This window comes from Nocardia sp. N2S4-5, from assembly GCF_044628355.1.
Taxonomy (GTDB): Bacteria; Actinomycetota; Actinomycetes; order Mycobacteriales; family Mycobacteriaceae; genus Nocardia; species Nocardia wallacei_B.
Genome location: NZ_JBIUPM010000001.1, coordinates 5,175,412 through 5,406,097, shown reverse-complemented (window position 1 = coordinate 5,406,097; position 230,686 = coordinate 5,175,412). Strand labels below are relative to the sequence as shown.

The window sequence follows — 230,686 nt, the reverse complement described above, 5'->3', positions numbered from 1 at the left end:
CCGGCCTGCACGAAGGTCGGCGCGATGTCCCAGCCGTTGGCGATGCCGTGGTCGGTGAGCCAGTCGCCGAGCTCGTCCTCGCGGTCGGCGGCCTCCAGCGTGGTCAGCGTCGGGGCCTTGGCGACCTGGGTGGCCGCCTCCTCCTGCAGCTGCACCAGCGCCTCCAGCGCGGACGAGTCGAACTTGCCGTGCGCCATCATCTTCAGCTTGTGCCGCATCCCGGCGACCCGGTCGCGCAGCGACGAGGTGGCCCGCACCGCCGCGGCCGCGGGGTTGTTCAGCTCGTGCGTCAGACCCGCCGACAGCGACCCGAGGGCCAGCAGCCGCTCGCGCTGGCCGATGATCTCGTTGGCGTTGCGGTTGCCGAAGAACACCCCCTCGAGCAGGTGCAGCGCCATCGGGAACCACTCCTGCATCATGCGGGCGAAGGTCCCGGCGTCGAGCACGAAGAATTTCGACGGCCTGGTCACCGTAAGCGTGCCGTTGTAGTTCTGCTCGGCCTTGTCGCCCATGTACGCGGTCCAGGCGCCGGCGTAGGAGCCGCGGTGGTCGGTGCGCACCAACTCGATCTCCTCGCCGGCGGACAGTTTGGTCAGCACGACCTCGCCGTCCATCAGCACGTAGAAGCAGGTCGCCGCGTCACCCTCGCGGTACACCAGCCCGGGTTCGAACAGTTCCACGCGGCCGTCGCGGCACAGCCACGCCAGTTGGTCGTCGTCGAGCTTCTCGAACAGGAACAGCGTCCGGAGTTCCTCCGGATCGCAGATCGCCTGGGTGCCCATCCGGCACACCTCCTACTGTTTCGCGATGTATCGGTGGACGAGCATGACGGCCATCGCGCCCTCGCCCACGGCGGACGCGACCCGTTTCGCCGACTCCGAGTGCACATCGCCGGCCACGAAGACGCCGGGGACGCTGGTCTCGAGGTGGTGCGGGGGCCGCGGCAGTTCCCATCCGGCGGGGCGATTGCCGTCGACCAGCAGGTCCGGACCGGCGAGCACATAGCCCGCCGCATCGCGCGCGACCAAGCCGTCGAGCCAGTCGGTCTCGGGCGCGGCGCCGATGAACAGGAACAACCGCTCGGCCTCCACTTTTTCTTCCGTGCCGGTGGCGTTGTTGCGCAGCACGATCCGCTCCAGGTGATCGTCGCCGTCGGCGGAAACCACCTCCGTGCAGGTGTGCACCTTGATGTTCGGGATCTGCTCGATCTGCCGAATCAGGTAGTGCGACATGGACTTGTCGAGAGAATCGCCGCGCACCAGGATGTGCACGGTCCGCGCGTTGCGGGACAGGAACACCGCCGCCTGGCCCGCCGAGTTCGCGCCGCCCACGATGTAGATTTCGCGGTCGGCGCAATCGGCGGCCTCGGTCATCGCGGCGCCGTAGTACACGCCGCGCCCGGTGAAGTCGTCCACGCCCGGCGCCGGATGATGGCGATAGTTGACGCCGGTGGCGATGAGCACCGAATGCGCCGCGACCGAACTGCCGTCGTCGAATCGCACCACCCGGGCCGAACCGCACACCTCGAGTTCGACCACGCGGCGCGCGGTGATCAGCTCGGCGCCGAACTTGACCGCCTGCCGACGAGCCCGATCGGCCAGCTGCGCGCCCGACAACCCGTCGGGGAAGCCCAGGTAGTTCTCGATGCGGGAACTCTGACCGGCTTGGCCGCCGGTCGCGGTGCGCTCTACCAGCACGGTCCGCAGCCCCTCGGACGCGCCGTACACCGCGGCGCCGAGCCCGGCCGGGCCGCCGCCGACCACGATGAGGTCGTAGAAGTCGCCGGTCGGATCGGTGTTGAGACCCACGCTGCCGGCCAATTCGCTGTCGCTCGGGGTGATCAGCGCCTGCCCGGTGGCGTCGATCACGACGGGGCACTGGTCCTGAGTGGCGCCCGCGGCCACGAGCAGCCGCGCGCCCTCCGGCTCGTCGGCCAGGTACCAGCGGTAGGGCAGCTGGTTGCGGGCGAGGAATTCGCGCACTTCCGAACAGCGGGCGGACCAGCGGTGACCGATCACCTTGGTCTCGTGCACGGGGCGATGATCGTCGCCGCGCCACGCTTCGAGCAGCGCGTCGATCACCGGATACAGCTTCTCCTCCGGCGGATCCCAGGGCTTGAGCAGATAGTGATCGAGATCGACGACATTGATCGCCTCGATCGCGGCATTGGTATCGGCATACGCGGTGAGCAGCACCCGGCGCGCGTACGGATGCAGATCCATCGCCTGTTCCAGGAATTCGATGCCGTCCATCCCCGGCATCCGGTAATCGGCGATCAACACCGCAACCGGTTGACCCCGGAGTTTCATCTCGCGCAGCGCGTCGAGCGCCGACGCACCCGATTCGGCGCGCAGAATTCGATAATCCGCCCCGTAGCGGCGCCGCAAGTCGCGGACCACGGCCCGGGAGACGCCCGGATCGTCGTCGACGCTCAGGATTGCCGGTTTGGCGACAGCTGGTGAAGTCACATCGAAAGTATGGGCGTCGACGCAAGCCCGCGTGTCCCGCGGCCGGAGATCGGACCCCCGAGTTCGCTCACAGCCGATGGTGCTGGACCAGATCCAGCTCCGTCGGAGTCAGCAATCGCTCCAGTCGCTCCTCGCGCTCGGCGGCGCGACGTCTGGAACTCCTACCACTCGACCCCACCCCCGCAGTGATGTCTTCCGAATCGGAAACCGGCAGCAGCGGAACGGAATCCGCCTGACTGCGGTGGAGGGGAAAGCGCAGTTTCACGGCCGATCACCTCACGTTGGACGAAAACTCGGGCTCAGTCGGTTGCTTCATTGCCTTCCGCTTCATCTATCCGCCATTGTGCGTCGTTTATTACAGAAGGGGGTACCCATCACATCAGAATGTGATCTAGTTGATTTTCAATCGAGTGTGGTCCGGATCACTGAACGTGCCGCGCGATGGGTACACGGACCTGCTGTCCCAGTACGATTCCCGGTACCGATCGTCACACTCCCGGAGGCAGCGTTGCCGAACACTCTCGAAGCCACCGTCGACATCTCCGCCCCGCCGGAGCGGGTCTGGGCGGTTGTCTCGGACCTGAAGCGGATGCCCGAGTTCAGCCCGAACACGGTCCGGATGGTCTCGCTGGGCGCGCTGCGCACCGGCGCCTGGACGGTCAATCTCAACCGCGACGGCCGCAAGTACTACCCGACCACCTCGCGCATCGTCCGGCTCGAGCCCAACCGCGCGTTCGCGTTCCGGATGAACGAGAACGGCACGGTGTGGAGTTACACGCTGGAGCCGACCGAGTCGGGCACCAGGCTGATCGAACGTCGCGATGTGCCCAACGGGGTCCGCAAGCCGGTGCGCGTGCTGATCGACGCGTTCCTGGGCGGCGAGCAGCAGTTCGAGGAGAACCTGGTGCGCGGCATGAACGAAACGCTCGGGAAGATCAAGGCCGCCGCCGAGCGGTAGCTCCGCTCAGGCGTGCCCCTCGGTGTGCCAGTTGGGCAGCTTGACGACCTGCGCGGCGTAGGACAGGCCCGCGCCGAAGGCCACCAGCAGGGCATCGGCGCCGGGTTTGGTCTCGCCGCTGCGTAGTAGGGCTTCCATGGCCAGCGGGATGGAGGCGGCGGAGGTATTGCCCGTCTCCTCGATGTCGTTGGCCAGGGCGCAGTCCTCGGGCAGCTTCAGTTCGCGGGCCATGATCTCGATGATGCGGCCGTTGGCCTGGTGCGGGACCATCGCGTCCAGGTCCGCGGGGGTGAGCCCGGCCCGGTCGATGGCGTCGAGGCAGACCTTCTTCAACGAATGCGCGGCCCAGCGGAAGACCGCGGTGCCCTCCATCGCGAGGTACGGGCGGACGGCGTCGAGGCCCTTCTCCTCGATCTCGCCGAAGAACTCCATCCAGTCCTTGTCCTGACGGATGGCGTGGTGCTGGGTGCCGTCCGAACCCCAGACGGTCGGGCCGATGCCCGGCTCGTCGGACGGGCCGATGACGACCGCGCCCGCGCCGTCGGCGAACAGGAACGCGGTGCCGCGGTCGGCCGGGTTGATCGCGTCGGTGAGGCGTTCGACGCCGATGACCAGCGCGTGCCCCGCGCTGCCGCCCTTGACCAGGTCGGATGCCAGGCCCACGGCGTGACAGAACCCGGCACAGCCGGCCGAGATGTCGAATGCCGCGGGGTTGCTCAGACCCAGTTCGGTGGCGATCTGCGGCGCCGCGGCCGGGGTGAGCAGCAGCCACGTGGACGTGGCGACGATGACACAGCCGATCTGGTCGGGACTCACGCCGGCCGCCGCCATCGCGTCGCGCGCCGCCGCGGCGCTCATGCCGATGATGGTTTCCGAATCGGAAGCGAACCGCCGGGTCTTGATGCCCGAGCGGGTGCGGATCCATTCGTCGCTGGACTCGATAGGCCCTGCGACCTCGTCGTTGGTGACCACCCGGACCGGGCGGTACACGCCGAGCCCGAGCATCGCGGTGTGCTCCGCCCCCGTGACCTGGGCGAGTCGAGCAGCCATCGTGCTTCTCCTAGGTACCTGCCTGGCAGGGGTGTCACGGGCCTGGGGCCCCACCCGCGCATCGAACATTCCTTCATCGGGCCCTCACCGGGCGGGCTCGCTGGCGAGACCGCAGACATGAGGCCCCCTCATATTAGCCGGAAGATTATCGGGCGTCGTGGGTATTGTCACAATCGATCGGGTATTGCCACTCCACGAGCCGGTTATACGACCGGCAGTGACCTGTTCCGACGAGTGATTCGAGGACACATCATGCTCGGTCTGGGAATTATCGGCTGGATCATCATCGGCGGCTTGGCCGGTTGGATCGCCAGCAAGTTCATGGGGACGGACGCCCAGCAGGGCATCTTCCTCAACATCGTGGTGGGCGTCATCGGCGGCCTGCTCGGTGGGTTCCTGCTCAAGTTGCTGGGGGTCGACGTCAAGGGCGGCGGCATCATCTTCAGCTTCCTCACCTGCCTCGGTGGCGCGGCCATCCTGTTGTTCCTGGTGGGTCTGGTCACCGGGCGCCGAAAAGTGGGCTGAGCCCGGCGGACCCGCACTGCCGCAGCGACCCGGTCGCTGCGGCAGTGTGCTGTCGCAGCACACCCCCGAGCGCGGCATGTCCCGTAAGGTGTGTGCGACTTGTCCGCGCACGAAAGAGGAGCCCGTGGCCCGCCGCCCCACCCCGCCCGGCACGCCCGACCGCACCGGTCTCGGTCATGTCGCCGACCTGGTCCGCGATGCGATCCCCCCGCTGCATCCCGCCGGCCTGCCGTTCGTGGCGACGCCGCTGGCCGTCGCATTGCTGGCCCGGCGCCGGAAGTGGTTGCGGCGCGGCGGTTTCGCGGCCGCGGCGGCGACGGCGGCGTTCTTCCGGCACCCGCACCGCGTGCCGCCGAACCGGGCGAACGTCGTGATCGCCCCCGCCGACGGGCAGATCGCGCTGGTCGACACCGCGGTGCCGCCCGCCGAACTGAACCTCGGCGACGCCGAACTGCCCCGGGTGAGCATCTTCCTGTCGGTACTGGACGTGCACGTGCAGCGCACGCCGGTATCGGGCACCGTGCGCGAAATCGCGTACCAGCGCGGCCAATTCCGCTCCGCCGATCTGCCCGAGGCCAGCTCGGTCAACGAGCGCAACAGCATGGTGCTGGAGACCGACGCCGGGCAACTGGTGACGGTGGTGCAGATCGCGGGGCTGCTGGCCCGGCGGATCGTGTGTGATGCCAAGGTCGGCGACAAGCTGGCCATCGGCGACACCTACGGGCTGATCCGGTTCGGTTCCCGGGTCGACACCTACTTCCCGGCCGGGACCCAGCTGCTCGTGAACCCCGGGCAGCGCACCATCGGCGGGGAGACGGTGCTCGCCGAACTGCTGTCATGATCGAAGAGACCGTGACCGAGCACGGACGACGACGACGGACGGTCCGGCTGCTGCCCAGCATCGTGACGATCCTGGCGCTGTGCGCGGGGTTGTCGGCGGTGAAATTCGCCCTCGAGGGTTCGCTGAGCACCGCGGTGGCCATGATCGGCGCGGCGGCCGTGCTCGACACCCTCGACGGCCGGCTGGCCCGAATGCTCTCGGCCACCACCAAGATCGGCGCCGAACTCGATTCGCTCGCGGACGCGATCTCCTTCGGCGTCTCGCCCGCACTGGTGCTGTACGTGACGTTCCTGAACCAGGACAGCCGAGGCTGGATCATCGCGCTGATCTATGCGGTCAGCATCGTGTTGCGGCTGGCCCGGTTCAACACGCTGATGGACGACGACACCCGGCCGGACTGGCAGCGCGAGTACTTCGTGGGTGTGCCCGCGCCGGCCGCCGCGCTCATCGGAATGCTGCCGCTCGTGGCCCATCAGCAGTTCGGCAACGGCTGGTGGAACGAATTTCCTCTGGTGGCGGCATGGACGATCTTCGCGGCACTGCTCGCGGTCAGCGCCATCCCCACCCTGGCGATGAAGTCGGTCTCGGTGGCGCCTCAGGCCGCGGCCCTGCTCCTGGTCCTGGTCGCCCTGGCCGCTGCCGCGCTGGTCACCTATCCGCGCGTCCTGCTGATCGTGCTGGTGGTGCTGTATCTGGCCCACATCCCGTTCGCCTGGCGCTCCCAACGCTGGGTCGCGGCCCGGCCCGAGACCTGGCACCACAAACCGGCCGAACGCCGCGCCCAGCGCCGCGCCGCCCGCCGCCGCCCGGCCCTGCGGGTGGGGGTGTCGACATCGCGGTTACGGCTGCGGCGTCCCGGCTCCCGCCAGCGCTGACCGGACACCCCCATAATGGGTCGGGTGCCGGAACTGTCGCTCACCGCTCGCCTGAACCGCTCGGCCGCCGATACTCGCCGGGGGGTGGTGCGGTTGCATCCGGAGGCCCTGGCGGCGTTGGGGTTGCGGGAGTGGGACGGGATCGCGCTGATCGGATCGCGGCGGACGGCCGCGGTGGCGGGTGTCGCGCCCGCGGGGACACCGGCCGGGGTGATCCTGCTGGACGACGTGACGCTGTCCAACGCCGGGGTGCGCGAGGACGCGACGGTGGTGGTGACGCCGGCCACGGTGTTCGGGGCGCGGCAGATCTCGGTGACCGGATCCACCCAGGCCACCCACAGCATTCCGGAGGCGACACTGCGCCAGGCGCTGCTCGGCAAGGTCGTCACGGTCGGTGACGCGGTGTCGCTGCTCCCGCGCGATCTCGGCCCGGGTACCAGCACCGCCGCTGCGACACAGGCGCTTTCGCGCACCTTCGGGATCGCGTGGACCTCGGAGCTGCTCACCGTCACCGCGACCGATCCGGTGCGCGGACCTGTGAGTGTGCAGCCCAACAGCGCGGTGGTGTGGGGCGCCGGCGTGCCCGCGGCCGACGCCTCGCACGATCCCGGCGCCGGATCCGACAGCCAGTCCGGTGCGCCCGGGACCCGGATGCTGGTGCGCGAGCGGCCGTCCGCGGTGGACGTCGCGGACCTGGCCGGGGTGCGCCCGCAGGCGGCGAAGCTCTCGGAATGGCTCAGCCTCGCGCTCGACGAGCCGGAATTACTCAAAACCCTCGGCGCCCCACCACATCTCGGCGTGCTGGTCACCGGCCCGGCCGGGGCGGGGAAGGCGACGCTGGCGCGGGCGGTGGCCACGCCGCGCCGGATCGTGGAGCTGGACGGCCCGACGGTCGGAGCCACCGAGAGCGGCACCCGGCTGCGCGAGGTCGGGCTCGCGGTCTCCGAAATCTGTTCCGGCGCAGGCGGGGTCCTGCTGATCACCGATATCGACGCGCTGCTGCCCGCCGACCGGGAACCCGTCGCCACGCTGATCCTCGACCAGTTGCGTGCCGCGGTAGCCACCGCGGGCGTGGCCTTCCTGGCCACCACCTCGCATCCCGCCGGTGTCGACAGTCGTTTGCGCGCACCGGATCTGTGCGATCGCGAGATCACCCTGACCCTGCCGACCGCGGCCGTGCGCAAGGATCTGCTGGAGCAACTGCTGCGCAAGGTGCCCACCGGCACCCTGCAACTGGACGAGATCGCCGCGCGCACACCGGGATTCGTGGTCTCCGACCTGGCGGCGCTGTGCCGGGAGGCGGCGGTGCGGGCCGCGTCGCGGGCCAGCCGTGACCACACCGAGCCGGAACTGACCCAGCCCGACCTGGTCGGCGCGCTACAGGTGATCCGCCCGCTGTCCCGTTCGGGCACCGAGGAATTGGCGATCGGCAGCCTCAGCCTCGACGACGTCGGCGACATGATCGAGACGAAGCAGGCGCTGACCGAGGCCGTGCTGTGGCCGCTGCGCCATCCGGATTCGTTCGCCCGGCTCGGTATCGATCCGCCGCGCGGCGTGCTGCTGTACGGGCCGCCGGGGTGCGGCAAGACCTTTCTGGTGCGGGCCCTGGCGGGCACGGGCCAGCTCAGCGTGCACGCCGTCAAGGGCGCGGAGCTGATGGACAAGTGGGTCGGCTCGTCCGAGCGCGCGGTGCGCGAATTGTTCCAGCGCGCCCGCGATTCCGCGCCGTCGCTGATTTTCCTGGACGAGGTGGACGCGCTCGCGCCGCGCCGCGGCCAGAGCAGTGACTCCGGCGTCGGGGACCGGGTGGTGGCGGCCCTGCTCACCGAATTGGACGGCGTGGAGCCGCTGCGCGACGTGGTCGTCGTGGCCGCGACCAACCGCCCCGAACTGATCGATCCGGCGCTGACGCGCCCGGCCCGCCTGGAACGCCTGGTCTTCGTGCCGCCCCCGGACGCTGCCGCCCGCGCCGAGATCCTGCGCACCGCCAGCCGCTCGGTCCCCTTGGCCGCCGACGTGGATCTGGCCGCCCTGGCCGCCGACCTGGAGGGCTACTCGGCCGCCGACTGCGCCGCCCTGCTGCGCGAATCCGCCCTCGCCGCAATGCGCCGCGACGTGGATACCGCCGACATCACCGCCACCGACGTCGCCGCCGCCCGTGCCGCGGTGCGGCCGTCGCTGGACCCGGCACAGGTCGAATCGCTCCGCCGCTACGCCGACCAGCGCAACCGAACGCCCTGACGCCCGGCAGGTCTGCGGCTATGTGACCTTGATCGTGGGTATTTTCAGCAGGTGCGAACCAGTGCCGCGGTGTTCGAGACGGTCACGGCCGGTCTCGCAACCCTGGTTGCCGGGATGTCGCTCATGCTCCCGATCGACTTCACGTGGACGTCGGGGGCCTCGGCACTACAGCTGGATCTGCTCGCGCACAGCCTGCCGCACGCCATCGCCGCCGGCGCCGTCATCGGGCTGATCGTCGCGGTATTCGCCACGACCGTGAATCACGGCCTGGCGGCATGGGGTTCGGCATTGTGCGGCGCCGTGCTGTTGCTGGTGACACATCTGATCGGCGCGCACAGCGGCCCGGATGCCTCACTGGCCACGGTGAATTTCGTCGACGCGATCGCGGGCGGGATCCTGCTCGGCGGTATCGCGACGGCCGTGCTGCACGGGCGGCTGCAGGTCTTCGGCTGGACGCTCGGCGCACTGGGCAGCATCGTCGTGGGCGCGGCGCTGCCCGTGCAGCACGGCAACGCGTTCGGCGATCCGGACCGCTACGGACGCTGGCCCGCGGTCGATTCGCCGCCGCCGTGGCTGATCGCGGTGACCGTGGTGCTGGTCGGATTCGGCACGCTGGCCAACCGGCACACGACCGAGGTGGAGCGGCGGTCCATCGAGCTGCCGATGGCCCCGATCGTGGCCGGCCTGATCTACGTGGTGGCGACGCTGGCCGGCACCGAATGGCTGAACCGCCATCCGGGCAGCACCGTCCACATCGCGCTGACCGTCGGCGGCACCGTGGTCGCCGGGTTCGTCGCCGCGATGCTGCTGCCCCGCCGCGACGGAACCCTGGTGCTGCTGGCGATCGCGCTGGCGGCGGTCGGCAGCGCGATCATGCCGTCCTGGCTGCCGGGCTGGTCGGCCGCGCCGCTGCTGGTGCTGCTGGCGCTGGGGATCGTGCTGGGGTTCCGGCGGCCGGGGCCGCTGCTCGCGCTGCTGCTGTCGACCGTGCTGGCACTGAGCTGCGTGATCACGCTCGACCACGACGAGAACCGGGTCCGCAACGCGATCGTCGCGGTGGTGCTGACCCTCGTCACCGGCTACAGCTTCGGCAGCGCCGCGCCCCGCTACAACCCGACCCGGGTGCTGGGTGTGTCGATCGTCTTCGTGCCGTCGGTGGTGCTGGCGCTGCGCGACCACGCCGACCGAGGCGATCTCGACACCGCGACGGCCGATGCCGGTCGCTGGTACGTCTGCCGGGTGCCCGCCACCGATTCGCCGGTTCCGCACTGGACCGCGCTCGCGATCACGGTGGGCTGCCTGGTCGGGCTCATCGCACTGCGGCGGCTGCGCGCGCCCGCCGTCGGCCCGGCGAGCGGCACGGCCGAACGCCCCGACGATCGCGAACCGCTCTGATTGCAGATATATAGCCGGTGGCCTCGAACATGTTCGACGCCATAACCACGGCAGCCGCGAATCCCGTAAGGGCCGAAGTAGTATCGACTGCGCACACCCCGCCGCCGACCGACGGAGTGAAGTTTGCTCGTAGTCCTGCTCGCCCACGCCGCCGCGGCCCTGTTCGCGCCGCCATGCGTGCGAGTGCTGGGTCGGCGGGCGTTCTATCTGCTGGCGCTGGTGCCGCTGGCGAGCCTGGGCTGGGTCGTCGCGAACTGGAACAGCGGGCGGGAACTGCACGTCGGCTGGGCGCCGGGCATCCACATGGATCTGGATCTGCGGTTCGATTCGCTCGCCTCCATCATGTCGGCGCTGGTGCTGGGTATCGGCGCGCTGATCCTCGCCTACTGCGCGAGCTATTTCGACGATGACGACCGGCAGCGGCTGGGCATCTTCGCGGGCTATCTGGTTGCCTTCGCGGGCACCATGTTCGGGCTGGTGACCAGCGACAACATGTTGTTGCTGTTCACCTTCTGGGAAGCGACGACCGTGCTGTCATTCCTGCTCGTCGGCCATCATGCCGAGCAGATCACGGGCCGCCGCGCGGCGCTGCAGGCCCTGCTGGTGACGGCCGCGGGCGGCCTGACGATGCTGGTCGGCATCATCCTGATCGGGCAGCGCTGCGGCACGTATCTGCTCTCGGAGATCCTGGTGCGGGCGGATCCGCAGGACTGGTCGACCTGTGTCGCCGTGGTGCTGATCCTGGTCGGCGCGCTGAGCAAGTCGGCGATCGTCCCGCTGCACTTCTGGCTGCCCGGCGCGATGACCGCGCCCACCCCCGTCAGCGCGTACCTGCACGCGGCGGCGATGGTGAAGGCCGGCATCTACCTGGTGGCCCGGCTGGCGCCGGTGTTCGCGGCCAGTGCGCCCTGGCATCCGATAATCCTCACCCTGGGCCTGGTGTCCATGCTGCTCGCCGGTCTGCGCTCGCTACAGGTGACCGACCTGAAGCTGGTGCTGGCCTTCGGCACGGTCAGTCAGTTGGGCTTCCTGGTCACGCTGGTCGGAATAGGCACGTCCGACGCGGCCCTGGCCGGGGTGACGATGCTCGTCGCGCACGCGCTGTTCAAGGCGTGCCTGTTCATGGTGGTCGGCATCATCGACCACAGCGCCGGAACCCGGGACCTGCGACGACTGTCGGGGCTGGGCCGGCGCGCGCCCGTGCTGTGCGGCACCGCGATCCTGGCCGGGGCGAGCATGGCCGGAATCCCGCCGCTGCTGGGATTCGTGGGCAAGGAGAGCGCGCTGGGCGCGATTCTCACCGCCGAGAATCTGACCGCGCCGGTGAAGGTGGCAGTGGGCACGGGCGTGGTCGTCGGTTCCATGCTGACCGTCGGGTACAGCCTGCGATTCCTCTGGGGCGCCTTCGGTTCCAAGTCCGTGGCGGTGGGAGCGCCGGAGCCGCAACTGAATTGGCATCCGCCCGGTGCGATGTTCGTGACCCCCGCGGCCTTGCTGGCGGTGGTGAGTCTGGCCGCGGGCCCGGCCGCGCCGTGGTTGGACCGGCTGCTGCGGCCCTACGCGGAGACGCTGCCCGGCGGCGAGCCCACCGATCTGGCGCTGTGGCACGGTTTCGGACATCCGCTGACCCTGACCATGATCGTGATCGCCTGCGGCCTGGTGCTGTTCGAGATCCGCGATCGCATCGGCGAGACGGCCAATCCCCGGCTGGGCAACGCCGACCGCGTCTACGACAAGACGCTGCGCGCGATGGACCAGCTGTCGCTGCGCATGACCGGTGCGACGCAACGCGGTTCGCTCCCGCTCAACCAGGCGCTGATCCTGATCACGCTGATCGTGCTGCCCACCGCCATGCTGGCGTTCGGCGCCCGGACCCGGGTGGGTCTGCGGCTGTGGGACTCACCGCTGCAGCTGATCATCGGGCTCATCATGGTCGCGATGGCGATCGGCGCCACCGTGATGCGCAATCGCCTGGCGAGCGTGCTGCTGGTCGGCGTCACCGGCTACGGCTGCGGCGTCATCTTCGCGCTGCACGGCGCGCCCGATCTGGCGCTGACCCAGTTCCTGGTGGAAACCCTGACGCTGGTGATCTTCGTGCTGGTGCTGCGCAAGTTCCCGGCCGAGATCGAACCCGACCGGGCCACCGCGTTCAAGGTGCGCCGCGCGCTGCTGGCCGCGCTGGTGGGCGCCGCGGTCGCGGTGCTCGCGGCCTTCGCCACCGCGGCGCGCGGCACCGATCCGATCTGGCACCGGATCCCGCAGGCCGCCTACAGTTTCGGCGGCGGGAAGAACGCGGTGAACGTGCTGCTGGTCGATATCCGCGCGTGGGACACCCTCGGCGAGATCTCGGTGCTGGTGGTCGCCGCGACCGGGGTCGCGTCGCTGATGTTCCGCAGCCGCCGCTTCGGCACGCTGCCCCGGGTCGCCGACGCGCCCGGCTACACGCCCGACCCGGACCGCAGCTACTGGCTGCCCGCGTCCCCGCTGCTCGCCCCGCGCCACCGCTCGATGGTGCTGGCGATGACGACGCGCTTGGTGTTCCCGACCCTCATGATGCTGTCCGCGTACTTCTTCTTCGCCGGGCACAATGCCCCCGGCGGCGGGTTCGCCGGCGGGCTCACCGCCGGATTGGCCCTGGTCCTGCGCTATCTGGCGGGCGGCCGCTACGAGCTGGCCGAGGCCCTGCCGGTCGACGCGGGTCACGTACTGGGCGCCGGGCTGGCGCTGTCCGCCGGCACCGCGACCGGTTCGCTGCTGCTCGGCGCGCCGCCGCTGTCGTCGGCGATCGTGGAGGTGACGCTGCCCCTGCTCGGGCACGTCAAGTTCGTCACCGCCCTGCTGTTCGACCTGGGCGTGTATCTGATCGTGGTGGGCCTGGTGCTCGACGCGCTGCGCAGCCTGGGCGCACGGCTGGACACCGAGGGGCCCGCGATCACGACGATCTCCACGCGGGCCGGGGAATCGACGAGGGAGACCCGATGACCGCGAACATCACGCTGCTCGTCCTGGTCGGCGTCCTCACCGCGTGCGGCGTCTATCTGCTGCTGGAACGCGCGGTGTCGAAGATGCTGCTGGGGATGATCCTGTTCAGCAATGCCGTGAACCTGCTCATCCTCACCGTCGGCGGACCGGACGGCCGCCCGCCGATCCTCGGCCAGACCGATCGGACACAACGGGATTCGGCCGACCCGCTGGCACAGGCGATGGTGCTGACCTCCATCGTGATCACGATGGGCCTGGCGGCGTTCGTGCTCGCGCTGGCCTACCGCGCCTACGCCCTGACCACCAGCGAGCGCGTCGAGAACGACCCCGAGGACGTGAAGGTGGCCGCGCGCCGCGAGGGCGAGGACCCCGAGCAATGACCCTCGCGCCCGGCCTGATGCCCACCCTCACCGCGCTGCCGGTGCTGATTCCGCTGCTGACCGCGGCGGCCACACTGATCGTCGGGCGCAAACCGCGAGTGCAGCAGATCGTTTCGATCGCCGCGCTGGCGGCGGTGGTGGTGATCGCCGGGCTGCTGCTCTACCTGGCCGACCGGGACGGGATGGCGGCACTGCAGGTCGGCCACTGGGGCACACCGATCGGGATCACGCTGGTGGTGGACCGGTTGTCGGCGGCCATGCTGCTGGTGTCGTCGATCGTGCTGCTGGCGGTGCTCGTATTCGCCGTCGGACAGGGCATCAGCGACGGCACCGAGCGGCAGCCCACCTCGATCTTCCAGCCGACGTATCTCATTCTGAGCGCGGGTGTTTCGATCGCCTTCCTGGCCGGCGACCTGTTCAACATGTTCGTCGGCTTCGAGGTGCTGCTGGCTGCGTCGTTCGTGCTGCTGACCCTCGGCGCGAGCGCGGACCGGGTGCGGGCCGGGGTGTCGTACGTGATGGTGTCGATGGTGTCGTCGCTGATCTTCCTCACCGGCATCGCACTGGCGTACGCGGCGACCGGCACCCTGAACCTGGCGCATATGGCGGTGCGAATGGGCGAGGTGCCCACGGGAATTCGCAGTGCCGTCTACGCCGTGCTGCTGGTGGCCTTCGGCATCAAGGCGGCGGTGTTCCCGCTGTCGAACTGGCTACCCGACTCCTACCCCACCGCGCCCGCCCCGGTGACCGCCGTCTTCGCGGGCCTGCTGACGAAAGTCGGTGTGTACGCCATCATCCGGATGCACACGCTGCTGTTCCCGTCCGACAGCTTCGACAACGTGCTGATGGTGTGCGGGCTGTTCACCATGCTGATCGGCATCCTGGGCGCCATCGCGCAGAGCGATATCAAGCGACTGCTGTCGTTCACGCTGGTCAGCCATATCGGCTACCTGATGTTCGGGGTGGGGCTGAATACCGCGGCCGGGCTCACCGGCACCGTCTTCTACGTGGCCCACCACATTCTGGTGCAGACGACGCTGTTCCTGGTGGTGGGCCTGATCGAGCGGCAGGCCGGGTCGGCGTCGCTGAGCCGGCTCGGCGGGCTGCTCGCCGCGAGCCCCGCGCTGGCCCTGCTGTTCGGGATCCCGGCCCTCAATCTCGGTGGCATTCCGCCGCTTTCGGGCTTCATCGGCAAGGCCGCGCTGCTACAGGCGGGCGTGGCCGACGGCAGCGTGCTGGCCTGGGTGCTGGTGAGCGGATCGATCCTGACCAGCCTGCTGACGCTGTACGCGATGGCTCGGGTGTGGAGCAAGGCGTTCTGGCGGCCGCGGGTGCAGGCGCCCGAGGGTGATCTGGCCGACGCGGCGCCCTCGGGGCTGATCGACGAGTCGACCGACGTGCAGTTCGACGACCGCGTCGACCCCGGCCGCATGCCGCGCCTGATGCTGGCGCCCACCGTCGCGCTGCTCGCGGTCGGGCTCTCGCTCACCGCCTTCGCGGGCCCGGTGCTCGGCATCGCCGCGCGCGCCGCCGACGAGTTGAACGATCGCGGACGATACCTGGAAACCGTGCTGGGAACGCCGGATTCGTGGCGGTCGGGAGGCGACCGATGAGCCGCGAAACCGTCGTCCGCATCGGTGTGCTGCTGTGGCTGGCGCTGGTCTACACGGCGCTGTGGGGCGATCTGAGCGTCGCCAACACGCTGGCCGGGCTGGCGATCGGCGCGGTGATCATGGTGGCGATGCCGCTGCCGCGGGTGCCGGTCTCGGGACGGCTGCATCCGCTGTCGCTGCTCGAATTGATCGTCGTCGCTTCGTATTACGCGCTCGAATCCAGTCTGCAGATCGCCTGGTTCGCGGTCCGCCCGGCCGGTGCGCCCGTGTCGGGAGTGCTGCGGGTGCGGATGTCCATCCGCTCGGACCTGGTCTTCGTGCTGTGCACCGACGTGCTCAACATGATTCCCGGCACCATGGTGCTGGAGCTGGACCGGTCCACGCACACCGTCTGGGTGCACGTGCTGGACGTGGGCAGCGAGGCGGCGGTGGACAAGTTCTACCGCGTCACCCGCCGGGTGGAGCGGCTGCTGATCCAGTCCTTCGAACGGCCGGGCGAGTGGCACGAGTCGCCCCGGGCCGCAACCGCTTCCGAGGAGGATTGATGACGGCCGTCGCACTGATCACCGGGGTACTACTGGTCGCCGCGGCCCTGCTGACCAGCTACCGGATCCTCGCCGGGCCGAGCACCCTGGACCGCGTGGTCGCCATCGACTCCATCATCGGCATCGCCGCCGCGGGACTGGCGGTGTGGGCGACCTACAGCGACGACACCGCGGTGCTGCCCGGCATCGTCGCGCTGGCGCTGGTCGGATTCCTCGGCTCGGCCGCGGTCTCCCGGTTCCGGGTGCGGGACGACCGATGACGGGCTGGCTCGATACCGCGCTGCGCGGGCTGTCGTTCGGGCTGATGGTGCTCGGCGCCGCCTTCGCCCTCACCGCCGCGATCGCGCTGGTGCGTTTCCCCGACACCCTCTCCCGCATGCACGCCGCCACCAAACCGCAAGTGGTCGGACTGGTCCTGATCCTGATCGGTGCCACCATCCAGCTGCGCGGCCACGGCAACGTGTGGATGCTGCTGCTGGTCGGGCTGTTCACCCTGCTGACCATTCCGGCCGTGGCCCACCTGCTGGGCCGCACCGCCTATCGCGAACAGCGCGACCGCGACGGTCTGCTGCTGATCAACGAACTCGGCGACGACGTGGACTAGGCCTGTCGCGCCGCGGGTTCGGCCGCCTCGGCCGGTTGCGCCGCCGGGGTGCGGGCGAACCAGGTCGCGTAGAACAACCAGAAGTAGGCGGCGACGACACCGAGCACGAGGACGCCCGCCGGAACGGGATATTCGGCCATCCACAGGGCCAGGTAGCGATAGCACAGCAACAGCGCCGCCAGCAGCGCGAGACCACCGGCAACCACGCGGAGGCGGGCGCGATCCCAGCCGCGTTCGGGCGCGCGCAGCACGGATTCGACGGTCAGGCACAGCACCGCGCCCGCGAGCAGGTCGGCGCCGTAGTGGTAGCCGAAGCCGAGGGTCGCGGTCAGGGTCGCCGCCAGCCAGAACGCGCCGCCCCAGCGCAGCCAGCGCGGCGCGGGCGAACCGTCGGCGGCGCGGCGCGAGTGCAGGAAGACCGTCGTGGCCCAGGCGGTGTGCATGGAGGGCATGCAGTTGCGGGGCGTCACGGTGTCGAAGCCCAAGAGCCCGGGATGGTAATCGACGGGCGGCACGATACGCGGCCAGTAGTCGCCCACCTGCAGGCCGTGACCGTCGGGGCCGAACGCGAACATCGGCCCGACCACCGGGAACAGCACGTACACCACCGGCCCGACCAACCCCAGCGCCAGGAACGTGCGCACCAGATAGTGACTCGGCCAGATGCCGGTCGAGGCCACCCGCCGCAACTGCCACGCCGCCACCACCATCGCCGCCACCGGCAGCTCGATGTAGACCCAGTGCAGCACCGCGAACACCACCGGGCCGAGCGCGTCGACGACCTGCCCCAGCACCCAGGAGGGCTGCCCGAAGGCGTGATCGGCCAGCAGCACGTACCGGTCCAGCACGTTCGGCCCGGCCATCACGGTCACGTGCAGCCACACGTCGCCCACCTTGGTGGCGAGGATCAGCAGCGCGCCCAGCGCCGCCGCGTGCAGCGCGTTGCGCCGGGCCGTACCCTCCCAGCGGAACCGGGCGACCAGCGCCAGACCGGTCAGCGTGATCACCGCGCCGTTGCCGATGGTCAGCGATCCACCCAGCAGCAACCGCGCGATCGCGAACACCACATCGATCCCCAGCGCGATGCCGACGGCCCAGCAGCGCCGCCGCCACGACAGCCCGACCAGCGCCAGCGCCAAGCCCGCCCAGGGCACCGACACCGACTTCGGCGTCCCCGCGTAATCGGACCACAGGCTGTGCAGCGGGCCCTCGAAACCGTTGCGGGAGGCCACGATCTGCAACGCGATCAGGAGCACGGGCACGGCCGCCACGGCGACGACGATCCGGGCCCGGGTCGACGGCCTCCGGATCCGGCCGCGGCGAGCGTCACCACCGAAGTCGGAACGCGGGTCGTCGAGTAGCACCCGACCATAGTAAACGGGCGATGAACGCCACCCCGCCGCGCAGCTGAACGACCGACCACCGGCCGGTGCTAGGCGTCCAGTTCCTTGACCAGGGCGTCGACCACGGCCACCAGATCACCCTGGGCGGCGGCGGCCACGCGGCGCTGCCGCTGGTAGGAGGCGCCGCGCTGGGGAATCTCCGCGACCAGCGCCAGCTCCTTCTCGCAGCCGAGCTGTTTCGCGACCGGCTCGAGGCGATTCAGCAGCTCCGACAGGTCGTCGGTGACGAGGCGTTCGTTGCTCTGCGCGTCGGTGATGATGATCGCGTCCAGGCCGTAACGTGCTGCGCGCCACTTGTTTTCCTGCACATGCCAGGGCGGGATGGTGGGCAGCGTCTCCCCCGCCTCGACCCGGCGATCCAGGTCCACCACCAGGCAGTGGATGAGCGCGACGATCGCGGAAAGCTCGAGGCGCGTGGGTATTCCGTCGCACACCCGGACCTCGATGGTCCCCCATTTCGGCGCCGGGCGGATATCCCAGTGCATGCCGCCCAGCTGCTCGATCACGCCGGTCTTCATCTGGTCGTGCACGAAACCCTCGAACTGCGACCAGTTCTCGAACTGGAACGGCAGGCCGGCGGTCGGCAGTTGCTGGAACATCAGCGCCCGGTTGCTGGCGTACCCGGTATCGATCCCGGCCCACATGGGTGAGGACGCGGACAGCGCCAGCAGGTGCGGGTACGACAGCAGCAGCGAGTTCAGGATCGGAAAGACCTTCTCCGGGTGCGAGACTCCGACGTGAACGTGCACGCCCCAGATCAGCATCTGCCGCCCCCACCACTGGGTGCGTTCGATGAGTTCGTCGTAATGCGCTGTGCGCGTGAGCTGTTGGGTCGACCACTGAGCGAACGGGTGGGTGCCCGCGCAGAACAGGTCCACCCCGACCGCGTCGGCGGCGCTGCGCACGGCGTCCATCGTGCCGCTGAGGTCGTCGACCACCTCGCCGACGGTGTCGTGCACGCCGCTCACGAGCTCGACGGTGTTCCTCAGCAGTTCCTTGGTGACCTGCGGGGTGCCGTCGTGGGCCCGCAGGTCACCGACGGTGTCGAAGACCGCGGCCGCGGTGTTGGAGAGATTGCGGGTGTTCTTGTCGACCAGCGCGATCTCCCACTCGACCCCCAGCGTGGGGCGGGGCGAGCTGTTCCAGTGAACTTTTCCGACGCCGGCCCCACCCATGGCAACCGCGCTACCCGATGACGCCGCAGGCCACCCGGCTGCCCGCGTCACCGGTCGCCAGCGTTTCGGCGTCCGGGCCGGCGGTGCCGTTGGCCTGGGTGTATCGGCTGGGGACGTTGCCGAAGTTGTCCGCTCCGGCGTGGATCATCAGGGCTTTGCCCTTCAGTTCGTCCAACGTCACGGCGTCGGTGGTGGTGACCAGCTTGGCGGTGCCGTCCTGGCGCACCTCCAGCGAGGTCAGGTCGCCGCTGGCCGGGTGCGAGTTCTGATCGCCCACCTGCAGATGGCCACCCGCGGACAGGAAGTCGCCGGCCGGGCCGCCGGCCGGCGCGGTGGAGTTCACCTCACACTTGCCGACCTGGTGCACGTGCAGGCCGTGGAAGCCGGGCTTGAGCCCGTGCGCCTCGACCGTGATCTCGAGGTGGCCGCCCGACTTGACCACCGACGCGGTACCGACCTGGACCCCGGCGGGATCCTTGAGCTGCACCGAGACCGCATCGCCCGGGGTGGCGCTGTGCTCGGTGCTCCCGTGCCCGCTGCCGCCGTGCTCGCCGGTGCCGGTGGCCTCGCCGCCGGGCGCCGCCGAACCCGTCCACACCGGCGGAGTGGTCCCCTTGACGTCACTCGATTCCTGGCTGTTGGTGCAGGCCGCAAGGCCGAACACCGCGACCGCCAGCACCGGGGTCACAGTCCACCAGGACGGGCGACGAGTTGTGGACGGGGCCATCGGGGAACTCCTTTACGAGTACCGAGTTTACGAGTAATGCCGTGTGGACGAATTCGTTACCGGTCAAGATGATGCCAGAGCCGTTACGCCGTGGAGCCGTGGGGCCGGGTTGGTAGAGACGACCGTTCAGTTCCCTGTGACGATGACGATCACGCCGGGCGGATTGCTCGCGATCCCGGCGAATCGCGGCTCCGCCGAGACGCCGAGTTCTTCGGCGACCTCCTGGGCCGCGGCCCGCTCGCCCGGTGAATTCCCGTAGTAGACAGTGGTTTTCGGGATGACCCCGCCCGGGTAGTTGCCGGTCTCCGCGATGGTCCAGCCGTCGGCGGAGAGCTGACCCGCGGTCCGCGCGGCCAGACCCGCGACCGTGCTGTTGTTCAGCACGTGCACGGGCACCGACTTGGCCGCGGTCGGTGTCGTGCTGGGAGCGGTGGTCGTCGTCGTGGACGATGTGGTCGTGGTGGTGGTCGTGTCGGCGGCCGAGGTGGTGGTAGCGGCCGGCTTGGACGACGTGGTGCTGGTGGGCCGGCCCTGCGTCGCCTGTCCCTGTGTCTCGGTGTCCGAGGCCGTGGACTCGGAACTCGACAGCGACATCGCGCCGAGGCCGGCGAACACGATGGCCAGTGCGATCAAAACCATCGCGAGCGCTCGCAGCGGCGGTCCACCGGAGGGCGGATTGGGGTTGCTCACCTGGTCGACCCTAGTCCTAGGCGGGCGTGCACGCCCGCATCACACCTGGAAGCCCAGCCGCCGGGCGGCGCGGGCCTTCTGCCGGCTGGCCCGCAGCCGTCGCAGCCGCTTCACCAGCATCGGGTCGGCGGCCAGCGCCTCCGGCTTGTCGACGACGGCGTTGAGGACCTGGTAATAGCGGGTGGCCGACATGCTGAACAGCTCGCGGATGGCTTCTTCCTTGGCGCCCGCGTACTTCCACCACTTGCGCTCGAAATCGAGAATCTCGAGTTCGCGACGGGTGAGTTCGCCGGCGACCTCCGCACCCGTGGAAGAGCTGTCCTCGCTTGCGGAAAGATCACGTGCCGCTGCGCTGTCCATATCGCTCCCTCGCCGAGTTACAACTGACGACTCGACGCTCATTCAACCATGAACGCGAGCGATGCCCGCTGCGTCGCACGGCGTGTCGGCGTCGCCGACGTGTCCGTCGCCGTGCCCGGTTCGGGCCTCCGCGTAAAGTGACCGACCATGGCGATTCTCCCGATCCGCATCGTCGGCGATCCGGTTCTGCACCATCCGACCCAGCAGGTCACCAGGTCACCGGAGGAACTCGCCGAACTCGTCGCGAACATGTACGAGACCTTGGACGCGGCGCACGGCGTGGGGCTGGCGGCCAACCAGGTGGGTGAGCCGCTGCGGCTGTTCGTCTACGACTGTCCCGACGTCGGCGCGGACGGCAGCATGAACCGGCGGCGCGGCGCGGTGATCAACCCGGTGCTGGAGACCTCGGAGATCCCCGAGACGATGCCGGATCCCGACGACGACGAGGAGGGCTGCCTGTCCGTGCCGGGCGAGCAGTTCCCCACCGGACGCGCCGAGTGGGCGCGCGTCACCGGGACCGACGAGCACGGCAACCCGGTCGACATCGAGGGCAAGGGCTTCTTCGCCCGCATGCTGCAGCACGAGGTGGGCCACCTCGACGGCTTCCTGTACGTGGACGTGCTGGTCGGGCGCAACGCGCGGGCGGCGAAGAAGGCGATCAAGCGAAACGGCTGGGGCGTACCGGGTTTGAGCTGGCTCCCGGGCACCGTGCCGGATCCGTTCGGGCATGACGACTGAACCGCCCGGCATACCGCCCGGCCGGCGGGTGGTGGTGCGGTACCGGCTGCCGGAGGGTTATCCCCAGCAGTTCACCGATGTGATCGGCGAGCTGGTCGCGCTGGACCCGCCGACCGTCCGCACCGCCGACGGTCAGACGGTGGCCATCGCGGCCGATCGCGTCGTGGCGCTGAAACCGCTGGGGCCCAGGCCGATTCGGACCCGCGAGATTCGCGCGCTGGAGGCGGCGGCCTGCGACGGCTGGCCCGGCACCGACCGCGCCGTGCTGGACGGCTGGGTGCTCGCCGCCGGGCACGGATACACCAATCGCGCCAATTCCGCCGTGCCGGTGGGTAGTTCGGAATCTCCGGCGCAGGTCCATCCGGAGACGCTGCGCCGCATCGGCGAGTGGTACACCGGCCAGGGCCTGCCGCTGCAGTTGCGGCTGCCCGACCGGCTGGCCCCCGTGCCGTCCGGCTGGCGGACCTGGGGCCATACGCGCGTGCTGGCCATCGATATCGACAACTTGGTACTGCCGCAGGGTCCCTCCATGGTGCGGATCGACGCAACACCGCACGCGGGCTGGCTGGAGCTGTACCGATTCCAGGGCGAGGACACCGTGCCGGTGCCGCCGCCACAGCCGGACGAGGCGGTGCTGACCGCGGTGCGCGACGGCGAGATCGGTTTCGCCGCACTGGGTTTGCCCACCGCGCTGGCCGTGGGGCGCGGCGCGGTCACCACCGCGCCGGACGGCCGCCGCTGGGTCGGACTCACCTGCGTCGCCGTGGCCGCCCCGCATCGCCGCCACGGCCTGGGCACCCTGATCTGCGCCGAACTCGTTCGCTGGGGCCACCGGCACGGCGCCACCCACGCCTACGTCCAAGTGGCGGTGGACAATACGAGTGCGCAGGCGATGTACCGCGAGATGGGCTTCGTCGAGCACCACGACTATCGCTACGCGGCCCCGGCCTGACCGGGCCGCACCCAGGCAAGGAGAATGTGGCGGTGCGATTGGCTACCTGGAACGTGAATTCGATTCGTTCCCGCCTGGATCGGGTGGTGGGCTGGCTCGACGATGCCGATATCGACGTGCTGGCCATCCAGGAGACCAAGTGCCGCGACGACCAGTTCCCGGCGGAACGGTTCGAGGAGGCCGGGTACGAGGTCGCGCACGTCGGGTTCAGCCAGTGGAACGGGGTGGCCATCGCCTCCCGAATCGGCCTCGAGGAGGTGGAGATCGCCTTCCCCGGCCAGCCCGGATTCGACAAGGACGCCGAGACGTCGCTGCTCGCCGCGCCGGTGGTGGAGGCCCGCGCCCTCGGCGCCACCTGCGGCGGCGTGCGGGTGTGGAGCCTCTATGTGCCGAACGGGCGCGCCCTGGCCGACCCGCACTACACCTACAAGCTGGAATGGCTTGCCGCCCTGCGCGATACCGGAGCCCGCTGGCTGGCCGAGGACCCCGAGGCGCAGATCGCGCTGGTCGGCGACTGGAACATCGCGCCGACCGACGCCGACGTGTGGTCCCCCGAGTTCTTCGCGGGCAGAACCCATGTGTCGCAACCGGAACGGGACGCCTTCAACGCCATCGCCGAGGCCGGTTTCACCGATGTGATGCGGCCGTTCGCGCCCGGCCCCGGCGTCTACACGTACTGGGATTACACGCAGTTGCGCTTCCCCCGCAAGGAGGGCATGCGCATCGATTTCATCCTCGCCTCCCCCGCGCTGGCGGCGCGCACCACGGACGCGACGGTCGACCGCGAGCAGCGGAAGGGCAAGGCGCCCAGCGATCATGCACCGGTGGTCGCCGAGTTCGCCGACTGATTGCCGGGCGCGGTCAGGCCGGGCGGGTCTTGATGGCGTCCTGCGAGATGAACACGTCGTAGCTGCCCGCGGCGGCCACCACCGCGTTGCCGTACACCGAGCGCACGAACGGCTTGGTGTACCAGGTGTTCTGCTGCATCTGCTCGTAGAAGTCGCGGTCGTTGCCGTTGAGGAAGATGTGATTCTGCCTGGGGGCATCGCCGTCGAAGCGCTCACCGAACAGGCGAGCCACCTGATACCCCGAGTGGAAACCGAGCGTGTTCACCCAGTGTTCGAGTTCGACGATATTGGCCTGCAGGACCCACAGATCGCCCTCGACCCGATGCTTCTCGTGCCGGTCGGAGTGATTGCCGTCGCCGTACAGAGTGAGTTCGATATCGAGGGTGTGCGGCTGTCCGTCGACCGGTGTCGCGACCACGTGCGCGGCCTTCACCTCGCCGGTCAGCCCGAGATAGGTCTGCAGCAGGGTGGTCACCCAGAGGATGACCACCGCCACCAGCACCAGCACCAGCGCCCCGGCGCCGCGACCGGCCAGCGCCCGCCATCCGACCCTGCGTGCCCTGACCACCGCGCTGATCACGAGCACCACGGCGACGACGAAGAGCACCACCAGCAGGGCCTGGATCCAGCCGAAGCTCACCGGAAAGACCATGCGGTAGTTGTACCCGCAACCCCGGGCGCGCCGTAACCGCCGAATGTGTCACGAATCGGGAACGGAGGTTCAGAACGCGGCCTCGTCCAACTGCATGATGTCGTTGTCGAGGTTCTCCACCACCGCGCGCACGCCGCTCAGCAGGGGCAGCTTGTTCTTCGCGAACCACGAAGCGACGCCGATCTTTCCGGCGTAGAAGCTGCGATCGCGCTCCGACGGCCCGGCGTCCAGCGCGGCCTGCGCCACGGCGGCCTGCGCGAGCAGCCGCCAGCCGATCACCAGATCGCCGGTGGCGTAGAGGAATCGCACCGAGCCGAGGCCGACCTTGTAGATCTCCTCCGGATCCTGTTGCGACGCCATCAGATACCCGGTGAGCGCGGCCGCCATCGCCTGCACGTCCGCCAGCGCCGCGCCGAGCAGCTTGCGCTCGCGCTCGAGCCGGGCGTCGCCGGAGTCGGCGAACTGCTGGATCAGCCCGGCCACGTGGGCGAGCGCCGTCCCTTTGTCGCGAATGATCTTGCGGAAGAAGAAGTCCTGCGCCTGGATCGCGGTGGTGCCCTCGTACAGCGAGTCGATCTTGACATCGCGGATGTACTGCTCGATCGGGTAGTCCTGCAGGTACCCGGATCCGCCGAGGGTCTGCAGCGATTCGGTGAGCGTCTCGTAGGCCCGCTCCGATCCACAGCCCTTGACGATCGGCAGCAGCAGGTCGTTGACCCGTGCCGCGAGTTCCGGGTCCGCGCCGAAGTTCACCTGTGCCACATCGTCGTTCTGGTAGGCGGCGGTGTACAGGTAGAGCGCGCGCAGGCCCTCGGCGTACGCCTTCTGCGTCGCGAGGCTGCGGCGCACGTCGGGGTGGTGGGTGATGGTGACGCGCGGCGCGGTCTTGTCCGTCATCTTGGTGAGATCGGCGCCCTGCACGCGAGTCTTGGCGTACTCCAGCGCGTTCAGGTATCCGGTGGACAGCGTCCCCGCCGACAGCACGCCCACCATCATGCGCGCGTTCTCGATCACCTTGAACATCTGGGCGATACCGTTGTGCACCTCGCCGACCAGGTAGCCGACGGCCGGTGTCGCGCCGCCGTAGGTCAGTTCGCAGGTGGGCGAGGACTTGATGCCCATCTTGTGCTCGAGGTTGGTGACGTACACGCCGTTACGCTCGCCGAGCGCCATCGTCTCCCGGTCGAAGAGGAATTTCGGCACCGCGAACAGCGACAGGCCCTTGGTGCCGGGACCCGCGCCCACCGGCCGCGCCAGGGTGAGATGAATGATGTTGTCGGCGGTGTCGCCCAGGTCGCCGCCGGAGATGAAGCGCTTCACGCCCTCGATGTGCCAGGTGCCGTCGGGCTGCTCGGTCGCCTTGGTGCGGCCCATGCCGACGTCGGACCCGGCGTCCGGCTCGGTGAGCACCATCGTTCCGCCCCAACGGTTTTCCCACGCGTGCTGGGCCCAGCGCTGCTGCTCCGCGGTGCCCTCGTGAAAGAGCACGGTGTGCATGAGCGGGCCCATATTGAAGAAGCTCGCCGAATTGTTGGCGGCGACAAGCATTTCCTGCGTCGCCCAGACCAGGGCCGACGGCGCGGTGACGCCGCCCATCTCCGCCGGCATGCCCAGCGCCGACCAGCCGGCCTCGTTGACCGCGGCGACGGTCTTGCGCAGGGCGTCCGGCACGATCACCGCGTGCTCGGCGGCGTCGAACTGCAGCGGGTTGCGGTCGGCATCGACGAACGACTCGGCGACCGGCCCCTCCGCCAGCCGCAGTACCTCGGTGAGCATCCCCCGCGCGGTCTCCGCGTCCAGATCGCCGTAGGCGCCGTCGTCCAGCAGCGCCCCGATTCCCAGCACTTCGAACAAGTTGAACTCGATATCCCGAAGGTTCGCCTTGTAGTGCGACACGGACCGGCCTCCTCGACTGGGTCGAATAGCAGCGTGTGCCGGCTCTCCGCACACGCCGGTTGATGTTGTCCCTGGAGGTTGCCGTACGGCTGTCCGGTTACGCAACCGTAGGCTGCGGACGACGTAACCACATCTAAGTGTCGATTTGCCAGAGATATGCCGGAGATCTGCCGAATTCCGGCGGAAGCGATCCGGCAGGCTGCGACATTCCCGCTGATATCTTGGTCCGCATGGGTTCCGATTCGGCAGTGCGGCCGCGGCAGCGTGCGCAACATCTCGGGCCCGAACGGCGCCGGCCGCAAGTGCTCGACGCCGCCTTGCGGATCGCCGTCGAGGACGGCATCGCGGCCATCACCATCGCCGCCGTCGCCGAACGCATGAGCGTCACCCGCCCGGTGGTCTACGCCTGCTACGCCGACCGGGTCGAACTCATCGACGCGCTGCTCCAGCGCGAGGAGTCGTATCTGATCAGCGGCATCATCGCGGCGCTGCCGCGGCGGCGGGTGGCGGCCGACGAAGAGGTGTTCGTGGAGGGCTTCCGTGCCCTGCTCGAAACGGTGGCCGCCCGGCCGGACACCTGGAAGTTGTTGTACGGCAACCCGGATCCCGCCGTCGCGAGTTCGTTCGGACGCGGCCGCCTGCTGGCCGTGCAGCGCTGCACCCGTCGCCTGCGCCCGACCCTGCACGCCTGGGGCACCGCCGACGCCGAACGCAAGCTCCCGGTCCTGGTGGAGCTGTGGGTCTCGGCCGGCGAGGGCGCGGTCCGCACCCTGCTGACCGGCGACGGCCCGTGGACCCCGCAGGATCTGGGCGCGTTCGTCGGCGCCGCGGTGTACCGGGCCCTGCGCGACGCCTGACCGCGAGCGATCCGCACGGTCCGGCCGCGCGAAGCGGCGGTGGCATGTACCCTCGGCCGAGACAACTGCACATGCCTACGGGGGCTCGCACCAGCGGGCTGAGAGGACGGCTAGCCCTTTTCGGGCGACTCAGGGCCGTCGACCGTTCGAACCTGACCGGGTAATGCCGGCGTAGGGAGGATTGTTCAATGCCATCGAAGCATGCCGTGACGACCGTCGACACCGTCACCACCGGCCCGATTCAGGGCAGCGTCAAGCACTACCAGGAGGTCGACGCGGACGGCGCCGCGCTGCGCATCCCGGTCCGCCGGATCAACCTGACCAACGGCGAGCACTTCGACGTCTACGACACCTCGGGCCCATACACCGACGACGCCGCCACCATCGACGTCGAGGCCGGGCTGCCGAAGGTGCGCGACGGCTGGTCCAAGCCGGACGTGGCCGGGCCGCCCACCCAGCTGGCCTGGGCGCGGCAGGGCATCGTCACCACCGAGATGCGGTATATCGCCGCGCGCGAAGGGGTTTCGCCGGAACTCGTGCGCGACGAGGTGGCCGCGGGCCGCGCGGTGATCCCGGCCAACCACAACCATCCCGAGTCGGAGCCGATGATCATCGGCAAGAAGTTCGCGGTGAAGATCAACGCGAACATCGGCAACTCGGCGGTCTCCTCGTCCATCGCGGAGGAGGTGGAGAAGATGGTGTGGGCCACCCGCTGGGGCGCCGACACCATCATGGACCTGTCCACCGGCAAGAACATCCACGAGACCCGCGAGTGGATCCTGCGCAACTCGCCGGTGCCGGTCGGCACCGTGCCGATCTACCAGGCGCTGGAGAAGGTGAACGGCGATCCGACCCAGCTGACCTGGGAGATCTACCGCGACACCGTGATCGAGCAGGCCGAGCAGGGCGTGGACTACATGACCGTGCACGCCGGGGTGCTGCTGCGCTACGTGCCGCTGACCGCCAAGCGCGTCACCGGCATCGTCTCCCGCGGCGGGTCCATCATGGCCGCGTGGTGCCTGGCGCATCACCAGGAATCGTTCCTGTACACGAATTTCGCGGAGCTGTGCGAGATCCTGGCCCGCTACGACATCACCTTCTCCCTCGGTGACGGCCTGCGTCCGGGCTCGATCGCCGACGCCAACGACGCGGCGCAGTTCGCGGAGCTGCGCACCCTCGGCGAGCTGACCAAGATCGCGAAATCCCATGGCGTGCAGGTGATGATCGAGGGCCCGGGCCACGTGCCGATGCACAAGATCGCGGAAAACGTGCGGCTGGAGGAGGAGCTGTGCGAGGAGGCGCCGTTCTACACCCTCGGCCCGCTCGCCACCGATATCGCCCCGGCCTACGACCACATCACCTCGGCGATCGGCGCCGCCATCATCGCGCAGGCCGGGACGGCCATGCTGTGTTACGTCACGCCGAAGGAACACCTGGGCCTGCCCGACCGTGACGACGTCAAGACCGGCGTGATCACCTACAAGATCGCCGCGCATTCCGCCGATCTCGCCAAGGGCCACCCGCGGGCCCAGGAGCGCGACGACGCACTGTCCAAGGCGCGCTTCGAGTTCCGCTGGCACGACCAGTTCAATCTGTCGCTGGACCCGGACACCGCCCGCGAGTACCACGACGAGACGCTGCCCGCCGAACCGGCCAAGACCGCGCACTTCTGCTCGATGTGCGGGCCGAAGTTCTGCTCGATGCGCATCTCGGCGGATGTGCGCGAATACGCGGAGCGGCACGGGCTGACCGACGTCGAGGCGATCGAGGCGGGCATGTCGGAGAAGTCCGAGGAGTTCGCGCAGGCGGGCAAGTCGGTCTATCTGCCGATCGTGTCGTAACGCCGCTCTCTGTAGGTACTGCTCCGTCGGCCCTGTGGAGGCCGGGGTCCCGCCTGGCCCCGGCTTCCGCTGGGCCGATGGAAAGCCGTGCGCCGGAAGCGAATTCAGGCGCGTGCGGAAATCTGCTGGATGCCCCAGCTGTTGCCGTCGGGATCGTCGAAGAACAGGAATCCGACGTTGTCGAGGGACCCGTCCGGGCTGGGCGCGACCTCTTGGATGTCGCCGGGATCGAAGCCGCGCTCGACGAGTTCGGCACGCGCCCTGGGCAAATCGGCGACGACGAGCTGCAGGCCCTTCAACGCGCCGGGCTCCATCTTGGCGAAGCCGCGTTCCCCGAGGACGATCGAGCAGCCCGAGCCCGGCGGCGTGAGCTGCACGATGCGCGAGCCGTCGCCGATCGGGGTGTCGTGATCGACGACGAAGCCGAGCCGGTCGCGGTAGAACTCCTTGGCGCGGTCGATGTCCGAGACCGGCACGATGACCACCTCGAGTGTCCAGTTCACTGGCGTTCCCTTCGTTCGCGCGCCACCCGTACCCCTGTCGACGGTGTACCGGGGCGAAACTCGTCGCCGGGACGTAGGTTATCCGCGCGGCCGCCAGCGATCGGCGAATTCGCCGGGTTCCGGTGGCGGACCGGGCAATTCGCCCGTGGCGGCCAGTCCGTCGATCAGCATCGCCAGCACGCGGCGGCGCAGCTGCGCGGTGCGCTGCGGATCGGGCAGCGAGATCGCCGCGCACGCCTCCAGGACGAGCCCGAAATCCGAGGTGGTCACGCCCGCGCGCAGACGGCCGGAGGACCGGGCGCGGCGCAGGATCTCGTCGTTCAGGGTCCCGGCGCGCCGCACCTCGGGCAGGATCGACTCGTCCGGGGTGAAGGTGCCGGCCAGCCGGACGGTCAGCGAGTGCACGTCCGCGTCCACCACGCGGCGCAGGAAATCGACCAGCACCGCCCAGTCGTCGCTCAGCTCCAGGGCCGCGGCCGCCTCCTCGTTGTACCGGCGCAGACCGTCGTAGCAGAGCGTGCGCAGCAGCGCCTCCTTGCTCGGATAGCGGCGGTAGAGCGCGCTGATCCCGACACCCGCGCGCTCGGCGACGGCCGCGATCGGGGCCCCGGCATCGGCGAGGAACACGGTGCGAGCGGCGTCGAGGATGATGCCGTCGTTGCGGGCCGCCTGCGCCTTGCGGCCGGGCAGCGGTTTACGGGAGTCGGCTGTCTTCGGCATGGGTTCAGGATAACACTGAAACGGAATGATCCGTTCTGCATGCTAAGGCCGATCGCGAAATCGCGGAACCGTAGGGTTATGTCGTGAGATTGCTGCCACTGACTCCTGAGGGCCGGACCCCTGTCCGGGCACTCACCATCGCCGGGACCGATTCCGGCGGCGGCGCCGGTATCCAGGCCGATGCCCGCACCATGGCCCTGCTGGGCGTGCACGCCTGCGTCGCGGTGGCGGCGGTGACGGTGCAGAACTCGCTGGGCGTCAGCGGTTTTCACGAGATCCCGCCGCAGACCGTCGCCGACCAGGTGCGCGTCGTGGTCGGCGATATCGGCATCGGCGCGGCCAAGACCGGGATGCTGGCCTCCACGGCGATCATCGAGGCGGTGGCGGCGGTGTGCCGCGAGCTGGGCATCGGACGCGACGGCTCGATTCCGCTGGTGGTGGATCCCGTGGCGGCGTCCATGCACGGCGACCCGCTGCTGCACGCCTCGGCCCTGGACGCGCTGCGGCACATGCTGATTCCGCTCGCCACGGTGGTCACCCCGAATCTGGACGAGGTGCGGCTGCTCACCGGCATCGAGGTCACCGACGACCGCACCGCGCGCAAGGCCGCCGAGGCGCTGCACGCGCTGGGCCCGCGCTGGGCGCTCGTGAAGGGCGGGCACCTGCGTTCCTCCGACTTCAGCACCGACCTTTTGTTCGACGGCGAGCGTTTCCACGAACTGTCCGCCCCCCGCATCGACACCGGCGACGACCACGGCGGCGGCGACACCCTCGCGGCGGCCACCGCGTGCGCGCTGGCCCACGGCTACGAGGTGCCGGAGGCGATCGCCTTCGCCAAGGAGTGGACCACGCGCTGTCTGAAAGCGGCCTACCCGTTAGGCGCGGGCCACGGCCCGGTGTCGCCGCTGTGGCGGCTGAGTGAGCACTGACCTGTAGGACGCTCCCAGGAACCTCCCAGGCCGGGCGCAGCCGTGCCGCAGGCTGGTGGCCGATCTTCGATGTCATGACCGACACAGCGACGGCCGCGCCGGCGGCGGAACCGGCCGGTGCTCTGGTGACACCGGTACTGGACGTGGTGATTCCCGTCTACAACGAAGAACGCGACCTCGGCGTGTGCGTGCGGCGACTGCACGCCTTCCTGAGCGCCGGATTACCGTTCTCGGCGCGAATCACCATCGCCGACAACGCATCCACCGACAGCACGCTGCAGGTCGCGCACCTGCTGGCGGACGAACTCGAGCATGTGCGCGTGGTCCATCTGGACCGCAAGGGCCGCGGCCGCGCACTGCGCGCGGTGTGGGAGGTCTCCGACGCCCAGGTCGTCGCCTATATGGATGTGGACCTGTCGACGGATCTCAATGCGCTGCTGCCGCTGATCGCCCCGCTGGTGTCCGGGCATTCGGATCTGGCCATCGGCACCCGGCTGGCGAAGTCGTCGCGGGTGGTGCGCGGGCCCAAGCGCGAGTTCATCTCTCGCTCCTACAACTTGATTCTGCGAGCCTCGCTGCAGACCCGATTCTCCGACGCCCAATGCGGTTTCAAGGCGATGCGCACCGATGTCGCGCGCCGGGTGCTGCCGCTGGTGCAGGACGGCGAGTGGTTCTTCGACACCGAACTGCTGGTGATCGCCGAGCGCGCCGGGCTGCGCATCCATGAGGTGCCGGTCGACTGGATCGACGACCCGGACAGCCGCGTCGACATCGTCGACACCGCCCGCAAGGACCTGCTGGGCGTGTGGCGGGTGGGCCGGGGTCTGGCCACCGGCGCCCTGCCGATCAACGAGCTGCGGGCGGCGATCGGCCGCGAACCGCTGGTGGACGGCGTCCCGCTGGGGATGGTGGGGCAGCTGGTGCGGTTCGGCATCATCGGCGTGGCCTCCACGCTGGCCTACATGCTGCTGTATGTGATCCTGCAGCCGTTCGCGGGCCCGCAGGCGGCGAACTTCCTGGCGCTGCTGCTCACCGCGATCGCCAACACCGCCGCCAACCGTGCCTTCACCTTCGGCGTGCGCGGTTCGAATTCGGTTGTGTCACACCATATTCAGGGTCTTCTGATCTTCGCGTTCGCCTGGCTGCTGACCGGCGGCTCCCTGTTCGCGCTGCACAGATGGGCGCCCGGCGCGCCGGTCCATGTCGAACTGTTCGTCCTCGTGGTGGCCAATGCCGTGGCCACGCTGTCGCGATTCGTCGCGCTGCGCTGGGTCTTCCGGAACGCGGTGACCGAATCGAACACGGCGCGGTGACGGCTGTGCCCGCCGCAAGGGCGGGCACGGTCACCGGCGGTTACCTCCGCTTGCCGTTCTCGGTCGCGGCTTCGATTCCGGAACGGTCGGCCGACTTGGTCTTCTTGTCCGCTCGTTTCTCCTTGAGGGACTTCCCGGACTTCTTGGACATGGTCTGACGCGGAGATTTGTCGGACATGCGGGTCCTTTGTTCGGCAAGACCTGAGCGGTCCTGGTACCTCGACGGTACGGCAAGCAGACGAATTCCAAGGACACACCGAATATTTCGAGAAAAAGGGCCGTGCGCTACGACACACGGCCCACGATGTAGCCCCGACGGGATTTGAACCCGCGCTACCGCCTTGAGAGGGCGGCGTCCTAGGCCGCTAGACGACGGGGCCAGGACTCGCCTCCGATCGAGGAGGCCCGGCAAGCTTAACGGGTGCGGGCCCGCGGACCAAATCGCCGGACGGATCGGTCACTCAGCGCGGCGTGGTGAGCGCCGTGTGCAGAGTGGCCGACCACTGCTGGACGATCTCCTTCCGACGGGCCGAGTCGTCGGTGAGCACGTCGGCCAGGCCGAGGCCGCGCGCCAGGTCCAGCGTGGCCTGCACCAGATGGTGGGCGACGGGGTCGGAGTCGTCGACGCCCAGCGCCTCGACCGCCATGCGATGCGAGACCCGGCCGAACCGCGCCTCCAGCGGCACGATCCGCTCGCGCAGGGCGGGATCGGCGGCGGCATGCGTCCAGACCTGCAGGGCGGCCTTGAACAGCGGGCTGGTGTAGGACTCCACCAATCCGCTCACCACCGCCTCGGTCCGCCCGGCGCCCTCGGCGATCTCGGCCACGGCCAGGGCCTCGGCCTTCGCCTGTGCCATGCGGGTGTCGAACATGTACTCGAGCGCGGCGGTGATCAGCTCCTCCCGGGTCGGGAAGTGGTGCTGCGCCGCGCCGCGCGACACCCCCGCCCGCTCGGCCACCACGGCCACGGTGGCCGCCGCCCAGCCTGTCTCGGCCAGGCAGTCGATGGTCGCCTCGAGCAGCCGCTGCCGGGTGGCCCGGCTGCGGTCCTGCTTGGGTTCGTGGGGCTTCGATTCGTGGTGCGCAGTCATGATCCGCTCATTCTGCCCAGGCGGGCGGGCGGCGCTGGAAGAAGGCCGTCATGCCCTCCACCACCTCGGGTGTGCCGAAGTAGCTCGCGGACCGCTTCGCCAGTTCCTCGGCGCCACGGTCGAATTCGGCCAGCAGCGCGGCATTGACCAGCCGCTTGCTCTCGGCCAGGCCCTGCGGCGAGCCCAGACGGAGTTCGCCGCGCAGCCGCTCCACCGCGGCGGCGGGATCGTCGGCGGCGAGGGTGATCAGGCCGATCCGCTCCGCCTCGGCCGCGTCGAACTTCTCACCGGTCTGGAAGTAGCGCGCGGCCGCGCGGGGGCTCATGCGCGGCAGCAGGGTGAGTGAGATCATGAACGGCGCCAGCCCGATTCGCGCCTCGGTGAGCGCGAAGCTGCTGTCCCGCCCCGCCACCGCGATATCGCAGGCCGCCAGCAGGCCCATACCGCCCGCGCGCACATTGCCGTTCACCTGTGCCAGTACGGGTTTCGGCAAGACGAGGATCGTGCGCAGCACGTCGATCATCCACCGGGTGCGGATGTCCGCGGCCGCCGCGGGATCGGCGTCGAGGGCCTCCTTCAGATCCGCACCGGCGCAGAAGGTGTTGCCGGTATGAGTGAGGACGACCCCGCGCACCCGCTCGTCGTCCCCGGCCCGTGCCAGCGCGACCAGCAACTCCCGCACCAGCCGCGCGGACAGCGCGTTGCGATTGTGCGGGGAATCGAGGGTGACGACGGCGAATCGGTCCGCCACCTCGTATCGCACGACGGCGTCCGCCGTATCGCTCATCGTCGTCCCCTTCCTCGATCGTCCGTCTCCGTGCCGCCGTACATCAGTAGGACTTCGGCAGGCCCAGGGAATGCTGGGCGACGAAGTTCAGCACCATCTCCCGGCTCACCGGCGCCACCCGGCCGATCCGGGCAGCGGCCAGCATGCCCGCCAGGCCCACGTCGCGGGTCAGGCCCGAACCGCCATGCGTCTGGATCGACTGGTCGAGGGCCTTGATGCTGGCCTCGGCCGCGGCGTACTTCGCCATGTTCGCCGCCTCCGCGGCGCCGAAGTCGTCGCCCGAGTCGTAGAGCACGGCCGCCTTCTGCATCATCAGCCTCGCCAGCTCCAGTTCGATCTTCACCTGGGCCAGCGGATGCGAAATGCCTTGGTGCGCACCGATCGGCGTCTTCCATACCTGGCGCTCGCGGGCGTACTCCACGGCCCGGTCGATGGCGTAGCGGCCCATGCCGACGGCCATCGCGGCGCCCATGATCCGCTCCGGATTGAGGCCCGCGAACAGTTGCGCCAGCGCCGCGTCCTCCTGACCGACCAGCGCCTCCGCGGGCAGCCGCACGTCGTCGAGGAACAGCGTGAACTGGCTGTCGGGCTCGATGATGTCCATCTCCTGCCGGGTCTTCTCGAAACCCGGGGCGTCGGTGGGCACGATGAACAGCGCCGGCTTCAGCTTGCCGGTCTTGGCATCCTCGGTGCGCGACACGATCAGCACCGCCTCGGCCTGATCCACGCCCGAGATGAAGATCTTGCGGCCGTTGAGGATCCAGTCGCCGCCGTCGCGGCGGGCGGTGGTGGTGATGTGGTGGGAGTTCGAGCCCGCGTCGGGTTCGGTGATGCCGAACACCATCTTCGCCGAACCGTCGGCCAGCCGCGGCAGCCAGTGCCGCTTCTGCTCGTCGGTGCCGTACTTGGTGACGATGGTGCCGCAGATGGCCGGGGATACCACCATCAGCAGCAGCCCGGCGCCCTGCGCGGCGAGTTCCTCCATCACCAGCGCCAGCTCGTAGATGCCCGCGCCGCCACCGCCGTACTCCTCCGGGAGGTTCACCCCGAGGAAGCCGAGTTGCCCTGCCTCGTCCCACAATTCACTCAGCGGCTGGTTGGCGCGGGCCTTGTCCGAGACGTAGTCGCGGAAGTTGTACTTGGCGGCGAGCTGCGATACCGCGGCCCGCAGCTGCTTCTGCTCGTCGGTTTCGATGAAACTCATGCCCTACTCCTGGGATTCGGCGTCGGTGGTCTCTTCGGGTCGCACGACCGCCAGCACGGTGCCGACGTCGACCTGTTGTCCCGCGGTCACATTCAGTTCGGCCAGCACGCCGGTGGCGGGGGCGGTGATGGTGTGCTCCATCTTCATCGCCTCCAGCCACAGGATCGGCTGTCCCAGTTCGACCCGGGCGCCGACCTCGGCGGCGACCCGGATCACCGCGCCGGGCATCGGCGCCAGCAGTGAGCCCTCGGCGACCTGCTCGGCGGGATCCTCGAAGCGCGGGAGCCGCCGCACGGTCACCGGCCCCAGCGGCGAATCCACCGCCACCAGTACGGGTCCCGAGCCGGTCGACGGGTACCGGGCGACGTCGAAGCGGCGGCGCACCGGGCCACGCGGGCCGGGTACCGCCAGCGTCACGACATCCGGTGTGGCCGCGAGCAATTCGATGCCGTCGTGGCCCTCGACCGTCAGCCCGGTACGGGTGAACCGATAGCGCACTTCGTGTGTGCCGGTGGTGCGGCTGTCGTAGGACTTGGTCTGCGGCTGCGCGGGCAGGTTGCGCCAGCCGCTGGGCAGGCCGCCGCCCACGCGGGCGCGCGACCGGTTGGCCGCCGCGTCGGCGAGCGCGGCCGCGACGATGGACAACTCCTCGTCGGCCACCGAAACCAAAGGCGCGGAAAGGTTTTCCAGGCCGTGGGTGGCGAAGAACGCGGTATCGGTGTCGCCGGCGCGGAACGCCGGATGCTCGAGCACCCGCACCAGCAGGTCGCGGTTGGTGACCAGGCCGTGAATCCGTGCGCGCCGCAGCGCGGCGGCCAGCAGGTGTGCCGCCTCGTCGCGCGTCTCGGCGTAGGAGATCACCTTGGCCAGCATCGGGTCGTAGTGCACGCCGACCACGGACCCGTCTCGCACGCCGGAATCCAGTCGCACCCCGGGCTCGCGCAGGACGGTGAATTCGGCGGCGCGACCGAAATCGAGGCGGTGCACGGCGCCGCTCTGCGGCTGCCACTCCTGCGCCGGATCCTCGGCGTACAGGCGCACCTCGATGGAGTGGCCCCGCATCGGCGGCGGCGCGGCGGGCAGCCGACGGCCCTGCGCGACCTGCACCTGCAGCCGGACCAGATCCAGCCCGGTGGTGTTCTCGGTGACCGGATGCTCCACCTGTAGCCGGGTGTTCATCTCCAGGAAGAAGAACTCGCCCGCCTCGTCCGCGAGGAACTCCACGGTGCCCGCGCCCTCGTAGCCGATGGCCTCGGCGGCCAGCCGGGCCGCGCGAAACAGCCTGTCGCGCATGTCATCTACCCGTTCCACCAGCGGTGATGGCGCTTCTTCCACCACCTTCTGATGCCGGCGCTGAATGGAGCACTCACGCTCGCCGACGGCCCAGACGGTGCCGTGGGTATCGGCCATCACCTGCACCTCGATGTGCCGGCCGGTCTCGAGGTAGCGCTCGCAGAACACCGTCGGGTCGCCGAAGGCCGATTCCGCCTCGCGCCGTGCGGCTTCCAGCTGACCCGGCAGCTCCGCCAACGACCGCACCACTCGCATGCCACGACCGCCGCCGCCGGCGGAGGCCTTGATCAGCACCGGCAGCAGCGCGTCAGTGACCTCGGCGGGGTCCAGTTCGGCCAGGACCGGCACCCCGGCGGCGTCCATCATCTTCTTGGACTCCACCTTCGAGCCCATCTGCTCGATGGCGGCGACCGGCGGACCGATCCAGGTCAGTCCGGCCGCGAGCACGGCGCGCGCGAAATCGGCGTTCTCGGAAAGGAATCCGTAGCCGGGGTGGATCGCGTCGGCGCCCGCGGCCAGCGCCGCCTCGACGATCAGGTCGCCCCGCAGATACGTCTCGCCGGGAGTATTGCCGGGCAACCGAATCGCGGCGTCGGCCTCCCCCACGTGGGGCGCGTCCGCGTCGGCGTCCGAATACACCGCGACGGTACCGAGGCCCATCCGGCGGCACGTGGCGAATACCCGCCGCGCGATCTCCCCGCGGTTGGCGACCAGGACTGTGCTGAGCATGCCGGCCCTCACATTCGGAAGACGCCGAAGCCCTCGGCGCCCTTGATCGGGGCATTGTGGATGGCGGACAACGCCATTCCCAACACCGTGCGGGTATCGCGGGGATCGATGACGCCGTCGTCGTAGAGGCGGCCGGACATGAACATCGGCAGCGACTCCGCCTCGATCTGCGCCTCGATCATCGCGCGCATCCCGGCGTCGGCCTGCTCGTCGAACGGCTGCCCCTTGGCCTCGGCGGACGCGCGGCTGACGATCGAGATCACACCGGCCAGCTGCGCGCCGCCCATCACCGCGGATTTCGCACTGGGCCAGGCGAAGACGAAGCGGGGATCGTAGGCGCGCCCGCACATGCCGTAGTGCCCCGCGCCGTAGGAGGCGCCCATCAGCACCGAGATGTGCGGCACCTTGGAATTGGAGACGGCGTTGATCATCATCGCGCCGTGCTTGATGATGCCCTTCTGCTCGTACTCCTTGCCGACCATGTACCCGGTCGTGTTGTGCAGGAACAACAGTGGGGTGTTCGACTGGTTGGCCAGCTGGATGAACTGCGTGGCCTTCTGCGACTCCTCCGAGAACAGCACGCCGCGCGCGTTCGCCAGGATGCCGACCGGATAGCCGTGCAGCTCGGCCCATCCCGTGACCAGGCTGGAGCCGTACAGCGGTTTGAACTCGTCGAAATCCGACCCGTCGACCACCCGGGCGATCACCTCGCGCGGATCGAAGGGGACCTTCAGGTCGGCGGGCACGATGCCGAGCAGTTCCTCCGGGTCGTACAGCGGCTCGATGACCTCCGCCCGCGGCGCCGGACCCCGCTTGCGCCAGTTCAGCCGCCGCACGATGGACCGGCCGAGCCGGATGGCGTCCTGCTCGTCCACGGCCAGATAGTCGGCCAGGCCGGAGACGCGCGCGTGCATCTCGGCGCCGCCGAGCGACTCGTCGTCGGACTCCTCGCCGGTGGCCATCTTTACCAGCGGCGGCCCGCCGAGGAAGACCTTGGAGCGCTCCTTGATCATCACCGTGTAGTCGGACATGCCGGGGATGTAGGCGCCGCCGGCGGTCGAATTGCCGAAAACCAGTGCGATGGTGGGGATTCCGGCCGCGGAGGCCTGGGTGAGATCGCGGAACATGCGCCCGCCCGGGACGAAGACCTCCTTCTGAGTGGGCAGGTCGGCGCCGCCGGACTCGACCAGCCCGATCACCGGCAGCCGGTTCTGCATGACGATGTCGTTCATGCGCAGGTTCTTGCGCAGCGTCCACGGGTTCGAGGTGCCGCCGCGCACCGTGGGATCCGGGGCCACGATCATGCATTCGACGCCCTCGACGATGCCGATGCCCGCGATCACGCTCGCGCCGACGTGGAAGTCGCTGCCCCACGCCGCGAGCGGGCACAGCTCGAGAAACGGCGAGTCCTCGTCCACGAGCAGTTCGATGCGCTCGCGCGCGGTCAGCTTGCCGCGCTTGCGATGTCGCGCCAGCTTGTCCGGCCCACCGCCCGCGATGGCCTTCGCGAACTCGCCCTCGATCTCGGTGAGCTTGGCCCGCATCGCCTCGGCCGCGGCCTGATAGTCCGCCGACCCGGCATCGACGGCGGTACGCAGAATGCTCATGACTGGAACCCCAATCGCTTTGCCGCCAGCGCGGTCAGAATTTCGGTGGTGCCGCCACCGATGCCCAGGATGCGGATGTCACGGTACTGCCGCTCCACCTCGGATTCGCGCATGTAGCCGAGACCGCCGAACAGCTGCACCGACTGGTTGGCCACCCATTCCGCGGCCTCCACCGCGGTGTTCTTGGCGAAGCACACCTCGGCGATCAGATCGGTCTCGCCCTCGGCGGCGCGCTCGGCCACCCGGCGGGTGTACACCCGCGCGACGTCGATCCGCCGCGCCATCTCGGCCAGCGTGTTCTGCACGGCCTGGCGGGCGATCAACGGGCGGCCGAAGGTCTCGCGGTCGCGGCACCACCGCAGGGTCAGGTCCAGGCAGCGTTGCGCCTGCGCGTACGCCTGCACGGCCAGCCCCACCCGCTCGCTCACGAAAGCCGCTGCGATCTGGGCGAATCCGCTGTTCTCCGGGCCGACCAGATTCTCCACCGGCACCCGCGCGTCGACATACGACAGCTCCGCGGTGTCCGAGGCCAGCCAGCCCATCTTCTCCAGCTTGCGGCTCACCGTGAAACCCGGCGTGCCCTTCTCGACCACCAGCAGCGACACACCCGCGGCGCCGGAACCGCCGGTCCGCACCGCGGTCACCACGAAGTCGGCGCGGGTCCCCGAGGTGATGTAGGTCTTGGCGCCGTTGACGACGAAATGGTCGCCGTCGCGCACCGCGCTGGTCGTCAGATGTCCCACATCCGATCCCCCGCCCGGCTCCGTGATGGCCAGCGAGCCGATCTTCTCGCCCGCCAGCGTCGGCCGCGCCCAGCGCTCGATGTGCTCGGCGTTGCCCGAGGCGATGATGTGCGGCACCGCGATACCGCAGGTGAACAGCGAGGCGAACAATCCGCCGGACGCGCCCGCCTGATGCATCTCCTCGCAGACGACGGCCGCGTCGATGCCGTCACCGCCCGCGCCGCCGACCGCCTCGGGGAACTGGATGCCCAGCAGGCCCAGCGCACCGGCCCGCTTGTGCAGCTCGCGCGGGATCTCGCCGGCCCGCTCCCATTCGTCCAGGTGCGGCAGGATCTCGCGTTCCACGAAACCTCTGACGGTGGAACGCAATTCGCGGCGCTCCGGGTTCTCCCACACATTCATGTCAGCAGCTCCACGGGGATATCGATGTGCCGGGACCGCAGCCATTCGCCGAGTCCCTTGGCCTGTGGGTCGAAGCGGGCCTGGTAGGCCACGCCCGCGCCGAGGATGCCCTCGACGACGAAGTTCAGCGCCCGCAATTCGGGCAGTACGTGCCGGGTGACCGGCAGGTGCGCGGTCTCCGGCAGCAGTGTCCGCAGCGCGTCCACGGTCAGCGTGTGCGCCAGCCAGCGCCACTGCGCGTCGGTGCGCACCCACACGCCGATATTGGCGTTGCCGCCCTTGTCGCCGCTGCGCGCCAGCGCCAGGGTGCCCAGCGGAACGCGCCGGGTCGCACCGTCCGGCCACGGCTCCGGCAACGCGGGTTCCGGCACCTCGGTGAGTGCGAGAGTGGTTGCGGGCGCGGCGATCTCGACCCGCTCGCCGTCCGGGAGCACCGCGATGTGCGGCACCTCGGCCGCGTCGACGTATCCCGGCGTGAAAACCCCGTAGGGGCCGCCGTTTCCGGGCGGCGAGGTCATGGTGCAGCCCGGATAGCTGGCCAGCGCCAATTCCACGGCCACACCGGAGAACTTGCGGCCCACCGTGTCCGGGTTCGGGTCGCGGACCACGCAGCGCAGCAGCGCGCTGGCCTGCTCCTCGGTGTCGGCATCGGGCCGGTCTGTCCGCGACAGCGTCCACTCCAGCTCGGCCGGGCGCACCGGCAGCCACTTCTCCAGCTGCCGTTGTGCCAGTTCGGCTTTCGCCTCGATGTCCAGGCCGGTGAGCACGAAGGTCATCTCGTTGCGGAAGCCGCCGAGGGTGTTCAGCGACACCTTCAGGCTCGGCGGCGGCGCCTCGCCCCGGACACCGCTCACGAGCACCCGGTCCGGCCCCTCCTGCGCGAGCTCGATACTGTCCAGCCGCGTCGTCACGTCCGGGCCCGCGTACCGCGCGCCCTGGATCTCGTACATCAACTGCGCCTCGACGGTGTCGACAGTGACCGCGCCGCCGGTGTTCTCGTGCTTGGTGATGACGCTGCTGCCGTCGCGGCGCACCTCCGCGATCGGGAAACCGGGCCGGTCCAGGTCGGCGATCTCGGTGAAGAACGCGAAGTTCCCGCCCGTCGCCTGCGTGCCGCACTCGATCACGTGCCCCGCCACCGTCGCCCCGGCCAGCGCGTCGAAATCGTCACGGGCCCAGCCGAAGTGGGCCGCCGCCGGGCCGACCACCAAGGCCGCGTCGGTGACCCGGCCGGTCACCACCACATCCGCACCGGCCCGCAGGCACTCCGCGATGCCCCATGCCCCCAGATAGGCGTTGGCGGCCAGCGGCGCACCCAGACCCAGCTCCGCCGCCCGCGGCAGCAGATCGTCGCCCTCCACATGCGCCACCCGCGCCGCCACGCCCAGTTTGTCGGCCACCTCGCGCAACCGCTGCGCCAGGCCCGCCGGGTTCAGGCCACCGGCATTGGCGACGATGCGCACGCCGCGCTCCAAGGCCAGGCCGAGGCAGTCCTCCACTTGTCGCACAAAGGTTTTGGCGTAGCCGAGGTTGGCGTCCTTCATCCGGTCGCGGCCCAGGATCAGCATGGTCAGCTCGGCGAGATAGTCCCCGGTGAGTACGTCGAGCTGCCCGCCCTCGAGCATCTCCCGCATCGCGCTCAGCCGGTCGCCGTAGAACCCGGAACAGTTCCCGATCCGGATGACGTCCGGACTGCTCATCGCGCCTCCGTAATTTTGGCGCCGCCTTCGGCGTCGCGGGGTTTGTGGCCCCTGGGGGGCTCGCGTTTCGAGGTCCGCCGCTCGCGACTTCGTCGCATGCGCGGCGGACCTCGAAACGCGAGCCGGGCCACAAACCGGGGGGTGGTTGCGTTACTGAGAGGGTTGCATCATGGTGGGAAAAAATCAAGCTTGCGTGCTTGTTAATTTGGGGCTCGTTGCTGTCTTTGCAGGTCGAGGGGTTTCTTAGGGTGCGGGGGGCTGGTGGTTCGGCGCACGGCAAGATGGTTTGCGTGTCCAACTCCGTGATCGTGGTGCTGCTGTTCGCTCTTGCGGGCTTCCTGCTGGGTGGGGCCTACAGCAGTTGGAAGAACACTCGGTGGCTGGCGATCGCGCTCGGCGTGTGCGGGGTGCTGGCGGTCGCGGGGGCGATCACGTGGATGGTGGGCTGACCGCCGGCCGAAGGCATGCCGGGATGTGGAACTAGTCCTCGTAGAGGCGGTAGATGCGTAGGTCCTCGGGGACGCCGCTGAGGGGGGCGGCGAAGAAGCTGCGGCGGTAGGGCTTGGGGGCGTAGCCGAGGGCGGGGAGGGTTTCCGGCTCCAGGGCTTGCAGGGTGGCGGCCGACAGCATGGTGTTGCCGTTGCCGCCCGCCTCCATCACGCGGGCCGCTATGGTCACGTCGACGCCGAGCCAGTCGCCGCCGATCTCGCGCGGGCTTCCCGTGTGCAGGCCGATGCGCATCTGGGGGCGGTAGCCCGATACCTCGACGCGGGCCAGATTCTCCTTCGCGGCGACCGCCGCCTGCACGGCCCGGTCCGGCGAACCGAACACCGCCATCACACCGTCGCCCATCCGCTTGACCACCCGGCCGCCGCGATCCACGATCGGCGGCTCGATGGCCTTGGCAACGCGGCGCAGCAGCTCCAGCGTGGCCTCGTCGCCCGCCGACAGCGACCAGCGGGAGAAGGCCACCAGGTCGGTGAACATCACCGTCATCTGCTCGCCGCCCTTGCCGCGACCGACCCGCTCCAGCATCGCCTGCCAGACCTGCAGGGCGCCCAGGCCGATCTCCTTGGCGGCGCTGGGGGTGTCGCCGACCAGTTTGTCGGCGGCGCGGGCCACCGCCCGCGGACCGCCCGGACCCGAAACCGACAGGGGGTCACCGAAAGCCGGGTCTCCGGGCAGGTTCTCGCGGGCGCGCCGGATCGCTCCGATGACATCGCGACGCTGATTGGCCGCGGCCATCAACGACGAGAACTGACCGGTGCGCAACCGGCCGCTCGGGCGCGGGCGGGGATTGCGGGAATCGGCATCGGGGGGATCCTCGGCGTCCGTCGGCGTGAGCGGGATCACGATATCCGGCACCGGTTCGGCCCGCCTGCTGCCCTCGCCCCGGCGCGACCCGCCCTTCTCCGGTCGACGTCGCGAACCGTCGGCGCGAGAACCGTTCTCGCCACTGCCGGAGGGTGTTTCGGTCACGGTCCGAGCCTAGCTCAGACACGAAGACACCGGCCCGATGCGAGGTGTTCGCATCGGGCCGGTGTGGTTGTCACGCGGGCCGGGCAGTGGCCCGGCGTGACTCGGGCGTAGCGGTCCCCCGACAGGACCGCCCTCCCGTCCCCGGGTGGCGAGGGATTGCTCCCGGGGGCTGGGCAGGTCTCAGGCGTCGCGGCGGTCCACCACGTACAGCGCGGCGGCGAGCACGACGGCGACGAAGACGGTGAAGTAGACCAGTCCACCCCACGCGCCCCAGTGCCAGTTGCCGGTCCCCTCCGAGCCGAGGAAGCGCTGCATGTTGGCGAAGGGCAGGAACGGCTGCACATTGCGGCCGAAGCTCCCGAACGCCCCCGCCAGCGGCTCCACCAGCATCGGCCACAGCACGATCAGCGCGATCGCGGCGGCGGACTGGCGCACCAGGACCCCGATCGCCACGGCCAGGATCGCGCCCAGAAAGGCGTAGACCGGGACGCCGATCAGGCCGCGCCAATCCTCCGCGGACGACAGCGTCAGGTGCGCACCGGCGTCCGAACCACTGATGACCTTGGCGATACCGAACGCCAGCAGCGCCAGCACCGCGGTGAGCACCGCACCGAAGACGGCGACCAGACCGGCCTTGGCGGCGATCACCCGCATGCGGTTGGGGGTGGCCTGGAAGGTGGTCCGGATGATCCCGAACCGGTATTCGCTGGTCACGGTCAGCGCCGACATGATCATCAGGATCATCACGCCCAGCCCGGTGAGACCCGAAACCGCCTGCGAGACAGTGAGTTCGAGGCTGCCCTCTTTGTTGTAGGAGGCCTTGGCCACCAGGCCGAACACGGCGGCCAGACCCAGCCCGATCACGACGACCGAGGCCGAGCACCACCACGGCGACCGGGTGGAGGTCAGTTTGATGCGTTCCGCTGTCAACACGCCCATCAGAGCGCACCTCCCATCACCTGTTCGATGCCTTCACCGTGATACTGCACCGCGCCGCCGGTCAGGCGCATGAACGCGTCCTCGAGCGAGGCCCGCTGCGGTGCCAGCTCGTAGAGCGTGATGCCGTTCGCGCCGGCCAGTTTGCCGACCGCGTCGCTGGTCTCCCCGACCACCAGCAGCGCCGCGGACTCGTCGTCCTCGCGCACCGTGAGGCCGTTGGAGGTGAGCAGGCTCCGCAACTGATCCAGCTGCGGACTCCGCACGCGCACAGTCGCTTCCGAGGCGTGCTCGATGAAATCCTTGGTGCTGGTGTCGGCGATCAGCTTGCCGCGGCCGATGACGACGAGATGGTCGGCCGTCTGCGCCATCTCCGACAGCAGGTGACTGGAGACCAGCACGGTGCGGCCCTCGGCGGCCAGCCGCTGCATGAACCGGCGGATCCACAGGATGCCCTCCGGGTCCAGTCCGTTGACCGGCTCGTCGAACAGCAGCACCGGCGGATCGCCGAGCAGCGCGCCCGCCAGGCCCAGCCGCTGCGACATGCCCAAGGAGAAGCCGCCGGCGTTCTTGTTGGCGACCTCGGTGAGGCCGACCAACCGCAGCACCTCCTCCACCCGGGACTCCGGGATGCCGCTGGAGGCCGCCATCCAGCGCAGATGCGACCGCGCCGAGCGATTGGGGTGCACCCACTTGGCATCCAGCAGCGCGCCGACGGTGCGCAGCGGGTCGTCCAGCTCGCGGTACGGCTTGCCCTGCACCAGCGCGGTGCCCGCGGTGGGCCGGTCCAGGCCCAGGATCATTCGCATCGTCGTCGACTTGCCGGCGCCGTTGGGCCCGAGAAACCCGGTGACCTGCCCGGGTTTCACCGAGAACGACAGATCGTCGACAGCGACGGTGGTGCCGAACCGTTTGGTCAGGCCAGTCACTTCGATCATGCCCACAGTCTTGCCGAGAATCCGCCCACTAACCATCGCTCACAGGTCGCGAGTCACATAGTCCTTCAGGATGACCGCGTCCCCTACCTTCGCCCGAGGCACCCCTGAGGCGCGTCGACGGTCCCCGGCTCCCAGTTAGCGGATCCGGTCCACTCCCCCGGCCTCCGGCCCGCCACCAAGCCCGGTCTCCGCCCGGCCTTCCGGGCGCGGACTCCGGGCGTGCCTGTCACAGCTCCGGTGACGACGCCTGGGCCCAGAAGCGCTTCGGGATGCGGCCCGCTTGCCGGGCCAGGTATCCGGCGCGCACCGCGTCGGCCATCGCGGTCGCCATCAGCGCCGGGCGGCGGGCCCGGGTGACCGCGGTCGCCAGCAGTACCGCAGCGCAGCCCAGTTCCATGGCGAGGGCGGCGTCGCTGGCGGTGCCGATCCCGGCGTCGAGGATGACCGGTACGTCCGCCTCGGCGACGATCATCTCGATATTGTGCGGATTGCCGATGCCCAAACCGGTGCCGATCGGGGCGCCCAGCGGCATGACGGCGGCGCACCCGGCGTCGGCGAGCCGGCGGGCCAGGATCGGATCGTCGTTGGTGTAGGGCAGGACGACGAAGCCGTCGTCGACCAGTTGTTCTGCGGCGCTTACCAATTCGATGGCATCGGGCAGCAGGGTGCGTTCGTCGGCGACGACCTCGAGCTTCACCCAGTCGGTGTCCAGGGCTTCGCGGGCCAGGCGCGCGGTCAGCACCGCCTCGGCGGCGGTGCGGCAGCCCGCGGTATTCGGCAGGGGGGCGATGTCCAGGCGTTTCAACAGGTCCAGCACGCCCGTGCCACCGGCCGCGTCGACGCGGCGCATGGCGACCGTGGTCAGCTCGGTCCCGGAGGCCAGCAGCGCCTCCTCCAGCACCGCCAGGTTCTCCGCGCCGCCGGTGCCCATGATCAGGCGGGAGCCGAAGACCCGGTCCGCGATGCGCAGCGGAGGCAGTTCGTGCGCGGCGTCAGCCACCCTGCACCGCCGTGAGCACCTCGATCGCCCAGCCGCGCCCGACCGGTTCGTCCCAGCGGGACTTCGGGAACACCGCGCCGTCGACCGCGAGCGCGATGCCCCGGCACGGCAGGTCCAGGCGCTCCAGCAGCTCGCGGACGGTGAGTTGCTCGGCGAACTCGTGATCCTCTCCGTTCACGGTCACGCCGATCGGGATGGTCGTGGTCATCTATTACCTCCTCGAACTGAAAACCGGTGCGGGTCGGCGACTTTCGCCTCCGGCAGCACCTCGCCGCCGAGCAGCGCCACGACCGCGTCCGCGGTCAGCGGCACGCCCAGGATGCCGTTGCGGCCGTGTCCGGCGGCGACTATCACGCGGTCGGACAGGCGGCCGAGCAGTGGCAGGTTGTCGGGAGTGCCCGGACGCGAACCCGCGGCGGCCTCCTGCAATTCGTATTCGCCGAGTGCGGGCAGGACCGCCTCGGCGTCGGCGATCAGGTCGCGCACGCCCGCGACGGTCACCGCGGTGTCGAAACCGGCCTCGTATTGTGTTGCGCCGACGACGATTCCGTCCGCGCGCGGCACCAGATACAGCGGGCGGCCGTGCACCCGGGCGCGGATCACCCGGCGCGGGGGCGGTGGCGCGCCCGGACGGTGTCGCAGGCGCAGAATCTCGCCCTTCACGGGATGCACCGGCAGGCCCGGCCACAGCCGCGCGGTGGCGGCTCCGGCGGCCAGCACGACATGGTCGTGCTCGCAGTCCTCCAGCGCCGCAACGGACTCGGCGACAATGTGCACACCGGCCTGTTCACAACAGCGGCGCAGGGCATTCAGCAGCAGCCGGTTGTCCACAGCCGGTTCGGTGGGCGCGAGCAGGCCCGCGCGGACGGTCCGGGCCAGATCGGGTTCCGCGGCCCGCACGCCCTGCCGGTCGAGCAGCCGCATCTCGTGGCCGCGCGCGGTCACGAAATCGGCGATGGTGCGCAGGTCGGCGGCGTCGGCGGCATCCAGGGCCACGGTCAGCGTCTCGTCGGCGACGAAGACCCGGATACCGGCCGCCGCCTCGAGCCGGGCGGCGAAATCGGGCCAGCGGGCCAGCGTGGCCGCGCCGAATTCCAGCGGCTCGTCTTCCCCCGGCCAGCCCTCCGACAGCGGGGCCAGCATGCCGCCGGCCACCCACGAGGCGCCCGTTCCGGCGGCCGGATCGAAGACCGTGACCGACCACCCCGCCGCGGCGGCGCGCCATGCCACCGACAGCCCGATCACACCCCCACCCACGACGGCCAGAGTTCGCATACCTTCCACCTCACTCGGTCCCGGATGACCGGGATCCGCCGACCGCGGGCACGCCCCGCGCCGAACGGCCTCCCCGCGCGGCCGCCTTCGCTGCGGGGATGTCCAGATGTTTCGACTACCCAAGGTACCGCGACTACGGTCGGTGACGTGCAACCGTCCCATCCGAACCGACCCGCGGCCCCGCGCGAACGCCTGGCCTCGGCACGGCTCTACCTGTGCACCGACGCCCGCCGCGACAAGGGCGACCTGGCCGCGTTCGCCGAGGCGGCGCTGGCGGGCGGAGTCGACATCATTCAGCTGCGCGACAAGGGCTCGGCCGGTGCGGCCGCGTTCGGCCCGCTGGAGGCGCGCGCGGAACTGGGCGCGCTGGCCGAACTGCGGGCCGCGACCCGCCGCCACGGCGCGCTGCTCGCGGTGAACGACCGCGCCGACATCGCGCACGCCGCCGGCGCCGATGTGCTGCACCTGGGCCAGGACGACCTGCCGCCCTGGTACGCGCGCAAGATCGTCGGACCGGATGTGGTCATCGGCCGTTCCACACACGCCCGCGACCAGGCGGGACTGGCCGCCATCGAAGAACACATCGACTACTTCTGCACCGGCCCGGTCTGGACCACCCCCACCAAACCCGGCCGCCCCGCCGCCGGACTGGACCTGATCCGCTCGACCGCCGACGCGCATCCCACCCGCCCCTGGTTCGCCATCGGCGGCATCGACAACCGCCGCCTACCCGAAATACTCGACGCGGGCGCGACCCGCATCGTCGTGGTCCGAGCCATCACCGCCGCCGACGACCCCGAATCCGCCGCCCGCACCCTCAAAGAGCGCCTGCTCGAGAACGCCGAGGCCTGACAAGCCACCGTCGCGCCTACCTCCGGTCGCGCGTCAATGCGCCGTCATCGACGCGTCGTCATCCGAGCGCACCACACGGATGCTGGGCAAACTGTGCATTCCGGGACGGGGCGAACAGCCTGTACGGCAAAGAGCGTCGATCCTCCGTGTGGTGCCCGGCAGCTATCGGCCGTATTACCGGAGGGCGCAATGCCTCGGACTACAGGGAACGTGTCGGTCGGGATCGCATGGGCCGCGGCACGGTTGGAGATTCGGGCAGCGCGGGGGCGGGACGCGTGCTGTCATATCTCAGGACAGCACCTGATCCAACGTGAGGAACAACACATTTCCCGCCATATCCGCGGAGGATCCGATCCGGGCCGAGCGTCCGCCCCCGCCGTTCGAGTGCAGCCAGACGAATCCGTGCTCGGCCAGGTCGACGGTGCGCGGCAACACCGCCGCCACCGCCGCGGGATCGGCCACATCGTCCAGGCTGACGCGGGCGGGCAGGGCGCGCAGCGACGGCCACGCCGCCGCGAAGCCGGGATGCAGCGGACGCGCGTCCACCTCTTCCTCGGGGACCCAGGCCAATTCGGCGCTCTCCCGGTTCGCGGTGGTGGCCAACGGCTCGGGCACATCGGCGACGACGGTGGTGTAGGTCCAGCCGCTCGGTGCGGTCGCCGTCACCCGCTCGCCGCGCACCCGCACGGCCGCCGGCGCGATCCCGGCCTCCTCGTGCGCCTCCCGTACCGCGGCGCGCACATTGCTCTCGTGGCTGTCGCGCGCACCGCCGGGCAGCGCCCAGGTGCCGCCCTGATGACTCCACGGCGCCCGATGCTGCAACAGCACCATCGCGCCCCCGCCTACCTGCGGCGCCCGCAGCAACAACCCCGCAGCCCCGAACAATCCCCATTGCCGCGTCCCGTCCGGGGAATGCACAAAGCCGTCTCCGTCACCACGCATATTCGCCTCGTCCCACTCTCGCCGGCACGGCCGTTCGGCTGCCGCGGCGGGGCGACACACCCGCGACGGCGCCGGTACGACCACAATAAGCTCAGTCCGACACAGCATGGGCCGGACCGCGATCGGAGGTGGGTATGACGCGCAGCACGCAACCGCGGCTGGACGAACTGTCCCCCCGCGCCGCGGCCGCCGCCGTACGCCGCCGCCTCGACGCCACCGATCTGCGGTCGTTCCTGCATTCTTCGCCCGCCAAATTGATCGCCGTCGGGTTACTGCTGTTGATCATGTGCCTGCTGGCGGGGGTGGTCACGGCGTCCGCGGTCAGCAGCCGCCAGCACGCCCTGGATCATCTGCTGGACGAATCCGAACCCGACGCGTATTCCGCTCAGCGCCTGTACGCCTCGCTGTCGGTGGCCGACGCGGCCGCCGGCACCGCGTTCATCTCCGGCGGCCTGGAACCCGAACCGGTTCGCGACCGCTACAGCCAGGCCATCGGCCAGGCCTCGGCGGAGCTGGTGGCCCAATCCAACGCCGGCACGGGCGCTTCCGGCGACAGCGACCCGGACGGCCGCCTGCGCACCGGCATCGCCACCGAGCTGCCGGTCTACACCGGACTGATCGAGACCGCCCGCGCCAACAATCGCGAGGGGCATCCGGTGGGCGCGGCCTACCTCAGCGAGGCCTCCAATCTGATGCAGACCACCATGCTGCAGATGGCTCGCGAACTCCAGGAACACCGGTCCGACGCCATCACCGAGACCCAGCGCCGCCACGTGCAACCGCCCTGGGCCGCGATCGTGCTGCCGATCCTGAGCCTGGCGGCCTTGATCGCCGCGCAGGTGTATCTCGCCCGCCGCTGGCAGCGGCTGTTGAATCCGGGACTGCTGCTGGCCTCGGGCACCCTGGTGATCCTGTTGTCCTGGACCGTGATCGCCGGTTCGGTGTCGGCGGTGGCCACCCTGCACGGCCGGGACGACGGCGCGGTGCCGACCTCGGAGCTGACCGAGAGCCGCATCCTCACCCAGCAGGCCCGCGCCGCCGAGACACTGAAGCTGGTGCGCCGCGACGCCAGCGGCGACTACGACCACATCTACGACGACGCCATCACCAAACTGACCACGCTGCTCACCCGATACCCCCAGGACGCACCGGGTTCCGGCGATGTCGGCACCGCGCGCGGAGCGCTGGACCGCTGGCGCGAGGCGCATCAGCGCATGAACGACGCGCTGGGCCGCGGCGACTTCCCCGGTGCGAGCGTCGTCGCGATCGGTCCCGGGGCCGACGGCGCCGCCGCCGCCGTGGAGGCGCTGGACAACGCGGTCGGCGAGGGCATCTCAGATGCCCGGAACCGGTTGCGCGGCGAGGTTTCCGACGCCGCCCGCGCGCTGGATCTGCTGTCGCCGGGTGCGCTGTTGCTGTCGGTGCTCGCCGCGTGCTTCGTGGTGGCGGGTCTGTGGCCGCGGCTGCGGGAGTACCGATGAGGGCGCGCGCATTCGCCCTGCTGCTGGCCACGGTGGCGCTGGCGGCCGGCGGTTGCGATACCGACTCGGCCGCGCCGCCGCCCGACCACACCGTCAGCTATTCCGAGCCGCCGCTGCCCGCGAAAGCCGGTCCGGCACAGACACAGTCGCCGTTGCCGCCGGAAACCGACCAGAACTGCGACGCGACCGCCAGCCTGCGACCCGACGGCGCGGCCGCCGGTCCCACCGTGGACGCCATCCGCGCGCGCGGGCGGCTGCTGGTCGGACTCGATCCCGGCAGCAACCTGTTCAGCTTCCGCGATCCGATCACGGGCACGCTGGCCGGATTCGACGTCGATATCGCCAAGGAGATCGCCCGCGACCTGTTCGGTGACCCGGAGCGGATCGAGTACCGCATCCTGGGCTCCGCGGATCGCGAACGGGCCCTGCAGGAACACACCGTCGACGTGGTGGTCAAGACGATGACGATCACCTGTGCGCGCCGCGAGCGGGTGACCTTCTCCAGTACGTACCTGATGTCGCATCAGCGGGTGCTGGCGGTGAAGAACTCCGGTATCAACGGGCTGGCCGATCTGGCGGGCAAGCGCGTGTGCGTGGTGAGCGGCACGACGTCGCTGGACCTGATCCGCCGCAAGCAGCCCGCCGCCTCGATCATGACCGTGCCCGCCTGGGCCGACTGCCTGGTGGTGCTGCAGCAGCGCCAGGTCGACGCGATCAGCACCGACGACGCGCTGCTGGCCGGTCTGGTGTCGCAGGACCAGTCGTACACGGAGATGGTCGGCGAGAACCTCAGCGACGAGCCGTACGGCGTCGGTATCCCGAAGGGCAACGACGACATGGTGCGCTTCGTCAACCGCACCCTGGACCGCCTGCGCGCCGACGGCACCTGGAACCGCTTCTACCAGAAGTGGTTGACGGTGCTCGGCCCCTCACCGGGCCCACCGCAGCCGAAATACCAGGACTGACCCATGCCCGATCCCGACCGAACCCCCTCCGACACACCCGAACCCCCGCAGACCGAGGCCGTCCCCGCCGAAACTTCCCGTGCCGCTGCGACTTCGGACGACGCGGCAACTGTGCAGCCGGGCACCCAACGCGCCGAACCGCCGGAAACGCGGGCCGTCCCCGCTGAAACCTCGCGTGCCACTGCGACTTCGGGCGACGCGGCGACCGGGCAGCCGGGCACCCAACGCGCCGAACCGCCGGAGACGCGGGCCGTTCCGGCTGAAACTTCGCGTGCCACTGCGACTTCCGGGGATACGGTCGGGCAGCCGGGCACGGCGGCCTTGCGGTCGACCGGATCGGAGGTCGAGTCCGCGCGGGGTACGTCGGGGCGTAGTGGCCGGACGGCTCGCACTCGGCCGTCGGTGCGGCGGCTCGGGGCGGGACTCGTGCAGATATCCCCGGTGCCGCCGGTGGATCCACGGGATGTGGTGTTGACCGATCCGGTGGTGTCGGAGGGACGCCGCTTCTGCTGGCGCTGCGGTAAACCGGTGGGGCGGGCCACCGCGACGCGGCCCTCGACCACCGCCGGGACGTGCGAAACCTGCGGTGCGCCTTACGATTTCCGGCCCTACCTGCGGCCGGGTGAGACGGTCGCCGGTCAGTACGAGATCCAGGGCTGCCTCGCGCACGGCGGGCTGGGCTGGATCTTCCTGGCCGTGGACCGCAATGTGAGCGACCGCTGGGTGGTGCTGAAGGGCCTGCTGCACGGCGGCGACGCGGAGGCGCAGGCGGTAGCCGTCGCCGAACGCCGGTACCTGGCCGAACTGGCCCATCCGAGCATCGTCAAGATCTACAACTTCGTCGAGCACCCCAGTCCCGAGGGCGTTCCCGTCGGCTACATCGTGATGGAGTACGTCGGCGGCCGCTCGCTGCGGGACCTGCTGGACGGGTATCGGCGCCCGCGGCGCATGCCCGTCACCGAGGCCATCGCCTACGTGCTGGAGATCCTGCCCGCGCTGGAGTACCTGCACTCACTGGAACTGGCCTACAACGATCTCAAGCCCGACAACATCATGGTCACCGAGGACCAGGTGAAGCTGATCGACCTCGGCGCGGTCTCGGTCTTCGAGGCGTACGGAAATCTCTACGGCACCAGGGGTTTCCAGGCGCCGGAGATCGCGCGGACGGGCCCGACCGCGGCCTCGGACGTCTACACGGTCGGCCGCACGCTGGCCGCGCTGACCCTGAACCTCCCGACCGAGCAGGGCCGCTACCTCGACGGCCTCCCGGACCCGGCCGACGAACCGCTGCTGGCGCGCCACGAGTTCTACCACCGGCTGCTGCTGCGGGCCACCGACCCCGCGCCGTCGCGCCGCTTCCCCTCCGCTCGGGTGGCGACCACGCAGCTGGCGGGCGTGCTGCGGGAGATCCTGGCCGCCGAGACCGGGATCGAGCATCCGCAATTGTCGACGGCGTTCAGTCCGCCGCGCACGAGTTTCGGCACCGCCGAACTGATCGCCCAGACCGATTCCTACGCCGACGGCATCGAGCGCAGCAAGAAGCTGTCCGCCCGCGACGTCGCCGCCGCGCTGCCGGTCCCGCTGATCGATCCGGCCGATCCCGCGGCCGCCCTGCTGGCCGGGACCGTGCACCCGGAACCGCGGCACGCGCTCGACGCGGTGCGCACCGCCCGCGAGCGCGCCGCCGCCGAACCGGGCGGAGCGCCGGAGAATTTCGAGATCGAGGCCACCTTCACCGAGGCCCGCATCCAGCTCGACCTGGCCCGCCCCGCGGCCGCCCGGAAGCTGCTGCGGCACAACGACGCCGACGATTGGCGCACCGACTGGTATCTCGGCCTGGCCGGTCTGCTCGACCTGGACTACGAGAACGCGTTCGAACGCTTCGACGCGGTGCTGCGCGCCCTGCCGGGCGAGATCGCTCCCAAGCTGGCGTTGGCCGCCACCGCGGAACTCTTTCTGCAGCACTGGGATTCGCCCGATCCCGCCCAGTGGCGCAGCTATGCCGAGAAGTTCTACGCCACCGTCTGGCGCACCGATCGCGGCGTGGTGAGCGCGGCGTTCGGGCTGGCCCGGCAGCTGGCGGCGAGTGGCCGCGTCGCCGAGGCGGTCCGGGCGCTGGACGAGGTGCCCGCGGCCTCGCGGCACTACACGGAGGCCCGGATGACCGCGGTGCTGATGCTGCTCACCGAGGTGCCGGTGGACGAACTCGACGAGGCGACGGTGCACGTCGCCGCGGCCCGGGTGCAGGCGCTGCCGGCGGGCGAACACCGCGCCGGTCAGATGCGGTTGCTGGTGCTCGGCTCGGCGCTGGCATGGCTACACGCCGGGCACACCCCCGCGCCCGGCGCGACGCTGTTCGGCGAGCCGTTCACCGAGCGCGGGCTGCGGCACGGCGCCGAAACGGGACTGCGCGGGCTGGCCCGGTCCGCACCCGGCCGCACCCACCGATACGCCCTGGTGGACCTGGCCAACGCCATTCGAGCCAAGACCTGGTTCTGAGACGACCACCCACCGCGTCCGCTACTTCACCAAACGGGCTGCCGCTCGCGCGATCGCCAACTCCTCGTTCGTGGGCACCACCAGCACCGCGACCGCTGCATTATCCGTCGATATATACCGCGCCCCAGCATCTTTCGCCGCGTTGCGCTCCGGATCGACGGAAATGCCGAAGCGTTCCAGCCCGGCCAGCGCGTCGGCGCGCACCCGGACATTGTTCTCCCCGACCCCGGCGGTGAACGTGATCGCGTCGACCCGGCCCAGCTCCACCAGATAGGCGCCCAGGTAGCGGCGCAGCCGGTGCACGTAGACGTCGTAGGCGAGTTGCGCGGCCCGGTCTCCGGAGTCGATGAGCCGGAACAGCTCCCGGAAGTCGTTCACGCCCGACAGGCCCTTGATGCCCGAGTTCCGGTTGAGCAGGTCGTCGATGGCGTCGATGTCCAGTCCGGCGGTCCGCGCCAGGTGCGGGATGATTCCCGGGTCGATATCGCCGGAGCGGGTGCCCATCACCAACCCCTCCAACGGGGTGAGACCCATGCTGGTGTCCACCGCGCGGCCACCTCGGATCGCCGACGCCGAGGCGCCGTTGCCGAGATGGAACACGATCTGGTTCACCTCTTCCGGGTCCCGGCCCAGCAGGCGCGCCGCCTGCCCCGACACGTACTCGTGGGACGTGCCGTGAAACCCGTAACGGCGGATCCCGTGCGCGGCAGCTACTTTCGCATCTATGGCGTAGGTCTTGGCGGCATCCGGCAGGCCGTGGAAGAAGGCCGTGTCGAACACCGCGACCTGCGGGACGTCGGGCAACAGCGCACGCGCCGACCGGATTCCGGTCACGTTCGCCGGATTGTGCAGCGGCGCTAGCGCGGACAGCTCCTCGATCGAGCGCACCACATCGTCATCGATCAGCGTGGGCCGGTAGAAGACCTCACCGCCGTGCACCACCCGATGCCCGACCGCCGTCAAACCCGCGCCGACCAGATCCTGACCGGACCGCGCGAACAGGTCGAAGACGATCCGCAGCCCGGCCGCGTGATCGGATACCGCGCCGTGGTGCTCGAGCGTGCGCCCGGCACTGTGGTGTTCGACCGTGGACGTGTCCGAACCGACCTGCTCGCCGATCCTCGAAACCAGGCCGGATGCCGCCACCGCACCCGAATCCGGGTCCAGCAGTTGGTATTTGATCGACGAAGAACCCGAGTTGAGCACCAGGACCTGCATCGCACGCCTCCTGTCCGCCGCGGAACTCCGTTCCGGGCAACGCCGGGAATCTGCCGCTCATTCCTACCGGGTCCGGGCCTGCGCCTGGATCGCGGTGATCGCCACGGTGTTGACGATGTCGGCGACCAGGGCGCCGCGCGACAGGTCGTTGACCGGTTTACGCAGGCCCTGCAGCACCGGGCCGATCGCCACCGCGCCCGCGCTGCGCTGCACCGCCTTGTAGGTGTTGTTGCCGGTATTGAGATCAGGGAAGATGAAAACCGTTGCGCGCCCGGCGACTTCCGAGTTCGGCAACTTGGCGTCGGCCACCGTGGGCTCGATCGCGGCGTCGTACTGAATCGGCCCCTCCACCAATAGTTGCGGCGCGCGCTCGTGCACCAGTTTGGTGGCGGTGCGCACCTTGTCGACATCGGCCCCGGTGCCGGACTCGCCCGTCGAATAGGACAGCATCGCGATCCGCGGCTCGATGCCGAACTGGGCCGCGGTGCGCGCGGACGAGATGGCGATGTCGGCCAGCTGCTCGGACGTCGGGTCCGGCACCACGGCGCAGTCGCCGTAGGCCAGCACCCGGTCCGCCAGGCACATCAGGAACACGCTGGACACGGTGGAGACGCCCGGCTCGGTCTTGATGATCTCGAACGACGGCCGGATGGTGTGCGCGGTGGTGTGCGCGGCGCCGGACACCATGCCGTCGGCGATGCCCTTGTAGACCATCATGGTGCCGAAATAGGAGATGTCGGTGATCAATTCGCGGGCGCGCTCCACCGTCATGCCCTTGTGCGCGCGCAGCCCGGCGTACTCCTCGGCGAATTCACCGCACAGGTCGCTGGTCCGCGGATCGAGGACCTGCGCGGCGTCGATGTCGACATTGAGTTCGGCCGCGCGCCCGCGCACCGCGGCCTCGTCGCCGAGAATCGTCAGGTCGGCGATCTTGCGCTGTAGCACCCGGCCGGCGGCGCGCAGGATGCGGTCGTCGTCGCCCTCGGGGAGCACGATCCGGCGCCGGTCCGTGCGGGCCCGCTCCACCAGCTGATATTCGAACATCTGCGGAGTCACCACGACCGACGCCCGCGGCACGGCGACCAGTTCCAGCAGCCGGGGGCCGTCCACCCGCTGCTCCATCAGCGCCAGTGCCGTGTCGACCTTGCGGATGCTCGACAGCGACACCCGGCCGCGGGTGCGGGCGGCGGCGTTGGCGGTATCGAAGGTGCCCAGTGCGGTGGTGAGGATCGGCAGCTTCGGTTTCAGGCCCTGGATCAGCCGCGCGATCGCCGGGTCGGGCAGCATGTCGCCGTTCATGATGATGCCCGACAGTGACGGAAAGCCTTCCGCCTCATGGGCATTCACCAAGGCCAGCAGCGCGTCCGAGCGATCGCCGGGCACGATCACGGCGACGCCGTCGGTCAGCCGCTCCAGGATGTGCTCGGCCGTCATGCCGCCGACCATGACCGTCAGCGCCTCGCGCTGCAACAGCTCCGGGTCGCCGGAGTACAGCGTGCCGTCGATGGCCGCGCGCAGCTCGGTCATGGTGGGCGCAGTGAGCAGCGGCACCTCCGGCAGCGTCCACACCGGCGGGCCGACCGCCCCCACCGCGTCGGCGATCTCGTCGAGCCGGTCCGGGTCGCAGCGGTTGACCACGATCGCCGTCAGCTGCGCGTGTTCCTGCGCCAGCTCGTCCTCGCACAGCTCGGCGACCTGGACGATCTGCTCGGGAGTGCGGCCGGAGCCGCGCAGCACCAGCAGCACCGGCGCACCCAGATTGACCGCGATCCGCCCGTTGTAGCGCAGCTCGCTGGGGCTGGCCACGTCGGTGTAGTCGCTGCCGACCACCACCACGGCGTCGCAGACCTTGGCGACCTCGTGGAACCGCATCACGATCTCGCTGATCGCCGCGTCCGGATCGGCGTGCACCTGCTCGTAGGTGACGCCGCAGGCCTGCTCGTAGTCGATATCGGCGGTGCAGTGCTCGAGCAGCAACTCCAGGATGTAATCGGGTTCCGTCGCCGAGCGCATGATCGGCCGGAACACCCCGACCCGCGGCGTGGTCGCGGACAGCAGCTGGAGCGCGCCCAGCGCCACCGTCGACTTGCCGGTGTCGCCCTCGAGCGAGGCGATGTACACGGTGGACGGAGCGGTATCGGCCATGATCGAGAGCCTAGTAACCGAGTCGCCGCCGAGGTGACCGGGAAGTAGCAAATTTCCGGAAATCACAGTCCGGCGGCCGTCGCATCGTGGCGTCGCGGGCGTCGGAATCGAATGTGGCGCCGAATGGTTGCACGCCGCATGGCACTAGAGATCGGCACCATCCTGCCCACGTCGACCCCGGATCCCGACCGTCCCATCCTCGGCGACGTCCGGGCCGCGGCCAGGCTCGCCGAAGACGTGGGACTGGACTCGGTGTGGTCGACCGATCATCTGATCGCCAGCGCGCCGATACTGGAGAGCACCGCGGTGGTGGCCACGGCGGCCGCGGTCACCGAGCGAATCCAGGTCGGGTTCGGGGTGCTGCTGCTGGCGCTGCGCCCGCCGGCCTGGGTGGCGAAGCAGGTGGCCACGCTGCAGTACCTGTCCGGCGACCGGATCGTGCTCGGCGTCGGCACGGGCAACCCGGCGCACGGCGACATCGGCTGGCGGGCGGCCGGGCAGCCCTTCGCCGGTCGCGGCCGGCGCACCGACGAGGCCCTCGCGATACTCCCGGACCTCATCGCCGGACGCCCCGCCACCCTGCCCGACGGCACCGAGGCAACGCTGTCCCCCGGCGCCACCGTCCCGCCGATTCTGGTGGCGGGCAACGGCACCGCCGCCCTGCGCCGCGCCGCGACCTACGCCGAGGGTTGGATCGGACTCAACCCGAGTATCGACGAATTGTCCACCCTCACAACGGAATTGGCCGAGCTGTCCGCCGAGCAGGGCCGACCGGTCCCGGCGGTCACCATTGTCGCCGCCCCGCCGGACGATCTGGCACAGGCCGTCGACCAGCTGTCCGCCTACGCCGCGGCGGGTGTACGGCGCGTCATCGTTCCGCCTCGCTCAGGCGACTGGAAGGCCGGGTACGAGTTCGCGGCAGAACTGAAGTCCGCCTTGTGAATCGGGCGCAGGTTCACCTACGCCGTCCCGGGTCGGCACTTCCGCCGTAGGATGCCCCGCATGGCGGCACAGTTTCCGGACAGACAGTGGGGATCGCGAACGAGTCCGCTGGGCCGCATGGCCGGTCCTTTCGCGGCATCGAAACTCGGTTCCCTGATAGTCCGCAAACTCACGCCCCTGGACCGCAAGGTCCTCGAACGCACCGCGGGCCGCTACACCGTCCTGGGCCCCATCGGCGCCCCGATCATCCTGCTGACCACCACCGGCCGAAAATCCGGACAACCCCGCACCTCCCCCCTGCTCTACGTACACGACGGCGACACCCTGTACGTAATCGGCAGCAACTTCGGCCAACCCCACCACCCAGCCTGGACCGCCAACCTACTCGCCGACCCCACCGCCACGGTCACCATCGCGGGCGAACGAATCCCGGTCCACGCCGACCCGATCGAAGACCCAGCCCGAAAAGAAGAAATCTTCACCCGCTTCGTCCAAACCACCCGCGCCTACGCCACCTACCGCACCCGCACCACCCGCAACCTACGAATCTTCGCCCTCACCCGCGCCTAACGCGATTGCCCGCCCGTCGGATGCTCGACCCACCATCGGTCCGCAGATGCAAGAACCGATATGCTGCTTTGATAGCCTCTATCAGTAGGACTCTGTTGAAGGGGGAACGGTGGCGGAACCCAGCATCGACTTCGGGCAAGCCGAGATTGAGGCGTTCAATAACGCTGCAGCTGCCGGCGCAATCCACTACGACGAGACATCAGTTCGACAAGCCGTCCAGATTTACGACAAGATGATTCACGGTCTGCAAGCCGTTCGAAAGAAGCTGCTGCAATTGACCGAGGCGCATGGATTCGGGGGATTTCCAACAGGTCAGGAACTCCAGCAAGGCTTCTCGGGCAAGGCCATCAGCGGCGTCGAGGTTATCGACCAGCTGATCGATGGAGCGATGCGTTTACAGGAGGCATATCTGCGGGCCGGTGGGCTCATCAGCGAGGCCGACCATGTCAATGGCGAGCGAATCAAGACTGTTGCCACCGCCGGAGGAATCTGATGAAATGCGGAACAAGTTCGGCGCGCAACGTAATATTTCTTCTCTCGATCACTGTGTTGATGGTTGCAGGCTGTTCGAACAGCAACGATGAAACTGAACCCGGCAATGAATCGACAAGCCAAAGGCCAAGTATGGCCGCCACCGTCAGCTCTGCTCCCGCGCAAGACAGTGGAGGGCGCACGGACGTCTCCTTCGACCCCTGCGTCGAAATAGCAGATGCGACCGTCGAACGAGCGGGGTTCGATCCCGCGACCAGAAGACGAGCGGATCAAGTCCACACAGGATACGCCTTCATAGGATGTGACTTCGAACGCAAAGAGTTCGTACGAGGCCAATCTCTCGGCGTGGGTTCGCTGACAATCTCGTCCGTCAACCTCGGTCTCGATGATTTTCGAAAACGCGAAGGTTCGAACGCGCAGGAGATCAAGATCAACGGGCGCGCTGCAGTGACATACCAAAAACCCCAGGGCGAGGCCTGTTTCGTGGTTATGACAGGACCCGACGGGGTCATCGATCTGATGGTAGACAGCACCAGCGCGCTTACGCAGTGGCGGGCGTGCGATCATGCGCAAGAAATTGCGGAAATCATCGAGTCCACGATCCCCAAATATTGACTCGATATTTATTCCGGCCATCCCGGTGTGAAAGGCTCGATCGTGGGCGGCTCGTGCACCGTCCGCGCAGTAGGCGGCGGCTGATCGCGTCCCCACCGAGCATGTGCCCAGGGCAAGCATAGATCGCGGTAGTTATCGAGGTCACCCTGATAGTGCACGAGGGCATGTCGAGAGAAGACATTCTTCGACGGCCGTGGACTACGACCGCCGGGCCCAGGGATATTTGGACCTTCCGGCACCTTTACCTGCTGGACACGGTCCGGATCACGACGCGATTCGCCTACCACATCGACGGCGATGACTTCGAGACCTTCCTTACGATTATTGAAGTCGGGAAGTGGATAATCATCGCCGATCTTTCGGGAAGTCTCGGTCATGTCCTTACAGACAATCATTACCCGAGATACGGGGGATTGATAGGAGACGATATGTAGGTATGCGGTGCCGACACCTTCATACTCCGGGTGATTCTGTTTCGCATCCGCACCTACCGCCTCACGACTGTCTCGCCAACCTGGATACCCGTAGTCCGGATTCAAGAACTCGGCAATAGTATTGCTCTCGATGGCGGCGCGGATAATTTGAGCATCCACCGAGTCCAGGTCGATATCTTGTTCGGCGGTCCATCTGAATGATACGGCCCATTGAGACGGGCTCGGTGCTTCGGAATTTTCGGAGCAAGAAATAACCACACTAGAGCAGCACAGCAACAGGGCAAGGCTCTTCAACAGCTTTGCATGTCGCATTATCAATGCCCTTTCAAAACTGTGCTTTTATACTCGTCGGTCGAATACGCATAGTTTTCGATATTCTCACGTTGAGTCACGATAGCGTTGCCGAACGCTGGAGTGTCTATATTGTACCCTTGCAGCCATATGTCGGCAGCGGAATGGAAGTCGGTCAGCTCTCGCGCCCGCCGTTCGGTACCATCGGGCCCAAATATGTCATTGTAGTCCTTCAAACTACCATTTTCCAGCCATTCCGAAGGGAACGGAGCGGCTCGACTCGGTGGATTTTGAAAGAAGTTGGGATCCTGAGAAGACAAAGCTCGCAGCATTGCATAGTGGCGTTGCGTGTCCAGTTCATCCTGGACTATGTTCTGCTGCTTGTCAGGTATTGACTGATACGCTGGCTTGACTTCATCCGCGATGATCTTGCCAGCTACGTCGATCGCGGTTCCGGCTACCGGGACCCGTTCTCCCACAGTATCCGATAGTATGGCACCGGCGACGTCAACACCCAATTTCATTTTTCCGGCTCGGTCTTCCTCAGCGTGACGCCCGTCCAGTCCTCGGTCGAATGCTTCGGCGCGGAGGCCCTGCTCTTGGTAGGCAACGAGACGCCCCGCCGCATTTGCATACTGGTCCCGGTCGTTCGAGGGAAGATCACCGAGGCCGGCATATTGGGAAGCATACTCATTCGTCTTCGCGGTTAGAGCGCCGTTCCATGCGCCGGATGCAACTTGGTCCGTGTTAAACAATGTTGACAACCGAATTGCCTGGAGATTACGGTCCTCGGTTCCGCGGAGCTCGAAATCTGGTGTCGGATTTTCCGGCGCCAATGAAATAGCATCGAGATAGGGGATCATCGCTCCGGTCAACTGCCGGGTAAGTCCGGGATTTACCTGACCAAGCGACTGATCGTCGTGACCCGGCATATTCATGAGCGCCTCGAAGGAACCGATCTGACCTTTTTTCCCGTCAATATCCGAGGTGAGGACAGCCGCGAGTCCCGAGGCCGCGTGCCCCGCGAGGCGCGATTCCTCCAGCGTGACTGCCGGGTGTCCTTCGGTAGCCGGATGGGGGACGGCATTTTCGCCGATCCAATTGAACAGTTGCGGGGGCTGCTTGCCGTTCGAGTCATCCCAGTCGAACTGGAGCAAAGGCTGGACGACCTTTTCGGGATTGTATCCAGCATCGACAGGTGGACAGCCTGGGATATTCTCGCCGGTGAGCAGTTGGGTCATGGCTTCGTGATTTCGGCCGGAGATGTCGAGGTAGTCCCGCATGATGCTCTCGGTAGCGGACTTGTCCGGCATACCCGGTTCGCCCGGTACGCCCAGTCCGCTCGCCCAGCCGAGGTGCGCGGCCTGCCGGGTGAGCTCGCGAGAGAATTCGGTACCGGGTTCATAGCCGGGATTCGCTTCGCCGACCAGGGCACTCAAACGCCGACTGTCATCGTAGAACCGATGCTGTGCTGTGAGTTCATTTTCCGGCGGCGACGTCGGGTAGAACTGTGAATTGCCGTCGGGGCCACCGACACGTGTCGATACGACCTTGCGCAGGTCTTCGGGAAGCTGCTGGTAGCTGCCTGGGGACTGCAGGGTGCCATCAGGGTTACGCCCGGTGCCGATACGCTCGTTGGAGACAAGCATGAGCCCGTTGGCGAGGGCATCTCTGCGCCCGGCCGCCATCGAGTTCCCGGCCTGCTCCTGGTTCGCGAGATGCTCGCTGAGCGCGAGAATTCCTTCTTTCCCAGCACCCTGATAGAACTCGCGATAGTACTGCTGGGTGGCGGCCGGGACAGTCGAGACGTCTTTGCCGTCCGCGAGATCCCGTAGGTCCTGCTCGCTCAGCACTCCTTGGGGCAGATGGCCGGCGATCTCGTCCAGCACGGCCTTGTCGACCGGCCCGTCCGGATACACCGCATCACGAACGGCTTTGCCGTCTTCTCGACCGAGCTTGCCGGTGTCGGCAGGGACTACAGGAGCGGCAATACTGTTCCCGATCAGATCACCGCGAGTTCGAACCTGTTCCGCAGCGGTGGTGATAGCGGTCGACACCTCGCTGATCGCACCGGCAAAACTGTAGTAGGCAGCGTTGATCAGCCCTTGGTGATGGTCGACCCGGTTCTTGACCTTCTGCAGATCCTCACGAGTGATGTTGCCGCTGAGAAACGCCTGCTTGGTCTGGACTTCCCACCGGTCCGAGACCTGTAGCGCGAGTGGCGATTCTTTGTCGCTCTCGGCATCGGTGACCTTGCCGAGCACGATCCGTCGCTCATCGGCCAGACGGGAAGCCGCTGCCCGCAATGCCGCAGTGACACCTCGGATTTCCTCCGACAGCTTGCGGCCCTCGGTGTTCTCCTCGCTGAATCGGTTGTACGCGGCGTCACGAGCTGTGCCCGCCCACGTCGCACCGTTGAACTGAGCGACCATGCGACCGAGCTGGGTTTCGTAGGCACCGATCGCAACGTCGATCTCGGCCGCCCAGGCCGAAAGCTTGCCGATGTCCCACTTCTCGGCCTCACCACGGGTCGGCATCAGTGTTCGCCTCGTCCGTGGAAGTCCATCGAATCGAGGATCTGTCCGAACTGTTCATCGGTGGTCGAAAAAACGTGCGTCGACATGTTCACCAGTCCGGAAAGCTTGCGGACCCGTTCGGCGACCCGGAGCCATGCGCCTTCGGTGAATTCGCCGGCTTGGGCGCACACCGCTCCCAGTGCACAGCCGGGCAGCGCGGCGCCTACCTGGTCGCCGGTTGTCCGGACATTGATGTTGTCGATCTGCTGGGCAATATCCTCGAGCGTGGTGACGAGCTTGTTCAGCTCGTCGACATCTGCCTTGAGCATGCTGAGTTGTCCCCCTTCAGTCCCACCGGCCGTCCGATCGAGCGAGAGCCGCCTGCAAGGATTCTGCCAGTTCGACGGTCGATTGACATCGAGAGTGTCTGTCCCGCTGTGTTAATCTCGGCCCTGGACGCTGTGATCAGCGAGACGGGCACAGGATCACTCAGGGGGGTGGCGAATGGGCTCACAGAACGGTCCGCAACCTTCGCCGGAGGCTGTCCCGGCACCCGCCGCATCGAAAGATATCCTCTCCCAGATCCAGGATGCGGCGATCCAAGCGAGTATCCAGCCGTTCGCCCAGAAGCTGGGCGCCTCCGAGCAACGCGTCAGCCAGATCGATAGCAAGCTGGGCGATCTCGGTGCGGGCACGGATCCTGCCTACACCAGTAGCGACGACCACTTCCAGGGTATGTCGCACCAAGCTTTGTACGAGGCGGTGAACGGACTCGGCGGACTGGATCCGAAAGGTCTGCAGACAATGCGGCAGACCTGGTTCGACTGCTCCAACGAGCTGGAGAACCTGTCCACGTTCACGCTCATACTCGGTATGAACAACATCTTCGGACACGGTCTGTGGAAAGGCACCGCAGCCGACGCCGCGCAGATCGCCTCCGACCGGTATGCGCGCGTAGCCAACCAGATCGGGCAGGTCTTCGACTCGGTCGCCATGCGCTTGGACGGCCTGGCATGGGCGGCGGAAGCGGTACGCAAAGCGGTGCAGCCGCCGCCCAACTCGGTAGCGCTCACCCCGACCTCCGACAACCCCGGCCAGGCGGTTCTGCCGTTGTTGCCCAATCCGCAGGCCATCGATCAAGCGGAAACGCAGCGGGAGAAGGCTCGCCAGGACGCTATCCGCGCACTCGAGAGCATCTACACCCCGACATTCCCGCCTGCAGGCGCGAATGTCCCTGCCTACCTTGACGTTCCGAACGCAACCGGTGGGGACGACGGCACCTCGCCGAATGCGGGCTGGAACAATGGTGGCACCGGGCCCGGTGGCCTCGGCAACGATCCGTCGGACGCGACCTCTACGACTCCTCGACCACCCGGTGGGCAAGACTCTCAGCCTACTTCGCCGGCTGCAACGAACCCCACTGGTCTGGGCCTGCCGGAGGGACTACTGCCCAACGGAGCCGGACCCGAGCCGGCGTCGACAACCGCAGCGGGCGTGAACGCCACCGGAGGCGCCCCGGACAACACTGGTTCGGCCGGTGGCTCCGGCAGTCGATCGGGTGGATCCGGCCCGCCAGTGTCCCAACTTGGCGGCCCCGTAACCCAGCGGCCGGGTATATCCGGCCTCGGGGTCCCCGGTGTACTCGGCAGCGAGACCGGCTCAGGCTTGGCACGCAGCACGGCTGGAGCAAGACCCGGTGCCGCTCCTGGGCATGTGCCGCACGGTGCGCAGGGCCGAAAAAACGATAGGGATGAGGAGGATCAGGAGCACTACACTCCCGACTACCTCAAGCGTGTTCAACCCGACTGGGCAGAAGGACTACAGGCGCCGGTCGGCGTTATCGGCGCAGACACGGTACCTGAAGTCGCCCCCACACCATTTACTCCCGAAAGCGTTTCGCGCAGCAGCGATCCCACAACCGGCCAAGAGAACACCGACACCTCTACCAGCGATGAGACGCCGCGATATATCACCATCTCGGGTACTGGACCAATGATGGACGACGACGACCCCAGCGCGGGGTCCGCTCGGTGAAAACCCAGACCTCCTGGTCCTTCACTCCGGACGAATTCGCATATGTGTGGTCGACGGAAACCGGCCTGGAGGGCGACTATCCACATCCGATCAGCATCGTCGAGACACCGACCACTGCAACAGAATACGAGCAGCTGCGCGCCCAGATCAGCGCGCGCTACCCACGCTACGGCGATCCGGACCTGACTGGGCCGCTACGGTTGTTAGCCAACCCCGACCTTCGCATCATCTGCAACGGATGGTTTCACGAGGAAGACCGCCGCGTGCGCTCGCATGCCGCTGCCGCTGGTGATCTCGGGGTGATCCTGTACCAAAAACCGGGCCGCACAATGGATTTCGGTGGTGATATCAAACTTGTTGTCACCAGCCGACACCTACTCGGCAAGCATGTCGCCGCCACTATGCCCTCCGTTCCCGCCGGCGCGCTGGGAAGGCTAGCCGGTTACACCCCACGCGTGCGTGGTGAGGAACCACCGAGTTCGTGGCTGCGCAACGATGTCGGCCAGCGCCCCGTCGAAGAACGCATACGTCTCCTGCTTCGAGTACCACGTACAGCCCAGGGCTACCTACGCGTCGACCGTGGTCTACACGCCCGACGCCCGCATCCGTCCGCCTACATCAGCTGGATAGATGTCAGCGGGAACACCCGAGCAGGCGGCAGATACGTCATCGAAGTCACCGACAGCGACACCATCGTGACCGGTGCATCTGCCGAGGACATTGCCCGCGAGATACAACGCCGAGTAGGGCCTGAATGATGTGAATATGCCGGTGCTCACGGACCGCGCTTTCCGGCGATGCTGTGTACATAACAGATGCGCGTACCGTTACGAACCTTACTTGCAGTCGCGGACCAGCCGTGGAGAGATCGGAGTTCCGGTCGCCGACAAGGGTTTCGGCGACCGGCGCTCGGGCTACAGCGCGCGCAGGCGGGGGGCGAGGTCGCGCTGGAAGAGGTCGAGGAAGCGGCGTTGGTCGTGGCCGGGGGCGTGGAAGACGAGGTGGTTCAGGCCTGCGTCTATGTAGGGCTTGATGAGGGATACGGCCTCGTCGGGGTCGCTGGCTACGATCCAGCGCTTGGCGATCTGCTCGATGGGGAGGGCGTCGGCGGCGGCTTCCATTTCGATCGGGTCGGTGATGGAGTGCTTCTGCTCGGCGGTCAGGGACAGCGGGGCCCAGAAGCGCGTGTTCTCCAGTGCGAGTTCGGGATCGGTGTCGTAGGAGATCTTGATTTCGATCATGCGGTCGATGTCGTCCACCGTGCGACCGGCCTTGGCCGCGCCTTCGGTGACCGCCGGCATCAGCTTCTCGGTGTAGAGGTCCATGCCCTTGCCGGAGGTGCAGATGAAACCGTCACCGGCACGGCCCGCGTACTTGGCCACCAGCGGACCGCCCGCGGCGACGTAGATCGGGATGCCGCCCTTGGGCACGTCGTAGATGGAGGCGCCGACCGTGTTGTAGTACTGGCCCTCGAAGCTCACCCGGTCACCGGTCCACAGGGCACGCATCAGGTCGACGGACTCCCGTAGCCGCCCGAACCGCTCCTTGAACTCCGGCCATTCGCCCTTGTATCCGGTGGCGATCTCGTTGAGCGCCTCGCCGGTCCCGACGCCGAGCATGATGCGGTCGGGGTACAGACATCCCATGGTCGCGAAGGCCTGCGCGATCACGGCCGGGTTGTAGCGGAAGGTGGGGGTCAGGACCGAGGTGCCGAGCTGGATCCGCTTGGTGCGCTCGCCGACCGCGGTCATCCACGCCAGCGAGAACGGCGCGTGCCCGCCCTCGTGCCGCCACGGCTGGAAATGGTCGCTGACCGTGGCGCTGTCGAGTCCGTGCTCCTCGACCAGAACCCCGAGCTCCACCAGCTCCCGGGGGCCGAACTGTTCCGCCGACGCCTTGTACCCGAGCTTGAGTCCACTCACTGCGCCACTCCTGTTCGTCGCTTGCGTGCTGTGGGGCGGGGCCCCGTCGACCGAGTGCAGCGCCGGGCTGCCATCGGCCATTCCCCAGCGCTTCTCGCGCGGCCTTCTCCGACACTAGTCAGCGCTCACGGCACATGCGCGAACGACCGTGACGACGCGGGTTGCGGATAAGTTGCCTCCACCGAGAGCCCGCGCGGAGCGGGGTTGGCGAGGCGCTGTCAGAATTGAGTGGTGACTGCCGACGACGAGCCCATTCTGTCCTACCTGACCGATATGGACGGCGTGCTGGTGCACGAGGACCATCTGGTGCCGGGCGCCGACAAGTTCCTGACGGAGTTGCAGGCGGCCGAGGTCCCGTTTCTGGTGCTCACCAACAACTCCATCCGCACCCCGCGCGATCTGCAGGCGCGGCTGCGGCACACCGGCCTGGACATTCCGGCCGAGGCGATCTGGACCTCGGCCCTGGCCACCGCGACCTTCCTGGACGAGCAGCGGCCCGGCGGCACCGCCTATGTGGTCGGCGAGTCGGGACTCACCACGGCGCTGCACGAGATCGGCTACGTCCTGACCGACAGCGACCCCGACTACGTGGTCCTCGGCGAGACCCGCACCTACTCCTTCGAGGCGATCACCACCGCCATCCGGCTGGTCGAGCGCGGCGCCCGCTTCATCGCGACGAACCCGGACGCGACCGGCCCGTCTCGCGAGGGCCTGCTGCCCGCCACCGGTTCGGTCGCCGCCCTGATCACCCGCGCGACCGGCCGCGACCCGTACTACATCGGCAAACCCAATCCGCTGATGATGCGTTCGGCCCTCCGCCGCATCGGCGCCCACTCCCAGTCCTCGGTCATGATCGGCGACCGCATGGACACCGACGTGATCGCGGGATTGGAGGCCGGTATGCGCACCATCCTCGTCACCTCGGGCATCTCCACCCGGGCCTCGGTCGAGCACTACCCCTACCGCCCCACCGCGGTCGTGGACTCCGTCGCCGACCTGGTAGGCCGCACCTCCAACCCGTTCTCCGCCTGACAAGGCGACCGATACAGCGTCACGCTGGTGAAGTCACATACGCTGCGACCAGGTAGAACGCCGCTCATCCTGGCGGGACGAGCGGAGGTTTGTCAGTTAGTGTTCGAAACGCGGAGCCCGCAAAGTCGTGGCAGGCGACACACGGCCAAGTGGTCCGCTGTAGCGAGCCTTATGGATCGTGACGACTTTACCCTGTTCGGGTCTGGGCTCGATCGACCTACATGTAAGGCCACCGTGTCGACTGACGGATTCTAGGAGCGACGATCAGACCGTTCGTGGATCGATGCCCATACGTGTCGGTGCAGACGGTTAGGATTGCCGTCTGCCATGATATCCGATGAGGCCCGCTTCGGGCCGAGGTCTTGATTTATCTCAAGCATTATGCTTGCTTGTCGAGAAGATGGGAGTGTGCTATGGGGGTGCAGCTGCCCGTTGTGAGCCTGTTCTCCGGTGCTGGTGGTCTTGACCTGGCCGTGGAAGGTTGCGATGCTTCACGGCCACTCCGAGTTGCGGTAGCAACAGACTATGACGCGGCTGCGCTTGCGACGCTAAGCAAAAACTTTCCCGAGACGGAGACGCTATGTGGAGATATTCGGACTACTGAAACCGATGAACTTCTTGATAAAGGGAACCTTAGCGTCGGCGAGCCTGTTCTGGTCGTCGGAGGGCCTCCGTGTACTCCATTCAGCAAGTCAGGATTCTGGCTTGAAGAGAAGAGGGAGAGCCGAGATCCCAACGCATCACTTCTAGACGACTATGTCAGGATAGTCCGCGAATCTCGACCAGAGGCATTCATACTTGAAAATGTCCAGGGACTGACCTACAAAACCCACAAAGAGCAATTTGGTCGACTTCTTAAATCTCTGACACAACTTGGCTACAATCCGCAATGGAAAGTGCTACTTGCCGCCGATTACGGCGTCCCGCAACTCCGGCGGCGCGTCTTCGTCGTTGGGCGCCGCGACGGGAAGCCCTTTAGATTTCCTGCTGCAACGCATTCCGGCTGGAGCGAACGAGATCGCATTGTTGATCCAACAAAGCTTCCCTACATCTCCGCCAGAGAAGTTATTGGAAATCTTTTACCAGGAACCCCGGAATCCGGCGAGCTTGTAGAGGGGGAATTTGGCGAGTTGGCCGCAGAGGTGCCTCCTGGACAAAATTATTTGTGGCATTCAGATCGCTATGGTGGGCGCAACGTTTTCAAGTGGCGCAGTAGATACTGGACCTTTCTCTTGCGCCTTGACCCCAGTAGGCCATCGACAACGCTGCAGGCCCAACCTGGGCCATGGGTGGGGCCGTTTCATTGGGAAAACCTGCCAGGTGAAGATGGCAAACCCAGGGCACGCCGACTGAGAGTTCCCGAAATGCTGCGATTGATGACATTTCCAGATGAATTTCAGCTTGTCGGAACACGATCGGACGCACAACGCCAACTCGGCAACGCCGTGCCGGTTGAGCTTGGCAAAGTTGTTGTCAGATCGTTGATGCAGCAGTTAGGCTACATCAATACCGATGACGCAGAGTGCCGTCAGAATATAGCCGAACAACTCCACTTCTCCTTATCATAAGCATGACTTTATATATTGCGAGCTAAGTATGCCAATTCAGGTATCAAAGACTGCTGCCGAAGCTGTTCTCCGCCGCGCCTTTGAAAGGGCCATCTCAAATCAGTTGGTGCCTTCCGAGTGGGAAGAATTTTCCAGGCGAACCTTCGCCATGCCAGCTAAAACGTACACCCCTGCTCTCGGAACCGCGTTGCTGGCCAAGGCGACAGACGCGAGGGTAGATCCGCTTTCCATCAAGATAAGCTACGGCGAAAGAACGTATAGCCAGCGCGGCATTGGCCATGGCGTGCTGGTTCGATTATCACAGGAACTAGGATTCTCTATTCGAACAACGACTAGAGAACCACTTAACAATCAACCATTCTTCAGGTACGACCATATGTCGGTAATTAGCCGAGTCAGAGATCCGACAGAGTTTGAGGTGTTTGTCGAGCAATTAGCAAAGCTCGAACACATGAATCAGGCGGAGGCCGAAAATGCCTTGGCTGCATTTATCAGAGTCGGCATCGAAGAAGAGGCGCGGGTCGAAATTTACGCCGCACCCAAAGGAGTGGTTACGGCGTGGGATGTTTTGAAAATTAGTGAGCAATTCATTGCTGATGCAATTGATAAGCCTCGCCGATCACAAGCCTTGGTCGCAGCCGCATTCGACGTAGGACATAAGCATATTCGATCTCGCGCATTAAATGACCCTTCTCGGGATTTACCTGGTGACGTTCAGGCATACATTGCCGATTCACCGGTACTATCAGTTGAAGTCCGAGCTAAGCCTGTGCCGAAGCATGAGGTCATAAACTTCATTAAAGCATGCGCTGAAGCAAACATTAGTAGAGCCTTTATTGTAGTTTTCTCGGCGGAACACGTACCGTTGAGCATCCATGAATTAGGCGAGTACGCACATCTGATACTTGGCGTTCATCTAACCATCATTGAATCTCCAACGGAGCTGATGAGCCACGTTCTGGCATGGTCTGACAACGATATCCGCGCCACTACAACAGAGTTCCTGGAAGCAGTGTTACAACGGCTCAAGGAAATCGAATCCCCTCCACAGTCCCTTGCACGATGGGTCGAGTTAATACGCGAGACAATAGACTCTAGATAGTTCGTTGTCGGAACGGTTAGGTAGGCCGACCAGTCGGTCAGGAGCCTAGGGACCCTAGTCAATTCCGGTACGGTGAATGGTTACTTCGGAAAGACAAGGAATACGTCACTCCTGCTCTGCTCGAGGCGGTCCAGGGCGGCGGACAGGTCGGTGAGGGCGTCGGCTATCTGTGCCAGCCGCTCGGTACCCAGTTCCGCCGCAAGGCGTTTCGCCATGTCGGCATGCTGGGGGTTGATGCGGCGGACGGCATTGTGACCGGCCTCGGTGACGGCGACCAGTTTGGCGCGACGGTGGGCGGGATTGGGGTGGTACTCGGCGAAACCCTTGGCTACCAACAGATCTGCGATGCGTTGCACGCTCTGGCGGGCGAGGCCCATCTCCCGGGCGATTCCGGCGACCGGTAGCGGCTCGCGCAGGATGGCGCCCAAGACCTGCCACCATGCCACGGTAATGCCCGCGGGACGGGCCAATTCCTCTGCGACGGCGAGGAATTGGCCGTTCAGTTTGAAGGTGGTGACCGCCGCGGTGGCGAACAGGTCCTGGTCGGTGCGGGTCATCCGCGCGCGGCGGTCTCGGGCACCGCACGCTGCTGCTCGTACTCGGCCAGCGTGTAGAAGCCCTGCGGATCGTTGTTCCCGTAGAGCGCGTACCAGGCGTCGAGCACGTGCGGCTCGTAGACATCCAACCGCGCCAGCACCGCCCGCGCGAAGTCGACCGGCCGAGTACCGGTGGCCGTGATGAGATCTCCGGCCGTCACCGCAGGCTCGGCGACATAGCGCGCGCCGCCCGAATACTCGCTCATGGCAAGGAAACTCGCGTCGTTACTGGTGTGCGCACGGTCGTCGAGCAGCCCTTCCGTCGCCAAACCGAAGGTGGCCCCGCAGATCCCCGCCACGGGCACGCCCGCCGCCAGGAATTCGCGCGCCTTGCGGCCGAAGGCGGTCAGATCGCCCGTGACCCACGTGTCGGCGCCCGGCAGGAGCAGCATCGCACTGTCGGCCGACGACAGCTCCTCCAGCGTGATATCCGGAACGACCCGCATCCCGCCCGCCGACACGACCGAATCCAGCGTCGCGCCGACCGTCCGCACCTGCCAGGCCCCCGGCTCGCGCTGCCACAGCGACCGGTTGATGTGCGCGGTGGCGTGCCCGACCTCCCAATCGGCGAACGTGTCGTAAACGGCCATGTGCACTGTCTTCATCATGACAGTATGCTGTCATATTTGACAGCATACTGTCAATGCACTTCGAGCAGCAGACCGAGGACGCCGACTGGGACTTCCGATCAGCTCAGCGCCTGTTCCAGATCCCCGAGCAGATCCTCCACGTCCTCCAGGCCGATCGAGATCCGCACCACGCCGTCGGTAATCCCCACGGCCGCACGGCCTTCCGGCCCCATCGCCCGATGGGTGGTGGTGGCCGGATGCGTGATCAGGGTCTTGGCGTCGCCGAGATTGTTGGAGATGTCGACGACCCGCAGCCGGTTCAGCACCTCGAACGCGCGCTTCTTCGCCGCGTCGTCACCGCTGCCGGACGCGAGTTCGAAGGTGACGACGGTACCGCCCGCCGACATCTGCTCCCGCGCCAGCGTGTACTGCGGATGTGATTGCAGGAAGGGATATTTCGTCCAGGACACGGCGGGATGCCGCTCCAGGAACTCGGCCACCCGCAGCGCCGACTCCGCGGACTGGCGCACCCGCAGCGGCATGGTCTCCAGCCCCTTCAGCAGGGTCCAGGCGTTGAACGCGCTCAGCGCCGGGCCGGTGTGCCGCATGAGATGCTTCACCGGGCCGTCGATGTAGTCGTGCGGGCCCAGAATGGCGCCGCCCAGCACCCGGCCCTGGCCGTCGATGTGCTTGGTGCCCGAATACACCACGATGTCGGCGCCCAGATCCAGGCTGCGCTGTAGCAGCGGGGTGGCAAAGACGTTGTCCAGCACCACTTTCGCGCCCGCGGCGTGCGCCAGCTCGGACACCCGCCGGACGTCGACCAAGGTCTGCATCGGGTTGGAGGGCGTCTCGAAGAACACGGCCTGGGTGGGCTGCGACAGCGCCTCCTCCCATTGGTCGAGATCCTCGCCGTCGACGAACACGGTCTCCACGCCCCAGCGCGGCAGGATCTCGTTGCAGACCACGAAACAGGACCCGAACAGGCTGCGCGCCGCCACCAGCCGATCGCCCTCGCCCAGCAGCGCCGCGAGCGCGGTGAAGACGGCCGACATGCCGCTGGCGGTCGCGAAACACGCCTCGGCCCCCTCGATCAGGCGCATCCGCTCCTCGAACATGGCGACCGTCGGGTTGCCGTAGCGCGAGTAGACGAAATGCTCGACGTCGCCGGTGAACGCGGCCTCGGCCGCCTCGGCGCTCTCGTACACGAAACCGGAGGACAGGTACAGCGCCTCGGCGGTCTCCTCGAACCCGGACCGCCGCAGCCCGCCGCGCACGCTCAGGGTCGCGGGACCCACGCCCTCGGGCAGCGGCTTGTCGAACGCGCCGCCCGTGATCACGACTGCCGCCACGGGAGTCCGAGGGCGCGCCAGCCCGCGCCGCCGCGATGCCCCTGCGGATCCAGCGGACCCTCGAAGCCCTCGAGCACGTTGAACGACGGTGCGAAACCGGCCGCGGTCGACGCGGTCGCGGCGCCGATGGAGCGCTGCCCCGACCGGCAGAGGAAGATCACGGGGGCGTCGCCGTCCGGATCCCGCTCGGCCAGCACCTGCTTCAGCTGATCGACGAACGCCGCGTTGGGCGCGCCCGTCCCGTCGACCCATTCGATCAGCGCCGTCGGCCGATCGATCGAGCTGGTGTCCGGCACCCCGACGAACCGCCACTCGGCCTCGGTCCGCACGTCGATCAGAACCGCATCGGGATTGTCGCGCAATAGATCCCACGCCTGCTTCGGGGTGATGTCGCCCGCATAACTCACTTCTCGCACCTCCTGAGAATCCGCACTTGCCGCACCGTGAGGACACCGATGCGTGGCCAGGTCGTCACCCGGAGCACCCCACCGCGGAGGAGGGTTGCCGACCAGCGAGCCGGGGCTTGGCGCTGGCGCTCATGACCTGAAATTGAGAGTGCCCGGTCACGAGGTCGCATGTCAAACCTCCGTTCACGGCCGGTCGCAGACCAGCCAGGTGCCGTCGGCACGGGTCAAACTCCAGGTCGACGTGGTTTCGCGGCCGTCGATCCGGCTGGTCACCGCGGCCCGGGCGTGGTCGCCCTCGACGGCCGTGTCGGCGACCTTCACGATCTCGACCTCCTTGCCGACGGCGTCCGGCCCCAGGGGCGAACGGGCGGCATCGAAGCCGCGGCAGGCGGTCGTGGCGCGGCGGTCGGCATTCGAATCCGCCTGCGCGGTGGCGAAATCGCGCGCCGCGATCGCGACTCGGTCGGCGTCTGTGAGATTCTTCTCAGCCGGCCGGGTCAGCGCGAGCGCGACGATGCCCGCGAGCACCAGCACCGCCACCACCGCGGCCGCCAGGAACGGGACCGGGGACTTGATGCTGTCGCGCTGGTCGATCGGGGTCGGCTCGTCGGCGTCGGTCATGCGTCGATCATCCCTGGTGGGCCGGAGTGCCGCAGATCACATCGGCATTTCCCGGCGGATCCCGGGAATAACGATCACGACGACCACCGATAGACTCAACAGAATGCCCGGCCCAGGCCGGGTCCGGACCACATCCCGGACAGCAACGAAGCAGCATCGAGCGGATGTCGGATCGGCGGGGTGCGGCCCGGCCCATGCGTCAACTTAGCCTAAGCTAAGAAGGACGGCTGAACAACGCGGCTGAGTACATGACGACAGAGTTCTCTACCAGAGGGTGCGCGTAAGAATGACGGAATACAGTGCGACCAACCCACTGCGCATTGCGATCGTGGGCGCCGGACCGGCCGGAATCTACGCCGCCGACGCCCTGATGAAGTCCGATGCCGAGGTGAGCATCGACCTGTACGAGCGGATGCCCGCACCGTTCGGGCTCATTCGCTACGGGGTCGCTCCCGACCATCCGCGCATCAAGGGCATCGTCACCGCACTGCACAAGGTCCTCGACAAGCCGCAGGTACGACTGCTCGGCAACATCGACTACGGCACCGACATCACCCTGTCGGACATGCGGCAGTTCTACGACGCGGTGATCTTCTCCACCGGCGCCAACGCCGACCGTGCCCTGCCCGTGCCCGGCATCGATCTGGACGGCTCCTACGGCGCCGCCGACTTCGTCTCCTGGTACGACGGCCACCCCGACGTGCCGCGTTCCTGGCCTCTCGACGCCGAGAAGGTGGCCGTGCTGGGCGTCGGCAACGTCGCGCTCGACGTGGCGCGCGTGCTCGCCAAGACCGGCGACGAACTGCTGCCGACCGAGATCCCGCCGAACGTCTACGAGGGCCTCCAGCACAACAAGGCGCTCGAGGTGCACGTGTTCGGCCGCCGCGGTCCCGCGCAGGCCAAGTTCACGCCGCTGGAGCTGCGCGAGCTGGACCACTCGCCGACCATCGAGGTCATCGTCGACCCCGAGGACATCGACTACGACGAGGGCTCCGAGGCCGCCCGCCGCCACTCCAAGCAGGTCGACATGGTCTGCAACACGCTGGAGCAGTGGGCGATCCGCGACGTCGGCAATCGGCCGCACAAGCTGTTCCTGCACTTCTTCGAATCGCCGCACGAGATCCTCGGCGAGGACGGCAAGGTCGTCGGGCTGCGCACCGAGCGCACCCAGCTCGACGGCACCGGCAACGTGAAGGGCACCGGCGACTACAACGAGTGGGACGTCCAGGCCGTGTACCGGGCCGTCGGCTACCTGTCGCAGAACATCCCGCAGCTGCCCTTCGACGAGCAGGCCGGCACCGTCCCGAACGAGGCGGGCCGGGTCCTCGCCGACGACAACGCCGACGATCCGGCGCAGCGATTCGTGCCCGCCACCTACGTCACCGGCTGGATCAAGCGCGGCCCCGTCGGCCTGATCGGCCACACCAAGGGCGACGCCAACGAGACCATCGCCTGTCTGCTCGACGACGCCGCGAACTTCACCCCCGCCGCCGAGCGCGAGCCGGAGGCCGTGACCACGTGGCTGGAGGAGAAGGGCATCCCGTTCACCACCTGGGCGGGCTGGTACCGGCTGGACGCGCACGAGCGGTCGCTCGGCGAGCCGCAGGGCCGCGAGCGCGTCAAGGTGGTCGAGCGGCACGAGATGCTCGCCGCCAGCGAACCGCACAAAGCCTGAGACAAACGCACGGCCGTTACCACGGCTTACGCATTCGTCACCGTTGTGAGGCATGCTGATCACGTGTTCGATGCCCATGTCCACCTCATCGATCCGCGGTTCCCGCTGAGCGAGAACGAGGGCTACCTGCCGCGGCCCTACACCATCGCCGACTATCGAAAGCGCATGTCGCGCTTCGACATCGACGGTGGCGCCGTGGTCAGCGCGTCGTTCCAGGGCACCGATACCGGCTTCATGCGGGCCGCGCTGGCCGAACTCGGGCCGAACTGGGTGGGTGTGCTGAACCCGGATCCCGATGCCTCCGACGAACAGATCGCCGAGCTGGACCGGGCGGGCGTGCGCGCGCTGCGGTTCAACCTCAAGCGAGCTGCCGGCGACATCGTGACGCTGACCATGGCGGCGCTGCGGGCGCACGACATCGCCGGCTGGCACGTCGAGCTGTACATCGACGGGTCGATGCTGGGTTCGCTGGAGCCGGTGATCTCCAAACTGCCGGCGCTGTCGATCGACCACATGGGTATGTCCGACGACTGCCTGCCGTACCTGCTGAACCTGGTCGACCGGGGCGCCCGGGTGAAGGCGTCGGGATTCGGCCGGGTGTCGATGAACGTGGTGTCGGCGATGCGGCGGATCCACACGGTGAACCCCGGCGCGCTGATGTTCGGCTCCGACCTGCCCGGCACCCGCGCCGGTCGGCCGTTCCGGGATTCGGATATCGAACTGATCGCCGATGCCGTCGGCACGGACATGTACAAGGTGCTCGAGGACAACGCCCGCGCCTTCTACCGGCTGCCGGTGAAGGTGCGCGCGGCCCACGAGGAACCCGCGCCCACGCTGCCGATCCGGACCGGGGAGCCGCCGACGCTGCGGCTCGACCGCCGCGATCTACCGAAACCCGCGCCCGCCGATACCGTTCCGCTGCCGGTGATCGAGTAGGCCGCGGGCGGCGGCACCCTGTCGTCGTCACCTCCGACGTTATTGTCATACTGACAATACCGGGCTGTGCTCCGGTAGAACGGGATCGACGACGAACCGAGGTAGGGCGTGAGCACTCCATCCGCAGCCACGAAGCAGGGCCCGCTGGCGGGCATCCGAGTTGTTGAACTGGCCGGTATCGGCCCCGGCCCGCACGCGGCGCTGCTGCTCGCGGATCTGGGCGCGGACGTGGTGCGGGTGCAGCGGCCCGGCATGCTGCCGGGGTTCATGGAGCGCCCGCAGTGGCGTGGCCGCACGATCGTCGAGGCCAACCTCAAGGACGCCGCCGACATCGAGCGGGTGCTGGGCCTGATCGAGAAGGCCGATGTGCTGATCGAGGGCTTCCGGCCGGGCGTCACCGAGCGCATGGGCCTGGGCCCCGACGCGGCCCTGGAACGCAACCCGCGCCTGGTGTACGGCCGCATGACCGGGTGGGGCCAGCACGGCCCGCTCGCCGACCGCGCGGGCCACGACATCAACTACATCTCGCTGACCGGCGTGCTGAACGCCATCGGCCGCAAAGGTGAGCGGCCGGTGCCGCCGCTGAACATGGTCGGCGACTTCGGCGGCGGCTCGATGTTCCTGGTGTTCGGCATCCTGGCGGCGCTGGTGGAGCGGCAGAGTTCCGGTAAGGGGCAGGTCATCGATGCCGCGATGATCGACGGCGCGCTGTCGCTGTCGCACATGATCTGGGGCATGCGCGGGGTGGGCCTGTGGTCCGACGAGCGCGGCACCAACCTGCTCGATACCGGCATGGCGTTCTACGACACCTACGAGACCTCCGACGGCAAGTACATGGCGGTCGGCTGCATCGAGCCCCAGTTCTACGCCGAGTTCCTGAAGGGCCTCGAGATCGAGCCCGAGGGCCTGCCCGCGCAGATCGACCCGAACGGCCAGGATCAACTGCGCAAGCTGTTCACGGAGAAGTTCAAGACGAAGACCCGCGACGAGTGGGCAGCCGTCTTCGACGGCACCGACGCCTGCGTCACTCCGGTCCTCACGCTCACCGAGGCGACCGCGAACGAGCACATCACCGCCCGCGAGTCGCTGGTGGAGATCGACGGCGTCGTGCAGCACGCCCCGGCCCCGCGGTTCTCCCGCACGCCGGGCGGCATTCCCACCCCGCCGCCGTCGGAGGCCACGCCGATCGAACAGGTCTGGGCATAGCGATCTTCCAGTTGCCTTGCGGCTGAGGGACTTCGGGCTGCGCGCCTGCGGGGACATTCCGGGACCCTCTAGGCTGCGAGAGTCGCCGATCCACAGGGGGAGCCGCAAATGGTCGATCCGTATCGGGCCGGGATGTCGGGACCGCCCCCACATCCCGGCCACCCGGTGCCGCAGCAGATGCCCTGGGCACCGCCCCCTCCGGCGTATCCGGCGGCGCCCCGGACGAGTCGGCGATCCGCCGCGACCGTGGTGGCGCTCGTCGCGTTGATCTCGACCGTGGTCGCGGATATCGCCGAGCCTTTCGTGGTGTCGGCTCGGCACTGGCCCTATGATTCCGATCTTTCCCTGGTGGCCCTGGCCGTGGCGGCCCTGACGGCCGTGACGGGTACGGTCATGCTGCTGGTGAAAGACCAGCCGACGGCGCGGACGCTGGCAGGGCTCGGCACCGGCGGATTGTTCCTGCATGCCGCCATAATGTTGATCGGCGGAAGCCGAGGGTGGTCGCCCGACGGGGGGCTCGAGGAGGCTCTCGAGGGCGGCCGATGGCTCATCGCCCTGGCGTTCCTGACGAATCTGGCTGCCGTTGTCGCACTACTGCTACCCGCCCCCTCGGCGTCGCCACGGCCGGCGCCTTACCGGCCGACGAACCCACCGCCCGGTGTGCCGCCGTGGCCGCAGGGCGGGCCCGGACCGGGAGCACAACCCTTCCCCGGAGCCGCGCAATTCCCAATGCCGCCCAACACTCTGCCGCCCGACGCCGCGGGTTCGCCGCCCACCCCGCCGATCCCGCCGAGCTGACAGCGGATGGCATGGTCGGTTGACCAATTGCAGGCGTATGGTCGTCCGGGCCGTTGATAGCAGGTGAACATTCACCCTGGATCTGGCACGGTCCGTTCGGGCTTGGTTCGCGCCGCCCACGATCGCTGAGGCACTAAAGTAATTCGCATGCCTCGGAATTGGCCGATGATCGAACGCGGGAACGAACTCGAGTCGATCCGCGCGGCACTCACCGGTACCGAATTCGTCGGCGCCGTGCTGACCGGCGACGCCGGCGTCGGGAAGACGACGCTGGCGCGCCAGGCGACGGCCGCGGTGGGCGGGAACATCAGATGGGTGGCGGGGACCGAATCCGCCCGCAGCATCCCGCTCGGCGTGTTCGCCCACATGGTCGGCGTCTACACCGCGCACGATCCGGTGACGTTCATGGCCGCGGCGCGCGAGGCGCTGCTGGCCGACGGGCACACCATCATCGGTGTCGACGACGCCCACCTGCTGGACCAGTTGTCGGCGACGCTGCTGTTGCAGCTGGCCATCGACAAGGCGGCGCGCATCGTGTGCACCGTGCGCAGCGGGGTGCAGGTGCCCGACGCGGTGACCTCGCTGTGGAAAGACGGCCACCTGCTGCGAATCGACCTGTCCCCCTTCAGCGAACGGCAGAGCGTCGAACTCGTCGAGTCGATGCTCGGCGGGCAGCTGGAGGGTTTCACCGCCAACCTGATGTGGGAGTCGTCGGGCGGAAATGCCCTGTTCCTAAGGCATTTGGTGGAGGGCGCGCTGGAAGTCGGCACGCTGAAGCAGGTCAACGGCGTGTGGCAGCTGCGCGGGCGGGCCGCCGTCACCTCGGAATTGGCTGCGCTGCTGGAGGATCGGGTCGAGCAGTTGCCCGAGGACGTGCTGCGGGTGCTGGAGCTGCTCACCTTCTGCGAGCCGATCGATCTGGACGTGCTCGCCGAGCTGGCGGGTGAGGAAGCGGTCGAGGCGGCCGAAACTCGCGGCCTGGTAAGGATTGTCGAGAATTCCCACCAGCTGCTGGTGCGCTACAACCATCCGCTGTTCGGCGAGGTGATCCGGCGGCGGCTGGGCATCGCGTCGGCCCGCCGGTTGCGCGGGCGGCTGTACTCGTCGCTGCGGGAGCGGCCGATCAAATCCGCGTCCGATCGCATCCGGCTCGCCGAATTGGCTTTGGACAGCGACAAATCCGCCGATCTGGAACTGTTCGAGGCGGCGGCCGCGGACGCCATCGGGCTGGCCAACATCCCGCTCGGCGAGCGGTTCGCCCGCGCGGCCGTGGAGCGCCGCGGCGGTGTCGAGTCCGCAGACCTGCTCGCCCGCGCGCTGCTCTACCAGGGGCACCGTATCGAGGCCGAGCGCACCCTGGCCAGCTTCGACCCGGACCAGCTCAACGAGCTGCAACTGGTGCGCTGGGGCAGCACCCGGGTGTCCAACCTGCTGTGGTCGATGGGGGACGCCGACCGCGCCGACGAGGTGCTGGCCCTGGTGCGCGACAAGGTCGCGCATCCGAAGCTGGCGCTGACGCTGCGGGGGCTGTCGTCCGCGTGCGCGGTCAACGAAAACCGTTTGGAGGACGCCTTCATCGACGCCGACACGGTGATGTCGGATGGCGAATCGCCGCCGTGGGCGGTGTGGTGGGCGTCGTTCGGCGGCGGCTTGGCGCTGGCGCTGATGGGTCGCGGCGAGGCGGCCCGCACCTACGCGGCCCGCGGGCACGAGGTCGAATCGCACATCGACGGCCTGAACCGGTTCATGTCCACGCACGCCGAGGTGCTGGCGCTGACCTTCACCGGAGATCTGGAGGCCGCCCAGCGGTGCGCCTCGTCGCACTTCGGCTATTCGGCGCCCGGTCAGTACCTGGCCTGGGGGCTGTCGAAGATCTTGCAGGGCACCGTGGATGTCGCCCGGGGGCGGTTCCCCGACGGGGTCGAGAATCTGGAGCAGGCCTTGGCCGCGCTGACCGCCGAGGGCGCCGCGGCGTGGATGTTCCCCGCGAGAGTGCGTCTGGCGGAAGCGTATTCGGCGCTCGGCCGCGCCGCCGAGGCCAAGGAGGTCATCACCGAGGCCGATCGTCGCGGCGGGCGGCACTCCGCAGTGTACGAACCGCAACTCGACATCGCCCGCGCCTGGCAGGCCGCCGCCGAGGGCACCGTCACCCCGGCCGTCCGGCTGGCCATCGCAGCCGCCGACGGCGCCGCCCGCTCCAACCAGCACGCCATCGAGGCGATGGCGCTGCACACCGCGGCCCGCTTCGGCGACCACAGCGTGGCCGGGCGGTTGGCGGACATCGCGGCCCGCATCGACGGTCGGCTGGTCCAGGCGCAGGCCCGGCACGCGGTCGCGGTCGCCTCCAACGACGGCCCCGGATTGGACTCCGCCGCAGCGGAATTCGAGGCGATCGGGTCGTTGCTGTCCGCGGCGGACGCGGCGGCGCAGGCGGCCTCGGCGCACGAGCGGTCCGGCGACCGACGACGCCTGCTGGAGTCGGCGGCGACCGCGAATCGGTTGGCGGCGGCGTGCGGCGGGGCCAGCACCCCGGCATTGCGGCAGTCCGCGCAGCCGTTGCCGCTGACCGCCCGCGAGCGCGAGATCGCCAATCTGGTCGCGGCGGGGCTGACCAACCGGCAGATCGCCGACCGGCTCACCGTCTCGGTCCGGACCGTCGAGGGGCACCTCTACCGTGCCTGCATCAAGCTCGACGTAACCGACCGCGAGGCGCTGGCCGAACTCATGCGCGGTGAGCCGCCCAGCGGCAAGCAGCGCGGCTGACGCGGCGCGGGCTGTGCGTGATTCGAAACTCGAGGTTTGACCCGGCGGATCGGTGGGCATAAGCCGTTGCGCCCGCTACGATCTGGGCGGGCGGCAGTGGTCGCCGCCCCGCAGCAGCGGATAAGGGTGGTGCATCGACGTGATACGTCGTAACCGCAACGTGAAGGCGGTAATTCGGGCCGGACTGGCCGCGTTGCCTTTGGCCGTCGCACTGGCCTGCGCGGGCGCGCCCGCCGCCGTGGCAGGACCGGGGCAGCCGGGCGTGACGACCCCGAAGCAACCCACCGAGCCGGGCACCGACGAGCCCGCCGACTTCCGTTCGGCCGCACCGCAGAACACCGCCCCGGCCCCACAGGCCAAGCCGCGCCCGGAAAAGAAGCCGGACCAACCCCCGGCCCCCGAACCTCCCGCACCCCGCAGCGTCCGAATCGGCGAATTCAGCGCCCCGGTCCCCGACGCCGTCCCCAGTGAACTGGTCGACGGCGTGAACCGCACCACCGAGGGCATCCAGAACGCCCTCACCCCAGGCACTCCCCCACCCGCGAAGTAAGGCTTCCAGCCAGAGGGCTCAGAAGAGGGTGGGTTCGCCGAAGCCTGGGGTGCGTTCGATTTCGAGTAGGCGTTGTTTGGTGGTGAGGCCGCCGGGGGCGGAGAAGCCGTGCAGGGCGTGGTCGGCGGCGAGAACGCGGTGGCAGGGGACGATCAGGGGGATGGGGTTGTGGCCCAAGGCTTGTCCGACTGCCTGGGCGGCGCCGGGGGCGCCGATTCGCGCGGCGACCTGGCCGTAGCTCAGGGTGCGGCCGGGGTCGATGGCGCGGGTGATGTCGTAGACCGCGCGGTGGAATTCGGGGCTTTCGTTCTGGTCCAACGGGATCCAGCGCAGATCGTCCAGGGTGCCGCACAGATGTGCCCGGACACCGGCGACGGCCTCGGCCATCGGCCCGGACGGCTCCTCCTCGCGCACGCCGGAACCGCGGCCGAGCAACCGGGACCGGGTAGCGGCGGCGGTGGCCTCGGGGAGCAGGAACCGCACCACACCGATGTCGGTCCACGCGATCGCGCAGGCGCCGATCACGGTATCGAAGAGCGCCCCGGCGACGGGCCGGTCCGAACGCAGCATGTGCCCAGTGTGCACCGTCGCACCGACAGCTACCGTCGGCGTTCACCGGCCGTCTCCGATTCGCGGTGCGCCCGGATGGCGGTCAGCTCCGCGTACTGCCGCCGATCATCGCCATAGGCCATGGACCAGTCGGCCATCGGTGCGTGCGGGCGATATCGCTCGAACAGTTCGGCGGTGCGATCGGCACGCCGGGGTGCGTACCGATACACCATGACCGCGAAGATCACGACGACTGCCAGGGAAGCGAGGAAGGAGAGCATAGCCCCAGCGTGCGACCAACTGGACCCGTATCAAATATCCACTGATGCGATACTGGCTCGATTTCCGCGACGACCGGAAAGACGGGTGGAGACCGGCCCAGGAGAAGTGCGGTCATGGCCTCCAGCGTGCGCCGCGCTGGACTTGAAATACATAGCCAATATCGCAATACTGGCCTGCATGGCACTACGTGTGATCAGCGCGGCCACCCTGACCCGCGACCTGGGCCGCTGGCGGCACGACGATTCCGAGCCCGGCTCCGCCGCGCGGCGCACCTCCCGTCCGGCGTATCTCGCACTGGCGGAGAGCATCCGGCTGCTGATCCACGACGGCCGCGCGCCCCTGGGCGTCGCCCTCCCCAGCGAGCGCGACCTCGCCACCGCCCTCGGCGTCAGTCGCACCACCGTCACCTCGGCGTACGCGCTGCTGCGGGAGAACGGCTACCTGATCAGCCGCCAGGGTTCGCGGAGCACGGTCGCGCTGCCCGCCGGTGTCACCCACGACGGCACCAAGCCCGCGCGCAGCATCCTCGCGATGATGTCCCCGAACGAGCTGCCCGCCGTCGACCTGACCTACGCCGCGATGTCCGCTCCGCCGGAGATGGGCGACGCGTATTCCGCGGCGCTGCAAGGACTTCCGATCTACCTCGGCACGCACGGCATGGACCCGGTCGGCGTGCTGCCGCTGCGCGAGGCGATCGCGCGCCGCTATACCGAGCGCGGCCTGCCCACCGACCCGGACCAGATTCTGGTCACCCTCGGCGCCCAGCACGGCCTGCGGCTGCTGTTGAACGTGCTCACCGCGCCGGCCGAGCGGGTCCTCATCGACCATCCCACCTACCCCAACGCGATCGAGGCGATCCGCGACGTCGGCGCCCGGCCCGTGCCCGTACCGCTGCGTCCCGAGCGCCCCGGCGCCGCCTGGGATCTCGACGGAATCCGCAGTGCCGCACGGCAAACCGCGGCCAGCACCGCCTACCTCGTACCCGATTTCAACAACCCGACCGGGCTGCTGATGAATGCCGAGAGCCGGGCCGAACTCGCCGCCATCGCCCGCGAGACCCGGATGACGGTGATCGTCGACGAATCCATGGTGGACCAGCAGCTCGAGGGTGAAAACCCGCCGCCCGCAGCCGCTTTCGCGCGCGGGCCGGAGATCGTCACGATCGGGTCGGCGTCGAAGTCGTTCTGGGGCGGCCTGCGCGTGGGCTGGGTGCGGGCCAATCAGACGCTGATCACGAAGCTGCTCGGCACCCGGTCGACGGTCGACCTCGGCACCCCCGTGATGGATCAGCTGGCCACCGTGTATCTGCTCGAGCACGCCGAGACCATCCTGGCCCGCCGCCGCGACCAACTGCGCAGCCGCCGCGAGACGCTGCTGAGCACGCTGGCCGAGGAACTGCCGGACTGGCGTGCGGTGCCCGGCGTCGGCGGCATGTCACTGTGGGTCCAGTTGCCCGCCCCGGTCTCGACGGCGCTCGCCGCCACCGCCCCGAATCACGGCGTATTGCTCGCGGCCGGACCACGTTTCGGCGTGCAGGGCGCCTTCGAGCGTTTCCTGCGCCTGCCGTTCACGCGGGAGGAATCGGACCTGCGCCTGGGAGTGAAGGCCGTCGCCGCCGCCTACGCCGCCCTCACCCCGCACGCCGCCGATCCGTTGGCCCCGCTCACCTGCTACTAGCCGGGCCGGTGTTCCGCCTCCAGGGCTCCACCGGCGGCACGCCAGTCGACGAGCCCGCCGGACATGTTCTTGGCCTCGAAGCCGTACTCGATGAGCAGGTTGGCGGCGCCATAGGACCGCAGGCCGCCGGTGCAGAAGGTGATCAGAAGCCGATCGTCGGGCAGGTCCCCGCATCCGTCCGCCAGCTGTTCCAAAGGTAGGTGGACCGCGCCGGGGATATGGGTGCGGTTCCATTCGAATTGCCGGCGCACATCCACGATCAGCGCCCCGGCGCGGACGGCGTCGATCGCCTCCGCGGCCGAGACGGACGGTGCGCGATACAGGTAGTGCCGAATCCCCACGGGTCTGTCCTCACTTCGTCGGTCGACATTCGGCTCCGGTCGAGGCGCCACCTCCCGCGACTTCGCACGGACGTCGACCATCACCAACCTTCAGCCTAGCTGAAGGTCTGGCTCGAAGATTAGTCCGGCAACGCACAGTGGTCCGGCGGACTGCGCCGGAGGAAAGGTCAGCCCAGTACGTCGTGCCGGACGATGGTTTCGTCGCGGCCGGGGCCCACGCCGATGCAGGAGATGCGGCTCCCGGAGAGTTCCTCCAGGCGGAGCACGTAGGCCTGGGCGTTGGCCGGGAGGTCCGCGAAGGTGCGGGCGCCGGAGATGTCCTCCCACCAACCGGGCATTTCCTCGTAGATGGGCCGGGCGTGGTGGAACTCGGTCTGTGTGGTCGGCATCTGCTCGACGCGCTCGCCGTCGATCTCGTAAGCGACGCAGATCGGCACCCGGTCCAGGCTGGACAGCACGTCCAGCTTGGTGAGGAAGTAGTCGGTGATGCCGTTGACGCGGGTGGCGTAGCGGGCGATGACCGCGTCGAACCAGCCGGTGCGCCGCGCGCGGCCGGTGGTCACGCCCACCTCGCCGCCGGTCTTGGCCAGGTACTCGCCGGACTGGTCGAACAGCTCGGTCGGGAACGGGCCGGAGCCGACGCGCGTGGTGTACGCCTTGAGGATGCCCAGCACCGCCCCGATCTTGTTGGGCCCGATGCCCGATCCCACCGCCGCGCCCCCGGCCGTGGGGTTGGAGGAGGTGACGTACGGATAGGTGCCGTGGTCGACGTCGAGCAGCGTGCCCTGCGAGCCCTCGAGCAGCACGGTCTCGCCGCCCTCCAGGGCCTGGTTCAGCAGCAGCCGGGTGTCGCTGATGCGGTGCTTGAAGCCCTCCGCCTGGGTCAGCACCTCGTCGACCACCTGCTGCGGGTCGAGGGCGCGGCGGTTGTAGATCTTGACCAGCACCTGGTTCTTGAATTCCAGCGCCGCCTCGACCTTCTGGGTGAGGATCTTCTCGTCCAGCAGATCGGCGACCCGCACGCCCACCCGCGCCACCTTGTCCTGGTAGCAGGGTCCGATGCCGCGCCCGGTCGTGCCGATCTTCTTGTTCCCGAGAAAGCGTTCGGTGACCTTATCGATGGCCACGTGATACGGCATGATCAGATGCGCGTCGGCCGAGAGCAGCAGCCGCGAGGTATCCACACCGCGATCCTCCAGCCCCGCCAGTTCCTCCAGCAGCACCCCCGGATCGACAACCACCCCGTTGCCGATCACATTGGTCACCCCCGGGCTGAGAATCCCCGAAGGGATGAGATGCAGCGCGAAGTTGTCCCCATTGGGCAGCACCACGGTATGACCGGCATTGTTGCCGCCCTGATAGCGCACAACCCATTGGACTCGACCGCCGAGCAAGTCGGTAGCTTTGCCCTTACCCTCGTCGCCCCATTGGGCGCCGATCAGGACGATTGCCGGCATGTGGAGTCTCCTACGGTTAGACGCGCAGCGTCCACGACGCTGCAGCTACCTGCCGTTTCCGAGGCGGTGGCCGGGAGCACAGTCTAATGGATGCCACCTCGCCCCCTCCCGAGCCGACGCGCCCACTGTGGCCCGCACCACACACCCCCACCGGATGCGAACCGCCCCAACACCTTTCACCCCCCACCCACCCCACCCATGACACAAATCACACCAAGACCAGCACAAATACAAGATCGAACACCCACACCCGAAGAAGCTCACCATCACGCAACCCCACCCCGGCCCCACGAAACACAAACCCGAAAAGACCCCCAAGCCCCCACCATCACGCAACCCACCCCCCCCTACGAAACACAAACCCAAAAGCACCCCCAAGCCCCCACCATCACGCAACCACCCCAGCCCCACGAAACACAAACCCAAAGGCACCCCGAGCCCCCACCGTCACGCAACCTCACCCGGTTTGCGGCGCGGCTCGGTTTTCGAGCGCCGCTGCGCAAGCGACGAAGGAGCCAGCAGCGGTGCTCGAAAACCGAGCCACAGGGCGCCGCAAACCCGCGACGCCGAAGGCGGCGCCAAAGACACAGCAACCGAGCCACAGGGCGCCGCAAACCCGCCGCGGCGAAGCCGCGGCCAATAAACACAGCTATGGTGGCTCGGGAGGTGAGCCGGAAGGGGGCTCGCCCGAGTGCAGCGAGGACGATGCAGTTGCCAGGTCCGAGGAGGGTGTACCGCGGTTGAGTACCCATGTTCTCCGCTGCAACGGCGCCCCGATGCCGATCGCGCTCGCGTCCCTGCCGACCACGCAGACGGCGGCCATTCCGGAGGGTTCGGAACTGGACGAGCTGCTGCCCGTGCTGGCCGCCGACAGCCTGCCGCGGCTGATCGTGCTGGGCGAGGATGCCGGGCTGGCGGCGGTGCTCACACATCTGCTGCGCACGGAGCGCTTGGGCGTGGAGATCGGCTATGTGCCGGTGGACCGCACCTACGGTTCGCGCGCCTATCAGACCGGTACCGGCTCCGCGGCCGCCAAGCGCGCGCTGGAGGGTAAGCCGGCCGAGACCCCGCTGATCCGCGACGACACCGGCAAGGTGCTGGTAGGCCGGGCGACGATCTGCGGCCCGAACGGCGGCAAGCTGGAGGGCGAGGCCTACGTCGACGATGTCCGGCTGTTCACCGGAAGGGTTGGGGCGCTGCATATCTCGCCGACGTTGGAGCAGCCGGGAGTGCGCGCCACGGCGGTGCGCGGTTTGCGCAAGCGCCGCTGGGTGGCGGGCCGCGCGGTGCAGTTGGGTTCGCCGGGTGCGCTGGTGACGCGCGACGGGATCAGCAGCGACCGGACGGTGCCGCGGTCGAGTTTCTATCGGCACAGCGAGCCCTGGTTGCTGGTCCGATGAGCCGTCCGTTCGGCGCCCGCCGCATGTCGGGTGCGGTGCGCCCGAGCCCGGTGTTCCTGTTGATCATCGTGGTCGCGGTGCTGGGTGGCGCCTTGGCCTGGGATGCCGACGTGTCCTCGACGCGGGCGAAGCTCGGCGTGTTCGTGATGGTGGTGTTCGGCTGGATCGTCAGCCTGTGCCTGCACGAGTTCGGGCACGCGTTCACGGCGTGGCGGGCGGGCGACCGCGAGGTCGAGTTGCGCGGTTATCTGACGTTGAACCCGTTGAAGTACAGCCATCCGGTGTTGTCGATCGTGCTGCCGATCATCTTCATCGCGCTGGGCGGGATCGCGCTGCCCGGCGGAGCGGTCTATCTGCAATCGGGCAGCTTCTCGACGCGCACGCAGCGGATGATCAGCGGCGCGGGCCCGGCGGTGAACGCCGTGTGCGCCGTGGTGCTGTTGCTCGTGGTGCGGCTGTTCGGGTCGTCCACATCGCATCCGGCGTTCTGGTTCGGCCTGAGTTTTCTCGCCTATCTGCAGATCATCGCCACCGTGCTGAATCTGATCCCGGTGCCGGGCACCGACGGGTACGGGATTCTGGAGCCCTCGCTGAGTTATCAGACGCGGCGGTCGCTGGATCAGGTGAAGCCGTGGGGCTTTCTGCTGCTGTTCGCGCTGCTGTGGGGGGTGCCGCCGCTGCGGGACGCCTTCTATCAGCTCGTCGACACGCTGTTCGACCTGTCCGGAGTTCCGTGGCGATGGTGGCGGTACGGCAGCAGCCTGACCTGGTTCTGGATGTAAACCCCCCACCAGGTCGGCCACCGAACCGCGCACCATCGCCCGGATCTCCCCCTACTTTCCCCTCCCGGTCGGGCCGCCCGATCTCGGAGGATCGAGCGGCCCGCTTCGCTCGAGTGCGGGCCGGCCACCACACCATATGACCGCTGTGCCCACCGCTGTCGCGAAGTTCCAACCGCGCCAACCCCTCGCCGACGCGGTCGTGAACGACGTTACGAGCGAGGCGGGGCGGGTACACGAGTAGTCCACTACCCGAAGATCAAAGCCGGTGTCGCACAGCTCGAATCGGACACTCGCAGGTCGGCCCGGATGCACGTGCACGGCTGCGTAGTCGAGATCGCCTGTGGGCGCGGGCGATTCGACGGCTAACCGGCTCAGTCCTCAGGAGTGACGTAAGGGTTGTCGACCGTCGGCGGCAGCAGCGCGATCGCCGACAGCCGCTTCACTCCACAGACCTGCATCAGATCCACCACGATGGATCGCAGTTGCGCGAACACCACGTGTGCCGACAGACCCGCGCCGCCGACCAGATCCTTGGTGGCGGCCTTGGCGACTCGGCGCAGCACCCGGGTGGCCTCCGCGGCATCGGGCTGTTCGCCCGGATCGGCGAGCATGTAGCGACGCACCACATCGATCGCCTTGCCGAGGTCTTCCACCTCGTCGATCAGCCGCGGGTCGAGGATCTCGTCGTCGCGCACCAGGGTCAGCGCGCGGCGCAGCAGCACGCGGGTGTTGCGGACGGCGTTGTCGAGCGGGTCGGCGGCGGTCCGGATGGTTTCCAAGCGCCGGCGCGAATTCCAGTACAGCGGCGAGATGCGGCTGACCTCGCGGCCGCCTTCCAACGCGCTGCGCAGCCCGTCGATCTGCGGTTGCGTGCCGCGGACGGAGTCCAAAGCGAGGCGCACCTTGTCGGCGTTCTGTTCGTGCAGCCCGTCGGCGCATTCGGTGAGCGACTTGCCGACCACCGCAAGGATGTCGGCGGCCTGCTGGCGAGCGCGCCGCACCGGATGCAACGGGATGGCGGCCACGACCACGACGCCGACGAGTCCGCCGACGAGGGCGTCGATCATCCGGTTCGCGCCGCCGCCGGTGTGCGGCGGCATCAGCGTCGCCACCAGCACCGCGGAGCTCGCGGCCTGCATCGGGATGATCGCGCCGCCGTCGAGGAAGATCGCCGTCGCCATCGCGAACGCCACCACGAGAGCGATCTGCCACGGCCCGGTGCCGACCCGCGCGATGAAGAAGTCGCCGATGCCGATGCCGACCGCGACACCGGCCACCAGTTCCACCGAGCGCCGCAGTCGCGCGCCGAAGGACACCCCGATCGAGATGACGGCGGCCATGGGCGCGAAGAACGGCTGCGGGTGGCCGATCACGCGGTGCGCGAGGAACCAGGCCAGCGCGGCGGCGACGGCGCACTGCACGATGGGCAGCGCGGATTTGCGCAACCGCTGGGAGCCGTTGCGCAGGCGCTGCTTACCGCTGTCGCGGACGGCCCCGATCCGGATCGATGACGACGGGTTGGTCAATGCGATGGGCGGGTTTCGCTCAGTCCAGGCCGAGTTCGCTCGCGGCCCGCGGATCGCAGTCCTCGAGCAGATCCAGGCAGCGGGCGTATTCGTCGGTCTCGCCGATGGCACGGGCGGCGCGGGCCAGCGCGCCGACGCTGCGGAGGAAGCCGCGGTTGGGCTCGTGGCTCCACGGCACCGGGCCGAAGCCCTTCCAGCCGTTGCGGCGCAGCAGGTCCAGGCCGCGGTGGTAGCCGGTGCGGGCGAACGCGTAGGCGGCGATGACGTCGGGCCGGACCGGGCTCGCGCCGTCGATGTCGGCGCCCTCGGCCTCGGCGCGGGACAGCGCGTCCTCGGCCAGGCATGCCCAGGCGATCGACGCCGTCGGGTGCGCGGCCGCCACCTGCACCGGGTCCTGACCGTCGAGTATTGCCTCCTCCGCGTCGGAGAGTTCGGGGAGCAATACCGGCTGCGGTCCGAGCAGATCGCCGAAGGAGGTCATGGGGACATTATTCACATGCCGCGCCGCCCGGCGCCGACTGTCGTGCCGCAATGTGCACCGCCGCCCGAAATGCTCGTTAGGCTGACCATCGAGTTCACTGTTGACGTTGAGCGAGGGGTAGCGCGTGTCCGACCCGAACGACCAGAAGCCCGAACGGCAGGCACACCCGGGGTCCCCCGGCGCCGAACGTTCTTCGCCTGCCGTGCCGCCCCCCGGCCCGGCCGGGTCCGACGGACAGACCCAGCGCATCCCCCGCGACCGAGTACCGGGCCGCACCCCCTCCGACACGCCCGACCCCGCCGCGCCGATGCCCTCGCCCACCGCGGAAACCGAAGCCATCCGCAAGGAGCCGAAGCCCGGCGGGCCGTCTCCCGCCCCCGGCCGCCCCGGCGTCGCCCCCTCCCCGGCCCCACCGCGGCCGGGCGGCAAGGGCGTCACCGGGTTGCCGCAGCGGATGGCGACCGGTTCGAGTGCCGGTGCGGGGCAGGGTGCTTCGCGCGGCGCGGGATCGAGTCCTGCGGGCGGACAAGGAGCCTCGGGAGTGCCGGGGTCCGGTGCGCCGTCGTCCGGCACGCCTGACCAGCGCGAGTCGGGAGCGGCCCGGACCGAGCCGGTGCCCGCGCAGGAGCAGGCGGCACCGACTCAGCAACAGCCCGGCCGCCCCGATAACCCTGCCGCACAGAGCAATTCGCCCTCCCCACGCCCCACCTCAGCCCCCGCTGGACGACCGATTCCACCGGTCGGCGCCGCCGACCGCAACAAACCCGGCACGCCGCCCACCGCCGCACCGAACCCAACCACCCCACGCACCTCCGGCTCCAGCGAACCAGCCTCCGGCCCCTCGGAACCCACCACCTCCATTCCCCGCGCATCCGGCCCCGGTACCCCCGGCTCCGCCCCGTCCGGCTCCGGTACCCACGGCTCCGGTCCGTCCGGCCCTGGCACCCCCAGCTTCGGCACGTCGGGCCCCGGTGCCCCCGGCCACGGCCCGACGGGCCCTGGCACGTCCGGACCCACCCCCTCCGCTCGCCCCACATCCGGGTCCGACACCACCGGCTCTGCCCCGTCCGGCCCCAACGCATCCGGTCGCGGCGCGACCGGCTCCGGCAAACCCGGCCCGGGCACGCCCGAACCCAGCGCCTCGGGTCCCCGTGAATCCGGATCCAGCACCACTGGCTCCACCTCGCGCGGCCCCAGCACACCCAATCCCCGTGAACCCGCGCCCAACACCACCGGCTCCACCTCGTCCGGCCCCAGCACACCCATGGGCGTGACTGGCTCCGGCAGATCCGGCCCCGACCCCAGCACCCCCGGTCCGCGCGCGTCCGGGCCCGGGAGGACCGGCTCTGGCACATCAAGTTCCAGTGCGCCCGGTTCTCGCGGATCTGAAGTGGGTGGTTCCGGGCCGAGCGCGTACGGCTCCGGTACATCGAGCCCGAGCGGCTCCGGCTCCAGCGCATCGGGTCCGCGCGCGCCCGGCTCGGATGCCGCCGGCACGTCCGGGCCCAGTGGATCCGACCGCGGCACAACGGGTTCGGGCACGTCCGGCCGCGATGCGACCGGCTCCGGCACGTCCGACCGTGGGTCGACTGGTCCCGGGACGTCCGAATCCAGCAGGACCGGCACCAGCGAATCGGACCGCAACACAGGCGAATCCGGCACCTCCGGCCGCGGGCCTGCGGGGTCCGGCACCGCCGGTCCCAGCGCCGCTGATCCTCGGGCATCCGGGTCGGGGGTATCCGGCTCCAGCGCAAGCGGACCCGGAACGTCCGGAACCTCCTCGCCCACAGCGGATTCGATCAAGCGTACGGCGGCTGCGGCTGGGGTGGGGGGTGCGGAGGCTGAGACCGAGGCGATTCCCAAGGCCCGTGGGGGAAGGGGGCTGGGGGTAAGGGGACCGAGGCTTCGGGTGGGGAGCCGAGTGGGGATGAGGCGGAGACTACTGCTATTCCCGCTATTTCCAATCCGTCGGATGCCAAGACGATGGTGTTGCCGGTGCAGCAGCCGGGTGATCAGGCGACCGAGAAGATTCGGACCGGCGGTGCGGCGCAGTCGGGGGATCGGGTGGTGTCGTCCGGGGCCGGACCGGCTCCTGTTACCCGGCCGCCCGCTACCCCGCGGCCGGGATCGGGGCCGAAGAACCCTGTGCCGCAAGGGCCTTCGGGGCCGGGGCAGTCGCCTCCCGCGGAGCAGGGCCGTCCCGGCGCTCGGGCGGCCAAGCCGAGGCAGGGCAGCGCCCCGTCGCCGGCCGATATCCAGCCGACCATGCCCGCCCAGCCGCTGCCGCCGCGTCCAGCGCAGCCGCAGCAACAGCGCCCCGTCGCACCGCCGCAGCATGTGCCGCCCGCCGCACCGCCCGCCAGTGCCCCGGGCGCCCCGGGCAACAACCGCAAGCGCTGGCTGATCGCGGCCGGGGCGGCCGCGGTCGTGCTCGTGGTCGTGCTGGTCGCCGCCATCGTGGGGCTGTCCGGCGGCGGCACCGACAATTCGCCCGAGGGCCGGGTGAAGGCCGCCGTGTCGGAGTACGCCGACGCCCTCGACAGCGGCGATCTGACCGAATTGCGCGCGGCCACCTGTGGTCCGCTGCACGACTTCTATCAGAACATCGCCCCGGACCAGTTCGCCGGCGTGCACAAGCTGTCCGTGGACCAGAAGAAGGTCCCGCGGGTGGACAGCGTCGATTCCGTGGAGATCACCGGCGACAAGGCGGTGGCGCAGGCCGGCGTGTACACCGACGCCGACCCCAACAGCCGCACCGCCCGCACCTTCGATCTCCAGCAGACCCCCGACGGCTGGAAGGTGTGCGATCCCCCGAACGCCGGGTGACCGTCGAGCCGCTGTGACGTTCACCGCCGCCTGTGACATTTCGGCACGGGCGCGCGATGAACGTCACAGAGAACTGGTCGCCGGTCCGACACCCCGGTAGCATGGCCCGGTTACCTGGCCGCCCCACATCAGCCCATATTCCGGGGTTTCGGCCGGTCCGAGCATTTACGCAGTAAGAGTTGAGCAGGGAGCAAGGGATATGCCGCTGGCACCCGACGCGCCGGCACCCACGGCCTTGGCCGGTCGGCATTTCCGGATCCGGGATCACTACGACGTCGGGCGGGAGAAGATCCGCGAATTCGCCCGCGCGGTGCAGAACAGCCATCCGTCGCACCGGTACGACGCCGACGCCGGAAAGCTCGGCTGGGACGGCATCGTCGCGCCCCCGACCTTCGGCTCGGTGATCGGCATGATCATCACCCAGGCCCTGCTCGACACGGTGCTGTCCGACTACGACCTGTCCCAGGTGCTGCAGACCGATCAGGTCTTCGAGTCGCACCGCCCCATCGTGGCGGGCGACCGGCTGCGCAGCGAGGCGGTGATCGAGTCGATCCGCCGGGTGCGCGGCAACGACTTCATCGTCGTCAAGGCCATTCTCACCGATACGTCCGGCGCCGTCGTGCTGGTGGCCACCACCAGCATCGTGGCGCGGCTGGGCGCGGGCGACCCGGACATCGTGCGGCTGGTCGAGGGAGTGGTGATGCGGCGCCGCGACGAGAACAACGTCGATCCGGAGGTGCTCGCGCCGATCCCGGCCGAGGAGGGCACCCTGGTGCCGACGCTGGCCGAATCATGGCGTGGCACACCGGTTCACACCGAACCGAGCTTCGACGATCTCGACGTCGGATACCAGCTGCCCGTCCTCACCATGCGGGTCAGCCGCGGCGATCTGGTGAACTACGCCGGCGTCTCCGGCGACTTCAACCCGATCCATTTCAGCGACCGTGCCGCGGAGCTGGCGGGCCTGCCGACCGTCGTCGCGCACGGCCTGCTGACGATGGGCCTGGGCGGGCAGTTCCTGAGTTCCTGGCTGGGCGATCCGACCGCGATCGAGAGCTACAGCGTCCGCCTGTCGGGCTTCGTCCCGGTGGAACCGCTGTCCCCCGCCCAAATCGAATTCACCGGCAAGGTCAAGTCTTTGGACCCGGAGCGCCGCACGGCCACGATCCTGCTCAGCGGAACCTCCGCGGGCAAGAAGCTGTTCGGAAGGGCGATCGCCCAGGTTCGCTTGAGCTAGGCCTACCCTTCCAGCTCGGCATGCATCAGGTAGACGTTGTAGTCGCTCCAGGTGCTGATGGTGAAGTACAGGTCCGAGCCGGTGGACCACGGGTGGATGAATCCGCCGTACAGCTCGGGGTATGCGCTCACCGAGACCGTCGGCGTGCTGTCCGACCATGCGCCCTGGGGCGAATTCGCTTCGCGCACAACGATAGCGGCCTTCGCGGTGTCGAGATAGCTCAGCTGCCAGACCTCGCGGCCGGGGTCGTACCGGACCGACAGCTCACCGGCGGGGCCGTCGACGATCGGCGTAGCGGAGGCCGCGCCGCCGACCGAGGTCCAGTTCCCGTCCCGCCAGTACTGGTAGGCCGTCGTGTTGAGCACCTGGTCGACCGGCACCCGGGCGAGCCCCACCGCGCCGAGCCGGGTATTCGGGGTGCCGAACATGTACACGTAGTCGCCGTGCGGAACCATCGCGGACACTTGGAAATTCGACAGCCCGAAGATGTTGTCCCAGCGCGCGTGCGGGTCCTTGGTCCAGGTCTGGCCGTGATCGTCGGAGTAGGCGATGCCGCCGTAATTGGTGTAGAAGGTGCCGGGGACGCCGTTCCAGGTGCGAATCGACATGTAGCTCAGGTACTGCCGATATCCGGTCGGCGAATCCGGTTGCGGCAGTGCGAAACCGGAGGTCGGGATGGTGGTGATCTCGATATTGTCCTGCTTGCGGCTCGACAGCACCTCCGCCGCGTGGCAGCGGCCGTCGGTGACCATGCGGTCCAGCACCACACCCTGACTCAGGTCTCGGTTGCTGCTGAAGCCGAGCAGATTGCTGCGCCAGTCCCCGCCCATCCCGCCGGGCGGATGGAAGCCGACGCCGACGGTGTCGCCGAAGGCCATCGCGACCTCGTCCGGGCCGCTCTCCCACATGATTCCGAGATCGGTGCCGTACACCTGCCACCGCTTGTCGGTGCGGTTCACCGACTGCGCACCGGTCAGCTTGGCGACCTCGCGCACGCCCCGTACACCCGGCGCGGGCGGCGGCGCGGTCCGGGGCGCGGCCTCCACCGGCGGTTCGGCGCGCGGCGGGGGCGGCGGCACCGGATCGGGTGACGGTCCGGGCGGCAGCGCGAAGTAGAACGGCTGCGGACGCAGCAACAACTCGGGTACGCCGAGACGACCGAGCGGGCCGGGCGGCGGCTCCGGCGCGTCGGTGAGGTCGGGACACGGGTTGGCGCACGAATCCGGCGGCAGCTCCTGTTGCGTCCGGGTGGGCGGACCCGCGGGCCCAGGCCCCGGATCCACTGTGACCACCGGATACGGCACCGGCACCTCGAGCGTCTTCGGCACCAGCCCGGCATGGGCGGGCGCCGGATCGCTCGCGCACGGACCGATCCCGGGAACCGGTGCGGCCGAACCGCTCTCGGCGTCGGCACGGGCCGCGGGCGGCGCGCCCAGCAGCGTCCCGGCACCCAGGACGATCGTTCCAACGGCAGCCAGCAGCCGCACGGCCATGGTCCAACCCCTCGACACCCGTGTCTTGCGCGAATTCGGACGCCGCGAACGCGATCCGCGGCCTTCTCACCCGCGCCAGACCCTACCGGCCCGGCCGCGCCGATTCGTGCCATTTCACACCCGCGCCGCGGGTCCGGACCGCGTTATTCGGCGTCGGCCCGGAAGACCAGCACCGTGGCGCCGATCCGCACCACGTCGCCGTCGGTGAGCATCGCGCCGCTGTCCACCGCTTGCTCGTTGATGAAAATGCCGTTGGCCGAATGCAGATCCTTGATCAGCAGTCCGGCCCGGCTCGGCTGGATGTGCGCGTGATACCGGCTCACCTTGGGGTCGTCGAGTACCAGATCGTTGTCGGTCATCCGGCCGATCTTCAACCCGGCCTTGCCGATCGGGACCGTGCGGCCGTCCGGCAGCCGCAGCTTACCGCCGCGGGCGCTGCGCGGCACCTCGGTCACGGTCTCGGTCATCGCCTTGGCCATCCGCTCGGCCTGCGCGATCGCGAGGGTGTTGAGCGGCTCCTGCCGCAGCACCCGCTGTTCCAGCTCCACCAGCGCCGGGCCGGGATCGATGCCGAGTTCGTCGGCGAGCACGGCGCGCACGCGGCGGCAGGCGTCCAGCGCGTCGGCCTGGCGGCCGGACAGGTACAGCGCGGTGATCAGCTGCGCCCACAGCGGTTCCCGCAGCGGATGCGCGTTCGTCATCGACACCAGCTCGCCGACCACCGAAGACGCTCGGCCGCAGGCTATCTCGGCGTCGATGCGGGCCGAGGCGACCAGCAGGCGCTCCTCGTCCATGGCGGTGGCGAAGCTCTCGGCGAACGACAACCCGGACAGGTCGTCGAGCGCCTTGCCGCTCCACTCGGCCAGCGCCGTCGCGAACCGCCGCGCCGCGGCCTCGTGGTTGCCCGCGTCGGCCATCTCGGTGCCCGCCCGCCGGGCCAGCTCGAAACGGCCCAGATCGCAGCCGTTGTCGGGGACCTCGAGCCGGTAGCCCGACGACTCGGTGCGCAGCACCGTCGCGGGCTCCACGCCCGAATTGCGCAGCGCCTTGCGGATATTCGACACGAACACCTGCAGGCTGGCCTGATAGGAATCCGGCGGCTGCTCGTTCCACACCATGTCGGCCAGCGCTTGCGACGACACCGCCCGGCGGCGATTCACCGTGAGCGCCGCCAGCAGCGCACGCGGTTTCGGCCCGCCCACGGGCACCGGCACACCGTCGACCAGCAACTGCACCGGCCCCAGGACGCGCACATCCAAGCTCATGGACCCCTACCTAACACGCAGCGTGCCCACCCGTCGACCCTGGGTATAGCACCGACCCGAAACCCTTGCCGCCCCGGCGCACCGGAACCTTCCATCCTCTCAGCACCGGAGCGACGGGGACGCCCGGGGGCCCGAAGTGCTTACTTCGCGCTGACGGACTTGCCCGCGGACTTCAGATCGTTGCAGGCCTCGATGACGCGCTCGGCCATCGAGGTCTCGGCCTTCTTCAGGTAGCTGCGCGGGTCGTAGGTCTTCTTGTTGCCGACCTCGCCGTCGATCTTCAGCACGCCGTCGTAGTTGGAGAACATGTGCGCGGCGATCGGGCGGGTGAACGCGTACTGGGTGTCGGTGTCGACGTTCATCTTCACCACGCCGTACGCGAGAGCGTCCGCGATCTCGGACTTCAGCGAGCCCGAGCCGCCGTGGAAGACGAAGTCGAACGGCTTGGCGCCCTCGCCCAGGCCCAGCTTGGCCGCGGCGACCTGCTGCCCCTCGGCCAGCACCTCCGGGCGCAGCTTCACGTTGCCCGGCTTGTACACGCCGTGCACGTTGCCGAAGGTCGCGGCCAGCAGGTACTTGCCGTTCTCGCCCGCGCCCAGTGCCGCGATGGTCTTCTCGAAATCCTCCGGCGAGGTGTAGAGCTTGTCGTTGATGGCGTTCTCGACGCCGTCCTCTTCACCGCCGACGACGCCGATCTCCACCTCGAGGATGATGTTCGCGGCCGCGGTCTGCTTCAGCAGTTCCTTGGCGATCTCGAGGTTCTCGTCGATCGGGATCGCCGAGCCGTCCCACATGTGCGACTGGAACAGCGGGTGCTGCCCCAACTCGACCCGCTCCTGCGAGATGGCGATCAGCGGGCGCACGAAGGTATCGAGCTTGTCCTTCGGGCAGTGGTCGGTGTGCAGCGCGATGGTCACGTCGTAGCGCGCGGCCACCACGTGCGCGAACTCGGCGAGTGCGGTCGCACCCACGACCATGTCCTTCACACCCTGGCCGGAGCCGAATTCGGCGCCGCCGGTGGAGAACTGGATGATGCCGTCACTGCCGGCCTCGGCGAAGCCGCGGATCGCCGCATTGATCGTCTCCGACGATGTGCAGTTGATCGCGGGGAAAGCGAAGGAGTTCTCTTTGGCCCGACCGAGCATCTCGGCGTAGACCTCCGGAGTCGCGATGGGCACTGCAGGACCTCCGTGTGTGGTGCGAACGACAACTCTGTTCCCACTACCCTAAGTTCCGCCGTCGTCCGGGCGGAAGGCGGGCTGCGATCCGGCTCCCCCGGCCGAAATCCGCCGATGTCGCGGCGGCCGCGGGGCGACGACCAGCAACCTTCTGTGAGGTTCCCGTGAGGTTCGGTGCGATAGCGATACTGCCGGTACTGTGGGGGCCGTGACCTTGCTGGCCATATCTGACGCTGTCGCGAGCAACTTCTCCATCAAAGAGTTGCTGGACCCGATGTACCTGCTCACGGAGTCGGCGCTGCGGCATGCTGTGCTACCGGCCATCCTGGTCATCGTCTTCATCGAGACCGGTCTGCTGTTCCCGATCCTCCCGGGCGATTCGCTGCTGTTCACCGGCGGCCTGCTCGCCGCGCAGCCGCACCCCCCGGTCAGTATCTGGGTGCTGGTCCCGGCCACCGCGCTGGTCGCCATCGCCGGAGATCAGAGCGCCTATTGGATCGGCCGCGCCATCGGCCCGGCCCTGTTCCAGAAGCAGGACGGGCGCTTCTTCAAGCAGCGCTATGTCACCGAGACCCACGAGTTCTTCGAGAAGCACGGGCCGAAGACGATCATCCTGGGCCGGTTCGTGCCGATCGTGCGCACCTTCATGCCGGTGCTGGCGGGCGTGTCGAAGATGACGTACAGCAAGTTCCTGACCTTCGACATCATCGGCGGACTCGCCTGGGGTGGCGGCGTCACCGTGCTGGGCTACTTCCTCGGCAATGTGGCGTTCATCCGCGACCACGTCGAGGCCATCTTCCTGTTGATCGTCCTGGTATCGATCCTGCCGGCCATCATCTCCATCGGCCGCAAGCTGATGAACCGCGAGCCCGCCCTCGCCGAGGGTGTCGATACCACCGCCGAGATCCCTGTTCCGACCAACGAACCCACGCGCTGACCTTGCCGACCACGCCGCTACCCCTCGCACTGGGCGGATTCGATCCGCTGCAGTCCGCCGGACCGGCACTCGTCTGGACCGTTGTCCTCGTCTTCGTGTTCCTCGAGTGCGCACTCATCATCGGTCTGTTCCTGCCGGGCGACTCGATGCTGCTCACCGCGGGAATCGTGCTGGCCTCCCATGCCGGCGGGCACGCCCAGGTGTGGGGGCTGGCGGTCGGCACCATGATCGCCGCGATTGCCGGTAACCAGGTCGGCTATGTCATCGGCAACCGCACCGGTCATCACCTGGTCGCGCGTAAGGACGGGCGCTATATCAATGCCCGGAATCTGGCCCGGGTGACCGAGTTGCTGCACAAACACGGCTTCACGGCGGTGCTGGTGGCCCGGTGGATTCCCTGGGTGCGCACGCTGTGCCCGGTCGTCGCCGGGGCCGCGGGCATGGACCATCGCCGCTACACGCTGGCCAGTTCGATCGGCGCGGTGATCTGGGCGCCGGTACTGCTGCTGATCGGCTTCTACGCCGGTGGTTTCCTCGAGCACGTGTCGTGGCTGATGCCGACGGTGATCGGGACGCTGGTCGCGGGCCTGATCGTGGGCACGGCGCTCGGTATCCGGCAGTATCGGATCGAGATGGCGCGTCCCGCCGAGGATTTCGATCTCGACGCGGTGCCGGAGTGCGACTCCGCCGTCGCCGTGCACGGCTACGCGACCGGCGAGGACGATCGGGCCTAGAACCCCGCGGCCGTCACCAGGTGGGCGGATTCCATCAGCAGCCAGCCCGACAGTTGCACCGACAGGTCGCGCTCCGGCGTCGCGGACGAGGTGACCGAACCGCCCGCGGTGAAGTAGGAGGCGCCCGAGCTACCGGTGGGCAGGGTGGCGGGCACGGTCCAGTCGTGGCCGAAAAGCGGGTCGCCCTCGACATCGAGCCGGTGCTCCCACGCCGCGCGGGCCGAGGCGGTGACGATCGTGGCGGCCCGGCGCCGCGCGGCCTGCTGGGCGGTGTCCTCGCCCGGCAGCATCAGCGCCACGTGCGCCAGGTACCGGATCAGGATGCCGTTGAACAGGCCGCCGTCACCCCCGCCGCCGCCGGTCACGACGCCGCCGCTGGTCAGGTGTTCCTCGACCGCGTTCAGCAGCCGCTGCACGCGCTCGATGTGCACGGATTCGTCGGAGTGCACGGCGAGTTCGGTCTCCAACCCCAGCACCACGCCCTGGCAGTAGCTGTACACCACGCGTTCGAGATCTCCCGACGGTAGGTGGATGCCGTCGAAGATCAGCCCGGTGTCGGGGTCGCGCAACCGCTCGTCGAGGAAGTCCGCGATGCGGGTGGCCAGGTCGTAGTCGCCGAGGCGGGCCAGCACGATACCGGCCGGGCCGTTGGCGGGCGCGTTGTAGAAGTCGGAGTCCTTGCGCCACGGCAGCGCGCCGATCTCCGGCCGGAATCCGTCGCGCAGTTCCTTGTGCAGAGCGCTCAGACCGCCGCGTACCTCGGTGCGGCCCTGGGTACGCTCGGCCCGCTCCAATGCGATTGCCAGCCAGGCCATGTCGTCGTAGTAGTTGTTGGTCCAGCCGGTGATGTTGCGGATCCGGTGGGTGCGCGCGATGGCGGAGATGCGGTCGGTGCGGGCCGGGGTCTGCTCGCGGTTGGCCGCGTCGACCGCGACATCGATGAGATGCGCCTGCCACCAGTAGTGCCAGGTGACGAAGGCCCGCTCCGCGGCGGTCGCCGGCCAGCCCACCACACCCAGCTCCGTGCCCGGAACCACCCACAGCATGCGCAGATGCCGGGCGAGAATGGCGGACTCGGCCTTGTCGGCCCGCTCGGACCACACCGCGGCGTCGGGTTCGGTTCCGGGCCGAGTGCGGGGCGGCTGGGGCCGCGGCGTGGGCGCGTCGTCACTGCGCGGAGTCATGGCTCAATGGTGCCAGTCCGGCAGCGGATTTCGCGCCCGATTTGTTACGGATTCGACTCTCGGGCGCGATGTGCCTGCCCATTGCTGTGCCGGCGTCACAAGGGATGCCGCGGCAATGCCGGTGTGGCTACGGGCCGGTGCCCGCGCGGGACAAGCGCTCGGCGAGCGTGCGGCAGCGGTCGCGGAATTCGGCGGGACGCTCGATGACGAAGTCGGCGTCCAGGAACGCGAGGTTCAGGATCAGCCATTCGAACGAGTCGATCCACGTGGTGACGCGGCAGCGGCCGCCGGTCAGCGTCTCGATGTCGCAGTCCTGGAAGCGCAGGATGTCGGCCACGCGATCCGCCGGGGCGGCGACGGTGACCACGGCCCGGTACCGTCCCGCCGTGAGTGCGCCGCGCAGGTAGTCGGCGGCCGATTCGGCGGGCAGCGGGCGCGGGGTGAAACGCTTTCCGCCCGAGGTGATCTCGCCGATGCGATCGATCCGGAAGGTACGCCAGTCGGCGCGGTCCAGATCCCACGCCAGCAGATACCAGCGCAGCAGCCGGTGCACCTGGCGGTAGGGCTCGGCTCGGCGGCGGGCGATCGTGCCGGTGCGGGTGGTGTAGGTGAAGGTGACCTGCTCGTGGCGAGCGGCCGCCGTGGCGAGCGTGGCCAGCACGTCGGCGTCGATCGCCGGGGCGGACTGGGCGGTGGCCTCGACTGTGCCGCGCAGCGCGGTGGCCGGTGCCCGCAGCCGCTTCGGGAGGAATTGGTCGATCTTGCCGAAGGCGCGGTCGGCGGCCGCGGCCATGCCCGTGGCGCCGTCGTCGTCGGCCGTCGTCGCGGCGAGCAGGCCCAGGCCGACGACGGTCGCGACGGCCTCCTCGTCGTCGAAGACCATGGGCGGCAAGGCGTTTCCCGCGGACAGGCGGTAGAAACCGCCCGGGCCCGGTTGAGTGACGACGGGGTAGCCGTAGGACCGCAGGCGCTCTATATCGCGGCGGATCGTGCGTGGACTGGCCTGCAGGCGGTCGGCCAGTTCGCTGCCGCTGAAGCGGCGTCCGGTTTGCAGGTAGGCGAGCAGGTCGAGCAGGCGGCGGGTGTTGTCGGCCATGTCGCGCCTTTCCGGTCTCGCCTCGCGGGTCTACGTCCTGCCACGATGATCTCAGTTGCGGTCGATAAGTGGCCACATCTGCTTCTACGGTCGCGTTATGGCTGTCATTCGTATTCGGGGAGCCCGGACCAACAACCTGCGGCGGGTCGATCTCGACGTGCCGCGCGGGCGGCTGGTGGTGTTCGCCGGGGTGTCCGGGTCCGGCAAGTCGTCGCTGGTCTTCGACACCATCGCCGCGGAGGCCGGGTATCAGGTGAACGAGACCTATCCGCCGTTCGTCCGCAATCGGCTGCCGCGCTGGAGCCGGCCGGAGGTGGATCTCATCGAGGGATTGTCGCCGGTGGTGGTGATCGATCAGAAGCGGCTGGGCGGCAACGCGCGATCCACCGTGGGCACCATCACCGACGCGTATACCTATCTGCGGCTGCTGTTCTCGCGGGTGAGCGAGCCGTATGTCGGTGAGTCGAACCACTTCTCGTTCAACGATCCCGCCGGGATGTGCCCGACGTGCGCCGGACTGGGCGAGACCCTGACGACCGCGGTGGACCGGCTGCTGGATACGGACAAGTCAATGGCGGACGGCGCGATTCTCCTGCCGGGTTTCGGCAACGGGCAGTACTGGTATCGGCAGTACGCCGACATCGGATCGTTCGATCCGACCACGCCGCTGCGAGAGTGGTCCGAGCGGGAACGACAGGCACTGCTGTTCGGGGGCGCGGCCGCGGCGGCGCTCGGTACCCGGCCACCGCAGGACTACGAGGGCGTGGTCGAGCGGTTCGAGCGGATCTACCTGCACACCTCCGACACACTGTCGGACCACAAAAAGGCTGTGGTGGAACGGTTTACGCGGTCGGAACGCTGCCCGGACTGTCACGGTGCGCGGTTGAACGCGGCCGCGCGGGAGGCGCGGGTGCTGGGCCGGACCATCGTGGAGATGAGCCGGATGGAGATCGAGGAGCTGGCCGATCTCATCTCGAAGGTGTCGGATCCCGCTGTGGCGCCGGTGGTCTCGGCGCTACACGAGAAACTCGGAGCGCTGACCTCGATCGGCCTCGGCTATCTGGCGCTGGCCCGGCCCACGGCCACGCTGTCCGGCGGGGAGTCTCAGCGCATCAAGACGGTCCGGCATCTCGGCAGCAGCCTGATCGAGATGCTGTACGTATTCGACGAACCGACCGTCGGGCTGCACCCGCACGATGTGCGATCCATGACCGAGCTGCTGAAACGGTTGCGGGACAAGGGCAATTCGGTGCTGGTGGTGGAACACGATCCGGATGTGCTGCGGGAGGCGGACCATATCGTCGAGATCGGTCCGGGTGCGGGCGATGGCGGCGGCCGGGTCGTGTTCGAGGGCGGATACGAGACGCTGCGGGCTGCCGAGACCCCGACCGGTCGCGCGTTGGGGGCGCGGCTCACCGGGCGGACGCCGCGCGTGCCCACGGGCAAGCTCCGCATCGATGACGCCACCCGCAACAATCTGCGCGATGTGTCGGTGGATCTGCCGACCGGCGTGCTGACCGTGCTCACCGGCGTGGCGGGGTCGGGGAAGTCGAGTCTGGTCGCCGAGTTGGCGGAGCGACATCCGGCCACCGTGGTCGACCAGCGGCCCGTCACCACCAACCGGCGCTCGACTCCGCTCACCTACGCCGGCCTCGCGCCCGCCGTCCGCAAACTGTTCGCGCGCCGCAACGGCGTTTCCGCGGCGCTGTTCAGCGCGAATTCGGCCGGTGCGTGCCCGGCGTGCCAGGGCGCCGGTGTGATCTACACCGACCTGGCTTTCATGGACGGGCAGGAGGTGGTCTGCGAGACCTGCGGCGGCCGCCGCTTCACCGACGAAGTCCTCCGCTACACCGTCGACGGCCTCACCATCGCCGACGTCGACAACCTCACCGTCGCGGAGTCCATCGAACGCCTGCCCGTGATCGCCCGCCCCCTCCGCCACCTCGACGAGGTCGGCCTCGGCTACCTACGCCTGGGCCAATCCCTCACCACCCTCTCCGGCGGCGAATGCCAACGCCTGAAGATCGCCAAGGAACTGACCCGCCCCACCGACCACACCCTCTACATCCTCGACGAGCCCACCACAGGCCTCCACCTCTCCGACATCGAGACCCTGCTGTCAGTTCTGAACCGCTTGGTAGACAAGGGAAACACCCTCGTTGTCATCGAACACAACCTCGACATCATCCGCTCCGCAGACTGGGTGATCGACCTCGGTCCGGGGCCGGGGAGACATGGGGGCCGGGTGCTGTGCGAGGGGACGCCGGAGCAGATCATGCACTGCCCGGACTCGAAAACCGCCGCCGCCCTGCGAGAAACATGATTCGTGTCGAAATACCGTTCGGGTGCCTACCAGGCTCGGGTGAGGTCCGCGTGTTGGCTTATCCAGGAGTGCATGGCTATGCCTGCGGCTACGCCGGCGTTGATGCTGCGGGTGGAGCCGAATTGGGCTATGGAGACGGTCATTACGGCGGCTTGTTTGGCTTGGTCGGTGACGCCGGGGCCTTCCTGGCCGAACAGGAGGAGGCAGTTGCGGGGGAGGCGGGCCGTTTCCAGGGGGATCGAGCCGGGGACGTTGTCCACGGCTACGACGGTGAGTTCCTCGCTGGCGGCGAAATCGAGCAGGGTCGCTACGTCGGGGTGGTGGACGATGTGCTGGTAGCGGTCGGTGACCATGGCGCCGCGGCGGTTCCAGCGGCGGCGGCCGACGATGTGCACGGCGGCCGCGGCGAAGGCGTTGGCGGTGCGCACCACCGTGCCGATGTTGGCGTCGTGCCCGAAATTCTCGATGGCGACGTGGAAGGGGTGGCGGCGGCGGTCGATGTCGGCGACGATCGCCTCGCGCGTCCAATAGCGGTAGGCGTCCACGACATTGCGGCGGTCGCCGTGCGCGAGCAGTTCCGGGTCCAGGCGCGGATCATCCGGCGGCTCGGTACCGAATTCCTCCCACCAGGAGCCGACGCCGTGCGGATGCTCGCCCCATTCGGTGGGGCCCGGCTCGCCCTGTGACGCATCGCTCCCCCGCTGGTCCGCCGCGTCCTCCGCCCGCCACTGCACACCGTCATCGTGCCGTATCACCACGATGTCACCGCATACCGGCCGGACCGATCACGACGCCGAGGCGCCGATCGCGATCGCGATGATGACGAAGTAGAGCACCAGCATCAGCAGGCCGAACCCGACCAGCACGGTCGACACGATGCCCAGCACATAGCCGACCTGCGCGTTGGTGCGCCCGCCGTACATGCCGCCGGAAGCGTCGATCTCGTTGACCACGCGCCGCCCCATCACCCACGCGAACGGTCCCACCAGGCCGCAGAGCAGGCTGACGATTCCCAGGATCAGTACCGTGGTGGCCTGCGGATGCTCGGGAGGCTGGTACGGCATGTAGCCGTAACCGCCGTACTGCGGCGGCGGAGGGGGATAACTCACCGCGTCATCGTAGTCGCGGCGGTGCTCCCGGACGACCGGACCGCACGGCTTACGGTGGGGCTACCCACACCGGGCATTCGGTGGGTCGCTCCCTCGATTCCCGCCACGCCCGCGACCAGCATGGAGTCATGACCGAGACCTTCGCCGAACCGACCCTCGCGCTCGAGCGCCCCGATCGGCCGCCGCTGACCGCCGGCCGGGTGTTCCGCGCGCTGCTACGCGCCCCGTTCGAGGCCCGGACCTGGAAGGATTTCGCCTACCTGGTGGTGGCCTGCGTGCTCGGCGGCGTCGCCGTGGTCTGGCTGTTCGCCGGATTCGGTGTGGGGCTGTACACCTCGATCTTCCTGCTCGGCATTCCGCTGCTGGCCCTGGTGCTGCTGGCCGGGCGGCCCTGGGGCCGGATCTACCGCGCCGTCGGCGCGACGCTGCTGGATACGCCGATGCCCGCGCCGCCCGACTTCGCGCCGCGGCCCGGCCCACTCGGGTGGCTGCGCAGCGCCTTCACCGACCGCACGTCGTGGCGGGCGCTGGTGTTCCTGATCGCCGAGGTGGCGCTGGGGTTGTTCGCCGGATACGTCGTGCTGGTGATCATCGCGATGACGGTGTTCACCGCGATCTCTCCCCTCCCCTGGGCCATCTTCCATCCGGTGAACGTGGACGAGCAAGGGCGCGAACATCATTCGCTGGCCCAGTTCGGCGACTTCTACGTCGACTCCTGGCCGCGGGTGCTCGTCATGGCCGCGGTCGGTGTGCTCGGCTGCTTCCTGCTGCCGTGGCTGGTGCGCGGTGTGGCGTGGCTGCACAAGCAGCTGTCGCTGGCCCTGCTCACCCCGACCGCCCGCGACCGCCGGATGGTCGAGTTGCAGGAGAGCCGCCGGGTCGCGGTGGCGGATTCGGCCGCGACACTGCGACGGCTGGAACGCGATCTGCACGACGGCACCCAGGCCCGGCTGGTCACCATCGCCATGGCGCTCGGCCGCGCCGAGGAACGCCTCGCCGCCGGTGGCGACCCGGCCGACCTGATCGCCGACGCCCACGCCGGTTCCAAGGAGGCCCTCGCCGAACTGCGGGAACTGGTGCGCGGCATCCATCCGCCGGCGCTGGAGCTGGGTCTGGAACCGGCCCTGGAGACGTTGACGGCCCGCTGTGCCGTGCCGGTCGAACTGCGGATGCGGTTGCCGCAGCGGCCCAATCCGGCGATCGAGGCGATCGCCTACTTCTCCGTCGCCGAGTTGCTCACCAACGTGGTGAAGCATTCGGGCGCCACCCGCGCCTGGGTGTCGGTGCTGCCGAGCGGGCACAGCATCGCCGTCGAGGTCCGCGACGACGGACACGGCGGCGCCCGGCAACCGGCCGTGCCGACCGGCGAAACCGTTGTGAGCGGCGGACTTTCGGGCCTGGCCGCGCGGGCGCGCGCCGTCGACGGCACCCTCACGGTGGACAGCCCGGCCGGTGGCCCCACCATCGTCACGGTGACGTTGCCGACCGAGGGACCGCGATGACCGAGAACTGCCGCGCGTTGCGCATCGTGATCGCCGAGGACAGCGCGATCCTGCGCGACGGCCTGGCCGGACTGCTCACCGACCGCGGCCACGAGGTGGTCGAGATGGTCGGCGACGCGGTGCGATTGAGCGAACTGGTCGCCGAGCACCGGCCCGACGTGGCGGTGGTGGATGTGCGGATGCCGCCGTCGTTCACCGACGAGGGGCTGCTGGCCGCGATCGAGCTACGGCGCAAATTCCCCGATGTCGGGGTGCTGGTGTTCTCCCAATGGGTCGAAACCCGCTACGCGACCGAACTTCTCGCGGGCGGCGCCAGCGGAGTGGGATATCTGCTCAAGGACCGGGTGGCCGACGTCCGCGAGTTCGTCGACGCCCTGCAGCGGGTCGCCACCGGCGGCACCGCGCTGGACCCGGAGGTGGTGAGCCAGTTGATGGGCGCTGCGCGCCAGCAGGATTCGCTGACCCGGCTGACCCCGCGCGAACGCGAGGTCCTGGAATTCATGGCACAGGGACTCACCAACGCCGGCATCGCGCAGGCCCTGACCGTCACCGAACGCGCGGTGGAGAAGCACATCGGCAATATCTTCCTGAAACTGGAGCTGCCGCCGTCGGACACCCATCATCGGCGGGTCCTGGCGGTGCTGCGGCTGCGCGGGTGAGCCACCTCGGTGGGCCCCCGATGGTCTACGCGGACACAAATCGCCGCGAGATGGCATTCATTGCCGCCCAACATCGTTTCGTGTCCGCGTAGGCCGGTGTGCATGGGCACGCGGGTCGGTGAGGAGATACTGGGCCGCGGCGTAGGTCGTCAGGATGACGCCCTCGGTGAGGCGGCGCGAGCGGGCGGTGCGGGCGAACAGGCGGCGGAGCACGATCAGGCCATCGGACACCGTGAACAGCAGCGCCCCCGCACCCAGCCTGCTGCGCGGGTCGCGGCCCGGAAGATTCGTTCCGGCAATGCTTTTCACCGCCGGAGCCAGCGCCGGATCGGAGGCCAGCACGGCCGCGGTCCCCAGCGTGGCCCCGTATGCCGAGAGCGGCACGGCGAGGTTCGGGGCCTTCGCCCCCAGCAGCGCGCCCGCGCCGAGCCACGCCGCCAGCCGCGGCAGCGCCACGGCAGCCCGCGGCCGGGCGCCCGATCGCCACCAGAGCACGGAGTAACCGGTCTGCATCACCGCGAAAGCCGAAGCGCCCGCGACCAATCGACGGTCGTCGTCGGGATCGATGAGCAGCACGTCACCGACCGTCGCGGCGCCCAGCGCGCCCAGCAGCACCCGGCGTTCGGCGGGCGCCACGTCCCCGCTGTGCAGCACGTCGGCGGCCAGCAGCGGCATCAGCAACGGCTTCGTCGCCCACTGCCACCGGTCCCGACCGGTGAGCGCGCCGAACACCGTGGCGGCGGCAGCGGCGGCATAGGCCGCCCGGAAAGGCCGAACCATCTCGCTCAGAAGCTCGGCTGCAGCGGCTTGGGCGGCAGCGTCACGACTTGACCGGCGTAGCTCAGACCCGCACCGAAGCCGAGCACCAGCGCCAGCTGGCCGCCCTTGGCCTTGCCGGTCACCAGCATCTCCTCGATGGCCAGCGGGATCGAGGCCGCCGAGGTGTTGCCCGTGTTCTCGATATCGCCCGCCATCGGAATGTCCTCGGCCAGGCCGAGATTCTTCTTCATCAGCTCGTTGATGCGCGCGTTGGCCTGATGCGGCACGAACACCTCGATGTCCTCCTTGGCCACCCCGGACCGCTCGAGCGCGGTGGACAGCGCCCGCGGCAGCGTGACCGCGGCCCAGCGGAACACCCGCGGCCCCTCCATCCGCAACGACATCCGGCCCACCGGCTCGAGTGCCGGATCGGTGCCCTGCAGCGCCTGCGCCTTGTTCATGAACTCAAGAAAGTCGACGTCCTGCGCGATCGCCCCGGCGTTCTCGCCGTCGCTGCCCCACACCGTCGGCGAGATGCCGTTCTCCTCGCTGGGCCCGATGACGACCGCGCCCGCGCCGTCGCCGAAGATCATCGCGGTACCGCGGTCGGTCGGGTCCAGGCCGACGGTCATCGTCTCCGCGCCGATCACCAGCACGTATTCGGCCGAACCGGCCCGGATCAGATCCGCCGCCACCCCGACCCCGTAGCCGAAGCCACCGCAGCCGGAGGTCAGGTCGAAGGCCGGGATGCCGTTCATCCCCAGGTCGTACGCCACGGCCGGAGCGCCGTGCGGGGTCAGTTGCAACCAACTGGAGGTGGCGAGCACCAGCGTGTTGATCCTCGAGCGGTCGACGCCGCTGTTGACGATCGCGCGCTCGCCCGCGGCCGCGGCCATCGACCGCAGCGTCTCGTCGCCGGAGATCCAGCGGCGGTTGCGGATGCCGGTACGTTCGAAGATCCATTCGGGGGTGGAGTCGAGAACCTCGCACACCTCGGCGTTGCTGACGATCCGCCGCGGCCGATAGGCGCCGATGCCGAGCATCGCGACATTCTCGCGGCCCTTGTTTACTGCGATATTCACCCGAGCGCCAGATCCTTCAACCCGAGAATCGAGCGGTACTCCAATCCCTCGGCGGCGATCACCTGGTCCGCGCCGGTCTCCCGGTCGACCACGGTGGCCACGCCCACCACCGTGGCACCCGCGTCGCGCAGCGCGCGCACCGCAGTGAGGGGGGAGTTGCCGGTGGTCGTGGTGTCCTCCACGACCAGCACCCGCTTGCCCGTCACCTCCGGGCCCTCGATCTGGCGCTGCATGCCGTGCGTCTTGGCGGCCTTGCGCACCACGAACGCGTCCAGCGGACGGCCGGGCGCGTGCAGCATCGCCAGCGCCACCGGGTCCGCGCCCATGGTGAGACCGCCGACAGCGTCGAAATCCCAGTCGGACACCAGTTCCCGCAGTAGCTTGCCGATCAACGGCGCCGACTGGTGCTGCAGCGTCGCCCGGCGCAGGTCGACGTAGTAGTCGGCCTCCTTGCCCGACGACAGGATGACTTTGCCGTGCACGACGGCGAGCTCGCGCACGAGCTCGGCCAATCTGTCTCGGTCCGTGGTGGACTCGATCATCGTCGTTATGTCCTTCCGCGTGCGTTGAACATGCCTCGGTTGAGGCGGACCTGCACAGACCGCGGGATCAGTCCGGCGACCGCCGTCAGCGCTTTGTACTGCACACCGGGCACGCTGATCGCCCGGTCCTTCGCCAGGTCGCGCAGCGAAGCGGCCACGACCTGATCGACACTGAGCCACATCGGTTTCGGCAGCGAAGACATTTCTATGCCTGCCCGCCGATGGAATTCGGTGCGCACGAATCCGGGACACAGGGCCTGCACCCGGACCCCGGTTCCGGCCAGTCCGCCGGCCAATCCCTCGCTGAAGGATATGACGTAGGCCTTGGAAGCCGAATAGGTCGAGCCGCGGCCGGGTACCAGCCCGGCGACGCTGGCGACGTTCACCACCGACCCCTTCGCGGCCGCGATCATCGGCGGCAGCGCGGCGCGGGTCAACCGCACCACGGAGGTGACGTTGACATCCAGTTGCGCCTGCAACCGCTCCGGATCGACTGTCCAGAACTCGCCGGTCAGGCCGAAACCCGCGTTGTTGACCAGGAATTCGACGCCCTTGCCCACGCGCTCCGCCACGCGGTCGCGGTCGGCGGCCGCGGCCAGATCGGCGCGCAGGACCTCCGATCGGGTGTCGAAGCGACGGTGTAGCTCGTCGGCCAAGGCGGTGAGCCGCTGCTCGTCGCGGGCCACCAGCACCAGGTCGTAGCCCAGCGCGGCCAAGCGCTCGGCGAAGCCCCGGCCGATACCGGAGGTGGGACCGGTGACCACGGCGACGGGACGGATGGCGCCGGGCAGGCGCGCGGCGGCAGAGGTGTCGGTCATGCAGCCATCATCCCGCACCCCGTCATCGGGGTGCGGGCCCCTGATACGGGCGGAATCCGGGATGGAACGGGCCGCCCGGTTGCTCGGGCTGCTCGACGAAATCGTCGTCGAAATCGGCTGCGGGGGAATCGCTCTCGTCGTCGTCCGGCAGTTCCTCGGCGGGCGGCCAGTCGCGGCGGACACGGTTGCGCGGGTCGGGCACGACGGCCAGTTGCGGGCGGCGCGGCGGCTCGGGTTCCGTCTCGCCGGCGATATCGCCGAGCAGCGGGGCGAAGTCGGAGTCGCCTGCCGCGTACTCGTAGCGCCGGCCCTCGTCGAAGCGGGAATCGTCATCGGCGTCGCGGTCGGCGGGAGGGCGGTCGGCGGGGGCGCGGTCGGCGTCCGGCTCGCGGTCCTCGCGGTAGCGCCGGTCCGCCACGAACTCGCGATCGTCGAAGTCCCGCTCCCCGTCGTAGGTGCGGCGGTCGGCGAACTGCGAACCCTCGTCGAAACGCGAATCCTGGTCCTGCGGCGGCTGTTCCGGCCGGGGACGACCCGGATCGTGCGGATCCGGTTCGCGCGGTTCGGCTTCCCGGCGGCCGCTGTCGCCGCCCGCCACCGGCGGCAGCACGTGCAGCAGGCCCGACAGCCGCAGCACGGCGTCGATGGCGGCCTCCCACTCCCGTGATGACGTGCCCACCGAGAGCATGCCGAGGGTCCAGTTACCCTCGCTCCACAGCTGCTGCACGGAATCCGGCAGGGATTCGATGAACGCCACCATGCGCTGATCGACGGCGTGGCGGGCGATGTCCGGGTTGGTCGCGAAGACCACCCGGCCCCCGATCGCGCCGAGCAACTCCAGATCGTGGTCCTTCGGCGGCGCGGCCGTCTTCAACCGCAGATCGATGTCGATATCGGAGCCGATCTGGCGGCGCACCGCGACCAGCGTGGCCGCGTCCTCCAGATCGAACAGCACGAATTTCTCGCCCTTGCGGTTGCCGGAGACCACGTCCACCGCGGACAGATAGCCGAGTTTGGCCATCGCGCCGCGGCGCCAGTTGGCCGCCAGCGACGGCTCGACCGAGACATAGGTGTATCCCTGGGATTTTGCCCAGACCTGCCGCACATGACCGGTCCGCTGGCGCTGGAGGCGGTCGAAATACAGCAGCACGATCGCACCCACCAGTGCGATCGCCGCGAGTCCGAACCAGATTGCTGCCGTCATCGCCACCGAGTCTAGTTCCCGCGCGCCCGGCACGGTGGGTGCCCGCCGCTGTGTCTCCTCGCCGCGCCCGACAGCGGGGTGTCAGCGGGGCGGCGTCAGCGACGTACTGATGATGATCTTGGCCTGAATCGCGCCGTCCGGGGCCTTGTCGCCCTGCACCACCACCATGTCGCCCGGGTGCAGATCGGCGACCTTGCCCGAGCCGGCCGTGATCACCTGGGTCTTGGCGTCGGTGTGCACGGTGACCAGCGAACCGAGCAGCGATTCGATAGTCAGCGCGGTGCCGTCGTTGGTGCTGATCGCGCCCATGGTCGCGCCGATGTTGTCGATGTCGCCGAGGCCGGGCAGCCCCGGCACGCTCTGCTGCGGACCGCCGGAACCGCCGGGCGGCACCACCGGCTGCCGGGTCGGGACCGGGCGGGTGGTCGTGCCCGCGGCACTGCTGGAGGACGACGAATCATTGCCCGCCAGGAACGCGCCCGCAGCGATGCCGCCGAGTACGACCAGGACGAAGATCGCGGCCGTCAGCCCGATCCACAGTCCGGTGCGCCTGCGGCGGGGCGGCTCCACCGGCAGACCGGTCGGACCGAGCTGTTGGCCGGGGGCGTTCGGCGGGCCCCCGGCCCACTGCTGCTGCCCGTACCCTGGCCCGGGTTCGTAAGCGCCCCAGGCACTGTCGTAGGGCGGTATCTCCCGGGTGGCATTGGGGCCGGGCGGTTGGTCGAAGTAGGAATACGGTTCGGCCGTCTCGTACGCCGCGGTCTGCTGATACGGGCCGTTCGAGTACGGCACCGTCGGATCGACGCCCTGGCCGTACGCCTCCGAGTACTCCGACGTGTGCAACGTCTGCTCCTCGGACCGGCCCGACGAGCCCAGTTTCTCGGTCGGCGCGTCGGGCGAATCCGGCCGCTGCGCCCACGGGTCACTCGGATTCGTCATGCCACCCAGCGTAGGTGGAGATCGGGGATACAGCAGGGATGTGCGCCGACGCCTGTTCGACCCTCCACAGCGAATGCCGTGGCCTCCGCCCGGCGGACGGAGGCCACGGACGGCGCTACTTCCCCACGATGAGGCCGTCCCCGTCCGGGGAGACGCCGACCTTCACCAGATCGCCGTCGAGGACCTCACCGGCCAGCAATTCCTTGGCGAGCGAATCGCCGATGGACTGCTGGATCAACCGGCGCAGCGGGCGGGCGCCGTAGGCGGGGTCGTACCCGCGCACGGCCAGCCAGAATCGCGCCGAATCGCTGACGTCCAGCTTCAGCCGCCGCTGCGCCAGCCGCTTCTGCAGCTGCTCCAGCTGGATGTCGACGATGTGCTCCAACTGCTCCTCGTCGAGCGACTGGAACATCACCACATCGTCGAGGCGGTTGAGGAACTCCGGCTTGAACGCCGAGCGCACGGCATTCATCACGAAATCCTTGTCGCCGCCCGCGCCCAGGTTGGAGGTGAGGATGAGGATGGTGTTGCGGAAGTCGACCGTGCGGCCCTGGCCGTCGGTCAACCGGCCCTCGTCGAGCACCTGCAGCAGGATGTCGAACACGTCCGGGTGCGCCTTCTCGATCTCGTCGAACAGCACCACCGTGTACGGCCGCCGCCGCACCGCCTCGGTCAGCTGACCGCCCTGGTCGTAGCCGACGTAGCCGGGCGGCGCGCCGACCAGCCGAGCCACCGAGTGCTTCTCGGAGTACTCGCTCATGTCGATGCGGATCATGGCGCGTTCGTCGTCGAACAGGAAGTCCGCCAACGCCTTCGCCAGCTCCGTCTTGCCGACACCGGTGGGGCCGACGAACATGAACGAGCCGGTCGGGCGGTTCGGGTCGGCGACTCCGGCGCGGGCGCGGCGCACCGCGTCGGACACGGCCTCCACCGCGTCGCGCTGACCGACCACGCGCTTGCGCAGTTCCTCCTCCATCCGCAGCAGCTTCTGGGTCTCGCCCTCGAGCATGCGGCCCACGGGGATACCGGTCCACGACGACACCACCTCGGCGATGTCGTTGGGCCCGACCTCCTCCTGCAGCATGACCTCGCCGTCGGCGGCCGTGCCGGCCTTCTTCTCGGCCTCGTCCAGCTGCTTCTCCAGCTGCGGGATGCGGCCGTAGCGCAACTCGGCGGCCTTGCCCAGATCACCGTCGCGCTCGGCGCGCTCGGATTCGCCCTTGAGCGATTCGAGTTCCTCCTTGATGACCCGCACCGAGTCGATGGCCTGCTTCTCGTTCTGCCAGCGGGCCATCAGCTGGTTGAGCTTCTCCCGGTCGTCGGCCAGCTCTTGGCGCAGCTTCTCCAGCCGCAGCTTGGAGGCCTCGTCGGTCTCCTTGGCCAGCGCCATCTCCTCGATCTCGAGCCGCCGCACGGCCCGCTCGACCTCGTCGATCTCGACGGGGCGCGAGTCGATCTCCATGCGCAGCCGCGAGGCCGACTCGTCGACCAGGTCGATCGCCTTGTCGGGCAGGAACCGGGAGGTGATGTAGCGGTCGGACAGTGTCGCCGCGGCGACCAGCGCGGAGTCGGTGATGCGCACGCCGTGGTGCACCTCGTAGCGCTCCTTGAGCCCGCGCAGGATACCGATGGTGTCCCCGACCGACGGCTCACCGACCAGCACCTGCTGGAAGCGCCGCTCCAAGGCGGCGTCCTTCTCGATGTGCCGGCGGTATTCGTCGAGCGTGGTCGCGCCGACCAGCCGCAGCTCGCCGCGAGCCAGCATCGGCTTGATCATGTTGCCCGCGTCCATCGCGGACTCGCCGGTCGCGCCCGCGCCGACGATGGTGTGCAGCTCATCGATGAAGGTGATGATCTGCCCGGCGCTCTGCTTGATCTCCTCGAGCACGGCCTTCAGCCGCTCCTCGAATTCGCCGCGATACTTCGCCCCGGCGACCATCGCGCCGAGGTCGAGGGAAACCAGTCGCTTGCCGCGCAACGACTCCGGCACGTCGCCGGCGATGATGCGCTGGGCCAGGCCCTCCACGATCGCCGTCTTGCCGACGCCCGGCTCACCGATCAGCACCGGGTTGTTCTTGGTGCGGCGGCTGAGTACCTGCACGACGCGGCGGATCTCGGTGTCGCGGCCGATGACCGGGTCGAGCTTGCCCTCGCGGGCGGCGGCGGTGAGATCGGTGGAGTACTTCTCCAGCGCCTGGTAGCTGCCCTCCGGATCGGGCGAGGTGACGCGGGCGTTGCCGCGCACGGCGGTGAACGCCTCGCGCAGCGCGTCGGCGGTGGCGCCGTACTTCAGCAGCAACTGCGACACGTCGGAGTCGCCGGCGGCCAGGCCGACCATCAGGTGCTCGGTGGAGACGTACTCGTCACCGAGTTCGGTGGCGAGCTTCTGCGCGGCGGTGATCGCGGCCAGCGCCTCGCGGCCGAGCTGCGGGGAGGTGGTGGCGCCGGTCGCCCGGGGCAGCCGGTCGACGATGTCCTGGGCCTCGCGTCGTACCGTCGCCGAATCGACCGCGACAGCCTTGAGCAGTGGGGCGGCGATGCCGTCGGTCTGATCCAGCAACGCCACCAGCAAGTGCGCCGGACGAATCTCCGGGTTGCCCGCGGCCGAGGCCGCCTGCAGGGCGGCGGTCAGCGCCGCCTGGGTCTTGGTGGTGGGATTGAACGAGTCCACAATCACCTTCCTACTTGTCGTTTCGGCTCAGCGCTGGGCGTCGTGCGCGCTGTTTCGATAGGTTCAACGCCGCATGGGTTGAGTCTGTTCCGCTCAAGTTTGCGTAATTTCCCGGCTCTGCGCAAGGACTACCCCGCTCGGACCCCGCGTCCCGCCACGGAGGAAACCGACTGCCCTGAATTGCGGCGACTTCCGCTTCGATCTGCCTACGATGGCCCTGTTCGACGCATCAACCCGCCGCCCGACAACCGTTCCCGGACGAAGGAGCAGCGATGCGCGCGATGGTGGTCCCCGAATTCGGCGGCAGCCCGGAACCGGCCGAGATGCCCACACCTGCCCCGGGCCCCGGCGACATCCAGATTCGCGTCGAGGCGGCGGGGGTCAATCCCTACGACCGCAAACTCGTCGACGGAATCCTGAAAGACCGCCTCCCCTACGACTTTCCGATGATCCCGGGCATCGACGGCGCGGGCACGGTCTCGGCGGTGGGCCCCGGCGCGACCGCGTTCGCCGTGGGCGATCGTGTGGTCGGCAAGTTCCTCGTCCCGCCGGTCGGGCACGGGACCTTCGCCGAATACATCACCGCGCCCGAGCGCCAGGCCACGCCCATTCCCGGCCAGCTCACCGCGATCCAGGCCGCCGCGCTGCCGACGGCCGGCCTCACCGCCCAGGACCTGGTGGACGCCGCCGAACTCGGCCCGGGGCAGCGGGTACTGATCAACGGCGCCGCGGGCGGGGTCGGTTCGTTCCTGGTGCAGCTGGCCAATGCCGCGGGCACGGAGGTGATCGCCACCGCGCGGCCCGCCGACGCCGACCGGATGATCCGGCTGGGCGCGACGGAGGTGGTCGACTACACCCGCGCGGCCGTCGCCGACTCGGTGCTGTTCACCCACCCCGACGGCATCGACGTGCTGTTCGACCTGGCCTCCTCCGGCCCCGAGCTGGCCGAACTCGCTCGCGTCGTGCGCCCCGGCGGCATCGTGTACAGCACCGTCATGTCCGCCGACGAGGCCGGACTGCACGCGCGCGGCCTGCACGGCGGCAACTTCGAATCCACCGGCGGCGCACCCGAATTGGGGCGGCTGCTGCGGCTGGTGGCCGCCGGCGACGTGGTGGTGCCGATCGAGGCGGTCCGCCCGCTGACCGATGCCCCGGTCGTGCTCGGTGCGCGCGGCGCGCGCGGCAAAACCGTGCTAGTACTTTGACCTGGTAACAATCACGCCGCTCGTCCACCCGGCCCGCAAACATCCCGCGCCGGGAGCGTGGAATGCCGGAAAACATGATGTTGCGGGTTTGGTCGTTTGTGATTGTGGGTAAAGCAATCCGCTCATAATCATGCGACCACGGTGTTTTCGGGGATACTTGACGCGAAGGATCGCCGTACCAGGCGGTTCCCCCGATATCTACCCCCAGAAAGGAAGCTCGACGTCGTGGATGCGCGTACGGCTGCGCTGGTCCGCGCCAACTTCCGGTCGGTGGTCGAGGCGCCGACCGGGCCCGATCGGTTGATCAGCGCGTTCTACGGGCACCTGTTCGCCGAGAACCCCCGGTTGCGCGAACTCTTCCCGCCGACGATGGACATGCAGGCCAAACGGCTCATGACAGCGATCGGATTCGTTCTCGACCATCTCGAGGATTGGGACCGCGCACAGCGCTTTCTCGAGCAACTCGCGCGCGACCATCGCAAGTACGGCGTGGAGGCAGCGCACTACGACCTGGCCGGCCGGGCCCTGGTCGCCGCGTTCCGCACCTACAACGGGCCGGTCTGGACCCGTCAGCTGGAAGAGGGCTGGCGCGACATCAGCATCCTCATCTCGGCCTCGATGGCGATCGGCGCCAATTCCGACAAGTCGCAGCCGTACTGGGAGGCGACCGTCGTCGGGCACCGCCGCGTCCTCGACGACCTGGCCATCGTGCGGCTGCAGTCGGAGAGCCCGATCCCGTACCAGGCCGGGCAGTACGTGCCGATCTCGATTCCGCAGCGGCCCAAGATGTGGCGCTACCTGTCGCCGGCCATCCCCACGAATCCGTACGGCGAGATCGAATTCCACGTCCGCAAGGTGCGGACCGGGTGGGTCAGTCCCGGCATCGTCAGCGAGACGCAGGTCGGGGACAAGTGGCTGATCGCGGGGCCGCTGGGCGGGCTGCACGTGGAACGTAACAGCGGACGCGACGTGCTGATGATCGGCTCCGGCACCGGGATCGCGCCGCTGCGCGCCCAGCTGATCGAGATGGGGCGGCGCGGCACGAATCCGCGGGTGCACTTCTTCATCGGCGGCCGGTATCCGTGCGACCTCTACGACGTCGAGAACATGTGGCAGCTGTCGCTGAGCAATCCGTGGCTGACCGTGGTTCCGGTGTGCGAGAACGAATCCAACCCGTGGTGGCATCCGTATCCGCCGGCCGACCCGCCGTTCGGAATGCACCGGCGGCTGATCGGTAATCTGGGCGCGGTGGTCGCCAGCATGGGCGCGTGGGCGGACCGGCAGATCCAGATCGCGGGGTCGGCGCGGATGATCGCCGATACCAAGCGCGCCCTGATGGCGGTCGGCACACCGGAGTGGGCGATCATGTCGGATCCGGTGTAATCACCGTCATCCCGGCCCGGCATGACGCGAAACCGTTCGACCGAAGAGGGGTAGCCCAGTGACCATCGGGCCCGACGAGACCGGTGAGATCCATCTCGACACGCAGGAATGGAACTCCACGGTGGTGGGCCATCACCGGCTGCGCCACGACCTCGCGGTGATCCGGCTGATCGGCGAGTACGTGCCGTTCACCGCCGGCCAGTCGGTGGAAGTGCAAGTGCCGCAACATCCGGGCCTGCGGCGGCGGCTGTCGCCCGCGCTGCCGCCCTCGCTGGACGGCAAGCTGGAGTTCCACGTCCGGACCGTGCCCGGCGGCTGGTGCAGCGGCTCCCTCGTCGCCGACACCCGGCCCGGCGACCAGTGGCGTCTCGGCGCGCCGGCGGGCTGGCTGACCGTGGACGACTGGGCCACCGACGTCGTGATGATCGCCGGCGGAACGGGTTTGGCGCCACTGCGCTCGCTGCTGCTGGAGCTGGCCCGCCGCCCCGAGCCGCCGCGCACCCACCTGTTCATCGGCGGCCGTTTCCCCCGCGACCTGTATGCCTCGGACATGCTGTTCCTGCTGACCCGCGAAACGCCCTGGCTCACGGTGATTCCCGTGGTGGAGAGCGCCTACGACCCGGACTGGGTGGACCAGTGGTACGAGGACTGCCGCGTGGACGTCGGTTTCGACGTCGACGAGATGCTGGAGGGCACGCTCGCCGAGGTCGTCGGCGACATGGGCCCGCTGCTCAACCATCAGGTGCTGGTGTGCGGCTCGCCGGGCATGGTCCGGGCCACCGTCGACCGGTTGATCCAGACGGGCACCCCGGCGGAAGCCATTCGCTACGAAGGGGTCTGAGGATAACGAACAGCGCCCCGGGGTTCTCCCAGAGGCGCTGTTCCACAGATTTTTTCGCGAGCCTACCGCCGCTTGTTGCGCGGCTGCCACACCACCAGAGCCGTACTGCGCTGCGGCGGAGTGAGATCCGTACGGTAGGCGGCGCGCAGCCGCTCCACCTCCGCCGTCAGCTCACGGACCCGCTCCTGCAGGCCCTCGACCTGGTTGGTGAGTTCGATGATCCGCTTGATGCCCGCCAGGTTGACGCCCTCGTCCTGGGACAACCGCTGCACCTCGCGCAGCAGCTCCACATCCCGCGCCGAGTAGCGCCGCCCGCCGCCCGAAGTGCGTTGCGGCGTCACCAGACCCAGCCGATCGTACGTGCGTAGTGTCTGCGCGTGCATACCGGCCAGTTGGGCGGCCACCGAGATCATGAAGAACTCGGTGGTATGGGTGTGAGCCTTCTTCGGATCTCCGTTCATCACGCACCTGCCCATCCAGCACGCGGGTCGAACCCGCTGGTCTTCTCCGCTTCCGCGTAGCGCCGCAGCGCCTCGGTAGCATTGTCGTCCAGCTTCTGCGGTACCGCGACCTTCACCGTGACGAGCAGGTCGCCCGCGCCGCCGCTCCGCTTGGGGACGCCGCGCCCACGTACCCGCAGGGTGCGCCCGTCGGCGGTGCCCGGCGGCACCTTCACACCGACCCGGCCCTCCAGGGTCGGCACGGAAACCGTTGTCCCCAGCACCAGTTCGGTGTAGCTGACCGGCAGCACCAGGGTCAGGTCGTCGCCGTTGCGGCCGAAGACCTTGTCCTGGCTGACGTGCACCGTCACGAACAGGTCGCCCGCGGGTGCGCCCCGCAGGCCCGCCTCGCCCTGACCGGCCAGCCGGATGCGCTGACCGTCCCGGACGCCCGGCGGGATCCGCACGGTGATGGTGCGGGTCCGGTTCTGGATGCCGGTGCCGTGGCAGTCCGAGCACGGGTCGTCGATGATCGACCCGGTACCGCGGCAGTCGTCGCAGGGCTCGCTGAATCCGAACGCGCCCTGGTTGCGGCTGACCACGCCGGTTCCGTTGCAGTGCGGGCACACTCGCGGGCTGGTGCCCGGCTTGGCGCCGCTGCCGTGACACGTGGTGCACGGCGACGGGCTGGTCATCCGCAGCGGGACGGTCACCCCCTGGGCGGCCTCGCGGAAGCCCAGGGTCGTCTCGGTCTCCACGTCGCTGCCGCGGCGCGGACGCGACGAGGTGCGCGCACCGCCGCCGCCACGATTGAACAGACCGCCCAGCAGATCGCCCAGACCGCCGTCGCCACCCGCGGCGGCCGCACCGCCGAAGATGTCGCCGAGGTTGAACTCGCCGGTGGCGAACCCGCCGGGACCGTAGGCTCCGCTACCGCCCGGCGAGAACCCGCCGCGGCCGAAACCGCCACTGGCGAACAGCCGCCGGGCCTCGTCGTACTCCTTGCGCTTCGCCGGATCCGCCAGCACGGCGTGCGCCTCGCTGACGGCCTTGAACCGCTCCTCGGCCTTGGTGTCGCCCGGATTCTTGTCCGGGTGGTTGTCACGAGCCAGCTTGCGGTAGGCCTTCTTGATGTCGTCCTGGCTCGCGCTGGAGGAAATACCCAGCTCTTTGTAGAAGTCCTTTTCCAGCCACTCCCGATTCACCGGGCATCTCCTCCTTTCCGATTCTTACGCGATGCCGTCGGCATTGTCGCCAACGTTCGGCACGTCCGGCGTCTCCACCAGATCCGCTACCCCGTCGGTGACTCCTACCAGCGCGTGCCGGAGAACTCGATCACCGAAGCGGTAACCCTTGCGCATCACTACGCCGATCACCGGGTTGTGCCCCTCGCCCTCGTGCTGCACGGCTTCGTGCAGCGTCGGGTCGAACGGCTCGCCCTCCGCGCCGAACTCCTCGAGGCCCTGCTTGGTCAGCGCGTCGACCAGCTTGTCGGCCACCGACTTCAGCGGGCCGGAGTCGAGGTCGCCGTGGGCGCGGGCGCGGTCGAGATCGTCGAGAACGCCCAGCAGTTCGGTGACCACCGCCGCCTTCGCGGTGTCGATCGTGGCCTTGCGGTCACGTTCGACGCGACGCCGGTAATTGGCGTACTCGGCGGTCAGCCGCTGCAGATCGGACGTGCGTTCGGCCAGTTCGGCACTGATCGTGTCGGCGAGGGCCGCACCGTCGCCGGACTCGGCTCCCGCGGATTCCGGGGCGGGGGCCGCGGCCTCGGCCGCGGTGTCCCCGCCCTCACCCTGCGGAGCAGAGCTTGCGGAACGACCCTCGAACCGCGGAGCGGAGCCTGCGGAGTGACCCTCGAACTCCGACGGATCGATCTTTCGCTTGTCCACGATGGTGATCGGCTCCTGTTCGGGGTTCTCGGTGGTCACTTCTTCTCCGGCTCTTCCACGACCTCGGCGTCCACGACGGTGTCGTCGGCGGCGGAATCGGACGGCGCGTCACCGTTGCTCGACGCGGCCGACTCGGCGGCCGAGGCCTCGTAGATCGCCTGACCCAGGGCCTGCGACTCGGTGGCCAGCTTCTCCACCGCCGCCTTGACGGCCGCGGTGTCGGTGCCCTTCAGCGCCTCCTTGGCCTCGCCGATGGCGGCCTCGACCTTCGACTTCACCTCCGCGGGGACCTTGTCCTCGTTGTCGGCGATGAACTTCTCGGTCTGGTGCACCAGCGACTCCGCCTGGTTGCGGGTCTCCGCCTCCTCGCGACGCGCCTTGTCTTCGGCCGCGTGCGCCTCGGCGTCCTTCACCATCCGCTCGATCTCCTCCTTGGACAGGCCGGAGCCGTCCTGGATCTTGATCGTGTTCTCCTTGCCGGTGCCCTTGTCCTTGGCGGTGACGTGGACGATGCCGTTGGCGTCGATGTCGAAGGTGACCTCGATCTGCGGCACGCCACGCGGGGCCGGCGGGATGCCGGTCAGCTCGAAGGAGCCGAGCAGCTTGTTGTGCGAGGCGATCTCGCGCTCACCCTGGAAGACCTGGATCTGCACCGACGGCTGGTTGTCGTCGGCGGTGGTGAAGGTCTCCGAGCGCTTGGTCGGGATGGTGGTGTTGCGCTCGATGAGCTTGGTCATCACGCCGCCCTTGGTCTCGATGCCCAGCGACAGCGGGGTCACATCGAGCAGCAGGACGTCCTTGACCTCACCCTTGAGCACACCGGCCTGCAGGGCGGCGCCGACGGCGACGACCTCGTCCGGGTTGACGCCCTTGTTGGGCTCCTTGCCGCCGGTCAGCTCGCGCACCAGATCGGTGACGGCCGGCATGCGGGTCGAACCACCCACCAGCACAACGTGATCGATGTCCTTGACCGAGATCCCGGCGTCCTTGATCACCGACTGGAACGGCTGCCGGGTGCGGTCGAGCAGATCCGAGGTGATCTTCTGGAACTCGGCGCGCGAGAGCTGCTCGTCGAGGAACAGCGGGTTCTTCTCCGCGTCGACGGTGATGTAGGGCAGGTTGATCGAGGTGCTCTGCGAGGAGCTGAGTTCGATCTTGGCCTTCTCGGCGGCCTCACGCAGCCGCTGCATGGCCATCTTGTCCTTGGTCAGGTCGATGCCCGAGCTGGACTTGAACTTGTCGACCAGCCAGGTGACGACCCGGTTGTCCCAGTCGTCGCCGCCGAGGTGGTTGTCACCGGAGGTCGCGCGGACCTCGACGACGCCCTCGCCGATCTCCAGCAGCGACACGTCGAAGGTGCCGCCACCGAGGTCGAAGACCAGGATGGTCTGTTCCTTCTCGCCCTTGTCCAGGCCGTACGCCAGCGCGGCGGCGGTGGGCTCGTTGACGATGCGCAGTACGTTCAGGCCCGCGATCTGGCCGGCCTCCTTGGTGGCCTGGCGCTGCGCGTCCTCGAAGTACGCGGGAACGGTGATGACCGCGTCGGTGATCTCCTCACCGAGGTAGGACTCGGCGTCGCGCTTCAGCTTCATCAGCGTGCGCGCCGAGATCTCCTGCGCGGTGTACTTCTTGTCGTCGATCTCCACGGTCCAGTCCTCGCCCATGTGGCGCTTGACGGACCGGATGGTGCGGTCGACGTTCGTGACGGCCTGGTTCTTCGCCGGCTGGCCGACCAGCACCTCGCCGTTCTTGGCGAAGGCGACGATCGACGGGGTGGTGCGCGATCCCTCCGAGTTGGCGACGACGACCGGCTCACCGCCTTCGAGAACGGCGATGACCGAGTTCGTGGTCCCGAGGTCGATACCGACCGCACGAGCCATAGTTGTTCCTCCTAATTGACGTCCTGGTGTGTGATGCGGGCGAGACCCTCGCCCCCACAACGCACGGAGCACGGTCCCAGCAACGCTGAGCGTGGTCGGCTCAATCCTGCCTGTCGATTCGTCATGAGTCAACCGAGGACTTGAGTCAGTATCACTCAACCTTGCATTGCCCTGCTCAACGAGCGGCAGGGGGCATCCATTCCCGGACCGGGAAGAAATTTTCGGCTCAGTGATGCGCGCGCGAGACCCGCAGCACCTCACCGGCCGGGGTGATCTGTAGGAAGCCGCCGCTGCCGGATCCCTTGGTGTAGATGGCGATGATCGGACCGTCGTCGAGCAGCTCGGTGGAGCGCTCGATGGCGAGGTGCGTGATCGTGGACTCCGGCGCGCCCACGCTCTGTGGCGCGCCGGCGAGGTAGCGCGCCAGCATGGGCAGATCGATCGCGCCCAGATCGAACGGCCGCGCGCGCGGATCGCGGTCGGTGGCCGACGACTCGTCGAATTCCCCACGGTAGCTGAAGGTTTGGGTACGGTCCGCGACGCCGCGTTCGACGTAGGCGAAATTCGGATGCAGGGTCAGCTCGTCGACCATCAGGTCGCCGAAGTGCGCGCGGTAGTCGGCGAGGAACGACTCGATACCCTGCGCGGTGGTCAGATCGGGCAGGCTCGAGCCGGATCCCGGCCTCTCGGTCGTCGTCGCCCCGACGAGCGCACCGATCGCCGCCGCGGCGACCACGGCGGCGATCGCCGGAATCCATCGGCGCGACCGTTGCCGCCGACGCGGGTTCACCACCGCGCTCCGGACCAAGTTGCGTGGGATCTGCAGGTCGCCGACCAGCGCGTCGAGGTCGCCGAATGTCTTGGCCCGCAAGGCCGCCGCCGTCCGGCCGGCGTGCTCGTCCGCCGTGAGCTGACCGTCGTCGCGGGCCGTGTCCAGTAGTGCACAGGCGTCCACACGATCCGCGTCGCGGACCCGCAATCCGCCGTGCCGAGTGGGGCTCACCGCGTCACGCTCGATACGCGCCGGTCCGATGATTCACTCGCGAGTGCGCCCACGGTCCATCCCTACCTGTCGAACGGGTGAACCCGTACCTTGTCACCGGCCGGGTCGGCTTCGAGATAGCCGTTCTCGCCGAATTTGTTGCCGACATACACGGTGATCTCCGGAGCGTGGGAGCTGGTGTCCGGTCCGAGATTGATGTGCGACACCGTCCCGCCGTCGACGCGGGTCTGTGCGAGGGCCTCGGAGACCAGTCTGGCGAGCACGGCCTGGTCGACGGCGGCGAGATCGAAGGTCGGGGTGTCCACCGGTCGGGTTGTCAGCTCTCCGCTGGGCAGGAAGCCGCCCCAGTAGTTCCATCGGGCCAGCCGATTCGGTTGTCCCGGCGGCGCCGCCTTCAGTGAGGCGTGCTCGGCGTGCAGGGTCAGTTCGTCGACGACGGTGGTGCCGAACTTCGCCCGATACTGCTCCCGGATCAACGCGAAGCCTTCGGCGGTGGCCGGGGAGGGCGTCGGAATCACCAGCGGCTGCACCGTTTCCGGGACGGCGCCGGAGGTGGTGACCGGCTCGGCCGCCGAACGATGCGTCGCGGCGAATCCTCCGATCGCCGCACCCACGACCGCCACGGCCGCACCCGTGACGAACAAGCCGCGGTACGAACGCGGCCGACGTGGTTCGTCCGGCGCGTCGGCCGGGCGTTGCAGATCCGCGGTCAGCTCGCCGAGGTCGCCCAGAGTCTTTGCCGCCCCGGCCAATTCGGTCAGGGCGCGATGATCGTCCGCGGACAGCTGACCGTCGCCCAGCGCGGCATCCAGGATCAGGCAGGCGTCCGCGCGGTCCTGCTCGCGGGCGCGGGCGGTCGGCGGATATGTCCCGGCCCGCTGCCGGACCCGCAGGGACGCCGGGTCGGGCAGGGAGAGATCCGCGCTCTCCGGCGACGCCTGCAAGTCGGCGACCAAGGGATGCAAGTCGGCCAAATTCTCCGCGGCTGCGGCGCGCTCGGAGCGCTCGTGATATTCGTCGGCGCCGAGTTGCCCCTCCTCATAGGCGATGTCCAGCCGGGCGCGCGTAGTCACCCGATCGACATCACGGGCCCGGAGTCGTCCCGTCTCGGCCGAGTATCCCGACGATCCGGACGATTTCGACACCACATGCGGATAGTAATGCCACCGAGTGAACCGCGATGCCCTGTTGCCCGCGGGACGGCAAGTTGACCGTTCTCGATCAGTGGGCGGCGGCGAGCACTTCGTCGGCCAGCTTGTCGTCGAGGCTGACCCGGACCAAGGCCGCGGCAAGTTCGGCGTCGTGGCCACGTTTCCCCAGGCGGTCGAGGGCCTCGGGGTCGGTGGGCAGGTGGAGTTGTTCGGCTCCCTTGCGGGCGCGCTCGTCGAAGTGCGGGCGCACCCAGGTCCAGACGTCCTGTATCTCGCGCAGGAAGATGTCCGCGCCGACCGGGCCGATGCCCTTGAACTGCTGCAACAGTTCGGCCAAGCGTTTCGGGTCGTGATCGGCCTCGTCCGCCAGCCGGCGCAGGTCGCCGCGGTACTTGTCGAGTATCAGCCTGGCGTTCTCGCCGAGCCGGGTCGCCGTGGATTCGTCGTAGCGCTTGTAGTGCCCGCGGCCCAGCGCATCGACCAGTTCCTGCCACTCGGCATCGGCGACTCGCTGCGGTGTGTCGTACCCGGAGTGGTTCAGCTCGCGGGCGGCGGCGATCGCGATCTCCGCCGAGATCCGGGCACTCAGCAACTTCGCCAATACCAGCAACTGAAACAGCGGCGCGGGCTTGTCCGCCGGCTTGATTCCGGCCTCCGCGGCGTAACTGGTCCCCGCCCGCTCCAGCAACACACGCACGACGCTGTCGTCCTGTCGACTCATATCCACACCTCCTCAGCGTCGGCGTACCCCCGGCGTCGGCGCCTACACGGGGCCCAGGAGGTCCCAGCGATTGCCCGCGATGTCGAGGAAGACAGCGATCCGGCCATACGGTTCGGTGCGGGGCCGCGTCACGAACTCGACGTTCGCTTCGGTCATTCGCGTGTACGCCTCGTCGAAGTCTTCGACTCGAAGGAAGAATCCGACGCGGCCCGCGGCCTGGTCCCCGACGGCGGCGAGCTGTCGGGCGCCGTCCGCGCGGGCGAGCAGGATCCCGGTCCGCGCGTGGGGCGGACGAACGACGACCCAGCGTTTCGGCCGACCGTCGTTGGTCAGCGACGGCACGTCCTCGACCAGGTCGAAACCGAGGGAATTCACGAAGAAGTCGATGGCGGGGTCATACTCCGCGACGACGAGGGCGATCAGATCCAAGTGCATTCGACGAGTCCTGGAGACGGTGTTCGGTGTCCTCGAGCAGTTCGGTGTCCTCGAGCAGTTCGGTGTCCTCGAGCAGTTCGGTGTCCTCGAGCAGTTCGGTGTCCTCGAGCAGTGGGAAGCGGCCGGAACGGAGGAGTCCGGCGATGGCTTCGGCGCGTGCTTGCGGGAGGGCGTAGTCGGGGTGGGCGCGGAGGACGGCGGCCGCGTCGTGGAGACGGATCATCTGGGCTTCGGCCGCGGCGGCGGTGCGGCCGCCGGGGGTCACCGGGTGGGATGCGAATTCCGGGCGGGACGGGTCGACGCGGCCGAGCGTCACCGCGCGGTCCACGCTCCGGGCACAGCGGCAGGCGGCAGCCGAGTTGGCGAGGCCGCAGGACGAGTTCAGGAAGTTGCCGAGGCGTTTCTTGGCTCGCTCCAAGCGCTTTCGGTAGGCGGCCGCAGTGGTGTCGAGAATCCAGGCGGCCTCGGCCGAACTCAGCTCGAACACGTCGCCGAGCACGAACGCGACCCGTTCCTCCCGGGACAGGCACTGCAGCATGCCCTGACTACAACTGAGCCGGACCTCCCTGATGAGCACGGTGGCCTCCGGCCCGCGATATTCCTGCTCCGCCAGCCCGTCGCGCAATCCGGCGCCGAAGTCGTCCAGCGAAAGCTGCGCCGCCTCCTGCGGACTGCGGCGACGCAGATTCAGCAGGTAATTCACGCCGATGCGATAGGCCCAGGTGGTCAACCTCGCCTCCGCCCGGAACGTACCGAGCGCGCCGAGCACCCGCAACAAGATCTCCTGCACCGCGTCCTCGGCATCCGCCGGCCGCCCCACCATCCGCAGCGCCAGCCGATACAACGGATCCCGCAACACCCGAACAACTTCCGTAACCGCCTCCCCCTCCCCCGCAACCGCCCGCGCCACCAGCGCACCTTCCGCGCGAACCGCACTGTCGGAGTCCGCTGCGCTGTCGGAGTCCGCCACCGAATCCGCTGCCATCACCACATGGTTCGCCGTGGATTCTCGGTGCGCAACCGGCTGTTTGTGGGGGAAGCCGGGAGCAACCGGTTGTCCGACCGACCGTATCGTCAGAGGATCCGTAGTCGGCGGGCTCTCTGTCACGTGGACTTTCAGGACGGTCATCAGCGCTCCCCTCGTCTCTGGCATGCTCGCCGATCGCGCACCATGACGTACATGCCGAAGCTGACGCGCCCGCCCGGCAGGTGATCATCCGGCTGGAGGCGGATGGGACCCGGCCTGGGCGGACACAATCTCGCTCGAGACGGCAATATTTGCCGCTCCGAGCGTGATTGTGGATGCTCAGGCCGGGGCATCGGTGCCGAGTAGCGCGTGCTTGACCAGCCAGTTCGCCACGGCGGATCCGATCGCGTGCGGCTGGTCCTCCGGGGCGTGATGTCCGGCCGGTCCGATGGCGGCGACTTCGGCGGAGGCGAAAGTCGCTGCGGCCCAATCGATGGACTCCTGGGAACCGAGGCCCACGCCGTTGTCCACAGCCATCAACAGCTTGGGGATTTCGGGTGAGTCCGCCATCCACCGGCCGTAGTTCTCGATGATCGCGACCACGTCGGCGGGCTCGCCGTCGAGCGGCAGTTCCCGCGGCCACACCAGCATCGGCAGGCGCGACCGCGGTGTCGGGTAGTAGCCGCGGTAGACCTCGTGCGCGGCGGGATCGAGGCTCCGGGTGGAGTGCGGCAGGTTGAATTCGATGAACATGTTCTCCTGCAACACCATTCGCTCGCCCTCCGGCGAACGGAAGCGGCGGAACAGGTCGGCGCCCAGCGGCGGCAACTCGGCCCAGCGCAGCGGCCGCAGGAAGGTCTCCACCACCGCGATCCCCCGCACTCGATCGGGATGACGTGCCGCCCAGTGCATCCCGAGCGCCCCGCCCCAATCGTGGCCCACGATCACCACCCGATCCAGGCCCAGAGCATCGAACCAGGCATCGAGGTAGCGGGCGTGGTCGACGAAACGGTATGCGCTGTCGGGCTTTCCGGAGTCACCCATGCCGATCAGATCCGGTGCCAGGGCCCGGGTCCGATCGCTCACATGCGGAATCACCGCCCGCCATAGGTGCGACGAGGTCGGATTGCCGTGCAGGAACACGACCGGGACCGCCCCGGCGCCGGTGTCGCGGTAGTCGATGAACGAGTCGAGAACGTCGATGGTGGGCATCGCCGGTGTCCTTTCGTGAGGTGCTTACATCCGGTTGGACACCGCCGTCGGGGCGCTGTGACAGCTCGATGCGGTGAGCTACGTCACAGCAGGTCCGGCCGCGGGCTGGTCCGGACGTCAGACCGGCGGCTCGGCCTGACGCTGTTGATATGTGCGGGATTCGTCTTGGTATGTGCGGGATTCGTCGCTGTGCCCGGAAACGCCTCGCACGGCATGAGGTGGATCGGAAACCGATAGGAACCCGATGCGACTGTGGCAGCGCACGGTCCGCCGAGGCATGGAAACCGGACGCACCGACCGCGTCGTGGCTCGGCGGAACCGCCGGACGCGTGCCGGTGGCCGGGGTACCGTGCGGGTATGAAGGCGGTCGTCTGTTCCGAAGGCAAGCTGGAGGTCGCGGATATCGAGGGGCCGCGGCCCGGCCGGGGGCAGGTGCTGATCAATGTCCTGCGGTGCGGGATCTGCGGCTCCGACCTGCACGCGCGGGTGCACTGCGACGATCTCGCCGAGCTGGCCGCGACCACCGGATACGACAATTTCATGCGGTCGGATCAGCGGGTGGTGCTGGGGCACGAATTCTGCGGGGAGGTCGTCGGATACGGCCCCGGCTGCCGGAAGCGGTGGCGGCCCGGCACCCGGGTGGTGGCGCTGCCGATCTTGCGGAACGGCCGCGAACCCCAGCTGACCGGCCTGTCGGCGCAGGCTCCCGGCGGTTACGCGGAACAGGTCGTCGTGCAAGAGGCGATGACCTTCGCGGTGCCGAACGGGCTGTCACCGGATCATGCCGCACTCACCGAGCCCATGTCGGTGGCCTGGCACGCGGTGCGCAAGGGCCGGGTCGGCAAGGGGCAGACGGCGTTCGTGATCGGCTGCGGCCCGATCGGTCTCGCAGTGATCAGCATGCTGCGGGCGGCCGGGGTGAAAACCATTGTCGCGAGCGATTTCTCGCCGCGTCGCCGAGAACTGGCGGTGCGTTGCGGCGCGGATGTGGTGGTCGATCCCGGGGTCGAATCGCCATGGACCGCGGTGCCGAAGAAGGGCCGCATCACCGGCGTCACCGACGTGCTGAATCTCGGCTTCGACGCGATGGAGCGGCTGCGGCGGATCCCGAATCTGCCGTGGTGGTACGCGTTTCGGCTGACGCACACGCTGAATGCCGGACCGACCGGGCCGGTGGTCTTCGAATGCGTCGGCGTGCCGGGCATCATCGACCAGATCCTCACCGCCGCACCGCCGATGACGCGGGTCGTGGTGGTCGGCGTCTGCATGGAATCCGACCGGTTCCAACCCGCGATGGCCGTCAACAAGGAAATCGAGCTGCGCTTCGCCTTCGGCTACGACCCGGGCGAGTTCCGCGACACCCTGCACATGATCGCCGACGGCAAGATAGACCCGGCCCCCTTGATCACCGGCACAGTCGGCCTGGACGGCGTAGACAACGCCTTCACCGCCCTCACCAACCCCGAGCACCACGCCAAGATCCTCATAGACCCCGCAAGCACCACCACCACACCCTGACCCCGCAAGCACCACCACACCCTCCCCCGCGACCACCTCCGTCACTTCCGCGCAAGCACCACTACACCCTCACCGCAAGCACCTCTCTCACTTCCGCAAGCATCACCACACCCTCACCGCGCAAGCACCCTTCCTCACTTCCGCGAGCACCACCACACCCTCACCGCGCAAGCACCCTCCCTCACTTCCGCAAGCACGACCGCACCTCTCCCCGCGACCACTTCCCTCCCTCCACAGGCAACGCCACACAGTCACCCCGCGGCCACCTTCCTCACCCGCAAGCACCACCGCGCCCTCGCCCCGCGAGCACCACACCCGCACCCACAAGCACCACCAAGCCCCCCACTCGCGAGCACCACGCCCTCACCGCAAGCACCTCTCTCACTTCCGCAAGCATCACCACACCCTCACCGCGCAAGCACCCTTCCTCACTTCCGCGAGCACGACCGCGCCGTCATCCCGCGAGCACGACCACGCTCGCACCCGCAAGCACCACCACGCCCACACCACCAAGCACCTCCCTCACTCCAGAAGCACCATCACGCCCTCATTCCGCGAGCACGACCACACGGGCACCCGCAAGCACCACCACGCCCGCACCCACAAGCACCTTCCTCACTCCGGAAGCATCATCACGCCCTCATTCCGGGAGCGCGGCCAACACTCGCACCCACAAGCACCACCTCACTCCGGAGAACCATCGCGCCCTCATTCCGCGAGCAACGACTACACCCTCACCTGCAAGCATCACCAAAACACCCTTCAAACCTGCGAGCATCCACCCCCGCACCTTCAACCTGCGGCCCCATCGTCCAAGGCCAGAAGGCGTCGATCTGTACGGCTGCTTCCTCAACCCAGCGCCACGGCCACCGCGGGAGCACCACCACCGCACTCAGCCTCTGCATCGGCGCGCCCGCAATGGCCGGACAGCACCGTAATTCCTCGTCGACTTCCGGCGACACTCGGACCGTCCGCACTTGTACACGGCAGCAAGAGATTCGGTCGAGCCTGGGGAACTGTGCGGGTCTAGCGCCCGGAATTACCCTGCGGCCGTATGCAGGGCAAGGGAGTCGTTTCGGGCGCGCCTAGTTGCTCCACCAGACCCTCCGCGCTCCGAGCACCGGTCTCGCAGGCGTTCGCGGTGGCGCGGTCGGCGAGCGGATGACGGGACCGGGTGCGCCACTTGTGCACGGCGGCAAGGGCTTCGGTGCGCAGTTCGGCCGCCGAAGCGGAATCCGGCAGGCCGAGGCGGGAGGGTGCGGCGATGCCGGATCCACCGATCAAACGGTGTAGTTCGGCGAGATCGTCTGCGGACAGCAGGAATTCGTCGGTGCGCAGCCGTCCGAGCAGGCGTAGCTCGGCGAATCCGTGGACGTCGGCGAGCAGGGTGCGCACTCGCGGCAGCAGCCGGTCGGCGGCCGTTCCCGGATAGCCGGTCAGGACGCGGGCCAGCGCCGTCAGCGCCGAATGCGCTTGCAATTGGTCGGCGCGATCGGCGAATTGCACTGCCAGCACCGAACGCAACTCGTCGAGCCCACTGTGCCGGGTCAATTCCACTGCGAGCGCGCCGGAGTCACGCACGCCGAGCCGGATCAGCGTGACGGCCATGCGAATTCCGAACAGGCCGAAGCGCGCGGACAGATGCGCCCGCAGGTCCGGCGCGACCGGCAGCGGCAGGTCGGGGCGGGCGAAGCGATCGGCCGACAACAGCGCGGCATTCAATTCCGCCACGGGAGCTGCGGCGAGTGCCTCGAACGCGTCGTATTCGCGCTGCCGCAGCGTGGCCGCGGCGAAGGCGAGCAGGCCCGCCACCGGAATCACGGCCTGGCACAACCCGGTTCGCTCCAGCTCGCGGGCGAAGCGGTCGGCCACCTCCCGGGCGGAATGCAGCGCGTCGATGCCGCCCGCACCGATCTCGTCGGCGCGCGAGACCACCCCGATCACACCCAGCGGTCCGGTGAATTCGGAATCACCCCGGCGCGCAGTGGTTCCCAGTTGCTCGAGCAGGTCGAGATCCGCGGAATCCAGGCGGCGCATCAGGTAGACGACGGCATCGGCGGCGGGCAGCGGATCACCGGCCGGATCGTCCGGCGTCAGCAGCCGTGTCGTCCGCAGCGAGATGTCGCGCGACAACGACGACGTGCCGGGCGTGTCGATGATGGTGGTGCGGGCCAGCGCTGCCGACGGCCAATCCACCTCGAGATGGTCGACCTCCTGCGGGCCGCCCGGACTCCAGCGCAGCGCCGACAGGTCGAAGGTCAGGCCGTGCGCTCCCGGCAGCCCGCCCACGCCGGGGACGCGGCGGACCACGACGTCGGCGCGGGCCCCACCGGCGGCCACCGCCGTCACCCGTGGCGTGGACCCGTGCCGGTACCAGGTCACCGTGCGGGTGCACTCGGTGGCGTCGGTCGGGGCGATGTCCTGCCCCGCCAGCGCGTTGAGCAGCGTCGACTTCCCGGCCTTGAGCTGACCCACCAGCGCCACGCGCAACGGCTGATCCAGCCGCCGCGCACACTCGTCCAGCAGTTCGGCCGGCCGCGACCGTGGGGCGAACGCCTGCGCCGCGGCCCCGATCAGCCGCCGTGCCTCCGGCACGATCCCGCCGGTGACCTCGAAACTCACGCGGCAACCGTACCGGAGCGTCCGGCCGGCGTCGGGCCTAACCGGCACCGGCACCGGCGGGCGGCAGCATCGCGTCGGCATACCGGCGCAGTTCGGCGACGACGCGCAATTGCCGTTCCAGCTCGGCACAGCGCTCGGCGCGCCGAGCGGTCTCCACCCCGGCCGCGTCCTGTGCGGCCTGCAACGAATCGGAGAGCGAACGCAGGCTGCGTTCCGCGATGCCGGTGAAGTGGTCGCGCAGCAACCGGTGGATGCGGTGCAGCCGATCGCGGGACTGCTTGCCCGCCTCGAAGGCGACATCGTCGAGGTAGCGGCGCACCGCGGCCTTCGCCTCGGCCCGCCGCCGGGTCTGCCGCTCTCGCTTGTCGTCTCGGAAAGCCTTGCCGCCCAGAAGCATTCCCGCGCCCAGCGACAGCGGATTGACCAGGGCCAGACCGGCGACGGTACCGGCCAGGCCCACCATCACCAGCCCGCCGTAGGAGCCGCGCAGGCCGACGAGCAGCTTGTGCCCGAGGCCCAGTTCCGGCTCCAGATCCGACAACGCCACCCCCGCGCCGGGCTCGCCGGAGCCGGGATCCGGGCGAACGTGCGGCAAGTCGACGCCGCCGAACTCGGCGAAATGCTCGGCGACCCGCTCGGCCAGCAGGACACCGCACCGGTGCGTCCACACCAGGTTGTCGCCGATCGCGGTGTCGACGGTCGTGCTGAGCCATTCCGCCATGCGATCCCAGTGCCGGCTCGGATCGTTCTCGTCGATCCACTCCTCGGCGGTGCGGGCGATGCCGCGCAACCGGCCACGAAGGTCGTGGTCGATCTCGGCGGCCAGGTCGGTAACGCCGTCACCGAGGGTCTGCTGCCAGGTGGCGGTGCGGCGTTGCAGTTCCTCGGCCTGCGCCTTGGCCGCCCGCAGTTCGCGGATGGCGGCCGCGCCCCGCTCCGGATCGCGCAGGGCGACCAGTTCGCTGCCCAGCGCCAGCGCGAGATGCTCTGCGGCAGAGGAGATGTCGAGCGCCACGGCGCGGCCGGTGGCGGTGCGGCCGCGCGTGACCACCGCACGCAGGAAGTCGTACAGCGGGCCGAAGCCCGACTCGCGGCCCAGTTGTTCATCGCGCAGCCGAAGCGCGTGCGTACGCAGCAACGCCGACACCGGCAGCACGGGCAGGTCCAGCCCGTGTCGGCGGAGGTGCGCCTGATCGGCGTGGAGAACCTGCCGCCAGTGCGGATACAGGTCGAGTTTGGTCAGCACCAGCGCCACCGCCGGGCACAGTCGCTGCGCTTGCCGCAGGAACTCCACTTCCGGTTCGGTCAGTTCGGTCGACGCGTCGGACAGCAGCAGCACGGCGTCGGCCGTCGACACCAGTCCGAGGGCGCCGGCCGCGCGGCCGCCGATGGCCGGGGTGTCGATCACCACGATGCCGTCGGCGAGCAGCGGGCTGGGCGCGCGGATCTCCAGCCGGGCGACCGGGCCGTGCGCGGAATGCGGTGTGGGACCGCGGGTCTCGTCGAGCTGCCATGGAATACGCCGCTCGCCGTCCGCGTCGGCCACGACGAGTTCGGCGCCCGGTTGCGGACCGTGCGACAGCAGGACGGGCACGGTGGTGGTCGTGTCGTCGCCCACCGGGCAGAGTTCGGCGTTCAACAGGGCGTTGACGAACCGGCTCTTGCCCTGATTGCCGAGCCCGGCGACCACGATCCGCTGCCGCGGACCGCGCACCCGCTCGGCCAGCGCCCGTAGCCGGTCGACCAGATCGCCGCGACCGGCCACCCGCGCGGCCGCGACGGTTTCGGCCAGCGCCGTGGACAGCGGCAGTCCCGGCGTGGCGGAGGTCGGCTCGGTTGCCACCGCGGTCCTCATTTCCCTTGTCGCTCCGGTCGATCCGATCAGTGCGTCAGCTCGCCGCCGATATCACCGCCGAGGTGCGAATCGGCCGCCGCGGTGGTCTCGCCCGCACCGAACAGACCCGAACCGTGCCCGTCCTCCAGCCCACCACCGATCCCACTCACCCCGATATCACCGAACGAGACCCCCACCCCGTTACCGAACGCCTGCGACACATCCACCCCCGACCAGGTCCCGGCCGCCGACGACCCGCCATCACCCTCCACCCCCAACCCCGCCCAATCCCCGGCCCCGCCCGCAGTCGCCCAGCCGTCCGCCCCTCCCGCAGTCACCCAGCTATCGGGCTCTCCCGCAGCACTCCAGCCGTCGGTCCCTCCCGCTGCGGCCCAGTCCCCGGCACCACCAACAACCCCATCGACTCCGGCACCACCACCGAGCCCACCATCCAATTCGGCCCCGGACGACAACGCCCCCTCCAGCCCGCTGCTCAGTCCACCACCGGACGCAAACGCACCATCGAGCCCCGAGGCCACGCCGGTGCCGCCCGCCAACCCGGCTCCGACCCCCTCGCCCAACCCGAGCTCCAGACCGGTCGCGCCCGCTGCCGCAGCACCAAGCGCACCCGTGAGCCCGGCGCCTACCTCCGTAGCACCCGAAAGGTCCGCGCCCACAGCCGCATTCACCGCGCCACCGAGCCCTGTGGCCGCCCCTGACAAGCTGGAATCCAGAGCGGCGTCCAACCCACCGACGGTCCCGCCCAAGGCGGCAGACACATCCGTGGCACCTCCCAGCCCCGCGTTCAACGCGCCATCCAAACCACTCGCGGCATCTAGCCCACTCGCGGCATCCCCCAAATCGCCGATCGCTTCGGCAGCACCCGCCACGCCCGCATTCGCTACAGCCCCCAGCCCAGCACCGACATCAGCCGCACCCGACAGCCCCGCATCCGCCACAGCACCCAGCCCGGTAAGAAGCCCTCCTGGGCCCGACAATCCCGCACCCACGTTCAACGCGACATCCAAACCACTTGCGGCATCGCCCAGATCACCGATTGCTTCGGCAGCACCCGCCACGCCCACATTCGCTACGGCACCCAAACCGGTACCGACATCAGCCGCACCTGACAGTCCCACACCGGCCACAGCACCCAGATCCGTCGCGCCCCCGACCGCACCCGACAGTCCCGTGTTCGCTACGGCGTCCAGATCGGTGAAAACCTCGGCCACGCCCGACAATCCCGCACCCGCTTCAGCACCGAGATCCGTCCCGTCCGCTACCGCACCCGACAACCCCGCATTCGCTACGGCACCCAGATCGGTGAAAACGCCCGTCGCGCCTGACAATCCCGCAGCCATTTCAGCACTCAGATCCGTTGCGTCCGCTACCGCACCCGACAGCCCTGCGTTCGCTACGGCGTCCAGGTCGGTGAAAGCCTCGATCGCGCCGGACAATTCCGCGCCCGCTTCAGCACCGAGGTTCGTGACCGCCTCTACCGCACCGGACAAGCCCGCGTTGGCTGCGGCGCTCAGGTTCGCGGCGGCCGCTACCGCGCCCGACAATCCCACGTTTGCAGCGGCGCTCAGGTCGGTGATGGCCCCTACCGCGCTGGACAGCCCAGTGTCTGCCGCTGCACTCAGGTCCGTGGCTGCCTCTGCTGTGGCTGACAGGCCCGTGGCGAGGGTAGTGGTCAGGTTGGTGGTGGCGGAGTCGAGGGAGGTGGTGAGGTTTGTGGCTGTGTCGGTGAGATCCGTTATGGCGGTGGACAAGCCGGTGGTTGCTTCGGCGGAGAGGGTGGCTGCGGTGGTGAGGGCTGTGTCGAGGCCGACCGTCGGACCGGTGTTCGTCTGGGTGGCCGCGTCAACGAGGCCCTGCAGGCCCAGGTTCGCGATGGTTTCGGCACCACCGGTCACTGCTGCGCCGAGGCTCGCGGCCGCACCGGCACCGAGTCCGGCGGACAGTTCCGCGCCGAGGTCTGCTGCGGCCTGCAACCCGGTCTGTACGGCGGACTCCGCGGACAGTCCCAGATCGAGGCCGGAGCCGATCGTCACGCCCGTCTCCGTGCCGAGCGCCGCACCGGCACCCAAGGCCGCCTCGGCAGCGGTCACAGCATTAATCGCCCCGCCCACACCAGCATTCACCGCACCACCCAGCCCCGCACCCACCGCACCACCCAGGCTCGCGCCCACAGCACCGCCGAGGCCGAGGCCCGCGTCCACCGCCCCACCGACAGCGGTACCTACCGCGCCACCCAGAACCCCGTCCAACGCGCCATCCACACCAGCACCCATGCCACCCGCACCCGCGCCCAGAGCACCGCCCAAGCCGAGTCCCGCGTCCAATGCCTCACCGACACCAGCATTTACCGCGCCGCCCAAGCCTCCGTGCAACGCGCCATCCGCACCGCCACCCACGGCACCATCCAGGCCCACACCCACAGCACCACCCACGCCCGCGCCACCACCCACACCCACAGCACCGCCCGTGCTCCCTCCACCGCCGAGGCCCCCTGCCACGGCACCGCCTGCACTGGCACCCGCCGTGCCGCCCAGGCCTGCACCTCCCGCGCCGCACGCTCCGGCGGCGACGATGGCGGACAGTTGTGAACCGCCTGTGACCAGGGCTGATTCGGCAACCATGGGGGCTACGGCGGCGATGTCCTCGGGGGTTACTGCTTCCAGGCCGGCTGCGGAGAGGGCTTGGGTGGGGTTGGTGCAGTAGCCGACTGCGGCCTCGTGGTCGCGTAGGAGGCTGAGGATGAATTCGAGAATCGCGTTCGGGCTCATGGCGGGTCGTCTCCAGGATCAGCGGGCCGGTAGCGGCCCGCGGCAGTCGAATTGCTTTTCACGCTAGGAACACCTGCCGTTTGCGCGTAACGGGGCGAAACCCCCTTGTCCACAGTGCCTTCGCGATGGGGGTCGTCGCGGCATTAGGGGAATTTCCCCGTACCTCCTCCAGGTGAAGTAACAACGAACCCCCAGCAACCGACAGACGGAACAGGTCGCGACGACCACGCAACTTTTCGAACACACGTTTCACCTTGCGTTTCGAACGACAGGGGTTATCGAATGACTCAGGGCCTGACGCTCGGCATCACCGTCGGGTCGTCGAACACGGTCGCCGTGACGACCAGGGGTGGCCACGGCACCACCGGCGACTTCGCCGTCCGGATCCGGCCGAGCGCGCCACCGGGCGTTTCCGACGGCTTCCTGGCCCGGGTGGGCGATCCCGTGGACATCCTGACCGGCGACGGCTCGCCGATCGCCGCGGCCGATCTGGTCGCCGGTGTCATCGGCGCGGCGATCGATGACACCGCCCCGGAACGCACCGTCGTGGGCCTGCCGACCTGGTGGAAACCGCACGTCGTGACGGCACAGCGGACCGCGCTGGACGCAGCCGGCCGACACGAGGTGATCCTCGTCCCGGAGGCGGTGGCCGCGGTCCGGCGGCTGGCCGACGAGGGCGATCACGCCGCCGCGAGCCCGGTCGTCGTCTACGACTTGGGCAGTACCGGCCTCACCGTGTCGGTGGTCGGCACCGCGGGCCTGCTCGGCGAGCCGGTGCGCTCCGACGAGGCAGCAGGCAGCGAATTCGATCTACTGGTGTTGCGTTACGTCCTGGCAAACGCCCTGGGAGATTACGACCTCGACCCGTTCGATCCGGTGGTCGAAACGGAATTGTCGGCCCTGCGCCGCCGCTGCCGGAATGCGAAAGAAGAACTGTCAAAAATTACCGCGACGGCGGTCGCTGTTCAGTTCCCGGGGTTGCCCGGCCGCGATATCCGACTGGTCCGCGCCGACGTCGAAGAGTTGTTCCGCGAACCGCTGCGAGACTCCCTGACCCTGGTGCGCGAGGCGATGACCCGAGCGGGCGGCACCGCGAGCCGAATCCTCCTGACCGGGGGCGGAGCAGCGATTCCGCTGCTCACCGAGTTGCTCTCCACCGAATTCGGCCTCCCCGTCAGCGCGGTCGCCGAGCCCGCGCACACCGCCGCGCAGGGGGCGGCGCTGCTGGCGGCGGACCTGCTCGCGGAGTCCGTGCAAACAGATGTCGCGCCGGTGCTTCCGGCCGAGCGCGCCGAACCCGTTCCGGCGCAGGAGAAGTACTCGCCTCCCGAGCCCCGCGCCGTCTCACCACTACCGGAGCTGCCGGTGGATCCCGCGCGCGACGGACGCTTCAGCACCTGGCAGCGCGTGGCCCTGATCGGTGGCGCGGCGGTAGCCGTCGCCGTGCTGGCCACCGGCACATTGACGCTGGGCACCGCCGCGGTCGACTCGTCGCCCGCCACGACATCCAATCCGGGCTCGAGCGCGAAGTCGCAGACGGCTGCGAACCACTCCGGAGTGGCTCCTGCCGCCGAGACCGGAGCGGACCGATCGGCCGTGCCGGTGGCCGCATCCCCTGGCTCCCCAGCCATACCCGGGTCCCCTGGCACACCGGGCTCCCCAGCCACACCCGGCTCCCCAGCCGCGCCCGGGTCCCCAGCCGGGTCTCCAGTCGCACCCGGCTCACCCGCGCCGGCAGCACCCGCCGACCCGGCCGGAAGTCCCGCGGCACCCGCTCCACCCCCGGCTTCCCCTGCGCCACAACCGGCCCCGGGCTCGCCGACGCCTGTGCCCGCTCCGAACCTGCCCCAGCCCGGCGGGCTCGGCAACACGCTGGGCGACACCCTCGATCAAACCGGCGACACCCTCGGCACGGTGTTGGACGCGCCGGGCCGGATAATCGAACGCACAGGTGGTTGAGCTCCGGTGACAAGCAATACAGCTATCGCGCACGAGTCACTCCCCGGCGTGCGAGAGATGTTCCGCGAGTTGGACTCCGCCGGACCGGAGCCGCTGGTCTTCCTGGTCCGTGGCCGCTCCGGCACCGGCAAGTCGACGCTGCTGGCAGCGATCCGCAACCGCCTGCGCGGGCGCGGCATCGTCGCCTGCGACACCGTCTCCGAGGCCACCGGCGGCACCGGCCCCCGTCCGGCCCTGGTGGTCGACGACGCCCACACCCTCGAACCCAGCGAGTTGGTGAAGTTGTGCGCCGCCGTCGAATCCGGTTGCTGCACAATGGTTATCGCCACCCGTCCGCGTCCGCACGACCCGGCGCTCCGCGCGTTCACCGATGCGGTGTCGCGCCGGGGCCGCGTGGTGGACCTACGTCCGCTCGGTGTTTCCGACATCGCCCCGTTCGCAAGGGAATTGGGCATGATGGTGCCCCGGCCGGTGGCCCAGCACATCCACGGCCGGACCGCCGGTATCCACGGCGGCGTGGTGGCGGCGCTGTCGGCGGCTTGCGCCACGCGGCTGGACAGCGGCATCGGCGCGGTCGACGCGGCCGTGACAGCTTGGGCCAGAGCGCTTCTCGACGACACGGACCCGCACCTGCTCGATGCATTCGTCATCGCGGCCACCGGGACCGGTCTCGATCCGGCCGAACTCACCGAGGTGCTGGACATCAGCGACGCCGTCGCCTTGGACCTCATCGATCGAGCCCGTGCCAGCGCACTGGTGACCGACGCCGACCTGCTGCTCGCCCTCGCCATCGCGCCGCTGCGCACGCTGGTGGGCGATCGGCGGTTCCTCATGGTGCAGCGCCGACTGCTACAGGCCCGACTGGAAGCCGGGTTGCTGCGCGACCACACCGCGCTGCTGCTCGCGGAGTCCGGCGTGCGCGATGCCAGATTGGCCGAATTCCTTTGCACCGCCGCGGAAGCCGCGGGGACGGAGACGGTCCGCTATTACGCGGCGGCAGCGGCCAGCGGCACCGGGACCGGTTGGCGACCCGCACCGGCGGTGAAGTTGCGCTGGGCCGAAGCCGCCGCCCGCCTCGGCAATACCGATGTCGCGCTGCGGCTGGCCGAGCCGATGCTGGACCGCTCCGACGGCCCGGCCGCCGAACTCGCCGCGGCCGTCCGCGTCTGCGCCGGGGTATGGACCCGGCGCGGCCTGGCCGACCGCGCCGCAGACCTGTACTCGTGGCTCGGGCCGGAGCGGATCGGCACCGATTGGGCGGTCGGGGCCACCGTGCTGTACCTGGCGGGCGACATCGACTCGGCCGAGGCCATGTCCGCCTCCGCCGCCCTGTGGCCCCCGACCCGCACCACCGCCCGCGCAAGCCTGATCGCCACCGCCCTCGCCCGCACCCTCGGCCTGGAGGACCCCACCGCCGACAGCACGGCCAATGCGAAAGGCCTTCCGCCACAACAGATATCGGCCCGAGCCACCCGTCTGACAACCACGCCCGCCCCCGACCGACCGCAGGAAGGAACACCGGCACGCACCACCAACGCCGTTTCCCTTCCCGGCACCGGTCGACCGCGGGAAGGACTGCCCGCAGCCGCCACCAACAACCAAACCGCCTTCGGCAACAACCAAGCGCCGGAAGGCATATCGGCCCCGGCGACCAACGGCGCGCCCACCACCTGCCAACCGTCCGATGGAGTGTCGGCAGCCTCGGCGAGCGGCACAACCGCACCCGGTCGACCGCCCGAAGGGACACCAACACCCACCACCAACGGTGCACCCACTCCCGGCGGTCCGCGGGAACGAACACCGGCACCCGCCACCAACAACGCACCGGCCCCCGGCCGACCGTGGGAAGGCGCACCGGCATTCGCGATCAGTGGCGCATATGCCCCCGGGCGCACCGCCTCGCTCGGGGCGGCGTCCTCGTTGATTCAGGCGGCGCGTGCGGAACTTTCGGCCGCTGCGGACACCGAGTTGCTGCCGTGTACGGCGGTGTCGATCGCCACGCTGCTGTGCTTGAGCATGGGGGAGCCGCGGCGGGCCGCCGATGCTCTGCACGGGGCCGCGGCCACGACTACGCCGTTGCCGGTGATCACCTCCGATGCCGGGCCGGGTCCCGAGGTGGCGGCCCGTGATCAGCATCTGCTCGTGCTGTCCGCGTGGACGTCGATGCTGGGCGGCGACGAGCAATCGGCCGCGCAACTCGCCGGAGCCCTGGAACTCGACCGGCTGTGCGAGCGTGATCGGCTGCTCGCACACGGCGTTCTGGTCGGGCTGGCCCGCCGCGGCGGCGACCACACCGCACTGACGCTGGCCTGGCAAGCGGCACACCCGCTGTTCGACGACATCGGCGTCGACCTGCTGGCGCTGCTGCCGATCGGCGAGCTGTGGCTGGCCGGGATCCGATTGCAGGACGAGAGCCGGGTGGCGGCGCTGGTCGACGGCGCGGTAAAGCTGTTGCACCGCTTGGGCAATCCGCCCGCCTGGGCCAACGCCTTCCACTGGTACGCGATCCAGGCCGCCATCGCCCGCGAACGCCCCGACGAATTGCTGCCGCACGCACAGCAATTGAAGGCGACGGCCCTGGCCGGCGATCCGCACGCGGCGGCGCTGGCCGACGCGGGCCGCACCTGGGTGCTGACGCTGCGTGGATCGGTGGCGCCGGACGAGGTGGCGGCCGCGGTGCGCCGGCTGGCGGCCATCGGCATGGTCTGGGATGCCGCCCGGCTGGCCAGCGAGGCCGCGCTGGCGGCCGACGATTCGACGATCGCGACGGCCCTGCTGAAACTCGCCCGCACCGTGCGCACCGAGTCCCGCCCGCCGCAATTGCCGATCCGCCCGCCCGAGCCCGCCGCCGAGCCGCGCCCCGAACCGGCGCCGCGCAGTGACGCCATGCTCAGCGAGCGCGAACGCGAGGTCGCCGAACTGGTGCTACTGGGCTTGACGTACCGGGAAATCGGCGCTCGGCTGTACATCTCGGCGAAGACGGTGGAGCATCATGTCGCGCGGATCCGGCGTCGGATCGGAGCCGGGTCCCGATCGGAGTTATTGTCGATGCTCCGCGCCATGGGCCACGGTTCGCTGCTCGTGTGACATCGGTGCGGCACCGACCGGGACACCGAAGCGAGGTAACGAGAATGGCCACAGGGGTGGGCCTGCGCATCGCCGAGGACGAATGCGTTGCCGCTATCGTCGCCGGTGTCGGCGAGGCGGGCGACGACTCGCTCGAACCCCACTACATCGTCCGCGACTCGGTGCTGCACATGTCCGACGACGGCGACGCCGCCCTGGGCGGCGACCCGCCGTCGGGCCATTCCCATTCCATCACCGGGTTTTTCGCGGCCGTGGGCGACCCGGCGGGCATCTCGGTCGACGACGGCGAGGCGTACCGCGCCGACGATCTGGTCGCGACCGCGCTGTTCTGCCTGATCAATCTGGCCGCCGATCATCTGAACGGCCCCGCCGAGTTCTACGCCACCCATCCCGCGGACTGGCCCGCCGAGCAGGTGACCGCGCTGCGCGACGCCCTCGACTATCTCGGCCTGCGGTCGGTGGTCCTGGTGAGCGAGGGCGACCTTCCCGATCCCGGGAAATCCGAGGACGGAACGGTCGACGGCCGCGGCTACGCCCGCGACGCCGCCCGCGCGGCCCTGGCCGCCGTGCTGGCCACCCCGGCGGGCAGCACGCCGCCGGACCCGACGCACTCCGAGAACTCGCTGATCGTCACCGACGTGCTGCCCGCACTGCCGACCGACGACCCGACCATGCAGGCCTATTCGGCCGCCATGCCCGCGGCGTACTCCGCGGCCGCACCGGCGGTCTACCCCGGGGCCGAGCCGCCCGCCGAGACCGTGGCCGAAGCCGAGACAGCGAAACCCGAGACACCGCAACCCCGCTCGCGACGCAGCCGCCGCACCCTCGTCCTGATCGCGGCCGCCGCGGTATTCGGCCTGGTCCTAGGTGGTGTCGCGGCGGGGCTGCTACTACGCGGCGACACCGACACACCCGTTGCGCCACTACCGAACGCGCGCTCGGAACCCGCGCCGACGACCGTCGCCCCGCCGCCGCCACCGGTCTTCGTGGCCCCGCCGCCGAGCATCGTCGAGGAGCCCGCGCCGGAACCCGAGACGTCCGAGCCGCCACCACCGCCGCCGCCCACCTCCGCGACGCCGCCGCCACCGCCGCCCGCGACGACGACCTCACCGTCGCGCCCGACACGGACGACACCGACCACGCCGCGCCGGACGCCGACCACCATCATTCCGTTCATCCCGTACCCGACTTGGCTCCCGACCCCGCAACCACAGCGGCCGTACGCCGGGATTCCGTGATCGTTTCGTAGCGAACTCGGCGCATTTGTGCCCTAAAGTGAAGCGCTGACCCGAGTGCCCGGTTCCACGGACCGGGCGCTCGGTCTGCTACAGGATGAGGGCTGTTGCCGCACAACGGCTTACCGCCCCGCGGATCCACCTGGCACACCCGGTGCCTGACGAAGGGACTTCATGCGCAAGTTGCCGGCGCGACGCGCCACGGTCAAAGCTGCCGCCGCCGCGTTCGCCTCGACCGTCCTCGTTGGACCGTGGTTCGGCGCCTCACCTGCGCTAGCGGACCCGGCACCGGAGGCCGCGCAGCTGACGGCCGACCAGCTCCCGCCCGAGATGGCACAGGCCATCGGCCGCGACCTGAAGATGACGCCCGCCGAATACCTCGACCGCGCCGCCCGCGCCCAGCAGTTGCGCCAGTACGCCCGCGACTTCCGTTCCGAACGCCCCGACGAATTCGCCGGCGCCTGGCTGTCCGCGGACGGCAAACCCGTCGTGGCGGTCACCTCGCTCGATGCCGCACACACCGCGGAGACGGCGGGCTATCAAACCCGGCTCGCGCCGATTTCCGCGGACAACCTGGAGAGTTCGCTGGACCAGCTCGTCGGCTGGATCGGCGGGCTGCCCCGCGACATCGCCGGGGCCATCAACTCGGTCGCCGTCGACTTCCTCAACAGTCAGCTGGTCCTGAGCGTCGCCAACACCCCGGCCGGCCACCTGCTGAACCTCCCGACGCTGATCGCCAACATCAAGGTGGTGCTGTCCCCGAACGGCGGCGGCCCGATCGAGCGGCGGCCGATGGGCGGCGACACCTACATCAGCGCGCCGACCTCGCTCGACGACGCGGCGCTGAAGTCGGTCGACGTGTGCTCGTTCGGCTTCAACAGCGTCGACGCCGCCGGCAACGCGCTGAATATCAGTGCCGGACACTGCGATCCGAATCTCGACAAGGGCGACGGCCAGGCCGACGTATATCTGCCCGACGTCCGCAATATCAAGGCCAGTCCGAAACTCGGCACTTTCGTGCGGGCGCACGTCGGCGGCAACAGCGGCCTGGACTATTCGGTGATCCAGCTCAGCGAGCGTGCGGTGCGCGCGGGCATGGACCAGCCGTCGGTGCGCGGCGCGAACGGCACCACCATCAGTGTCACCGGCACCGCCGACCCGGTGATCGGCGCGCCGATCTGCAAGTCCGGCCAATCCTCCACATTCACCTGTGGTTTCGTGGTCGCCGACCGGGTCGAGACGCAATTGTTCACCACGGAGGGCCAATCCAAGACCGTGCGCGGTTTCGCCAGCTCGGCCTGCACCCTCGGCGGTGACAGCGGCGGCGCCATCGTCACCGGCACGCTGGCGCTCGGCATCACCAGCGGGTCCAATGCGGCCGACGCCCCCGATTGCAACGAGGCCAATATCGGCCTGGCACAGTACGGTGGCACGGCGTCGCTGGGCATTCCGATCCGCGCGATCCTCGCCGATATCGACGCCGAATCCGGTGGTGGGGTCGGCTCGGGAATCGCGGTGCGTACCCGCCAGAACGCCGGGTGAAAGCCGAACCCGGAATGAATTTTTCACGAATCACCGGAGTGCCGTCCGGCATGCCGGTACGTCAGCCGAATCGAACGCCGAGATAAGTAGGCATAACCGTTTTGAACCCATATAGTCGGCACATGCTCCTGCCACGCATCCGTCTTTCGTCGTCCGCCGTGGGGCGTCACCCGCGCGCCCGTCTCCGTAAAGCCGCCGTCGTCGCGTCGGCGGCAGCCCTGGCCCTCGGGCCGGTCGCGGCGACGGTGTCCGCCGAGCCCACTCCGGCGTCGAATCTGCCCGCCGCCCTGGCCGCGGCCGTCTCCCGCGACCTGAAGATCTCCCCCGAGGAGTACCTGCACCGCGCGGAGGTCGCGCAGCAGGTGGGCGCGTTCTCCACCACCGCGCAGCGGCAGTTCCCCCAGGCCTTCGCCGGATCGTGGCTGGACGACGGCGGCCAGCCGGTGGTCGCGCTGGCGCAGGGGCAGGGCGTGGACGAGGCCCGCAAGGCCGCGCAGGACGCCGGCTTCAAGGTCCGCGACGTCGCCAAGAGCGAGTCCGTGCTCCGCAGTGAGAAGAACGCCTTCCAGCAGTGGCTGTCCACCCAGCCGGAGGCGGTGGCGCAGGCGGTGCGTGGCGTGGTCGTCGACACCGTCAACAACAGCATCGCGGTGCGGGTGGACAAGCCCGGCCTGCCGATGCCCGGCTTCGTCGACCCGGCGCGGGTGATCGTCATGGCCGCACCGCCGGTCGGGCCGGAGCAGTCCGAGGTGGCGCAGGCTACGCCGATCGCGGGCGAGCAGGGCCCGGGCGCGTACGCGGCCGGTGACGGCTACGCGTCCGTGGCGGGCAAGATGAAGCTGGTCTGCTCGGCCGGTTTCAACGGCCTGGACCGCAACGACAATGTCGTGAACATCACCGCCGGTCACTGCGACCCGAACATCCCGGCCGCCGGCACCGCCAACGCCCCGGCCATGTTCGAGCTGCTGCCCGGTAACAAGACCGGCGCACAGCTGGGCACCTTCCAGAAGTCGGTGCTGGGCGAGCAGGACTACTCGATCGTCTCGATCAACGACGACGCGCGGGATCGGTTCTCCAACAACCAGGTTCGCGTCCCGGGCCAGGCCCCGATCGCGGTCACCGGCGTGGCGACTCCGGTGGTGGGCGCCCCGGTCTGCAAGTCGGGCTCGCGCACCGGCTTCTCCTGCGGCGTGGTGAACGCGGTCGACCAGACGGTGGATGTCGGCGAGCGCCAGCTCACCCAGGCCTTCTCGGCCAACATCTGCGCGCTGCCGGGTGACAGCGGCGGCCCGATCGTGACGGGCACCCAGGCGCTGGGCATCTCCAGCGCGTCGTCGGTGGCCGACTACCCGATCTGCGAGATCCCGAATTTGATCGGCGCCCTGACCGGCAACGCCCCGCAGCTGTTCGCGCAGCCGGTGAGCGTGGTGCTCTCGGACAACCCGGGTCTGCGGGTACGCACCAGCTAGTCCGCGGCGAGGCGTCGCGAGGACGCCGTCTGTATACCCCGAAAGGGCCGGTGACGGGCAGTCACCGGCCCTTTCGCCGTCCCGCGCCGTGGGCAGCTCACCGGCAGCGCGGGGCCGTATACCGGGCCGTGCGGCGTCGGGCATGCTGGACGCATGTGTCTGGTTCTGTTGGGCTGGCGGGCGCACCCCGAGTACCGGCTGATCGTGGCGGCCAATCGGGATGAGTTCTATACCCGCCCAACCGAATCAATGCGGTGGTGGCCGGAGGTGCCGGGCCTGCTGGCGGGCCGGGACATGGGCGCGGGCAATCCGATTCCCGGCACCTGGCTCGGATTGCTGCCCATCCGCCATCGCTTCGCCACGGTGACGAACGTGCGCGGCCCGAGCGAGGCCCGCCCCGGCGCCCGCTCCCGCGGCGCGCTGCTGATGGACTTCCTGCGCGACGAGCACGGGCCCGAGAAGTTCGTCCGTGGCGTCGCGGCGGCCTCCGACGAGTACAACGGCTTCAATCTGATCGTCTCGGATCTGGACACGCTGTGGTGGCACAGCAATCGCAGCGGGCACGCGCCCCTGGAACTGGCCGCGGGCGTGCACGGCCTGTCCAACGGCGCGCTGCTCGGCACCGCGGAGAACGGTCCCGCCGAGAACGGCGCCGTCGCGATCCGCACCGACAACGGCGCCGCGGCCTGGCCGAAGGTCCGCGACGGACTGCTCGCCCTGCGCTCGGTCATCGAGACGGCTCCGGCCGACGTGGCCGCCTATTTCGACGTGCTGGCCGACCGCACCATCGCCCCCGACGACGAACTACCCCACACCGGCCTCCCCCAGGTCCGCGAACGCGCCGTCTCCGCCCGCTTCGTCGCCGACACCTTGCACGGCACCCGTTGCAGCACAGTCCTGCTCATCCGCGAAGACGGCACCTTCACAGTCGCCGAGAAATCCTTCGGCCGCCTCGGCAGCCCCGAGGACGAGGTGTCGTTCGCAGGCCGCCTGAAACTCCCGTCCTGACCGCCGCCCGGCATCCGTCCGCGGTCGCGCGGGCCGCACTACACCGCTACGGGTTGCACGTCGCCGCTACGGAACTCGACCGCTGCGTTCCGTAGTCGCGTGCAGGGCGAGTTGCGGAGCGGTGGGCACCCGACCCTGCGGAGCGATGGGCACACAGGAGAGGTGACAGCGGGAGGGTTATGGCTTGGCAGGGGCGGGCTGCGGGGGCGCGGGGGCGGGTTGTACCGGGCTGGCGGGAGGCTGGGCGAGGTCGGCCCAGGGGGTGGTGCCGGGCGGTGCCTGCAGGGTGTTCAGCATTTCCACACCGGCGGTGGAGACCGTGGGGCCGCCGCCGATCGCCGCGCCGATGATTCCGACGGCGAGTGCGCCGACGATTCCACCCGCGACGGCACCGATGAGCAGGCCGGGGACGCAGCCCGTGGCGACGTCGACAGCGCATCCGATGGCACCGCCGATCGGGACGCCGAGCACGGTGCCGACCGCGATGCCGAGCACCGTCCCGATGGCCGTGCCGATGCCTCCGCTGAGTGCCAGCTTGGTGGCGAAATCATTGATCGCACGGTCGTTTTCTAGCGGCGAGGCGATCGGTCGCACCGCGGTGAGAGGGTGCTCGCGGTCCACCTCGGCGGGCTGGTCCGGCGTCAGCTCCAGCACGCGGCCGTCTTCCTTGACCACCGACCGGACGGGAACCGGCACCCCGGCCACCCGGAAGTTCAGCGGCATCTCCAGCGCGACCTGGCCGGTCCGGTTCTTCAGTTCGAGGACCTGCCGCCCGTCGGCCGCGGATCGGTCGGCCAGCTCGAACGTGCCGCCCTTCAGTGTGGTGACGATCGTGCGGTCGACCACCCGCGTGGCGTAGTCGATGTATTCGGCGCCGGTGAGCGCGGGTTCGCCGTGAGCGGCACCCGCGGCGACGGTCATCGCACCGATGACCATGGCTCCGGCCGCAGTGGACGCGCGGAATTTCATCAGGTCTTCCAATCCCTCATCAGGTCGCACCGCACACCCACGTCATGCGGCCCGCCCGGCAGGATCGGACCGACGAAGGTGTGCAGAATGCACACGACGAGGCGAGCTTAGTCGACGCACGATCGGAACGAATACCGAACGCAACGGCCGAACGCGCCCATACACCACCGGCCCGCCCGCCCAACGCAAACCAGCCCGCCCCCAACACAAACCGGCCCGCCCCCGGTAGGGAGCGGGCCGGTTTCGTATGAGCCGCGTGGCTACCGCACCGGCGCTTGCTGCTGCACCTGCTGCTGCTTCTGCATGGCGTCGTCGGTCCACTTGGTGGTACCGGCGGGCGCTTGCAGAGTGTTGACCAGGTCGACTCCGGCCGCGACCAGCGTCGGACCACCAACGACGATGGTGCCGAGAATTCCACCGATCGCCGCACCGGTCGGCAGCCCCACGAGGCAGCCGACAACGACTCCGAGCAGACCGAGCGCGCAGCCGACAACCGCACCGATTGCCGTTCCGACAAATCCACCGATCGCCGTGGCGAGACCGAAGTACGTGGAGAAGTCCGTCAGTGCTCGCTGATTCTCAACGGGCGAGGCAATCGGTTTGACGACCGGCTTCACATTCAATGGCTGGTCACTCGGCAGCCCGGCCGGCCGTTCCGGCGTCACCGCCAGTGCCTTGCCGTCGTCCTGCAGCTCCGCCTTGACCGGAATGTGCTGTCCCGTGATCGCGTATTCCAACGGGAAACTCAGGACGGTGTTGCCCTTGTCGTCTTTGACGTTGACCTGAGTCGGCGCCTGCTCCGTCGGTTGGCCCGAGATTTCGGTCGCTGTCGCGTCGCTCGCCGGCGAGGCCTCAGGCTGAACCAGTTCGAAGACGCCCCCATTGCCTAGGCGGGCGACCACTGTCTTGTCTTCCTGGGCCACCGAGTAGCCGATCGTCGAATCGGCGTGCTCGGACGGCGCTGCGGGTTCGGCATGCGCGGTACCCAACCCCACAGTCAGAGCGCCGATAGCCAAGGCGCCCACCGCAGTAGTGCTGCGGAACTTCATTCGGTTATCCAATCCATCATCAGGTGTTGCGCGCGTACCTGTTCCGCGAGAGCCCACGCATCCCTCAAGTCGCCACTCCGTCCGAGCGACCTGCAAGACCCTCCCCGAGCGGTGTGAAGATACGCACAGCAAGCAGGACGAAGCGAGCCTAATTCAATCACTGGCCAGAAGCGAGAACTGTTTCCCGCCAGTGGAACTAAGCGTGTCCTTGGTTATGGACCGGATTTGCCGGGTTTTACCGTGATAGCCGAACCGCGCACACGCGAAACCGCAGCGTAGGAGATCTGCGGGTGAATCCGGTCACACAGGTTATCGGGCCGAAACCCCAGCCAGCTGCGGTGCGCCCCGCCGGAGATCATAGAGTGGACAGGTAAGTTACCGGCGGGTAACTTACTGGAAGTTAGGATGCGTGCAACCGCCGACGGCAACAGCCCTGCCGCCGGATGCTCGTTGAACCGAAGGAAGGTCGCGACGTGAATGCCCTGACAGTGACGCTGGGCGCGATTGGGGTGGCGTTCAGCCTGGTGGCTTGGGCGTCATTCATCGGCGGCGTCGGCACAATGGTCCGCGCCATCATGATCGGACAGCCCGCCCCCGACCGCTGGCGGCCGTTCTTCCCCCGCTTGAAGACGATGATCGTCGAGTTCCTGGCCCATACGCGGATGAACAAGTTCCGCACCGTGGGATGGGCGCACTGGCTGGTGATGATCGGCTTCCTGGCCGGATTCATCCTGTATTTCGAGGCATACGGGCAGACCTTCGAGCCCGAGTTCCACTGGCCGATCTTCGGCGATTGGCACATCTATCACCTCGCCGACGAGTTGCTCGGCATCGCCACCGTGATCGGCATCGTGACGCTGATCGTCATTCGCCAGCTCAACCATCCCCGGGTCCCGCAGCGGTTGTCGCGCTTCAGCGGTTCGCGGTTCGGTCCCGCGTACACGATCGAGCTGATCGTGCTCATCGAGGGTCTCGGCATGGTTCTGGTGAAGGCCGGCAAGATCGCCACCTACGGCCACGCCACCGCGTGGACCGACTTCTTCACCATGCAGGTCGCCAAGCTGCTGCCGTCGAGCGTCGCCATGGTGGCGGTGTTCGCGTTCATCAAGATGGTGTCGGGTAGCACCTTCCTGCTGCTGGTCGGCCGCAACATCAACTGGGGTGTCGCGTGGCACCGGTTCGCGGCCTTCTTCAACATCTACTTCAAGCGCGAGAACGACGGCGGCGTCGCGCTGGGCGCGGCCAAGCCGATGACCTCCGACGGCAAGGCGCTGCTGGACATGGAGGAGATCGACCCCGACAACGACACCCTCGGTGTCGGCCGGGTCGAGGACTTCTCGTGGAAGGGCTGGCTGGACTTCACCACCTGCACCGAGTGCGGTCGCTGCCAGAGCCAGTGCCCCGCGTGGAACACCGGCAAGCCGCTGTCGCCGAAGCTGCTGATCATGTCGCTGCGCGACCACGGCGTCGCGAAGGCGCCGTACCTGCTGGCCGGTGGCCGCAAGGACATGGGCGGCGACGAGGTCGGCCTGGTCGACGCCGAGGGCAAGCCGAACGAGGCCGCGCTGGCGAAGATCTCGGACGCGGCGAAGGCCGAGGCGGAGCGGCCGCTGGTCGGCGGCGAGGACGTCGGCGGCATCATCGACCCCGAGGTGCTGTGGAGCTGCACCACCTGCGGCGCGTGCGTGGAGCAGTGCCCGGTGGACATCGAGCACGTCGACCACATCATCGACATGCGCCGGTACCAGGTGCTGATCGAGTCGGAGTTCCCCTCCGAGCTGGCGGGCCTGTTCAAGAATCTGGAGAACAAGGGCAACCCCTGGGGCCAGAACGCCAAGGACCGGCTGAACTGGATGTCGGAGTTGGACTTCGACATTCCGGTGTTCGGCCAGGACGCCGAGAGCTTCGACGGCTACGAGTACCTGTTCTGGGTCGGCTGCGCCGGCGCCTACGAGGACCGCGCCAAGCGGACCACCAAGGCCGTCGCCGAACTGCTGGCCACCGCGGGCGTGAAGTTCATGGTGCTGGGCGCGGAGGAGACCTGCACCGGCGACTCGGCGCGCCGCGCGGGCAACGAGTTCCTGTTCCAGCAGCTGGCCATGCAGAACATCGAGACGCTGAACTCGGTGTTCGAGGGTGTCGAGGATTCGAAGAAGAAGATCGTCGTCACCTGCGCGCACTGCTTCAACGCGCTCAACAACGAGTACCCGCAGGTGGGCGGCACCTACGAGGTGGTGCACCACACCCAGCTGCTGAACCGCCTGGTGCGTCAGAAGAAGCTGGTGCAGGTGAAGCCGGTGTCGGAGAAGGTCACCTACCACGACCCCTGCTACCTCGGCCGGCACAACAAGATCTACAACGCGCCGCGTGAGTTGATGAGCGCCTCGGGCGCGAAGGTCACCGAGATGCCGCGGCACGGCGAGCGGTCCATGTGCTGTGGCGCCGGCGGCGCCCGGATGTGGATGGAGGAACAGCTCGGCAAGCGCGTGAACCTCGACCGCACCGACGAGGCGCTGGCCGCCCTCGGCGGCGGCAACGAGCCGTCGATGATCGCCACCGGCTGCCCGTTCTGCCGCGTGATGCTCACCGACGGCGTGACCGCGCGCAAGGATTCCGGCGAGGTCGGCCAGGGCGTCGAGGTGGTCGACGTGGCGCAGCTGATGCTGCAGTCGATCGACCGGGTCGAGCCGGGCACGCTGTCGGAGAACCTGAAGGTGATCCAGGAGCCCAAGCGGGCGGAGCCGGAACCGGTTTCGGAGCCCGAGCCGGTGGCCGAGGCGGCCCCCGCGCCCGCCGAGCCCAAGCCCGCTCCCGCGACGGGCAAGGGCCTGGGCATGAAGGGCGGCGGCAAAGCGCCCGGCGGTGGCCTGGGCATGAAGGGTGGCGGCAAAGCGCCCGGCGGTGGCTTGGGTATGAAGGGCGCGGCCAAGGCGCCCGGCGGCAAGGCACCGGCGGCCGCCGAGGAGTCCGGTGAGGCGCCTGCGGCACCGGCCAAGGGGCTCGGCATGAAGGGTGCGGCGAAAGCGCCCGGCGGCAAGGGTCTTTCGATGAAGGGTGCCGCGAAGGCGCCCGGCGCGAAGGCAACCGATGCCGAGCCCGCGGCGGAGTCCGCCACCGAGGCCCCCGCGGCCCCGACCGCCAAGCCGGGCGGTCTGGGCATGAAGGGCGGCGCCAAGGCGCCCGGTGGCAAGGGCCTGGCGATGAAGGGTGCGGGCAAGGCGCCCGGCGCGAAGTCGGCACCCGCGGAATCGGCCGCGGACTCCGCACCGGCGGAAGCTGCTGCCGGGTCGGCTTCGGAGAGCACGACATCCGGTGCCACGGAGTCGGCCGCGGCGGAATCGGGTCCGGTGGAGTCGAAACCGACGGTGGCACCGAAGGGCCTCGCGATGAAGTCCGGCTTCAAGAAGCCCGGAGCCAAAGCGCCCGGCTCGCCCAAGCCCGCCGCCGCCGAACCGGCAGCGCCCGCCGAGTCGGCCGCACCTGCCGAGTCGACTTCGGAGAGCGCCACATCCAGTGCGACGGATTCGGCCGCGGCGGAATCGGGTCCGGTGGAGTCGAAACCGACCGTGGCGCCGAAGGGCCTCGCGATGAAGTCCGGCTTCAAGAAGCCCGGGGTCAAGGCGCCCGGCTCGCCCAAGCCCGCGGCGGCCGAATCGGCGGCAGCGGAACCGGCTGCTACCGAATCGGGTTCGGCGGAAGCGACACGCGAAGCCGTTGCGGAGCCGGTGCAGGCCGACGAGTCTGCTTCGTCCGGGGCGGCGTCGGATGCGGGCAATGGCGATGCGCCCAAGCCTCCGACGGCCAAGCCGGGCGGACTGGGCTTCAAGTCCGGGGCCAAGGCTCCGGGGCGGAAGAGCTGATCCGCTCGTAAGCACACCCGAGGGTGGCGTCGCCGGTATCGGCGACGCCACCCTCGGTCGTTTCCGAGGTCGCTGTGTCGAGCGGTATCGCGGACAACTGTGCAATTGCACAAAGGTCGGTTGATAACAGAGCCGATGATCAGTCGCATTGCCCATTCCGGAATTTCATTCGATGGCTTATGCGGGCAAGTTTGCCGACCAGCAAACAAACCGACCGGACAGAGTTGTGCGGCGATCAGCGATCTGTAATGCGAATTCACTATTTTACCTGTTCAAACCCAATGACCGAATTGCGTAATCGACTCATCTGTGACGAGTCGGCCGGGGAGGGTTTGACTGCCCGATTGCTGCCACCTAGGTTTCAGAACACCTAGGTTTCAGAGGATAAGTTTCCGATAAAATGAGCTGAAGTCATCACGGAACTATCACGTAGCGATCACAGGACCGCGTGCCGGCGCGCTGTCCGCACAATCTCTCACAAGGAGTATCAGTGAGCAAAAGAATGCTGTCCCTCGTCGGCGCGGCCGTCGGAATCGCGCCGATCCTCGTCGCACTGCTGCCCACCGCCACCGCGAGCGCACACGGGTACGTCTCGTCACCGCTGAGCCGGCAGGCGCAGTGCGCCCAGGGCCTGGTGTCCTGCGGCGACATCAGCTACGAGCCGCAGAGCGTGGAGGGACCCAAGGGCCTGAAGAGTTGCGGGGCGAACAAGTACCCCGAACTCGATGACGACAGCAAGGGCTGGAAAGTCCAGAACGTCGGCAGCAAGGTGGATTTCACCTGGACGAACACGGCTCAGCACCGCACCGCGGACTGGGAGTACTTCATCGGCGACACCCTGGTGGGCAAGGTCGACGGCAAGAACGAGCTGCCGGGCGGGTCGGTCACGCACTCGATCGATCTGAGCAAGTTCAGCGGCAAGCAGAAGCTGCTCGCGGTGTGGAACATCGGGGACACCTCGAATGCCTTCTACTCCTGCGTCGACCTGAACATCGGCGACGGATCATCCGGCGGCACGCCGACCACGGCACCGACCACCACCCCGGCGCCGCCCACGTCGACCCAGCCGACCACGCCGTCCCAGCCCACCACATCCCAGCCGACCACCTCGCCGCAACCCACCACCAGCGCACCGCCGACCTCGACCCCGGGCGGCTCCGCCCAGGCGTGGCGGCAGGGCGCCGACTACAAGGTCGGCGACGTGGTCATTTACGAAGGCGCTCGATACAAGTGCCTGCAGGCCCACACGGCCTACGACCCGGGCTGGACCCCCGCGGCCACGCCCGCCCTCTGGCAGCAGGTGTGAGCGCTCCGGCGCGAGAATGAGACGAATTCGGCTGCGGCACACGCGGTGCCGCAGCCGAATTCGTCACCACCCGGGCCGGCCCGGGAATCACGTTCCCATATGCGGCGAATCGGCCGGAATCATCCGATTCGCCTCCACCAGAACAGCTTTGGCGTGACGCTTCGCCGCACACAGATGCTCGATGTGCACCTGCATCACGAGATGCGCCTGTTCGGGAGTCCACGATTCACCGGGCGACGGCGCCGAACACACCATCAGCACCGGGTGAGCCTGCGGCAGCATCAGCTCGACCTTTCTGCAGAACCTACCTGTCGGATCTCAACGCGGGACGCCGAATGGTGTCTGAATGTTCACCGACACAAAATTCCTATCACCGACCGAAGCCATGTCCTATTACCGGCTCGGGCGGTAGCGACCGCTACGGAATGCTGCGTAATAACGGATTCGACATATGTAAAACAGTCATGAGCAGGTCCTGCCCGAACTGGACACACCACACCGACGCCCCCGCCCTGATAGCCATCGGCAATCATCGGGCACACGCCGATTAAGAAGCAACGTATTCAGCAATAACTGACGACCACGCATTATCTGATCATCGAGACGAGCATGGTTTTCATTTCCACAACTGCCGTACCAGACAGTAAGATCAGCAAACTCACAGCGATATTGTGATATAGATCACAATCACGTCTCAGTAACGAGATTACAGAGATTTGCCGAGTGCTTCGACTTTCCGGCTCGGATAATCCGGGTCCGCCCCGTCGACTGCCAAAGTGGGGCGGACCCGGCCGCGGGACGGCGAGGACCGGTCTGCGGTCAGTCCTCGCCCCCGCCTCCCACCGCCAGAGCCGTCGCGATGACCACCGAGAGGGGTGGAAGTTCGTCGTCGCGGCTCGGTGGCCGGACCCAGTGGCACCCTTCTCTGGTCCAACGGCCGAGGCCGGTCGGCAACATCACGGCGCTTCCGGCGATGGGAATGCCTATGTCCGAACGGTTCAGCGCGTCCAGCACCGCGGCGCCGGGACGGCTGTCGGGCGCCACCAGAAAACTCCAGCGGATCTGCCGGGCCAGCGTCGGCCCGGCGGCGCCCTGTGTGGTGAGGGAATCCCGGACGCCGCCGGCATATGCGGTGGGCAGATGCACGACGCCGACGCGCCCGGTGATCGGAAGCATGACGAACCCACCGCGCTCGTGCACCGGCAGTCCGTACTCGTATCGGTAGAACGCCACCCAATCCTCGACGGTCCTGAGTTTCTCCACGTTCACGGCGAGCTCCCTCGATCCTCATCCAGGATCCCGCCTCGCCGATCGATCCGGAACGCCCGCACACCCTCCTTGCGCTGCCTTTCCGCTGCCTTTGCCGAGAGATCTCCGAAACCGCTGATACCAGCTCGGTTTCGGCTGTGGCTGCGATCACTGCGCGCTCGTACTCTGGAGTACGGAGTTCGTGCGGAAGGGATGACATCGTGGTCCGGCAGTGGTCAGGTAGGGAAGCCCGTGCCCTCCGCGATGCCAAGCGGATGAGTATCCGGGAATTCGCTGCGCACCTGGGTGTGCACGAACGACTGGTCTCGAAGTGGGAGGCGGGGGGCGCTCGGGTACATCCCCGCCCGGTCAACCAGGCCGCTCTGGACACATCCCTTGCCAGGTCCGACGAGGTCGTGCGGGCACGTTTCGCGGCGTTGGTCGATCAGCCCCTGATCGATCGGCCCGCGCCGGACATCGATGCGCGCCCGGCAGATTCGGCGCGCGCCAAGTATTCGAGCGACGCGGAACTTCTGGCTCTGGTTGACACCGGTGCGATGAGAGGTGATGCGTCAGCCGAGATTTCGGAGAGGGATCTGATCATGGCGGCTGCCCATGAAGCCAGCGAACACGCCGGTCGGGCCGAGATCACCAACGTGGGTGCCACCGCTCTGGAGCAACTCGACGCCGACGTCATGCGCATCGCCAACGACTATGTGCACGTGCCGCCGGTTCCGATGATGGTGGAGATGCTGCGGGTGCGCAGGCGCGTCTACCGACTGCTGGAGGGACATCAGAGACCTTCGGACACAACACATCTGTATCTGCTGGCCGGCACGCTGTCCGGGCTGCTCGCCAATGCCAGCACCGACCTGGGATACCACGACGCCGCCGGTGAGCAGGCCCGCGCCGCCTGGGCCTACGCGGAACTGTGCGGGCACAACGGGTTACGCGCCTGGACCCGCGGGATGCAGGCGCTGATCGAGTACGGATCGCACCGCCCGCGGCACGCGGTGACGCTGGCGCAGAGCGGGCAGCAGTACGCCGAGTCGGCGACCGCGCGGGTGCGGCTGCACAACATCGAGGCCCGTATCTGGGCCAAGCTGGGCAGCCCCGCCGACACCGAACGCTGCATCGGCGCCGCCGACGGCGCCCGGGACGGCAACGGCACCGACAACCTGCACGACGAGGTCGGCGGGGTATTCGGCTTCAACGAGCCGAAGAGTCAGTACTACGCCGGCGCCACCTATATCCATCTCGGCCAGGCCGCACCCGCATTGCAAGCCACCCAGCGGGCGATCGAGCTGTACGCCAACGGCCCCGAGGAGCGGCGCTCCTACGGCGCGGAATCCCTGGCGCGCGTGGACAATGCGACCGCGCACCTGATCAACGGCAGTCTCGACGGCGCCGCCGCGGCGCTGACCCCGGTGCTGGAGCTGGCCGAGGACAAACGCATCGCGCAGCTCGAGGAGCGGCTCAGCGGCATCCGGCGGCGCATCGCCGGACCCGAGTTCCGCGACGCGAGCGAGGCCCGCCGGCTCGACGAACGCATCGAGGAGTTCTGCGTGGCCAACGCCGCTCGCGGGGTGATCCCGGCCGGGGGCGGCTCCTGATCCAACTGGCACCATGGGACGGGTGAGCCCTACCAGCCAGTCACCTCTGCCCCCGCGGACCCTGGAGCAGTCCACCAAGCTCCAGAACGTCGTCTACGAGATCCGCGGGCCGGTACACGCGCACGCGGCGCGGCTGGAGGCCGAGGGGCACCGGATCCTGAAGCTGAACATCGGCAATCCGGCGCCGTTCGGCTTCGAGGCGCCGGATGTGATCATGCGGGACATGATCGCGGCGCTGCCGTACGCGCAGGGCTATTCGGAGTCCAAGGGGATTCTGTCGGCGCGCCGGGCCATCGTGACACGCTACGAGCTGGTACCCGGTTTCCCGGAGTTCGACGTCGACGACGTCTACCTGGGCAACGGCGTCTCCGAGCTGATCACCATCACCATGCAGGCCCTGCTGGACAACGGCGACGAGGTGCTGCTCCCGGCCCCCGACTATCCGCTGTGGACGGCGATGACCAGCCTGGCCGGCGGCACCCCGGTGCACTATCTGTGCGACGAGTCCAACGGCTGGCAGCCCGATATCGCCGACATCGAGTCGAAGATCACCGACAAGACCAAGGCGCTGCTGGTGATCAACCCCAACAACCCGACGGGCGCGGTGTACTCGTCGGAGGTGTTGCAGCAACTGGTCGACCTGGCCCGCAAGCATCGGCTGCTGCTGTTGGCCGACGAGATCTACGACAAGATCCTCTACGACGACGCCAAGCACATCTCGCTCGCGTCCCTGGCGCCCGACCTGCTGTGCCTGACCTTCAACGGCCTGTCCAAGGCGTACCGGGTGGCCGGGTACCGGTCCGGCTGGCTGGTGATCACCGGGCCGAAGGAGCATGCCGCCGGATTCCTCGAGGGTATCGATCTGCTGGCCTCCTCCCGCCTGTGCCCGAATGTGCCTGCGCAGCACGCGATTCAGGTGGCGCTCGGCGGGCATCAGAGCATCGAGGACCTGATCCTGCCGGGCGGGCGGCTGCTCGAGCAGCGCGATGTGGCGTGGGAGAAGCTGAACATGATCCCCGGGGTGTCGTGTGTGAAGCCGAAGGGCGCGCTGTACGCGTTCCCGCGGCTGGATCCCGAGGTGTACGAGATCCACGACGATTCCAAGCTGATCCTGGACCTGCTGTTGCAGGAGAAGATCCTGATGGTGCAGGGCACCGGCTTCAACTGGCCGCACCATGATCATCTGCGGATCGTGACGCTGCCGTGGGCACGAGATCTGGCGGTCGCGATCGAGCGGTTCGGCAACTTCCTCGCGGGTTATCGGCAGTGATTCCGGTACAGACCTCAACACTCGCGAAAACAGACCGTGAGTACGAATAAGTGCGCTTTTTAAAGACTTAGCTAGCGCAAAGAATGGCCGTTTGTGTACAGTGGGCCTTGGCACTCAGGTGCCCCCGGCCGAGCCGCCTACCCCCCTGGGCCGCTCGGCCCTGGATTCGACCGCCTACCCCCCTGGGCCGTCGAATCTCTCGGGCGGCGGAGACATCCCCCTGCTCTCCGCCGCCCCTCCCACCTCTTCCCGTCGCGTGAGCAGCGCGTACCCGCCGTCGCGATGTCGACAATCGAAACCAATTAGGCTCGCAGCGGTGAGCGACCACCACCATCACCACGATCACTCCGGACCGATCGCCATCGGCGCCACGGCGGCCAAGGTCGTGGTCGGGCTTCTGGCCGGCATCGGCGTGCTGGTGCTGTTCGGTTTGTTCTGGCTGTGGCCGAGTCACCAGCACGTCGACATTCCGCTGCCGATGCAGAACGGCGGCGGCGGGGCCGTGCACACCGAGGCGGGCACCGTGACCATGCAGGACCTCGGTCCCTGCGGCAGCCTGTCCAACGGCCGCGTGTTCGACGACACCCCGAATGCGCCGCGCGCCAACGGTTACAACTGCCAGCGCAGTCTGGTCTCCATCGATTCCGGGCCGGATCAGGGCAAGCACACGCTGCTGGAGATCGCGCCCGGCCCGGGGCAGCCGGATCTGCGGGTGGGCGACGACATTCGGGTCGTCCGGCAGGCCGATCCGGGCGGCACCACCATCTACTCCTTCGACGACTACGCGCGCGGGCTGCCGCTGACGATCATCGCGCTGGCGTTCGTCGCGGTCATCGTGATCGTGGCGCGCTGGCGCGGGCTGCGAGCCGTGCTCGGCCTGGGTTTCGCGTTCGGCGTGCTGGTGATGTTCCTGCTGCCTGCCCTGCTGGACGGGAAACCGGCCGTGCCGGTGGCGCTGGTGGCGGGGTCGCTGATCTTGTATGCCGTGCTGTATCTCGCGCACGGGGTGAATCTGCGGACGAGTTCCGCGCTGCTGGGGACGCTCAGCGCGATGGTGCTGGCGGCGGTGCTGTCCTGGGTGGCGCTCGAGATCACTCATCTGACCGGACTCTCCGAGGAGCAGAACGCCAACGTCGCGACGTATCTGCAGCATGTGAGCATCACCGGACTGCTGCTGGCCGGGTTCATCATCGGCTCGCTCGGTGTGCTCAACGACGTCACCATCACCCAGGCGTCGGCCGCGTTCGAACTCGCCGCGCTCGACGAGAAGGCCTCGCGCCGAGAGATTTTCACCGCGGCCATGCGAGTGGGCCGTGACCACATCGCCAGTACCGTCTACACGCTGGTGCTCGCCTACGCCGGTGGGGCGCTGCCGCTGCTGCTGCTGTTCTCGGTGGCCGGGCGTTCGTTCCGGGACGTGCTCACCGGCGACGCGGTGGGGATCGAGATCACCCGATCCGCCGTCGGTGGTATCTGCCTGGCCCTGTCGGTGCCGCTCACCACGGCGATCGCTGTGATGCTGGCCCGGCCGCTCGGGTACGTGCCCGCGTCCGCTCCGCCCCGCCGCTCTCGCCATGCCCGCGGCGCGGAGTCGCGCGGTGGAGCGGAATCCGCGCGCGGGCCGGAGTCGAAGACCGGTGCGGCACAGCGCAATTCGACTGCCGCCCGATCCGCACGCGCGGCGGCCGGTGCCACCGCGGCGAATCGCGCACCGCGCCGCGAAGCCGTCGCGCCGGGCGAATCGTTCGACGCGTTCGACGACGAAGCCACACCGCCCGAAGGATTTTCGGCGTACTACCCGCCGGATGACCCTCGGGGCGCTCGAGACGACCGTTCGAGTTATCCCCATCGCTCCACAGGCAGCGCTGCGGGCGGATCCCGCGACTATCCCCACGCCGAAATGGGTTATGCGCCTTCAGATCCCGGCTACACCCTCTCGGAATCCGACTACTCCCCCTCGGAGTCTGGTTACTCCCCCTCCGAACGCGGCTACTCCCTGTCTGACCCGGGTTACTCCCCCGCCGAACCGGGCTACTCTCCGTCTCGACCGGGCTACTCCGCCACCGAGCCTGGCTACTCCCCGTCTGACCCGGGCTACTCCCCCGCCGAACCTGACTACCCCCCGTCTAACCCGGGCTACTCCGCCACCGAACCTGGCTACCCCCTGTCTGAACCGGGCTACTCCCCGCCCGAACCCGACTACTCCCCGCCGGAATCCGGCTACTCCTCCCCCTCCGAATCCGGCTATGCCGCCGACCCCGGTTATGCACCGCGGCATGCTGAATCGGGCCCAGCCGAGCACGACTGGTTCACACCGCGCACCGACGACGATCACTCGGGCGAGCCCCACAGGACCGGAAACGACGAGGACGATTACGGGCGCCGGTGGCCACGCCAGGGCGGACCGGACGGCTACTGAGGCAACGGGTTTCGGCTCAGCGGCGCTGGGGCGGCGCGCCGGGCGGCGGGAACTGTGGGAGCAGGGGCGGGAGCGTGGGGACGACGATCGGCGGTAGGCCCGGGACGACGATGGTGTTCGGGCCGGGCGGGGGCGCTTCCACCTCCGTCGTAGGCGCCGATCGCTGCGGTGGCGGCGGCGCGGCGACCGAGGCGTTGGTGGTATCGGTCGGCGACGGCGTGTTCGAAGGCTCGCGCGCCGCGGAGTTCGGTGCGGTGGTCGGGGCCGAGCTGGGCGCCGAATTGCTGTGCGAATCGCCTTGCAGCACTTGCGGACCCCAGCCGAGGCCCAGGCCCACGGCGGCCACCACCACCAGCGCGCCCACCGCGACCCCGGCGACGCTCAGCTCACGCCGCCGCCCGAACGCCAGGTCCCGCATCGGGCCGTGCGCCGGATCGCGGTCCGCGGTGCGCCGCCGACGGCGTGCGGGCGCGTTCTCGGCCAGCCACACCGGGGTCAACTGCTCGGTCTCGGGGTCGATGATCGCGGATCGGGCGATCGGATGCGACGGCCGCGCCAGCAGCGCCGCGCCGCGCGCCACCACCGTCTCCGGCTGTTGCGGCACCCGCACCGGCATCCCCAGCCAGCGCTCCAGTACCCGTGGCACCAGCGGGATCCGGGCACAGCCGCCGATGACGACGACCGCCTGCACCGCCTGCTCGGAGCGCATGATCACATCGCGGGTCATCCGCGCCGACGACTCGACGGCCAGCATGATCAGCGCCTCGAAGTTCTCCTGCGACAGCAGCACCAGGCCGTGCTCCGACGGCAACGCGACGGCGGTCGTCACCGACAGCTGCTCTTTCGCCCTGCGACACAGCGTGTCCAGTTCGGCCAGGCCGTCGGGGTCCGGCGGGTGGGCGATGCGCCCGGAGGCGATCTGCTGCTCGCGAATCAGCGAGTCCAGGTAGTCGCCGCTGATGTCGCTGGTGCGTTCGCTGTAGTGGACCTGGCCTTCGGCAACGTCGACGACGCTCACCGACAGCCCCGAGCTGCCCAGGTCGTACAGGGCGATGGTGCGCAGGCCGGACAGCTCGCCGGTGGCCCGCAGGAACTCCACGGCCGCCACGACTTCCGGCACCAGTTCGTAGTTGGTGAGCTGGCGGCGGGCCAGTGCGCCCCGGACCGAGCGCGCATGCTGTTCGGAGCGATAGGCCACCGCCGTGGCGGACTCCGGTCCACCGGCGAGCGCGCCGGCGACCGCTTCGGCGGCGACATCCTCCACGCGCCGCTCGCCCACCAGCGCGGTGTGCAGGTCGAAACGGTCCGGGTCGAGATGCTCGGCGGTGTTCCCGGCGTGCGGGCGTGCGACGCGAACGGCGTCGGCCCCCACCGAGACTCCCAGTACCGAACTCATCTGCTGCCCATCTCGTTCCACTCCACGATGTGCGTGAAGCCGCCGCCTCTGCTCTTCGAAACACGGATGGCCGGCGCCGATTCAGACTCAGTATATTGCGGCGTTCACGGGCCCCGACGCGATACGCGAACCGCCTCCTCCGGATCCGTCGTGCACGCCGCGGGGTGTGGTCACTTTACCTGCTCGACACACTACGAGGTGCCGAGCCCCGCGTATACCCATCCGGCGTCTCGCCAGGTGGCGCGTTCGAGACAGTTCCGGCCGTCGATGATGGACCGAGTACGCACCACGGCATCCAGATCCCGCGGCCGCAGCGCCGTGAACTCGGACCATTCGGTGAGCACCAGCACCACGTCGGCACGGTCGCACGCCTCGGTGACGGAGGTGGCGTAGTTCAGCGTCGGAAAAACCTTGCGCGAATTCTCCAGGGCCTTCGGGTCGTACACCGTGACCACGGCGCCGTGCAGCTGGATCATCCCGGCGACGTTGAGCGCCGGCGAATCGCGCACATCGTCGGATTCGGGTTTGAAGGCCGCGCCGAGCACCGCCACGTTGGCGCCGAGCAGCGACCCGCCACACGCCTTGGCGGCCATGTCCACCACCTTGGCGCGGCGGCGCATGTTGATGTTGTCGACCTCGCGCAGGAACGCCAGCGCGTGATCCGCGCCCAGCTCACCGGCGCGGGCCATGAAGGCGCGAATGTCCTTGGGCAGGCAGCCGCCGCCGAAGCCGAGGCCCGCGTTGAGGAACCGGCGGCCGATGCGGGCGTCGTAGCCGAGGGCGTCGGCCAGCACGGTCACGTCCGCGCCGGTGGCCTCGCAGACCTCGGAGACGGCATTGATGAACGAGATCTTCGTGGCCAGGAAGGCGTTGGCGGAGACCTTCACCAGTTCGGCGGTGGCCAGGTCGGTCAGCAGGAACGGGACCCGCGCGGTGATCAGGTCGGCATAGATCTCACGCACGAGTTCTTCGACCCAGCCGGCATTCTCGCGCTCCCGGTCGACGCCCAGCACCAACCGGTCCGGCCGCACGGTGTCCTGTACGGCGAAGCCCTCGCGCAGGAATTCCGGATTCCACGCCACCTCGACGTCCACGCTCGCCGCGGCCCGCGCGCGGCGACCGAGTTCGACCGCGGTGCCGACCGGCACGGTGGACTTCCCGATGATCACCGCCGGGCGCTGCAGCAGCGGCGCCAGCGAATCCACCACGGCGTGCACGTATTTGAGGTCGGCGGCGTATTCGCCCTTCTTCTGCGGCGTGCCCACGCCCAGGAAGTGCGCGTCGGCGTGCGCGGCCGCCTCCTCGTAGGAGGTGGTGAACCGCAGCCGCCCGGCGTCCAGGTTGCGCCGCAGCACATCCTCGAGTCCGGGCTCGTAGAACGGCACCACCCCGTCGGACAGCTTCGCGACCTTGCCGGGATCGATATCGACCCCCACCACTTCGTGTCCGAGCTCTGCCATGCACGCGGCATGGGTGGCTCCCAGATATCCAGTCCCGAAAACCGTGAGACGCATGATCGATTGGTAAGCGCCGGCGGTGGCCGCACCGCGTCATCGAGGCGAGTCTCCGCACAACAACTGATGTACATGCGGAAACCGCCAGGTCGTGAGGGTCGGCCCGAGGGTCGATAGCATCGGCTGGGTGCGCAGGCGGTGGGGTCTCGTGGCCGGGGTCGCGGTGGTCGTCGCCGCGGTGGTGGCGCTGTGGCCGGTCTATGTGCGCCCGCAGGTGGACCGTCCCGCGCGGGCCGACGCGATCATGGTGCTGGGCGGCGCCCACGACGGCCGCGAGGAACTCGGACTGCGGCTGGCGCGGGACGGCTACGCGCCCGTGGTGGTGTTCTCCGACCCCTACGAGCACAGCCCGCGCATGAACCGGATCTGCCACGGCGGATACAGCTTCCGGGTGGAGTGCTTCGATCCGGAGCCGCGAACCACCCGCGGTGAGGGGCGGGAGCTGGCCGCGCGGGCGCGAGCAGGCGGCTGGCAACGCGTGATCGTGGTGACCTTCACGCCGCACGTGTCCCGTGCGCGCTATGTCCTCGGAAAGTGCTGGGACGGAGAGATTCTCATGGTCGACGCGCGGCCGCGGGTATTGATCGGACGATGGGCGTACAACTACCTGTACCAGTCGGCGGGGTACGTCAAGGCCCTGGCCGACGATTGCTAGCGAGTAGCGCCGTTCTCATCCCATGATGTGACGTAACGGGTCCGTAACGGCCCGGCAAAGCCGGCTCTACATTCACCCAGGACCCTCACTTTCCGAGCCTGCTCGTTTTTGGGCCGGATTGAGGAGTATCTGTGGTCGACGTAGACAAGCGCCCGGCGAATTCGGTCGCGGCGACGAAGGAAACGCTGGAGGATTACACGCTGCGGTTCGCGCCGCGCAGCTATCGCAAATGGAGTCCGGCGGTGGTCGGCGTCTCGGCGCTCGGCGGCATCGCCTACCTGGCCGACTTCTCCATCGGCGCCAACGTGGGCATCGCCAACGGCACCGGCAACGCGCTGCTGGGCATCGGCATCTTCGCCGTCGTCATCATGCTCACCGGGTTTCCGCTGGCCTATTACGCCGCGCGCTACAACATCGACCTGGATCTGATCACCCGCGGCAGCGGTTTCGGTTACTACGGGTCGGTCGTCACCAATCTGGTGTTCGCGTCGTTCACCTTCATCTTCTTCGCCACCGAGGGCTCGATCATGGCGCAGGGCCTGGAATTGGGCCTGCACATTCCGCTGTGGCTCGGCTATCTGGTATCGACGCTGATCATCTTCCCGCTGGTCATCTACGGCATGAACACGCTGGCCAAATTGCAGGTGTGGACGACGCCGCTGTGGTTGCTGCTGATGGTGCTGCCGTTCCTGTTCCTGGTGGTGCGACACCCGGATTCGATCGGCACGTTCTTCGCCTACGGCGGCAAGGACGGCAGCGGGGTGAGCCTCACCGGAGCGCTGCTGGCCGCGGGCGTGTGCCTGTCGCTGATCGCCCAGATCGCCGAGCAGATCGACTATCTGCGCTTCATGCCGCCGAAAACGCCGGAGAACTCCCGCAAATGGTGGAGCTGGATGCTGCTGGCCGGACCCGGCTGGGTGATCTTCGGTGCGATCAAGCAGGTGGTGGGTCTGTTCCTGGCGGTGTATCTGATCGCGAGTCTGCCCGGCGCGCAGGACATCGCGAATCAGCCGGTGCACCAGTTCCTGGAGATCTATCGCGATATGGTGCCGTCCTGGCTGGCGATGACGCTGGCGGTGGTGCTGGTGGTCATCAGTCAGATCAAAATCAATGTGACCAACGCGTATTCGGGCTCGCTGGCGTGGACCAATTCGTTCACCCGCGTCACCAAGACCTATCCGGGCCGACTGGTGTTCCTCGGCCTGAATCTGGTGATCGCGCTGGTCCTGATGGAAGCCAACATGTTCGAGTTCCTCAACGACATCCTCGGCTTCTACGCCAATTGCGGTATCGCCTGGATCGTCACCGTGGCAACGGATATCGCGGTCAACAAGTATCTGCTGAAGATCTCACCGAAGCAGCCGGAGTTCCGCCGCGGCATGCTCTACGACTTCAATCCGGTCGGCCTGGTCGGCTTCGGATTGTCGGCGGTGCTGTCGATCGCGACCTTCTTCGGGGTATTCGGCGCGACGCTGAAGCCGTATTCGCCGATCGTGGCGGTGGTGATCGCGTTCGTCGCCACACCGCTCACCGCCCTCGCCACGAAGGGCAAGTACTACCTGCGCCGCACCGACGACGGCATCGAACTGCCGATGTTCGACGAGCACGGCAACCCCTCCGGGGAGACCCTGCCCTGCGCGGTCACCGGCCTGGAGTTCGAGCGTCCCGACATGATCGCGTCGGCGGTCCCGGGGCCCGAGGGCGAGATCCAGTACATCAGCTCGCTGGCTCTGTCCACGGACAAGTCCGGCACGCACGTCCTGCCGGAGCGGTAGTGCGCTCGGCCGCCGTATCCAGGGGGTGCGGCGGCCGGGTCAGGAACCGTTGGGCTGCGGGAAGTTCAGGTAGGCGCGGGAGGGCGTCGGCCCGCGCTGGCCCTGGTATTTGGAGCCCGCGGCCGAACTGCCGTAAGGATGTTCGGCCGGGCTGCTCAGCCGGAACAGGCACAGCTGGCCGATCTTCATACCCGGCCACAGCGTGATCGGCAGGTTCGCCACATTCGACAGTTCCAGGGTGATGTGGCCGCTGAAACCCGGGTCGATGAATCCGGCGGTGGAGTGCGTGAGCAGGCCCAGGCGGCCCAGGCTGGACTTGCCCTCCAAGCGCCCGGCCAGGTCGTCGGGCAACGTGCACACCTCCAGCGTGGAGCCGAGCACGAACTCGCCCGGGTGCAGCACGAATGGTTCCCCGTCGACGGGCTCGACCAGACTGGTCAGCTCGTCCTGCCGCTGCGCCGGGTCGATATGGGTGTATCGAGTGTTGTTGAACACCCGGAACATTCGGTCCAGGCGCACATCGATGCTCGACGGCTGGACCAGCTTCGCCTCGAACGGTTCCAGCGCGAGCCGCCCCGCGGCCAGCTCGGCACGAATGTCGCGATCGGAAAGCAGCACGCCGAAGAGCCTAATGACAGCGCTCGCGGACCCCGACACCGCCTACAACGGCGTCCGCATCAGCATCACGTTGTACTGCCGATGCTGAGTGACCAGGAAGTACAGATCGCTGCCCGTCTGGTACGGGTAGATCATCGGGGCGTAGGCGCTGGGCAACTCGCGGGTGTCGATGAGCACGCGCGGCTCGCTCCAGGGACCCTCCGGGGCGGGCGCGGTACGCATCACCACCGAGTTGCTCGGGTCGGTGGTCATCATGACGTACTGCCCCAGATACTGGTTCCACATCACCGAAAGCTCGCCCACGCCACCGACGATCGGCTTGGCGGCGTTCACGTCGTTGAGCTTCCAGGCCCCGCCGTCCCAGTACTCGTAGGCGTCGATGTCGGCGATGTCGGCTTCCTTGACCCGCGCGACGAATCCGGGATTGTCGCGCCCGGCGGGCGTGCCGTACCGGTAGACGAAGCCGTCGGCCTTCAGGAACGCCGCCTGCTGGAAGTTGTGGAAGCCGCCCTCGTCGGCGCGGCGGGTGGTGGGCAGCTGCGCCCAGGTCTGCCCGCCGTCGCCGGACACGGCCAGGGTGGAGAAGTTGGTGTCCCAGTGCCCGTCCGGGCCCCAATCGCGCACCGACATCATGCTCATGTACTGCACTCCGCCCACCGAGATGCCGGCGGTCGGGATGAAACTGATCTCGATGCCCGGGATCTTCGGGCTGGGCAGTGGGTTGTCGACGAAGCTCGTGTAGCGGATGCCGTCGATGGGGCTGGCCCCGGCGGGACTGCGGAACAGTACGTTGGAGCGCCACGCCCACATGCTGCCCGCCAGCAGGTTCGGCATGCCCAGCCCGGCGGTGTCGCCGTAGGCGGTGATCATCTGTCCGCGACCGTCGTCCCACATGATGCCGAGGTCGGTGCCGAGCACATTGCTGTCCTGGGTGCGGTTCGGCGAGGCCATGCCGGTCATCTGATAGACGGCCTGGGTGGCGCCGCCGAGGTGCGGCAGGCCGTTGACGCCGTTCAGTCCGGGAATCGGGTTGATGTTGTTCGGGTCCGCGCCCGCCGGCGAGGCCGACAGGGCCAGCAGCGCGACCGCCGCGCACGCTCCGGCAAGTGCTGGCAGTCGTTTCATGCTCTGCTCCCCTTCCGATTGTGACGCCGTGGGTATTGTGCCCGTTCCGGCTCGCCGATGTGTGGTATGCGAGCGGACACAATTATCACATCGCAGTCACAGGTAGGGGTCGTTACGGCAACGAAGCCCCGCCACCGGTGGTGAATCCGGTTGCGGGGCTTCGTTTCCGATCAGGAGTGCAAGCGCCTCGGCGCACTCAGAACGCCGCTTCGTCGAGCTCCATGATGTCGTTGTCCAGGTTGGACAGGACCGCGCGGGTCGCGGTCAGTTCCGGGAGCACGTTGCGGGCGAAGAACTGCGCGGTGGCGACCTTGCCCTGGTAGAACGGCTCGGTGGAGCCGTTGTCGAGGGCCTTGATGGCGATCTCGGCCTGCTGCAGCAGTTGCCAGCCGATGAGCAGGTCGCCGACGGAGAGCAGGAACCGCACCGAGCCCAAGCCGACCTTGTACAGCTCGCTGGAGCCTTCCTGGGCGGCCATCAGGTGACCGGTCAGGGTGGCGGCCATGCCCTGGACGTCTTCGAGGGCGGTGGCGAGCAGTTTGCGTTCGGCCTTGAGCCGGCCGTTGCCGCCCTCGCGGTCGATGAACTGCTGGATCTGTCCGGCCACGTGCGCCAGGGCGACGCCGCGGTCGCGGGCGATCTTGCGGAAGAAGAAGTCCTGGGCCTGGATGGCGGTGGTGCCCTCGTAGAGGCTGTCGATCTTGGAGTCGCGGATGTACTGCTCGATCGGGTAGTCCTGCAGGAAGCCCGAGCCGCCCAGGGTCTGTAGCGATTCGGTGAGGTACTGGTAGGCGCGTTCGGAGCCGACGCCCTTGACGATCGGCAGCAGCAGGTCGTTGACGCGGGCGGCGAGATCGGCGTCCGCGCCGGAGACCTGCTCGGCCACCACGGCGTCCTGGTGCGCGGCGGTGTAGAGGTACACCGCGCGCAGGCCCTCCGCGTACGCCTTCTGCGTCGCGAGGCTGCGGCGCACGTCGGGGTGGTGGGTGATGGTGACGCGCGGTGCGGTCTTGTCCGTCATCTTGGTCAGGTCCGCGCCCTGCACGCGCTGCTTGGCGTACTCCAGCGCGTTCAGGTAACCGGTCGACAGCGTCGAGATGGCCTTGGTGCCCACCATCATTCGCGCGTGCTCGATGACCTCGAACATCTGCGCGATGCCGTTGTGGACCTCGCCGACGAGCCAGCCCTTGGCCGGGATGCCGTGACCGCCGAAGGTGACCTCACAGGTGGCCGAGACCTTCAGGCCCATCTTGTGCTCGACGCCGGTGACGAACACGCCGTTGCGCTCGCCCAATTCGCCGGTCTCGTGGTCGAAGTGGAACTTCGGCACGAAGAACAGCGACAGGCCCTTGGTGCCCGGGCCGGCGCCCTCGGGACGGGCCAGCACCAGATGCATGATGTTCGGGAACAGGTCGTCGGAATCGGCGGAGGTGATGAACCGCTTCACGCCCTCGATGTGCCAGGAGCCGTCCTCCTGCTGCACGGCCTTGGTCCGGCCCGCGCCCACATCCGAACCGGCGTCGGGCTCGGTCAGCACCATGGTGGCGCCCCAGCCCTGCTCCACCGCGATCTGCGCCCACTTCTTCTGCTCATCGGTGGCGCTGTTGAAGAAGATGTTGGCGAAGCCCGGGCCCGCGGCGTACATGAACGCGGCGGGGTTGGAGCCCAGCACCAGCTCGGCGATCGCCCAGTACGCGCTGCGCGGGAACTTGATGCCGCCCAGTTCCTCGGCGACGGCGTAGGAATCCCAGCCGCCCTCCTGCAGGGTGCGGTAGCTCTTCTTGAACGACTCCGGCAGCGTCACGCTGTGCGTCTCCGGGTCGAAGACCGGCGGATTGCGATCGGCATCGGCGAACGACTCGGCCAGCGGGCCCTCGGCGAGACGACGAACCTCGTTGATCATCTCCTTGACGGTGTCGGCGTCCAGGTCGCCGAACGCGCCGCTGTCCAGGATGGAACCCAATCCCAGGACCTCGAAGAGGTTGAACTCCAGGTCCCGGACATTGCTCTTGTAGTGACCCATTTTTCTCTCCATTGAGGTTGGTGCGGTCCGGTTGTGCCGTTCCCGCCCGTTGTGTCCACCGGTAGCCGTCAGCCTGCTACTCGCGGGTAACTTACACCGTATATTACCGACGGGTAATCCGGGTTTCAACGGGTTGAGCGGCCGATGTGACGCGATGAACAGTCGACGGCCGGCGCGGCGCGCACGACAGGGCGCCGGCTGACGATCCCGGGACTCGGCCGACCAGCGAGTTACCGTGTGGCGTGCGCATCGACACGAGTGCCGGACCCGCGGACATCGAGTTGGACAGGCCGCCGCGCGCCAAGTTCCTGCTGCTGCTGACCCACGGGTCCGGCGGCGGCGTGGACGCGCGAGATCTGCTGGCGGTACGCGATTGCGCGGTCGGTCTCGGTGGTGCGGTGGCGCGGGTGGTGCAGCCCTACCGCGTGGCCGGAAGGCGGGCGCCCGGCTCGACGACGGTCCAGGACGCCGCCTGGCTGGAAATCGTTGCGGCCCTGCGCAAGAAGGTACGCAAGGTCCCCCTGATCCAGGGCGGCCGCAGCAACGGCGCCCGGGTAGCCTGCCGCACCGCGCACGCGGCGCGCGTGAAAGGCGTTGTGGCGCTGTCTTTCCCACTGCACCCGCCGGGCAAACCGGAGAAGACCCGCCGCGACGAACTCCGCGCCGCCCGCCCGATCGAGGTGGTCGTGATCAACGGCGCCCGCGACCCCTTCGGCGTCCCCGACCCCGCCGACGCGGCCGAGGTGAAAGTTGTCCCCAACCAACCACATTCGTTCCGCAGCGGTTTCGACCTGATCACCGCAGCGGTCGAGCCATGGCTGCTGCGGTGGGGCGAAATTCCGGCCTGAACGGCGATCGTGACCGCTCAGGCCGGGGACTCCACCGCCTGCTGGTCGAGGTCGGGGACCACACGGGTGGCGACGACCAGCGCGTCGATGGCGTCGCCCGCTTCGGTGGGGCGCAGGACCCGGTCGGCGACGCCGACGCGGAGGTGGTCGCCGGCCGCGCCCAGGTCGGCGAGGATGTCGTGGGGAGTGAAGAGGATCGCGGGGTCCTGAGGGCCGCCGTGTCCCTCGGTGATGTTGGTGGTGTCGTGGCCCAGGACGAGCAGTGTGCCGCCCGGCGAGAGCAGGTCGGCGAGTTGTGCGAGCAAGGCGCGGCGCGGGCCGGGCGGCAGGTGCAGGTAGACGAGCAGGATCAGTTCGAACGGGCCGGTGATGCCCGCCGCGGCCGGGTCGGTGACATCGGCGCACTGCCAGTCGATGCGGCCGCGCACCGAGCGTGACAGGCGCGAGGCGATCGTGCGGCCCTTGTCGACGGCGACCTGCGAGAAGTCCACCGCCCGCACCTGCCAGCCGTGCGTGGCCAGCCACACCGCGTTGCGCCCCTCACCGCAGCCGAGATCCAGCGCGCGCGGCAGCGGCGGGGGCGCCTCGCCCGGCGCGTCCGGCTGCAGCGTGATCCGCCGCTCCAGTCCGTGCACGTGCTCGACCACGGTGCCGTTCGGCGGTGCGCCCCATACCAATTCGCTCTGCGCGTAGCGCGCATCCCATTCGGCCGCGTCCATGGGTCCGAGTGTATGGCGCGGCGATTACAGCGTGGTGCGCATCAGGACGACGTTGTACTGGCTGTGCACCGTGGTGAGGAAGTACAGGTCGCGGCCGGTCTGGTAGGGGAAGATCGACGGGGCGTAGGCGGTGGGGAGTTCCCGGGTGTCGATCAGCACCTCGGGATCGGTCCACGGGCCCTCCGGCGACGGCGCCGTCCGCATCACCACCGAATTCCAGGGATCGGTGGTCAGCATGACGTACCGGCCGAGGTACTGGTTCCACATCACCGACAGCTCACCCACGCCGCCGGTGATCGGGGCGGCCGCGTTCACGTCGCCCTTGACCCAGCGCCCGCCGTCCCAGTACTCGTATTCGCCGAGATCCTCGATGGCGCCCTCGCGCACCCGGGCCACGTAGGCCGAATGGTTCCGGCCCGACGGGGTGCCGTACTCGTAGACCCAGCCGTCCGCCTTGGTGAAGGCGTTCATCTGGAAGTTGGCGTTGCCGCCCTCGTCGGGACGCCGGGTGAAGCCGAGGTCGGCCCACGTCTCGCCGTTGTCGGCGGAGGCGGCGAGGCCGGAGAAGTTGGTGGTCCACTGCCCCACCTCGTCCCAGCTCTGCACCGACATCAGGCTCATGTACTGCACGCCGCCCACCGCGATGCCGGCGGTCGGGATGCGGCTGATCTCGATGAACGGGATCTTGGGGCTGGGGATCAGGTCGCGGGCCTGGCCGAACACGTCGCGGACCACGCTGTCGAAAAAGATGCCGTTCGACGGGTCCTGGGTGTGGCTGCGCACCAAGATGTTGCTGCGCCAGGCCCAGGTGCTGCCGGCCAGCAGGTTCGGCAGGCCGACGCCCGCGGTGTCGCCGAACGCGGTGAGCATCTCGCCGTTTCCGTTGTCCCACATGATGCCCAGATCGGTGCCGAGCACGTTGTAATGCTCGGTATTGTTCGGGCTCGCCATTCCGGTCAACTGGAAAACCGCGCGCGAGCGGCCCGGCAGTTGTGGCAGTCCATTGGTGCCGTTCAGCACCGGTATCGGATTGATCGCGTTGGGATTTGCCGCGGCCGGGGCGGTGACGGTGAGGAGCAAGGCCGAGGCGCCCGCCATCGCGGACAGCAGGATCGAGACAGTCCTGGTCAAGTCGGTGAGCCCTCCGGATTCTGGCCGAAGCGCGGGTGCGGCCCACGACGGACTGGCTTGTGCTGCCGCACACGTTTATCGACTGGCTGGCATAAGCGAGCAAATGCTAGCAGCGAATCTCGCCGGAATGCGTTTACCGCACCGGACTTCGGGGCAATGCACAGTTTTCGGGGGAAATTGTCTAATTCTTCGACAATGCCTGCCGCACGATCAGCGGCAGTTGTGTCGCGCGTTCGATACCGAGCGTCCGGCGCAGTCCGGCATGCCAGCTGCGGTCGAACAGCCGCTTGGCGCTCGCCACCGCGTGCGGCGAACGGGTCGCGATCCGGTCGGCCAGTTTCTCCGCGGCGGCGCGTGGATCGGCGGTCACCTCGGTGATCAGCCCGATGCGTTCGGCGTAGGCGGCATCCACCGGATCGGCGGTCATGGTCAGCAGCAGCGCCTTGTCCACGCCGATGAGCCGCGACAGGGTGGCGGCGCCGGTCATGTCCGGAATCAGGCCGTGCTTGGCCTCCATGACCGCGAAGTCCGCGTCGGGGGTGGCGTAGCGGATGTCGGCGGCCAGCGCGAGCTGCAACCCGCCGCCGAAGCAGTGCCCGTGCACGGCCGCGATCACCGGCTGCGGCAGCCGCCGCCACGCCCAGCACGCCTCCTGAAAGGTGTTGGTGCCCAGCCACGGGATCGGTACGAAATTGCGGACGATGGTCAGCGGATCACCGACGGCCTCGGCGATGTCCAGGCCGCTGGAGAAGCTGGGCCCGTTGCCGGACAGGATCACCGCGCGCACGTCGTCGCGCCGGCCGACGACCCGGGCCACCCGCACCAGGTCGCGCAGCATCTCGATGGTCAGGCCGTTGTGCTTGTCGGGACGGTCGAGGGCGACGTAGGCCCGGTCGCCGTCGACGGTGAGGGACACATTGCTCATCGCGGACTCCCTGTGCTCGCGTCCAGCTGATCGAGAAGGACCCGGGCGCAGCGTTCCGGGTCGTCGTAGAACGGGGTGTGGCCGCTGCCGGGCAGCGTGCGGTGGCGCGCGCCGGGCAGCCAGGCGCGGGCCCGGCGGCTCTGCGTGGCGTGGGTGAGCAGGATGTCGCGGCTGCCCCAGGCGACGGTGACCGGGATCCGGTCCAACCGGCCGCCGTTCTGTAGCCGCGCATCGTCGAAAGAGGCCAGGGCACTGTCGAATCCGGGTGCGAACATGGCGCCGTGCGCGGTGTCGAGCGCGACCCGCGGCGCGACCGCCCACGGCTTGCCGAATACCAGGCTCAGAAACGTGGTGCGCCCCGCGGGCGTGCCGAGAATCGCGGGCAGCGCGCGGCGCAGACGCAGGCCCAGCGCCTTCGAAGCGCCCAGCGACCGCTGGCACCACACCCGCCCGGCGACCGACCAGAATCCGATCGGCGAGAAGGCGGTAACCGACCGGGCGAGGCCCCGGGCGCCGAGGTTCAGCACGATCAGCCCGCCCATGGAATTGCCCGCGAGATGCGGCCGCTCCAGTCCCTGTTCGGCGAGGAAGGCGGCGAGCGCATCGGTGAGATCGTCGACGGTGGCGCCTTCGAGCGGCGCGGACTCACCGAAACCGGGCAGGTCGACGGCGAACACCTCGAACGACCGGGCCAGCGTGTCGATCACCGGCTCCCACACCTGCCACCGGCTGCCGACGCCGTGCACGAGGACCAGCGGCTCGCCCGCACCGACTCGGTGGTGGTTCAGCATTCTCTTCAACTCCCCGCGCCGGGTGGTGGACGGCGCCCACACTAGCAACGATTGGCGCTACGCCAACAGGTCGCGGCGAGGTCGATGCCGCGATGGACCCCTGACAGTGCTTCCCCACGATTTTCCGGTCACCGACTGTTCCCGGACCGCGCGATACGGCAGGATCACGACGGCGGTTGTGCCGCCGCACGACACACCACATTGCATGAAACGAGGAACCGTTGAGGATTTCGCTGATTGCCGCCGCGCTCGTCGCCCTGCCACTACTGGCGGGGTGCGGCGGCTCGGATCATTCGGAGCACGAATCGAAGATCAGCCAGGCGGATCTGTCCAAAGCACTGCAGGACAGCGGCCTGAAGGATGCCGCGATGGCCGATTGCGCCGCGAAACACTATGTCGACGAGGGCATTTCGCAGGACGGGCTGAAGATCATGACCAAGCCCGGCACCAATGCGCAGACCTCGGACCCGTCCGCGATGGGCCTGAGCCAGGACGACGCCGCCAAGGCGCAGTCGGCCACCAAGCTGATCGTGAAGGACTGCCTGCAGCAGTGAATTCGGGTCCGGTCCCCCTGCCGGACATGTCCGAATATTTCCACCCGAAAATGGCGCGGAGTTTGCTGGGCACTCGCTAAGCTGTGCGCGTCTCCACAGTGAGATGCCCTGCAGAGCGGGCCGCGATTGCCCCCGCGGCCCGCTATCGCATCCGTCCGATGTCGTCTCCCAGGGGGAGGATGATGCTCAGCCTGATCGCTTCGAGGTCGCCTGCGGAGCAACTGCTTTCGGACATTCGCGCCGCTGGGTACACGGTCGAGGAGTTCATCGCGCTCCTGCGAGTGGACCCGATCGAAGACACCCGGCCGCTTCCCCCGATCTCGGACAACGAGTTCTGGGTGATTCCGCCGCGCCGCGCCAGCTGATTCGCGCGTCCCGTTAGCTGTCCGCTCGCCGCGAACTAGCCGGACTTCGGCGTGCGCCTGCGCGGAGTAGCGGAGCGCGGAGGCTGGGCGCGCATGTGGTCACGGACCCGGGTCATGATGACGCCCAATTCGGCTACGTCGCGCGGAGGCAGCGGGTCGAAGAGCATGCGGCGGGTCACCTCGACGTGGCCGGGCAGCACCTGCCGCACCCGCTCCAGGCCGGACTCGGTAATGGTCACGACGGTGGCGCGCTGGTCGTCCGGACTCGGCGCGCGGATGATGAGGCCCGCCCGTTCCAGCAGACCGGCCTGGTGGGTGAGGCCGCTGCGGCTGTAGACGACGCCGTCCGCCAGCTCGGTCATGGTCAGCTGTCCCTCGGCGCCGGCGAGCCGGGCCAGCAGCTGAAACTGCACGTAGCTGAGGTCGCCCGCGGTGCGCAGCTGCTGTTCCACGGCGTGCTGCAGCAGGCTGACCGCCTCCATGAGCGCGAAGTACGTGTTCAGCTGTTCCGGCTCCAAGGGTTCGGGCACGCCTTCATCCTAAAGTGCTTCGATATCGAAGCTATGTGACGGCCTTCACAGCATCGAGGGGTTTTGCTTCGATATCGAAGCAGTTACTGTTCTCGGCATGCTTCGAAATCGAAGCAACCTGAGCTGGGAGGCAGTTATGAAGGCAGTGCGCTACCACCGGTACGGCGACAGCGACGTGTTGGAGTACGAGGAGGCCCCGCGGCCGGTTCCGGGCGCTGGCGAGGTGTTGGTGCAGGTGACGGCCACGTCGTTCAATCCGGTCGATGCGACGATTCGCGCGGGATATCTGAGTGAGGTGTTCCCGGTCGCGCTGCCGCACGTGCCGGGCATCGACCTCGCCGGGACGATCACCGAACTCGGCGCGGGAGTCGAAGGGCGGCGGCCCGGCGATTCGGTCGTGGCATTCCTGCCGATGACCGCGGACGGCGCGGCCGCCGAGTACGTGCTCGCGCCCGCCGACGCGCTGGCCGCGGCACCGACCACCGTGGCCGCGGCCGACGCCGCCGCCCTGCCCGCCGCCGGGCTGACCGCATGGCAGGCGCTGTTCGACGTCGCCCAGTTGCAGGCCGGACAGCCGATCCTGGTGAACGGCGCCGGTGGGGCGGTCGGCGGCTACGCGGTCCAGCTGGCGAAGCAGGCCGGGGCCGCGGTCACCGCGACCGCGAGCGCGCGCAGCGCGAACCGGTTGCGCGACTACGGAATCGACCACATCATCGATCACCTGGACTACACGGCCACACCCGTCACCGCCGCGGGCCGGCCGTTCGACGTGGTCCTCAACCTGGTGGGCACCACGCCGGAGGAGACCGCCGCACTCGTCGACTCGGTCGGCGACGGCGGGGTGCTGGTGAGCGCCACGACTCCCCCGCCGGAGCAGGCGGGTCGCGGGGTGCGGACGGAACGCCTCTTCGCCCGCAGCGACGCCGGGCAGCTGGCCGAACTGGTCCGCCGCGTGGACGCCGGGCAACTGCGGATCGACGTCGCCGACCGCCGGCCACTGGCCGATCTCGCGGCCGTGCACGCCGATGCCGACGCCGGACGGTTGCCGGGCAAGACCGTCCTGGTGGCCTGAGCGCGGCGGCGGCCTACTCCGGGAAGTAGCCGGGGTCGGGTTCGCAGGTGCGGTCCGCGGCGGGCAGGGTTCCGGTGCCCAGGTAGGTGTTGACGATGTCGTTGACACAGGGACTCAGCCCGACGCGGAAGGCGCCGTGAATCCTGGTGTGCGCCAAGGTCACCAGCCGCGAGGCGGACAGATCGCGGTGCAGCTCGAGGGTTTGCGGATAGGCGGTCCGGGTGTCCTGCACGGTGCCCAGCAGCAGTGCCGGACTCGCGTTGCGCACCTCGGTCGGCGGCTCGACCGGCTCCGGCCAGAACGCGCAGGCGGTGATGTTGTTGGCGAACGCGCCGAACACCGGCTGGCTCGCCCGGACCGCTTCGATATTGCGGTAGTACCACGCCGGATCGCGCGGCGCGGCCCGGTCACCGCACAGCACCGCGGCCATGCCGGACGCCTCGGTCGGGACGGCGCCGGAGATCTTCGTCTTCAATCGCTGCATGTCGACGGGCCGCCCCGAGACGCCGTCGTCGATGATCCGCACCGCGTCGGCCAGGTCGGCGTTCAGCTTCGGATTGACCAGCAGCGCAAGCAACATCATCGGCACCGTGTGCTCGTCGATGAGGTAGGCGTCGCTCACCACCGGGTGTGCGGCCGCGCGGTGGAGGAGGTCCTCGATGAAGGCGCGCACTTGCGCGGGGGTGGAACCGAAGTGGTAGTCGGCATCGTGGCGGGCCGCCCAGATAGCCCAATCATCCAGTGCCGCTTCGTTCGTCCCGCCCATGTCCTGGAACATGCCGATCCAGTAGCGATCCGGATCGACCCCGCTGTCGAGCACGAAGCGGTCGGCGCGGTCACCGAACATCTCCAGGTAGACCGCGCCGAGGTAGCTACCGTAGGAGCCGCCGTAGTAACTGGTCCGGGCATCGCCGAAGACCCCGCGGATGACGTCCATGTCGCGAGCGACGTTGCGGGTGGTGGAGAACCGCGCCCGCTCCGGGTCCGGCGCAACGCACGAGGTGGCCAGGGCGGCGGCCAGCGCGGTGTCGCGGGCGTAACCGAACACGTCGAATCCGGCCGAGAACAGCATGGTGGGCAGCGGCAGTGCGCAATTCACCCGATCGGAGCGGCCGATGCCGCGCGGGTCCATGCCGATCAGGTCGTACTGGGCGCGGACGTCCGGCGTGAGCCGATCGCGCACGGTGACCATCATGCTCAGCCCGGGGCCGCCGGGTCCGCCCGGATTCGACAGCATGATGCCGCGCCGCCGGGCGGGGTCGGTGGCGGCGATGCGGGAGATCGCGACCGTGGTCGTGCGTCCGTCGGGACGGTCGTAGTCGAGCGGGACGACCACGCCCGCGCAGAGCGCACCCGTCGCGTCGAGTGCCCGATCGCCGCACGACTTCCAGTCCAGTTGCTGATGATAGAAGCGGTCCAGGGCGGCCGGGGGACCGTCGTCGGCGCCCGCCGGGACCGCCGATACCGTGGCGGCCCCGGCGGTCAGCACCATGCCCAGCACGATTCGTCGAAACCACCTACCGCGCATCGAATCTCCCTCGCCGTGTCCGTTCGCCTCGGCACGCTACGCCGTCGCCTGCCGTTCGCCCGCAGGCGCGTCCGACCGATCATCGGCGACGCGGGCCGTCGGCGACAGCCCCCACTTCCGCGGCGGTTCACTCCGCCGCCGAGCCGGGCGTAACCGGCACGGAAGCGCGGCGGCACAGACTGGGCGGGTTGCGGCGTGCAGCGATCCAGCCGACCGGCGAAGGAGGGGCCGTGCGTGTATCTCGGCGCAGAAAGCGATGGTAGCGGCGAGCCCGCGCGGGGTGCTGCTGCCGCTGACGCTGGCGCAGTTCATCTGCAGCTTCGCCGGCTCGAACATGAACGTGATGATCAACGACATCAGCACCGACCTGCACACCACCGTGCAAGGGGTGCAGGTCACCATCACGATCTTCCTTCTGGTGATGGCCGCGTTGATGATTCCCGGCGGGAAACTCACCGACCGCTACGGCCGCAAGCGCTGTCTGATCGCGGGCCTGGCGGTGTACGGGGTCGGCGCGGTCCTCAGTGCCGCCGCGCCCGGCCTGGGGGTATTGATTCTCGGCAACTCGATTCTGGAGGGGGTCGGGACAGCGCTGCTCATTCCGCCCGTCTACATCCTCACCACCCTCATGTTCACCGAAACCGATTCGCGGGCAAAGGCTTTCGGCGCCATCATGGCGATGGGCGGAATCGGGGCCGCGGCGGGGCCGCTGCTCGGCGGACTGATCACCTCGGCGCTGAGCTGGCGCGCGGCCTTCGTCTTCCAGGCGCTGGTCGTCCTCTCGATCGTCGTGCTGAGCCGGCGGATTCGTGATCCGTTGCCCGCCGACCCGTCGCGCAAATTCGATATCGGGGGTGCTGTGCTCTCCGCGACCGGGCTGGTTCTGCTGGTCGCCGGAATTCTCGTCGCCGACGACAACATTCTGCTGACCCTCGCCCTGCTCGCACTCGCGGCGGGCCTGCTGACGTGGTTCTTCGTGGCGGCGCGGCGAAAGGAACGCGGCGGCGGCGAGCCCCTGCTGTCGACGAGCCTGTTCCGCTACCGCACCGCGAACCTCGGGATGGTCACCCAGAACATCCAGTGGCTGCTGCTGATGGGCTCGTCCTTCGTGGTCGCGGCGTATCTGCAGGTGGTGCGCGGGTACAGCGCGATCGAGACCGGTGTCGTGTTCACCGCGGCGACCGTCGGCCTGCTGGTGTCGTCGCTGGCGGCGGCACGGCTCGCGCGCCGCCGGCCGCAACGCACCCTCATCATCGACGGTTTCCTGGTCACGATCGTCGGCATCGCCGTGCTGCTCGCCTTGGCGCACCGCGCGGTCGACCCGTGGGCCTTCACCCCCGGACTGCTGTTGATCGGGCTCGGGCTCGGCGTCATGCTCACCCCGTCGGTCAACATCGTGCAGTCGAGCTTCGGCGAGGACCAGCAGGGCGAGATCTCCGGCCTGTCCCGCAGCGTGTCCAACCTCGGATCCGCACTCGGCACCGCGATCGCGGGCACCATCCTCACCGCCGGGCTCACCGGCCACGCCTACGCGGCCGCCATGATCGTCCTGGGCGCTCTCGGCCTCGCGGGTTTCGCCGCCGCCATGTTCCTTCCCGACCGGGGCGGCGGCGTCCCCGCGTGAGGTCAGTCCCCGCAGGCTCCGCAGGAGATGTTGACCTGAGTGCCGGTCAGGGAGCGGCCGCGCTCGGAGGCGACGAATGCCGCGACGTGCCCGACATCGGACAGCGTGGCCGCCCGCTTCAGCAGAGTGGCGTCGACGATGCCCTTGCGCGCCTGCTCGGTTTCCGGGATGTCCGGGAAGGTGTCGATGATGCCGCCGGTGAGCAGCGAGACGACCCGGATGCCGAACGGCCCGAGGTCGGCCGCCCACTGCCGCCGCAGCCCCTCCGCGGCGTCCATGCTCACCTGCACATTGCCGAGGCCCGGGAACTTGTGCGCCGGGTCCGAGCCGCCGAAGAACAGGATGACCCCGGACTGCTGCGCGATCATGTGCCGCGCGGCGGCCTGGGTGGTCGCCAGTTGTGCCCGGACGAGTGTGGCGATCGAGTCGGCGAAGGCGTCCACCGAGATGTCGACGAGCGGCTGGAAGAGGGCCTCGTAGCCGATCACGTTGACCGAGATGTCGGGGCTGCCGGACTTCTCGGCCACCGCGGCGGCGTGGTCGGCGACGGCAGCGGCGTCCAGCGCGTCCACGACGGCGGTCTCGGCGCGGCCACCGGCGCCGCAGATCTTGTCGGCGACCTTGTCGAGCGTGGCGGCGGTGCGGCCCACCAGGTGGCAGCTCGCCCCCTCGGCGGCGAAGCCCTTGGCCATCGCGGATCCGATGGAACCGCCCGCGCCGTAGATCACCGCGGTCTTGTTCTCGAGCAACATGATGTCTTCTCCCTGTCGGTTCTGACCTGCCGGAAGAAAGCTATTTCGCCGGTCGTCCGGGCCGCATCGGTCGCATGACCGGCGTGTGCCGTGGCCGCGGACCGCCGGATAGGTCATCCGCTCCCCGTCACAGCTCGAGCTGGGCGAGTTCGATGCGCCGCGTGACGCCGAGTTTCGGATACGCCTTGTACAGGTGGTGGCCGACGGTGCGCGGGCTCAGGAACAATTGGGCGCCGATCTCCCGGTTGCTGTGCCCGGCCGCCGCCAGCCGCACGACCTGAACCTCCTGCGGCGTCAGCAGTTTCAGCGGGTCGCCGCGCTGCTCGGCGGGCCGCTCACCGAGGGCGGCCAGTTCGACGCGGGTACGGTCCGCCCAGTCGCGGGCGCCGACGCGATCGAAGGCTTCCATCGCCGCCACGAGCTGTACGCGGGCATCGGCCCGGCGACGGCGGCGCCGCAGCCATTCACCGAAGGACAGCTGCGTGCGGGCGCGGTCGTAGTGCCCGCCATGCCCCTCGTGCAGTTCGAGCGCGGTGCGGTAGTGCTTCTCCGCGTCGTCGTCCGCAGTCGCAATCAGCGCGTGGCAGCGGTGTAACAGCGCCGCCCCCAAGGGATTTCGGATCGCCCGGGCCCAGCGTTCGAACGCGGGCAGAACTGCCGCGGCGCGCTCCGGGAAGCCGCCGCGGATCGCCGCCTCCACCTGGTCGGGCACGGCGCGGATCGGGAAGTCGTGTGCGACCGGCCCGGTACAGACGCCGTCCAGGGCGTCGACGACCGATTCGAACCGGCCCGCCGACAGATCCGCGATCGCGAGCCCCCAGGTCATCAGCGCGGCGTGGGCCGGATGTCGTTGGGACAGCAGCGGTTCGATGTCCGCGGCGAGTGCTCGGGCACGCTCCGTATCGCCCGCTATCGCGGCCAGCCACACCTCCACCGCCCGCAGCACGGCCACCTCGGTGTCCATCTCGAGTTCGAGGGCGAGCGAGACGCCTTCCGCCACAGCGGTTCGCGCCTGCAGGAACTGCCCGTTCAATAATCGCGCGAGCGCCAGCACCTCGAGCGAGTACGGAATCCACAGCACCGCTCCCGTCGAGCGGGCCTCGTCCAGTGCCGCGTCCATGATCGCGGCGGTGTCCGCGTCTTCGGCGAGCATCACGCCGCTGAACGCCGCGACGATCTTGTGGAGGCAGTCGACATCGGCGCCCCGCGCGACGCGCAGTTGCTCGGCCATGGCGCCGACGGCGGCTTCGGGCCGTCCCGCGAGGAAATCGGCCCAGGCGATCTGGGCGGCGACATGCCTGCGCAGCGGCGAATCATCGGGCAGGCGAAGGGATCCGAAATGCCCGACGGCGCGCTCCAGCAGGTCGCGCCGACCCGCGTCGCGACCGCAGCAGGCGGCCTCGGACAGGATGTAGACCGCGCGTTCGGGGTCGTGGGCGACCACCAATTCCGCTGCCCGCAGGGCGAGTTCGGCGTCTCGGGCGGGTGAGGTGCGTTCGTATTCGATCTGCGCCTTGATATGTGTTGCGTCCGCGCGGATTCCGTTGTCGGTGGTGAGCGCGGTGGCCTCGGAGGCCAGCCGGTCGGCCCGGTCCGGCCGTCCGGCGTCGTAGGCCGCGCGGGCGGCCATCAGGATGCGCCGGGCGCGGTGTTCGGGGTCGGCGCTGAGCCGTGCGGCGCGGTCGTACGCCGCCGACACCGCCATCGCCCCGCCGCGGTGCTGGGCCCGGCGCGCCGTGTGTTCCAGCTCGGTGGCCACCCGCTCGTCCGGTTCGGTCGTGGCGGCGGCGAGATGCCAGGTGCGGCGGTCGGCGTCCGCCGCGGCGGTCAGCACCCGGGCGAAGGCTTCGTGCACGGCGACGCGCTGATGATGGGCCGCCTGCTGGTAGGCGGCGGCGCGAATCAGGGGATGCCGGAACGTCAAGGCATCGGTGGACATCGCGACGAGGTCGGCGTGCTCCGCGGGCTCGAGATCGGCGGCCGTGAGCCCGAAGGCGGCGCCGACGCTCAGGATGGTGTCGACGCCCGCACCGGTATCGGCCGCGGCGATCAACAGCAAGGTGCTTGTGGCCGTGGGTAATTCGGTGATCTGCGCCCGGAAGCTCTCCTGCACGCGGCGGGTCACGGGCAGCGGGCCGACCTCATGCATCGGGTCGGCGTGCCCGGCCCGTTCGGCGGCCCGGCGCGCCATGCCTAATTCGATGAGCGCCAACGGATTACCGTCCGACTCGTCCAGCACCCGCTCGCATCCCGGCACGGTCAGCCCCGCCACGCGCTCGGCGAGCAACCGCGTGGCCGCCGGGCGAGGGAGACCGCTCAGGCGCAGCGCGTCGATGCCCGGGGTGGCGAACGGCGAGGCGGTCTCCCGCACCGCGAACACGACCGCGACCGGATCGGCGTGGAAGCGGCGCGTCGCGAACAGCAGCGCGTCCGAGGAGCTGCGGTCGAGCCACTGCGCGTCGTCGACGAGGACCAGGGTCGGCGTCTCGGCGGCCAGTTCGGCCAGCAGCGTCAGGGTGGCCGCGCCGACGAGGAAGCGGTTCGCCTCGGGCGCCTCGATCTGCCCGAACGCCGCGCGCAGCGCCGCCTCCTGCGGGCCGGGCAACCCGTCGAGCCGATCCAGATACGGGTACAGCAGCAGATGCAGTGCGCCGAAAGCGAGTTCGGCCTCGGACTCGACGCCGACACCGCGCACCATACGCATCCCGGCCGCCGCGGTCGCGGCGTACTCCACCAGCGCGGACTTCCCGATCCCGGCCTCGCCCCGAATCACCAGAGACCGGCTGCTGCCCGCCCTGGCGTCGTCGAGCAGCCCCTCGATCTCGGCCTGCTCGCTGTCACGACCTGCCAACACGTCCGCCAGCGTAACGACGGGCGCCACCGTCTACCCGGTATTGCCGGTCGGGAGCGGTTCAGAAGACCTCGACGGACATATCGGAGACCTCACGCGCCTCCAGCACATCGTGCAGCACGGTGACGACGACGTGCACCACGTGATCGCGGTCCAGCCCCGCGTCGTCCGCCCGGAGCACGTAGGCCGAATCGAGTTCGGCGAACCCGAGATTGCCGAGCGACGCGAGTTGCCGTTCGGTGAAACCGGCCGGACTCGGGCCGCCGCGCAGCCGCTGCCACAGTGAACGCCGGTGCGGCCGTTCCGGATACGCCACCTCGATGTGGAAGACGTTCCCTGCCGACGAAAGCCATTGGACCAGACCGCAACCCGTATCGATCACGGCGGTCCCGTCACCCGTGGCGACCGAGCGATGCACCGCGTCCCGCACGAAGTCCGGTAGCGAACTCATCCCCATATTCCCCAAACCGTCCGATGCGAGCCCGGCCGCCGGACTGGCCGGTCGGTGTCCTGTCGCCACGATGCTAGCGCGGCCACGGGCGCCGCCCGGCCGATCCGTCCGGGCGGCTGGGAAGTCACACGATCCGCTCAGAAAACCGACGTACGCTGCGCGAACGTTTGTGAGCGAAGCTAAGTAGTCGCATGTCCAGGACTGTGCGTCGGATTGCCGTGCGAGACACGACCTAACGACGGTGTAGGCGCCGGGGCGGAATGCCGGAGAGTTCCCGTTCCGCGCATCGCTCCACCAGGATCGGGGCGAAACTCCTTACCGCCGAATTCGAGAAGCGTTCGTGGAAGCGTTCGACGGTTGCTGCGATGGTGGCCGACGGGACCTCGGGATGGCCGGCGGCGAGTCGCTCGATGACGGTGTTGATCTGCACAGCCTCGTCGTTCTGCATAGGACAGTCCTTGCCTTGCTCACTCGTGTGGGGCCCACGTGTCCTGCTGTCCGGCATCCACCACGCACGCTGACCGATAGAACTACCAGCGCACGAGTATACCGTACCGCTGGATAGCGGGCCGTTGTTCGGTGATACATCGATCGCGACCGGGAATGGATTCGCGCCCGGCGCGGGCGATCATCCGCACCGCCGTCTAGGGCCCGGCCTCGCAGGGCGGTGCGTCGTCGGCACCTACCGGCAGCAGCGCGCGTTCCTCGGCGGAGTAGTCCCGGTTGTGAAGCGCGCACAAGCGTTGGAACATCTGAGCCTTGCCCAGGTTCACGCGAAAGTCTCCACCGCGATAGAGAATATGTACCGTATTGTTTTCCACGAACACATCATGGATTTTCCCGGGGAGCTGCAGTGTGGCTATTCGCCCACGATTGCGATCCCAGATGTCGATATTGTTCGGAGCGACACCGTCTATCGCCACCCACAGACCATCCGATGTGGTTCCGCGCAGGTACGGCAAGGGGGGCATCGGCCACGACGGTTCGGTGATCGCGCCGGTCGCCGGATTCCACATCTCCATACGGCCGGTCTGCACGTACACAACGGGATCGGGCGGATCGTAATACACGCCGTTATAGTCCCAGGCCTCCTCGAAATCAAAAGTGCTGACCCGCCGCCGTTCGGACAGGTTCCACACCGTCGCCGCTCCCGAGGAAGTGATCACTATTTCATCGGGCCGCGCGCCGGGTCGCCCGAGGGCGCCGTCGGCGCCGAGCCGTACGAGTTCGTCCCGGTCGCGCCACAGCGGTAGCGGATCGGACAACGCTCGGCCGTCGCGGATTTCCCAGCGGGTGAGCATGCCGCCGTACATGGCGAGAACCTCTTCCGAGCCGGGGAACACGATGTCACCGTGCCAGCCCTCGGGATCGCCGAGTTCCGCCGGGACCGGCAGCGGGATTCGATGAACCACCTCGAGAGTTCGAGCGTCGAAGACCACCAGCTGCGGCCGCGAGCCCACAGCGACGAGATAGCGCTCGTCGGGTGTGAACTTCAGGACCGGCTTGTCGCCGAGATCGATATCGCTGGTCGCGCCGCCCAGTGCGACGTGCGCCAGCCGTTGCGGCCGTGGCCGCACCCGTTTGATCTCGAGCCTGCTCGTGCGCGCGGCAGCGTCACGACTATAGGTGGCGATGGTTTCCGCGTCCCCCGACCACGCCGTCACCGCGGGCTCCTGCGTGAACAGATCGGCTTCGCCGACGGGCACGGCGGGCGAGTAGTGCAGCAGACCGCCGGGGTAGAACACATTGAGAATCGGTCCCTGCTCGGTATCAGTGACGATCGTACTGTTCTGCCCGGTGCTGCGCCCGACCTCGGTTCGATAGATCCGGCCCGTCGCCAAGCTCATGAATTCGATACTGAAGACGGCATCGCGCGGGTGGTTGTCGGCATTGATGAAAAACCGTTCGGAACTGTCCAGTTTCGAACGGATGCAGAAGTCGTGGTCCACGTCGAATCGGAACCGCTCGACGCCTGTTCGAGTATCGAAGACCGCCAGACTCTGCCGTGGTTCGCCCGGCGGTGCCGGCAGGCAGGAATATATTCCTCCCCGAACCGGATATCCGTCCGGCAGCACGCGGATCACGTTGCCGCCGAGGTCCCGCAGCACATTGAAAATCTCCACGCCATCGGTTTCCTCGAACATGATTTCCGTGCCGCCCGGGCCGACGTACCGCGGAATTTGATCGCGCCGAGCCGACGGGGGCGCCGCGATGCGCGCCGGGTGCGCGGTCGACGTGTCGTATACCTCGAGAACATCCGGCGGGGACGCCTTTCCGGGTCCTCGCTCCGGGTCGATCGACAGCACCAGCACCCCGCCGTCGGCCGAAAGCCTCACTCGTATGGCGTAATCCGGCAACGCTCGACCGGAACCGGCACGGATGTTCACCGGTCCGGTGCGGCTGCGTACATCCCACACCGACACCTCTCCGCTTCGCTCGACGACGGCGATCTTCCCGCCGTCGTCGGACATCGCGACCGACATCACGCGATCATCGGCAGGCACCTTCCAGATCACCGGTCTTACGTCACGAAGGCCGGTCTGGACCCGGGCCGTGCCGTCGGCGCCGACCGCCACCAACGCCGTCCCGTCCGCGGCCGCCCCGGAAGCGATTCGGCCCGCACCGGTCGGCATCTCGCCCGGCGTGAAACCGGCGATCGCACCGAGACCGGCTTGCTGGTAGAGCAGGGCGTCCTCCACCTCGGGATGCCCGGGTGCGTGCCGATGTGCCGCCTGTGCGAACTGCAGGGCCGTCAACGGTTGCAAGTCGGCGAGCCGCATCGACTCCTTGGCGAGGGTGATCCCGGCCGCGAGCCGCAGTTGCGCGGCGCGTTCCTGACTGGTGCGGTACGCCACGACCGCAGTGGTCGCGGCCACCAGCGCCAGCACGGCCGTCGCGGCGGTAACCATCCGCCAGCGGCGCACCTCCCGGCGCCGCACCCGTCGACCGGCCTGGATGTACCGGTGCTGCGCGGGGGAAAGGTCGGCGGCACGAGCGGCCAGCCATTCTTCGGCGGTAGCCAGCGCACCGCCGCGCAGCAAGGCGCCGCTGTCGTATTGCGCCGCTTCCCATTCGAGTCGGCGGTTGTCGAATTCCTGCTGCCAGGAACGGAAGTCGCGATCGTCTTCGAGCCAGCCGCGCAGCGTGGGCCAGTTGTCGATCAGCGCCTGGTGAGCCAGTTCGACGATCACGACGCCGTCGGCCCGGCGCCCAACGGCCACCAGCCGCTCGCGGGCCAAATGACCTGCGAGGCCGTGTAATTCCGGGTGTTCGGCCAAAGCCATCGCGGCCCGGACGAATCCGGTGCCGGTCCTGATCGGTACCGCGATCATCGTCAGCAGTCGCCGCACCGCCGCTGCCTCCGGTTCCGTGAACCGGGCGAGCGCGCGATCGGCACGGCGGGTGATCGCCCCGGCGACACCGCCGGAACGCTCGTAGTCGGCCAGGGTCAGCCGCCCGCTGCCGCGCTGTTCCCACAATTCGGTCAGTGTCGACTCGAGCAACGGCAAACCGCCCGGCTGGTGCACCGTATCGTCGACGAGCCGTTCGACGAGGTCGGCATCGATACCGACGCCGGGGGCATGGGCCAACGGCCCGCGGATCACAGCCCGCAGTTGCTCACGTTCCATGGCCGCCAGCGCCACGGTGGCACCGTCGAGCAGGTTCGCGATCTCGGTGTCGACCAGTTCGCCGACGGCCTCCCATCGGAGCGTCAGCACCACTCGAATCGTCTTGCCGGCCGCGTCGGCGGCGGCGACCAGCTCGATGAGCCGGTGCACCAGGTCCTGGGCGTGTGCCGGCGCCGTGGCCGCCAAGTCCTCGAACTGGTCCGGAAACACCAGCAGCCCTTCGTCGGGGATGCGATCCACCAGTTCGGACGTAGGGTTGCCGTCCGCCGCCGGCTGCCGCACGACAGCCATGAGGAGGGCCGACACATCGTTTCCACCGTCGCGCACCTGCGAATCCGAGGTCGCCGACAGGCCGGTGAGGCGAACGGCCGCGACGGCCATGCCACGTCGACGCACCCGAGGTAGCACGCCGGCGCTCACCAACGACGACTTCCCCGTGCCCGAACCACCGACGACCGCCACGAACGGCCGCTGTGCCAACGCGGCCAGCACCCGTTCGATATCGGCGTCGCGGCCGTGGAACAGGGGTGCGTCATCCTCCTCGAATCGGTCCAGTCCGCGATACGGATTCGGCAGCATCGCCGGATCGATCCCGAGCACCTCGGCGATCGGAATCATGAAGGCGGTCCGCGTATATCGCCGCCGGTCCGCCGCCACTGCCATGCCGACCACAGACCCGGACGCCGCATCCCACACCGCGGCCCCGCTGAAGCCGCCCGTGATCGGCTGCCCACCGGTTGCCGCCTGCAACTGCAGCCAGCCCACCCCCTGCGCGGCCCGGAACTCTCCCGACACCCACACCCCCAGGTCGAGTTCGGCGGGGAACCCGAGCATCCGGAACTCCCGGCCCCAGGGCTCCTCGGCGCGCCAGAACGGAGGCGCCGGTATCGGTTCCGGCAGCGGCTCGATAATCTCCAGCACCGCGATGTCGCCGCCCCCGTCGGCTGTCGTCGGCGCCCAGCGGCGGACCCGCGCACCGACCCGGCCGGCCGCGGGCAAGAACGGAAAGTCGATCCACACCACGGTGTCCGGCGGCCGGGTTTCCTGCGCGTCCGCGCCGGCGGCCTCGGAAACAACGTGCGCGCAGGTCGCGACGAGTCCCGGGCCCACGACGAATCCGGCACCGACGACCGCGCCCGACCCGGCGAGAATCCGCACCGCCACCGCGCCGAAACCCGTACTGTCCCCGGCCGATACGCCTGCCCGCATCCGCAAGGCTCCCTCCCACCGCTCGCGCCGCGGCGCGAGTCCGATTCCGCGATGGCTCGACTTCCGCCCAACCCTTTTGCCGCCCAGCGGGTCTACACCCTCGTGAGCAGCAGCTCCAGACAGAGCGTGACACACCAGGAGGGCACATGGAGAACACCGCCGTAATCGTGGACCTGCCGCTGCATCCCACCGTGGGGAACGCACTGTGGCAGGCGAGAGCCGATGCCGGATCGCGGCCGATCGACACCAGGGACCTGCTGGTCGCGCTGATGCGGGTCGATACGTCCAGCCGTTGGAACCGGATCTCGTTGCACTGCGGAGACTTCGAGATTATCGCGGGGAAGGTCGTGCTGGATCCGGTCACCCACAGCTCGTCGCACTGGGAGGGCATCCGGCTCACCGACTCCTGTGCCGCCGCTCTGCGCACCGCCGTCCGCTTGGCCCGCCGCTACAACCTGCCGGGGGTTCCGGCCGGAATGCTGGCCCTCGGGCTCATCGCCGACGGTTCCACCGCCGCGGCGCAGGCCCTGGGCGATGGACTGCGCCGGGACGAACTTCTGGACCTGGTGCAGGCCGATGTTCTGGGCATCAGCCTGAGCGGTCTGGAGAACGAATTCGCCCCCACCCCGCCACAGCGGACCCCACTGCCACCGGCCGCACCGGTCCACGCCCTGTACTGCCTGCACTGCGGCGCGACACCCGCGGCAGCGGTGACGATCCGAAGCCATCGCGGTTTCATCCTGATGATGCAATTCGTCCGGATGCCCGGCCCGTTCTGCCGCGACTGCGGCCTCGCCACCCTGCGCCGGATGACGATTCAGAGCGTGTGGTTCGGCTGGTGGGGACCGTTGTCGCTGTTCATCAACGCCATCACGATTCTGTCCAACATGTCCGCCCATTCGCGGATCGCCCAACTCCCACCGCCGATTCCGGGTATGCCGGGACGGCCGATGGATCCCGGCCCGCCGCTGTTCCGCAGACTCGGCGCCATCGGATTCCTGATACCACTGGGAATTCTGCTCTGGTTCACCGTCGTGCTCCCGCTGATCTCGAACTGAGCCGAGCCCGTTCGTCGGTATGGTGTTCGGTACCGACAGATCCGTCGGCCCCGGCGGCCGCGAACAGCAGGGCGAGATCGAATGAACAGCCTCCCCGAGTCCGGCCTGGGCGCCGAGACCGCTTTGACGGACCTATTGGGAGCCGTGCTCGCGGATTGCGCCAAGGATCCGCTGTCCTTCCTCGCCGGGGAATCCCGCGGTCCGGCGCTCATCCGGATCGGACGCGGGAGCGCCCGTGCGCAGCAATCGGACCGGTTCGACGACCTGTTGCTCGAGGCATTCGACTCGGCCAGCGACATGTTGCTCGCCTGGGCCACCCGGCAGGTCGGCAGCCGTACCGACGCCGAAGACATCGTGCAGACCGCGCTGATGCGGGTGTACGCCGCCCGGCCCGACGTCGCCACGGCCGACCGGTTGCGCGCCTACCTGTGGACGGTCACCAAGAACCTCGTTCGCGACGCCTGGCGGCGGGCGGCCACCGACCGCGAACGGTTCGACTCCGACGGGGACCAGCGGATCGCATTGCTCGCCGACCGGGCGGGTGTGAACATGGACGACATCGTCGTCTTGCGCCAGGCCCTGCTCGGCGCGCTGGATACCCTGCCGCCGCGAGAGCGGGAAGCGGTCGTGCTCCGAGCCTACGAAGGCAACACCTACGCGGAAACCGCGCGCATCATGGGCGTCGCCACAGGCACCGCGAAAGGTTACGTGCACGACGCCCTGCAACGGGTCCGGGAGCAACTCGACCTGATCGCGTGACATACGGCGTCGGCGCCCCACGGATCGCGGTTCGCCCCAACCATTTCCGCCCCAAGACTGTCCGTAAGGATGTGATCAGACATCTACCAGGCATGGTTCGGACACATCGGTTGTGCTGCGGGACAACTCGGTCGGCGGAGCGGGGGACGAATTGAAGACGCTCGGACAGGTCGTAACCCTCGTGCTGTGGCTCGGCGCGTGGCTCGCGCTCATCGTGGGCGCGGTCATGCTCATCCCGGGGACCGCGATGCTCCTGAGCGATCCCCAGGCCGCGCCCACCTGTGACGAAAGGACGATGGAGCCCGGCACGATCTGCCGCCACTACCGCAACGGCGCCCCGGCCGGCGGCGAGACATACGAGCAAGCGCTGGCGGCGCAGCGCAACAGCCACGAGAACGGCATCCAGATCCTGCTGATAGCGGGCGGGGCGATCATCGCCAGTTCCGCTGTCCTGTTGGGCATCAAGTACGCCCTGGAATCCGGTGATCAGAAGCCCGCAACCGCGGACCCGCGAGAACGGGAACTTCTCCGAGCCGCCACCGCCGGCGACCCGGTCGCGATGAACAACCTGGCGCGACTGTTCCACCGGCGCGTGGAAGAACAGAACAGGCTCCAGCGCTGGCTTCGCCGGCACCAGAACGGCGGCGATCTGGCCGAGGCCCAACTCTGGTTTCGCAGAGCCGCTGTCGCCGGGCACCCCGACGCCATGGCCGGTCTCGCGGCTCTGCTCAACAAGGACGGGAACCACAGCGAGGCCGAATTGTGGTATCGCAGAGCAACTGCCGCCGAGGCCGGGCCGTACACCCGGCAGAGCGGTACGGCAGCCGCCGCGCCGGCACCCCCGCGGCCCCGGCCGAACCTCACCCAGCCGGGCGAGTTCAAGACTCTGCTCACCATGGTGATGGGTAATCACCCCACGGCCGAACGGCTGATCGCCTTCGAGCAACAGAAGACCCCGGGCATCGACCGAGCGGCGGCCATCACCAAGGCGATCGAGAGACTGCGCGGCGACCTCGGCAGGTGAGTTCCGGTGATACATCGATCGCGCGTTCGGGACGCCCGCGGGGTCGGTCGTAGACTTGCGCGATGGCACACGACTCGGACCGATCGGTCGACATCAAGCCGCGCTCCCGTGATGTCACCGATGGACTCCAGAAGACGGCCGCCCGCGGCATGTTGCGGGCCGTCGGTATGGGTGACGACGACTGGGGCAAGCCGCAGATCGGGGTCGCCTCGAGCTGGAACGAGATCACGCCCTGCAACCTGTCACTCGACCGGCTGGCCAAGGCCGTCAAGGTGGGGGTGCACGCGGGGGGTGGCTATCCCTTGGAGTTCGGCACGATCTCGGTGTCCGACGGCATCTCGATGGGCCACGAGGGCATGCATTTCTCGCTGGTCAGCCGGGAGATCATCGCGGATTCCGTCGAGACGGTCATGATGGCCGAACGCCTCGACGGTTCCGTGCTGCTGGCCGGCTGCGACAAGAGCCTGCCGGGCATGCTGATGGCCGCCGCGCGACTGGATCTGTCGAGTGTGTTCCTCTACGCCGGTTCGACTCTGCCGGGCAGTCTCGACGGCAGGGACGTCACGATCATCGACGCGTTCGAGGCGGTCGGCGCCTGCCTGAAGGGTTTGATCACCCCGGCGGAGGTCGATCGGATCGAGCGGGCCATCTGTCCCGGTGAAGGCGCGTGCGGCGGGATGTACACCGCCAACACCATGGCCTCGGCCGCGGAGGCCCTGGGGATGAGCCTGCCCGGATCCGCCGCGCCGCCCGCCCCCGACCGTCGCCGCGACGACTTCGCCCACAAGTCCGGCGAGGCCGTCGTGGAGCTGTTGCGCCGGGGCATCACGGCGCGCGACATCATGACGTTGGAGGCCTTCGAGAACGCCATCACGGTGGTGATGGCGCTCGGTGGTTCCACCAATGCCGTGTTGCACCTGCTGGCCATCGCCCGCGAGGCCGGGGTGGGTCTCACCCTCGCCGATTTCAATCGTGTCGGTGACAAGGTGCCGCACCTGGGCGATCTCAAGCCGTTCGGCCGCTACGTGATGAACGACGTCGACAAGGTCGGCGGAATCCCCGTCGTGATGAAGGCGCTGCTCGACGCGGGTCTCATGCACGGCGATGTCATGACCGTCACCGGCAGGACCATGGCCGAGAATCTGGCCGATATCGAACTCGGCCTCGATGGTGACGTGATCCGTCCGCTCGATCGGCCGATCCACAAGACGGGCGGCCTCACCATCCTGCACGGCACACTCGCGCCCGAAGGCGCCGTCGTGAAGAGCGCCGGCTTCGACTCCGACGTCTTCCGCGGGACAGCCCGGGTGTTCGACGGGGAGCGCGCCGCGATGGAGGCGCTCGAGGACGGCACGATCGCCGCCGGTGATGTGGTCGTCATCCGCTACGAGGGGCCCAAGGGCGGCCCGGGCATGCGCGAGATGCTCGCCATCACCGGCGCGATCAAGGGCGCCGGGCTCGGCAAGGACGTCCTGCTGCTCACCGACGGCCGATTCTCCGGCGGCACAACAGGATTGTGTGTCGGTCATGTCGCTCCCGAAGCCGTGGACGGCGGCCCGATCGCCTTCGTCGCCGACGGTGATCCCATCGTTCTCGACGTCGCCAACCGCACCCTCGACGTGGAGATCGACGAGAGCGAACTCGCCGCCCGCAAGGTCGGCTGGGAGCCGCACCCGCCCAGGTACACCTCGGGCGTGCTCGCCAAGTACCGCAAGCTGGTCAGCTCGGCCGCGCACGGCGCCGTCACCGCCTGACCTACGCGATCGGTACGGCCTTGTCCGCACGCTGGGCGCGCAGCAGGGCCGGCCGGTGCTTGCCGTCGGAGAACCAGTGGTGCGATCCGGGCTTGCGGGCCTCGGTCGCCAGGTGCTTGATACCGGCCGCGCAGGCGAATTCCTTGAGTTTCTTGCCCACGGCCCCGCGGAAGTACAGCCGCATGGCGGTCTCGTCCTTGTGACCGAGCTGGTAGATCCCGGCGTCGCGGCCGAAGCTGAGGCACATGGCGGGGAACGACATGTCGATCGGCGCGGGCTGCTCCCCCGCGATCCGGTGCAGCAGGGTGTCGGCGGCGTGCGCTCCCAGGCAGTACGCGGTGTAGGCACTCATCCGGAACGGCAGGTCCGAGGGAGCCGACGAGTCGCCCGCCGCGACGATGCGCTCGTCGTCGATGCTGGTCAGGGTCTCGTCGGTGAGCAGGCGACCGGCGGCGTCGGTGCTCAGCCCGCTGCGGGCGGCCAGGTCGGGCACGCCGAAGCCGGCGGTCCAGATGGTGACCGCACTCGCCAGCCTCCGGCCGTCGGCGAGTTCCACGGCGTCGGCCGTCACCTCGGTGACCGCGCAACCCTCGATGACGGTCACACCGAGCTCGGCGAGGTACTTGTGCGCCGTGCGCCGCGCCTTCGGGTGCAGGTACGGGACGAGGGCGCCGCCACAGACCAAGGTGACCACGCGCCCCTGTTCGGCCAGCTCGGCGGCGGTCTCGACGCCGGTCGGCCCGCCTCCGATCACGGTTACCGCGGCCGTGGCAGGGGTGTCGAAGAGCATCGATCGCATCCGGTGCGCCGCCTCCAGAGTCGCGATCGGATAGGCGAACTCGGCCGCGCCCAGCACCCGCGGCGCGGCATTACCGCTGCCCACCGCGTAGATCAGGTAGTCGTAGCCGATGCTGCCGCCGTCGGCCAGCAACACCTTGCGCTCGGCCGCGTCGATCCGCGTCACGCTGTCGACCACCAGCCGGACACCTTCGGCCAGCACGTCCTGGTAATCGACGACCGCGTCGTGAGTTCCGCCTACCAGCTGATGCAACCGCAGCCGGGGAACGAACACCTGACGAGGGTTGATCACGGTTACCCGCACATCGTCGCGCTGCGTCAGGCGGTTGGCCGCCATCACGCCCGCGTATCCGCCACCGACCACGACGACTTCGTTCTTGTTGGTCATTGTCTTTCCTTCGTCCGCTGGGGGGTTCGGGCACAAGACACCGGTCACCCTCGCGCTGTGACATCCGAGTGAGGCAGGTCACAACGCGCCAGCACGACAGCCGGCACAGCGGCGAGGGTGAACAGCACACCCGCCATCGCGACGTAGAGGTAGACGCCGGTCGCCGTGCTCACCGGGGCGCCGTCGGCGAAGACGCCGGGGATTCGGGTGGCCTCGAGCACCTCACCCCCGGCGATGTTGAAGACGACCGAGCCGAGAGCGAGTACGACCGACACCAGACCGGCGATCGTGCCCTGGCGCTCGGGTGCGGCGAGATCGATCGCCAGGTTGTAGCCGGAGGCGCCGATCGCACCGGCGGCCATGCCGACCATGGCGCCGCACGCGATCGCCACCGGAAGCACCGATACGCCCGCCAGCATCGCGAACGTGCCCAGTATCCCGACGGCGATGCCACCGAGGAGGGGCAGTGCGGGACCGCACCGCCCCGCGACCCATCCGGCGATCGTGCCACCCACGACGATGCCGATATTGGGCGTGGCGAGTAACACCGCGATCGCCTCGCCGTGGCCCAGCCCGTAACCGAGACCCAGGTCGGGCGGCACCTGAGCGACGATGCTCGTCAGCTGCAGCATGCTCCGGAAGGAGCCCGCCGCGAGGACCAGGGCCAGCAGCGTCAACAGGATCGGGCGCCCCAGACCGCGAATGTCGATGAGGGGATTGTCTATTCGCAGCGCGCGCACGGCCCACCCCGCCAGCGCGGCAACACCGGCCGCGAGCAGCGCGATCATGCCCCGGGACAGCCATCCGACGTCGCTGCCGAGGCTGGCGTAGGCGAGCACCGCGCCGAGCCCGCCGCCGAGCAGTAGCGCCCCGCCCACATCGATCCGGCCGGGACTCCGGATCGGCGATTCCGGCAGGAAGGCACGCACGCAGACCGCGGCGACCGCGGCGAGCAGCGCCGCCGAGACGAAGACGCTCCGATAGCCGAAGGCATGGATGATCGGCTGCATCAGGAACGGCTCGATGATTCCGACCAAAGACGAGGCGGATGTCACGACCCCGACCACGGCCATCGCCACCCCCGGACGGCAGATCTGGCGCGCGAGGGCCACCGTGAGAAAGACCGCCGCGAAGGCCGCGCCCTGGAGGAACCGCCCCACCAGGAAGATCCAAACGTTCGGCGCGACAAGACAGATCAGCGCCCCCGCGCATGCGAGGAGCAGCGTGCCGAGCAGTACCCGCCGCTTGCCGTAGATGTCGGAACTCTTCGCCAGCAGCGGCGACCAGATGGCCCCGGCCAGCATCGCACCGGCATTCAGCCACGCGGCCTGATCGGTATCGAAATGGTCGAGCAATTGGGGCAGGACCATCATGGGCGAGCCGATGACCACATCGGCGAGGACATTGGCGAGGGTGAGCACGGCGACCCAGAGCACGAGCCGGCTACTCCAGTGCTGCTCTCGAACGCCGATGCTGGTCGTCTCCAGCGCGTCGGTCACAGTGAATTCTCTTCGGCGCGTGGGGAATCGGCGCCGGATGCTCGCAGCGCCCGGTTGCGTGCGGCGATGTCGGCCCAGGTAGCGGGCACTATGCGGTCACGACCACGCTCGACTCGCTGCTGAGCGAGCGTGACATGGGGCCGCTGCCGAATCTCGTACCGCGCGAAGGCAACTGCGTGATCGTCGCCGGACCGCTCGAATTCTTCGGCGAGAAAACGAGCGCCGGTCAGTGCGAGCGAGGTGCCCCGGCCGGACAGGTAGGCGGGGCAGTACCCGGCGTCCCCGACGAGGACGACGCGGCCGCGATGCCAGCTGGGCAGGTGAATCTGGCTCGCGGAGGTGAAGAAGAAATCGGGATCGGCGCGCGCCGCCTCGAGCAGTTCCGGAATCCGCCACGACCGGTAGCCCGCGAAGGCGTCGACGAGGATCTGCTTCTGGGCCTCCAAGTCGTGATGGTCGTAATCGACCGGCTCCGAACGGAATTGGAAGTTCGTAACGGCCCGGCCCCCGTACCGGAAGACGCCCGCCATTCGGCCGGGCACGTTGAAGATCGAGTTGGCGTCCTCGGTGTGCGCCTCGCCGGGGAGTTCGGCGAGGGCGAAGTAGACGCCGAGGTGCCGCAGGTGGTCCGGCTCGGGCCCGAATACCAGCCCCCGTACCGCCGAATGCTGGCCGTCGGCGCCGATCACCAGGTCGTACCGCCCGGTGCGGCCGGACGCGAAACGCACGTCCACCCCGCGCTCGCCGTCGGTCAGTGCCGCGACCGACTCGCCGAAGTGGATCTTCGCGGTGTCCGGGACCGCCTGCGCGAGAATGCGCACGAGATCCTCGCGGAGCAGTTCGATGTCGTCGTCGGAGTCGTTGACCTCCGCCATCGGGATGCGGGCCACCGGCTCGCCCCGGCTGTCGACGAACCGGGTCAGTTCGGACATCCTGACCCGTCGCTTCCGGATCTTCGCGAGCAGCCCCATCCCGTCCACGGCCTCGAGCGCCGCGCCGCGGATATCGATGGGTGTGCCGGTGAGCCGGAGCTGCCGGGCGGACTCGACAACGGTGACCTCGTGGCCGCGGATGCCGAACTCGAGCGCGCAGGCGAGCCCGGCGATTCCGGCTCCGGAGACAAGGATGTTCACGTGGGCGCTCCAAGGATTTCGCTGAGGATGTGCGGTCGAGCCCGACCACTAAAGCAACGATTTGTAGCTTTTAACGCAGACTACTTACGATCGGTTTGCACCGCAACGCCGCACCTGGCGACAATCGGCACCCGAGCGGAAACAGGAGGTGAGCGCGGCGATGGCCGACGAGACCGCTGACCGGTCGCCCGCGCGGCGCCCCGGTGGCCGCACCGCGCGGGTGCGAGCGCGCGTCCTCGCCGCGACCGCCGAACTCGTGGCGCGCGACGGCATCGCGGGCTTCCGCTACGAGGAGGTCGCCGAGGCCGCCGGCGTGCACAAGACCAGCGTCTACCGCAACTGGCCCGACCGCGAGCAGTTGGTCGCCGAGGCTCTGCTGCGGTATGCCGAGGACCTCGCCACCATCGCCGACACCGGCGACATCCACCGCGACCTGGTGGACTATCTGGTGGCCCTCGCCGGGGGCCTGAACACGCCGTTCGGCCAGGCGCTCGAACTGTCCACCCAGCCCGCCCGCGAAAACCCCCTCGTCCGGCAGACGGTGGCCAGGATCCTCGAACAGCGCGGCGCCGCCCTGCGGAGACGGGTGCGCCTCGCCGTCGACCGCGGCGAGCTACCACCGGTCGACAGCGCCCTGCTCGGCGAAATGGTGTTCGGCCCAGTGCATCTCATCGTCGTCCGCGGCATGCGCTCGTTCACCCGCGCCGACGCGGAACGCATCGTCGACGTGGTGCTGGCCGGGATCCGGGCCACGGCCCACACCTGAAGTCACAGACAGAGCCGCCCGCCCGGCGTGGCTCACTAGTCTGGACGGGTGAAGTTCACTACCGATGTCGAACGCGGCGGGTGGCTGGTGGCGCGCGCCGGCGCGGACGGGGTCGGCAACGTCGCCGGTACCGGCTTCGACGCTTATGCGCGAATCCTGCACCCGGTCGAGGCGATTCGCCGCGACGTCACGGTCACCGACGAGTGGGGCACTCCCGAGGTCGTGGCGGAGGCGATGTGGCCGTGGACCGAGGTCGCCGCGCGCAACGGCAGAGTGATGCATCCACTTGTGCAGTGGCGCAAGCTCACCGACGACGAGGACGAGTCGGCGATGTCGTTCGATGACGGCTGGGAGGTCGGCCAGTCCGTCGAGGGGTGGTTCGACCCGGGCCTGCTGGCCTCGCTCACTGTCCATCTCCGCGCGGCCACCGAGACACCGGACAAGGTGACGGCCGGGGTGTGGAATGGCTTCGGCGAGCTGAACGCATCCGCGGGGACGGTAGTCATCGCGTCCACCGACGACGATCCGCAGAGCATCGAGCGCGAGCGAGCCCGAATAGACGCCGAGTTGGCCGCCTCCGTCGCGCCGGAAATCAGACGAGCGGTCGAGGCAGGCCCCTTCCTGCGATGGCCTGGACGCGACTTCCTGCTGTTCGACACCAGTCTCTCCGAACTCGCCGACCCCGGCTGGGTGCACGCGGCGGGCCTGGGCTGGACAACCGACTTCCCCGGCGTGACACCCCAACTGCTCTGGCCCGCCGACCACACATGGGTCGTGGCGACCGAGATCGACTTCGACTCCACGATCGTCGCCGGCTCGCGAGCCCTGATCGACGCGGTGCTGGGCGATGAACGCTTCGAGGCCTTCGAGATCAGCGAGCGCTCCGATCTGAGCTGGGAGGGCGACACCATCAACTCCGCGCCGTGACCAGCCGAGTCACGGGGCGTTGACTATCCCGAACAATTGACCGGGCCAGGGGTGGTCGAGATACGCCCCCGGGTCGTCGACCGCCAGCGACGATGTGATGCCGACCTCGCTGTACCCGTAGCCGACTCGGAGATCCATACGCATCGGCTCCGGTCGTTCCGCGTCCACGTGCAAGAGGACCGATCGTCTCTCCTGGAAGAACGGGATCCCCGTCGGCGAATCGACCTCGGAGGTGGCAACACTCACTGTGAGCGGAACATCGCACGCCCGTTCCCAATCCGGGCTCTCGCCGCGAAACTCGCCGGGCTCCAATACCGCGGTGAGAATGGCGGGCTGCGCACCGTCTACCTCGAACCGAATATGCACCGTGCCTTGGCAGTTCGAGTTCACTCCGGGTGTTTTGATCTCGGCACCGGACCAGAAGAACACGGGCACAGACTGGACAGCGGCGGACGCGGTCGCGGTGCTCGCGAACACCGCCGTCGCACCGATCACGCATGCCGTCCACAGCCGGCGTCTGTTCATTGGCTTACCCCCTCCCTCACCCCGAGTCGTCGGGGTATCCCATCTTTCATAGTGTCGATCACGAACGCCGGTGTCGAGTCGGGAATCGGCGGTGTGAGTGCATCGGGCCGACATTGTGTCCGCACCGGCGATTGTGCCGATTCGGGATCCCGACGCGACGGTTAAGGTGCGGAACAATGACCGACTTGATTGACAAGACCGCTCTCGTCACCGGGGCTTCTCGCGGGATCGGCCGGGCGATCGCCCAGCGGCTCGCCGGCGACGGTGCACTGGTCGCCGTGCACTACGGCAGCAACGACGCGGCCGCGCGGGAAACCGTCACCGCGATCGAACAGGCAGGCGGACAAGCCTTCTCGGTGCGTGCGGACCTCACCGCCGCCGACGGCGTGGACCAGCTGTTCACCGCTCTCGATGGTCGTCCCCTGGATATCGTGGTGAACAACGCCGCCGTCGCGATGCCCGAGGCCACCGTCGAAAACGCTACCGCCGAACAATTCGATCGGCAGTTCGCGCTGAATGTGCGAGCACCGTTCTTCGTTGTCCAACGGGCACTGCCCCTGCTGCGCGACGGCGGCCGCATCATCAACATCTCCTCCGGCGTCACCTGGTTCGCCACACCGCAGATCGTGTACTCGATGACCAAGGGGGCGCTCAATGTGTTCGGCCGTTCGCTGGCGAACACGCTGGGGTCACGCGGCATTACGGTGAACAATGTCTCCCCCGGAATCACCGACACCGAAATGAATGCGTGGCTGCACGAATCCGACGAGGCCGCAGCGGGCGTCGCGGACATGACCGCCCTCGGCCGAGTAGGCCAAGCGGCCGACATCGCCGACGCGGTCGCCTTCCTCGCCTCCCACGACGGCCGATGGATCACCGGCCAGACCCTCGAGGTGAACGGAGGCCTGTTCCTAGGCCCCCGAACGCCGTAATTGCCTGCCGGACACCCACTTCCGCGCCGGACCGGTCGCGGATGATCGAGCGGTCGCTCATCCGGCAGGCTGCCGCGTCAGGTAATGATCTGTTCGGCGAGGGCATCCGCTACGGGCTTCGGGGCGAAGTTCTGCAGTCCGTGCCCGACGCCCGGCAGCATTCGGATGTGCCCCTCACGGGCGTGCTCACGCACGAGCATCGCGTCGGTGTCGGTGGTCAGGGCGAACACCGCCGGATCGGCGCGCAGGAGCAGGACGGGGCCGCGCACCGCGCTCAGCCAGGTCGCCGCCTCGTCCAGGCCGCCGTAGACCTCACGGGTGCTGTTCACGATCGCGTCGAGGAATACGGGATCGTGCCGGTGCAACGCGGCGGCCATCCGCCGCAGATATGGATGGCCGGGGCCGAGCATCTCGCCGGTGGTCCGGTCGCCCGCGGGCTCGGCGCCGAGCAACGTCAGCAGTTCGGATTCCGGCCGCCCGCACCAGCTTCGCCACGTACGCATCCGAGCGCCGGTGCGCTCGAACAGCGTCAGCATGCCGGACAGCATCAGTGGCGCGTCTCCGACAACCAACCCCGACACCACATCCGGATGCCTCCCGGCCAACGCCAGCGCGACCTGCCCGCCATAGGAATGGCCGTACCACCACGCCGGACCGCCGAGATTGGCGACGGCCCAGCTCGCAAGCTCGTCGGCAGCGTCCTCCAGGCGGTAACACCCGGTCCAGGCCGACTCTCCGTGCCCCGGCAGGTCGACGCCCCACCAGCGGACCGCCCGTGGCAGCTGCTCGAACAACTCCGTGCCCAACCGCCAACTGCCCGAACCACCGTGCAGGAAGACCAACTCCGGGCCGGTCCCGCCGCCGGACTGCCCCTTGATCGCGAGACGCTCGCGATGACCTGCCACGCCAACCTCCGTCATCTATGCACTCGGTGCAATAGTAGCTCGAGTGCAGAATCCGATAGGATGCGTCCGTGCCCGGACTCCGTGAGCGAAAGAAACAGCAAACCCGACAAGCGATTTCGGGTGCGGCCATCTCGCTGTTCTTGGATGCCGGATACGAACAAACCTCCGTCACCGCGATCGCCGAAGCGGCCGCGGTGTCCCGCCGAACTCTGTTCAGCTACTTCCCCGCCAAAGAGGACCTGGTTCTGCACCGGATCGCCGACCACGAGGGAGAGTCCGCACGCGTCGTCCGAGACCGCCCGACGCGATGGTCACCACTCGCCGCGCTGCGCGCCCACCATCTGACCGGCCTCGACCGCCGCGACCCCGTAACCGGACTCTGCGACGACTCCGAAGTACTCGCGCTGTACCGGCTGATCAACGGAAACCCCGTGCTGTCCAACGGATTACTGGCATTCCGAAGGCGCGACGCCGCCCTACTCGCCGATGCCCTACAGGACACCACCAACACCCAACCCCTCCGCGCACGCCTGGCCGCAGCCCAGTTCACCACCACCCAACACCTACTGGCCGAAGACAACGCAAACCACCTCGACAAGGGCCAGTCGGCCGAAGAACGCCACCCCGCCGCAGTAGCCGACGCCGAGACAGCATTCACACTGCTACACAACGGTTTACACAAACTCTGACCCGCGCTGTTATGTCAGCCGATCCGGCGTTTTCGAGCTTAGCGGAGATGGTCACCACGGCTCGAGCGGCCAACGGCGGGGCATCCCCGTCGGCGGCTGCTGCAAGTCGAATGGCAGCTGGCCGAGGTACATAGCAAGCCGATCAGGATCCCGCCGAAGGACGAGTCCTACAGGAACATCGACCTCCCACTGTTCCTGTGGAACCTGCTCAGCGCCCAAGTAGCGCGGACACAACCACAGCCGTGCCCATGCCATGGTTATCGGTATGTGTTCACGGGAAACCGCCGGCGACGAGCGGTCGGTAACCCGAACGGCGCGACACAGTCCGGTTCCTGTGAAATCCGGTGAGCTACAGGGTGTTCCGGTGCTTGGGTCGAATGTGTGGAATCGGGCAGCAACCGGCGCAGCCACCGCACCGACCTGGAAGCGGCACTCATCCCGCGCGTGCTGATCGACGAGCGGATCGGTCATGACGACGCATCGGTACACGCCAACTACACCCTTGTCACCGATGTCATGCGAGACGAACTCGTCGAGATGCTGACAGCACAGTGGCACGAGGCGCTGGATGCCCGGCTGGCTATGTGTCCGACCTCGGCCGTCCCGGTTCTGAACGAGCTGCTTGTCGCCAGGGCGCGGAAGCGGTCACTGCTGGTGGCTGTCTGAACGGATGGCCTGTCGCCCGGGACGCGCATTGCAGGGACCGTTGCCAACCCCGCGTTCCAGGGGCTAAATCCTCTATTCACGGAGACGTGGCACCAAGACCATCAAGTAGTCGGGGGTCTCCTGTCGTGCCACCCCAGGTTCGACCGGATCCATTCTGAACGAAATGGGGACGAAGATGTCCACGCCCGACCCGAATCCTCAGTACGTGCCGCCCGTCTACAACCCGCAGAGTGCGGCACCGAACAGTACGCCCGACGCTGCCCGCGTGGTGAAGGCCGTCAACCGCGCGGAGGCTCAAATCGTCAACCGTCACAACGTCTCTCTCGCCGGTTGCAAAGTCGATGGTCCCTTGTTCCGAATCGGCTCTCGCGCCTACCCGATCAACACGGTGTCCGCCGAAATGGAACTCGGAGCCTCGTCGTCGACCGGCCGCATGACCGCCACTCGGCTCGTCGCCGGCGCCGCCATCGCGGGAATCCCCGGCATGATGGTTGGTGGAGCCGCCAAGAAACGCACTGACACCACCCGCGTCTACCTGACGATCCGCGCCCCAGATGGCCGGGTCGAGGTCCGTGACGTCTCAGCGAAGAAAGAAGCGGCAGCACGCAATTTCATGGCTCGCCTAGAAATGGCCACACAACGGCAGTGGCCGCTCACATCCAGCGTCGGCACCGTGCTACCGCTCGACGCATCCTCGGTCCGCTACGACCCGCGCGGCATGTTCATGACGTCGACGATTGCCGTCGGTGTGCTCCTGCTCGTATGGGGTCTGGCCGTGCATCCCGTGTTGATCGCGTTCACTGTTTTCGCCATCGCGGCTCTCGTGTTTTTCGTGGTGTCGGGCAAGAGGGATGCGGAGGCACTCGCGCATCACAGGCGGAGCAGAGGTCTGGTCTAGACCGGCGATATGACGTCGCCAGCTGGCGCGTCCTGGATGTCCGGGCGTGTCCGTCGGATGCACGCTGGCTCAACGGTCACCGGTTGGACCGTGCGAACTTGCAACCGCATTAGGTCGAGGCTGCCGAGAGTGAGGAACGGAAAATGGGATGGCTTCTGGACGTCTGGCACTGGTGGACGACCGCACGGGTTGCGGCTGCGTCAGCTGCGACCGCTGGAGGCATGGCGATAGTCACTGGCAGCACCGCAGTCCGATCTCTACAGCAGAATCGCAAAGCCACCCGTCGAACCACCCGTCCGATGATGGTCGCGACGCTAAAACCGACCGGACCCGGGACTGCCGGCCTCGAAGTCACGAATGCTGGGCCATCGATAGCCCGCAAGGTCAAGGTCACCTTCGACCCCGCGCTGCCCGAGCACGAGCACGCAGAAGACGGCCAAGAGAGCCTCATACCGTACGTGCGTCGTCGGTTCGCAGAACCGATCGACGCATGGGCACCGGGTTACACCACGCGAAGTGAATTCATCCGCCGCGGCAGGAACCGCGACGACCAGAGCCTCAGAACAAATGTCGACGGCATCCCTCGACAAACGACTATTGTGTTCGACTACGAGGACGATGACGGGAACTCATATACCGACCGGATGTCCCTCGACCCCACGTTGGTCGAGGGTGAAACCTGGTCGGTGTACAAGCGCACCAAGGGCAGCCAGGAGACAGTCGTGCGCGACGGGGCGCCGTGGGGGGTGGGCTAGGGATTCCAAACTTGTGGCCGCGTGCCGGCATCACCAGCAGGCGGCTGCATCAGCGAAAAGGCGACCGCGTCTGGCTGCAGCGTACTCGCGCCGACTCGGTGAGGACTTCCTGAAGAACGACATTAAGAGCGCGTTCATGGGGGAACTGAACAAGATCCGAAACGACGTCATCCACAACAGATCTCGTGTTAAGCAGAGCACAACAAACAAGATTCTCGACTGGGCAACCAGCGACGGCCTCGTAGGGATGACAACTGAGCGGATGGTCGGGCTGCGAACGATGTTTCCCCGCGACGAGCTCCTGACCTCGCCGGTCCGTAGCGCCGCCCCGAAATCACAAAACCTGCCGTGGACAGCGGACGTCGAGTTGATCGATTCCGTCAAACAGCGCCTTGCTGACCTCGGCTTGTCCAAGCGTCAACAGAAGGAAGTCGGGGATGAGATGATTCGACTCTGGCTGGCGGAGAACCTCGCTACAGACGAAAACTCGGCCGCCTTATTGCTTCGCGAGGAATAGCCACGACTGGGACTTAGTTGACCTCAAGAGCTGCTGCACGGATAAGTGACACTGTCACCCGATCGTGCAGTAGCCACTTGCGTTAAATGAAGCAAGACTAGAACAGTCACTGAGCCCAACCGCTGCGGTTCATACGTTCGAAGTATTCGTCGTCTGCGGCTTGGATCTCCTCTTCGGTCTTCGGTCGGCTGTCAGCTTTTTGCTGATCTTGTGCGCTATGGAGATACTGAAGTTGATCCCGGATGCGCGGATCCGCTTTGGCGGCAAGGCGTTTGACCTTGCTCCGGGCTACGGTCCGTGCCTTGCGGTGACAGTCGATGATGGCAATGGTGAGGTGGCTGCTGGTCCACCGCATGGCTCCGGGCGCGATCTGCAGGTCTGTGATGTCACCATCGGCGTTCACCTCGACGACGACGCCGCGCATCTCACCGCGGCCCCGGACTGCCGATACCGCCTTGGCGAGTCGCTTACTGCTGCTGCGGATCTCGTTCAGTTCTTGCTGGAGCTGCTGTTCCCATTTCTGGATGTCGGTCATCGCGGTGGGTCGACTCCTTCCTCGACGGGTAGGGAGTAGATGACGTCGCCTGGTTCGACCTGCGCCGAAATCTCGGAGGAGAAGACGAAGGCTAACTTGCCTGAGACAGGCTGATGTACAGCGAGAGATTCAAGGGTTCCGCGATAGGCAGCTGACCCGTTCGTCTTGCGTAGCTCGACTGGCTGGCCGATGGCAAAGTCGCCGACCGCTTGTCCGACGGTAAACGGGTTCGGCTGGAAGCTGACCGGGAACAACCCTTCGACGTGGAATTCGCTCACCGGTTCACGGCCGTCGCTGGATGACGGTGCCGGCGTTGACGATCGGCCCGAGGTCGGCGTCGAGGACGATCGTTGTCTTGCCCGGCGGGCTGTGGATTTCGATGGATTTGATCGTCGTGGTAGCTGTCTCGTCGCCGTTCTGCACGGACACGGTGTCGCCGATACTGACGGGCTCGCCGGAGAGGACACCGGTGACATAGATCCGCCCGGCTCGACCCGGCAGGACGTCGACTCGCTCGACGACCAGGTGTGAGATGGAATTCGTCATTGTGCGTTCCTCCGCCAGGTGGCAACGAAGCCGTCTTCGGCGTCGTAGGCTTCTTTCTCCAACGCGGCTGTCCTCGAGCTTATGGTGCCGTCCGCGTACTGCCGAACATGCACGGCCTCGTGGGCCAGGGTCCGGACCAATGTTTCTTCGTCCTGAAATGCGGCCGGTCCGAGCTGGACGCCGAGGTCGTCGGTGCGGGCGATCGCTTCCTGGAAGTCGAGATACCTGATCGTGTCGGCGTCTTCGGTGATCTCGAGCTTGGCCGCGCGCAGGTCGACACCGGCCAGTTGCGCGTAGTGCTCGACGGTTTCCATGGTTCGCGGCAGGCCGATATTGCCTTCCAGAACTTCGCGATTCGACAGCGCACCGGAGCGCGAATACATGATGGCGGGCTTACCGCGGCCGAGGAACTTCGTGCGCGCCGCCCCGACCCACACGCGGACCTTCTCGAGCAGCGGTTTCAGCCGCTCGACCAGTGGGCGCACCGCCTCCGCGACGATCTTGGCCACCCGCGCCGCGAGTTCGGCAATGAGCGTGGTTACCCGCCGTGCCTTCATCGCGATCCGACCGGCCAGCGCCGCGTTACCGATCCACTCCGATGCAGTGGCGGTGAACGGTGCGAGAACCGCGAAGGCAGCCTCCGCGGCGGCGGTCTCGATGGCGAGCGCTTCGAGCTCGTCGAGGATCTGGTGATGCGCCTCGTCGAGGTGGTGGGCGTACTCGCCGCACGCATCGCCCAGCACCTGACATGCATCGGCCAGTGCGGTGAGGTCGGCCTGCCGGGTCTGGCAGGTGTCCACGGCGACCCCGATCTCGGGGGACTGCTGGTTGTTCAGCAGTTCGACCGCTCGCGGCACCTGACCTGCGATTGCCCGGAAATCCGCCGCGGCAGTGTGCCAGGCGGTCTTCGCGGCGTTGAGCTGGTCCTGGTGTCCGTTCGGCCAGGCAAATCCCACCATGTCCTTGATCAATGACCAACCGAACGGCTCCGGAATACCATCTCCCGCGGCCGTCGGCGTGTTCTCCGGCAGGCAGGGATCGACCGACAGTGGCGGCGTCGGCGGCGCAGGCAGCTCGCGATGCGCTGCCGCGGCCTCGGCCACCTGGTGGTTGTGGGCACCGACCACGATCAGGTCCCGGGTCTGCCCGCACGAGGTCGCCAGCTTCGACGATGCCGAGATGGCGAGCTGAGCGGCCTCGTCATAGGCGGCCGCCCACTGTGCGCCGACGCTGTCGCTGCCCGCCATGCCCGCATACGCCATCAGCACCACTGCGAGGGACGAATGCGTAGTCACCGCATCGGTGGACATCTGCCCGAAAACCTCACCGGCAGAGTGATATTCCTCGGCGCGATGCACGATCACCGGGACGGTCGGCGTCGTCATGTCGGCCACATTCCGACGTTCGTATGCCCTGCTTGGGTGTAGACGGTTCGCGCGTGCTCGAGCGCGGCCCGCAGCTCCGCGAGAGCGGTGTTCATCTCGGCTGCCCCGGTCGCCCATTCCGCGCTAGCGGTGCGGTGTGCCTCGGCGGCCTGGCCGGACCAGCCGATGTGCAGTTCGGCGACGCGAGCCTGGATGTCGCGGAGCCGGTCCTCGATCCGTTTCTCGAGACCGCCGGCCTGGTCGACCAGCAACTGCATCCCGGCCAGGTCGACACGGAAGTCGCTGCCGCTCATCTACACCGCCTCGGGTCGGGTCGCGGTGATCGAGGCAGCGCTGCCCTCCTCGGTACTGCGGAAGCTGCTCGCGGCCTGGCGCAGTGCCGCAGCGTCGTGTTCGAGACCGGTGACGACCTGGCGTGCGCCTTGTTCCCACTCGTCCCACGCCTCGCTGTGCGTTCCGGCCGCCGGGCCGTTCCAGTCGCCGCCGACAAACGACCGGACCTCACGCATCAGGTTGCTGAGATCAGTGCCGAACTCCCGCGCCGACGCCTCCAACCAGTCGGCCGCAGCGTGCACGTCCTCCGGTGTGACTTGTACAGGATCCGCCATACCTCCCCCTCAGTAGGTCATGCTTCCTTCGCACTATAAGACGACGTACACGTCGAGGTCGGCCCGCTTCCAGGGCTGCCAGATTGCGTGCCACAGACCCACGCATCGCTTCGTCGGCGGGCTCAGCATCGCACCCGTTGCACGCTGCCGATCACTCCTCCCCACCTGGGAAGTTGGGTGTCTCCCGAGATCGTCTGCTATCTTCTCTGCGGGTCCAGCGTGTCCCAACGCCGGTGTAGTTTAGTGGTAGAACATCAGCTTCCCAAGCTGAGAGTGCGGGTTCGATTCCCGTCACCGGCTCTCTCGAAACCCCTTCTCATCAGCGGTTTTAGCTTAGGTAACGATCCGAGGCAGACGGAATTCCCGTCAAAGTTCCCGTCTATTCTCACGCCGGGCGCACACGTCCGCCGTCGCCTCGAATCGACACGGACAGAACATCTTTCGGTACCCCAGCCAGAGGAGTACCCCCGATGGGCGCGACAACCGACACTCCGTCACCGATCAGCTCGCGAAGGTGCGCGCCGATCTGGCGAGGGCCGCTACCGCCGCCAAGCTCGCGGCCGCGAAGCGGGCTCGTCTCGCCGCGCTCGTGCGTGCGCTGGAGGCCGACGCCGAACTCGAGAACCTCAGACGAGCCGCGGAGCGCGAGCCCTCCGATTCCGAGACCGCCCCTGCGACAAGGACTCTGGCGGTCGTTCCGAACGCCACGCCACCGGGTCTGGATCTGCCGGCACCGATGCTGTGCCCAGGACCTTCGACCCTACTGGTTCCCCCTCGCCAGTGGTGCGCTGGACATGCACCGAAGTTCGGGCTCGTTGTGCCAGAACGCTGTTCAGCACCTACTCATCGAACGGGTTGGTTTTATGGCAATTCAGAAAGCTTGGCGCTTTTGCGGCAAGTGTCACGGTTTGTTCTTCGTCGGCAACGCATTCAAAGGCTCTTGTCCTGGCCCGCGCGGGGGGTTGGATGCCACACATCATCAGTCCGGATCCTCTGAGGTGTCGGGGCACTCGATACCAGCCGCGTCGGCGATAGATCCGAAACTCCTGAATCCGAAGGTGTATCCGACGGTCCTCGACCCGAAAATTCCCAGCCAGAGTGTGCGAGGGACTTTGCATCGAGTCGACTATCCGGAAGTTGTTGTGGGACCTGGTCCGGTTCACCCTAAACGAGGATCAAAGGTACCAGACCTATCGCCCCACGAAGTAGAGTTCGTAGCTTCATCACATGTAGCGGTCGGATACAAATATTTCATACCGTACGACATCCCGGAGTCTGCGGTCGCTCAGAAGGAGTGGCGGTTTTGCAGCAGATGCTGCGCCCTGTTTTTCGACGGTTACCCGGACAAAGGTGTCTGCCCCCAAGGCGGCGGACATCAAGCAACCGGATACAATTTTGCTTTACCTCATGGCGTGGCAGAAACAACAGCCGCCCAAATGGATTGGCGATTCTGCGCCAAGTGCAAAGGCCTATTCTTCGACGGCGATCCGAGCAAGGGTATCTGCCCGCTTGGTGAGGGGCACGAGGCAACCGGGGATAACTTTGTCATCCCACACACAGTAGATTCGACGGTCGCAAAAGCGCAGATCGACCAGTTCTATTTGGGCACCGGTGGCGCGTTGGGACCGCTTGGGGAGCCCAATGGTGACTACGTCGAGGTGAACGGCAACCTTCGACGCAACTACCTCTTCGGCGACATTCACTTCAGCGACATAGACCCCGAGCCGAAAGCGCAAACGAATTACACTGCAAACGTAGCTATATCGGCATTAAAATGCTTCGGCACGGACGATCCTAGTGGTGAAGACGAGATTTTCGCGGTCATCTCTCTGATCAGTCTCAATCCGAATTTCTCGGGTAGTGACCAGCTCGTGAAGACGATGCGGACCGAGATCAGAGAGCATGTTCACGGCAAAGATGTGATATTCAAGTCGAAAACAGTGGGAACCGTTCCATCAGTGACCGGATCAGGTTTTAAGATCCATGTCGCTCTATATGACCACGAGAACGGCGATCCCAATGCCCTCCGGACCCAGATACAGACATTCCTCGACGACGCCGCCCGAAAAGGCGCCGACCTCGTTGCCGGTGCAGCCAGAAGTGGCGATCAACGGCTGGCCGGCCCCGTGGGCGATGTGACGGAATTTGAGGTCGGCGGCGTAAAGCCGGTCAGGCTGTTAACGTTCGGATTGGCGGGATTACTGACAGATTGGCTCGCGGACGACTTCATCGCCGAACATGAATTTGTCGTTCCTGCTGCCGAAATTATCTCCTTGTCCGACCCTGTCAATTTTCAGAAGTCTTTCAGGCAGCATCGCGAATCCCTCGGAACCGACGTCCAATTCAACTGGCCCCCGGCGGATGACCAAGAGATACTGTTCAGTGGAGCGGGAGGATCATATAAGATCTATTTCACCATTACGGTTGCGCCGATGCCCGTACCCATTGCCCCGAAACTTCCTACGCACGGATAGCGCTCTGCTCGGAGATTGTCCGGTCTCGTCGACAGCTGCCGCTCGTCGCAGAGAAGAACGGTATCGCGAAGTACACGACCGGTTTTCGTGCAGGGCTTCCGAATACGTTCGGCCAGTCCAGGAAGCGATTCGGTCACATCGCCGGCAAGGTGACATCTGTACTCGAGGAGCGGGAGTTCGGGCCTGTATGGAACAACTCGGCCCGATAGCGGGTGGCATACCGGGTGCTATCGGGCTTGGAGTTGTTGGGGGGTGAAGGGTTTAGACGCCTGAGCCGACTGCGCTGCCTACTGCGCCGCCTACGATGCCGCCGGCTACGGCGGCGGGGACGCCGAGGGCTGCGGCGCCGACGGCGCCGCCTACTACTGCGCCGATGCCGGCGCCTGCGGCTATGCCGAGGGGGAGGCCGGCTACTTCGCCTACGCCGGGGACCAGGACTACGCCTGCGGCGGTGCCTGCGACGCCGCCGATGACGCCGCCGACTACTGCGCCGATCGCGGCGCCCGGGACGGCGCCGACTACTGCGGCGGGGATGCCTGCGGCGGCTGCGCCTGCTGCGGCGCCTGCCAGGGTGCCGCCGGCGATCTTGTCGGAGCGGCTGGCGTTGATGCCTACGGAGTTCAGGCCGGTGGCGATGTTTGCCTCGGTGACCGCAGCCGTGGTGTTGACCGTGTTCAGGACATCGTCGGGCAGTTCGGCGGGGGCCGGTGAGGTGAAGTCACCGACGCGGAGGGTGCGGGGCGGCGGGGCGATGGGGGCGACCGGCTCGACGGGGGTGGGGGCGTGCAGGCCCTGCCAGTTCACGCCGGGGGCGGGCTTGGACGGTTGGGGAATCGCCCGGAAGTTCGGGGGGACAACGTAATCCGGTGCATTGGGGGCGGCGGGCGGCGGGGCGGGCAGGACCGGCGTGGTGACGCCGGGCTGCGCCTGGCCGGGGCGCGGGGAGACCAGGTTGTCGGCGCCGCGTGGCGCCACACCGGGTTGCGAGGTGCTCGGGGCGGGGCGGTCCGGCTTCACCTGTTCGCCGCGGGTGGGCGGGATCGCGGTGTCGGGGAGCTTGGGGGCGGTGGGCTGGCCGGACGGTGTGCCGGTGGTGGAGGTCGCCGCGCCGGTCGTCGACTTGACGGCCTCGTCGGTGGAGCTGGAGCAGGCGACGGCCAAGGCCAGGGGAATCACGCCGATCGCGGGCAGCACCACGCGCCTCGTCGTCGTACTGTTGAACTTCCGATGCCGACCTTGCACGTCGTCCCACCACCCTCATCAGTTGTCTACTCGACGGCCCCCCGCAGCCGGGATGGCCACGTGCGCGGCTGATCGTATCCATGCCCCATCGCGTTAACGCAAATCCATGTGATCGAGCACACAGCAGCCATAGTCCGCCCCCCAGCGGGCTGTAATACCGCGAATAGTGCCATGCGGCAGCACGATTGGCCGCCGACAGGCGGTACGCGCACCGGATATCCGGTGGTCGTCCACGAAAAGCGTTGTGTCCGCACCGGACACGCGAACCGGTGATGGCATCGCGCGTGAAACACTCAGCCGCAGCTATGCGAGAACCACCGCGGCGAATTACACCGATGACGTGCGGACGCAGCGGTAACGTCCCGAAAAATGCTGGGGCGATACGCAATACGGACACCAGACCCGCCGACGCGAACGTGGACGGCTGCCGACGACACCCCGCGGCCGCAGCGGCCGAAGGAGCACCGCATGCAATACGACGGCACCATGCGACGCACCCCGACACCATCACCGCGTTGACCTACTCGCGGCAACAGAAATCCACCGCACAGGGCACCCCCACTAACCGGCCCCGTCATCAGCAAAACCTAGTCATCCGTCCAGCACAGCGCCCCCATCCGACCACGAGATCACCCAGCCCCCCGGGCGGCCAACCCGCGACAAAAGAAAGGCCCCGCGCGGTTGCCGGGTCGGGGGTCTGGCAACAGCGCGGAGCCGTCCTGAATATCGGTGCCGCGCGGGGAGCGTTACACGGAGGGCGGAGAAATTTCCGAACGGTCCACCTAGGACAATCGAGACGGCCCGCGGTGCGGGCGACCGCCCGCGTCACCACGTAGGGTCGCGGACAGCGGCTGCCAGGCACTGCCAGCAGAGCTCGGACCTGCCGAAGCTCGGACGACTCGAGGAGATGAGTATGCAGCTTGGAATGATCGGGCTCGGCCGGATGGGCGCCAACATCGTGCGGCGCATCGTCCGCGACGGGCACACCGCTGTGGGTTATTCGCGCCACGAGGACCAGATCAAGGAGTTCACCGCCGAACTCGGCGAGAGCTTCACCGGTACCACCGATTACAAGACCTTCGTCGCGCTGCTGGAGAAGCCGCGCATCGTCTGGGTGATGATCCCGGCCGGCGCCACCGGCGCGGTGATCGACCAGGTGGCGGAGCTGCTCGACCCGGGCGACATCATCATCGACGGCGGCAACAGCCGGTACCACGAGGACATCGCGCGGGCGAAGGAACTGGCTCCCAAGGGCATTCACTACCTGGACATCGGCACCTCCGGCGGCGTGTGGGGCCTGGAGCGCGGCTACTGCCTGATGATCGGCGGCGAGGCCGAGACGGTAAAGCACGTCGAGCCGCTGCTGCGGGCGATCGCGCCCGGCGTGGACGCCGCCGAGCGCACCCCGGGCCGCACCGGCGAGCCGTCCCCGGCCGAGCAGGGCTACCTGCACTGCGGCCCGGCCGGCGCGGGTCACTTCGTGAAGATGGTGCACAACGGCATCGAGTACGGCGCCATGCAGGCCTACGCCGAGGGCATGAACATCCTGCACAAGGCCAATATCGGCAAGAAGGTCGCCGACGAGCACTCCGCCGAGGAGACGCCGCTCGAGAATCCGGAGCACTACCAGTACGACATCGACGTGGCCGAGGTCACCGAGGTGTGGCGGCGCGGCTCGGTCGTGGCGTCCTGGCTGCTGGACCTGACGGCCGCGGCACTGCACGCCGATCCCGAGCTGAGCACGTTCGGCGGCCGGGTCTCCGACTCGGGCGAGGGCCGCTGGACCATCCACGCCGCGATCGACGAGGGCGTGCCCGCGCCGGTGCTGTCGGCAGCGCTGTACCAGCGCTTCTCCTCGCGCGGCGAGGCGCTGTACTCCGACAAGGTGCTGTCGGCCATGCGCAAGGCGTTCGGCGGGCACAACGAGCTGCCGGGTAAGTAAAGACACGAGTGGCCCCCGACCAGCACAGGTCGGGGGCCACAACTGTGTCCGGGGTCAGTCGAAGGTGCTTTCCAGCCAGTCGACCGTCTGCATACCGAACAGGTCGGTGCCCCAGCCGTAGAGGTCGGTGAGCATCTTGACCATGCTGCAGTCGGTCGGCTGGTAGGTGACGTCGGTGCCCTGCTCGCGATAGGTGTCGGCGAGCCTGCGGGAGTCGGCGGCCGGGACCAGCGACATGAACGAGTCGTCCTTGGCGCAGGAGGCGATCAGCACCTTCGACGTCGGCGCCCCGGCCCGGCCGAGTTCGTTGTCGTCGAACACGTGCTGGAACGCCGGTTCATCGGCGGGATTCAGCCCGGAGTTGAACATGGTGTTCAGCGGAATGAACGGCATCCCGAAATAGATGTCCTGGCACTGCTTCCGGAAGATGTCCGCCACCCCGCGACCGACCGGGTTCAGCTTCGAATCCAGGGCCATCTCCGGGTATTTCGGCTCCAGCCCGAGCAGCGTGGCAAAGCCGAAACCCGAGCCGATCGACCCGTCGGCGACGCGCATGAAGTTGCGCTGATTCACGACCATGCCTTCCAGCACAGTCGATTTCACGTTCAGCTCCGGTGCGTAGGTCGGTTGCAGTTCGGCGGCGAATCCCGCCCCGACCCCGCCGCCCGCGATACCGAACAGCGCCATCTGGGCACGGGGATCCAAGCCCGCTTCGGTGAAACCCAGTGCGGCACGGGCGCCGTCGAGTTGGGTGTGCGCGGCGTACTTGCCCGCGAACACCCCGTGCGGACGCGGATCGGCGTCGTTGCCGACGTCGGAGATCATCACCGCGAGACCCTTGCCGAACATCAGCGCCAACGGGCCGAGCGCGGACCAGGACGCCCCGTCGCCCGGATCGCCGCCGGTCCACTGCGTGCTGGGATGGCAGCCGGCGCCCACGCTGTCGTTGGCCTCCTGATAGGAGACCAGCTTCCGTTCCGCGGCGGGCTTGCCGTCGCGCGGGATCATCAGGATTCCGGTGCTGATGCTCGGGGTCACGCCGTCGAGTTCGGTGCTGACGTACATCAGCTTCCAGGCGTCCAGGTTGGCCGGTTTCAGGCCCGTGAACAGGACGTCGACCTTCTTGGCCTTCAGGATGTCGCCCGGCTTCTCGGCGCCGGTCAGCGGTGGTTCCTGATAGAACGGGTCGTTGGCCAGCAGCCCCTGGAAGATCTCCTGCGGCGAGCCCGGGGTGGCGCCGGTCAGCGCGCCGACGACGTAGCCGTTGAAGACCTGGTCCAGGCCTGGTGTCCGTGGCGGAACCGGTTCGGCGGCAACGGTTGCCGCACCCGCGCACACCATCGCGAACGCCGCGCTCGCCGCGGCGAGAGTCCGCAGACGCATCTCAGTTCTCCTGTCCGGCCGGGGTGATCTTCAGCTCCTGCACGGCCGAGGTCAGCAGCTGCGGGATGTTCAGCAGCGGCCGATGCGACTCCAGTTGCACCTCGTAGGGCGTGCGCAGGGTGGCTTCCAATGCGGGCCAATTGTTCTCGACCTGCCATTTGTACTTCGGCAGCAGTTCGGTGGTGATGTAGTCCCAGCGGGCGTCCAGCACCGACCAGTTCCAGTCCGGCAGTGGCATGGTCAGTTCCATGGCCCGGCCGTCGGCGCCGGTGAACGGGATACGCACCGGCCGGAATTCGCGCGGCGGCACCACACCGGCGACCGAGGGCGACCCGACGGCGCCGCTGAGGTAGGTGATGGCCTCGCCGACCGGGCCCTTGTAGTTGCGGACCTGGTCCCACTGATCACCGATCGCCCACTGCTGTTCGCGGCGCAGCAGCGTGCCGTTGCCCGCGGCGATCCGGTCGTGGTCGCCCGAGGCGACATCGCGCCACGCGGTCATGATGTCCGCGCCGAACAGGCCGGCGTCCTGGAACTCCGCCAGCGCCGGCAGGCCCCCGGTGACGTATGCGTCGTGCATCGGCATCAGGTCGGAGAAGATGTTCTTCTGCATCACCAGGATCATCCCGAGGATCCAGTGCAGGTCCTCCGGGGCGATCTGCGGCGCGGCGAGGGCGAGCGCCTTCAACCCCTCCGGCAGCAACTCGACCGCCTGCGGGCCCGCGGCCTGCTGCACGGCGCCGAGGACGGCGTGCGCGGCGTCGGCGATGCCGGGCAGGTCGTACACGCTGCCCATCAACTCGAAATCGACCAGCCCGCCGCCGAAATCGGCGCCCACCTGGCCGCCCATTCCGGCCCATTGCAATTCACGGTGATCCAGCTGCAAATTCTCGTAATAGCGATAGGACTTGATCAGGTTGTCGCGGTTGGCCTGTACGCCCGCGCGCGGGTTCCACGACGCCAGATCGATTCCGGCCTTGCCGGTCGCGTCCACCAGCCAGTACTGGTAGAGCAGGGCGGCGTATCGGGTGGGCGCCACCCCTTCCGCGCGGGCCTGGTCGAGCAGCCGGCCCAATTCCGCGTGATCGTAAGGGAGTTCGGGATTCACACCGCCCGGACTCTGCGCCGCGTCCCGGTTGACCAGCGGTAGATCGAGGTATCGATCCACGTCGCTCGCCGTCGCCGGGCCCGCCGCGACCAGGCCGAGTCCTACCAGTGCCGCGAGAGCCAGTCCCGCGCCGCGCACCTTTGCGCCGATACGCATCGTTGTTTCAGCCTTCCGCTTGTGCCGTGAGTCGGAAATGACGTCGAAAGCCCTAGCCGTCGATCAGCTGCCCTGTGTCGATACCAGTTCTCGACGATTTCGCGAACGTGGCGCGCCGAGGCCGCCGTCGACCGGGTAGCCGACCCGCGCTTTTCGGTGAGGCTACCAATAACCGATCGACCGACAGATATCTCGCCGGGACCGGACTGTCCCGGCGCCGCGCGGACGGCTACCGTCAACTCCCATGCGCACCGTTCCCGGGATCGTTCTCGCGGTATTCGCGGTCACCCTGACCGCTTGCTCCGGCGGCAGCAGCACGACCGCCGAAACCTCCAGCGCCACCGGCGCGCCACCGAGCCCGACCACGGCCGCCACCGGCACGCAACCCGATTGCACCGCAGGCTTTCTCGCGCAGTACACCACCCGGCAGAAGCTGGCACAGCTGCTGACCGTGGGCGTGAACGGCCTCACCGACGCGGAAGCCCTGGTACGCACCGAGCAGATCGGCGGCGTATTCCTCGGCAGCTGGACCGATCAGGCGCTGTTGAGCGAGAAGCAGATCGACCGCGTCGAGGCCGCCGCGCGCACTCCGCTGATGGTGACCATCGATGAGGAGGGCGGCCGGGTATCGCGGCTGAGCAACCTCATCGGCCCGGCGCCGTCTGCCCGGGCCAGCGCGCAGACGATGTCCGCCGAGGAGTTCTACACACAGAGCGCCGCCCGGGGCCGGGCCATGAAGGATCTCGGCATCACCGTCGACTTCGCACCCGATGTCGACGTGTCGAGCCAGCCCGACGACAGCGTCATCGGCGACCGCTCCTTCTCCGACGACCCCGAGGTGGTCACCCGCTACGCCGACGCGTACATCCGCGCCATGCACGACGCCGGACTGGGCGCGGTGATGAAGCACTTCCCCGGCCACGGCTCGGGTTCGGGCGACTCCCACACCGGCGCGGTGCGCACGCCGCCGCTGGAGCAGTTGCAGCAGGTGGACCTGGTGCCGTTCCGCAACCTGATCGGTTCGGGCGCCGGGGTGATGGTCGGGCATCTCGATGTGCCGGGCCTGACCACCGACGGCACCCCGGCCAGTATCAGCCCGCAGGTGATGACGCTGCTGCGGCAGGGCGCCGGTTACGGGGCCGCGCCGTTCGACGGCCCGATCTTCACCGACGACCTGAGCGGCATGGCCGCGATCACCAGCCGGATGGGTATCGAGGACGCGGTCGCCGCCGCGCTCGAGGCCGGCGCCGACAACGCGCTGTGGATCAGTTCCGACGCGGTCACCACGGTGCTGGACCGGCTCGAGCAGGAGGTCCGGGCCGGACGGCTGCCGATGAAGCAGGTCGACGACTCGGTGCTGCGGATGGCCCGCTTCAAGGGCATCCCGATGCACTGCTGACGGGAGCCGCGAATCATCGGCAATTGTCTCGCATGGAACTTACCTTGGAGTAAGATAGGGGTTTCATCATGGTCTAGGAGAGCGAATGGCAGGCGGTACGAAACGGCTTCCTCGGGCGGTTCGTGAACAGCAGATGCTGGACGCCGCCGTAGAGGTGTTCTCGCGCAAGGGGTATCACGATACCTCGATGGATGCCATCGCCGCCGAGGCCAAGATCTCCAAGCCGATGCTCTATCTGTACTACGGCTCCAAGGACGAGCTGTTCCGGGCCTGCATCGCCCGCGAGAGCGTCCGGTTCATCGAAGCGGTCGCGGTGGCGGGCAACCCCAAACTGACCCCGCACGAGCAGTTGCGCGCCGGGCTCGAGGCCTTCCTGTCCTATGTGGACAACAATCGGCTGTCCTGGCAGGTGCTGTACCGGCAGGCGCTGGGGCAGCAGCCGTTCGCCTCGGAGATCGCCAACAGCCGCGAGCGGGTCATCGAGCTGACGGGCAAACTGCTCGAGTCCAGCGCCAAATACGCCGAGCCCGGCACCAATTTCGACATCGTGGCGGTCGCGGTGATCGGCGCCGGTGAGGCCATCGCCGATCGGATCGCCGACGGTGAGGTCGCGGTCGCCGAGGCCGTCGACTTGCTCGACGATCTGGCCTGGCGCGGCCTGGCGGGCCGGAAGAAGGCCGAATAGCGAAGAGCCGCACATCTTCTCGGTACTCGCCGCCGATCGAATCCCCCTTGCGACTCGATCGGCGGCGGCCGAGAAGACGTGCGGCCGCCCCGCTCGGTCCCCCGACGAGACCGAAGATTGATTCAGCGCAGCGTAGCCGTCAGGTGCGGGTAGCCCTTCTTCGGGTGTTTCAGCGACAGGTCCCAGCCGCCCTCCACCTGGTCGGCGTAGGCGTTGATCGTGGCGGGCAACAGCACCGGCTTGCCGAACTTCACCGAGTAGGTGGCCTGCGCGGGGACGCGGCCCTCGATGACCCCGAGAATGGCGGCGGCCGACCACATTCCGTGTGCGATCGAGCGCGGGAATCCGAACGCCTTGGCGCTCAACGCGGACATGTGGATCGGGTTGCGATCGCCCGACGCCGCGGCGTACCGATGGATCAGCGCCTGATCCACGCGCAGCGCGCGCAGCGGCGGCGGGGGCGCCTCCTCCGGTTTGGGCTCGGGCTTCGGGCCGCCCGACAGCGATGTCCGCTGCTGGTGCAGGAAGGTGGTCACCTGTCGCCACACCAGCTCCCGGCCCACCCGGATCTCGCTGATCGCGTCGACCAGCAGGCCCTTCGGGTGCTCGCGCAGATTCTCCACGTGGGCGTGGATGTCCAGCGGCTCGCTCACCGAGATCTCGCGGGTGCGTTCGATGACGTTCTCCGCGTGCACCGCGCCCACCGCGACGAAGGGGAAGTCGCGGGCGACCACCAGTTGCATCACCACGGGGAAGGTCAGCACGAACGGGTAGGTCAGCGGCAGCGAGTCGCCGAAGCGCTGCCCGGTCGCGTGGCAGTACGCGGCCAGGTTGTCGACATCGACCGTGACACCGTTCAATTCGATGGCGCGGTCCGGGATCTCGGACTTGCGGCCGGAGACCAGCGGCAGCGGCACGGCCCCGAGCGCGGCCTTCATGTAGAGGTTGCCGGTCTTCGGCGGCTCGGTCAGCGAAATGGTCTGGGTCATGATGCTCCGATCAGGCGCCGATGAGGCTCTGGCCGCAGACCCGGACCACGTTGCCGGTCACCGCGTTCGAGGCCGGGCCGGCGAAGTAGGCGATGGTCTCGGCGACGTCGACGGTCTGGCCGCCCTGCGACAGCGAACTCATCAGCCGGCCCGCCTCGCGGGTGCCCAGCGGGATGGCGGCGGTCATGGCGGTCTCGATGAAACCGGGGGCGACCGCGTTGATGGTGATGCCCTTCTCGGCGAGCTTCGGGGCCTCGGCGTTCACCATGCCGATGACACCGGCCTTGGAGGCGCCGTAGTTGGTCTGGCCGCGGTTGCCCGCGATGCCCGCGATCGAGGAGATGTCGATGACCCGGGCGCCTTCCTTCAGCACTCCCTTGGACACCAGCGCCTCGGTGATCCGGTGCGGCGCCGCCAGATTCACGTTGAGCACCGCGTTCCAGCGGCCCTCGTCCATGTTGGCGAGCAGCTTGTCGCGGGTGATGCCGGCGTTGTGCACCACGATGTCGAGGCGGCCGAAGCGCTCGGCGGCCAGTTCGGCGATCTTGTCGGCGGCGTCGGCCGCGGTGACGTCGACCGCCAGCGCGGTGCCACCGACCTTGTTGGCCGTCTCCGACAGCGCCTCGCCGGCGGCCGGGATGTCGGCGACGATCACCTGGGCGCCGTCGCGGGCGAAGACCTCGGCGATGGTGGCGCCGATACCCCGCGCCGCGCCGGTGACCAGGGCGACCTTACCGTCCAGCGGCTTGTCCCAGTCGATCGAGGAGACGGCGCTGTCTTCCTTGCCGACCCGGAACACCTGGCCGTCGACGAACGCCGAGCGGCCCGACAGGATGAACCGCAGCGTGGACTCCAGGCCGGTGGCGGCAGAGGCGGCCTCCGGGTGCAGGTAGACCAGGTTCGCGGTGGCGCCGCGCAGCAGCTCCTTGCCGACGCTGCGGGTGAAGCCCTCGAGGGCGCGCTGCGCGATCTGCTCCTCCACGCCGGAGGTCAGCTCGGGTGTGGTGCCGACGACGAGGATGCGGCCCGAGGGGGCGATCGACCGCATGGCCGGCTGGAAGAACTGGTACAGCTGCTCGAGCTCCTCGACGGAGGCGAGCGCGGTGGCGTCGAAGACCAGGGCGCCGAACTTCACGCCCGGGGTGAGGGAATCGACGAAGGTGTAATCCGGCAACAGGGTGCGTGTCGCGTCGGCGACGCGGCCCTTGCCGCCCAACAGCACCGGGCCGGGCAGGGCCGGCTCGCCCGGGGTGTAGCGGCGCAGGTTCTCCGGTTTGGGCAGCCCCAGCTTGCTCGCCAGGAACGCGCCGGGGGCCGAGTGAACGAACGATCCGTACAGGTTGGGAGCGCCCTTGCTCTTGCTGGCTGCCACTGTTCCTACCTTTTCCTCGAGTCGAATGTGGACGTCTGCATCGGCGTGCCGCCCCGAGCGTTGTTGCGCACATCTACGGGGTACGGTGTCGACAACGAACTTACTCCAGAGTAAGTTTAAAGTAAACCGAGAGCGATGGGGCATCGGTGCAGAGCCGAGTTTCTCGGCCACGCCCCGAGCGCCGAACAATTCCCCGAACATCCCGACGAGACAGTGGAGACTCGAGTGACTACCAAAGCCCGTTCGGCGAAGGCCGCGTCATCGACCAACAGCCGGTCCAGCAAGCAGGCCCGCCCCGTCGCGGTATTGGGCGGTAACCGCATTCCGTTCGCCCGCTCGGACGGCCGCTACGCCCACGCCTCCAACCAGGATATGTTCACCGCGGCACTGAACGGGTTGGTCAGCCGGTTCGGGTTGCAGGGCGAGCGGCTCGGGATGGTCGTCGGCGGCGCGGTGCTCAAGCGCGTCGGCGAGCACGGGATGGTCCGCGAGAGCGTGCTGGGCAGCGAGCTGTCCCCCTACACTCCGGCTCACGACCTGCAGCTGGCCTGCGGTACCGGCCTGCAGTCGATCGTCACCGTCGGTGACGCGGTCGCGCTGGGCCGCATCGAGGCCGGCGTCGGCGGCGGCACCGACACCACCTCCGACGCGCCGATCGGCGTGAGCGAGTCGATGCGGGAGTGGATGCTCGACGCGAACCGCGCCAAGAAGAACTCCGACTACGTGAAGCTGGTCGGGCGGCTGCGGCCACGCATGGTGGGCATCGAGATCCCGCGCAACGCCGAGCCGCGCACCGGGCTGTCGATGGGCGAGCACGCCGCCATCACGGCCAAGGAGTTCGGCGTCGCCCGCGAGGCTCAGGACGAGCTGGCCTACCTGTCGCACCGCAACATGGCCGCCGCCTACGATCGCGGCTTCTTCGACGATCTGGTCACCCCGTTCCTCGGCCTGACCCGTGACGACAACCTCCGCCCGAACTCCACCATCGAGAAGCTGGCGACGCTGAAGCCGGTGTTCGGCAACAAGCTCGGCGACGCGACCATGACGGCCGGCAACTCCACCCCGCTCACCGACGGCGCCTCCGCGGTGCTGCTGGGCAGCGAGGAGTGGGCCGCCGAGCGCAACCTGAAGCCGCTGGCCTACCTGGTCGACAGCGAGGTCGCCGCGGTCGACTACGTCTGGGGTCCGGACGGTCTGCTGATGGCGCCGACCTACGCCGTGCCGCGCCTGCTCGCCCGCAACGGCCTGACCCTGCAGGATTTCGACTATTACGAGATCCACGAGGCGTTCGCCTCGGTCGTGCTGGCCACGTTGCAGGCCTGGGAGTCCGACCAGTACTGCAAGGAGCGGCTGGGCCTGGACGGCGCGCTGGGCTCGATCGACCGCGCGAAGCTCAACGTCAACGGCTCCTCGCTGGCCGCCGGCCACCCCTTCGCCGCCACCGGCGGCCGCATCATCGCCCAGACCGCCAAGCAGCTCGCCGAGAAGGGCTCCGGCCGAGCCCTGATCTCCATCTGCGCCGCCGGCGGCCAGGGTGTAGTGGCGATTCTGGAGCGCTGAATCCGGTGTAGCTCAGCACAATCGGTGATGCCGCCCGGTCCGCTGGGCCGGGCGGTGCGCCGGCGGGCAGCGGTGGCCGCCGTGCCGGGTCGGCAAGGGACAGCGCGGGCGCGCTCTACAGTCGCGGTGTGAGCCCTATTCGCGTCGGCGAGGAACTGATCACGCCGCGGCTGTCACTCCGGCGGCCCGTCGCGGCGGATGTCGAAGCCATTCTTGCCATTTGCGGGGACCCGCAGCCTTGGGTGTCGACGGTGGCGGACCGGGACGAGGCGCTGCGGCTGTTCGATCAGTGGGACGAGCAGTGGGGACGGCTCGGGTACGGGTACTGGGTGGTGCGGTATCGGGGGGAAGCGGCGCAGCTCGGGTTCTGCGGGTTGCGGACCGCGCGGTTCAAAGGGGAGCCGGGGCTGAATCTGTTCTATCGGTTCGGATCGGAGACGTGGGGACGCGGGCTCGCCACCGAAGCCGCCGGGATCGTGGTGAAGTGGGCTCGGCAGTGGTTGCCCACGCTGCCCGTCGTGGCCAGGATCCGGCCCGGGAACACCGCCTCGGTGCGGGTGGCGGAGCGCCTGGGACTGGTGCGCGCGGCGCATCTGGACGAGATCGACGCCGACGGGCTCGACTGGATCCACTACGCCACTGGGAGCGACTGACCTTCGAGACAGCCGATCAGCAGAGGCGGCCCATGTTCATCGTTCCGGGAGTTGTTCCCGGCGGGCAGGCCTGGTTCTGCAATTGCCGATCACGCAACCGATCCAGCTCGTCCTGCTGCTGTCGGCGCTGCCATTCCTGTTGCTCCTGCTGGGCCTGCCATGCCGGCAAGCCCTGCGCATTCCACAGGATGGGGTGCGCGCCCGGACCGCAGTCCTCGATGAACTGCTGCGTCGTATTCGCCTCTGCCACATAGCCGAGCCAGAAGATACGGAGATTCGTGCACAGCGCCTGCATGCCCACATTGCCGGGCGCGTCGTCGTCGTTGACACACGTCGTCACGATCCGGCTGTCCTCGGGCTGGGCGGCGCAGGTCAGCGGGCCGAACGGCCGGGCGGACGCGGCTCCGGCGCCGGACACCACCGCGGCTCCCACCGAAATCGCCACGGCCGCAGCACACGTCGACATCGCAAGCAGTTTCACCGCAACCCCCGTATGTGGTCTCGAGACCGACCGAGCCTGACACAGCTGTCAAGAGGTGTCAACGAGCCGCACGCCCCCTCACCCGCAGGCGACCTGCTGGCGGGCGAGATCGAAGGTGCGGCGGGCCAGTGCGGAGATGCTGACTCCGTCGTATCCGGAGACCGCGGTGCGCAGCCGATCGTGCAGGGGCGCGATCCAGTGCCGCGGGATCGCACCCGCGCCCAACAGGACTCCGGCCACCGAACCGGCGGTCGCGCCGTTGGAGTCGGTGTCCCAGCCGCCCTGCACGGTGAGCGCGACCGTCGCGGTGAAATCACCTGCGCCCCAGAGCAATCCGGCGCTCACGAGGCAGCAGTTGCCGATGGCGTGCGCCCAGTTGTAGTGCCCGTGCCGGGCGTGGATCGTCCGCACCGCCTGCTCCCAGCCGACGCCGCGGCGATGGTCGTCCAGCACCTGCGCCAGCGCCACCGCGAGCCGCGACCGTTCCGGGATCACCCGCTGCGCCACGGTCAGCGCGGCCGCCGGATCCGCAGCGCCGAAGGCCGCGGCGATCAGCGCGGCCGCCCACATCGCCGCCCAGACGCCGTTGCCGGTGTGTGAGACGGAGGCATCGCGGGCCGCCAGCGTCGCCGCGCGCACCGGATCCTCCGGGCACACATAGCCGTAGATGTCGGCGCGGATCATCGCGCCGGTCCATTCCCGGTACGGGTTGCGGTGCCGGGCGGTCGCCGGCGGAACCCAGCCGTCGATCAGGTTGCGGTAGGCGACCCGCTCGGCGGTGTAGGTCTGCAGGAACGGCAGCCGTTCCAGCCATTCGGCGGCGACGTCGGCGGCGGTGAATCCGGTGCCGTGCTGCTCCAGCAGGTCCAAGCCGAGCACGGTGTAGTCGAGGTCGTCGTCGCGCGGGCAGCCGTCCACCCGGCCGCGGGTCGACTCCGGCCAACTGCGCTGTAGCCGGAAGCCGTCCGGCATCGGGCTGAGCACCGGCACGTAGTCCGTCAGCGGATAGGCGTCGGCCCACTCCAGGTAGGCGCGGATCGACCGCGGACTCCACCGGAACCCGTTCTCCAGCGGTTTACCGAGCGTGCAGCCCACGCAGCGGCCCAGCCAGCCGCCGAGAACGCGGTCGTAGAGCCGGTTGCCCGATTGCGACGGGCTCGAGATCGGCTCGGCCGCGATGTCCTCGGCGATCTCGTCGTAGGGCCAGCGCGGGTCGCGCGGGGCCGCCTCGATGCGGTCGAGCAGCCGCCAGCACGCCGCGCTGTTGGGCAGCGCGGTATGCGTCAGGTCGCGCACCTCTTCCGCGAAATCGGCTACGGCGTAGCCGGATTCGCGCCGTTGCAGCCATTCGAAGTACAGCAGGGCGCGCGGGTCACCCTCGGGGTGGCCGAAGAAGGCCGATTCGATCGGTTCCATGACTTTCACAGGATGGTGATGACCGCCGCGACGACCTCCGACAGCAGCGGCAGCGATTCATCGCGCTGCGGCGCACGCGCCCACCAGCGACCCTCGTGGGTATGCCGCCCGAAACCGGTCGGCAGGATGACGTTGCTGCGATGCGGGCCGATATCCACGCCGTGACGCTCCAGTTGGACGGTATGTTCGAGGGAGGGGTACCCATCGAAGACCGCCAGGAACGTCCGGCGCGGCGGACGTTCGCGCACCAGCACCGGTCCGGGGATGCCGCGCACGGTCAGCTCACCGAGGATCAGCGCGCCCAGCGGTTCGGGGGTATTGACCGCCGCGATCGAGTCGACCAGCGGAAGCACCACGAATCCCGGCACGGTGACGTGCACCCGCGGTAGGCCGAACAGCGACCGATACGCCCGGGCCCAATCCTGGGGAGTAGCAAGTTCTTCCAACCGCAAGGTCGACCTCGTTCGGTTTCGATTTCCGGCACCGCGCCGCTGCCCGGCGTCGGGATAATCCAGTGAAGACCGAAAGTCCCGTCGTACGCAGCCGTTTCGGTGAATCACTCGCAAATTGTCAGATACGACTTCGTAGAGGCGGAATAGCGAACGGGCGGTCTGAAACCCTTGCGGCGCAAACCGTTCGGTCGCGACGGGGGGCTGCGGGTGGTTAGCGGACCGGTCGCATGCCCATCGACGGATACCCGAATTTCGGCAACCCGCCGGTATCGGTGACGGCACGCACAATCATTCGCGGCGCGGACGGCCGTCGGACCGGCCTCCGGCGCATGCCTGGCAAGCGGGCGCGAGATCCGCATTTCTACAGGTCGGCCGGGGTACTCTCGCAAACACAGCCGAGGCACGGGACCCAGGAGGTTCGCTATGCCCTGCGACACGATGCTCATTGCCTACGACGGATCGGAGAATGCCAAGCGGGCCGTCGAGTATGCGGGTCGGTTCCTGTCCGCGACCAGAGCGGTGGTGCTCACCGCGTGGGAACCGATGGTGCGTCAGGCCGCCCGGCTGTCGGGCCTGTCCGGAGTGATGCAGCCGGAGTGGATGCCCGACGAGGACATCGAGGACGTCGCCTACGTCGATGCCCGGCACATCAACTCCGAGGGCGTCCGGCTGGCCAAACTGGCCGGGCTCAACGCCGAGGCCCGCACCGCGGAATGCACCTCGACGATCTGGAATGCCATCGTCGATGTCGCCGACGAATTGAATGTCGACATCATCGTGGCGGGCACCCGCGGCGCCACCGGGATCCGCGCGCTGCTGCACTCCAGCGTCGCCGAGGCCGTGCTCAAGCATTGTCACCGGCCGATCCTGCTGGTGCCCCCGGGCCGGGATCCGGCCGAGGCGCACTGAGGGGTTGCCACACGCCACCGCCGGGTGCGCGCGAACACAGTGAGACCTCCGTCGCTTCCCCCGCGCCGGGCCCGGAGCCGCGGGCTATCGTCGGTGAATCATGGACGGTTTTCTGCTGGCTCGGCCCGGGAGCGTGATGCGCACCAGCGGCACCCGGCGCGCGTTCGACGACGCGCGTCGAGCGGCCGCCGCCCTGCGCGAGGGCGCCGAACTGGTCGTGGGCGCGCTGGCATTCGATCCGCGCCGGGCCGCCGCGCTGTGCGAGCCGCAACACGTCGAACACACCGCCGGACCCTGGCGCCCGGCGGCGCTCCCGGCGCTGCCCCGGGTGCAGGTGATCACCGAGATACCCAGCGCCGCAGAGCATATCGCGCGGGTGACCAAGCTGGTCGAGCAGTTGTCCGACGCCGCGCAACCGCTGCGGAAGGTGGTGGCGGCGCGGTCGCTGCTGGCCGAGGCCGACGCGCGGCTCGACCCGGTGGTGGTGGCGGGGCACCTGCTGGCCCGGCATCCGCGCGCCAATGTCTTCGCGGTGGATCTGTCCCCGGCGGGCCGCTCGGGGGCGACCCTCGTCGGCGCGACTCCGGAGGTCCTGGTGGCCCGCTACGGCGACACCGTGACGCTGCGCCCGCTGGCGGGCACCGCGCCCCGGCACCCGGATCCGGACACCGATGCCGAGGTGTCGCGGGAGTTGCTGTCCGACAGCAAGAACCGGGCCGAGCACGCCTTCGTCATCGACTGGATCCGGGAGCGGCTGGCCCTGGTGTGCGACGAAACGACCATCCCCGAGGGCCCCGAACTGATCAGCACCGGCGAGGTCTGGCACCTGGCCACGCCCATCCGCGGGCGGCTGCGCGACCCCGGCACCACCGCACTGGACCTGGCTATGCTGCTGCATCCGACGCCCGCGGTCTGCGGCACCCCCACGGACCTGGCCATGGAGACCATCCTCGAGACCGAGGAGGACCGCGGCTTCTACGGCGGCGCGGTCGGCTGGTGCGACGCGCGCGGCGACGGCGAGTGGGTGGTGGCGATCCGCTGCGCCGAACTGTCCGCCGACGGCCGCACGGTCCGCGCGTTCGGCGGCGGCGGCATCGTCGCGGCCTCGGATCCGCGCACCGAACTGGACGAGACCACCGCCAAGCTCCGCACCCTGCTCGGCGGGCTGCGCTGCGCGCTGCCGGACCGCTGACGCATCGTTCGGGGCCGCACCCGCCCCGTTCGCGGGTTCATGTTGTAGGTTGACTCGGAATACGCCTGCGTCGATGTATGGGAGTCCCGCGATGAAGTTTGCCGTCCCTGGTGCCGTGAGCGCCGTCGCCGGAGCGCTGCTCGGGCTGGTCGCGGTATTCGTCATCACCATGGCGGCACAGCAGAACTCGCGGCCCGAGGTCGATCGCAGCGGTGATGCGTCGTCGTCGCTGCTGAACAACGTTGAGTACGGCTCTCGCTGAGTCGCCGACCGTTCCCCTAGCCGCCGATCCCGACCGCGCCGCGCCGCTGGGCCGGCGCTGGTTCGCCGGTACGGTCGTCGTCGCGTTCCTGCTGACCTTTCTGCAGGCGCCCGGCCGGACCGTCGCGGACACCAAATACGATCTCGCCCAGAATCCGCTGGGTTTCCTGGCGCGCGCCGCGCATCTGTGGAGCAGCCAGGCCCCGATGGGGCAGGTGCAGAATCAGGCCTACGGGTACTTCTTCCCGCACGGCGCCTTCTTCTCGCTCGGGCACATACTCGGATTACCGGCCTGGGTGACGCAGCGAATCTGGTGGGCGCTGCTGATTCTGGCCGGGTTCTGGGGCATCGTGCGGCTGTGCGAGGTGCTGGGCATCGGTTCCCGGGGCTCGCGGGTGGTGGCGGCGCTGGCGTTCGCGCTGTCGCCGCGGGTGCTGACGACGCTCGGATCGATCTCCTCCGAGACGCTGCCGATGATGCTGGCGCCGTGGGTACTACTCGCGCCCTGTGCGCTCGGAACGGTTCGGGGGATGCGGCGGCGCGGCGCTCTCTCGCCCGCGGGCAGTGCGCTGGCGCTGGCACTGATGGGGGCGGTGAACGCGGTGGCGACGGCGGCCGCGTTCCTGCCGGCGGCGCTGTGGTGGCTGTCGTATCGGCCGGATCGCGGCTGGTGGCGCTTCACCCGGGCGTGGATTCCGCTGTTGGTACTCGCCACGTTCTGGTGGGTGGTGCCGCTGCTGCTGCTCGGCCGGGTGAGCCCGCCGTTCCTGGACTACATCGAATCGTCGGGCGTGACGACGCAGTGGGCCTCGCTCGGTGAAGTGTTGCGCGGCACCGACAGCTGGACGCCGTTCGTCTCCCCGGAACGCATCGCCGGAGCGGTACTGGTCACCCAACCGGCGGCCGTGCTGGCGACCGGACTGCTGGCCGCGGCGGGACTGGCCGGGCTGGCGCTGCGGTCGATGCCGTATCGGGGGCGGTTCGCGCTGATCCTGATCGTCGGACTGGTCGGGATCTGCGCCGGATACGTGGGCGAGATCGGCGGTCCGTTCGCCGAGCAGGTGCGGATCTTCCTCGATTCCGGCGGGGCGCCGCTGCGCAATGTGCACAAGCTCGAGCCGCTGATCCGGATACCGCTGGTAATCGGGATCGCGCACCTGCTGCGGCGGGTGCCGTTGCCCGCGTCGGTGCCGATGCCGGTGTGGCGGCGGGCCTTCGCGCATCCGGAGCGGGACCGGCTGGTCGCGGTGGCGGCGCTGATCCTGACCGCGCTGGCACTGTCGACCTCGCTGGCCTGGACCAGCAAGCTCGCGCCGCGCGGCGCCTACGACGAGGTCCCGCCGTACTGGCGGCAGACGTCGGAATGGCTGGCGCACAACGCCTCCGACACCCGGGCGCTGGTCGTTCCGGGCGCGCCGTTCGGCAGCCAGATCTGGGGACTGACCCGCGACGAACCATTACAGGCGCTCGCGCGGACGCCGTGGGCGGTGCGCGACGCGGTGCCGCTCACGCCGCCGGGCGC

Annotated in this window: 205 protein-coding genes, 2 tRNA genes, 2 pseudogenes and 2 riboswitches (2 of these 211 running past the window's edge); of the genes and pseudogenes, 94 read left to right on the top strand and 115 right to left on the bottom strand. The window is 68.6% G+C overall.

Annotated features, from left to right (window positions below):
- From ACFMRZ_RS24750 to ACFMRZ_RS24740, 3 genes are all read right to left on the bottom strand, one after another.
- A protein-coding gene (locus ACFMRZ_RS24750) for an ATP-binding protein (protein WP_280271073.1) crosses the window boundary here: on the bottom strand, positions 1-782 show its 5' portion. Its footprint begins 700 nt before the window's first position; only the first 782 of its 1,482 coding nucleotides appear in the window; the start codon lies at positions 780-782; its stop codon lies off the left edge, out of view.
- A 12-nt stretch (positions 783-794) separates the two neighbouring features.
- A complete protein-coding gene (locus ACFMRZ_RS24745; RefSeq protein WP_280364748.1) occupies positions 795-2,468 on the bottom strand; it encodes an FAD-dependent oxidoreductase in 1,674 nt (557 codons plus the stop codon).
- A 67-nt stretch (positions 2,469-2,535) separates the two neighbouring features.
- Entirely contained in the window at positions 2,536-2,733 is a 198-nt protein-coding gene (locus ACFMRZ_RS24740) for a hypothetical protein (protein WP_280271075.1), read from the bottom strand.
- A gap of 243 nt (positions 2,734-2,976) precedes the next feature.
- On the opposite strand from ACFMRZ_RS24740, the gene ACFMRZ_RS24735 reads away from it, so the two are divergent.
- Complete coding sequence (locus tag ACFMRZ_RS24735; RefSeq protein WP_280364750.1) at positions 2,977-3,426, top strand: SRPBCC family protein; 450 nt, start codon at positions 2,977-2,979, stop codon at positions 3,424-3,426.
- Between the two features lie 6 nt (positions 3,427-3,432).
- Here ACFMRZ_RS24735 and ACFMRZ_RS24730 read toward each other — a convergent pair whose 3' ends face one another.
- Positions 3,433-4,476, bottom strand: a complete 1,044-nt coding sequence (locus ACFMRZ_RS24730; protein WP_280364753.1) for a beta-ketoacyl-ACP synthase III — start codon at positions 4,474-4,476, stop codon at positions 3,433-3,435.
- 252 nt (positions 4,477-4,728) lie between these two features.
- Between ACFMRZ_RS24730 and ACFMRZ_RS24725 the strand changes: the two genes are divergently transcribed.
- The 11 genes from ACFMRZ_RS24725 (at position 4,729) to mnhG (ending at position 16,477) form a co-directional block, all read left to right on the top strand.
- Complete coding sequence (locus tag ACFMRZ_RS24725; RefSeq protein WP_400180935.1) at positions 4,729-5,001, top strand: GlsB/YeaQ/YmgE family stress response membrane protein; 273 nt, start codon at positions 4,729-4,731, stop codon at positions 4,999-5,001.
- 124 nt (positions 5,002-5,125) lie between these two features.
- A complete protein-coding gene (locus tag ACFMRZ_RS24720) occupies positions 5,126-5,842 on the top strand; it encodes a phosphatidylserine decarboxylase (RefSeq protein ID WP_280271078.1) in 717 nt (238 codons plus the stop codon).
- The gene (locus ACFMRZ_RS24715) at positions 5,839-6,717 is read left to right on the top strand and encodes a CDP-alcohol phosphatidyltransferase family protein (RefSeq protein WP_400180934.1); all 879 of its coding nucleotides are present in this window, start codon (positions 5,839-5,841) and stop codon (positions 6,715-6,717) included. Before ACFMRZ_RS24720 ends, ACFMRZ_RS24715 begins: the two co-directional genes overlap by 4 nt.
- Before the next feature lie 24 nt (positions 6,718-6,741).
- Entirely contained in the window at positions 6,742-8,958 is a 2,217-nt protein-coding gene (locus ACFMRZ_RS24710; protein WP_400180933.1) for an AAA family ATPase, read from the top strand.
- A 51-nt stretch (positions 8,959-9,009) separates the two neighbouring features.
- A complete protein-coding gene (locus ACFMRZ_RS24705) occupies positions 9,010-10,353 on the top strand; it encodes a hypothetical protein (RefSeq protein ID WP_400180932.1) in 1,344 nt (447 codons plus the stop codon).
- Between the two features lie 123 nt (positions 10,354-10,476).
- Positions 10,477-13,335, top strand: coding sequence for a Na+/H+ antiporter subunit A (locus ACFMRZ_RS24700; protein WP_400180931.1), 2,859 nt, complete (start codon positions 10,477-10,479; stop codon positions 13,333-13,335).
- Entirely contained in the window at positions 13,332-13,715 is a 384-nt protein-coding gene (locus tag ACFMRZ_RS24695; protein ID WP_280271083.1) for a Na(+)/H(+) antiporter subunit C, read from the top strand. The genes ACFMRZ_RS24700 and ACFMRZ_RS24695 overlap by 4 nt, the downstream gene beginning before the upstream one ends.
- A complete protein-coding gene (locus ACFMRZ_RS24690) occupies positions 13,712-15,328 on the top strand; it encodes a Na+/H+ antiporter subunit D (RefSeq protein ID WP_280271084.1) in 1,617 nt (538 codons plus the stop codon). The genes ACFMRZ_RS24695 and ACFMRZ_RS24690 overlap by 4 nt, the downstream gene beginning before the upstream one ends.
- Positions 15,325-15,873: a Na+/H+ antiporter subunit E gene (locus tag ACFMRZ_RS24685; RefSeq protein WP_280271085.1), complete on the top strand. Its 549-nt coding sequence runs from the start codon at positions 15,325-15,327 to the stop codon at positions 15,871-15,873. The genes ACFMRZ_RS24690 and ACFMRZ_RS24685 overlap by 4 nt, the downstream gene beginning before the upstream one ends.
- The gene (locus ACFMRZ_RS24680; RefSeq protein WP_280271086.1) at positions 15,873-16,133 is read left to right on the top strand and encodes a monovalent cation/H+ antiporter complex subunit F; all 261 of its coding nucleotides are present in this window, start codon (positions 15,873-15,875) and stop codon (positions 16,131-16,133) included. Before ACFMRZ_RS24685 ends, ACFMRZ_RS24680 begins: the two co-directional genes overlap by 1 nt.
- Positions 16,130-16,477, top strand: coding sequence for a monovalent cation/H(+) antiporter subunit G (gene mnhG, locus ACFMRZ_RS24675; RefSeq protein WP_280271087.1), 348 nt, complete (start codon positions 16,130-16,132; stop codon positions 16,475-16,477). The genes ACFMRZ_RS24680 and mnhG overlap by 4 nt, the downstream gene beginning before the upstream one ends.
- On the opposite strand, the gene ACFMRZ_RS24670 is transcribed toward mnhG, so the two are convergent.
- From ACFMRZ_RS24670 to ACFMRZ_RS24650, 5 genes are all read right to left on the bottom strand, one after another.
- Positions 16,474-17,787 (bottom strand): DUF5933 domain-containing protein, encoded by a 1,314-nt coding sequence (locus tag ACFMRZ_RS24670; protein ID WP_400182964.1) that lies wholly within the window; start codon positions 17,785-17,787, stop codon positions 16,474-16,476. The genes mnhG and ACFMRZ_RS24670 overlap by 4 nt on opposite strands.
- A gap of 122 nt (positions 17,788-17,909) precedes the next feature.
- Complete coding sequence (locus tag ACFMRZ_RS24665; protein ID WP_400180930.1) at positions 17,910-19,055, bottom strand: glutamate--cysteine ligase; 1,146 nt, start codon at positions 19,053-19,055, stop codon at positions 17,910-17,912.
- Between the two features lie 10 nt (positions 19,056-19,065).
- Positions 19,066-19,782: a superoxide dismutase[Cu-Zn] gene (gene sodC / locus ACFMRZ_RS24660; protein WP_400180929.1), complete on the bottom strand. Its 717-nt coding sequence runs from the start codon at positions 19,780-19,782 to the stop codon at positions 19,066-19,068.
- 126 nt (positions 19,783-19,908) lie between these two features.
- Positions 19,909-20,472, bottom strand: coding sequence for a LytR C-terminal domain-containing protein (locus ACFMRZ_RS24655; protein WP_400180928.1), 564 nt, complete (start codon positions 20,470-20,472; stop codon positions 19,909-19,911).
- A gap of 39 nt (positions 20,473-20,511) precedes the next feature.
- Positions 20,512-20,832: a DUF3263 domain-containing protein gene (locus ACFMRZ_RS24650; protein ID WP_280271533.1), complete on the bottom strand. Its 321-nt coding sequence runs from the start codon at positions 20,830-20,832 to the stop codon at positions 20,512-20,514.
- 147 nt (positions 20,833-20,979) lie between these two features.
- On the opposite strand from ACFMRZ_RS24650, the gene ACFMRZ_RS24645 reads away from it, so the two are divergent.
- Genes ACFMRZ_RS24645 through ACFMRZ_RS24635 form a run of 3 tightly spaced genes read left to right on the top strand, consistent with a single transcriptional unit; the run spans position 20,980 to position 23,370 of the window.
- Positions 20,980-21,570 carry a peptide deformylase gene (locus ACFMRZ_RS24645; RefSeq protein ID WP_280271532.1) on the top strand — a complete coding sequence of 197 codons (591 nt, stop codon included), beginning with the start codon at positions 20,980-20,982 and terminating at the stop codon, positions 21,568-21,570.
- Complete coding sequence (locus ACFMRZ_RS24640) at positions 21,560-22,522, top strand: GNAT family N-acetyltransferase (protein ID WP_280271531.1); 963 nt, start codon at positions 21,560-21,562, stop codon at positions 22,520-22,522. The genes ACFMRZ_RS24645 and ACFMRZ_RS24640 overlap by 11 nt, the downstream gene beginning before the upstream one ends.
- 32 nt (positions 22,523-22,554) lie before the next feature.
- Entirely contained in the window at positions 22,555-23,370 is an 816-nt protein-coding gene (locus tag ACFMRZ_RS24635; protein ID WP_280369478.1) for an exodeoxyribonuclease III, read from the top strand.
- Positions 23,371-23,383: 13 nt separating this feature from the next.
- On the opposite strand, the gene ACFMRZ_RS24630 is transcribed toward ACFMRZ_RS24635, so the two are convergent.
- Positions 23,384-24,022, bottom strand: a complete 639-nt coding sequence (locus ACFMRZ_RS24630; RefSeq protein ID WP_400180927.1) for a hypothetical protein — start codon at positions 24,020-24,022, stop codon at positions 23,384-23,386.
- A 69-nt stretch (positions 24,023-24,091) separates the two neighbouring features.
- The gene (locus ACFMRZ_RS24625) at positions 24,092-25,918 is read right to left on the bottom strand and encodes an acyl-CoA dehydrogenase (RefSeq protein WP_400180926.1); all 1,827 of its coding nucleotides are present in this window, start codon (positions 25,916-25,918) and stop codon (positions 24,092-24,094) included.
- Positions 25,919-26,148: 230 nt separating this feature from the next.
- Here ACFMRZ_RS24625 and ACFMRZ_RS24620 point away from each other — a divergent pair, with 230 nt between their 5' ends.
- Together ACFMRZ_RS24620 and thiC are read left to right on the top strand one after the other, a co-directional pair.
- Positions 26,149-26,775: a TetR/AcrR family transcriptional regulator gene (locus ACFMRZ_RS24620; RefSeq protein ID WP_280271527.1), complete on the top strand. Its 627-nt coding sequence runs from the start codon at positions 26,149-26,151 to the stop codon at positions 26,773-26,775.
- Between the two features lie 67 nt (positions 26,776-26,842).
- Positions 26,843-26,970: riboswitch (TPP riboswitch) on the top strand.
- Positions 26,964-28,616 carry a phosphomethylpyrimidine synthase ThiC gene (gene thiC / locus ACFMRZ_RS24615; RefSeq protein WP_280271526.1) on the top strand — a complete coding sequence of 551 codons (1,653 nt, stop codon included), beginning with the start codon at positions 26,964-26,966 and terminating at the stop codon, positions 28,614-28,616. Its footprint overlaps the riboswitch before it by 7 nt.
- Positions 28,617-28,720: 104 nt before the next feature.
- Here the strand turns inward: thiC and ACFMRZ_RS24610 are convergent, their stop codons facing one another.
- The gene (locus tag ACFMRZ_RS24610; protein WP_280369472.1) at positions 28,721-29,119 is read right to left on the bottom strand and encodes a VOC family protein; all 399 of its coding nucleotides are present in this window, start codon (positions 29,117-29,119) and stop codon (positions 28,721-28,723) included.
- A gap of 78 nt (positions 29,120-29,197) precedes the next feature.
- Positions 29,198-29,839: a TetR/AcrR family transcriptional regulator gene (locus ACFMRZ_RS24605; RefSeq protein WP_400180925.1), complete on the bottom strand. Its 642-nt coding sequence runs from the start codon at positions 29,837-29,839 to the stop codon at positions 29,198-29,200.
- Between the two features lie 83 nt (positions 29,840-29,922).
- Between ACFMRZ_RS24605 and thiD the strand changes: the two genes are divergently transcribed.
- Both thiD and ACFMRZ_RS24595 read left to right on the top strand, forming a co-directional pair.
- On the top strand, positions 29,923-30,768 hold the full coding sequence (thiD, locus tag ACFMRZ_RS24600) for a bifunctional hydroxymethylpyrimidine kinase/phosphomethylpyrimidine kinase (RefSeq protein WP_400180924.1): 846 nt from the start codon (positions 29,923-29,925) through the stop codon (positions 30,766-30,768).
- Between the two features lie 74 nt (positions 30,769-30,842).
- Positions 30,843-32,081, top strand: coding sequence for a bifunctional glycosyltransferase family 2/GtrA family protein (locus ACFMRZ_RS24595; RefSeq protein WP_280271522.1), 1,239 nt, complete (start codon positions 30,843-30,845; stop codon positions 32,079-32,081).
- Between the two features lie 40 nt (positions 32,082-32,121).
- Here ACFMRZ_RS24595 and ACFMRZ_RS24590 read toward each other — a convergent pair whose 3' ends face one another.
- From ACFMRZ_RS24590 to ACFMRZ_RS24550, 9 genes are all read right to left on the bottom strand, one after another.
- Positions 32,122-32,259 carry a hypothetical protein gene (locus ACFMRZ_RS24590; protein WP_280271521.1) on the bottom strand — a complete coding sequence of 46 codons (138 nt, stop codon included), beginning with the start codon at positions 32,257-32,259 and terminating at the stop codon, positions 32,122-32,124.
- 129 nt (positions 32,260-32,388) lie between these two features.
- Positions 32,389-32,461: transfer RNA gene (locus tag ACFMRZ_RS24585), tRNA-Glu, on the bottom strand.
- An 81-nt stretch (positions 32,462-32,542) separates the two neighbouring features.
- Positions 32,543-33,172 carry a TetR/AcrR family transcriptional regulator gene (locus ACFMRZ_RS24580; protein WP_187685628.1) on the bottom strand — a complete coding sequence of 210 codons (630 nt, stop codon included), beginning with the start codon at positions 33,170-33,172 and terminating at the stop codon, positions 32,543-32,545.
- 7 nt (positions 33,173-33,179) lie between these two features.
- Positions 33,180-33,959, bottom strand: a complete 780-nt coding sequence (locus tag ACFMRZ_RS24575; RefSeq protein ID WP_400180923.1) for an enoyl-CoA hydratase family protein — start codon at positions 33,957-33,959, stop codon at positions 33,180-33,182.
- Between the two features lie 43 nt (positions 33,960-34,002).
- Positions 34,003-35,163 (bottom strand): acyl-CoA dehydrogenase family protein, encoded by a 1,161-nt coding sequence (locus ACFMRZ_RS24570; protein ID WP_400180922.1) that lies wholly within the window; start codon positions 35,161-35,163, stop codon positions 34,003-34,005.
- A gap of 3 nt (positions 35,164-35,166) precedes the next feature.
- Positions 35,167-37,185, bottom strand: a complete 2,019-nt coding sequence (locus ACFMRZ_RS24565; protein WP_400180921.1) for a biotin carboxylase N-terminal domain-containing protein — start codon at positions 37,183-37,185, stop codon at positions 35,167-35,169.
- Positions 37,186-37,193: 8 nt separating this feature from the next.
- Complete coding sequence (locus tag ACFMRZ_RS24560) at positions 37,194-38,792, bottom strand: acyl-CoA carboxylase subunit beta (RefSeq protein WP_280272763.1); 1,599 nt, start codon at positions 38,790-38,792, stop codon at positions 37,194-37,196.
- The gene (locus tag ACFMRZ_RS24555; protein WP_400180920.1) at positions 38,789-39,937 is read right to left on the bottom strand and encodes an acyl-CoA dehydrogenase family protein; all 1,149 of its coding nucleotides are present in this window, start codon (positions 39,935-39,937) and stop codon (positions 38,789-38,791) included. Before ACFMRZ_RS24555 ends, ACFMRZ_RS24560 begins: the two co-directional genes overlap by 4 nt.
- Complete coding sequence (locus tag ACFMRZ_RS24550; protein WP_400180919.1) at positions 39,934-41,637, bottom strand: acyclic terpene utilization AtuA family protein; 1,704 nt, start codon at positions 41,635-41,637, stop codon at positions 39,934-39,936. The genes ACFMRZ_RS24555 and ACFMRZ_RS24550 overlap by 4 nt, the downstream gene beginning before the upstream one ends.
- A 290-nt stretch (positions 41,638-41,927) precedes the next feature.
- On the opposite strand from ACFMRZ_RS24550, the gene ACFMRZ_RS24545 reads away from it, so the two are divergent.
- Complete coding sequence (locus tag ACFMRZ_RS24545) at positions 41,928-42,086, top strand: hypothetical protein (protein ID WP_280272801.1); 159 nt, start codon at positions 41,928-41,930, stop codon at positions 42,084-42,086.
- Positions 42,087-42,117: 31 nt separating this feature from the next.
- On the opposite strand, the gene ACFMRZ_RS24540 is transcribed toward ACFMRZ_RS24545, so the two are convergent.
- The 6 genes from ACFMRZ_RS24540 to thiO all read right to left on the bottom strand — a co-directional run bounded on the left by ACFMRZ_RS24540 (position 42,118) and on the right by thiO (position 47,265).
- Positions 42,118-42,882 (bottom strand): adenylate/guanylate cyclase domain-containing protein, encoded by a 765-nt coding sequence (locus ACFMRZ_RS24540; RefSeq protein ID WP_280272799.1) that lies wholly within the window; start codon positions 42,880-42,882, stop codon positions 42,118-42,120.
- A 414-nt stretch (positions 42,883-43,296) separates the two neighbouring features.
- The gene (locus tag ACFMRZ_RS24535) at positions 43,297-44,055 is read right to left on the bottom strand and encodes an ABC transporter permease (protein WP_280362891.1); all 759 of its coding nucleotides are present in this window, start codon (positions 44,053-44,055) and stop codon (positions 43,297-43,299) included.
- On the bottom strand, positions 44,055-44,990 hold the full coding sequence (locus ACFMRZ_RS24530; RefSeq protein ID WP_400180918.1) for an ABC transporter ATP-binding protein: 936 nt from the start codon (positions 44,988-44,990) through the stop codon (positions 44,055-44,057). The genes ACFMRZ_RS24535 and ACFMRZ_RS24530 overlap by 1 nt, the downstream gene beginning before the upstream one ends.
- A gap of 226 nt (positions 44,991-45,216) precedes the next feature.
- The gene (locus ACFMRZ_RS24525) at positions 45,217-45,990 is read right to left on the bottom strand and encodes a thiazole synthase (RefSeq protein WP_280272768.1); all 774 of its coding nucleotides are present in this window, start codon (positions 45,988-45,990) and stop codon (positions 45,217-45,219) included.
- Positions 45,983-46,198: a sulfur carrier protein ThiS gene (thiS, locus tag ACFMRZ_RS24520; protein ID WP_280272769.1), complete on the bottom strand. Its 216-nt coding sequence runs from the start codon at positions 46,196-46,198 to the stop codon at positions 45,983-45,985. Before thiS ends, ACFMRZ_RS24525 begins: the two co-directional genes overlap by 8 nt.
- Positions 46,195-47,265 carry a glycine oxidase ThiO gene (gene thiO, locus ACFMRZ_RS24515; protein WP_400180917.1) on the bottom strand — a complete coding sequence of 357 codons (1,071 nt, stop codon included), beginning with the start codon at positions 47,263-47,265 and terminating at the stop codon, positions 46,195-46,197. The genes thiS and thiO overlap by 4 nt, the downstream gene beginning before the upstream one ends.
- Before the next feature lie 147 nt (positions 47,266-47,412).
- Between thiO and thiE the strand changes: the two genes are divergently transcribed.
- A complete protein-coding gene (gene thiE / locus ACFMRZ_RS24510) occupies positions 47,413-48,117 on the top strand; it encodes a thiamine phosphate synthase (protein WP_400180916.1) in 705 nt (234 codons plus the stop codon).
- Positions 48,118-48,405: 288 nt separating this feature from the next.
- Here thiE and ACFMRZ_RS24505 read toward each other — a convergent pair whose 3' ends face one another.
- Positions 48,406-49,059 carry an NUDIX hydrolase gene (locus tag ACFMRZ_RS24505; RefSeq protein ID WP_400180915.1) on the bottom strand — a complete coding sequence of 218 codons (654 nt, stop codon included), beginning with the start codon at positions 49,057-49,059 and terminating at the stop codon, positions 48,406-48,408.
- 134 nt (positions 49,060-49,193) lie between these two features.
- Between ACFMRZ_RS24505 and ACFMRZ_RS24500 the strand changes: the two genes are divergently transcribed.
- From ACFMRZ_RS24500 to ACFMRZ_RS24490, 3 genes are read left to right on the top strand one after another with little or no spacing between them, the layout of a single operon-like run.
- Positions 49,194-50,540 (top strand): hypothetical protein, encoded by a 1,347-nt coding sequence (locus tag ACFMRZ_RS24500; protein WP_400180914.1) that lies wholly within the window; start codon positions 49,194-49,196, stop codon positions 50,538-50,540.
- Positions 50,537-51,505, top strand: a complete 969-nt coding sequence (locus ACFMRZ_RS24495) for a glutamate ABC transporter substrate-binding protein (protein WP_400180913.1) — start codon at positions 50,537-50,539, stop codon at positions 51,503-51,505. Before ACFMRZ_RS24500 ends, ACFMRZ_RS24495 begins: the two co-directional genes overlap by 4 nt.
- A gap of 3 nt (positions 51,506-51,508) precedes the next feature.
- A complete protein-coding gene (locus ACFMRZ_RS24490; RefSeq protein ID WP_400180912.1) occupies positions 51,509-54,004 on the top strand; it encodes a tetratricopeptide repeat protein in 2,496 nt (831 codons plus the stop codon).
- Between the two features lie 21 nt (positions 54,005-54,025).
- Here ACFMRZ_RS24490 and ACFMRZ_RS24485 read toward each other — a convergent pair whose 3' ends face one another.
- A complete protein-coding gene (locus ACFMRZ_RS24485; RefSeq protein WP_400180911.1) occupies positions 54,026-55,222 on the bottom strand; it encodes an acetate kinase in 1,197 nt (398 codons plus the stop codon).
- Between the two features lie 63 nt (positions 55,223-55,285).
- On the bottom strand, positions 55,286-57,367 hold the full coding sequence (gene pta / locus ACFMRZ_RS24480; protein ID WP_280362899.1) for a phosphate acetyltransferase: 2,082 nt from the start codon (positions 57,365-57,367) through the stop codon (positions 55,286-55,288).
- A gap of 138 nt (positions 57,368-57,505) precedes the next feature.
- Between pta and ACFMRZ_RS24475 the strand changes: the two genes are divergently transcribed.
- The 4 genes from ACFMRZ_RS24475 (at position 57,506) to ACFMRZ_RS24460 (ending at position 59,986) form a co-directional block, all read left to right on the top strand.
- Positions 57,506-58,309 carry an LLM class flavin-dependent oxidoreductase gene (locus ACFMRZ_RS24475; RefSeq protein WP_400180910.1) on the top strand — a complete coding sequence of 268 codons (804 nt, stop codon included), beginning with the start codon at positions 57,506-57,508 and terminating at the stop codon, positions 58,307-58,309.
- 60 nt (positions 58,310-58,369) lie between these two features.
- Complete coding sequence (locus ACFMRZ_RS24470) at positions 58,370-58,879, top strand: nitroreductase/quinone reductase family protein (protein ID WP_400180909.1); 510 nt, start codon at positions 58,370-58,372, stop codon at positions 58,877-58,879.
- A gap of 109 nt (positions 58,880-58,988) precedes the next feature.
- On the top strand, positions 58,989-59,372 hold the full coding sequence (locus ACFMRZ_RS24465; RefSeq protein WP_400180908.1) for a hypothetical protein: 384 nt from the start codon (positions 58,989-58,991) through the stop codon (positions 59,370-59,372).
- Positions 59,372-59,986 (top strand): DUF3558 domain-containing protein, encoded by a 615-nt coding sequence (locus ACFMRZ_RS24460; RefSeq protein ID WP_400180907.1) that lies wholly within the window; start codon positions 59,372-59,374, stop codon positions 59,984-59,986. The genes ACFMRZ_RS24465 and ACFMRZ_RS24460 overlap by 1 nt, the downstream gene beginning before the upstream one ends.
- Before the next feature lie 8 nt (positions 59,987-59,994).
- Here ACFMRZ_RS24460 and ACFMRZ_RS24455 read toward each other — a convergent pair whose 3' ends face one another.
- From ACFMRZ_RS24455 to ACFMRZ_RS24445, 3 genes are read right to left on the bottom strand one after another with little or no spacing between them, the layout of a single operon-like run.
- Positions 59,995-60,714 (bottom strand): hypothetical protein, encoded by a 720-nt coding sequence (locus tag ACFMRZ_RS24455; protein ID WP_400180906.1) that lies wholly within the window; start codon positions 60,712-60,714, stop codon positions 59,995-59,997.
- Positions 60,715-60,734: 20 nt separating this feature from the next.
- Positions 60,735-63,248, bottom strand: a complete 2,514-nt coding sequence (locus ACFMRZ_RS24450) for a hypothetical protein (protein WP_400180905.1) — start codon at positions 63,246-63,248, stop codon at positions 60,735-60,737.
- Positions 63,248-63,556, bottom strand: coding sequence for a hypothetical protein (locus tag ACFMRZ_RS24445; protein ID WP_400180904.1), 309 nt, complete (start codon positions 63,554-63,556; stop codon positions 63,248-63,250). The genes ACFMRZ_RS24450 and ACFMRZ_RS24445 overlap by 1 nt, the downstream gene beginning before the upstream one ends.
- A gap of 175 nt (positions 63,557-63,731) precedes the next feature.
- Here ACFMRZ_RS24445 and ACFMRZ_RS24440 point away from each other — a divergent pair, with 175 nt between their 5' ends.
- Together ACFMRZ_RS24440 and ACFMRZ_RS24435 are read left to right on the top strand one after the other, a co-directional pair.
- Positions 63,732-65,261, top strand: a complete 1,530-nt coding sequence (locus tag ACFMRZ_RS24440) for a hypothetical protein (protein WP_400180903.1) — start codon at positions 63,732-63,734, stop codon at positions 65,259-65,261.
- Complete coding sequence (locus ACFMRZ_RS24435) at positions 65,258-66,019, top strand: ESX secretion-associated protein EspG (protein WP_400180902.1); 762 nt, start codon at positions 65,258-65,260, stop codon at positions 66,017-66,019. The genes ACFMRZ_RS24440 and ACFMRZ_RS24435 overlap by 4 nt, the downstream gene beginning before the upstream one ends.
- A 156-nt stretch (positions 66,020-66,175) precedes the next feature.
- Here the strand turns inward: ACFMRZ_RS24435 and fgd are convergent, their stop codons facing one another.
- Positions 66,176-67,183, bottom strand: coding sequence for a glucose-6-phosphate dehydrogenase (coenzyme-F420) (gene fgd / locus ACFMRZ_RS24430; RefSeq protein ID WP_400180901.1), 1,008 nt, complete (start codon positions 67,181-67,183; stop codon positions 66,176-66,178).
- A 273-nt stretch (positions 67,184-67,456) separates the two neighbouring features.
- Here fgd and ACFMRZ_RS24425 point away from each other — a divergent pair, with 273 nt between their 5' ends.
- The 3 genes from ACFMRZ_RS24425 to ACFMRZ_RS24415 all read left to right on the top strand — a co-directional run bounded on the left by ACFMRZ_RS24425 (position 67,457) and on the right by ACFMRZ_RS24415 (position 70,885).
- The gene (locus tag ACFMRZ_RS24425) at positions 67,457-68,215 is read left to right on the top strand and encodes an HAD-IIA family hydrolase (RefSeq protein WP_400182963.1); all 759 of its coding nucleotides are present in this window, start codon (positions 67,457-67,459) and stop codon (positions 68,213-68,215) included.
- Between the two features lie 413 nt (positions 68,216-68,628).
- Positions 68,629-69,783 carry a DNA cytosine methyltransferase gene (locus ACFMRZ_RS24420; protein WP_400180900.1) on the top strand — a complete coding sequence of 385 codons (1,155 nt, stop codon included), beginning with the start codon at positions 68,629-68,631 and terminating at the stop codon, positions 69,781-69,783.
- A gap of 28 nt (positions 69,784-69,811) precedes the next feature.
- Complete coding sequence (locus ACFMRZ_RS24415) at positions 69,812-70,885, top strand: restriction endonuclease, SacI family (RefSeq protein ID WP_400180899.1); 1,074 nt, start codon at positions 69,812-69,814, stop codon at positions 70,883-70,885.
- Between the two features lie 80 nt (positions 70,886-70,965).
- Here ACFMRZ_RS24415 and ACFMRZ_RS24410 read toward each other — a convergent pair whose 3' ends face one another.
- The 5 genes from ACFMRZ_RS24410 to ACFMRZ_RS24390 form a co-directional block, all read right to left on the bottom strand.
- A complete protein-coding gene (locus tag ACFMRZ_RS24410) occupies positions 70,966-71,442 on the bottom strand; it encodes a MarR family winged helix-turn-helix transcriptional regulator (protein WP_400180898.1) in 477 nt (158 codons plus the stop codon).
- Complete coding sequence (locus tag ACFMRZ_RS24405; RefSeq protein ID WP_400180897.1) at positions 71,439-72,089, bottom strand: DJ-1/PfpI family protein; 651 nt, start codon at positions 72,087-72,089, stop codon at positions 71,439-71,441. The genes ACFMRZ_RS24410 and ACFMRZ_RS24405 overlap by 4 nt, the downstream gene beginning before the upstream one ends.
- An 80-nt stretch (positions 72,090-72,169) precedes the next feature.
- The gene (locus ACFMRZ_RS24400; protein WP_400182962.1) at positions 72,170-73,390 is read right to left on the bottom strand and encodes an O-succinylhomoserine sulfhydrylase; all 1,221 of its coding nucleotides are present in this window, start codon (positions 73,388-73,390) and stop codon (positions 72,170-72,172) included.
- Positions 73,387-73,809 carry a rhodanese-like domain-containing protein gene (locus ACFMRZ_RS24395; RefSeq protein ID WP_280272785.1) on the bottom strand — a complete coding sequence of 141 codons (423 nt, stop codon included), beginning with the start codon at positions 73,807-73,809 and terminating at the stop codon, positions 73,387-73,389. The genes ACFMRZ_RS24400 and ACFMRZ_RS24395 overlap by 4 nt, the downstream gene beginning before the upstream one ends.
- 17 nt (positions 73,810-73,826) lie before the next feature.
- Positions 73,827-73,946, bottom strand: a riboswitch (SAM riboswitch).
- A gap of 46 nt (positions 73,947-73,992) precedes the next feature.
- A complete protein-coding gene (locus ACFMRZ_RS24390; protein ID WP_400180896.1) occupies positions 73,993-74,430 on the bottom strand; it encodes a hypothetical protein in 438 nt (145 codons plus the stop codon).
- Positions 74,431-74,716: 286 nt separating this feature from the next.
- On the opposite strand from ACFMRZ_RS24390, the gene ACFMRZ_RS24385 reads away from it, so the two are divergent.
- The 6 genes from ACFMRZ_RS24385 (at position 74,717) to ACFMRZ_RS24360 (ending at position 82,358) form a co-directional block, all read left to right on the top strand.
- Positions 74,717-76,105, top strand: coding sequence for an FAD-dependent oxidoreductase (locus ACFMRZ_RS24385; RefSeq protein WP_280272787.1), 1,389 nt, complete (start codon positions 74,717-74,719; stop codon positions 76,103-76,105).
- A 63-nt stretch (positions 76,106-76,168) separates the two neighbouring features.
- Positions 76,169-77,041: an amidohydrolase gene (locus ACFMRZ_RS24380; RefSeq protein ID WP_280272788.1), complete on the top strand. Its 873-nt coding sequence runs from the start codon at positions 76,169-76,171 to the stop codon at positions 77,039-77,041.
- 108 nt (positions 77,042-77,149) lie between these two features.
- Positions 77,150-78,247 carry a CaiB/BaiF CoA-transferase family protein gene (locus tag ACFMRZ_RS24375; protein ID WP_280272789.1) on the top strand — a complete coding sequence of 366 codons (1,098 nt, stop codon included), beginning with the start codon at positions 77,150-77,152 and terminating at the stop codon, positions 78,245-78,247.
- Positions 78,248-78,355: 108 nt separating this feature from the next.
- Positions 78,356-79,045: a hypothetical protein gene (locus ACFMRZ_RS24370; protein WP_400180895.1), complete on the top strand. Its 690-nt coding sequence runs from the start codon at positions 78,356-78,358 to the stop codon at positions 79,043-79,045.
- 147 nt (positions 79,046-79,192) lie between these two features.
- A complete protein-coding gene (locus ACFMRZ_RS24365; protein WP_280272791.1) occupies positions 79,193-81,808 on the top strand; it encodes a LuxR family transcriptional regulator in 2,616 nt (871 codons plus the stop codon).
- 139 nt (positions 81,809-81,947) lie between these two features.
- Positions 81,948-82,358 (top strand): hypothetical protein, encoded by a 411-nt coding sequence (locus ACFMRZ_RS24360; protein ID WP_400180894.1) that lies wholly within the window; start codon positions 81,948-81,950, stop codon positions 82,356-82,358.
- 18 nt (positions 82,359-82,376) lie between these two features.
- Here ACFMRZ_RS24360 and ACFMRZ_RS24355 read toward each other — a convergent pair whose 3' ends face one another.
- Positions 82,377-82,928 (bottom strand): methylated-DNA--[protein]-cysteine S-methyltransferase, encoded by a 552-nt coding sequence (locus tag ACFMRZ_RS24355; protein ID WP_400180893.1) that lies wholly within the window; start codon positions 82,926-82,928, stop codon positions 82,377-82,379.
- Between the two features lie 29 nt (positions 82,929-82,957).
- Positions 82,958-83,188: a hypothetical protein gene (locus ACFMRZ_RS24350; protein WP_400180892.1), complete on the bottom strand. Its 231-nt coding sequence runs from the start codon at positions 83,186-83,188 to the stop codon at positions 82,958-82,960.
- A gap of 178 nt (positions 83,189-83,366) precedes the next feature.
- Here ACFMRZ_RS24350 and ACFMRZ_RS24345 point away from each other — a divergent pair, with 178 nt between their 5' ends.
- Entirely contained in the window at positions 83,367-84,866 is a 1,500-nt protein-coding gene (locus tag ACFMRZ_RS24345) for a PLP-dependent aminotransferase family protein (RefSeq protein ID WP_400180891.1), read from the top strand.
- On the opposite strand, the gene ACFMRZ_RS24340 is transcribed toward ACFMRZ_RS24345, so the two are convergent.
- Positions 84,863-85,207, bottom strand: coding sequence for a rhodanese-like domain-containing protein (locus tag ACFMRZ_RS24340; protein WP_400180890.1), 345 nt, complete (start codon positions 85,205-85,207; stop codon positions 84,863-84,865). The genes ACFMRZ_RS24345 and ACFMRZ_RS24340 overlap by 4 nt on opposite strands.
- 167 nt (positions 85,208-85,374) lie before the next feature.
- Entirely contained in the window at positions 85,375-86,664 is a 1,290-nt protein-coding gene (locus ACFMRZ_RS24335) for an adenylosuccinate synthase (protein ID WP_280272798.1), read from the bottom strand.
- Between the two features lie 776 nt (positions 86,665-87,440).
- Between ACFMRZ_RS24335 and ACFMRZ_RS24330 the strand changes: the two genes are divergently transcribed.
- Both ACFMRZ_RS24330 and ACFMRZ_RS24325 read left to right on the top strand, forming a co-directional pair.
- Positions 87,441-88,064 (top strand): hypothetical protein, encoded by a 624-nt coding sequence (locus ACFMRZ_RS24330; RefSeq protein ID WP_400182961.1) that lies wholly within the window; start codon positions 87,441-87,443, stop codon positions 88,062-88,064.
- Positions 88,061-88,846, top strand: coding sequence for a site-2 protease family protein (locus ACFMRZ_RS24325; protein ID WP_280275905.1), 786 nt, complete (start codon positions 88,061-88,063; stop codon positions 88,844-88,846). The genes ACFMRZ_RS24330 and ACFMRZ_RS24325 overlap by 4 nt, the downstream gene beginning before the upstream one ends.
- 371 nt (positions 88,847-89,217) lie before the next feature.
- Here ACFMRZ_RS24325 and ACFMRZ_RS24320 read toward each other — a convergent pair whose 3' ends face one another.
- The 3 genes from ACFMRZ_RS24320 to ACFMRZ_RS24310 form a co-directional block, all read right to left on the bottom strand.
- A complete protein-coding gene (locus tag ACFMRZ_RS24320) occupies positions 89,218-90,372 on the bottom strand; it encodes an aromatic acid exporter family protein (protein ID WP_280273738.1) in 1,155 nt (384 codons plus the stop codon).
- A 19-nt stretch (positions 90,373-90,391) separates the two neighbouring features.
- Entirely contained in the window at positions 90,392-90,853 is a 462-nt protein-coding gene (locus ACFMRZ_RS24315) for a DUF3151 domain-containing protein (protein WP_280273739.1), read from the bottom strand.
- Between the two features lie 642 nt (positions 90,854-91,495).
- Entirely contained in the window at positions 91,496-92,641 is a 1,146-nt protein-coding gene (locus tag ACFMRZ_RS24310; protein WP_400180889.1) for a hypothetical protein, read from the bottom strand.
- Positions 92,642-92,848: 207 nt separating this feature from the next.
- On the opposite strand from ACFMRZ_RS24310, the gene ACFMRZ_RS24305 reads away from it, so the two are divergent.
- Both ACFMRZ_RS24305 and ACFMRZ_RS24300 read left to right on the top strand, forming a co-directional pair.
- Positions 92,849-93,679, top strand: a complete 831-nt coding sequence (locus ACFMRZ_RS24305; RefSeq protein WP_400180888.1) for a hypothetical protein — start codon at positions 92,849-92,851, stop codon at positions 93,677-93,679.
- Between the two features lie 199 nt (positions 93,680-93,878).
- Positions 93,879-94,916: a fused (3R)-hydroxyacyl-ACP dehydratase subunits HadA/HadB gene (locus tag ACFMRZ_RS24300; RefSeq protein ID WP_400180887.1), complete on the top strand. Its 1,038-nt coding sequence runs from the start codon at positions 93,879-93,881 to the stop codon at positions 94,914-94,916.
- Between the two features lie 2 nt (positions 94,917-94,918).
- Here the strand turns inward: ACFMRZ_RS24300 and ACFMRZ_RS24295 are convergent, their stop codons facing one another.
- From ACFMRZ_RS24295 to fbaA, 3 genes are all read right to left on the bottom strand, one after another.
- The gene (locus ACFMRZ_RS24295; RefSeq protein ID WP_400180886.1) at positions 94,919-96,409 is read right to left on the bottom strand and encodes a DUF4185 domain-containing protein; all 1,491 of its coding nucleotides are present in this window, start codon (positions 96,407-96,409) and stop codon (positions 94,919-94,921) included.
- 143 nt (positions 96,410-96,552) lie between these two features.
- Positions 96,553-97,674: a BTAD domain-containing putative transcriptional regulator gene (locus ACFMRZ_RS24290; RefSeq protein ID WP_400180885.1), complete on the bottom strand. Its 1,122-nt coding sequence runs from the start codon at positions 97,672-97,674 to the stop codon at positions 96,553-96,555.
- 140 nt (positions 97,675-97,814) lie between these two features.
- On the bottom strand, positions 97,815-98,852 hold the full coding sequence (gene fbaA / locus ACFMRZ_RS24285; protein WP_400180884.1) for a class II fructose-bisphosphate aldolase: 1,038 nt from the start codon (positions 98,850-98,852) through the stop codon (positions 97,815-97,817).
- A 223-nt stretch (positions 98,853-99,075) separates the two neighbouring features.
- Here fbaA and ACFMRZ_RS24280 point away from each other — a divergent pair, with 223 nt between their 5' ends.
- A complete protein-coding gene (locus ACFMRZ_RS24280; protein ID WP_400182960.1) occupies positions 99,076-99,789 on the top strand; it encodes a DedA family protein in 714 nt (237 codons plus the stop codon).
- 2 nt (positions 99,790-99,791) lie between these two features.
- A complete protein-coding gene (locus ACFMRZ_RS24275; RefSeq protein ID WP_280273745.1) occupies positions 99,792-100,523 on the top strand; it encodes a DedA family protein in 732 nt (243 codons plus the stop codon).
- On the opposite strand, the gene ACFMRZ_RS24270 is transcribed toward ACFMRZ_RS24275, so the two are convergent.
- Both ACFMRZ_RS24270 and ACFMRZ_RS24265 read right to left on the bottom strand, forming a co-directional pair.
- A complete protein-coding gene (locus tag ACFMRZ_RS24270; RefSeq protein ID WP_280361634.1) occupies positions 100,520-101,569 on the bottom strand; it encodes a glycoside hydrolase family 76 protein in 1,050 nt (349 codons plus the stop codon). The two genes, ACFMRZ_RS24275 and ACFMRZ_RS24270, sit on opposite strands and share 4 nt — an antisense overlap.
- A gap of 265 nt (positions 101,570-101,834) precedes the next feature.
- Complete coding sequence (locus tag ACFMRZ_RS24265; protein WP_400180883.1) at positions 101,835-102,803, bottom strand: helix-turn-helix transcriptional regulator; 969 nt, start codon at positions 102,801-102,803, stop codon at positions 101,835-101,837.
- A gap of 97 nt (positions 102,804-102,900) precedes the next feature.
- Between ACFMRZ_RS24265 and ACFMRZ_RS24260 the strand changes: the two genes are divergently transcribed.
- The gene (locus ACFMRZ_RS24260; RefSeq protein ID WP_400180882.1) at positions 102,901-105,126 is read left to right on the top strand and encodes an ATP-binding cassette domain-containing protein; all 2,226 of its coding nucleotides are present in this window, start codon (positions 102,901-102,903) and stop codon (positions 105,124-105,126) included.
- Between the two features lie 26 nt (positions 105,127-105,152).
- Here ACFMRZ_RS24260 and ACFMRZ_RS24255 read toward each other — a convergent pair whose 3' ends face one another.
- Together ACFMRZ_RS24255 and ACFMRZ_RS24250 are read right to left on the bottom strand one after the other, a co-directional pair.
- Positions 105,153-105,860 carry a TrmH family RNA methyltransferase gene (locus ACFMRZ_RS24255; RefSeq protein ID WP_400180881.1) on the bottom strand — a complete coding sequence of 236 codons (708 nt, stop codon included), beginning with the start codon at positions 105,858-105,860 and terminating at the stop codon, positions 105,153-105,155.
- Positions 105,861-105,911: 51 nt separating this feature from the next.
- The gene (locus tag ACFMRZ_RS24250; RefSeq protein WP_280273753.1) at positions 105,912-106,235 is read right to left on the bottom strand and encodes a DUF4190 domain-containing protein; all 324 of its coding nucleotides are present in this window, start codon (positions 106,233-106,235) and stop codon (positions 105,912-105,914) included.
- Between the two features lie 128 nt (positions 106,236-106,363).
- Between ACFMRZ_RS24250 and ACFMRZ_RS24245 the strand changes: the two genes are divergently transcribed.
- Together ACFMRZ_RS24245 and ACFMRZ_RS24240 are read left to right on the top strand one after the other, a co-directional pair.
- Positions 106,364-107,737, top strand: a complete 1,374-nt coding sequence (locus tag ACFMRZ_RS24245; RefSeq protein ID WP_400180880.1) for a sensor histidine kinase — start codon at positions 106,364-106,366, stop codon at positions 107,735-107,737.
- Positions 107,734-108,396, top strand: a complete 663-nt coding sequence (locus ACFMRZ_RS24240; RefSeq protein ID WP_400180879.1) for a LuxR C-terminal-related transcriptional regulator — start codon at positions 107,734-107,736, stop codon at positions 108,394-108,396. The genes ACFMRZ_RS24245 and ACFMRZ_RS24240 overlap by 4 nt, the downstream gene beginning before the upstream one ends.
- Positions 108,397-108,453: 57 nt before the next feature.
- Here ACFMRZ_RS24240 and ACFMRZ_RS24235 read toward each other — a convergent pair whose 3' ends face one another.
- The 7 genes from ACFMRZ_RS24235 to clpB form a co-directional block, all read right to left on the bottom strand.
- Positions 108,454-109,176, bottom strand: coding sequence for a lysoplasmalogenase (locus ACFMRZ_RS24235; protein ID WP_400180878.1), 723 nt, complete (start codon positions 109,174-109,176; stop codon positions 108,454-108,456).
- A 5-nt stretch (positions 109,177-109,181) separates the two neighbouring features.
- Positions 109,182-110,198: a beta-ketoacyl-ACP synthase 3 gene (locus ACFMRZ_RS24230; protein ID WP_280273792.1), complete on the bottom strand. Its 1,017-nt coding sequence runs from the start codon at positions 110,196-110,198 to the stop codon at positions 109,182-109,184.
- 35 nt (positions 110,199-110,233) lie between these two features.
- The gene (pyrE, locus tag ACFMRZ_RS24225) at positions 110,234-110,779 is read right to left on the bottom strand and encodes an orotate phosphoribosyltransferase (RefSeq protein WP_195105407.1); all 546 of its coding nucleotides are present in this window, start codon (positions 110,777-110,779) and stop codon (positions 110,234-110,236) included.
- Positions 110,780-110,784: 5 nt separating this feature from the next.
- A complete protein-coding gene (locus ACFMRZ_RS24220; protein ID WP_280361622.1) occupies positions 110,785-111,597 on the bottom strand; it encodes an SDR family oxidoreductase in 813 nt (270 codons plus the stop codon).
- Between the two features lie 22 nt (positions 111,598-111,619).
- The gene (locus ACFMRZ_RS24215) at positions 111,620-112,801 is read right to left on the bottom strand and encodes a hypothetical protein (protein ID WP_400180877.1); all 1,182 of its coding nucleotides are present in this window, start codon (positions 112,799-112,801) and stop codon (positions 111,620-111,622) included.
- Positions 112,802-112,882: 81 nt separating this feature from the next.
- A complete protein-coding gene (locus tag ACFMRZ_RS24210; protein WP_400180876.1) occupies positions 112,883-113,740 on the bottom strand; it encodes a DUF5666 domain-containing protein in 858 nt (285 codons plus the stop codon).
- A gap of 115 nt (positions 113,741-113,855) precedes the next feature.
- On the bottom strand, positions 113,856-116,411 hold the full coding sequence (gene clpB, locus ACFMRZ_RS24205) for an ATP-dependent chaperone ClpB (RefSeq protein WP_280273759.1): 2,556 nt from the start codon (positions 116,409-116,411) through the stop codon (positions 113,856-113,858).
- A gap of 272 nt (positions 116,412-116,683) precedes the next feature.
- On the opposite strand from clpB, the gene ACFMRZ_RS24200 reads away from it, so the two are divergent.
- The 3 genes from ACFMRZ_RS24200 to ACFMRZ_RS24190 all read left to right on the top strand — a co-directional run bounded on the left by ACFMRZ_RS24200 (position 116,684) and on the right by ACFMRZ_RS24190 (position 119,840).
- Positions 116,684-117,616, top strand: coding sequence for an NADP-dependent oxidoreductase (locus tag ACFMRZ_RS24200; protein ID WP_400180875.1), 933 nt, complete (start codon positions 116,684-116,686; stop codon positions 117,614-117,616).
- A gap of 225 nt (positions 117,617-117,841) precedes the next feature.
- Positions 117,842-118,999: a globin domain-containing protein gene (locus ACFMRZ_RS24195; protein ID WP_280273761.1), complete on the top strand. Its 1,158-nt coding sequence runs from the start codon at positions 117,842-117,844 to the stop codon at positions 118,997-118,999.
- 58 nt (positions 119,000-119,057) lie between these two features.
- Complete coding sequence (locus ACFMRZ_RS24190; RefSeq protein WP_280273762.1) at positions 119,058-119,840, top strand: FAD-binding oxidoreductase; 783 nt, start codon at positions 119,058-119,060, stop codon at positions 119,838-119,840.
- Between the two features lie 62 nt (positions 119,841-119,902).
- Here ACFMRZ_RS24190 and ACFMRZ_RS24185 read toward each other — a convergent pair whose 3' ends face one another.
- The 10 genes from ACFMRZ_RS24185 to ACFMRZ_RS24140 form a co-directional block, all read right to left on the bottom strand.
- Positions 119,903-120,301, bottom strand: a complete 399-nt coding sequence (locus ACFMRZ_RS24185) for a heat shock protein transcriptional repressor HspR (protein WP_280273763.1) — start codon at positions 120,299-120,301, stop codon at positions 119,903-119,905.
- Entirely contained in the window at positions 120,301-121,485 is a 1,185-nt protein-coding gene (dnaJ, locus tag ACFMRZ_RS24180; RefSeq protein ID WP_280273764.1) for a molecular chaperone DnaJ, read from the bottom strand. Before dnaJ ends, ACFMRZ_RS24185 begins: the two co-directional genes overlap by 1 nt.
- 24 nt (positions 121,486-121,509) lie before the next feature.
- On the bottom strand, positions 121,510-122,211 hold the full coding sequence (gene grpE, locus ACFMRZ_RS24175) for a nucleotide exchange factor GrpE (RefSeq protein ID WP_280273765.1): 702 nt from the start codon (positions 122,209-122,211) through the stop codon (positions 121,510-121,512).
- A complete protein-coding gene (dnaK, locus tag ACFMRZ_RS24170) occupies positions 122,208-124,052 on the bottom strand; it encodes a molecular chaperone DnaK (protein WP_280364976.1) in 1,845 nt (614 codons plus the stop codon). Before dnaK ends, grpE begins: the two co-directional genes overlap by 4 nt.
- Before the next feature lie 226 nt (positions 124,053-124,278).
- Positions 124,279-125,055 carry a DUF1707 domain-containing protein gene (locus ACFMRZ_RS24165; protein ID WP_400180874.1) on the bottom strand — a complete coding sequence of 259 codons (777 nt, stop codon included), beginning with the start codon at positions 125,053-125,055 and terminating at the stop codon, positions 124,279-124,281.
- A gap of 62 nt (positions 125,056-125,117) precedes the next feature.
- Positions 125,118-126,200: a DUF1707 domain-containing protein gene (locus ACFMRZ_RS24160; RefSeq protein ID WP_400182959.1), complete on the bottom strand. Its 1,083-nt coding sequence runs from the start codon at positions 126,198-126,200 to the stop codon at positions 125,118-125,120.
- Between the two features lie 76 nt (positions 126,201-126,276).
- A complete protein-coding gene (locus ACFMRZ_RS24155; protein WP_400180873.1) occupies positions 126,277-126,927 on the bottom strand; it encodes an endonuclease in 651 nt (216 codons plus the stop codon).
- A 42-nt stretch (positions 126,928-126,969) separates the two neighbouring features.
- On the bottom strand, positions 126,970-127,362 hold the full coding sequence (locus ACFMRZ_RS24150) for a VOC family protein (protein ID WP_400180872.1): 393 nt from the start codon (positions 127,360-127,362) through the stop codon (positions 126,970-126,972).
- Complete coding sequence (locus ACFMRZ_RS24145; RefSeq protein ID WP_400180871.1) at positions 127,322-128,347, bottom strand: RNA polymerase sigma factor; 1,026 nt, start codon at positions 128,345-128,347, stop codon at positions 127,322-127,324. Before ACFMRZ_RS24145 ends, ACFMRZ_RS24150 begins: the two co-directional genes overlap by 41 nt.
- A 321-nt stretch (positions 128,348-128,668) precedes the next feature.
- Positions 128,669-129,541 carry a haloalkane dehalogenase gene (locus ACFMRZ_RS24140; protein WP_400180870.1) on the bottom strand — a complete coding sequence of 291 codons (873 nt, stop codon included), beginning with the start codon at positions 129,539-129,541 and terminating at the stop codon, positions 128,669-128,671.
- Between the two features lie 357 nt (positions 129,542-129,898).
- On the opposite strand from ACFMRZ_RS24140, the gene ACFMRZ_RS24135 reads away from it, so the two are divergent.
- Complete coding sequence (locus ACFMRZ_RS24135) at positions 129,899-131,059, top strand: zinc-binding dehydrogenase (protein ID WP_400180869.1); 1,161 nt, start codon at positions 129,899-129,901, stop codon at positions 131,057-131,059.
- Between the two features lie 1,026 nt (positions 131,060-132,085).
- On the opposite strand, the gene ACFMRZ_RS24130 is transcribed toward ACFMRZ_RS24135, so the two are convergent.
- From ACFMRZ_RS24130 to ACFMRZ_RS24110, 5 genes and pseudogenes are all read right to left on the bottom strand, one after another.
- Positions 132,086-133,681, bottom strand: a complete 1,596-nt coding sequence (locus ACFMRZ_RS24130) for a dynamin family protein (RefSeq protein ID WP_400180868.1) — start codon at positions 133,679-133,681, stop codon at positions 132,086-132,088.
- A gap of 37 nt (positions 133,682-133,718) precedes the next feature.
- On the bottom strand, positions 133,719-135,536 hold the full coding sequence (locus ACFMRZ_RS24125; RefSeq protein WP_400180867.1) for a dynamin family protein: 1,818 nt from the start codon (positions 135,534-135,536) through the stop codon (positions 133,719-133,721).
- 26 nt (positions 135,537-135,562) lie between these two features.
- Positions 135,563-137,809, bottom strand: a complete 2,247-nt coding sequence (locus ACFMRZ_RS24120) for a beta strand repeat-containing protein (protein ID WP_400183069.1) — start codon at positions 137,807-137,809, stop codon at positions 135,563-135,565.
- Positions 137,810-137,880: 71 nt separating this feature from the next.
- Positions 137,881-138,054, bottom strand: coding sequence for a hypothetical protein (locus ACFMRZ_RS24115; RefSeq protein WP_400183068.1), 174 nt, complete (start codon positions 138,052-138,054; stop codon positions 137,881-137,883).
- A 103-nt stretch (positions 138,055-138,157) separates the two neighbouring features.
- A pseudogene (locus ACFMRZ_RS24110) lies at positions 138,158-138,304 on the bottom strand (IniB N-terminal domain-containing protein); the annotation flags it as partial.
- Between the two features lie 282 nt (positions 138,305-138,586).
- Here ACFMRZ_RS24110 and ACFMRZ_RS24105 point away from each other — a divergent pair.
- From ACFMRZ_RS24105 to ACFMRZ_RS24080, 6 genes are all read left to right on the top strand, one after another.
- The gene (locus ACFMRZ_RS24105) at positions 138,587-140,263 is read left to right on the top strand and encodes an Hsp70 family protein (RefSeq protein ID WP_400180866.1); all 1,677 of its coding nucleotides are present in this window, start codon (positions 138,587-138,589) and stop codon (positions 140,261-140,263) included.
- 57 nt (positions 140,264-140,320) lie between these two features.
- A complete protein-coding gene (locus tag ACFMRZ_RS24100; RefSeq protein ID WP_400182958.1) occupies positions 140,321-143,350 on the top strand; it encodes a LuxR C-terminal-related transcriptional regulator in 3,030 nt (1,009 codons plus the stop codon).
- Between the two features lie 44 nt (positions 143,351-143,394).
- On the top strand, positions 143,395-144,588 hold the full coding sequence (locus ACFMRZ_RS24095) for a hypothetical protein (RefSeq protein ID WP_400180865.1): 1,194 nt from the start codon (positions 143,395-143,397) through the stop codon (positions 144,586-144,588).
- A 171-nt stretch (positions 144,589-144,759) separates the two neighbouring features.
- Positions 144,760-146,127, top strand: a complete 1,368-nt coding sequence (locus ACFMRZ_RS24090; RefSeq protein WP_280365009.1) for a S1 family peptidase — start codon at positions 144,760-144,762, stop codon at positions 146,125-146,127.
- Positions 146,128-146,249: 122 nt separating this feature from the next.
- Positions 146,250-147,596 (top strand): S1 family peptidase, encoded by a 1,347-nt coding sequence (locus ACFMRZ_RS24085; protein WP_400180864.1) that lies wholly within the window; start codon positions 146,250-146,252, stop codon positions 147,594-147,596.
- 153 nt (positions 147,597-147,749) lie between these two features.
- On the top strand, positions 147,750-148,604 hold the full coding sequence (locus ACFMRZ_RS24080) for an NRDE family protein (RefSeq protein ID WP_400180863.1): 855 nt from the start codon (positions 147,750-147,752) through the stop codon (positions 148,602-148,604).
- 177 nt (positions 148,605-148,781) lie between these two features.
- On the opposite strand, the gene ACFMRZ_RS24075 is transcribed toward ACFMRZ_RS24080, so the two are convergent.
- Complete coding sequence (locus ACFMRZ_RS24075; RefSeq protein WP_400180862.1) at positions 148,782-149,573, bottom strand: hypothetical protein; 792 nt, start codon at positions 149,571-149,573, stop codon at positions 148,782-148,784.
- 260 nt (positions 149,574-149,833) lie between these two features.
- Entirely contained in the window at positions 149,834-150,622 is a 789-nt protein-coding gene (locus ACFMRZ_RS24070; RefSeq protein ID WP_400180861.1) for a hypothetical protein, read from the bottom strand.
- A gap of 473 nt (positions 150,623-151,095) precedes the next feature.
- Here ACFMRZ_RS24070 and ACFMRZ_RS24065 point away from each other — a divergent pair, with 473 nt between their 5' ends.
- Both ACFMRZ_RS24065 and ACFMRZ_RS24060 read left to right on the top strand, forming a co-directional pair.
- The gene (locus ACFMRZ_RS24065) at positions 151,096-154,482 is read left to right on the top strand and encodes a 4Fe-4S dicluster domain-containing protein (RefSeq protein ID WP_400180860.1); all 3,387 of its coding nucleotides are present in this window, start codon (positions 151,096-151,098) and stop codon (positions 154,480-154,482) included.
- Between the two features lie 490 nt (positions 154,483-154,972).
- The gene (locus tag ACFMRZ_RS24060) at positions 154,973-155,788 is read left to right on the top strand and encodes a lytic polysaccharide monooxygenase (RefSeq protein WP_400180859.1); all 816 of its coding nucleotides are present in this window, start codon (positions 154,973-154,975) and stop codon (positions 155,786-155,788) included.
- Between the two features lie 87 nt (positions 155,789-155,875).
- Here ACFMRZ_RS24060 and ACFMRZ_RS24055 read toward each other — a convergent pair whose 3' ends face one another.
- The gene (locus tag ACFMRZ_RS24055) at positions 155,876-156,070 is read right to left on the bottom strand and encodes a hypothetical protein (protein WP_280273785.1); all 195 of its coding nucleotides are present in this window, start codon (positions 156,068-156,070) and stop codon (positions 155,876-155,878) included.
- Positions 156,071-156,607: 537 nt separating this feature from the next.
- Positions 156,608-157,057 (bottom strand): hypothetical protein, encoded by a 450-nt coding sequence (locus ACFMRZ_RS24050; RefSeq protein WP_400180858.1) that lies wholly within the window; start codon positions 157,055-157,057, stop codon positions 156,608-156,610.
- Between the two features lie 581 nt (positions 157,058-157,638).
- On the opposite strand from ACFMRZ_RS24050, the gene ACFMRZ_RS24045 reads away from it, so the two are divergent.
- The 3 genes and pseudogenes from ACFMRZ_RS24045 to ACFMRZ_RS24035 form a co-directional block, all read left to right on the top strand.
- Entirely contained in the window at positions 157,639-158,649 is a 1,011-nt protein-coding gene (locus tag ACFMRZ_RS24045; RefSeq protein WP_400180856.1) for an XRE family transcriptional regulator, read from the top strand.
- A gap of 13 nt (positions 158,650-158,662) precedes the next feature.
- Positions 158,663-159,919, top strand: coding sequence for a pyridoxal phosphate-dependent aminotransferase (locus ACFMRZ_RS24040; RefSeq protein WP_280273788.1), 1,257 nt, complete (start codon positions 158,663-158,665; stop codon positions 159,917-159,919).
- Positions 159,920-160,235: 316 nt separating this feature from the next.
- Positions 160,236-161,501: pseudogene (locus ACFMRZ_RS24035) on the top strand (YibE/F family protein); the annotation flags it as partial.
- Positions 161,502-162,354: 853 nt separating this feature from the next.
- On the opposite strand, the gene ACFMRZ_RS24030 reads toward ACFMRZ_RS24035, so the two are convergent.
- Together ACFMRZ_RS24030 and ACFMRZ_RS24025 are read right to left on the bottom strand one after the other, a co-directional pair.
- Positions 162,355-163,734 (bottom strand): Hsp70 family protein, encoded by a 1,380-nt coding sequence (locus ACFMRZ_RS24030; RefSeq protein WP_400180854.1) that lies wholly within the window; start codon positions 163,732-163,734, stop codon positions 162,355-162,357.
- Between the two features lie 191 nt (positions 163,735-163,925).
- Positions 163,926-165,248, bottom strand: coding sequence for a UDP-glucose dehydrogenase family protein (locus tag ACFMRZ_RS24025; protein ID WP_400180852.1), 1,323 nt, complete (start codon positions 165,246-165,248; stop codon positions 163,926-163,928).
- 127 nt (positions 165,249-165,375) lie between these two features.
- Between ACFMRZ_RS24025 and ACFMRZ_RS24020 the strand changes: the two genes are divergently transcribed.
- A complete protein-coding gene (locus ACFMRZ_RS24020) occupies positions 165,376-165,903 on the top strand; it encodes a YdcF family protein (protein WP_400180851.1) in 528 nt (175 codons plus the stop codon).
- A 131-nt stretch (positions 165,904-166,034) separates the two neighbouring features.
- The gene (locus tag ACFMRZ_RS24015) at positions 166,035-167,678 is read left to right on the top strand and encodes a hypothetical protein (RefSeq protein WP_280273638.1); all 1,644 of its coding nucleotides are present in this window, start codon (positions 166,035-166,037) and stop codon (positions 167,676-167,678) included.
- 39 nt (positions 167,679-167,717) lie between these two features.
- Here the strand turns inward: ACFMRZ_RS24015 and dcd are convergent, their stop codons facing one another.
- The 3 genes from dcd to ACFMRZ_RS24000 form a co-directional block, all read right to left on the bottom strand.
- Positions 167,718-168,296, bottom strand: coding sequence for a dCTP deaminase (gene dcd / locus ACFMRZ_RS24010; protein ID WP_280270375.1), 579 nt, complete (start codon positions 168,294-168,296; stop codon positions 167,718-167,720).
- Between the two features lie 42 nt (positions 168,297-168,338).
- Positions 168,339-169,421, bottom strand: a complete 1,083-nt coding sequence (locus ACFMRZ_RS24005; RefSeq protein WP_400180849.1) for a DUF4185 domain-containing protein — start codon at positions 169,419-169,421, stop codon at positions 168,339-168,341.
- Between the two features lie 196 nt (positions 169,422-169,617).
- Positions 169,618-171,444, bottom strand: coding sequence for an acyl-CoA dehydrogenase (locus ACFMRZ_RS24000; protein ID WP_400180848.1), 1,827 nt, complete (start codon positions 171,442-171,444; stop codon positions 169,618-169,620).
- 242 nt (positions 171,445-171,686) lie between these two features.
- On the opposite strand from ACFMRZ_RS24000, the gene ACFMRZ_RS23995 reads away from it, so the two are divergent.
- On the top strand, positions 171,687-172,292 hold the full coding sequence (locus ACFMRZ_RS23995) for an alpha/beta family hydrolase (RefSeq protein ID WP_400180846.1): 606 nt from the start codon (positions 171,687-171,689) through the stop codon (positions 172,290-172,292).
- A gap of 17 nt (positions 172,293-172,309) precedes the next feature.
- Here ACFMRZ_RS23995 and ACFMRZ_RS23990 read toward each other — a convergent pair whose 3' ends face one another.
- From ACFMRZ_RS23990 to ACFMRZ_RS23975, 4 genes are all read right to left on the bottom strand, one after another.
- On the bottom strand, positions 172,310-173,011 hold the full coding sequence (locus ACFMRZ_RS23990; RefSeq protein WP_400180844.1) for a class I SAM-dependent methyltransferase: 702 nt from the start codon (positions 173,009-173,011) through the stop codon (positions 172,310-172,312).
- 24 nt (positions 173,012-173,035) lie between these two features.
- Positions 173,036-174,142: a DUF4185 domain-containing protein gene (locus tag ACFMRZ_RS23985; RefSeq protein ID WP_280276630.1), complete on the bottom strand. Its 1,107-nt coding sequence runs from the start codon at positions 174,140-174,142 to the stop codon at positions 173,036-173,038.
- A 181-nt stretch (positions 174,143-174,323) separates the two neighbouring features.
- The gene (locus ACFMRZ_RS23980; protein ID WP_400180842.1) at positions 174,324-175,067 is read right to left on the bottom strand and encodes a crotonase/enoyl-CoA hydratase family protein; all 744 of its coding nucleotides are present in this window, start codon (positions 175,065-175,067) and stop codon (positions 174,324-174,326) included.
- Positions 175,064-175,858, bottom strand: a complete 795-nt coding sequence (locus ACFMRZ_RS23975) for an alpha/beta fold hydrolase (RefSeq protein ID WP_280276628.1) — start codon at positions 175,856-175,858, stop codon at positions 175,064-175,066. The genes ACFMRZ_RS23980 and ACFMRZ_RS23975 overlap by 4 nt, the downstream gene beginning before the upstream one ends.
- Positions 175,859-176,079: 221 nt before the next feature.
- Between ACFMRZ_RS23975 and ACFMRZ_RS23970 the strand changes: the two genes are divergently transcribed.
- A complete protein-coding gene (locus ACFMRZ_RS23970; protein WP_280276627.1) occupies positions 176,080-176,412 on the top strand; it encodes a hypothetical protein in 333 nt (110 codons plus the stop codon).
- Positions 176,413-176,594: 182 nt separating this feature from the next.
- The gene (locus tag ACFMRZ_RS23965; protein ID WP_280276626.1) at positions 176,595-176,777 is read left to right on the top strand and encodes a hypothetical protein; all 183 of its coding nucleotides are present in this window, start codon (positions 176,595-176,597) and stop codon (positions 176,775-176,777) included.
- Between the two features lie 35 nt (positions 176,778-176,812).
- On the opposite strand, the gene ACFMRZ_RS23960 is transcribed toward ACFMRZ_RS23965, so the two are convergent.
- Entirely contained in the window at positions 176,813-177,307 is a 495-nt protein-coding gene (locus ACFMRZ_RS23960) for a MarR family winged helix-turn-helix transcriptional regulator (protein ID WP_400180841.1), read from the bottom strand.
- Positions 177,308-177,443: 136 nt separating this feature from the next.
- Here ACFMRZ_RS23960 and ACFMRZ_RS23955 point away from each other — a divergent pair, with 136 nt between their 5' ends.
- A complete protein-coding gene (locus tag ACFMRZ_RS23955) occupies positions 177,444-178,379 on the top strand; it encodes an NADP-dependent oxidoreductase (RefSeq protein ID WP_400182957.1) in 936 nt (311 codons plus the stop codon).
- Between the two features lie 13 nt (positions 178,380-178,392).
- On the opposite strand, the gene ACFMRZ_RS23950 is transcribed toward ACFMRZ_RS23955, so the two are convergent.
- Positions 178,393-179,907 carry an alpha/beta fold hydrolase gene (locus ACFMRZ_RS23950; protein WP_400180840.1) on the bottom strand — a complete coding sequence of 505 codons (1,515 nt, stop codon included), beginning with the start codon at positions 179,905-179,907 and terminating at the stop codon, positions 178,393-178,395.
- A 256-nt stretch (positions 179,908-180,163) separates the two neighbouring features.
- Between ACFMRZ_RS23950 and ACFMRZ_RS23945 the strand changes: the two genes are divergently transcribed.
- Complete coding sequence (locus ACFMRZ_RS23945; RefSeq protein WP_400180839.1) at positions 180,164-181,531, top strand: MFS transporter; 1,368 nt, start codon at positions 180,164-180,166, stop codon at positions 181,529-181,531.
- Positions 181,532-181,533: 2 nt separating this feature from the next.
- Here ACFMRZ_RS23945 and ACFMRZ_RS23940 read toward each other — a convergent pair whose 3' ends face one another.
- From ACFMRZ_RS23940 to ACFMRZ_RS23920, 5 genes are all read right to left on the bottom strand, one after another.
- Positions 181,534-182,283 (bottom strand): SDR family NAD(P)-dependent oxidoreductase, encoded by a 750-nt coding sequence (locus ACFMRZ_RS23940; RefSeq protein ID WP_400180838.1) that lies wholly within the window; start codon positions 182,281-182,283, stop codon positions 181,534-181,536.
- Between the two features lie 127 nt (positions 182,284-182,410).
- A complete protein-coding gene (locus tag ACFMRZ_RS23935; protein ID WP_400180837.1) occupies positions 182,411-185,137 on the bottom strand; it encodes an ATP-binding protein in 2,727 nt (908 codons plus the stop codon).
- Between the two features lie 58 nt (positions 185,138-185,195).
- Positions 185,196-185,585, bottom strand: a complete 390-nt coding sequence (locus tag ACFMRZ_RS23930; RefSeq protein ID WP_280276619.1) for a hypothetical protein — start codon at positions 185,583-185,585, stop codon at positions 185,196-185,198.
- Between the two features lie 232 nt (positions 185,586-185,817).
- Positions 185,818-186,033 carry a three-helix bundle dimerization domain-containing protein gene (locus ACFMRZ_RS23925; protein WP_280276618.1) on the bottom strand — a complete coding sequence of 72 codons (216 nt, stop codon included), beginning with the start codon at positions 186,031-186,033 and terminating at the stop codon, positions 185,818-185,820.
- Positions 186,034-186,229: 196 nt separating this feature from the next.
- On the bottom strand, positions 186,230-190,423 hold the full coding sequence (locus tag ACFMRZ_RS23920; RefSeq protein ID WP_400180836.1) for a trypsin-like peptidase domain-containing protein: 4,194 nt from the start codon (positions 190,421-190,423) through the stop codon (positions 186,230-186,232).
- 146 nt (positions 190,424-190,569) lie between these two features.
- Between ACFMRZ_RS23920 and ACFMRZ_RS23915 the strand changes: the two genes are divergently transcribed.
- The 4 genes from ACFMRZ_RS23915 (at position 190,570) to ilvD (ending at position 195,018) form a co-directional block, all read left to right on the top strand.
- Complete coding sequence (locus ACFMRZ_RS23915) at positions 190,570-191,481, top strand: hypothetical protein (protein WP_400180835.1); 912 nt, start codon at positions 190,570-190,572, stop codon at positions 191,479-191,481.
- A gap of 81 nt (positions 191,482-191,562) precedes the next feature.
- Entirely contained in the window at positions 191,563-192,240 is a 678-nt protein-coding gene (locus tag ACFMRZ_RS23910) for an RNA polymerase sigma factor (protein WP_400180834.1), read from the top strand.
- A gap of 112 nt (positions 192,241-192,352) precedes the next feature.
- The gene (locus tag ACFMRZ_RS23905; protein WP_400180832.1) at positions 192,353-193,264 is read left to right on the top strand and encodes a hypothetical protein; all 912 of its coding nucleotides are present in this window, start codon (positions 192,353-192,355) and stop codon (positions 193,262-193,264) included.
- 62 nt (positions 193,265-193,326) lie between these two features.
- Entirely contained in the window at positions 193,327-195,018 is a 1,692-nt protein-coding gene (ilvD, locus tag ACFMRZ_RS23900) for a dihydroxy-acid dehydratase (protein WP_400180831.1), read from the top strand.
- A gap of 1 nt (position 195,019) precedes the next feature.
- Here the strand turns inward: ilvD and ACFMRZ_RS23895 are convergent, their stop codons facing one another.
- The 3 genes from ACFMRZ_RS23895 to ACFMRZ_RS23885 are packed head-to-tail and all read right to left on the bottom strand — an operon-like array spanning position 195,020 to position 198,836.
- A complete protein-coding gene (locus tag ACFMRZ_RS23895) occupies positions 195,020-196,204 on the bottom strand; it encodes an NAD(P)/FAD-dependent oxidoreductase (RefSeq protein ID WP_400180830.1) in 1,185 nt (394 codons plus the stop codon).
- 44 nt (positions 196,205-196,248) lie between these two features.
- Positions 196,249-197,703 (bottom strand): MFS transporter, encoded by a 1,455-nt coding sequence (locus tag ACFMRZ_RS23890; protein ID WP_400180829.1) that lies wholly within the window; start codon positions 197,701-197,703, stop codon positions 196,249-196,251.
- A complete protein-coding gene (locus ACFMRZ_RS23885) occupies positions 197,700-198,836 on the bottom strand; it encodes an FAD-dependent monooxygenase (RefSeq protein ID WP_400180828.1) in 1,137 nt (378 codons plus the stop codon). Before ACFMRZ_RS23885 ends, ACFMRZ_RS23890 begins: the two co-directional genes overlap by 4 nt.
- A 160-nt stretch (positions 198,837-198,996) precedes the next feature.
- On the opposite strand from ACFMRZ_RS23885, the gene ACFMRZ_RS23880 reads away from it, so the two are divergent.
- Entirely contained in the window at positions 198,997-199,602 is a 606-nt protein-coding gene (locus ACFMRZ_RS23880; protein WP_400180827.1) for a TetR/AcrR family transcriptional regulator, read from the top strand.
- Between the two features lie 48 nt (positions 199,603-199,650).
- Positions 199,651-200,529, top strand: a complete 879-nt coding sequence (locus ACFMRZ_RS23875) for a hypothetical protein (protein WP_400180826.1) — start codon at positions 199,651-199,653, stop codon at positions 200,527-200,529.
- Between the two features lie 9 nt (positions 200,530-200,538).
- On the opposite strand, the gene ACFMRZ_RS23870 is transcribed toward ACFMRZ_RS23875, so the two are convergent.
- Positions 200,539-201,054 carry a hypothetical protein gene (locus tag ACFMRZ_RS23870; RefSeq protein ID WP_400180825.1) on the bottom strand — a complete coding sequence of 172 codons (516 nt, stop codon included), beginning with the start codon at positions 201,052-201,054 and terminating at the stop codon, positions 200,539-200,541.
- Positions 201,055-201,230: 176 nt separating this feature from the next.
- Here ACFMRZ_RS23870 and ACFMRZ_RS23865 point away from each other — a divergent pair, with 176 nt between their 5' ends.
- Positions 201,231-201,986: an SDR family oxidoreductase gene (locus tag ACFMRZ_RS23865; RefSeq protein WP_400180824.1), complete on the top strand. Its 756-nt coding sequence runs from the start codon at positions 201,231-201,233 to the stop codon at positions 201,984-201,986.
- A 77-nt stretch (positions 201,987-202,063) separates the two neighbouring features.
- On the opposite strand, the gene ACFMRZ_RS23860 is transcribed toward ACFMRZ_RS23865, so the two are convergent.
- Positions 202,064-202,891 carry an alpha/beta fold hydrolase gene (locus tag ACFMRZ_RS23860; protein WP_400180823.1) on the bottom strand — a complete coding sequence of 276 codons (828 nt, stop codon included), beginning with the start codon at positions 202,889-202,891 and terminating at the stop codon, positions 202,064-202,066.
- A 68-nt stretch (positions 202,892-202,959) separates the two neighbouring features.
- Between ACFMRZ_RS23860 and ACFMRZ_RS23855 the strand changes: the two genes are divergently transcribed.
- From ACFMRZ_RS23855 to ACFMRZ_RS23835, 5 genes are all read left to right on the top strand, one after another.
- Positions 202,960-203,580: a TetR/AcrR family transcriptional regulator gene (locus ACFMRZ_RS23855; protein WP_400180822.1), complete on the top strand. Its 621-nt coding sequence runs from the start codon at positions 202,960-202,962 to the stop codon at positions 203,578-203,580.
- Between the two features lie 381 nt (positions 203,581-203,961).
- On the top strand, positions 203,962-204,246 hold the full coding sequence (locus ACFMRZ_RS23850; RefSeq protein ID WP_400180821.1) for a hypothetical protein: 285 nt from the start codon (positions 203,962-203,964) through the stop codon (positions 204,244-204,246).
- A gap of 163 nt (positions 204,247-204,409) precedes the next feature.
- Positions 204,410-205,144: a hypothetical protein gene (locus tag ACFMRZ_RS23845; protein WP_400180820.1), complete on the top strand. Its 735-nt coding sequence runs from the start codon at positions 204,410-204,412 to the stop codon at positions 205,142-205,144.
- A gap of 299 nt (positions 205,145-205,443) precedes the next feature.
- Positions 205,444-205,899, top strand: coding sequence for a hypothetical protein (locus ACFMRZ_RS23840; RefSeq protein WP_400180819.1), 456 nt, complete (start codon positions 205,444-205,446; stop codon positions 205,897-205,899).
- Between the two features lie 136 nt (positions 205,900-206,035).
- Positions 206,036-206,416: a hypothetical protein gene (locus ACFMRZ_RS23835; protein ID WP_400180818.1), complete on the top strand. Its 381-nt coding sequence runs from the start codon at positions 206,036-206,038 to the stop codon at positions 206,414-206,416.
- A 106-nt stretch (positions 206,417-206,522) separates the two neighbouring features.
- On the opposite strand, the gene ACFMRZ_RS23830 is transcribed toward ACFMRZ_RS23835, so the two are convergent.
- The 6 genes from ACFMRZ_RS23830 to ACFMRZ_RS23805 all read right to left on the bottom strand — a co-directional run bounded on the left by ACFMRZ_RS23830 (position 206,523) and on the right by ACFMRZ_RS23805 (position 209,490).
- Positions 206,523-206,951: a hypothetical protein gene (locus tag ACFMRZ_RS23830; protein WP_400180817.1), complete on the bottom strand. Its 429-nt coding sequence runs from the start codon at positions 206,949-206,951 to the stop codon at positions 206,523-206,525.
- Positions 206,948-207,229 (bottom strand): hypothetical protein, encoded by a 282-nt coding sequence (locus tag ACFMRZ_RS23825; RefSeq protein ID WP_400180816.1) that lies wholly within the window; start codon positions 207,227-207,229, stop codon positions 206,948-206,950. Before ACFMRZ_RS23825 ends, ACFMRZ_RS23830 begins: the two co-directional genes overlap by 4 nt.
- A gap of 4 nt (positions 207,230-207,233) precedes the next feature.
- The gene (locus ACFMRZ_RS23820; RefSeq protein ID WP_400180815.1) at positions 207,234-207,497 is read right to left on the bottom strand and encodes a hypothetical protein; all 264 of its coding nucleotides are present in this window, start codon (positions 207,495-207,497) and stop codon (positions 207,234-207,236) included.
- Positions 207,494-208,807, bottom strand: coding sequence for a hypothetical protein (locus ACFMRZ_RS23815; RefSeq protein ID WP_400180814.1), 1,314 nt, complete (start codon positions 208,805-208,807; stop codon positions 207,494-207,496). Before ACFMRZ_RS23815 ends, ACFMRZ_RS23820 begins: the two co-directional genes overlap by 4 nt.
- A gap of 71 nt (positions 208,808-208,878) precedes the next feature.
- Positions 208,879-209,175, bottom strand: a complete 297-nt coding sequence (locus ACFMRZ_RS23810) for a WXG100 family type VII secretion target (RefSeq protein WP_400180813.1) — start codon at positions 209,173-209,175, stop codon at positions 208,879-208,881.
- Positions 209,176-209,490, bottom strand: a complete 315-nt coding sequence (locus ACFMRZ_RS23805; protein WP_400180812.1) for a WXG100 family type VII secretion target — start codon at positions 209,488-209,490, stop codon at positions 209,176-209,178.
- A gap of 229 nt (positions 209,491-209,719) precedes the next feature.
- On the opposite strand from ACFMRZ_RS23805, the gene ACFMRZ_RS23800 reads away from it, so the two are divergent.
- Positions 209,720-209,790: transfer RNA gene (locus ACFMRZ_RS23800), tRNA-Gly, on the top strand.
- A gap of 1,112 nt (positions 209,791-210,902) precedes the next feature.
- Positions 210,903-211,964 carry a hypothetical protein gene (locus ACFMRZ_RS23795; protein WP_400180811.1) on the top strand — a complete coding sequence of 354 codons (1,062 nt, stop codon included), beginning with the start codon at positions 210,903-210,905 and terminating at the stop codon, positions 211,962-211,964.
- Positions 211,965-212,225: 261 nt separating this feature from the next.
- On the opposite strand, the gene ACFMRZ_RS23790 is transcribed toward ACFMRZ_RS23795, so the two are convergent.
- Complete coding sequence (locus tag ACFMRZ_RS23790; protein ID WP_400180810.1) at positions 212,226-213,161, bottom strand: hypothetical protein; 936 nt, start codon at positions 213,159-213,161, stop codon at positions 212,226-212,228.
- 958 nt (positions 213,162-214,119) lie between these two features.
- Here ACFMRZ_RS23790 and gnd point away from each other — a divergent pair.
- A complete protein-coding gene (gene gnd / locus ACFMRZ_RS23785) occupies positions 214,120-215,148 on the top strand; it encodes a phosphogluconate dehydrogenase (NAD(+)-dependent, decarboxylating) (RefSeq protein WP_400180809.1) in 1,029 nt (342 codons plus the stop codon).
- 54 nt (positions 215,149-215,202) lie between these two features.
- On the opposite strand, the gene ACFMRZ_RS23780 is transcribed toward gnd, so the two are convergent.
- Entirely contained in the window at positions 215,203-216,531 is a 1,329-nt protein-coding gene (locus ACFMRZ_RS23780) for a lipase family protein (RefSeq protein ID WP_280274557.1), read from the bottom strand.
- A 1-nt stretch (position 216,532) separates the two neighbouring features.
- Complete coding sequence (locus ACFMRZ_RS23775; RefSeq protein WP_400180807.1) at positions 216,533-217,795, bottom strand: hypothetical protein; 1,263 nt, start codon at positions 217,793-217,795, stop codon at positions 216,533-216,535.
- Positions 217,796-218,039: 244 nt separating this feature from the next.
- Between ACFMRZ_RS23775 and ACFMRZ_RS23770 the strand changes: the two genes are divergently transcribed.
- Both ACFMRZ_RS23770 and ACFMRZ_RS23765 read left to right on the top strand, forming a co-directional pair.
- Positions 218,040-219,194, top strand: coding sequence for a glycoside hydrolase family 3 N-terminal domain-containing protein (locus ACFMRZ_RS23770; RefSeq protein ID WP_400180806.1), 1,155 nt, complete (start codon positions 218,040-218,042; stop codon positions 219,192-219,194).
- Positions 219,195-219,279: 85 nt separating this feature from the next.
- Positions 219,280-219,879: a TetR/AcrR family transcriptional regulator gene (locus tag ACFMRZ_RS23765; RefSeq protein WP_187685781.1), complete on the top strand. Its 600-nt coding sequence runs from the start codon at positions 219,280-219,282 to the stop codon at positions 219,877-219,879.
- Between the two features lie 122 nt (positions 219,880-220,001).
- On the opposite strand, the gene ACFMRZ_RS23760 is transcribed toward ACFMRZ_RS23765, so the two are convergent.
- Positions 220,002-220,868, bottom strand: a complete 867-nt coding sequence (locus ACFMRZ_RS23760) for a MaoC/PaaZ C-terminal domain-containing protein (protein WP_280274560.1) — start codon at positions 220,866-220,868, stop codon at positions 220,002-220,004.
- A gap of 10 nt (positions 220,869-220,878) precedes the next feature.
- Positions 220,879-222,240, bottom strand: coding sequence for a 3-oxoacyl-ACP reductase (locus ACFMRZ_RS23755; protein ID WP_400180805.1), 1,362 nt, complete (start codon positions 222,238-222,240; stop codon positions 220,879-220,881).
- Positions 222,241-222,465: 225 nt separating this feature from the next.
- Between ACFMRZ_RS23755 and ACFMRZ_RS23750 the strand changes: the two genes are divergently transcribed.
- Both ACFMRZ_RS23750 and ACFMRZ_RS23745 read left to right on the top strand, forming a co-directional pair.
- Positions 222,466-223,800: an acetyl-CoA C-acetyltransferase gene (locus tag ACFMRZ_RS23750; RefSeq protein ID WP_280370860.1), complete on the top strand. Its 1,335-nt coding sequence runs from the start codon at positions 222,466-222,468 to the stop codon at positions 223,798-223,800.
- A 128-nt stretch (positions 223,801-223,928) separates the two neighbouring features.
- Entirely contained in the window at positions 223,929-224,453 is a 525-nt protein-coding gene (locus ACFMRZ_RS23745; protein ID WP_400180804.1) for a GNAT family N-acetyltransferase, read from the top strand.
- 16 nt (positions 224,454-224,469) lie between these two features.
- Here the strand turns inward: ACFMRZ_RS23745 and ACFMRZ_RS23740 are convergent, their stop codons facing one another.
- From ACFMRZ_RS23740 to ACFMRZ_RS23730, 3 genes are all read right to left on the bottom strand, one after another.
- Positions 224,470-224,919, bottom strand: a complete 450-nt coding sequence (locus tag ACFMRZ_RS23740; RefSeq protein WP_400180803.1) for a hypothetical protein — start codon at positions 224,917-224,919, stop codon at positions 224,470-224,472.
- 93 nt (positions 224,920-225,012) lie between these two features.
- Entirely contained in the window at positions 225,013-226,350 is a 1,338-nt protein-coding gene (locus tag ACFMRZ_RS23735; protein WP_400180802.1) for an ADP-ribosylglycohydrolase family protein, read from the bottom strand.
- A gap of 5 nt (positions 226,351-226,355) precedes the next feature.
- Entirely contained in the window at positions 226,356-226,802 is a 447-nt protein-coding gene (locus tag ACFMRZ_RS23730) for a hypothetical protein (protein ID WP_187685785.1), read from the bottom strand.
- Positions 226,803-227,225: 423 nt separating this feature from the next.
- Between ACFMRZ_RS23730 and ACFMRZ_RS23725 the strand changes: the two genes are divergently transcribed.
- The 4 genes from ACFMRZ_RS23725 to ACFMRZ_RS23710 form a co-directional block, all read left to right on the top strand.
- A complete protein-coding gene (locus ACFMRZ_RS23725; RefSeq protein ID WP_280274566.1) occupies positions 227,226-227,711 on the top strand; it encodes a universal stress protein in 486 nt (161 codons plus the stop codon).
- 100 nt (positions 227,712-227,811) lie between these two features.
- On the top strand, positions 227,812-228,903 hold the full coding sequence (locus ACFMRZ_RS23720) for an isochorismate synthase MenF (RefSeq protein WP_400180801.1): 1,092 nt from the start codon (positions 227,812-227,814) through the stop codon (positions 228,901-228,903).
- Between the two features lie 91 nt (positions 228,904-228,994).
- Positions 228,995-229,165, top strand: coding sequence for a DUF2613 domain-containing protein (locus ACFMRZ_RS23715; RefSeq protein WP_187685788.1), 171 nt, complete (start codon positions 228,995-228,997; stop codon positions 229,163-229,165).
- Positions 229,146-230,686: the 5' end (the start) of an alpha-(1->3)-arabinofuranosyltransferase gene (locus ACFMRZ_RS23710; protein ID WP_400180800.1), read on the top strand. The gene runs 2,773 nt beyond the window's last position; the window shows 1,541 of its 4,314 coding nt (coding positions 1-1,541); the start codon lies at positions 229,146-229,148; its stop codon lies off the right edge, out of view. The genes ACFMRZ_RS23715 and ACFMRZ_RS23710 overlap by 20 nt, the downstream gene beginning before the upstream one ends.

Coding starts and splice junctions, on each gene's coding strand:
- ACFMRZ_RS24730 (WP_280364753.1), bottom strand. CDS start 4,476: ATGGCTGCTCGACTCGCCCAGGTCACGGGGGCGGAGCACACCGCGATG.
- ACFMRZ_RS24725 (WP_400180935.1), top strand. CDS start 4,729: ATGCTCGGTCTGGGAATTATCGGCTGGATCATCATCGGCGGCTTGGCC.
- ACFMRZ_RS24715 (WP_400180934.1), top strand. CDS start 5,839: ATGATCGAAGAGACCGTGACCGAGCACGGACGACGACGACGGACGGTC.
- ACFMRZ_RS24695 (WP_280271083.1), top strand. CDS start 13,332: ATGACCGCGAACATCACGCTGCTCGTCCTGGTCGGCGTCCTCACCGCG.
- ACFMRZ_RS24690 (WP_280271084.1), top strand. CDS start 13,712: ATGACCCTCGCGCCCGGCCTGATGCCCACCCTCACCGCGCTGCCGGTG.
- ACFMRZ_RS24685 (WP_280271085.1), top strand. CDS start 15,325: ATGAGCCGCGAAACCGTCGTCCGCATCGGTGTGCTGCTGTGGCTGGCG.
- ACFMRZ_RS24680 (WP_280271086.1), top strand. CDS start 15,873: ATGACGGCCGTCGCACTGATCACCGGGGTACTACTGGTCGCCGCGGCC.
- mnhG (WP_280271087.1), top strand. CDS start 16,130: ATGACGGGCTGGCTCGATACCGCGCTGCGCGGGCTGTCGTTCGGGCTG.
- ACFMRZ_RS24665 (WP_400180930.1), bottom strand. CDS start 19,055: ATGGGTGGGGCCGGCGTCGGAAAAGTTCACTGGAACAGCTCGCCCCGC.
- sodC (WP_400180929.1), bottom strand. CDS start 19,782: ATGGCCCCGTCCACAACTCGTCGCCCGTCCTGGTGGACTGTGACCCCG.
- ACFMRZ_RS24650 (WP_280271533.1), bottom strand. CDS start 20,832: ATGGACAGCGCAGCGGCACGTGATCTTTCCGCAAGCGAGGACAGCTCT.
- ACFMRZ_RS24645 (WP_280271532.1), top strand. CDS start 20,980: ATGGCGATTCTCCCGATCCGCATCGTCGGCGATCCGGTTCTGCACCAT.
- ACFMRZ_RS24640 (WP_280271531.1), top strand. CDS start 21,560: ATGACGACTGAACCGCCCGGCATACCGCCCGGCCGGCGGGTGGTGGTG.
- ACFMRZ_RS24630 (WP_400180927.1), bottom strand. CDS start 24,022: ATGGTCTTTCCGGTGAGCTTCGGCTGGATCCAGGCCCTGCTGGTGGTG.
- ACFMRZ_RS24620 (WP_280271527.1), top strand. CDS start 26,149: ATGGGTTCCGATTCGGCAGTGCGGCCGCGGCAGCGTGCGCAACATCTC.
- thiC (WP_280271526.1), top strand. CDS start 26,964: ATGCCATCGAAGCATGCCGTGACGACCGTCGACACCGTCACCACCGGC.
- ACFMRZ_RS24605 (WP_400180925.1), bottom strand. CDS start 29,839: ATGCCGAAGACAGCCGACTCCCGTAAACCGCTGCCCGGCCGCAAGGCG.
- ACFMRZ_RS24595 (WP_280271522.1), top strand. CDS start 30,843: ATGACCGACACAGCGACGGCCGCGCCGGCGGCGGAACCGGCCGGTGCT.
- ACFMRZ_RS24590 (WP_280271521.1), bottom strand. CDS start 32,259: ATGTCCGACAAATCTCCGCGTCAGACCATGTCCAAGAAGTCCGGGAAG.
- ACFMRZ_RS24580 (WP_187685628.1), bottom strand. CDS start 33,172: ATGACTGCGCACCACGAATCGAAGCCCCACGAACCCAAGCAGGACCGC.
- ACFMRZ_RS24575 (WP_400180923.1), bottom strand. CDS start 33,959: ATGAGCGATACGGCGGACGCCGTCGTGCGATACGAGGTGGCGGACCGA.
- ACFMRZ_RS24570 (WP_400180922.1), bottom strand. CDS start 35,163: ATGAGTTTCATCGAAACCGACGAGCAGAAGCAGCTGCGGGCCGCGGTA.
- ACFMRZ_RS24565 (WP_400180921.1), bottom strand. CDS start 37,185: ATGCTCAGCACAGTCCTGGTCGCCAACCGCGGGGAGATCGCGCGGCGG.
- ACFMRZ_RS24560 (WP_280272763.1), bottom strand. CDS start 38,792: ATGAGCATTCTGCGTACCGCCGTCGATGCCGGGTCGGCGGACTATCAG.
- ACFMRZ_RS24555 (WP_400180920.1), bottom strand. CDS start 39,937: ATGAATGTGTGGGAGAACCCGGAGCGCCGCGAATTGCGTTCCACCGTC.
- ACFMRZ_RS24550 (WP_400180919.1), bottom strand. CDS start 41,637: ATGAGCAGTCCGGACGTCATCCGGATCGGGAACTGTTCCGGGTTCTAC.
- ACFMRZ_RS24540 (WP_280272799.1), bottom strand. CDS start 42,882: ATGGCCGCGGCCAATCAGCGTCGCGATGTCATCGGAGCGATCCGGCGC.
- ACFMRZ_RS24535 (WP_280362891.1), bottom strand. CDS start 44,055: ATGGGCGTGTTGACAGCGGAACGCATCAAACTGACCTCCACCCGGTCG.
- ACFMRZ_RS24530 (WP_400180918.1), bottom strand. CDS start 44,990: ATGATCGAAGTGACTGGCCTGACCAAACGGTTCGGCACCACCGTCGCT.
- thiS (WP_280272769.1), bottom strand. CDS start 46,198: ATGACCACGACCATCCCGATCGGCGTGACCGTGAACGGAGAGGATCAC.
- thiO (WP_400180917.1), bottom strand. CDS start 47,265: ATGCGAACTCTGGCCGTCGTGGGTGGGGGTGTGATCGGGCTGTCGGTG.
- ACFMRZ_RS24505 (WP_400180915.1), bottom strand. CDS start 49,059: ATGCGTGGTGACGGAGACGGCTTTGTGCATTCCCCGGACGGGACGCGG.
- ACFMRZ_RS24500 (WP_400180914.1), top strand. CDS start 49,194: ATGACGCGCAGCACGCAACCGCGGCTGGACGAACTGTCCCCCCGCGCC.
- ACFMRZ_RS24495 (WP_400180913.1), top strand. CDS start 50,537: ATGAGGGCGCGCGCATTCGCCCTGCTGCTGGCCACGGTGGCGCTGGCG.
- ACFMRZ_RS24490 (WP_400180912.1), top strand. CDS start 51,509: ATGCCCGATCCCGACCGAACCCCCTCCGACACACCCGAACCCCCGCAG.
- ACFMRZ_RS24485 (WP_400180911.1), bottom strand. CDS start 55,222: ATGCAGGTCCTGGTGCTCAACTCGGGTTCTTCGTCGATCAAATACCAA.
- pta (WP_280362899.1), bottom strand. CDS start 57,367: ATGGCCGATACCGCTCCGTCCACCGTGTACATCGCCTCGCTCGAGGGC.
- ACFMRZ_RS24475 (WP_400180910.1), top strand. CDS start 57,506: ATGGCACTAGAGATCGGCACCATCCTGCCCACGTCGACCCCGGATCCC.
- ACFMRZ_RS24470 (WP_400180909.1), top strand. CDS start 58,370: ATGGCGGCACAGTTTCCGGACAGACAGTGGGGATCGCGAACGAGTCCG.
- ACFMRZ_RS24460 (WP_400180907.1), top strand. CDS start 59,372: ATGAAATGCGGAACAAGTTCGGCGCGCAACGTAATATTTCTTCTCTCG.
- ACFMRZ_RS24450 (WP_400180905.1), bottom strand. CDS start 63,248: ATGCCGACCCGTGGTGAGGCCGAGAAGTGGGACATCGGCAAGCTTTCG.
- ACFMRZ_RS24445 (WP_400180904.1), bottom strand. CDS start 63,556: ATGCTCAAGGCAGATGTCGACGAGCTGAACAAGCTCGTCACCACGCTC.
- ACFMRZ_RS24440 (WP_400180903.1), top strand. CDS start 63,732: ATGGGCTCACAGAACGGTCCGCAACCTTCGCCGGAGGCTGTCCCGGCA.
- ACFMRZ_RS24425 (WP_400182963.1), top strand. CDS start 67,457: ATGGACGGCGTGCTGGTGCACGAGGACCATCTGGTGCCGGGCGCCGAC.
- ACFMRZ_RS24420 (WP_400180900.1), top strand. CDS start 68,629: ATGGGGGTGCAGCTGCCCGTTGTGAGCCTGTTCTCCGGTGCTGGTGGT.
- ACFMRZ_RS24415 (WP_400180899.1), top strand. CDS start 69,812: ATGCCAATTCAGGTATCAAAGACTGCTGCCGAAGCTGTTCTCCGCCGC.
- ACFMRZ_RS24410 (WP_400180898.1), bottom strand. CDS start 71,442: ATGACCCGCACCGACCAGGACCTGTTCGCCACCGCGGCGGTCACCACC.
- ACFMRZ_RS24405 (WP_400180897.1), bottom strand. CDS start 72,089: ATGATGAAGACAGTGCACATGGCCGTTTACGACACGTTCGCCGATTGG.
- ACFMRZ_RS24390 (WP_400180896.1), bottom strand. CDS start 74,430: ATGACCGACGCCGACGAGCCGACCCCGATCGACCAGCGCGACAGCATC.
- ACFMRZ_RS24385 (WP_280272787.1), top strand. CDS start 74,717: ATGACGGAATACAGTGCGACCAACCCACTGCGCATTGCGATCGTGGGC.
- ACFMRZ_RS24370 (WP_400180895.1), top strand. CDS start 78,356: ATGGTCGATCCGTATCGGGCCGGGATGTCGGGACCGCCCCCACATCCC.
- ACFMRZ_RS24365 (WP_280272791.1), top strand. CDS start 79,193: ATGCCTCGGAATTGGCCGATGATCGAACGCGGGAACGAACTCGAGTCG.
- ACFMRZ_RS24355 (WP_400180893.1), bottom strand. CDS start 82,928: ATGCTGCGTTCGGACCGGCCCGTCGCCGGGGCGCTCTTCGATACCGTG.
- ACFMRZ_RS24350 (WP_400180892.1), bottom strand. CDS start 83,188: ATGCTCTCCTTCCTCGCTTCCCTGGCAGTCGTCGTGATCTTCGCGGTC.
- ACFMRZ_RS24345 (WP_400180891.1), top strand. CDS start 83,367: ATGGCACTACGTGTGATCAGCGCGGCCACCCTGACCCGCGACCTGGGC.
- ACFMRZ_RS24335 (WP_280272798.1), bottom strand. CDS start 86,664: ATGCCGGCAATCGTCCTGATCGGCGCCCAATGGGGCGACGAGGGTAAG.
- ACFMRZ_RS24330 (WP_400182961.1), top strand. CDS start 87,441: ATGCCGATCGCGCTCGCGTCCCTGCCGACCACGCAGACGGCGGCCATT.
- ACFMRZ_RS24325 (WP_280275905.1), top strand. CDS start 88,061: ATGAGCCGTCCGTTCGGCGCCCGCCGCATGTCGGGTGCGGTGCGCCCG.
- ACFMRZ_RS24315 (WP_280273739.1), bottom strand. CDS start 90,853: ATGACCTCCTTCGGCGATCTGCTCGGACCGCAGCCGGTATTGCTCCCC.
- ACFMRZ_RS24300 (WP_400180887.1), top strand. CDS start 93,879: ATGCCGCTGGCACCCGACGCGCCGGCACCCACGGCCTTGGCCGGTCGG.
- ACFMRZ_RS24295 (WP_400180886.1), bottom strand. CDS start 96,409: ATGGCCGTGCGGCTGCTGGCTGCCGTTGGAACGATCGTCCTGGGTGCC.
- ACFMRZ_RS24290 (WP_400180885.1), bottom strand. CDS start 97,674: ATGAGCTTGGATGTGCGCGTCCTGGGGCCGGTGCAGTTGCTGGTCGAC.
- ACFMRZ_RS24270 (WP_280361634.1), bottom strand. CDS start 101,569: ATGCTGTGGGTGGTTCCGGGCACGGAGCTGGGTGTGGTGGGCTGGCCG.
- ACFMRZ_RS24265 (WP_400180883.1), bottom strand. CDS start 102,803: ATGGCCGACAACACCCGCCGCCTGCTCGACCTGCTCGCCTACCTGCAA.
- ACFMRZ_RS24260 (WP_400180882.1), top strand. CDS start 102,901: ATGGCTGTCATTCGTATTCGGGGAGCCCGGACCAACAACCTGCGGCGG.
- ACFMRZ_RS24245 (WP_400180880.1), top strand. CDS start 106,364: ATGACCGAGACCTTCGCCGAACCGACCCTCGCGCTCGAGCGCCCCGAT.
- ACFMRZ_RS24240 (WP_400180879.1), top strand. CDS start 107,734: ATGACCGAGAACTGCCGCGCGTTGCGCATCGTGATCGCCGAGGACAGC.
- ACFMRZ_RS24235 (WP_400180878.1), bottom strand. CDS start 109,176: ATGGTTCGGCCTTTCCGGGCGGCCTATGCCGCCGCTGCCGCCGCCACG.
- ACFMRZ_RS24230 (WP_280273792.1), bottom strand. CDS start 110,198: ATGCTCGGCATCGGCGCCTATCGGCCGCGGCGGATCGTCAGCAACGCC.
- pyrE (WP_195105407.1), bottom strand. CDS start 110,779: ATGATCGAGTCCACCACGGACCGAGACAGATTGGCCGAGCTCGTGCGC.
- ACFMRZ_RS24220 (WP_280361622.1), bottom strand. CDS start 111,597: ATGACCGACACCTCTGCCGCCGCGCGCCTGCCCGGCGCCATCCGTCCC.
- ACFMRZ_RS24215 (WP_400180877.1), bottom strand. CDS start 112,801: ATGACGGCAGCAATCTGGTTCGGACTCGCGGCGATCGCACTGGTGGGT.
- ACFMRZ_RS24210 (WP_400180876.1), bottom strand. CDS start 113,740: ATGACGAATCCGAGTGACCCGTGGGCGCAGCGGCCGGATTCGCCCGAC.
- ACFMRZ_RS24200 (WP_400180875.1), top strand. CDS start 116,684: ATGCGCGCGATGGTGGTCCCCGAATTCGGCGGCAGCCCGGAACCGGCC.
- ACFMRZ_RS24185 (WP_280273763.1), bottom strand. CDS start 120,301: ATGAACGGAGATCCGAAGAAGGCTCACACCCATACCACCGAGTTCTTC.
- dnaK (WP_280364976.1), bottom strand. CDS start 124,052: ATGGCTCGTGCGGTCGGTATCGACCTCGGGACCACGAACTCGGTCATC.
- ACFMRZ_RS24155 (WP_400180873.1), bottom strand. CDS start 126,927: ATGAGTCGACAGGACGACAGCGTCGTGCGTGTGTTGCTGGAGCGGGCG.
- ACFMRZ_RS24150 (WP_400180872.1), bottom strand. CDS start 127,362: ATGCACTTGGATCTGATCGCCCTCGTCGTCGCGGAGTATGACCCCGCC.
- ACFMRZ_RS24145 (WP_400180871.1), bottom strand. CDS start 128,347: ATGGCAGCGGATTCGGTGGCGGACTCCGACAGCGCAGCGGACTCCGAC.
- ACFMRZ_RS24140 (WP_400180870.1), bottom strand. CDS start 129,541: ATGCCCACCATCGACGTTCTCGACTCGTTCATCGACTACCGCGACACC.
- ACFMRZ_RS24135 (WP_400180869.1), top strand. CDS start 129,899: ATGAAGGCGGTCGTCTGTTCCGAAGGCAAGCTGGAGGTCGCGGATATC.
- ACFMRZ_RS24125 (WP_400180867.1), bottom strand. CDS start 135,536: ATGAGGACCGCGGTGGCAACCGAGCCGACCTCCGCCACGCCGGGACTG.
- ACFMRZ_RS24120 (WP_400183069.1), bottom strand. CDS start 137,809: ATGGGTGCTGGTGTGGATGGCGCGTTGGACGGGGTTCTGGGTGGCGCG.
- ACFMRZ_RS24105 (WP_400180866.1), top strand. CDS start 138,587: ATGACTCAGGGCCTGACGCTCGGCATCACCGTCGGGTCGTCGAACACG.
- ACFMRZ_RS24100 (WP_400182958.1), top strand. CDS start 140,321: ATGTTCCGCGAGTTGGACTCCGCCGGACCGGAGCCGCTGGTCTTCCTG.
- ACFMRZ_RS24095 (WP_400180865.1), top strand. CDS start 143,395: ATGGCCACAGGGGTGGGCCTGCGCATCGCCGAGGACGAATGCGTTGCC.
- ACFMRZ_RS24090 (WP_280365009.1), top strand. CDS start 144,760: ATGCGCAAGTTGCCGGCGCGACGCGCCACGGTCAAAGCTGCCGCCGCC.
- ACFMRZ_RS24085 (WP_400180864.1), top strand. CDS start 146,250: ATGCTCCTGCCACGCATCCGTCTTTCGTCGTCCGCCGTGGGGCGTCAC.
- ACFMRZ_RS24080 (WP_400180863.1), top strand. CDS start 147,750: ATGTGTCTGGTTCTGTTGGGCTGGCGGGCGCACCCCGAGTACCGGCTG.
- ACFMRZ_RS24075 (WP_400180862.1), bottom strand. CDS start 149,573: ATGAAATTCCGCGCGTCCACTGCGGCCGGAGCCATGGTCATCGGTGCG.
- ACFMRZ_RS24070 (WP_400180861.1), bottom strand. CDS start 150,622: ATGAAGTTCCGCAGCACTACTGCGGTGGGCGCCTTGGCTATCGGCGCT.
- ACFMRZ_RS24055 (WP_280273785.1), bottom strand. CDS start 156,070: ATGCTGCCGCAGGCTCACCCGGTGCTGATGGTGTGTTCGGCGCCGTCG.
- ACFMRZ_RS24045 (WP_400180856.1), top strand. CDS start 157,639: ATGGCGGCTGCCCATGAAGCCAGCGAACACGCCGGTCGGGCCGAGATC.
- ACFMRZ_RS24040 (WP_280273788.1), top strand. CDS start 158,663: ATGGGACGGGTGAGCCCTACCAGCCAGTCACCTCTGCCCCCGCGGACC.
- ACFMRZ_RS24030 (WP_400180854.1), bottom strand. CDS start 163,734: ATGAGTTCGGTACTGGGAGTCTCGGTGGGGGCCGACGCCGTTCGCGTC.
- ACFMRZ_RS24025 (WP_400180852.1), bottom strand. CDS start 165,248: ATGCGTCTCACGGTTTTCGGGACTGGATATCTGGGAGCCACCCATGCC.
- ACFMRZ_RS24005 (WP_400180849.1), bottom strand. CDS start 169,421: ATGAAACGACTGCCAGCACTTGCCGGAGCGTGCGCGGCGGTCGCGCTG.
- ACFMRZ_RS24000 (WP_400180848.1), bottom strand. CDS start 171,444: ATGGGTCACTACAAGAGCAATGTCCGGGACCTGGAGTTCAACCTCTTC.
- ACFMRZ_RS23990 (WP_400180844.1), bottom strand. CDS start 173,011: ATGGACGCGGCCGAATGGGATGCGCGCTACGCGCAGAGCGAATTGGTA.
- ACFMRZ_RS23980 (WP_400180842.1), bottom strand. CDS start 175,067: ATGAGCAATGTGTCCCTCACCGTCGACGGCGACCGGGCCTACGTCGCC.
- ACFMRZ_RS23975 (WP_280276628.1), bottom strand. CDS start 175,858: ATGCTGAACCACCACCGAGTCGGTGCGGGCGAGCCGCTGGTCCTCGTG.
- ACFMRZ_RS23965 (WP_280276626.1), top strand. CDS start 176,595: ATGCTCAGCCTGATCGCTTCGAGGTCGCCTGCGGAGCAACTGCTTTCG.
- ACFMRZ_RS23955 (WP_400182957.1), top strand. CDS start 177,444: ATGAAGGCAGTGCGCTACCACCGGTACGGCGACAGCGACGTGTTGGAG.
- ACFMRZ_RS23950 (WP_400180840.1), bottom strand. CDS start 179,907: ATGCGCGGTAGGTGGTTTCGACGAATCGTGCTGGGCATGGTGCTGACC.
- ACFMRZ_RS23945 (WP_400180839.1), top strand. CDS start 180,164: ATGGTAGCGGCGAGCCCGCGCGGGGTGCTGCTGCCGCTGACGCTGGCG.
- ACFMRZ_RS23940 (WP_400180838.1), bottom strand. CDS start 182,283: ATGTTGCTCGAGAACAAGACCGCGGTGATCTACGGCGCGGGCGGTTCC.
- ACFMRZ_RS23930 (WP_280276619.1), bottom strand. CDS start 185,585: ATGAGTTCGCTACCGGACTTCGTGCGGGACGCGGTGCATCGCTCGGTC.
- ACFMRZ_RS23925 (WP_280276618.1), bottom strand. CDS start 186,033: ATGCAGAACGACGAGGCTGTGCAGATCAACACCGTCATCGAGCGACTC.
- ACFMRZ_RS23920 (WP_400180836.1), bottom strand. CDS start 190,423: ATGCGGGCAGGCGTATCGGCCGGGGACAGTACGGGTTTCGGCGCGGTG.
- ACFMRZ_RS23915 (WP_400180835.1), top strand. CDS start 190,570: ATGGAGAACACCGCCGTAATCGTGGACCTGCCGCTGCATCCCACCGTG.
- ACFMRZ_RS23910 (WP_400180834.1), top strand. CDS start 191,563: ATGAACAGCCTCCCCGAGTCCGGCCTGGGCGCCGAGACCGCTTTGACG.
- ilvD (WP_400180831.1), top strand. CDS start 193,327: ATGGCACACGACTCGGACCGATCGGTCGACATCAAGCCGCGCTCCCGT.
- ACFMRZ_RS23895 (WP_400180830.1), bottom strand. CDS start 196,204: ATGACCAACAAGAACGAAGTCGTCGTGGTCGGTGGCGGATACGCGGGC.
- ACFMRZ_RS23880 (WP_400180827.1), top strand. CDS start 198,997: ATGGCCGACGAGACCGCTGACCGGTCGCCCGCGCGGCGCCCCGGTGGC.
- ACFMRZ_RS23870 (WP_400180825.1), bottom strand. CDS start 201,054: ATGAACAGACGCCGGCTGTGGACGGCATGCGTGATCGGTGCGACGGCG.
- ACFMRZ_RS23865 (WP_400180824.1), top strand. CDS start 201,231: ATGACCGACTTGATTGACAAGACCGCTCTCGTCACCGGGGCTTCTCGC.
- ACFMRZ_RS23845 (WP_400180820.1), top strand. CDS start 204,410: ATGGGGACGAAGATGTCCACGCCCGACCCGAATCCTCAGTACGTGCCG.
- ACFMRZ_RS23840 (WP_400180819.1), top strand. CDS start 205,444: ATGATGGTCGCGACGCTAAAACCGACCGGACCCGGGACTGCCGGCCTC.
- ACFMRZ_RS23835 (WP_400180818.1), top strand. CDS start 206,036: ATGGGGGAACTGAACAAGATCCGAAACGACGTCATCCACAACAGATCT.
- ACFMRZ_RS23830 (WP_400180817.1), bottom strand. CDS start 206,951: ATGACCGACATCCAGAAATGGGAACAGCAGCTCCAGCAAGAACTGAAC.
- ACFMRZ_RS23820 (WP_400180815.1), bottom strand. CDS start 207,497: ATGACGAATTCCATCTCACACCTGGTCGTCGAGCGAGTCGACGTCCTG.
- ACFMRZ_RS23815 (WP_400180814.1), bottom strand. CDS start 208,807: ATGTCCACCGATGCGGTGACTACGCATTCGTCCCTCGCAGTGGTGCTG.
- ACFMRZ_RS23810 (WP_400180813.1), bottom strand. CDS start 209,175: ATGAGCGGCAGCGACTTCCGTGTCGACCTGGCCGGGATGCAGTTGCTG.
- ACFMRZ_RS23805 (WP_400180812.1), bottom strand. CDS start 209,490: ATGGCGGATCCTGTACAAGTCACACCGGAGGACGTGCACGCTGCGGCC.
- gnd (WP_400180809.1), top strand. CDS start 214,120: ATGCAGCTTGGAATGATCGGGCTCGGCCGGATGGGCGCCAACATCGTG.
- ACFMRZ_RS23780 (WP_280274557.1), bottom strand. CDS start 216,531: ATGCGTCTGCGGACTCTCGCCGCGGCGAGCGCGGCGTTCGCGATGGTG.
- ACFMRZ_RS23775 (WP_400180807.1), bottom strand. CDS start 217,795: ATGCGTATCGGCGCAAAGGTGCGCGGCGCGGGACTGGCTCTCGCGGCA.
- ACFMRZ_RS23770 (WP_400180806.1), top strand. CDS start 218,040: ATGCGCACCGTTCCCGGGATCGTTCTCGCGGTATTCGCGGTCACCCTG.
- ACFMRZ_RS23765 (WP_187685781.1), top strand. CDS start 219,280: ATGGCAGGCGGTACGAAACGGCTTCCTCGGGCGGTTCGTGAACAGCAG.
- ACFMRZ_RS23760 (WP_280274560.1), bottom strand. CDS start 220,868: ATGACCCAGACCATTTCGCTGACCGAGCCGCCGAAGACCGGCAACCTC.
- ACFMRZ_RS23740 (WP_400180803.1), bottom strand. CDS start 224,919: ATGTCGACGTGTGCTGCGGCCGTGGCGATTTCGGTGGGAGCCGCGGTG.
- ACFMRZ_RS23735 (WP_400180802.1), bottom strand. CDS start 226,350: ATGGAACCGATCGAATCGGCCTTCTTCGGCCACCCCGAGGGTGACCCG.
- ACFMRZ_RS23725 (WP_280274566.1), top strand. CDS start 227,226: ATGCCCTGCGACACGATGCTCATTGCCTACGACGGATCGGAGAATGCC.
- ACFMRZ_RS23720 (WP_400180801.1), top strand. CDS start 227,812: ATGGACGGTTTTCTGCTGGCTCGGCCCGGGAGCGTGATGCGCACCAGC.
- ACFMRZ_RS23715 (WP_187685788.1), top strand. CDS start 228,995: ATGAAGTTTGCCGTCCCTGGTGCCGTGAGCGCCGTCGCCGGAGCGCTG.